The organism is Pseudomonas sp. McL0111 (assembly GCF_052567255.1).
Genome location: NZ_CP199585.1, coordinates 2,334,506 through 2,557,500 on the forward strand (window position 1 = coordinate 2,334,506; position 222,995 = coordinate 2,557,500).

Annotated in this window: 207 protein-coding genes, 4 tRNA genes and 1 pseudogene (2 of these 212 running past the window's edge); 112 read left to right on the top strand and 100 right to left on the bottom strand. The window is 59.4% G+C overall.

From position 1 onward, the window contains the following. The 4 genes from eutC to exaC all read right to left on the bottom strand — a co-directional run. Nucleotides 1–581, bottom strand: partial view of an ethanolamine ammonia-lyase subunit EutC gene (gene eutC, locus ACTWLJ_RS10625; RefSeq protein ID WP_445180778.1) — the 5' portion only. Its footprint begins 244 nt before the window's first position; 581 of the gene's 825 nt are visible here — the first part of the coding sequence; the start codon lies at nt 579–581; its stop codon lies beyond the left edge, outside the window. A 5-nt stretch (nt 582–586) separates the two neighbouring features. Further along, nucleotides 587–1,981, bottom strand: a complete 1,395-nt coding sequence (locus tag ACTWLJ_RS10630; protein WP_445180779.1) for an ethanolamine ammonia-lyase subunit EutB — start codon at nt 1,979–1,981, stop codon at nt 587–589. A 186-nt stretch (nt 1,982–2,167) separates the two neighbouring features. Then, nucleotides 2,168–3,538 (bottom strand): ethanolamine permease, encoded by a 1,371-nt coding sequence (gene eat / locus ACTWLJ_RS10635; RefSeq protein ID WP_401215493.1) that lies wholly within the window; start codon nt 3,536–3,538, stop codon nt 2,168–2,170. A 299-nt stretch (nt 3,539–3,837) separates the two neighbouring features. Next, complete coding sequence (gene exaC / locus ACTWLJ_RS10640) at nt 3,838–5,358, bottom strand: acetaldehyde dehydrogenase ExaC (protein ID WP_401215495.1); 1,521 nt, start codon at nt 5,356–5,358, stop codon at nt 3,838–3,840. Between the two features lie 302 nt (nt 5,359–5,660). Between exaC and ACTWLJ_RS10645 the strand changes: the two genes are divergently transcribed. The 4 genes from ACTWLJ_RS10645 to ACTWLJ_RS10660 all read left to right on the top strand — a co-directional run bounded on the left by ACTWLJ_RS10645 (nt 5,661) and on the right by ACTWLJ_RS10660 (nt 9,940). Then, entirely contained in the window at nt 5,661–7,577 is a 1,917-nt protein-coding gene (locus ACTWLJ_RS10645) for a sigma-54-dependent Fis family transcriptional regulator (protein WP_445180780.1), read from the top strand. A gap of 92 nt (nt 7,578–7,669) precedes the next feature. Continuing rightward, a complete protein-coding gene (mpl, locus tag ACTWLJ_RS10650) occupies nt 7,670–9,019 on the top strand; it encodes a UDP-N-acetylmuramate:L-alanyl-gamma-D-glutamyl-meso-diaminopimelate ligase (protein WP_401215500.1) in 1,350 nt (449 codons plus the stop codon). Then, the gene (ubiX, locus tag ACTWLJ_RS10655) at nt 9,016–9,663 is read left to right on the top strand and encodes a flavin prenyltransferase UbiX (protein ID WP_187678807.1); all 648 of its coding nucleotides are present in this window, start codon (nt 9,016–9,018) and stop codon (nt 9,661–9,663) included. The genes mpl and ubiX overlap by 4 nt, the downstream gene beginning before the upstream one ends. After that, on the top strand, nt 9,656–9,940 hold the full coding sequence (locus ACTWLJ_RS10660; RefSeq protein ID WP_401215506.1) for a YceK/YidQ family lipoprotein: 285 nt from the start codon (nt 9,656–9,658) through the stop codon (nt 9,938–9,940). The genes ubiX and ACTWLJ_RS10660 overlap by 8 nt, the downstream gene beginning before the upstream one ends. Before the next feature lie 117 nt (nt 9,941–10,057). Here the strand turns inward: ACTWLJ_RS10660 and ACTWLJ_RS10665 are convergent, their stop codons facing one another. From ACTWLJ_RS10665 to ACTWLJ_RS10675, 3 genes are all read right to left on the bottom strand, one after another. After that, nucleotides 10,058–10,699: an oxidoreductase gene (locus ACTWLJ_RS10665; protein ID WP_445180781.1), complete on the bottom strand. Its 642-nt coding sequence runs from the start codon at nt 10,697–10,699 to the stop codon at nt 10,058–10,060. Nucleotides 10,700–10,726: 27 nt separating this feature from the next. Further along, nucleotides 10,727–12,454: a C13 family peptidase gene (locus ACTWLJ_RS10670; protein ID WP_445180782.1), complete on the bottom strand. Its 1,728-nt coding sequence runs from the start codon at nt 12,452–12,454 to the stop codon at nt 10,727–10,729. 110 nt (nt 12,455–12,564) lie between these two features. Beyond that, nucleotides 12,565–13,020, bottom strand: coding sequence for a MaoC family dehydratase (locus ACTWLJ_RS10675; RefSeq protein ID WP_445180783.1), 456 nt, complete (start codon nt 13,018–13,020; stop codon nt 12,565–12,567). A gap of 181 nt (nt 13,021–13,201) precedes the next feature. Here ACTWLJ_RS10675 and ACTWLJ_RS10680 point away from each other — a divergent pair, with 181 nt between their 5' ends. Genes ACTWLJ_RS10680 through ACTWLJ_RS10690 form a run of 3 tightly spaced genes read left to right on the top strand, consistent with a single transcriptional unit; the run spans nt 13,202 to nt 14,881 of the window. Then, a complete protein-coding gene (locus tag ACTWLJ_RS10680) occupies nt 13,202–13,564 on the top strand; it encodes a CidA/LrgA family protein (RefSeq protein ID WP_401215514.1) in 363 nt (120 codons plus the stop codon). Then, nucleotides 13,564–14,280, top strand: coding sequence for an LrgB family protein (locus tag ACTWLJ_RS10685; RefSeq protein ID WP_401215517.1), 717 nt, complete (start codon nt 13,564–13,566; stop codon nt 14,278–14,280). Before ACTWLJ_RS10680 ends, ACTWLJ_RS10685 begins: the two co-directional genes overlap by 1 nt. Nucleotides 14,281–14,290: 10 nt before the next feature. Continuing rightward, nucleotides 14,291–14,881 (top strand): LON peptidase substrate-binding domain-containing protein, encoded by a 591-nt coding sequence (locus ACTWLJ_RS10690; RefSeq protein ID WP_445180784.1) that lies wholly within the window; start codon nt 14,291–14,293, stop codon nt 14,879–14,881. A 43-nt stretch (nt 14,882–14,924) separates the two neighbouring features. Here ACTWLJ_RS10690 and ACTWLJ_RS10695 read toward each other — a convergent pair whose 3' ends face one another. Together ACTWLJ_RS10695 and ACTWLJ_RS10700 are read right to left on the bottom strand one after the other, a co-directional pair. Beyond that, on the bottom strand, nt 14,925–16,241 hold the full coding sequence (locus ACTWLJ_RS10695; RefSeq protein WP_445180785.1) for a bifunctional DedA family/phosphatase PAP2 family protein: 1,317 nt from the start codon (nt 16,239–16,241) through the stop codon (nt 14,925–14,927). A gap of 126 nt (nt 16,242–16,367) precedes the next feature. After that, nucleotides 16,368–17,066, bottom strand: a complete 699-nt coding sequence (locus tag ACTWLJ_RS10700; RefSeq protein WP_445180786.1) for a DNA-3-methyladenine glycosylase — start codon at nt 17,064–17,066, stop codon at nt 16,368–16,370. Nucleotides 17,067–17,243: 177 nt separating this feature from the next. Here ACTWLJ_RS10700 and ACTWLJ_RS10705 point away from each other — a divergent pair, with 177 nt between their 5' ends. From ACTWLJ_RS10705 to ACTWLJ_RS10765, 13 genes are all read left to right on the top strand, one after another. After that, on the top strand, nt 17,244–18,515 hold the full coding sequence (locus ACTWLJ_RS10705) for a glutamate-5-semialdehyde dehydrogenase (RefSeq protein WP_445180787.1): 1,272 nt from the start codon (nt 17,244–17,246) through the stop codon (nt 18,513–18,515). Continuing rightward, nucleotides 18,484–19,206: a nicotinate-nucleotide adenylyltransferase gene (nadD, locus tag ACTWLJ_RS10710; protein ID WP_445180788.1), complete on the top strand. Its 723-nt coding sequence runs from the start codon at nt 18,484–18,486 to the stop codon at nt 19,204–19,206. Before ACTWLJ_RS10705 ends, nadD begins: the two co-directional genes overlap by 32 nt. 72 nt (nt 19,207–19,278) lie before the next feature. Beyond that, the gene (gene rsfS / locus ACTWLJ_RS10715; protein WP_401221366.1) at nt 19,279–19,773 is read left to right on the top strand and encodes a ribosome silencing factor; all 495 of its coding nucleotides are present in this window, start codon (nt 19,279–19,281) and stop codon (nt 19,771–19,773) included. 9 nt (nt 19,774–19,782) lie between these two features. Continuing rightward, entirely contained in the window at nt 19,783–20,250 is a 468-nt protein-coding gene (gene rlmH, locus ACTWLJ_RS10720; RefSeq protein WP_003185785.1) for a 23S rRNA (pseudouridine(1915)-N(3))-methyltransferase RlmH, read from the top strand. A gap of 10 nt (nt 20,251–20,260) precedes the next feature. After that, entirely contained in the window at nt 20,261–22,150 is a 1,890-nt protein-coding gene (gene mrdA / locus ACTWLJ_RS10725) for a penicillin-binding protein 2 (protein WP_401221363.1), read from the top strand. A gap of 38 nt (nt 22,151–22,188) precedes the next feature. Continuing rightward, nucleotides 22,189–23,292 carry a rod shape-determining protein RodA gene (gene rodA / locus ACTWLJ_RS10730; RefSeq protein WP_401221368.1) on the top strand — a complete coding sequence of 368 codons (1,104 nt, stop codon included), beginning with the start codon at nt 22,189–22,191 and terminating at the stop codon, nt 23,290–23,292. 17 nt (nt 23,293–23,309) lie between these two features. Then, the gene (gene mltB / locus ACTWLJ_RS10735) at nt 23,310–24,320 is read left to right on the top strand and encodes a lytic murein transglycosylase B (RefSeq protein WP_401221360.1); all 1,011 of its coding nucleotides are present in this window, start codon (nt 23,310–23,312) and stop codon (nt 24,318–24,320) included. After that, nucleotides 24,320–25,330 carry a septal ring lytic transglycosylase RlpA family protein gene (locus ACTWLJ_RS10740; RefSeq protein ID WP_445180789.1) on the top strand — a complete coding sequence of 337 codons (1,011 nt, stop codon included), beginning with the start codon at nt 24,320–24,322 and terminating at the stop codon, nt 25,328–25,330. The genes mltB and ACTWLJ_RS10740 overlap by 1 nt, the downstream gene beginning before the upstream one ends. 182 nt (nt 25,331–25,512) lie before the next feature. Then, a complete protein-coding gene (locus tag ACTWLJ_RS10745; RefSeq protein WP_445180790.1) occupies nt 25,513–26,670 on the top strand; it encodes a D-alanyl-D-alanine carboxypeptidase family protein in 1,158 nt (385 codons plus the stop codon). A gap of 86 nt (nt 26,671–26,756) precedes the next feature. Next, on the top strand, nt 26,757–27,032 hold the full coding sequence (locus ACTWLJ_RS10750; RefSeq protein ID WP_445180791.1) for a DUF493 domain-containing protein: 276 nt from the start codon (nt 26,757–26,759) through the stop codon (nt 27,030–27,032). Beyond that, nucleotides 27,032–27,679 carry a lipoyl(octanoyl) transferase LipB gene (gene lipB / locus ACTWLJ_RS10755; RefSeq protein ID WP_445180792.1) on the top strand — a complete coding sequence of 216 codons (648 nt, stop codon included), beginning with the start codon at nt 27,032–27,034 and terminating at the stop codon, nt 27,677–27,679. Before ACTWLJ_RS10750 ends, lipB begins: the two co-directional genes overlap by 1 nt. Before the next feature lie 25 nt (nt 27,680–27,704). Beyond that, entirely contained in the window at nt 27,705–28,703 is a 999-nt protein-coding gene (gene lipA / locus ACTWLJ_RS10760; RefSeq protein WP_445181344.1) for a lipoyl synthase, read from the top strand. A 272-nt stretch (nt 28,704–28,975) separates the two neighbouring features. After that, nucleotides 28,976–29,926 carry a S66 peptidase family protein gene (locus ACTWLJ_RS10765; RefSeq protein WP_445180793.1) on the top strand — a complete coding sequence of 317 codons (951 nt, stop codon included), beginning with the start codon at nt 28,976–28,978 and terminating at the stop codon, nt 29,924–29,926. A 119-nt stretch (nt 29,927–30,045) separates the two neighbouring features. On the opposite strand, the gene ACTWLJ_RS10770 is transcribed toward ACTWLJ_RS10765, so the two are convergent. The 5 genes from ACTWLJ_RS10770 to leuS form a co-directional block, all read right to left on the bottom strand. After that, entirely contained in the window at nt 30,046–31,368 is a 1,323-nt protein-coding gene (locus ACTWLJ_RS10770) for a lytic murein transglycosylase (protein ID WP_445180794.1), read from the bottom strand. Between the two features lie 61 nt (nt 31,369–31,429). Next, nucleotides 31,430–31,594, bottom strand: coding sequence for an alternative ribosome rescue factor ArfA (gene arfA / locus ACTWLJ_RS10775; RefSeq protein ID WP_401220994.1), 165 nt, complete (start codon nt 31,592–31,594; stop codon nt 31,430–31,432). A 176-nt stretch (nt 31,595–31,770) separates the two neighbouring features. Next, nucleotides 31,771–32,808 (bottom strand): DNA polymerase III subunit delta, encoded by a 1,038-nt coding sequence (gene holA, locus ACTWLJ_RS10780; RefSeq protein WP_445180795.1) that lies wholly within the window; start codon nt 32,806–32,808, stop codon nt 31,771–31,773. Between the two features lie 39 nt (nt 32,809–32,847). Next, nucleotides 32,848–33,453, bottom strand: a complete 606-nt coding sequence (locus tag ACTWLJ_RS10785; RefSeq protein ID WP_401220999.1) for an LPS-assembly lipoprotein LptE — start codon at nt 33,451–33,453, stop codon at nt 32,848–32,850. A gap of 87 nt (nt 33,454–33,540) precedes the next feature. After that, a complete protein-coding gene (gene leuS, locus ACTWLJ_RS10790) occupies nt 33,541–36,147 on the bottom strand; it encodes a leucine--tRNA ligase (protein WP_445180796.1) in 2,607 nt (868 codons plus the stop codon). A gap of 254 nt (nt 36,148–36,401) precedes the next feature. On the opposite strand from leuS, the gene ACTWLJ_RS10795 reads away from it, so the two are divergent. Beyond that, nucleotides 36,402–36,725 (top strand): hypothetical protein, encoded by a 324-nt coding sequence (locus tag ACTWLJ_RS10795; RefSeq protein ID WP_445180797.1) that lies wholly within the window; start codon nt 36,402–36,404, stop codon nt 36,723–36,725. 106 nt (nt 36,726–36,831) lie between these two features. Continuing rightward, nucleotides 36,832–37,593, top strand: a complete 762-nt coding sequence (locus tag ACTWLJ_RS10800) for a YdcF family protein (RefSeq protein ID WP_445180798.1) — start codon at nt 36,832–36,834, stop codon at nt 37,591–37,593. Nucleotides 37,594–37,671: 78 nt separating this feature from the next. On the opposite strand, the gene lnt is transcribed toward ACTWLJ_RS10800, so the two are convergent. The 5 genes from lnt to miaB all read right to left on the bottom strand — a co-directional run bounded on the left by lnt (nt 37,672) and on the right by miaB (nt 43,097). Further along, nucleotides 37,672–39,195: an apolipoprotein N-acyltransferase gene (gene lnt / locus ACTWLJ_RS10805; protein ID WP_445180799.1), complete on the bottom strand. Its 1,524-nt coding sequence runs from the start codon at nt 39,193–39,195 to the stop codon at nt 37,672–37,674. A gap of 8 nt (nt 39,196–39,203) precedes the next feature. Next, nucleotides 39,204–40,043: an HlyC/CorC family transporter gene (locus tag ACTWLJ_RS10810; RefSeq protein ID WP_122610970.1), complete on the bottom strand. Its 840-nt coding sequence runs from the start codon at nt 40,041–40,043 to the stop codon at nt 39,204–39,206. 5 nt (nt 40,044–40,048) lie between these two features. Beyond that, on the bottom strand, nt 40,049–40,543 hold the full coding sequence (ybeY, locus tag ACTWLJ_RS10815) for an rRNA maturation RNase YbeY (protein WP_445180800.1): 495 nt from the start codon (nt 40,541–40,543) through the stop codon (nt 40,049–40,051). Continuing rightward, a complete protein-coding gene (locus ACTWLJ_RS10820; protein ID WP_401214258.1) occupies nt 40,536–41,540 on the bottom strand; it encodes a PhoH family protein in 1,005 nt (334 codons plus the stop codon). Before ACTWLJ_RS10820 ends, ybeY begins: the two co-directional genes overlap by 8 nt. A 228-nt stretch (nt 41,541–41,768) precedes the next feature. Next, on the bottom strand, nt 41,769–43,097 hold the full coding sequence (gene miaB / locus ACTWLJ_RS10825) for a tRNA (N6-isopentenyl adenosine(37)-C2)-methylthiotransferase MiaB (protein ID WP_445180801.1): 1,329 nt from the start codon (nt 43,095–43,097) through the stop codon (nt 41,769–41,771). A 133-nt stretch (nt 43,098–43,230) separates the two neighbouring features. On the opposite strand from miaB, the gene ACTWLJ_RS10830 reads away from it, so the two are divergent. After that, nucleotides 43,231–43,560 (top strand): DUF1820 family protein, encoded by a 330-nt coding sequence (locus ACTWLJ_RS10830; RefSeq protein WP_077045543.1) that lies wholly within the window; start codon nt 43,231–43,233, stop codon nt 43,558–43,560. A 215-nt stretch (nt 43,561–43,775) separates the two neighbouring features. Here the strand turns inward: ACTWLJ_RS10830 and ACTWLJ_RS10835 are convergent, their stop codons facing one another. The 4 genes from ACTWLJ_RS10835 to ACTWLJ_RS10850 form a co-directional block, all read right to left on the bottom strand. Continuing rightward, on the bottom strand, nt 43,776–44,330 hold the full coding sequence (locus tag ACTWLJ_RS10835) for a tetratricopeptide repeat protein (protein WP_401214263.1): 555 nt from the start codon (nt 44,328–44,330) through the stop codon (nt 43,776–43,778). A gap of 225 nt (nt 44,331–44,555) precedes the next feature. Beyond that, complete coding sequence (gene hemL, locus ACTWLJ_RS10840; protein ID WP_445180802.1) at nt 44,556–45,839, bottom strand: glutamate-1-semialdehyde 2,1-aminomutase; 1,284 nt, start codon at nt 45,837–45,839, stop codon at nt 44,556–44,558. Nucleotides 45,840–45,856: 17 nt separating this feature from the next. After that, on the bottom strand, nt 45,857–46,480 hold the full coding sequence (gene thiE / locus ACTWLJ_RS10845; protein WP_445180803.1) for a thiamine phosphate synthase: 624 nt from the start codon (nt 46,478–46,480) through the stop codon (nt 45,857–45,859). Between the two features lie 18 nt (nt 46,481–46,498). After that, nucleotides 46,499–47,296, bottom strand: a complete 798-nt coding sequence (locus ACTWLJ_RS10850) for a hydroxymethylpyrimidine/phosphomethylpyrimidine kinase (RefSeq protein ID WP_445180804.1) — start codon at nt 47,294–47,296, stop codon at nt 46,499–46,501. 341 nt (nt 47,297–47,637) lie between these two features. Here ACTWLJ_RS10850 and ACTWLJ_RS10855 point away from each other — a divergent pair, with 341 nt between their 5' ends. From ACTWLJ_RS10855 to ACTWLJ_RS10870, 4 genes are all read left to right on the top strand, one after another. Then, nucleotides 47,638–49,989 (top strand): hybrid sensor histidine kinase/response regulator, encoded by a 2,352-nt coding sequence (locus tag ACTWLJ_RS10855; RefSeq protein WP_445180805.1) that lies wholly within the window; start codon nt 47,638–47,640, stop codon nt 49,987–49,989. Between the two features lie 96 nt (nt 49,990–50,085). Further along, a complete protein-coding gene (locus tag ACTWLJ_RS10860) occupies nt 50,086–51,735 on the top strand; it encodes an acyl-CoA dehydrogenase family protein (RefSeq protein ID WP_445180806.1) in 1,650 nt (549 codons plus the stop codon). 192 nt (nt 51,736–51,927) lie between these two features. Further along, nucleotides 51,928–53,427: an AMP nucleosidase gene (amn, locus tag ACTWLJ_RS10865; RefSeq protein WP_401214278.1), complete on the top strand. Its 1,500-nt coding sequence runs from the start codon at nt 51,928–51,930 to the stop codon at nt 53,425–53,427. Nucleotides 53,428–53,499: 72 nt separating this feature from the next. Further along, nucleotides 53,500–54,135: a pseudouridine synthase gene (locus ACTWLJ_RS10870; RefSeq protein WP_401214281.1), complete on the top strand. Its 636-nt coding sequence runs from the start codon at nt 53,500–53,502 to the stop codon at nt 54,133–54,135. Here the strand turns inward: ACTWLJ_RS10870 and ACTWLJ_RS10875 are convergent. Next, nucleotides 54,130–54,339, bottom strand: a complete 210-nt coding sequence (locus tag ACTWLJ_RS10875; RefSeq protein ID WP_007909655.1) for a DUF2788 domain-containing protein — start codon at nt 54,337–54,339, stop codon at nt 54,130–54,132. The genes ACTWLJ_RS10870 and ACTWLJ_RS10875 overlap by 6 nt on opposite strands. 195 nt (nt 54,340–54,534) lie before the next feature. Continuing rightward, nucleotides 54,535–55,014 carry an Lrp/AsnC family transcriptional regulator gene (locus ACTWLJ_RS10880; RefSeq protein ID WP_007909658.1) on the bottom strand — a complete coding sequence of 160 codons (480 nt, stop codon included), beginning with the start codon at nt 55,012–55,014 and terminating at the stop codon, nt 54,535–54,537. A gap of 464 nt (nt 55,015–55,478) precedes the next feature. Between ACTWLJ_RS10880 and ACTWLJ_RS10885 the strand changes: the two genes are divergently transcribed. Further along, on the top strand, nt 55,479–56,564 hold the full coding sequence (locus ACTWLJ_RS10885; RefSeq protein WP_445180807.1) for a DUF6515 family protein: 1,086 nt from the start codon (nt 55,479–55,481) through the stop codon (nt 56,562–56,564). Here the strand turns inward: ACTWLJ_RS10885 and ACTWLJ_RS10890 are convergent. Further along, entirely contained in the window at nt 56,558–57,466 is a 909-nt protein-coding gene (locus tag ACTWLJ_RS10890) for a cation diffusion facilitator family transporter (protein ID WP_445180808.1), read from the bottom strand. The two genes, ACTWLJ_RS10885 and ACTWLJ_RS10890, sit on opposite strands and share 7 nt — an antisense overlap. 22 nt (nt 57,467–57,488) lie before the next feature. Then, nucleotides 57,489–57,908 carry a polyribonucleotide nucleotidyltransferase gene (locus ACTWLJ_RS10895; RefSeq protein ID WP_401214288.1) on the bottom strand — a complete coding sequence of 140 codons (420 nt, stop codon included), beginning with the start codon at nt 57,906–57,908 and terminating at the stop codon, nt 57,489–57,491. A gap of 111 nt (nt 57,909–58,019) precedes the next feature. On the opposite strand from ACTWLJ_RS10895, the gene hrpB reads away from it, so the two are divergent. Next, nucleotides 58,020–60,539: an ATP-dependent helicase HrpB gene (gene hrpB, locus ACTWLJ_RS10900; RefSeq protein WP_445180809.1), complete on the top strand. Its 2,520-nt coding sequence runs from the start codon at nt 58,020–58,022 to the stop codon at nt 60,537–60,539. A 3-nt stretch (nt 60,540–60,542) separates the two neighbouring features. Here the strand turns inward: hrpB and ACTWLJ_RS10905 are convergent, their stop codons facing one another. After that, nucleotides 60,543–61,460 (bottom strand): LysR family transcriptional regulator, encoded by a 918-nt coding sequence (locus ACTWLJ_RS10905; RefSeq protein ID WP_401214291.1) that lies wholly within the window; start codon nt 61,458–61,460, stop codon nt 60,543–60,545. Nucleotides 61,461–61,682: 222 nt separating this feature from the next. Here ACTWLJ_RS10905 and ACTWLJ_RS10910 point away from each other — a divergent pair, with 222 nt between their 5' ends. The 4 genes from ACTWLJ_RS10910 (at nt 61,683) to ACTWLJ_RS10925 (ending at nt 66,174) form a co-directional block, all read left to right on the top strand. After that, the gene (locus ACTWLJ_RS10910; protein ID WP_445180810.1) at nt 61,683–63,173 is read left to right on the top strand and encodes an aldehyde dehydrogenase; all 1,491 of its coding nucleotides are present in this window, start codon (nt 61,683–61,685) and stop codon (nt 63,171–63,173) included. A 377-nt stretch (nt 63,174–63,550) separates the two neighbouring features. Continuing rightward, complete coding sequence (locus ACTWLJ_RS10915) at nt 63,551–64,537, top strand: ABC transporter substrate-binding protein (protein WP_445180811.1); 987 nt, start codon at nt 63,551–63,553, stop codon at nt 64,535–64,537. Nucleotides 64,538–64,546: 9 nt separating this feature from the next. Next, nucleotides 64,547–65,350 (top strand): ABC transporter permease, encoded by an 804-nt coding sequence (locus tag ACTWLJ_RS10920; RefSeq protein ID WP_445180812.1) that lies wholly within the window; start codon nt 64,547–64,549, stop codon nt 65,348–65,350. After that, nucleotides 65,338–66,174, top strand: a complete 837-nt coding sequence (locus ACTWLJ_RS10925; protein WP_445180813.1) for an ABC transporter ATP-binding protein — start codon at nt 65,338–65,340, stop codon at nt 66,172–66,174. The genes ACTWLJ_RS10920 and ACTWLJ_RS10925 overlap by 13 nt, the downstream gene beginning before the upstream one ends. A gap of 1,063 nt (nt 66,175–67,237) precedes the next feature. Here ACTWLJ_RS10925 and ACTWLJ_RS10930 read toward each other — a convergent pair. From ACTWLJ_RS10930 to ACTWLJ_RS10940, 3 genes are all read right to left on the bottom strand, one after another. Beyond that, the gene (locus ACTWLJ_RS10930; protein WP_445180814.1) at nt 67,238–68,158 is read right to left on the bottom strand and encodes a hypothetical protein; all 921 of its coding nucleotides are present in this window, start codon (nt 68,156–68,158) and stop codon (nt 67,238–67,240) included. A gap of 77 nt (nt 68,159–68,235) precedes the next feature. Further along, nucleotides 68,236–69,315 carry an endonuclease/exonuclease/phosphatase family protein gene (locus ACTWLJ_RS10935; RefSeq protein ID WP_445180815.1) on the bottom strand — a complete coding sequence of 360 codons (1,080 nt, stop codon included), beginning with the start codon at nt 69,313–69,315 and terminating at the stop codon, nt 68,236–68,238. Nucleotides 69,316–69,390: 75 nt separating this feature from the next. After that, the gene (locus ACTWLJ_RS10940; RefSeq protein WP_445180816.1) at nt 69,391–70,065 is read right to left on the bottom strand and encodes a YciC family protein; all 675 of its coding nucleotides are present in this window, start codon (nt 70,063–70,065) and stop codon (nt 69,391–69,393) included. Nucleotides 70,066–70,243: 178 nt separating this feature from the next. Here ACTWLJ_RS10940 and ACTWLJ_RS10945 point away from each other — a divergent pair, with 178 nt between their 5' ends. The 5 genes from ACTWLJ_RS10945 to ACTWLJ_RS10965 all read left to right on the top strand — a co-directional run bounded on the left by ACTWLJ_RS10945 (nt 70,244) and on the right by ACTWLJ_RS10965 (nt 74,962). After that, on the top strand, nt 70,244–71,017 hold the full coding sequence (locus ACTWLJ_RS10945; RefSeq protein WP_445180817.1) for a DUF2076 domain-containing protein: 774 nt from the start codon (nt 70,244–70,246) through the stop codon (nt 71,015–71,017). A 259-nt stretch (nt 71,018–71,276) separates the two neighbouring features. Continuing rightward, nucleotides 71,277–71,756, top strand: a complete 480-nt coding sequence (locus ACTWLJ_RS10950; protein WP_016986151.1) for a LabA-like NYN domain-containing protein — start codon at nt 71,277–71,279, stop codon at nt 71,754–71,756. A gap of 41 nt (nt 71,757–71,797) precedes the next feature. Further along, a complete protein-coding gene (locus tag ACTWLJ_RS10955; protein ID WP_445180818.1) occupies nt 71,798–72,403 on the top strand; it encodes a 3'-5' exonuclease in 606 nt (201 codons plus the stop codon). A 229-nt stretch (nt 72,404–72,632) separates the two neighbouring features. Further along, nucleotides 72,633–73,559 carry a drug/metabolite exporter YedA gene (yedA, locus tag ACTWLJ_RS10960; RefSeq protein WP_445180819.1) on the top strand — a complete coding sequence of 309 codons (927 nt, stop codon included), beginning with the start codon at nt 72,633–72,635 and terminating at the stop codon, nt 73,557–73,559. Between the two features lie 65 nt (nt 73,560–73,624). Further along, nucleotides 73,625–74,962 carry a DEAD/DEAH box helicase gene (locus tag ACTWLJ_RS10965; RefSeq protein WP_401214319.1) on the top strand — a complete coding sequence of 446 codons (1,338 nt, stop codon included), beginning with the start codon at nt 73,625–73,627 and terminating at the stop codon, nt 74,960–74,962. Between the two features lie 90 nt (nt 74,963–75,052). Here ACTWLJ_RS10965 and ACTWLJ_RS10970 read toward each other — a convergent pair whose 3' ends face one another. After that, the gene (locus tag ACTWLJ_RS10970; RefSeq protein WP_445180820.1) at nt 75,053–76,294 is read right to left on the bottom strand and encodes a TIGR03862 family flavoprotein; all 1,242 of its coding nucleotides are present in this window, start codon (nt 76,292–76,294) and stop codon (nt 75,053–75,055) included. A 283-nt stretch (nt 76,295–76,577) separates the two neighbouring features. After that, complete coding sequence (locus tag ACTWLJ_RS10975) at nt 76,578–77,498, bottom strand: histone deacetylase family protein (protein ID WP_445180821.1); 921 nt, start codon at nt 77,496–77,498, stop codon at nt 76,578–76,580. A 96-nt stretch (nt 77,499–77,594) separates the two neighbouring features. Here ACTWLJ_RS10975 and ACTWLJ_RS10980 point away from each other — a divergent pair, with 96 nt between their 5' ends. The 3 genes from ACTWLJ_RS10980 to ACTWLJ_RS10990 all read left to right on the top strand — a co-directional run bounded on the left by ACTWLJ_RS10980 (nt 77,595) and on the right by ACTWLJ_RS10990 (nt 79,729). Further along, a complete protein-coding gene (locus ACTWLJ_RS10980; RefSeq protein WP_401214326.1) occupies nt 77,595–78,164 on the top strand; it encodes a GNAT family N-acetyltransferase in 570 nt (189 codons plus the stop codon). Between the two features lie 105 nt (nt 78,165–78,269). Beyond that, nucleotides 78,270–79,139: an acyl-CoA thioesterase II gene (tesB, locus tag ACTWLJ_RS10985; protein ID WP_401214328.1), complete on the top strand. Its 870-nt coding sequence runs from the start codon at nt 78,270–78,272 to the stop codon at nt 79,137–79,139. Further along, nucleotides 79,136–79,729, top strand: coding sequence for an HAD family hydrolase (locus ACTWLJ_RS10990; RefSeq protein ID WP_445180822.1), 594 nt, complete (start codon nt 79,136–79,138; stop codon nt 79,727–79,729). The genes tesB and ACTWLJ_RS10990 overlap by 4 nt, the downstream gene beginning before the upstream one ends. A gap of 138 nt (nt 79,730–79,867) precedes the next feature. On the opposite strand, the gene ACTWLJ_RS10995 is transcribed toward ACTWLJ_RS10990, so the two are convergent. The 4 genes from ACTWLJ_RS10995 to ACTWLJ_RS11010 form a co-directional block, all read right to left on the bottom strand. Then, complete coding sequence (locus tag ACTWLJ_RS10995; protein WP_445180823.1) at nt 79,868–80,821, bottom strand: alpha/beta fold hydrolase; 954 nt, start codon at nt 80,819–80,821, stop codon at nt 79,868–79,870. After that, nucleotides 80,822–81,712: a KPN_02809 family neutral zinc metallopeptidase gene (gene ypfJ / locus ACTWLJ_RS11000; RefSeq protein WP_401214336.1), complete on the bottom strand. Its 891-nt coding sequence runs from the start codon at nt 81,710–81,712 to the stop codon at nt 80,822–80,824. Between the two features lie 184 nt (nt 81,713–81,896). After that, nucleotides 81,897–82,730, bottom strand: a complete 834-nt coding sequence (locus tag ACTWLJ_RS11005; RefSeq protein ID WP_445180824.1) for an aldo/keto reductase — start codon at nt 82,728–82,730, stop codon at nt 81,897–81,899. Then, on the bottom strand, nt 82,714–84,459 hold the full coding sequence (locus ACTWLJ_RS11010; RefSeq protein WP_445180825.1) for an FAD-dependent oxidoreductase: 1,746 nt from the start codon (nt 84,457–84,459) through the stop codon (nt 82,714–82,716). The genes ACTWLJ_RS11005 and ACTWLJ_RS11010 overlap by 17 nt, the downstream gene beginning before the upstream one ends. 177 nt (nt 84,460–84,636) lie before the next feature. Here ACTWLJ_RS11010 and ACTWLJ_RS11015 point away from each other — a divergent pair, with 177 nt between their 5' ends. The 4 genes from ACTWLJ_RS11015 to ACTWLJ_RS11030 all read left to right on the top strand — a co-directional run bounded on the left by ACTWLJ_RS11015 (nt 84,637) and on the right by ACTWLJ_RS11030 (nt 88,539). After that, complete coding sequence (locus ACTWLJ_RS11015; RefSeq protein ID WP_445180826.1) at nt 84,637–85,413, top strand: IclR family transcriptional regulator; 777 nt, start codon at nt 84,637–84,639, stop codon at nt 85,411–85,413. Nucleotides 85,414–85,650: 237 nt separating this feature from the next. Next, on the top strand, nt 85,651–86,712 hold the full coding sequence (locus ACTWLJ_RS11020; RefSeq protein ID WP_445180827.1) for a Gfo/Idh/MocA family protein: 1,062 nt from the start codon (nt 85,651–85,653) through the stop codon (nt 86,710–86,712). Between the two features lie 2 nt (nt 86,713–86,714). Further along, the gene (locus ACTWLJ_RS11025; protein WP_445180828.1) at nt 86,715–87,530 is read left to right on the top strand and encodes a sugar phosphate isomerase/epimerase family protein; all 816 of its coding nucleotides are present in this window, start codon (nt 86,715–86,717) and stop codon (nt 87,528–87,530) included. A gap of 130 nt (nt 87,531–87,660) precedes the next feature. Continuing rightward, nucleotides 87,661–88,539 carry a DMT family transporter gene (locus ACTWLJ_RS11030; RefSeq protein WP_401214356.1) on the top strand — a complete coding sequence of 293 codons (879 nt, stop codon included), beginning with the start codon at nt 87,661–87,663 and terminating at the stop codon, nt 88,537–88,539. Nucleotides 88,540–88,649: 110 nt separating this feature from the next. On the opposite strand, the gene ACTWLJ_RS11035 is transcribed toward ACTWLJ_RS11030, so the two are convergent. Then, nucleotides 88,650–89,987, bottom strand: coding sequence for an MFS transporter (locus ACTWLJ_RS11035; RefSeq protein WP_445180829.1), 1,338 nt, complete (start codon nt 89,985–89,987; stop codon nt 88,650–88,652). Nucleotides 89,988–90,257: 270 nt separating this feature from the next. Here ACTWLJ_RS11035 and quiC point away from each other — a divergent pair, with 270 nt between their 5' ends. After that, entirely contained in the window at nt 90,258–92,159 is a 1,902-nt protein-coding gene (quiC, locus tag ACTWLJ_RS11040; RefSeq protein WP_445180830.1) for a 3-dehydroshikimate dehydratase QuiC, read from the top strand. A 102-nt stretch (nt 92,160–92,261) separates the two neighbouring features. Next, entirely contained in the window at nt 92,262–92,939 is a 678-nt protein-coding gene (locus ACTWLJ_RS11045) for a TetR family transcriptional regulator (protein ID WP_445180831.1), read from the top strand. 62 nt (nt 92,940–93,001) lie between these two features. Here the strand turns inward: ACTWLJ_RS11045 and ACTWLJ_RS11050 are convergent, their stop codons facing one another. The 3 genes and pseudogenes from ACTWLJ_RS11050 to ACTWLJ_RS11060 form a co-directional block, all read right to left on the bottom strand. Next, nucleotides 93,002–93,856, bottom strand: coding sequence for a shikimate dehydrogenase (locus ACTWLJ_RS11050; RefSeq protein ID WP_445180832.1), 855 nt, complete (start codon nt 93,854–93,856; stop codon nt 93,002–93,004). Further along, nucleotides 93,853–94,302 (bottom strand): type II 3-dehydroquinate dehydratase, encoded by a 450-nt coding sequence (aroQ, locus tag ACTWLJ_RS11055; RefSeq protein ID WP_445180833.1) that lies wholly within the window; start codon nt 94,300–94,302, stop codon nt 93,853–93,855. The genes ACTWLJ_RS11050 and aroQ overlap by 4 nt, the downstream gene beginning before the upstream one ends. A 131-nt stretch (nt 94,303–94,433) precedes the next feature. Next, nucleotides 94,434–94,989, bottom strand: a pseudogene (locus tag ACTWLJ_RS11060) (LysR family transcriptional regulator). 239 nt (nt 94,990–95,228) lie between these two features. On the opposite strand from ACTWLJ_RS11060, the gene ACTWLJ_RS11065 reads away from it, so the two are divergent. Together ACTWLJ_RS11065 and ACTWLJ_RS11070 are read left to right on the top strand one after the other, a co-directional pair. Then, nucleotides 95,229–95,657, top strand: coding sequence for a DUF4160 domain-containing protein (locus ACTWLJ_RS11065; protein ID WP_445180834.1), 429 nt, complete (start codon nt 95,229–95,231; stop codon nt 95,655–95,657). After that, nucleotides 95,654–96,100 (top strand): DUF2442 domain-containing protein, encoded by a 447-nt coding sequence (locus ACTWLJ_RS11070; RefSeq protein WP_445180835.1) that lies wholly within the window; start codon nt 95,654–95,656, stop codon nt 96,098–96,100. The genes ACTWLJ_RS11065 and ACTWLJ_RS11070 overlap by 4 nt, the downstream gene beginning before the upstream one ends. Nucleotides 96,101–96,155: 55 nt before the next feature. Here the strand turns inward: ACTWLJ_RS11070 and trmA are convergent, their stop codons facing one another. Next, nucleotides 96,156–97,235 carry a tRNA (uridine(54)-C5)-methyltransferase TrmA gene (gene trmA / locus ACTWLJ_RS11075; protein ID WP_445180836.1) on the bottom strand — a complete coding sequence of 360 codons (1,080 nt, stop codon included), beginning with the start codon at nt 97,233–97,235 and terminating at the stop codon, nt 96,156–96,158. Then, the gene (locus tag ACTWLJ_RS11080) at nt 97,232–98,527 is read right to left on the bottom strand and encodes an NCS2 family permease (RefSeq protein WP_016986174.1); all 1,296 of its coding nucleotides are present in this window, start codon (nt 98,525–98,527) and stop codon (nt 97,232–97,234) included. Before ACTWLJ_RS11080 ends, trmA begins: the two co-directional genes overlap by 4 nt. 224 nt (nt 98,528–98,751) lie before the next feature. Here ACTWLJ_RS11080 and ACTWLJ_RS11085 point away from each other — a divergent pair, with 224 nt between their 5' ends. Both ACTWLJ_RS11085 and ACTWLJ_RS11090 read left to right on the top strand, forming a co-directional pair. After that, complete coding sequence (locus ACTWLJ_RS11085; protein ID WP_445180837.1) at nt 98,752–99,201, top strand: DUF4879 domain-containing protein; 450 nt, start codon at nt 98,752–98,754, stop codon at nt 99,199–99,201. A 67-nt stretch (nt 99,202–99,268) separates the two neighbouring features. Then, nucleotides 99,269–99,820 (top strand): DJ-1 family glyoxalase III, encoded by a 552-nt coding sequence (locus tag ACTWLJ_RS11090; RefSeq protein WP_445180838.1) that lies wholly within the window; start codon nt 99,269–99,271, stop codon nt 99,818–99,820. A gap of 6 nt (nt 99,821–99,826) precedes the next feature. Here ACTWLJ_RS11090 and ACTWLJ_RS11095 read toward each other — a convergent pair whose 3' ends face one another. Further along, a complete protein-coding gene (locus ACTWLJ_RS11095) occupies nt 99,827–101,065 on the bottom strand; it encodes an MFS transporter (RefSeq protein ID WP_401214383.1) in 1,239 nt (412 codons plus the stop codon). Between the two features lie 64 nt (nt 101,066–101,129). Between ACTWLJ_RS11095 and ACTWLJ_RS11100 the strand changes: the two genes are divergently transcribed. From ACTWLJ_RS11100 to ACTWLJ_RS11115, 4 genes are all read left to right on the top strand, one after another. Next, nucleotides 101,130–101,372: a hypothetical protein gene (locus ACTWLJ_RS11100; RefSeq protein ID WP_445180839.1), complete on the top strand. Its 243-nt coding sequence runs from the start codon at nt 101,130–101,132 to the stop codon at nt 101,370–101,372. Nucleotides 101,373–101,617: 245 nt separating this feature from the next. Next, nucleotides 101,618–103,051, top strand: a complete 1,434-nt coding sequence (locus tag ACTWLJ_RS11105; RefSeq protein ID WP_401214387.1) for a cytochrome ubiquinol oxidase subunit I — start codon at nt 101,618–101,620, stop codon at nt 103,049–103,051. Nucleotides 103,052–103,054: 3 nt separating this feature from the next. Then, nucleotides 103,055–104,062, top strand: coding sequence for a cytochrome d ubiquinol oxidase subunit II (gene cydB / locus ACTWLJ_RS11110; RefSeq protein ID WP_401214390.1), 1,008 nt, complete (start codon nt 103,055–103,057; stop codon nt 104,060–104,062). 64 nt (nt 104,063–104,126) lie between these two features. Beyond that, complete coding sequence (locus ACTWLJ_RS11115; RefSeq protein ID WP_401214393.1) at nt 104,127–104,294, top strand: DUF2474 domain-containing protein; 168 nt, start codon at nt 104,127–104,129, stop codon at nt 104,292–104,294. A 71-nt stretch (nt 104,295–104,365) separates the two neighbouring features. Here ACTWLJ_RS11115 and ACTWLJ_RS11120 read toward each other — a convergent pair whose 3' ends face one another. Together ACTWLJ_RS11120 and ACTWLJ_RS11125 are read right to left on the bottom strand one after the other, a co-directional pair. Next, entirely contained in the window at nt 104,366–105,490 is a 1,125-nt protein-coding gene (locus ACTWLJ_RS11120) for a methyltransferase (RefSeq protein ID WP_445180840.1), read from the bottom strand. 174 nt (nt 105,491–105,664) lie between these two features. Then, on the bottom strand, nt 105,665–106,378 hold the full coding sequence (locus ACTWLJ_RS11125) for an autoinducer binding domain-containing protein (RefSeq protein WP_445180841.1): 714 nt from the start codon (nt 106,376–106,378) through the stop codon (nt 105,665–105,667). Nucleotides 106,379–106,700: 322 nt separating this feature from the next. On the opposite strand from ACTWLJ_RS11125, the gene ACTWLJ_RS11130 reads away from it, so the two are divergent. Continuing rightward, nucleotides 106,701–107,477: a ferredoxin--NADP reductase gene (locus tag ACTWLJ_RS11130; RefSeq protein WP_445180842.1), complete on the top strand. Its 777-nt coding sequence runs from the start codon at nt 106,701–106,703 to the stop codon at nt 107,475–107,477. A gap of 42 nt (nt 107,478–107,519) precedes the next feature. Here ACTWLJ_RS11130 and mscL read toward each other — a convergent pair whose 3' ends face one another. Then, the gene (gene mscL / locus ACTWLJ_RS11135; RefSeq protein WP_401214402.1) at nt 107,520–107,933 is read right to left on the bottom strand and encodes a large-conductance mechanosensitive channel protein MscL; all 414 of its coding nucleotides are present in this window, start codon (nt 107,931–107,933) and stop codon (nt 107,520–107,522) included. Nucleotides 107,934–108,219: 286 nt separating this feature from the next. Between mscL and katB the strand changes: the two genes are divergently transcribed. Genes katB through radA form a run of 3 tightly spaced genes read left to right on the top strand, consistent with a single transcriptional unit; the run spans nt 108,220 to nt 111,777 of the window. Further along, a complete protein-coding gene (gene katB, locus ACTWLJ_RS11140) occupies nt 108,220–109,761 on the top strand; it encodes a catalase KatB (protein ID WP_445180843.1) in 1,542 nt (513 codons plus the stop codon). A gap of 59 nt (nt 109,762–109,820) precedes the next feature. Beyond that, a complete protein-coding gene (locus tag ACTWLJ_RS11145) occupies nt 109,821–110,363 on the top strand; it encodes an ankyrin repeat domain-containing protein (RefSeq protein WP_445180844.1) in 543 nt (180 codons plus the stop codon). Between the two features lie 46 nt (nt 110,364–110,409). Next, nucleotides 110,410–111,777, top strand: coding sequence for a DNA repair protein RadA (gene radA, locus ACTWLJ_RS11150; protein WP_401214409.1), 1,368 nt, complete (start codon nt 110,410–110,412; stop codon nt 111,775–111,777). 32 nt (nt 111,778–111,809) lie between these two features. Here the strand turns inward: radA and ACTWLJ_RS11155 are convergent, their stop codons facing one another. Then, nucleotides 111,810–112,178, bottom strand: a complete 369-nt coding sequence (locus ACTWLJ_RS11155) for a PilZ domain-containing protein (RefSeq protein WP_445180845.1) — start codon at nt 112,176–112,178, stop codon at nt 111,810–111,812. 159 nt (nt 112,179–112,337) lie between these two features. Between ACTWLJ_RS11155 and ACTWLJ_RS11160 the strand changes: the two genes are divergently transcribed. From ACTWLJ_RS11160 to yjiA, 3 genes are all read left to right on the top strand, one after another. Beyond that, nucleotides 112,338–114,404 (top strand): carbon starvation CstA family protein, encoded by a 2,067-nt coding sequence (locus ACTWLJ_RS11160; RefSeq protein WP_445180846.1) that lies wholly within the window; start codon nt 112,338–112,340, stop codon nt 114,402–114,404. Between the two features lie 15 nt (nt 114,405–114,419). Then, the gene (locus ACTWLJ_RS11165; RefSeq protein WP_003228401.1) at nt 114,420–114,617 is read left to right on the top strand and encodes a YbdD/YjiX family protein; all 198 of its coding nucleotides are present in this window, start codon (nt 114,420–114,422) and stop codon (nt 114,615–114,617) included. A gap of 150 nt (nt 114,618–114,767) precedes the next feature. Then, nucleotides 114,768–115,739, top strand: coding sequence for a GTPase (yjiA, locus tag ACTWLJ_RS11170; RefSeq protein WP_445180847.1), 972 nt, complete (start codon nt 114,768–114,770; stop codon nt 115,737–115,739). 64 nt (nt 115,740–115,803) lie between these two features. On the opposite strand, the gene ACTWLJ_RS11175 is transcribed toward yjiA, so the two are convergent. From ACTWLJ_RS11175 to ACTWLJ_RS11205, 7 genes are all read right to left on the bottom strand, one after another. Beyond that, a complete protein-coding gene (locus ACTWLJ_RS11175; RefSeq protein WP_445180848.1) occupies nt 115,804–116,358 on the bottom strand; it encodes a hypothetical protein in 555 nt (184 codons plus the stop codon). Nucleotides 116,359–116,402: 44 nt separating this feature from the next. Then, a complete protein-coding gene (locus tag ACTWLJ_RS11180) occupies nt 116,403–116,975 on the bottom strand; it encodes a hypothetical protein (protein ID WP_445180849.1) in 573 nt (190 codons plus the stop codon). A 177-nt stretch (nt 116,976–117,152) separates the two neighbouring features. After that, a complete protein-coding gene (locus ACTWLJ_RS11185) occupies nt 117,153–117,854 on the bottom strand; it encodes a GntR family transcriptional regulator (protein WP_445180850.1) in 702 nt (233 codons plus the stop codon). Between the two features lie 24 nt (nt 117,855–117,878). Continuing rightward, complete coding sequence (locus ACTWLJ_RS11190) at nt 117,879–118,583, bottom strand: FadR/GntR family transcriptional regulator (RefSeq protein ID WP_445180851.1); 705 nt, start codon at nt 118,581–118,583, stop codon at nt 117,879–117,881. A gap of 49 nt (nt 118,584–118,632) precedes the next feature. Continuing rightward, nucleotides 118,633–119,946, bottom strand: a complete 1,314-nt coding sequence (locus tag ACTWLJ_RS11195; protein ID WP_445180852.1) for a C4-dicarboxylate transporter DctA — start codon at nt 119,944–119,946, stop codon at nt 118,633–118,635. A 275-nt stretch (nt 119,947–120,221) separates the two neighbouring features. Next, nucleotides 120,222–121,475 carry a serine hydroxymethyltransferase gene (gene glyA, locus ACTWLJ_RS11200; protein ID WP_445180853.1) on the bottom strand — a complete coding sequence of 418 codons (1,254 nt, stop codon included), beginning with the start codon at nt 121,473–121,475 and terminating at the stop codon, nt 120,222–120,224. A 238-nt stretch (nt 121,476–121,713) separates the two neighbouring features. Continuing rightward, complete coding sequence (locus ACTWLJ_RS11205; RefSeq protein ID WP_445180854.1) at nt 121,714–125,562, bottom strand: sensor domain-containing protein; 3,849 nt, start codon at nt 125,560–125,562, stop codon at nt 121,714–121,716. A gap of 284 nt (nt 125,563–125,846) precedes the next feature. Here ACTWLJ_RS11205 and ettA point away from each other — a divergent pair, with 284 nt between their 5' ends. Both ettA and gdhA read left to right on the top strand, forming a co-directional pair. Then, nucleotides 125,847–127,511, top strand: coding sequence for an energy-dependent translational throttle protein EttA (gene ettA / locus ACTWLJ_RS11210; RefSeq protein ID WP_401214470.1), 1,665 nt, complete (start codon nt 125,847–125,849; stop codon nt 127,509–127,511). Nucleotides 127,512–127,862: 351 nt separating this feature from the next. After that, nucleotides 127,863–129,200, top strand: a complete 1,338-nt coding sequence (gdhA, locus tag ACTWLJ_RS11215; protein ID WP_445180855.1) for an NADP-specific glutamate dehydrogenase — start codon at nt 127,863–127,865, stop codon at nt 129,198–129,200. Here gdhA and ACTWLJ_RS11220 read toward each other — a convergent pair. From ACTWLJ_RS11220 to ACTWLJ_RS11235, 4 genes are all read right to left on the bottom strand, one after another. After that, nucleotides 129,197–129,691: a GreA/GreB family elongation factor gene (locus ACTWLJ_RS11220; RefSeq protein ID WP_445180856.1), complete on the bottom strand. Its 495-nt coding sequence runs from the start codon at nt 129,689–129,691 to the stop codon at nt 129,197–129,199. The two genes, gdhA and ACTWLJ_RS11220, sit on opposite strands and share 4 nt — an antisense overlap. A gap of 71 nt (nt 129,692–129,762) precedes the next feature. Then, nucleotides 129,763–130,119 carry a hypothetical protein gene (locus ACTWLJ_RS11225; RefSeq protein WP_445180857.1) on the bottom strand — a complete coding sequence of 119 codons (357 nt, stop codon included), beginning with the start codon at nt 130,117–130,119 and terminating at the stop codon, nt 129,763–129,765. 216 nt (nt 130,120–130,335) lie between these two features. After that, the gene (locus ACTWLJ_RS11230; protein ID WP_445180858.1) at nt 130,336–132,189 is read right to left on the bottom strand and encodes an Lnb N-terminal periplasmic domain-containing protein; all 1,854 of its coding nucleotides are present in this window, start codon (nt 132,187–132,189) and stop codon (nt 130,336–130,338) included. 260 nt (nt 132,190–132,449) lie between these two features. Further along, on the bottom strand, nt 132,450–132,938 hold the full coding sequence (locus ACTWLJ_RS11235) for a DUF3015 domain-containing protein (protein ID WP_007909797.1): 489 nt from the start codon (nt 132,936–132,938) through the stop codon (nt 132,450–132,452). 299 nt (nt 132,939–133,237) lie between these two features. Between ACTWLJ_RS11235 and ACTWLJ_RS11240 the strand changes: the two genes are divergently transcribed. Together ACTWLJ_RS11240 and ACTWLJ_RS11245 are read left to right on the top strand one after the other, a co-directional pair. Continuing rightward, nucleotides 133,238–135,676 (top strand): Lon protease family protein, encoded by a 2,439-nt coding sequence (locus ACTWLJ_RS11240; protein WP_445180859.1) that lies wholly within the window; start codon nt 133,238–133,240, stop codon nt 135,674–135,676. Between the two features lie 325 nt (nt 135,677–136,001). Then, nucleotides 136,002–136,331 (top strand): PA4575 family protein, encoded by a 330-nt coding sequence (locus ACTWLJ_RS11245; protein WP_401214453.1) that lies wholly within the window; start codon nt 136,002–136,004, stop codon nt 136,329–136,331. 6 nt (nt 136,332–136,337) lie between these two features. Here ACTWLJ_RS11245 and ACTWLJ_RS11250 read toward each other — a convergent pair whose 3' ends face one another. Further along, complete coding sequence (locus tag ACTWLJ_RS11250) at nt 136,338–138,167, bottom strand: hypothetical protein (protein ID WP_445180860.1); 1,830 nt, start codon at nt 138,165–138,167, stop codon at nt 136,338–136,340. A 161-nt stretch (nt 138,168–138,328) separates the two neighbouring features. Between ACTWLJ_RS11250 and ACTWLJ_RS11255 the strand changes: the two genes are divergently transcribed. The 3 genes from ACTWLJ_RS11255 to ACTWLJ_RS11265 all read left to right on the top strand — a co-directional run bounded on the left by ACTWLJ_RS11255 (nt 138,329) and on the right by ACTWLJ_RS11265 (nt 140,001). After that, nucleotides 138,329–138,817 carry a TIGR00645 family protein gene (locus ACTWLJ_RS11255; protein WP_020296439.1) on the top strand — a complete coding sequence of 163 codons (489 nt, stop codon included), beginning with the start codon at nt 138,329–138,331 and terminating at the stop codon, nt 138,815–138,817. 137 nt (nt 138,818–138,954) lie between these two features. Next, entirely contained in the window at nt 138,955–139,260 is a 306-nt protein-coding gene (locus ACTWLJ_RS11260; protein WP_445180861.1) for a DUF6482 family protein, read from the top strand. 123 nt (nt 139,261–139,383) lie between these two features. Further along, nucleotides 139,384–140,001, top strand: a complete 618-nt coding sequence (locus ACTWLJ_RS11265) for an FKBP-type peptidyl-prolyl cis-trans isomerase (RefSeq protein ID WP_401214461.1) — start codon at nt 139,384–139,386, stop codon at nt 139,999–140,001. Nucleotides 140,002–140,135: 134 nt separating this feature from the next. On the opposite strand, the gene ACTWLJ_RS11270 is transcribed toward ACTWLJ_RS11265, so the two are convergent. From ACTWLJ_RS11270 to ACTWLJ_RS11280, 3 genes are all read right to left on the bottom strand, one after another. Continuing rightward, entirely contained in the window at nt 140,136–140,393 is a 258-nt protein-coding gene (locus tag ACTWLJ_RS11270; protein ID WP_007909813.1) for a PA4570 family protein, read from the bottom strand. A gap of 208 nt (nt 140,394–140,601) precedes the next feature. Beyond that, on the bottom strand, nt 140,602–140,943 hold the full coding sequence (locus tag ACTWLJ_RS11275) for a zinc ribbon domain-containing protein YjdM (protein WP_445180862.1): 342 nt from the start codon (nt 140,941–140,943) through the stop codon (nt 140,602–140,604). Nucleotides 140,944–141,125: 182 nt separating this feature from the next. Then, on the bottom strand, nt 141,126–142,094 hold the full coding sequence (locus ACTWLJ_RS11280; protein ID WP_445180863.1) for a polyprenyl synthetase family protein: 969 nt from the start codon (nt 142,092–142,094) through the stop codon (nt 141,126–141,128). A 240-nt stretch (nt 142,095–142,334) separates the two neighbouring features. On the opposite strand from ACTWLJ_RS11280, the gene rplU reads away from it, so the two are divergent. The 5 genes from rplU to ACTWLJ_RS11305 all read left to right on the top strand — a co-directional run bounded on the left by rplU (nt 142,335) and on the right by ACTWLJ_RS11305 (nt 146,080). Continuing rightward, nucleotides 142,335–142,649 (top strand): 50S ribosomal protein L21, encoded by a 315-nt coding sequence (gene rplU, locus ACTWLJ_RS11285; RefSeq protein ID WP_445180864.1) that lies wholly within the window; start codon nt 142,335–142,337, stop codon nt 142,647–142,649. Between the two features lie 35 nt (nt 142,650–142,684). After that, nucleotides 142,685–142,942 carry a 50S ribosomal protein L27 gene (rpmA, locus tag ACTWLJ_RS11290; protein ID WP_003176049.1) on the top strand — a complete coding sequence of 86 codons (258 nt, stop codon included), beginning with the start codon at nt 142,685–142,687 and terminating at the stop codon, nt 142,940–142,942. Nucleotides 142,943–143,135: 193 nt separating this feature from the next. Then, complete coding sequence (gene cgtA, locus ACTWLJ_RS11295) at nt 143,136–144,359, top strand: Obg family GTPase CgtA (protein ID WP_445180865.1); 1,224 nt, start codon at nt 143,136–143,138, stop codon at nt 144,357–144,359. Nucleotides 144,360–144,482: 123 nt separating this feature from the next. Then, nucleotides 144,483–145,601 carry a glutamate 5-kinase gene (gene proB, locus ACTWLJ_RS11300; RefSeq protein WP_445181345.1) on the top strand — a complete coding sequence of 373 codons (1,119 nt, stop codon included), beginning with the start codon at nt 144,483–144,485 and terminating at the stop codon, nt 145,599–145,601. 11 nt (nt 145,602–145,612) lie between these two features. Next, nucleotides 145,613–146,080 (top strand): CreA family protein, encoded by a 468-nt coding sequence (locus ACTWLJ_RS11305; RefSeq protein WP_445180866.1) that lies wholly within the window; start codon nt 145,613–145,615, stop codon nt 146,078–146,080. Between the two features lie 182 nt (nt 146,081–146,262). Here the strand turns inward: ACTWLJ_RS11305 and rpsT are convergent, their stop codons facing one another. After that, nucleotides 146,263–146,535, bottom strand: a complete 273-nt coding sequence (gene rpsT, locus ACTWLJ_RS11310; protein WP_445180867.1) for a 30S ribosomal protein S20 — start codon at nt 146,533–146,535, stop codon at nt 146,263–146,265. 252 nt (nt 146,536–146,787) lie between these two features. Between rpsT and murJ the strand changes: the two genes are divergently transcribed. The 6 genes from murJ to ispH all read left to right on the top strand — a co-directional run bounded on the left by murJ (nt 146,788) and on the right by ispH (nt 154,284). Beyond that, nucleotides 146,788–148,326: a murein biosynthesis integral membrane protein MurJ gene (murJ, locus tag ACTWLJ_RS11315; RefSeq protein ID WP_401221567.1), complete on the top strand. Its 1,539-nt coding sequence runs from the start codon at nt 146,788–146,790 to the stop codon at nt 148,324–148,326. Nucleotides 148,327–148,455: 129 nt separating this feature from the next. Beyond that, on the top strand, nt 148,456–149,394 hold the full coding sequence (ribF, locus tag ACTWLJ_RS11320) for a bifunctional riboflavin kinase/FAD synthetase (RefSeq protein ID WP_445180868.1): 939 nt from the start codon (nt 148,456–148,458) through the stop codon (nt 149,392–149,394). Nucleotides 149,395–149,407: 13 nt separating this feature from the next. Then, a complete protein-coding gene (gene ileS / locus ACTWLJ_RS11325; RefSeq protein ID WP_445180869.1) occupies nt 149,408–152,239 on the top strand; it encodes an isoleucine--tRNA ligase in 2,832 nt (943 codons plus the stop codon). After that, a complete protein-coding gene (lspA, locus tag ACTWLJ_RS11330; RefSeq protein WP_445180870.1) occupies nt 152,232–152,744 on the top strand; it encodes a signal peptidase II in 513 nt (170 codons plus the stop codon). The genes ileS and lspA overlap by 8 nt, the downstream gene beginning before the upstream one ends. Beyond that, nucleotides 152,737–153,180, top strand: a complete 444-nt coding sequence (gene fkpB, locus ACTWLJ_RS11335; protein WP_401220892.1) for an FKBP-type peptidyl-prolyl cis-trans isomerase — start codon at nt 152,737–152,739, stop codon at nt 153,178–153,180. Before lspA ends, fkpB begins: the two co-directional genes overlap by 8 nt. A gap of 159 nt (nt 153,181–153,339) precedes the next feature. Continuing rightward, a complete protein-coding gene (ispH, locus tag ACTWLJ_RS11340) occupies nt 153,340–154,284 on the top strand; it encodes a 4-hydroxy-3-methylbut-2-enyl diphosphate reductase (protein ID WP_445180871.1) in 945 nt (314 codons plus the stop codon). On the opposite strand, the gene ACTWLJ_RS11345 is transcribed toward ispH, so the two are convergent. Beyond that, complete coding sequence (locus ACTWLJ_RS11345; RefSeq protein ID WP_445180872.1) at nt 154,256–154,810, bottom strand: GspH/FimT family pseudopilin; 555 nt, start codon at nt 154,808–154,810, stop codon at nt 154,256–154,258. The two genes, ispH and ACTWLJ_RS11345, sit on opposite strands and share 29 nt — an antisense overlap. A gap of 127 nt (nt 154,811–154,937) precedes the next feature. Here ACTWLJ_RS11345 and ACTWLJ_RS11350 point away from each other — a divergent pair, with 127 nt between their 5' ends. From ACTWLJ_RS11350 to thiO, 7 genes are read left to right on the top strand one after another with little or no spacing between them, the layout of a single operon-like run. Next, a complete protein-coding gene (locus ACTWLJ_RS11350) occupies nt 154,938–155,411 on the top strand; it encodes a GspH/FimT family pseudopilin (RefSeq protein ID WP_445180873.1) in 474 nt (157 codons plus the stop codon). Beyond that, on the top strand, nt 155,408–155,857 hold the full coding sequence (gene pilV / locus ACTWLJ_RS11355; protein ID WP_445180874.1) for a type IV pilus modification protein PilV: 450 nt from the start codon (nt 155,408–155,410) through the stop codon (nt 155,855–155,857). Before ACTWLJ_RS11350 ends, pilV begins: the two co-directional genes overlap by 4 nt. Continuing rightward, the gene (locus ACTWLJ_RS11360) at nt 155,854–156,567 is read left to right on the top strand and encodes a PilW family protein (protein ID WP_445180875.1); all 714 of its coding nucleotides are present in this window, start codon (nt 155,854–155,856) and stop codon (nt 156,565–156,567) included. The genes pilV and ACTWLJ_RS11360 overlap by 4 nt, the downstream gene beginning before the upstream one ends. Before the next feature lie 11 nt (nt 156,568–156,578). Continuing rightward, on the top strand, nt 156,579–157,058 hold the full coding sequence (locus ACTWLJ_RS11365) for a pilus assembly PilX family protein (protein ID WP_445180876.1): 480 nt from the start codon (nt 156,579–156,581) through the stop codon (nt 157,056–157,058). After that, entirely contained in the window at nt 157,045–160,137 is a 3,093-nt protein-coding gene (locus ACTWLJ_RS11370) for a pilus assembly protein (protein ID WP_445180877.1), read from the top strand. Before ACTWLJ_RS11365 ends, ACTWLJ_RS11370 begins: the two co-directional genes overlap by 14 nt. Nucleotides 160,138–160,152: 15 nt before the next feature. Continuing rightward, nucleotides 160,153–160,554, top strand: coding sequence for a type IV pilin protein (locus tag ACTWLJ_RS11375; protein ID WP_445180878.1), 402 nt, complete (start codon nt 160,153–160,155; stop codon nt 160,552–160,554). Nucleotides 160,555–160,610: 56 nt separating this feature from the next. After that, a complete protein-coding gene (thiO, locus tag ACTWLJ_RS11380) occupies nt 160,611–161,711 on the top strand; it encodes a glycine oxidase ThiO (RefSeq protein WP_445180879.1) in 1,101 nt (366 codons plus the stop codon). Nucleotides 161,712–163,279: 1,568 nt separating this feature from the next. On the opposite strand, the gene ACTWLJ_RS11385 is transcribed toward thiO, so the two are convergent. The 4 genes from ACTWLJ_RS11385 to ACTWLJ_RS11400 form a co-directional block, all read right to left on the bottom strand. After that, nucleotides 163,280–164,626 carry a sigma-54-dependent transcriptional regulator gene (locus ACTWLJ_RS11385; RefSeq protein WP_445180880.1) on the bottom strand — a complete coding sequence of 449 codons (1,347 nt, stop codon included), beginning with the start codon at nt 164,624–164,626 and terminating at the stop codon, nt 163,280–163,282. Then, a complete protein-coding gene (locus tag ACTWLJ_RS11390) occupies nt 164,623–166,212 on the bottom strand; it encodes a sensor histidine kinase (RefSeq protein WP_445180881.1) in 1,590 nt (529 codons plus the stop codon). Before ACTWLJ_RS11390 ends, ACTWLJ_RS11385 begins: the two co-directional genes overlap by 4 nt. Further along, entirely contained in the window at nt 166,202–166,441 is a 240-nt protein-coding gene (locus tag ACTWLJ_RS11395) for a PP0621 family protein (RefSeq protein WP_401217384.1), read from the bottom strand. The genes ACTWLJ_RS11390 and ACTWLJ_RS11395 overlap by 11 nt, the downstream gene beginning before the upstream one ends. A 125-nt stretch (nt 166,442–166,566) precedes the next feature. Further along, nucleotides 166,567–167,586 (bottom strand): outer membrane protein assembly factor BamD, encoded by a 1,020-nt coding sequence (locus ACTWLJ_RS11400; RefSeq protein WP_445180882.1) that lies wholly within the window; start codon nt 167,584–167,586, stop codon nt 166,567–166,569. A gap of 151 nt (nt 167,587–167,737) precedes the next feature. Here ACTWLJ_RS11400 and rluD point away from each other — a divergent pair, with 151 nt between their 5' ends. The 7 genes from rluD (at nt 167,738) to ACTWLJ_RS11435 (ending at nt 172,823) form a co-directional block, all read left to right on the top strand. Next, the gene (rluD, locus tag ACTWLJ_RS11405) at nt 167,738–168,700 is read left to right on the top strand and encodes a 23S rRNA pseudouridine(1911/1915/1917) synthase RluD (protein WP_401217381.1); all 963 of its coding nucleotides are present in this window, start codon (nt 167,738–167,740) and stop codon (nt 168,698–168,700) included. Next, nucleotides 168,697–169,419 (top strand): peptidoglycan editing factor PgeF, encoded by a 723-nt coding sequence (gene pgeF, locus ACTWLJ_RS11410; protein WP_445180883.1) that lies wholly within the window; start codon nt 168,697–168,699, stop codon nt 169,417–169,419. Before rluD ends, pgeF begins: the two co-directional genes overlap by 4 nt. 129 nt (nt 169,420–169,548) lie before the next feature. Then, nucleotides 169,549–172,113 (top strand): ATP-dependent chaperone ClpB, encoded by a 2,565-nt coding sequence (gene clpB, locus ACTWLJ_RS11415; RefSeq protein ID WP_401217375.1) that lies wholly within the window; start codon nt 169,549–169,551, stop codon nt 172,111–172,113. A 296-nt stretch (nt 172,114–172,409) separates the two neighbouring features. Then, nucleotides 172,410–172,485, top strand: a tRNA-Asn gene (locus tag ACTWLJ_RS11420). A gap of 9 nt (nt 172,486–172,494) precedes the next feature. Further along, nucleotides 172,495–172,571: transfer RNA gene (locus tag ACTWLJ_RS11425), tRNA-Pro, on the top strand. A 5-nt stretch (nt 172,572–172,576) separates the two neighbouring features. Beyond that, a tRNA-Lys gene (locus tag ACTWLJ_RS11430) sits at nt 172,577–172,652 on the top strand. 94 nt (nt 172,653–172,746) lie between these two features. Then, a tRNA-Pro gene (locus tag ACTWLJ_RS11435) sits at nt 172,747–172,823 on the top strand. A gap of 174 nt (nt 172,824–172,997) precedes the next feature. Here the strand turns inward: ACTWLJ_RS11435 and ACTWLJ_RS11440 are convergent. The 4 genes from ACTWLJ_RS11440 to ACTWLJ_RS11455 are packed head-to-tail and all read right to left on the bottom strand — an operon-like array spanning nt 172,998 to nt 175,733. Further along, nucleotides 172,998–174,296, bottom strand: a complete 1,299-nt coding sequence (locus tag ACTWLJ_RS11440) for an NAD(P)/FAD-dependent oxidoreductase (RefSeq protein WP_445180884.1) — start codon at nt 174,294–174,296, stop codon at nt 172,998–173,000. A 60-nt stretch (nt 174,297–174,356) separates the two neighbouring features. Then, nucleotides 174,357–174,530, bottom strand: coding sequence for a DUF3094 domain-containing protein (locus ACTWLJ_RS11445; protein ID WP_401217370.1), 174 nt, complete (start codon nt 174,528–174,530; stop codon nt 174,357–174,359). 52 nt (nt 174,531–174,582) lie between these two features. Then, on the bottom strand, nt 174,583–175,110 hold the full coding sequence (locus ACTWLJ_RS11450) for an MOSC domain-containing protein (protein ID WP_445180885.1): 528 nt from the start codon (nt 175,108–175,110) through the stop codon (nt 174,583–174,585). Next, nucleotides 175,107–175,733 (bottom strand): DUF1780 domain-containing protein, encoded by a 627-nt coding sequence (locus ACTWLJ_RS11455; RefSeq protein WP_445180886.1) that lies wholly within the window; start codon nt 175,731–175,733, stop codon nt 175,107–175,109. Before ACTWLJ_RS11455 ends, ACTWLJ_RS11450 begins: the two co-directional genes overlap by 4 nt. A 136-nt stretch (nt 175,734–175,869) precedes the next feature. Between ACTWLJ_RS11455 and ACTWLJ_RS11460 the strand changes: the two genes are divergently transcribed. Beyond that, the gene (locus ACTWLJ_RS11460) at nt 175,870–176,559 is read left to right on the top strand and encodes an energy-coupling factor ABC transporter permease (RefSeq protein WP_445180887.1); all 690 of its coding nucleotides are present in this window, start codon (nt 175,870–175,872) and stop codon (nt 176,557–176,559) included. Nucleotides 176,560–176,623: 64 nt separating this feature from the next. Continuing rightward, nucleotides 176,624–176,839, top strand: coding sequence for a hypothetical protein (locus ACTWLJ_RS11465; protein WP_445180888.1), 216 nt, complete (start codon nt 176,624–176,626; stop codon nt 176,837–176,839). A 20-nt stretch (nt 176,840–176,859) separates the two neighbouring features. Here the strand turns inward: ACTWLJ_RS11465 and yacG are convergent, their stop codons facing one another. From yacG to pilB, 5 genes are read right to left on the bottom strand one after another with little or no spacing between them, the layout of a single operon-like run. Beyond that, on the bottom strand, nt 176,860–177,060 hold the full coding sequence (gene yacG, locus ACTWLJ_RS11470; RefSeq protein WP_445180889.1) for a DNA gyrase inhibitor YacG: 201 nt from the start codon (nt 177,058–177,060) through the stop codon (nt 176,860–176,862). After that, nucleotides 177,057–177,680 (bottom strand): dephospho-CoA kinase, encoded by a 624-nt coding sequence (coaE, locus tag ACTWLJ_RS11475; RefSeq protein ID WP_445180890.1) that lies wholly within the window; start codon nt 177,678–177,680, stop codon nt 177,057–177,059. The genes yacG and coaE overlap by 4 nt, the downstream gene beginning before the upstream one ends. Next, nucleotides 177,677–178,549 (bottom strand): prepilin peptidase, encoded by an 873-nt coding sequence (locus ACTWLJ_RS11480; protein WP_445180891.1) that lies wholly within the window; start codon nt 178,547–178,549, stop codon nt 177,677–177,679. Before ACTWLJ_RS11480 ends, coaE begins: the two co-directional genes overlap by 4 nt. Before the next feature lies 1 nt (nt 178,550). After that, a complete protein-coding gene (locus ACTWLJ_RS11485; protein WP_445180892.1) occupies nt 178,551–179,768 on the bottom strand; it encodes a type II secretion system F family protein in 1,218 nt (405 codons plus the stop codon). A gap of 2 nt (nt 179,769–179,770) precedes the next feature. Beyond that, on the bottom strand, nt 179,771–181,468 hold the full coding sequence (pilB, locus tag ACTWLJ_RS11490) for a type IV-A pilus assembly ATPase PilB (protein WP_445180893.1): 1,698 nt from the start codon (nt 181,466–181,468) through the stop codon (nt 179,771–179,773). A 225-nt stretch (nt 181,469–181,693) separates the two neighbouring features. On the opposite strand from pilB, the gene ACTWLJ_RS11495 reads away from it, so the two are divergent. Both ACTWLJ_RS11495 and ACTWLJ_RS11500 read left to right on the top strand, forming a co-directional pair. After that, complete coding sequence (locus ACTWLJ_RS11495; RefSeq protein ID WP_445180894.1) at nt 181,694–182,134, top strand: pilin; 441 nt, start codon at nt 181,694–181,696, stop codon at nt 182,132–182,134. Between the two features lie 295 nt (nt 182,135–182,429). Then, nucleotides 182,430–182,786 (top strand): BON domain-containing protein, encoded by a 357-nt coding sequence (locus ACTWLJ_RS11500; RefSeq protein WP_401217342.1) that lies wholly within the window; start codon nt 182,430–182,432, stop codon nt 182,784–182,786. A gap of 260 nt (nt 182,787–183,046) precedes the next feature. On the opposite strand, the gene ACTWLJ_RS11505 is transcribed toward ACTWLJ_RS11500, so the two are convergent. The 16 genes from ACTWLJ_RS11505 to dksA all read right to left on the bottom strand — a co-directional run bounded on the left by ACTWLJ_RS11505 (nt 183,047) and on the right by dksA (nt 204,131). Continuing rightward, nucleotides 183,047–183,343, bottom strand: a complete 297-nt coding sequence (locus ACTWLJ_RS11505; RefSeq protein WP_445180895.1) for a DUF2845 domain-containing protein — start codon at nt 183,341–183,343, stop codon at nt 183,047–183,049. Next, a complete protein-coding gene (locus ACTWLJ_RS11510) occupies nt 183,343–186,291 on the bottom strand; it encodes a DUF748 domain-containing protein (RefSeq protein WP_445180896.1) in 2,949 nt (982 codons plus the stop codon). Before ACTWLJ_RS11510 ends, ACTWLJ_RS11505 begins: the two co-directional genes overlap by 1 nt. Nucleotides 186,292–186,481: 190 nt before the next feature. Further along, on the bottom strand, nt 186,482–187,498 hold the full coding sequence (locus ACTWLJ_RS11515) for a class I SAM-dependent rRNA methyltransferase (RefSeq protein ID WP_445180897.1): 1,017 nt from the start codon (nt 187,496–187,498) through the stop codon (nt 186,482–186,484). A 201-nt stretch (nt 187,499–187,699) separates the two neighbouring features. Next, on the bottom strand, nt 187,700–188,572 hold the full coding sequence (locus ACTWLJ_RS11520) for an oxygenase MpaB family protein (protein ID WP_445180898.1): 873 nt from the start codon (nt 188,570–188,572) through the stop codon (nt 187,700–187,702). 48 nt (nt 188,573–188,620) lie between these two features. After that, nucleotides 188,621–190,558 (bottom strand): acetate--CoA ligase, encoded by a 1,938-nt coding sequence (acs, locus tag ACTWLJ_RS11525; protein ID WP_445180899.1) that lies wholly within the window; start codon nt 190,556–190,558, stop codon nt 188,621–188,623. Nucleotides 190,559–190,748: 190 nt separating this feature from the next. Beyond that, on the bottom strand, nt 190,749–192,413 hold the full coding sequence (gene pgi, locus ACTWLJ_RS11530; protein ID WP_445180900.1) for a glucose-6-phosphate isomerase: 1,665 nt from the start codon (nt 192,411–192,413) through the stop codon (nt 190,749–190,751). A 227-nt stretch (nt 192,414–192,640) separates the two neighbouring features. Then, nucleotides 192,641–193,021 (bottom strand): aspartate 1-decarboxylase, encoded by a 381-nt coding sequence (panD, locus tag ACTWLJ_RS11535; protein WP_445180901.1) that lies wholly within the window; start codon nt 193,019–193,021, stop codon nt 192,641–192,643. Between the two features lie 194 nt (nt 193,022–193,215). Next, nucleotides 193,216–194,076: a pantoate--beta-alanine ligase gene (gene panC / locus ACTWLJ_RS11540; RefSeq protein ID WP_445180902.1), complete on the bottom strand. Its 861-nt coding sequence runs from the start codon at nt 194,074–194,076 to the stop codon at nt 193,216–193,218. After that, a complete protein-coding gene (gene panB / locus ACTWLJ_RS11545) occupies nt 194,073–194,873 on the bottom strand; it encodes a 3-methyl-2-oxobutanoate hydroxymethyltransferase (RefSeq protein WP_445180903.1) in 801 nt (266 codons plus the stop codon). The genes panC and panB overlap by 4 nt, the downstream gene beginning before the upstream one ends. Before the next feature lie 452 nt (nt 194,874–195,325). Next, on the bottom strand, nt 195,326–195,811 hold the full coding sequence (gene folK, locus ACTWLJ_RS11550; protein ID WP_445180904.1) for a 2-amino-4-hydroxy-6-hydroxymethyldihydropteridine diphosphokinase: 486 nt from the start codon (nt 195,809–195,811) through the stop codon (nt 195,326–195,328). 3 nt (nt 195,812–195,814) lie between these two features. Continuing rightward, complete coding sequence (locus ACTWLJ_RS11555; protein WP_401217315.1) at nt 195,815–197,215, bottom strand: polynucleotide adenylyltransferase PcnB; 1,401 nt, start codon at nt 197,213–197,215, stop codon at nt 195,815–195,817. 734 nt (nt 197,216–197,949) lie between these two features. Then, nucleotides 197,950–199,386, bottom strand: coding sequence for a sigma-54-dependent transcriptional regulator (locus ACTWLJ_RS11560; protein WP_445180905.1), 1,437 nt, complete (start codon nt 199,384–199,386; stop codon nt 197,950–197,952). 22 nt (nt 199,387–199,408) lie between these two features. Further along, nucleotides 199,409–202,363, bottom strand: a complete 2,955-nt coding sequence (locus tag ACTWLJ_RS11565; protein ID WP_445180906.1) for a sensor histidine kinase — start codon at nt 202,361–202,363, stop codon at nt 199,409–199,411. Next, the gene (locus tag ACTWLJ_RS11570; RefSeq protein WP_003176118.1) at nt 202,347–202,523 is read right to left on the bottom strand and encodes a hypothetical protein; all 177 of its coding nucleotides are present in this window, start codon (nt 202,521–202,523) and stop codon (nt 202,347–202,349) included. The genes ACTWLJ_RS11565 and ACTWLJ_RS11570 overlap by 17 nt, the downstream gene beginning before the upstream one ends. Nucleotides 202,524–202,600: 77 nt before the next feature. Beyond that, nucleotides 202,601–203,488: a tRNA glutamyl-Q(34) synthetase GluQRS gene (gene gluQRS, locus ACTWLJ_RS11575; RefSeq protein ID WP_445180907.1), complete on the bottom strand. Its 888-nt coding sequence runs from the start codon at nt 203,486–203,488 to the stop codon at nt 202,601–202,603. A gap of 199 nt (nt 203,489–203,687) precedes the next feature. Then, a complete protein-coding gene (gene dksA / locus ACTWLJ_RS11580) occupies nt 203,688–204,131 on the bottom strand; it encodes an RNA polymerase-binding protein DksA (protein WP_401217303.1) in 444 nt (147 codons plus the stop codon). A gap of 334 nt (nt 204,132–204,465) precedes the next feature. Here dksA and ACTWLJ_RS11585 point away from each other — a divergent pair, with 334 nt between their 5' ends. Further along, nucleotides 204,466–205,638, top strand: coding sequence for a pyridoxal phosphate-dependent aminotransferase (locus ACTWLJ_RS11585; RefSeq protein WP_445180908.1), 1,173 nt, complete (start codon nt 204,466–204,468; stop codon nt 205,636–205,638). Beyond that, complete coding sequence (gene sfsA, locus ACTWLJ_RS11590; RefSeq protein ID WP_445180909.1) at nt 205,638–206,351, top strand: DNA/RNA nuclease SfsA; 714 nt, start codon at nt 205,638–205,640, stop codon at nt 206,349–206,351. The genes ACTWLJ_RS11585 and sfsA overlap by 1 nt, the downstream gene beginning before the upstream one ends. On the opposite strand, the gene ACTWLJ_RS11595 is transcribed toward sfsA, so the two are convergent. Next, nucleotides 206,348–206,665, bottom strand: a complete 318-nt coding sequence (locus ACTWLJ_RS11595; protein WP_445180910.1) for a Rieske (2Fe-2S) protein — start codon at nt 206,663–206,665, stop codon at nt 206,348–206,350. The genes sfsA and ACTWLJ_RS11595 overlap by 4 nt on opposite strands. Nucleotides 206,666–206,832: 167 nt before the next feature. Between ACTWLJ_RS11595 and ACTWLJ_RS11600 the strand changes: the two genes are divergently transcribed. Genes ACTWLJ_RS11600 through ACTWLJ_RS11615 form a run of 4 tightly spaced genes read left to right on the top strand, consistent with a single transcriptional unit; the run spans nt 206,833 to nt 210,379 of the window. After that, a complete protein-coding gene (locus tag ACTWLJ_RS11600) occupies nt 206,833–207,705 on the top strand; it encodes a heme/hemin ABC transporter substrate-binding protein (protein WP_445180911.1) in 873 nt (290 codons plus the stop codon). A gap of 50 nt (nt 207,706–207,755) precedes the next feature. After that, nucleotides 207,756–208,739, top strand: coding sequence for a FecCD family ABC transporter permease (locus ACTWLJ_RS11605; RefSeq protein WP_445181346.1), 984 nt, complete (start codon nt 207,756–207,758; stop codon nt 208,737–208,739). Further along, on the top strand, nt 208,739–209,506 hold the full coding sequence (locus tag ACTWLJ_RS11610; protein WP_445180912.1) for a heme ABC transporter ATP-binding protein: 768 nt from the start codon (nt 208,739–208,741) through the stop codon (nt 209,504–209,506). The genes ACTWLJ_RS11605 and ACTWLJ_RS11610 overlap by 1 nt, the downstream gene beginning before the upstream one ends. Before the next feature lie 21 nt (nt 209,507–209,527). Further along, a complete protein-coding gene (locus tag ACTWLJ_RS11615; protein WP_445180913.1) occupies nt 209,528–210,379 on the top strand; it encodes a ChaN family lipoprotein in 852 nt (283 codons plus the stop codon). 232 nt (nt 210,380–210,611) lie between these two features. Here ACTWLJ_RS11615 and ACTWLJ_RS11620 read toward each other — a convergent pair whose 3' ends face one another. The 4 genes from ACTWLJ_RS11620 to ACTWLJ_RS11635 form a co-directional block, all read right to left on the bottom strand. After that, nucleotides 210,612–211,406: a Crp/Fnr family transcriptional regulator gene (locus ACTWLJ_RS11620; RefSeq protein WP_445180914.1), complete on the bottom strand. Its 795-nt coding sequence runs from the start codon at nt 211,404–211,406 to the stop codon at nt 210,612–210,614. A 16-nt stretch (nt 211,407–211,422) separates the two neighbouring features. Next, nucleotides 211,423–211,695 (bottom strand): TfoX/Sxy family protein, encoded by a 273-nt coding sequence (locus tag ACTWLJ_RS11625; RefSeq protein WP_401217280.1) that lies wholly within the window; start codon nt 211,693–211,695, stop codon nt 211,423–211,425. 229 nt (nt 211,696–211,924) lie between these two features. After that, nucleotides 211,925–212,269, bottom strand: a complete 345-nt coding sequence (locus tag ACTWLJ_RS11630) for a pentapeptide repeat-containing protein (protein ID WP_401217278.1) — start codon at nt 212,267–212,269, stop codon at nt 211,925–211,927. A 91-nt stretch (nt 212,270–212,360) separates the two neighbouring features. After that, nucleotides 212,361–213,917 carry a bifunctional aminoglycoside phosphotransferase/ATP-binding protein gene (locus ACTWLJ_RS11635; protein ID WP_445180915.1) on the bottom strand — a complete coding sequence of 519 codons (1,557 nt, stop codon included), beginning with the start codon at nt 213,915–213,917 and terminating at the stop codon, nt 212,361–212,363. A 117-nt stretch (nt 213,918–214,034) separates the two neighbouring features. Between ACTWLJ_RS11635 and mrcB the strand changes: the two genes are divergently transcribed. From mrcB to ACTWLJ_RS11650, 3 genes are read left to right on the top strand one after another with little or no spacing between them, the layout of a single operon-like run. Further along, nucleotides 214,035–216,359: a penicillin-binding protein 1B gene (mrcB, locus tag ACTWLJ_RS11640; protein ID WP_445180916.1), complete on the top strand. Its 2,325-nt coding sequence runs from the start codon at nt 214,035–214,037 to the stop codon at nt 216,357–216,359. Nucleotides 216,360–216,375: 16 nt separating this feature from the next. Continuing rightward, nucleotides 216,376–217,125: a hypothetical protein gene (locus tag ACTWLJ_RS11645; RefSeq protein WP_445180917.1), complete on the top strand. Its 750-nt coding sequence runs from the start codon at nt 216,376–216,378 to the stop codon at nt 217,123–217,125. Next, complete coding sequence (locus tag ACTWLJ_RS11650; RefSeq protein ID WP_401217267.1) at nt 217,125–217,460, top strand: YqcC family protein; 336 nt, start codon at nt 217,125–217,127, stop codon at nt 217,458–217,460. Before ACTWLJ_RS11645 ends, ACTWLJ_RS11650 begins: the two co-directional genes overlap by 1 nt. A gap of 18 nt (nt 217,461–217,478) precedes the next feature. Here the strand turns inward: ACTWLJ_RS11650 and ACTWLJ_RS11655 are convergent, their stop codons facing one another. Next, nucleotides 217,479–217,895, bottom strand: a complete 417-nt coding sequence (locus tag ACTWLJ_RS11655; RefSeq protein WP_445180918.1) for a DUF4124 domain-containing protein — start codon at nt 217,893–217,895, stop codon at nt 217,479–217,481. A gap of 400 nt (nt 217,896–218,295) precedes the next feature. Here ACTWLJ_RS11655 and ACTWLJ_RS11660 point away from each other — a divergent pair, with 400 nt between their 5' ends. The 5 genes from ACTWLJ_RS11660 to msrP all read left to right on the top strand — a co-directional run. After that, a complete protein-coding gene (locus ACTWLJ_RS11660; RefSeq protein WP_445180919.1) occupies nt 218,296–220,020 on the top strand; it encodes an acetolactate synthase 3 large subunit in 1,725 nt (574 codons plus the stop codon). A gap of 2 nt (nt 220,021–220,022) precedes the next feature. Continuing rightward, nucleotides 220,023–220,514 carry an acetolactate synthase small subunit gene (ilvN, locus tag ACTWLJ_RS11665; RefSeq protein ID WP_003176102.1) on the top strand — a complete coding sequence of 164 codons (492 nt, stop codon included), beginning with the start codon at nt 220,023–220,025 and terminating at the stop codon, nt 220,512–220,514. 48 nt (nt 220,515–220,562) lie between these two features. Beyond that, complete coding sequence (gene ilvC, locus ACTWLJ_RS11670; RefSeq protein WP_007948647.1) at nt 220,563–221,579, top strand: ketol-acid reductoisomerase; 1,017 nt, start codon at nt 220,563–220,565, stop codon at nt 221,577–221,579. 146 nt (nt 221,580–221,725) lie between these two features. Then, complete coding sequence (gene pssA, locus ACTWLJ_RS11675; RefSeq protein ID WP_016983477.1) at nt 221,726–222,583, top strand: CDP-diacylglycerol--serine O-phosphatidyltransferase; 858 nt, start codon at nt 221,726–221,728, stop codon at nt 222,581–222,583. A 62-nt stretch (nt 222,584–222,645) separates the two neighbouring features. Beyond that, on the top strand, nt 222,646–222,995 hold the beginning of the coding sequence (gene msrP / locus ACTWLJ_RS11680) for a protein-methionine-sulfoxide reductase catalytic subunit MsrP (RefSeq protein ID WP_445180920.1). It continues 664 nt past the right edge of the window; the window shows 350 of its 1,014 coding nt (coding positions 1–350); the start codon lies at nt 222,646–222,648; its stop codon lies off the right edge, out of view.

Consider the following 222,995-nt stretch of genomic DNA (forward strand, 5'->3'; position numbering starts at 1 on the left):
AAACCGAGACTGTCGGGTGAGCTGAGCCCCGGGCGTTCGCCGATCAGCATCACCAGCATTTTTGCACCCAGTAGCTCACCGATTTCATCGCCCACTGCAACACGACCCTGTTCCACAAGGACGACCGGTGCCGCCGACCAGCCGTCGGCGCTCATCTGTTCTTCCAGTCGGGTCAGAAACGGCAATGTGTGGCGATGCACCGCCAGTGCCGACAGGCCATCCGCCACGACTACCACCAGATCGACGCCTCCCGGATGGGCCGCAGCGTAATCACGCAGGGTCTGCGCCGATTCATCGCTCAGTTTTCGACCCAGATCGGGGCGTTGCAGGTAGCTGTTACGGTCCAACGCAGCGCTGTGCAGCAGCAGAGTTTCACGGCCACGCTCGCTGAGTTGGTTGCTGAGCCCTGCGTGATCGAACGGCAAATGCACGGCGTCGCGGGCCTGGGCGTGGGCGTACTGGAAATCCAGCTGCGCGCTGGTCGGCAGGCTGGTGCCGGTGCGACCGAGGGCAATTCGCGCCGGGGTCAGGCGGCGCAATTCCAGCCAGGGGTTTTGCGGATCTACGGGTGGTTTTTCCATAAGACTCATCCCAGTTGCGCCAGCGCCTGGCGGAAGGCCGGCGGCAGGTTGTTGCCAAAATGCACCTTGCCGTCCGCCTGCGTGAAGATGCCCATTTTCGCCAGCCACAGCTCGAATTCCGGCGCCGGTTTCAGGCCCAGAGTCTGCCGCGCATACAGCGCATCGTGAAACGAGGTGGTCTGGTAGTTGAGCATGATGTCGTCGGAGCCGGGGATGCCCATGATGAAGTTGATCCCGGCTACGCCCAAGAGGGTCAGCAGGGTGTCCATGTCGTCCTGATCGGCTTCGGCGTGGTTGGTGTAACAGATGTCGCAGCCCATCGGTACGCCGAGCAACTTGCCGCAGAAGTGGTCTTCGAGGCCGGCGCGGATGATCTGTTTGCCGTTATAGAGGTATTCCGGGCCGATAAATCCGACAACCGTGTTCACCAGAAACGGCTTGAAATGGCGCGCCACGGCGTAGGCTCTGGTCTCGCAGGTTTGTTGATCGACGCCGTGGTGGGCGTTGGCCGACAGCGCGCTGCCCTGACCGGTTTCGAAGTACATGAGGTTCTGGCCGAGGGTGCCGCGATTCAGGCTCAGCCCCGCGTCATAACCCTCCTGCAAGATATTCAGGTTGATACCGAAACTGGCGTTGGCCGCCTCGGTACCGGCAATCGACTGAAACACCAGATCCAGCGGCACGCCACGGTTGATCGCCTCGATGGAGGTGGTGACGTGGGTCAGCACGCAGGCCTGGGTCGGAATCTCGTAACGCTGAATGATCGCGTCGAGCATTTCCAGCATCGCGCAGATCGAGGCGATGCTGTCGGTGGCCGGGTTGATGCCGATCATTGCGTCGCCGTTGCCGTACAGCAGACCGTCGAGAATGCTCGCGGCGATACCCGCAGGTTCGTCAGTGGGGTGGTTTGGTTGCAGGCGCGTCGACAGTCGTCCGCGCAGGCCGAGGGTGCCGCGAAACTTTGTCACTACGCGGATTTTCTGCGCCACCAGCACGAGATCCTGCACGCGCATGATCTTCGACACGGCGGCGACCATTTCCGGGGTCAGCCCCGGGGCGAGCGCGCGCAGGCTGTTTTCATCGGCAGCATCGCTGAGCAGCCAGTCGCGGAAACCGCCGACCGTTAAGTGGCTGACCACGGCGAAAGCCTGCTTGTCGTGGCTGTCGATGATCAGTCGGGTGACTTCATCAGATTCATAAGGGATCAGCATTTCCTGCAAGAAGTGCGTGAGAGGAATATTCGCCAGCGCCATTTGCGCGGCCACCCGCTCGCCGTCGTTGAGCGCGGCGACACCGGCCAGGAAATCCCCGGAGCGTGCGGGGCTGGCCTTGGCCATTACATCTTTGAGGCTGTCGAAGCGGTAGGTCTGGGCGCCGACGGAATGGGCAAATGCGGCCATGGGGCGGTGTCCTCCAGTAATTACTGCAATCTGCTTTTTTGTAGGAGTGAGCCTGCTCGCGATGAGGGATGTCAGTCGCTATCAATGGTGACTAACACACCGCTATCGCGAGCAGGCTCACTCCTACAGGTTTTGCGTGCACATCAATAATGCGCGCACCGGGTTTGTGGCCCGGTGCCGGTGCAACTAGACACCTTCGAGCATAGCGTCCGCCGGGGCATCGGCGCGTTGTTTGGCGGTCAGCTGGAAGTACAGATAACCCGCTGCCATGAAGCCAAGGAACACACAGCCGATCAGCGTGTTGAACCACGCCATCGCCACCAGGCACACCACGGCCAGAAACAGCGCAATCCCCGGCACGATCGGATAACCCGGTGCACGGAAGGTGCGCTCCAGATTCGGCTCGGTTTTACGCAGTTTGAACAGGCTGAGCATGCTGATGATGTACATCACAATGGCGCCGAACACCGACATGGTGATCATCGCCGCCGTCAGGGTCATGCCTTGCAGATTGACCAGACCGTCGCTGTAAATCGCCGCGATACCGATGACGCCACCGGCCAGAATGGCCCGATGCGGCGTCTGGAAACGCGAGAGTTTGGCCAGGCCTTTAGGCAGATACCCGGCGCGGGCGAGGGCAAAGAACTGCCGCGAGTAGCCGAGAATGATCCCGTGGAAACTCGCCACCAGCCCGAACAGGCCGATCCATACCAGCATGTGCATCCACGACGAGTTGTTACCGACCACCGCTTTCATTGCCTGCGGCAGCGGATCGTTGATGTTCGACAGTTGACGCCAGTCGCCGACGCCGCCGGCCATTACCATCACGCCGATGGCGAGGAACACCAGGGTCAGGATGCCGCTGACGTAAGCCTTGGGAATCGTGCGTTTCGGGTCTTTGGCTTCTTCGGCGGCCATGGCCGCGCCTTCGATGGCGAGGAAGAACCAGATCGCAAACGGTATCGCCGCGAAGATCCCGGGAATCGAGGCCATGGTGAACTCGTTGGAGCCCGACCAGCCGTTAAGCACGAAGTTACTGAAGCTGAAACCCGGTGCAACCACCCCCATGAACACCAGCAATTCGGCGACCGCCAGCACCGTGACCACCAGTTCAAAGGTCGCAGCGATGCTGACGCCGAGGATGTTCAGGGTCATGAACACGAAATACGCCCCGACTGCTGCCAGCTTGGGGTCAAGCTCCGGGTATTGCACGTTGAGATAGGCGCCAATCGCCATGGCAATCGCCGGTGGCGCGAAGACGAATTCGATCAGCGTGGCGATCCCGGCGATCAATCCGCCTTTCTCGCCGAATGCTCGACGGCTGTAGGCAAACGGCCCACCTGCGTGTGGGATCGCAGTAGTCAATTCGGTGAAGCTGAAGATGAAGCAGGTGTACATGGTCGCGACCATCAAAGCCGTGACCAGAAAACCCAGGGTGCCTGCGGTGCCCCAGCCGTAACTCCAGCCGAAGTATTCGCCGGAAATCACCAGACCGACGGCAATGCCCCATAGATGCAGGGTGCCGAGTGTGGGTTTGAGCTGTGTGGTTGTAGTCATAAGTCCTCTCTGTCTTTTTTATTGTTCGATTTGTTGGACTTTCGGGTGTGGCGATTTGGGTGGGTGGGTGCTGTTCACGCAGCGGCAGATTTCACGCAAATCCTGAATGACGGGTACGCAAGGGCCGTGCCAGAGCGGCCAGACCTTTTTGTGGTGTGTCATTCAGGACGCTATCGCTGGCAAGCCAGCTCCCACAGGTTTCTGTGGTGTTGGGACTTGCGCAGATCCCTGTGGGAGCTGGATTGCCAGCGATGGCTATTTGAAGGGCAACACAGGATTAGCTGTATTGCCCCGAGGTTTTAGAAGAAGCCCAGAGGGTTGATGTCGTAGCTCACCAGCAGGTTTTTCGTCTGCTGATAATGATCGAGCATCATCTTGTGGGTTTCACGACCGACGCCGGACTTCTTGTACCCGCCGAACGCGGCGTGCGCCGGGTACAGGTGGTAGCAGTTGGTCCACACGCGACCGGCCTTGATCGCGCGGCCCATGCGGTAGGCGCGGTTGATGTCGCGGGTCCACAAGCCGGCGCCAAGGCCGAACTCGGTGTCGTTGGCGATGGCCAGCGCTTCGGCTTCGTCCTTGAAGGTGGTGATGCTCACCACCGGGCCAAAGATTTCTTCCTGGAACACGCGCATTTTGTTGGTGCCCTTGAGCAGGGTCGGCTGGATGTAATATCCGGTCGCCAGATTGCCCTCGAGTTTTTCCACCTTGCCGCCAGTCAGCAGCTCGGCGCCTTCGCCCTTGGCGATTTCCAGGTACGAAAGGATTTTGTCGAATTGCTGCTCGGACGCCTGCGCGCCGACCATGGTGTCGGTATCCAGCGGGTCACCGCGTTTGATTTGCAGGACTTTCTTCATGACCACGGCCATGAACTCGTCGTAGATCGACTCCTGAACCAGTGCGCGGGAAGGGCAGGTGCAGACTTCGCCCTGGTTGAAGAACGCCAGCACCAGACCTTCGGCGGCTTTTTCGATGAAGGTCGGTTCAGCCTGCATGATGTCTTCGAAGAAGATGTTCGGCGACTTGCCACCCAGCTCCACGGTGGACGGAATGATGTTTTCGGCGGCGCATTTCATGATGTGCGAGCCGACCGGGGTCGAACCGGTGAAAGCGATCTTGGCGATGCGTTTGCTGGTGGCCAGGGCTTCGCCGGCTTCTTTGCCGAACCCTTGCACCACGTTGAGCACCCCCGGCGGCAGCAGATCGCCGATCAGTTCCATCAGCACGGTGATGCCCAGCGGGGTTTGCTCGGCAGGCTTGAGCACCACGCAGTTACCGGCAGCCAGAGCTGGCGCGAGTTTCCATGCGGCCATCAGGATCGGGAAGTTCCACGGGATGATCTGGCCGACCACGCCCAGTGGTTCATGAATGTGATAAGCCACGGTGTTGCCGTCGATTTCGGCAGCGCTGCCTTCCTGAGCGCGCAGGCACCCGGCGAAATAGCGGAAATGGTCGGCAGCCAGCGGAATATCGGCGTTGAGGGTTTCGCGGATGGCTTTGCCGTTGTCCCAGGTTTCGGTGATTGCCAGCAATTCGAGGTTCTGTTCGATGCGGTCGGCGATTTTCAGTAGCGTCAGCGAGCGCGACTGCACGGAGGTGGAACCCCAGGCGTCGGCGGCAGCGTGAGCGGCGTCCAGTGCCTTGTCGATGTCTTCGGCAGTGGAGCGCGGGAATTCGGCAATCGGTTGGCCATTTACTGGCGAGGTATTGGTGAAGTACTGACCTTTGACAGGCGCGACGAACTCGCCGCCGATGTAGTTACCGTATTTGCTCTTGAACGAGACTTTGGCGCCTTCAGTACCGGGGTGAGCGTAACGCATGATGTTTTTCTCCTTGGCTTTTGTGCTTATAAGGGAGTGGCGCAATTGCGCTTGCTATAAGCGTAGAGCAAAGGTCGGGCCACTGCCTTGCAGGTCAGGCAAATCAAGGCCTTGCGCGAATCCTGTCGGACAAGTGGATGGCGGCTGTGACGGTTTCGGTACAGAGGGGGTGACACTCTGTACCGTATTTGGCACAGCGCGCGACCGGGTGGTCTTGCCAGCATTGCAATGCGTGGTTGGCTGGAGGATGCTGGGCGTCACCTCAAGCATTGGCCATCGAGCCTCGGGGAGAATAATAAGAAATGCACGACAACCATTTGAGTCGCCATGCCCAACAGGTTCTCACTGTCACCCAGGGTAAGCCGCACCTGCATGGCCCCGGGGCTGACCCGTCGATTGCCCGCTCGTGGCTGCGTTGCGTCGAGGACTATCATCTCGACCCGGCCCTGACCATCGCGCCGACGGTGCTTGAACACGGTCGCGTTCTTGAAAGCCGCGAGCGTCTGCAACAAGTGCTGCAAATTGCCGGCAATGAAATGAGCAGTCTGCATCAACAACTGTCCGGCGCCGGTCACGCGGTGCTGCTGACCGATGCTCGCGGGGTGATCCTCAATTGCGTCACCGCCCCGGCCGAACGCAAGATTTTCGAACGCTCCGGCCTCTGGCTTGGGGCCGACTGGAGCGAGGCCTGCGAAGGCACCAACGGCATCGGTACCTGCCTGGTCGAGCGTCAGGCGTTGACCATCCATCAAGACGAACATTTCCGTGGCCGTCACACCGGCCTGACCTGCTCGGCGAGCCCGGTGTTCGACCCGCACGGCGAGCTACTGGCGGTGCTCGACGTCTCCTCGGCGCGGCATGACGTTTCGCGGCAGAGCCAGTTCCACACCATGGCGCTGGTCAATCTGTCGGCGAAGATGATCGAAAGCTGCTATTTCCTGCGCTGCTTCGATAATCAGTGGCTGCTGCGTTTTCATTTACAGGCCGAATCGGTCGGGCTGTTCAGCGAAGGGCTGCTGGCGTTTGACGGCGAAGGGCGGATCAGCGCGGTCAATCAGAGCGCGTTGAACCTGCTCGGGCATATTCGCGGCGGCTTGCTGGGTAAACCGGTCGAGGCGTTTTTCGATTGTTCGCTGGATGAACTGCTCGGTCGCGCCAGCGCCAATGCCAGCGCCAGTTGGCCATTGCGCACTCGTGACGGGCGAAACCTGTTTGCCCTGTTGCGTGGTGAGGCCCGGCGTCCGGTGCCGACGCCAGCGACTCGCACACCGTTAGTCGCCGAAGCGCCGCGTCTGTCCGGTATTTGTCTGGGCGACGCCGCGTTGCAGGCGGATTTTCGCAAAGCACTGCGGGTTTTCGAGCGTGACGTACCGCTGCTGGTCAACGGCGAAACCGGTTCTGGCAAAGAAGCCTTCGCCAAGGCTGTGCACCATGCCAGTCAACGGGCGAGCAAGGCGTTCGTCGCCCTCAATTGCGCGGCAATTCCGGAGAGCCTGATCGAGAGCGAACTGTTCGGCTATCGCGGCGGCAGCTTCACCGGTGCGCGCAAGGACGGCATGCGCGGCAAGTTGCAGCAGGCTGACGGCGGCACGTTGTTCCTGGATGAAATCGGTGACATGCCGCTGGCCTTGCAGACCCGATTGCTGAGGGTGCTGGAAGACCGGCAGGTGGTGCCGATTGGCGGCGAGCCGGAAGCGGTGAACGTACGGATCATCAGCGCCACTCACCGGAATTTGTTGGGGCGGGTCGAGGACGGCAGTTTCCGTGAGGATTTGTACTACCGGCTCAACGGTCTGGAAGTGGCATTGCCGGCGTTGCGCGAGCGCAGTGATAAGTCTGAGTTGCTGGATTTCCTGCTGGCCGAGGAGGCGGGCGGGGAAACCTTGTTGATTGATGACGCGGCACGGCAGGCGCTGCTGGCGTTCAACTGGCCGGGCAACGTGCGGCAATTGCGCAATGTGCTGCGCACGCTGGCGGCATTGAGCGATGAAGGGTGGATCGGACTGGAGGACTTGCCGGCAATGATTCGGCAGGTGCGGCCAGCAGTGTTGGCGGCGGCGTCCACCGATCATCCGCTGGAAGATGCCGAGCGTTTGGCGCTGCTCAATGTGCTGGAGCAGACGCACTGGCATATGACGCATACGGCGGCGCAGTTGGGCGTCAGTCGCAACACGCTATATAGAAAGCTGCGCAAACACGGCATCGCCCGATCTGCCTGAAACACCGCAACCCTACAAAAGCCCTGATCACCTAAAGAGTGCGATTTTCCCCTCCCTACGCTAACCTGCGGCCATGTTTTACGAGGTCGACTATGCACATTCATATTCTGGGTATTTGCGGGACTTTCATGGGCTCGATGGCGGTTCTGGCCAAAGAGCTGGGTCATCACGTGACGGGCTCCGATGCCAACGTCTATCCGCCAATGAGCACTCAACTGGAAGCCCAGGGCATTCAGCTGACTCAGGGTTACGACCCGGCGCAGCTTGATCCGGCGCCGGATCTGGTGGTGATCGGCAACGCCATGTCCCGTGGCAATCCGGCGGTGGAATATGTGCTGAACAAAGGCCTGCCGTACGTCTCCGGCCCGCAGTGGCTGGCCGATCATGTGCTGCAAGGTCGCTGGGTGCTGGCGGTTGCCGGTACGCATGGCAAAACCACCACCAGCAGCATGCTCGCTTGGGTGCTGGAACACGCGGGCATGAGCCCGGGCTTCCTGATCGGCGGCGTGCCGCAAAACTTCTCCGTTTCGGCACGTCTGGGCGGCACGCCGTTTTTCGTGATCGAGGCTGACGAGTACGACAGCGCGTTCTTCGACAAACGCTCGAAATTCGTTCACTACCGTCCGCGCACCGCGATCCTCAACAATCTTGAGTTCGATCACGCCGACATCTTCCCCGATCTGCCAGCTATCGAGCGTCAATTTCACCACTTGGTGCGCACCATCCCGAGTGAAGGCCTGGTGATCCACCCGACCACCGAACCTGCGTTGCAGCGCGTGATCGAGATGGGTTGCTGGACCCCGGTGCAAACCACCGGCGTCGGCGGTCAATGGCAAGTCAAACTGCTGAGCGCCGATGGTTCGGCGTTCGAAGTGATGTTCGAAGGCGTGTCGCAAGGCACCGTCGAGTGGGAGTTGACCGGTCAGCACAACGTCGCCAACGCCTTGGCTGCCCTCGCGGCGGCGCGGCATGTTGGCGTGGTGCCATCAATGGGTATCGCCGGGTTGAGCGCGTTCAAGAACGTCAAACGCCGGATGGAGAAAGTCGCCGAAGTGCGCGGCATCACCATCTATGACGACTTCGCCCACCATCCGACTGCCATCGCCACCACCCTCGACGGTCTGCGCAAACGCATTGGTGATGCGCCGTTGATCGCGATCATCGAACCGCGCTCCAACTCGATGAAGCTCGGCGCTCACCGCGACGGCTTGCCGGACAGTGTGGTCGATGCCGATCAGGTGATTTGGTACGCGCCGGCCAACCTCGGTTGGGACTTGGCTGGCACTGCGGCGCTGTGCACCGTGCCGTCGATTGTCAGCGATTCGCTGGAAGGCATCATCGAACGCGTGAAAAGCCAGGCGCAGCCCGGCACTCACGTGGTGATCATGAGCAACGGCGGCTTCGGCGGCCTGCACGGCAAACTCGCCGAGGCGCTGCAATGAACACTCGTTTGGAGAGCAATGGCCCGGAACGCATCACGCTGGCGATGACTGGCGCTTCCGGCGCCCAGTACGGTTTGCGTCTGCTCGATTGTCTGGTGCGTGAAGATCGCGAGGTGCATTTCCTGATCTCCAAGGCTGCGCAATTGGTCATGGCTACCGAGACTGACGTCACGCTGCCGCCCAAACCGCAAATGATGCAGGCGTTCCTCACCGAATACACCGGCGCTGCCGCCGGGCAGATTCGCGTGTACGGCAAGGAAGACTGGATGTCGCCGGTTGCCTCGGGTTCCGGGGCGCCAGCGGCAATGGTAGTGGTGCCGTGCTCGACCGGCACGCTCTCGGCGATCGCGACCGGCGCCTGCAACAACCTGATCGAACGCGCCGCCGACGTCACGCTGAAAGAGCGCCGCCAGTTGATTCTGGTGCCGCGTGAAGCGCCGTATTCGAGCATTCATCTGGAGCACATGCTCAAGCTGTCGAACATGGGCGTGACCATTCTGCCTGCCTCGCCGGGCTTCTATCATCAGCCACAGACCATCGATGATCTGATCGATTTCGTGGTGGCGCGGATTCTCAATTTGCTGGGTATTCCTCAGGACATGTTGCCGCGTTGGGGCGAGCATCATCTGAGCAGTGATGAATAAGCTGCTGTTGATCCTGCTGGCGTTGCAACTGACTGGATGCGCCACGGCGCGGACGCTCGATGCGGCCAAGCCTGGGGCGCCGGTGGTGTATGCGGGGACACGACTGGATTTGTATGTGATGAATGGCGGTTGTTGCCCGAAGGATCGCTTCGGCGCTGAGGCGCCGGGTTATCCGGGAGTGGACCTGCCGGCCAGTGCTTTGCTCGATACGCTGCTGTTGCCGTTGTCGCTGCTGACAGTGATTGGCGTGAGCTATCAGGCAACTGGCGGATTGTAGGGGAGTGCTGCGCACTCCGTTCGCGGGCAAGCCACGCTCCCACAGGTTTTGTGTTGTATGCGGTACCACTGTGGGAGCGGGCTTGCCCGCGAAGAGGCCAGCTCAGTCACTACAAGATTATTTGCCTAACTTGCGCAGTTCATCCGACTCAACCACCCGCACCCCATCCTGTTCTTCCAACGCCAGACGCCACATCGCGCGGGCCAGTTGGCAGGCTTCGATGCCGCGGTATTTACCGGGAATCAGTTTTGAGAACGGTGCAGCGAGCTGCTCGCTCAGACGTGGTTCTGTGCGTTCCCCGAGCAACAGCGAAGGTCGGCAGATGGTCAGTTGCGGCCAGTCCTGCGCGCGCAATGCCTCTTCCATCTCGCCTTTGACCCGGTTGTAGAAAATTGATGATTTCGGATCGGCGCCCAATGCGCTGATCACGATCAGGTGCCGCGCGCCCATCTCCCGCGCACGTTTGGCGAAGGCCACGACCATGTCCAGATCAACCGCACGAAACGCTTGTTCCGAACCTGCCTGTTTGATGGTGGTGCCGAGGCAGCAATAGGCGATATCGACACGACCATTGAGTTGCGGCAGAAAAACCTGTGGATCACCAACCGGGTTTTCCAGGTGCGGATGTTCCGCCAGCGGCCGGCGCGAAGGGGCGAGGACGCGGGTGATCGTCGGCTCGTTGAGCAGACGGTCGAGCAGATGCTCGCCGGTCAGTCCGGTGGCACCGGCTAGCAAGATGTGCTGAGGCGTCAAGTACATGGTGTCTCTCCCTTGATACTGTTCAGCTTAGTTGCTGTTTGTCGCTCCGTCGTTCAACGCAGCACTTTGCAAAGCTTTTTTGGCTTGTTGTTTACGCAACAGTTGCCAGTGCGCCAGCACGGTTTTCGGCGCCCAGATCTGCGGCTCCGAGGCTTCGAAATTGTCCGCCAGTTCGCGCTCGGCCACGGTGGCCTTGGCCAGTTTGAAGGCTTGCTCCAGGTCGTCGGTCTGGTTCAGTGCTTGTGCAAACAGCGCATCACCGAAGTAGGTGAAGTCGGCTTCTTCCGAGCAGCCAAACGAAACACGATCGGCGCGTGAGGCGGTCATGATCAGGGTGCGTTCGTCTTTCAGTGCCGGAATGAAACCACCGGAGTAGCAAGACGAAATCACGATGATCTTGTCGCGGTTTTTCAGTGGGGCCAGTACGGCGGCGAGTTCGTCGGCGGGCAGGTCGGCCAGTTCCATGCGTGGCTGGTCGAGTACCAGTTCATGTTCGGCAGTGCCGTGGCTGGTCAGGTAGATAAACAGCAAGTCTTCCGGGCCGCTGCGTTCGGCCAGCGTTTGTGCGGCGCGGCGCAGGTTTTCCCGGGTAGCCATCGGCCGGTCGGTGAGGTGGTCGCGGTGGTTGACCAGACGAATCTGGCCATACGCGCCGAAACGGCTGGCGAGCATGTTGGCGACGTAATCCGATTCGCGCAGGAACACACTCTGCTTGCCGTCGCCTCCCAATGTCAGAGTGTAAAGTTCCACCGCCGGGGTCGAGGCTGGCACAGCGGCCAGTGCTTCATTGAGCAAGCGACCTTGGGCGAGCAAGCCGAGTTCGAGAGTGTCCGGGAGCAATTTGCCGTCGGCATCGCGAACGCGCTGCCCATTGATCCAGGTGCCGCTGAGCACCGTGCCGTCGGTCAGCACCAGAACGCCGCGTCCGCTATAGGCGTCGTTGTCGAACTGGCCGATATAGAAGCTGCCATCCGGCAGGTTCAAACGGCCCTGACCGCTGAAGCGCCAGTCGCTGAAGTTACCGATGTAATGGCTGCCGTCGGCGCCGATCAGTTCGCCCTTGCCGGTCAGCGCGCCTTCCTTGAACTGGCCGAGCCATACGTCGCCATCGGCGTTTTCGTAGCGGCCCTTGCCGTGCAGTTGGTTGTTCTTGAAGCCGCCGACATAGATGTCGCCGTCGGCACTGTTGTAAGTGCCGTTGCCTTCCAGTTGACCGTTGACGAAGTGCCCGGTGAACGAGTTGCCGCTGGCGTCGCCGCGCTGGCCTTCACCGTTGGGTTTGCCGTGGGCGAACTGGCCCTGATAGGAGCTGCCGTCGTCCATTTCCAGACGACCAAGCCCGGAATACTGGTCGGATTTGAACTCGCCACGGTAGGTCATGGCGTTTTCTTTCAGCGTGCCTTCGCCATCGCGTCGGCCCAGCTTGAAACCGCCGGTGTAGCTGCCGGCGTTGGTGGTCAGGCTGCCCTGACCGTCGAACAGTCCTTGCTGGAACTGGCCGCGATAGACCTCGCCATTGCTGCCATGCCATTCGCCCTGACCATGCCATTGACCCTTGTCGAACTGCCCGGCATACCAACTGCCATTGGGATAGTCGACGCGCCCCTGGCCTTGCAGCAAGCCATTGACCAGTTCGCCGCGATAGCGTCCGCCGTCCGGCAGCCGTGCGTCCGGAGGCAACAGCGATTCGCCGTCGCCGCAAGCGGTGAGCAACAGGGTCAGGGCAATCGGGGCTAGAGAGGCGAGTGAGCGCATAGCGGGTTCCGGGCAATTAGGCGACCGAGTATGCCGTAGCTATGTGACCTAATACAGCCGGGAACAAGCAGCGGATGCGAAACAGCGTGAGCCGCTTCGCATCCCGACGCTTAAACGAAGCAGAGCGACAGCGGTTCTGCGATGTAGGCCGGTTTGTCCGAGCCTTCTATCTCAAGCGTTGCGGTGGCCTTGAGCAGCCACTGACCAGGTTTTTTCTCGGTCACTTCACCGAGATCGACCTTGAGTCGGACTTTGGAGTTGACCTTCACTGGCTGGATGAAGCGCACGCTGTCCAGACCGTAATTGACCACCATCTTCACGCCTTCCGGCAGAACGAGGATGTCTTCCATCAGTTTCGGCATCAGTGACAGCGACAGGAAACCGTGGGCAATGGTGCTGCCAAATGGCGTTTGCGCGGCTTTGACCGGATCGACGTGAATGAACTGATAATCCCCGGTGGCTTCGGCGAACAGGTTGATACGCTCCTGATCGATGGTGAGCCATTCGGAACGTCCGAGTTCCTTGCCGACATAATCTTTGAGCTCTGCAACTGGAACATAGGGCATTGAGACTCTCCTTGGGTTCATCGGTTTTATAGTTTTTCAGGTGGGGGATTTGACCGCCCTGCGAACCACTGTAGATCAACATGGCGAGTTGCTCCGGTCAACCGACCATGCTTTTGGCGAATGCCGATCCATAGCGCAGGCGTGCTTATAATGCCGGGCGCTTTTTTTTGGGGGATGTCGGATGTTGTTACGTGGCCTGACCATGCTGGTGCTGTTTCAATTGCTCGGCACCGCGCTCAACCACTTGCTGCTGCCAGTGCTGCCGGGGCCGATCATCGGCTTGCTGCTGTTGCTGGTGTTCCTGATCGTGCGTGGTGAAGTCGGCGAACCGCTGAACCTTGCCGCCGGCAGTCTGCTGCGTTATCTGCCGTTGTTGCTGGTGCCGCCAGCGGTGGGCGTGATGGTTTATGCCAAGGACATTGCTGCCGATTTCTGGGCGATTACCGGCGCGCTGGTGCTGTCGTTGATTCTGTCGATGGCCTTCGCCGGCGTGCTGATGCAGCGCATGGTCAAGCGTCATGCCCGCCGCTCGGAGGAGTCCTGATGCTCTTCGACTGGCAAGGGGCCTGGGCCTCGGTTATCCATCACCCATTGTTCGGCATCGGCATCACCCTCGGCGCTTATCAACTGGTGCTGGCGGCATTCGAGAAAACCCGCTGGATCTTTCTGCAACCGGTGCTGGTCTCCATGCTGTTGGTGATCGGCGTTCTGCTCGGCTGCGGCCTGACATATGCGGAGTACCGCAAGAGCACCGAAATCCTCAGCATTCTGCTGGGACCTGCGACGGTCGCGCTGGCGGTGCCGCTGTATCTGAACCTGCGACGCATCCGCCAATTGTTCTGGCCGATTTTTACTACGCTGGTGATAGGTGGCGTGGTGGCGACGGGCATGGGCGTAGCGCTGGGCTGGTCGTTCGGCGCCGAGCACATGATTCTGATGACCATGGCACCCAAGTCGGTGACCTCACCGATTGCCATGCTGGTGGCCGAGCAGATCGGTGGTGTGGCGGCACTGGCGGCGGTGTTTGTGCTGATCACCGGGGTGATCGGCGCGATCTTCGGTCCGGCGCTGCTGACCCGTCTCGGCGTGCACAGCCCGGAAGCACGCGGCATGGCACTGGGCATGACCGCGCATGCGGTCGGTACTTCGGTGGCGTTGCAGGAAAGTGATGAGTGCGGTGCCTTCGCGGCGCTGGCAATGAGTTTGATGGGCGTGGCCACGGCAGTGTTCCTGCCGTTGGCGGTGTCGATGGTGGTGTAAGGAAATGACTATGAGTCTGCCGCTTTTTCCGCTGAACACAGTGCTGTTTCCCGGCTGTAACCTCGATTTGCAGATCTTCGAGGCGCGTTACCTCGACATGATCGGCCGCTGCATGAAGCAGGGCGGCGGTTTTGGCGTGGTGTGCATTCTGGACGGCGCCGAGGTTGGTGCTGCACCGGAAGGCTTTGCGCTGGTCGGGTGCGAAGCGAAGATCATCGACTTCCAGCAGCAGGACAATGGCCTGCTTGGGATTCGTGTGCAGGGCGGACGGCGCTTCAATGTGCTGCGCACCGAAGTGCAACGCGATCAGTTGATCCTCGCCGACGTCGATTGGCTCGACGAAGAGCCAGAGCAACCGTTGCAGGATGAAGACGCTGATCTGGTGGCGTTGCTCAAGGCCTTGGCCGAGCATCCAATGGTCGAGGCGCTGAACATGGGCATCGAGGCGCATGGGCAGCAGTCACTGGCGAACCAGTTGGCGTACCTGCTGCCGTTTGCCGAGGAAGACAAGATCGACCTGCTGCAAACCGATGATCCGCAACGGCGACTGGATGCGATTCAGGCGCTGCTCGACGAGTTGCAAGGTGAACTCTTCGCCTGAGCTACCTATGCAGAGGGGGTCAAGCTCTCTGCATGGGTAATCTTCAATAGGCGTAACGCAACATCGTATGCGGCAAATGCCTGAACACGAAGAAGCTGAACATCAGCAACAGCGCCGGCAGAATCAGCCACCAGATTTTGACGGGCATGGCATTGAGTGGCGTCTTGCGCTGGCTCAACCACAGGCTCGCCGCACATACACACGCTGCCAGCATAGTGCCGGCGATGACATCCGTCGGCCAGTGCGCGCCAAGATAGACCCGCGACAGGGCAATCGACAGCGCCGGAATACACGCGAGCAACAGCCAGGTCAGACGCATCCGTGGCGGTTGACCGCGTCCGGCAAGCACCGCCAGGCTCAGAAACAACGCAAACGATCCCGAGGCGTGACCGCTGGGCATGCTGTAGCTGGTCAGTGGATCGGTCAGTACTTCCGGACGTACCCGGGCGAAAAACTGTTTGGTCGCGGTGTTGGCCAGTGCAGTAACGAGCAAGGTCCCGCCGACGAAAATCGCCTGACGCCATTGCCGCGTCAGCAATAACAAAGCGGTGAGCAGGATGCTGAACATCAGCATGTTGCGGAACTCTCCGATCAGCGTCAGCGTGACCGCGATTTCATCCAGCATTGGCCCACGATGCTCTTGCACCAGCGTCATCACGCCTTGATCGAGCGCGGTCAAGTGCGGATAGCCGATGAACAGACCGATCAGAATCAACAGGCTCATGCTGCTGATCCACAGAGTTGCCCGGCGATGCTGGCGCATGCTGCTGTTGACGCTCAGACCGACCATCACCGCGATAGCCCCGGCGACAATACCCGCCTCAAGCCAGAAACCTTCCGGCAATGGCAGGCGAATCGCCGCCCCGGTGGCCCAGCCCGGCAGCAGGTAGGCGACACTCCATCCGGCCCCGGCCAGCAGGCTGACGGCGGCGAAACGCGGGAAGGGCATGTCGCACATCCCGGCGACCATCGGCAGCATCGGCCGCAGCGGACCGATAAAGCGTCCAACCAACAGGCTGGCGATACCATAGCGCTGGAAATAGCTTTCGGCCCCGGCCATCCATTCCGGATGATGGCGCAGCCCCGGCAGTCGACGGATGTTCTGATGGAAGTGGCGGCCGAGGAAGTACGAAATCACATCGCCGAGAATCCCGCCGAGAAAACCCAGCAACAGGGTTTCGCTCAACGATAACGCACCGCTGCCGGCCAGCACGGCGACGGCAAACAGCAACACCGTGCCGGGCACGATCAATCCGGCAATCGCCAGACACTCCACGCAGGCGATGATGAACACCGCCGCTGCCAGCCACTGCGGATTGGCTGCCAGCCACCCGGTCACGCTATCGAGCCATGGGCCCATACAAACAACTCCATCAAATCCAAATAGGCCCATGTAGGAGCGAGCCTGCTCGCGAAAACGTCGTGTCAGGCGACATGGCTGTCACTGGCCGATTGCATTCGCGAGCAAGCTCGCTCCCACAGGGTTTCAGGGCAGTACAAAATAATCGCGTCCTTCGACCTGACCCCGGCGCAGCGGGTTCTGCGTACACCACTGAGCGTAGGCGGCATCGACGAAGCGGTACATCAGGTGTTCATCACGGCCATGGGGTATCCCCAGTCGCGTCGTTTGAATGATGTGCGACGGTGCAGGCCCGGCATCTTCCACCAGCAGCAGTTCATGATCAAAGCGCTTGGCATCCCACATCGGCACCTTCAGCCCGAGCGACTTGCACAGCAGAGTCTGACCGGCACACAGTTTTTGCGACGGGCGTGGTCGACCCTGAGCGTCAGGATTGTTCAGCAGCATTTGCGCCAGGCTCGCCGGGCCGCTGATTTCATCGACCCACGGGTAGGCGGACTTGATCAGCACCGCATTGCCTGGGCCTTGCGCGCTGAAGTTCAGCGAATCACCGCCACGGGCGTAATACATATAAATGTGCCCGCCATCCAGAAACAAAGCCTTACGCTTTTCTGTGTAGCCGAGCGAGGCGTGGCTGCCTTTTTCTGCGCAGTAATAGGCTTCGGTTTCGATAATTCGAGCGCTCAGCCATAAATCGCCGACCCGATGACGAATGATTTTGCCGAGCAGATCCTGCGCCAGAACTTGTGCGTCACGGTCGAAAAAAGCGTCCGGGAGCCCGATTGGCAGGCGCGGGGCAGCGGCGCGAACGTTCAGATTGGGCATGGCAGACGATGTTTATCCAGACGAAGGAGGTCGTGATGATAACAATGCGCAGCTTAATTACGCCTGAACGCCGCTAAATCACCCTCCATTTCGACCATCCGCCCGTCACCGCTGTTAGTCCCGGGACGCGACAGCTATAATCTGCCGCTTTCCTCTTTGCCAAGACCCCAGCAGACCATGACTGAGTCCGTTCTTGACTACATGACCCGATTGGGTCGCGCCGCCCGCGAAGCCTCCCGGGTCATCGGCCGTGCCAGCACCGCGCAGAAAAACCGCGCCTTGCAGGCTGCTGCCAATGCTCTGGACGCTGCTCGCGCCGAGCTGGCCGCAGCCAATGAACAGGATCTGGCCGCCGGTCGCGCCAATGGTCTGGAGCCGGCACTGCTGGAACGTCTGGAACTGACCCCGGCGCGCATCGACGGGATGATCGTCGGTCTGCGTCAGGTCGCAGCGCTGCCGGACCCGGTCGGCGCCATTCGCGACATGAGCTTCCGTCCGTCGGGGATTCAGGTCGGCAAGATGCGCGTGCCGCTGGGCGTGATCGGGATCATCTACGAGTCCCGTCCCAACGTGACCATCGACGCCGCCAGCCTGTGCCTGAAGTCCGGCAACGCCACCATCCTGCGCGGCGGTTCCGAGGCGATTCACTCCAACCGTGCGATTGCCGCGTGCATCCAGCGTGGTCTGGCCGAGGCCGAATTGCCCGCCGCCGTGGTGCAAGTGGTCGAAACCACTGACCGTGCCGCCGTCGGCGCGCTGATCACCATGCCCGAGTACGTCGATGTGATCGTGCCGCGCGGTGGCCGTGGCCTGATCGAGCGCGTCAGCCGTGACGCCCGCGTGCCGGTGATCAAGCATCTGGACGGCATTTGCCACGTTTACGTGAGTGCCCACGCCGATCTGCAGAAAGCCGAAAACATTGCCTTCAACGCCAAGACCTATCGCTACGGTATCTGCGGCGCGATGGAGACGTTGCTGGTCGATCGAACTGTTGCCAAGGATTTCCTGCCGTCGATGGCGGCGCGGTTCCGCGAAAAAGGCGTCGAACTGCGTGGCTGCGAGCGCACCCGGGCGATCATCGATGCCGTACCGGCCAGCGAAGACGACTGGAACACCGAGTATCTGGCACCGATCCTGTCGATTCGCGTGGTCGACGGGCTGGACCAGGCGATCGAACACATCAATCATTACGGCTCGCACCATACCGATTCGATTGTCAGCGAAAACCTCGCCGACACCCGACGGTTCGTGGCGGAAGTCGATTCGGCATCGGTGATGATCAACACCCCGACCTGCTTCGCCGATGGCTTTGAATACGGATTGGGTGCCGAGATCGGCATTTCTACTGATAAGCTGCACGCCCGTGGCCCGGTTGGCCTCGAAGGACTGACCTGCGAGAAGTACATCGTGGTCGGTGATGGCCAGTTGCGCGGCCAGGCGACGGTCTGACTTGACCGACCTCGACCTGACATCGCCGCTGCCCGGCGCCGAACTCCAGCCCCGCCGTATTGGCGTATTGGGCGGGACGTTTGATCCGGTGCACATCGGCCATTTGCGTGGCGCACTGGAAGTAGCCGAAGCGCTGGCGCTCGACGAGGTGCGCCTGACGCCGAACGCCCGGCCGCCGCATCGCGGTACGCCGCAGGTGTCGGCGCAGGATCGGTTGGCGATGGTCGAGTGCGCGGTGGCCGGAGTGCCGCCGTTGGTAGTGGACGCCCGCGAATTGCAGCGGGACAAACCGTCCTGGACCATTGATACCCTGGAGTTGATGCGTGCCGAAATGGCCGCAGAGACCCAGGTTTTTCTGCTTTTGGGCTGGGACGCATTTTGCGGCCTGCCCACTTGGCATCGCTGGGAGGAATTACTCCAGCATTGCCACATCCTGGTGCTACAGCGCCCGGACGCCGACAGCGAACCGCCGGATGCCTTGCGCAACCTGCTGGCAGCGCGTTCGGTGAGCGACCCGCTGGCCCTGAAAGGGCCGAGCGGACAGATTGCATTCGTCTGGCAGACACCGCTCGCGGTTTCCGCCACCCAGATCCGTCAACTGCTGGCCAGCGGTAAGTCGGTACGTTTCCTGGTGCCCGACGCGGTCCTGGCCTACATCGATGCGCACGATCTATATCGTGCGTCGAACTGAACAAGGCGTGCTTCACTGATACGAATCAACGTGTCTCCAAGCCGCCGAATACATGAGCAAAACGAGTTTTATATGACTGACAAAGACGTAGCTAAAGTAAAGCGCAAAGGCACATTCAAGAGTGCGCCGCTGCCAGAACCGGTCAACACCAACGAGCCGTTGAAAGGTGACGAGCTGGTCAAGCTGGCCGTAGCCGCCCTGGAAGACGTCAAGGCGCAAGACATTCAGATCATTGATGTGCGCGACAAGCAAAGCATCACTGACTACATGATCATTGCGACCGGTACTTCCAACCGCCAGATCAACGCGATGCTCGACAAGGTTCGCGAAGAAGTCAAAAAGCAGGGCGCCAAGCCGCTGGGCGAAGAAGGCAAGGGCGACAGCGACTGGGTGCTCCTCGACCTGGACCTGGTGATCGTGCACATGATGACCGCCTCGGCTCGTCAGTTCTACGACCTGGAACGCCTGTGGGCCGGTGCCGAGCAAAGCCGTGCGGCCGACGCCAAGCACCACAGCCCGGAAAACACCCACGAGCATTTCACCAAGCTCAACAAAGACCAGCTGTAAGGGATTGCTGTGCGACTGCGACTGATCGCCGTCGGTTCACGCATGCCCAAATGGGTGGAAGAAGGCTGGCATGAATATGCCAAGCGTCTTCCGTCCGAGCTGGCGCTGGAACTGGTGGAAATTCCGCTCAATACCCGTGGCAAGAATGCCGACGTGGCCCGCTTCATCCGTCAGGAAGGCGAAGCCATGCTGGCCAAGGTCGGCCCGAACGAGCGGATCGTAACCCTCGAAGTCCATGGCAAGCCCTGGAGCACCGAGCAACTGGCGGTCGAACTCGACCGTTGGCGGCTGGATTCGCGCACGGTCAACTTCATGGTTGGTGGCCCGGAAGGGCTGGCACCGGAAGTCTGTGCGCGGGCTGACCAGCGCTGGTCGTTGTCGCCGCTGACCTTGCCGCATCCGCTGGTGCGAATCCTCATCGGCGAACAGCTGTACCGTGCCTGGACCGTGTTGTCCGGTCACCCTTACCACAAGTAATCCAGCCCTCATGTCTCAGCCGATCCGCATCAAGGACCACGAAAAAGACGCACGTCTGGTGCGTAGCCGCGTCGTGTTCGGGGCCATTGCGATCGTGTTGCTGATCGGTGTGCTGATTGCGCGGCTGTATTTCCTGCAGGTGATTCAGTACGACTATCACTCGACGCTCTCGGAAAACAACCGGGTGCATGTGCAGCCGATTCCGCCGACCCGTGGGTTGATTTTCGACCGCAACGGCGTAGTGGTGGCGGACAACCGCCCAAGCTTCAGCCTGAGCATGACCCGCGAGCGTTCCGGCGACTGGCAGCAGGTGCTCGACGTCATCGTCGAAGTGCTGGAGCTGACGCCCGAGGACCGGGTGATTTTCGAGAAGCGCATGCGTCAGGGGCGCCGGCCGTTTGAGCCGGTGCCGATCCTGTTCGAGCTGACTGAAGAGCAGATCGCCCGCGTCGCGGTGAATCAGTTCCGCCTGCCGGGCGTGGAAGTGGTTGCGCAACTGGTTCGTCACTATCCGCAGGGTGCGCATTTTGCGCATTCGGTGGGTTACATGGGGCGGATCAACGAGAAAGAGCTGAAAAGCCTCGATCCGGTCAATTACAGCGGCACCCATCATATTGGCAAGACCGGCATTGAACGCTTCTACGAGCCGGAATTGCATGGTCAGGTGGGTTACGAGGAAGTCGAGACCAACGCTCGGGGCCGCGTCTTGCGCGTGCTCAAGCGTACCGATCCGATTCCCGGCAAGGACATCGTCCTGAGCCTGGACATCAAATTGCAGGAAGCCGCCGAAGCTGCATTGGGCGGACGGCGTGGCGCCGTGGTGGCGCTGGACCCGAGCACGGGTGAAGTGCTGGCGATGGTCAGCCAACCCAGTTTTGACCCGAACCTGTTCGTCACCGGTATCAGCTTCAAGGCCTACGCCGAGTTGCGTGATTCGATTGATCGACCGTTGTTCAACCGCGTGCTGCGCGGTCTGTATCCGCCGGGTTCGACGATCAAGCCAGCTGTGGCGATTGCCGGGCTCGACTCTGGCGTAGTGACGGCATCGACCCGAGTGTTCGACCCGGGTTACTACATGCTGCCCAACTACGACCACAAATACCGCAACTGGAATCGCACGGGTGACGGCTTCGTCGATCTCGACACGGCGATCATGCGTTCCAACGACACCTACTTTTATGACCTGGCGCACAAGATCGGTATTGATCGGCTGTCGGCCTACATGAACAAGTTCGGCATCGGCCAGAAGGTCTCGCTGGACATGTTCGAAGAGTCGCCCGGGCTGATGCCTTCCCGCGAATGGAAGCGTGCAACCCGCAAACAGGCGTGGTTCCCGGGTGAAACACTGATTCTCGGGATCGGTCAGGGCTACATGCAATCGACTCCGTTGCAACTGGCGCAAGCCACTGCGCTGGTGGCGAACAAAGGCGTGTGGAACCGGCCGCACCTGGCCAAATCCCTCGAAGGGGTGAAACCGGTCGATGAAAACCCGATTCCGGACATTGTCCTGCGCGATCCGTCGGACTGGAACAAGGTCAATCACGGCATGCAGCAGGTAATGCACGGCGCTCGCGGCACTGCACGCAAAGCGGCCATCGGCGCGCAATACCGGATCGCCGGCAAGTCGGGTACGGCGCAAGTCGTTGCGATCAAGCAGGGCGAGAAGTACGACCGCTCCAAGGTGCAGGAGCGCCACCGCGACCACGCCTTGTTTGTCGGGTTTGCCCCGGCCGACAACCCGAAAATCGTGGTGTCGGTGATGGTCGAGAACGGTGAATCCGGTTCCGGCGTCGCCGCGCCAGTCGTGCGTCAGGTCATGGATGCCTGGCTGCTGGATCAAGACGGACGTTTGAAGGCCGAATACGCCGGACCAATCAGTGCGGAGGCTACGGCCCAGTGATGAATAACTTCGATCGCATGCTCTCCAGTGAGGATGTGATGCGCCGCCGCGCGACTCTGCTGCAACGGTTACATATCGATGGACCGTTGCTGATCCTGCTGCTGATTCTCGCGGCAGGCAGCCTGTTCGTGCTGTATTCGGCGAGCGGCAAGAGCTGGGATCTGCTGGCCAAGCAGGCCACTTCGTTCGGTATCGGCCTGGTGTCGATGATCGTCATCGCTCAGCTTGAGCCGCGCTTCATGGCGCGCTGGGTGCCGCTGGGTTATGTGGTCGGGGTGGTGCTGTTGATGGTGGTGGACATCATGGGCCACAACGCCATGGGCGCCACGCGCTGGATCAACATCCCCGGGGTGATCCGCTTCCAGCCCTCGGAATTCATGAAGATCCTGATGCCGGCGACCATCGCCTGGTATCTGTCCAAACGTACTTTGCCGCCGCAGCTCAAACACGTCGGGATCAGCCTGATGCTGATTGGCGTGCCGTTTATTCTGATCGTGCGCCAGCCGGATCTCGGCACCTCGCTGCTGATTCTTGCGGGTGGTGCGTTCGTGCTGTTCATGGGCGGGCTGCGCTGGCGCTGGATTCTCAGCGTGCTGGCCGCCGCTGTACCGGTGGCGGTTGCCATGTGGTTTTTCATCATGCACGACTATCAGAAGCAGCGAATCCTGACCTTTCTCGATCCGGAGAGTGATCCGCTGGGTACCGGCTGGAACATCATTCAGTCCAAGGCTGCCATTGGTTCTGGCGGCGTGTTCGGCAAGGGCTGGCTGCTCGGCACCCAGTCGCACCTGGACTTCCTGCCGGAAAGCCACACCGACTTCATTATTGCGGTACTCGGCGAAGAGTTCGGTCTGGTGGGCATCTGCGCACTGTTGCTGATCTATCTGCTGCTGATTGGCCGGGGGCTGGTGATTACCGCTCAGGCGCAAACGCTGTTCGGTAAATTGCTCGCCGGTTCGTTGACCATGACGTTTTTTGTTTACGTTTTCGTCAACATCGGTATGGTCAGTGGCCTGTTGCCGGTGGTGGGGGTGCCGTTGCCGTTCATTAGCTACGGAGGAACTTCGCTGGTGACACTGCTGTCAGCGTTTGGGGTTTTGATGTCGATCCATACCCATCGCAAGTGGATCGCACAGGTTTGAATAAGGTGAAGAGTTCAATGCAAGTAATGCGTGGCTGGGCGTCTCGATACGCGCCATGGGTCGGCCTGGTAGGCATCCTTGGTAGCGCGCAGGAAGCGCTGGCCGGCGATTACGAAGGTTCGCCGCAGGTGGCCGAGTTCGTCGGTGAAATGACCCGCGACTACGGTTTCGCTGGTGAACAACTGATGGCGGTGTTCCGCGAGGCACAGCGCAAACAGGCGATTCTCGACGCCATTTCGAGGCCCGCCGAGCGGGTCAAACAGTGGAAAGAATACCGTCCGATGTTCCTCACCGATGCGCGCATCGCCCGGGGCGTGGACTTCTGGCGTCAGCACGAGGCCACGCTGGCCCGCGCCGAGCAGGAATACGGTGTGCCGGCACAAGTCATCGTGTCGATCATTGGCGTTGAAACGTTTTTCGGACGTAATACCGGTAATTACCGGGTGATCGATGCCTTGTCGACGCTCGGTTTCGACTATCCTCCCCGTGCCGAATTTTTCCGCAAGGAACTGCGTGAGTTCCTGCTGCTGGCCCGCGAAGAACAGGTCGATCCATTGACCCTCAAAGGCTCTTACGCCGGGGCGATGGGCCTGCCGCAGTTCATGCCGAGCAGTTTCCGCGCCTATGCAGTGGATTTCGACGGTGACGGCCACATCAATATCTGGAACAACCCGGATGATGCGATTGGCAGCGTCGCCAGCTATTTCAAGCGTCACGGCTGGGTTGCCGGCGAGCCGGTGGTCAGTCGGGCGGACGTGCGGGGCGATCAGGTCGACGAAGGTCTGACCACCGGCATCGAGCCGACAAAGACTGTCGGAGAGTTGCGGGCGCTGGGCTGGTCAAGTCATGATGCGCTGCGCGATGATATGCCGGTTACTGCATTTCGCCTCGAAGGCGACAACGGGCCTGAATACTGGATGGGCCTGAAGAACTTTTACGCGATCACGCGTTATAACCGCAGCGTGATGTACGCCATGGCCGTACATCAACTGTCTGAACAGCTGGTACAAGCACGGGGCGTCAAGTAATGCGGGCATTGCCTAACAATAAACCCCTGAAGCTGGTGGCATTTGCTGCGTTGGCAGTATTGGTCGTCAGTTGCTCGACCAGCCGTTCGCCAGCGCCGAAAACATCCTCTACCGCTGTGCGTGCGCAGCCGGGCCTGGACATCAACCGCGCGCACAAAGATGGCGCGCCGTGGTGGGATGTCGATGTTTCGCGCATTCCCGATGCCACGCCGACCCTGCACACCGGGGCTTACAAAGCCAACCCGTATACCGTGCTGGGCAAGACCTATTTCCCGTTGCAGGAATCCAAGACCTACGTCGCCTCCGGCACTGCGTCCTGGTACGGCACCAAGTTTCACGGTCAGAACACCGCCAATGGCGAGGTCTATGACCTGTACGGCATGAGCGCCGCACACAAGACATTACCGCTGCCGAGTTACGTTCGGGTGACCAACCTGGACAACAACAAGAGCGTGATCCTGCGCGTCAACGACCGTGGGCCGTTCTACTCGGACCGCATCATCGATTTGTCCTACGCTGCCGCGAAGAAACTCGGTTACGCCGAAATCGGCACGGCGCGGGTCAAGGTCGAAGGTATCGATCCACAGACCTGGTGGGCAGCGAAGGGCCGTCCGGCGCCTCTGATGCTCAACGAACCGCAAGTCGCGCAGAATAGCGGCCCGGTGATCACCGCTTCGGCGGGCACCGTCGAGCAATGGACCCCGCCGCCGCAGCAACACGCCGCGGCCGTCGTGCCAGTGCAGATCGATGCAAAAAAAAACGCTTCTGCAACAGCGTCTGGCCAGTATCTGCAGGTGGGCGCGTTCGCCAACCCGGACGCTGCAGAACTCCTGAGGTCGAAGCTCAGCGGGATGGTGAGCGCTCCGGTGTTCATCAGTTCGATCGTGCGCAATCAGCAGACCCTGCACCGGGTACGCCTGGGGCCGATCGGTTCGCCGGGTGAAATTGCCCAGGTACAGAACAGCGTGCGCATGGCCAACCTCGGTTCGCCAAGCGTCGTCACAGAGTAAAACGTAGGACTTGATTGACGGTTCACCAGCGATTGGGGGGTGGACCAGGTTGTTGGCTCGTCGAAGAATAAAAGCCCGCAAAGGGTACTGGAGTGAGCAACTGAACACGCGACAGCCCATTAGAAGGCTGTCTGATTAGTTTTGCCTTCGGGCAAGTTTCCATTAGCGATTTCGAGAGACGGATGAACATCACCACCTTTGCCAAACGTTTGTGCCTGCTAGTCCCGCTGCTCATCTCGCCAGCCGCCTTCGCGGTCGAGATGATGCCGTCGCCACCGCAACTGGCCGCCAAAGCCTACGTACTCATGGACGCCAGCAGCGGCAACGTGCTGGTCGAGAACAACGGTGACCAGCGCCTGCCACCGGCCAGCCTGACCAAGCTGATGACCGCGTACATCGCTACGCTGGAAATCCGTCGTGGCCAGATCGGTGAAAACGACCCGGTGACCGTCAGCGAAAACGCTTGGCGCACCGGCGGTTCGCGGATGTTCATCAAAGTCGGCTCGCAGGTGACTGTCAGCGACTTGCTGCACGGCATCATCATCCAGTCCGGCAACGACGCCAGCGTCGCACTATCCGAGCACATCGCCGGTAGCGAAGACGCTTTCGCCGACCTGATGAACAAGACTGTGGCTGATCTGGGCATGACCAATACCCACTTCATGAACCCGACTGGCCTGCCGAACCCGGAGCACTATTCTTCGGCTCACGACATGTCGATTCTGGCTCGCGCAATCATCCACGAAGACCCGGCTCACTACGCGATCTACTCGCAGAAAGAGTTCTTCTGGAACGGCATCAAGCAGCCTAACCGCAACCTGCTGCTGTGGCGCGACAAGACCGTTGACGGTCTGAAAACCGGTCACACCGACGAAGCCGGCTATTGCATGGTGTCTTCGGCTGTACGTGATGGCATGCGTCTGATTGCTGTGGTGTTCGGCACCAACAGCGAAGTGGCTCGCGCCGCCGAGACCCAAAAGCTGCTGACTTACGGTTTCCGCTTCTTCGAAACCCAGACCTTCTATCAGAAGGGCACCGAACTGGCGCAAGCGCCGGTCTGGAAAGGCACCACCAATCAAGTCAAGGCCGGCCTGGCTGAAGACCTGACCATGACCCTGCCAAAAGGCCAGCTGAAAAAGCTCGCTGCCAGCATGACCATGAACCCGCAACTGACCGCGCCAATCGCCAAGGGCGACGTGATCGGTAAAGTCGAAGTGAAACTGGACGACAAGGTAGTGCACAGCGCTGACCTGATCGCTCTGGACGCTGTCGAGGAGGGTGGTATCTTCCGTCGCATGTGGGATAGCATCCGTCTATTCTTCTACGGCTTGTTCAACTGATTCAGCGTTGACCCGCATGGCCCCGTTCCGATCCGGAACGGGGCCATGTTCGTTGCCAAGGCTTACGCTTACGAGGCCGTTACGCCATGACCGATACCGAAGTAAAGGCGCCTAAGATCGAATTCCCAGTGACTGATTATCCGGTTAAGGTGATCAGCGATACGGGTGTCGGCAACAAGGACAAGATCATCGAAATCGTCAAGAAACACGCGACGATCAATGATGAGCGCGTTGATGAGCGCCAAAGCACCAACGGCAAGTACACCACCATTCAGTTGCACATCGTCGCGACCGGGCAGGAACAGCTGTACGACATCAACAGCGAACTGCGGGCTACCGGTTTCGTGCACATGGTGTTGTGATGTCTGGCACGCTGGGCTTTCGCGAGCTCGGCCAGATGGCTTACGAGCCGGTCTGGCATGCCATGCAACGCTTCACCAACGAACGCGGCACTGATGCCGCCGACGAAATCTGGCTGGTCGAGCACCCTCCGGTGTTTACCCAGGGCCAGGCAGGCAAGGCCGAACACTTGCTGTTGCCGGGGGATATCCCGGTGGTGCAGGTTGATCGCGGCGGGCAGGTGACCTATCACGGTCCCGGCCAGTTGGTGGCCTACCTGTTGCTGGACGTACGCAAGCTGGGTTTCGGCGTGCGTGATCTGGTCAGTCGCATGGAAGCGTGCCTGATCGAACTGCTGGCCAGCTACGGTGTGACCGCAGCGGCCAAGCCAGACGCTCCCGGCGTTTACGTCGATGGAGCGAAAATCGCTTCTCTGGGTTTGCGGATTCGCCACGGTTGCTCCTTTCATGGCCTGGCCCTGAACGTGGATATGAACCTGGAACCGTTTCGACGGATTAATCCCTGCGGCTATGCCGGGCTGGCGATGACCCAGCTGAGCGACCACGCAGGATCGATTGAATTTGCCGAGGTAAGTGCCCGGCTGCGCGCGCAGCTCGTCAAACACCTCGACTATGCTGAGCAGACGACCCTGACGGGCGGAATCGACTGATATGACTACTGATGCAGTGCAAACCATGATCCCGACGCTCGACGTGACCGAGCGCCCGGCCCCGCGTCCCAAGGTAGAAGCCGGCGTCAAGCTGCGCGGCGCCGAGAAGGTTGCACGCATCCCGGTAAAGATCATTCCGACCACCGAACTGCCGAAGAAACCTGACTGGATTCGTGTGCGCATCCCGGTTTCGCCGGAAGTCGACCGTATCAAGAGCCTGCTGCGCAAGCACAAGCTGCACAGCGTCTGCGAAGAGGCCTCCTGCCCGAACCTGGGCGAGTGCTTCTCCGGTGGCACCGCGACCTTCATGATCATGGGTGACATCTGCACCCGTCGTTGCCCGTTCTGTGACGTCGGCCACGGTCGTCCGAAACCACTGGACGTCAACGAGCCGGAAAGCCTGGCCATCGCCATCGCCGACCTGAAACTCAAGTACGTGGTGATCACTTCGGTTGACCGCGACGACCTGCGTGACGGCGGTGCCCAGCACTTTGCCGACTGCATCCGCGAAATCCGCAAACTGTCGCCGAACGTGCAGCTGGAAACCCTGGTCCCCGACTACCGTGGCCGTATGGACGTCGCGCTGGAAATCACTGCCGCCGAGCCACCGGATGTGTTCAACCACAACCTGGAAACCGTGCCGCGCCTGTACAAGGCTGCGCGTCCGGGTTCGGACTACCAGTGGTCGCTGACCCTGCTGCAACGCTTCAAGCAGATGATGCCGCACATTCCGACCAAGTCCGGCCTGATGCTGGGTCTCGGCGAGACCGACGAAGAAGTCATCGAAGTCATGAAGCGCATGCGCGAACACGACATCGACATGCTGACTCTGGGCCAGTACCTGCAGCCGTCCCGCAGCCACTTGCCGGTACAGCGCTTCGTGCACCCGGACGTCTTCGCCTGGTTCGCCGAGGAAGGTTACAAGATGGGCTTCAAGAACGTTGCTTCCGGCCCGCTGGTACGCTCGTCGTACCACGCTGACGAACAGGCAAAACTGGTCAAGGCCGAGCTGCTCGGTTCCTGATCCAGCGCCAGACAAAAAAATGCCCGCCGAGGCTTCACAGCCCGGCGGGCATTTTTTTGTCTGACGCAGAGCTGAACACAATCCTGTGGCGAGGGAGCTTGCTCCCGCTGGGTTGCGTAGCGACCCCAATATTTTTGGGACTGCTGCGCACTCCAGCGGGAGCAAGCTCCCTCGCCACAGGTTATTCATCTGGCATTGAGTAAACAGACTCTTCTGTTTGCTGCTGTTCCTGACTACTGTGTCTTCAAGACTTCTCACAGGGAGATTCAAGGATGACTGTTCGACCGACCCATACCCTTTCTCCGCACAAACCGGTGCCGGCGCTGCCGTCCGAAGGGCTGATCGGTGTGATCGCACCCGCCGGGCCCGGCGCGCTGGACACCGACAAGGCTGTGCAATGGATGCGCGCTCGTGGCTACGGCTTGCGGGTGTTTCCGGGCGTCTATGAGAAGGACGGTTATCTGGCCGGCAGCGATGATGTGCGACTCAACGACCTGCATGCTGCGTTTGCCGACCCGGAGGTCGATGCGATCATTTGCCTGCGCGGCGGTTACGGCACGCCGCGCCTGCTGGACCGTATCGACTTCGACCTGCTCAGCCGTAATGCCAAGCCCTTCGTCGGCTATAGCGACATCACCGCGCTGCACGTCGCCATCAGTCGCTACGCCGGCTTCGTGACCTTTCACGGGCCGTTGTTGAACGCTGACCTGTTGGGCGACAAGGAGCCGCCGACAGTGACCTCGTTTTTCGCCATGCTGCGCGGGCAGATGAAGTCGGGCAGCGTGTTCAGTCACCCGGTTGCTTATCCGTTGACCACGGTGGAGCCGGGTGTTGCTCACGGGCGGCTGCTTGGCGGCAATCTGGCGATGATCGCCTCGACCATGGGCACGCCTTACCAGATCGATCTCGAAGGGGTGATTCTGTTCATCGAAGACATCAACGAGCCGCTGTACCGCATTGACCGGTTGCTGACGCAATTGCGCTTGGCCGGCATGCTGCAAAAGCTGCGTGGCGTGTTGGTGGGGGATATCGCAGGGGTAGAGGTCGATGCGTTGAATCGCCTGCTCAAGCAGACTTTTGAGCCGTTGCGGATTCCGGTGCTGTCCGGGTGGCGCAGCGGGCATTGCGATCCGAACCTGACGTTGCCGATGGGCGCGTTGGTGCGGCTGGATGCAGGGAAGAAGGAATTGATGCTGGAGCAGGATGTGGTGATCAAGGCGTAGAAGTTGTTCGCCTGATAGTCAGTCTTCGCGGGCAAGCCCGCTCCCACAAGGTTCTTTGTCGGAACACAATTCTGTATTCGACTCAAAAACCTGTGGGAGCGGGCTTGCCCGCGATGCTTTTACTGGGTACGCAGGCTCTCAAGCAGCTTGTGCGTCGGATAACCATCCGCCGGCCAGCCAAACGACTGCTGCGCACTGCGAATCGCCTTGCGCGTATTGGCGCCGATGATCCCGTCAGCGGTGCCCGCATCGTAGTTGCGCGCGCTCAGCAGGGTCTGCAATTCAATACGCTCGGTGCGGCTCAGCGGCAGGTCATCTTTCGGCCAGGTGCCGTTGATCAGGCCGCCACCACTGAAGCGCTCGGACAACAGGCTGACTGCCAACGCGTACGACGAAGAATTGTTGTACTTGAGGATCGCCCGGAAGTTGTCGAGGATCAGGAACGCCGGGCCGCGATAACCGGCCGGCAGCAGCAGGGCCGCGGACAGTTGCTCGGAGCCTTGCGGTACCTGAGCATCATTCGGCAGGCTTACACCCAGTTGCCGCCATTCAGCGACAGTTTTGCGGATCGCGCCGTCCGCCAGGGTGAAATCGAAACTGCCTGGCAGTTGCACTTCAAAGCCCCACGGCTGACCGCGTTGCCAGCCGGAGCTTTGCAGATAATGCGCAGTCGAAGCCAGGGCATCTGCCGGACTGCCCCAGATGTCGCGGCGACCATCACCATCAAAGTCCACGGCGTGGGTGTTGTAAGTTGTCGGAATGAACTGGGTCTGACCCATGGCGCCAGCCCAGGAACCGAGCATCTTCTCTGGTGTGATATCGCCCTGTTGCAGGATTTGCAGGGCAGCGATCAGTTGCGCATGGGCAAAGCCCGGACGCCGGCCTTCATAGGCCAGAGTCGCCAGCGAATTGATCACCGACTTGGTGCCCTGGAACTGACCGAAGTTACTTTCCATGCCCCACACCGAAACCAGCGCCTGACGATCAACGCCATAGCGCTGTTCGATGCTCTGCAGAATGTCGGCGTACTGGCTGATCAACGCCTGGCCCTTGCGCACGCGCAATGGCGAGAGGGCGCCGTCGAGGTATTCCCAGACCGGGCGGGAGAATTCCGGCTGACTGCGGTCGGCGCGAATCACGCTCGGGTCGAAGCTGACATTGGCAAAGGCGCGATCAAACAGCTCAGGACGAATCCCGGCGGCGAGGGCGTCCTTGCGGAAACCTGCCTGCCATTCGGCAAAGGTCTGGGTCGGCTGGATATCGAGCGGGTCGGCGGACGGCACTACCGGCGGGATGATCGCTGGGGCCGTAACGACAGGGGCGGTTTGCAGGGGTTGCGCATCGGCGGCGGTGGGTTTTTCCGCACAGGCGACAAGCAGGACGAAGCTTGCTGCGGCGATCAATTGGCGAACGGGCCAACGATGGGAAAGACTAAAGGGCATGCACAGTTCCAAGAGATACGAATCAGGTGCAGACCTTAACATGTCGAAGGGGGGTTCTGCTTCAAGCAGCCAGAAAGTAAGAAGCCTCCCAGCTTTTAGACTGGAAGGCTTCGCGGCGGTAGCTGCCTTTGCCCTTGGTTGGCTGTTCCTGGCGGCTGCGGAACAGGGGTTGGGCGATGATGGATTTGGCCTTGTTCGGGCCATGTTTCGATGGCTTTTTGCTCATTGGGGTTCTCGCGAGTGAGTGGGTTTTACGCGGCAAATAATCTGCCGATGTCGGGCATCTGTCTATAGGGCAAATGTGGGTGGTGTTTGTAGGAAAACAAGATCAAAAGATCGCAGCGTGCCGCAGCTCCTACACCGCCCCCTGTGGGAGCTGCGGCACGCTGCGATCTTTTGATTTTATTCAGCAGGCAATGAAAGGCGCTGACCGGCCATCAACAGTGCCAGACGACTCAGGCTCATCCATGGCGAACCGGCTGCCTGACCCTTGATTTGCGCGTCGATGCGCTGAGCTTCGAGCAACAACTGCGCCCAGCGTTGCGCCGAGTAGCGTTGCAGGGCCTTGCTCATCAGCGGTTTGCGTTTGTCCCATACCGGCGGCTTCGACTGGCTGAAGCACTTGTCCAGCGGCGTGCCCTGGCTGTATTGCAGGGAGATGTTCGCCAGCAGGCGCAACTCTCGGGCCAGAGCCCAGAGAATCACCGGTGGTTCGACACCCTCACCGCGCAATCCTTCAAGTATGCGCAACGCGTGGGCGGCTTCGCCGTTGAGGATCGCATCGGTCAGCCCGAATACGTCGAAACGGGCACTGTCGGCCACGGCCGCCTGAACAGTTTCGACAGTGATCTGACCACCTTCGGCCATCAGCTTGAGCTTTTCGATTTCCTGCGCGGCGGCGAGCAAATTACCCTCGACGCGTGCGGCAATCAGTTCGACCGCGTCCTGGCTGGCCGCCAATCCGGCCTGTGACAGACGCTGACGAATCCAGCTCGGCAACTGGTTGGCATCCACCGGCCAGATCTGCACGAACTGGGTCTGCTGACCTTCAACCAGCGCCTTGCCCCACTTGGTTTTCTGCGCGCTGCCATCGAGCTTGGGCAAGCTGATCAGCAGTAACGTGTCTTCAGCGGGGCGCGAGCAGTATTCGATCAGCGCCGCGGCACCCTTGTCACCGGGCTTGCCCGAAGGCAGGCGCAGTTCCAGCAGGCGCTTTTCGGCGAACAACGACATGCTTGCACCAGCCTGCAACAACGTACCCCAGTCGAAACTGGCGTCGGCGGCGAACACCTGGCGTTCGTCGAAACCTTGTTGGCGAGCGGCACTGCGGATGGCGTCGGCGGCTTCCTGGCACAGCAGTGGGTCATCGCCACTGATGATGTAGACCGGCGCGAGGGCGCCTTGCAGGTGTTTGCCGAGTTGAGCGGGAGCGAGCTTCATAAGAGAGGGCGAACGGGGCGCCTGAGCGCCCCGTACGTCTTACTGCTTCGGCAGTTCGAGCGGCGACTGACGCGGAGTTTCCGCTTCAGCCTTTTGCGCCGCTTGCAGGGCGTCAGCTTCTGCTTTGGCCCGGTCATTGGCGGCCTGTTGCAGCTGCTGCAGTTGCCCCGGAGTTATCTGTTGCAGGCGCAGCATCATGCGCTGAACCAGCTCGCGGCGGGTGTCACGACGGGCGTCGTTGGCTTCCTGATCGGAACCCACGAGGTTGTTACCGTCGTGGATGAACACTTTCTGCACTTCGAGCTTGTCGCTCAGCAGGCTCAGGTTATGTTCGCCACGGATGTCGTAGTTGAGAACGGTAGTCACCTGATACTCGCCAGTACGGCCGGCCCCGGCGTAGCTGAGGATGCGCTGGTCTTCCTGCTCGTCAGCCAGGTACAGCTTGTACGGTGCGCCGCTGTAAACCTTGACGCCGCTGGACTCCAGCACCTGACGCAGTTGCGTTACGGTTTCGCCGTAGGCATTACGTGCGGTCAGATCGAGTTCCTTGATCGTCAGTTCGGTGGTGCCAGTGCCACGCAGCTGGAAACCGCAGGCGCTCAGCAGAACCGCGAGGCCCATCACCAGCAGATTGCGTTTGATCATCTTGTTGCTCCCCTTGAAACCATGTGGGCCGGTCTTGCGGCCCGAAAGGTTTTACATGGCGCCAGGCACACCTGACGCCCGATCCAATTAGCTGGCGACGATATTGACCAGTTTCCCGGGCACTACGATCACTTTACGAATAGTCAGGCCGTCAACGAAACGCAGTACGTTTTCGTTGGCACGAGCTGCCGCTTCGACTTCTTCACGAGTCGCGCTGGCCGGCATATCGATCTGGCCGCGCAGTTTGCCGTTGACCTGGATAACCAGAGTCAGGCTGTCCTGCACCAGAGCGCTGTCGTCCTGCACTGGCCAACCGGCGTCGATCACCGGACCTTCGTGGCCCAGTTGAGTCCACAAATCGTGGCTGATGTGCGGAGTGATCGGAGCCAGCAACAGCGTTACGGTTTCCAGACCTTCCTGAACCAGTGCACGATCCTGCGCGGTGCCTTGCGGGGCTTTTTCCAGCACGTTCATCAGCGTCATCACCTGAGCGATGGCGGTGTTGAATTTGTGGTTCTGGCCGACGTCATGGCTGGCCTGCTTGATCGCGAGGTGGATCGCACGGCGAATGACTTTCTGTTCGTCGTTCAGGCTGGCAACGTCGAGTTTACCCGGCAGGCCCTGAGTGACGTGGGCTTGCGCCAGACGCCAGACGCGCTTGAGGAAACGGTGCGAACCTTCGACGCCGGAGTCGGACCATTCCGCGCTCATGTCAGGCGGCGAGGCGAACATCATGAACAGGCGGCAGGTGTCGGCGCCGAACTGGTCGATCATCGACTGTGGGTCAACGCCGTTGTTCTTCGACTTGGCCATCTTCTCGGTGCCGCCGATTTCCACCGGCAGGCCATCGGAGATCAGTTTGGCGCTGATGACTTTGGCTTTGCTGTCGCGCTCGAGTTCTACGTCCGCCGGGTTGAACCAGGTGTAGGCACCGTTGGCTTCGCGACGATAATAAGTCTCGGCGATCACCATGCCTTGGGTCAGCAGGTTCTTGAACGGCTCGTTGGAACTCACCAGGCCTTCGTCGCGCATCAGCTTGTGGAAGAAGCGCGCATAGAGCAGGTGAAGAATGGCGTGTTCGATACCGCCAATGTACTGATCCACCGGCAACCAGTGGTCAGCCGCGGATTTCTCGACCAGGCCACCTTCAAAGTGGGGCGAGGCGTAACGGGCGTAGTACCACGACGACTCGACGAAGGTGTCCATGGTGTCGGTTTCACGCTTGGCAGGCTGGCCGCATTTCGGGCAGCTGCACTCGTAGAACTCGGGCATGCGCGCCAGTGGCGAACCGGCGCCGTCCGGCACCACGTCTTCCGGCAGCACAACTGGCAACTGGTCTTCCGGCACCGGCACGTCACCGCAGGTTTCGCAGTGGATGATCGGGATCGGGCAGCCCCAGTAGCGCTGACGGCTGATACCCCAGTCGCGCAGGCGGAACTGGGTACGCGAGGCGCCGAGTTCTTTCTTGATCAGCGCGACTTCCATGGCGTCGAACGCGCCTGCGAAATCGAGGCCGTCGAATTCGCCGGAGTTGATCAGCGTGCCGTGCTCGCCGTAGGCGTCTTGCCACGGGGCCGGGTTGGTATCGCCGGAGCTGGTACGCACTACCGATTTAACGGGCAAGTCGTACTTGTGGGCGAACTCGAAATCACGTTCGTCGTGAGCCGGTACCGCCATCACTGCGCCGTCGCCGTAGTGCATCAGCACGTAGTTGGCGACCCATACCGGCAGTTTTTCGCCAGTCAGCGGGTGCTCGACGAACAGGCCGGTCGGCAGGCCTTTTTTCTCTTGAGTGGCGACGTCGGCTTCGGCGACGCTGCCGCCCTTGCATTCAGCGATGAACGCTTGCAGCTCAGGGTTGTTCTGCGCGGCCTGGGTGGCCAGCGGGTGCTCGGCGGCGACGGCAACATAAGTCGCGCCCATCAGGGTGTCCGGACGGGTGGTGAAGACTTTCAGCACGCCGGCTGCGCCGATGGAATCGACGTTGTACGGGAACTGAACTTCCATGCCGCGGGATTTGCCGATCCAGTTGCGCTGCATGGTCTTGACCTGTTCAGGCCAGCCTGTCAGTTCGTCGAGGCTCTCCAGCAGCTCATCCGCGTAGGCGGTGATCTTGAAGTAGTACATCGGGATTTCGCGCTTTTCGATCAGCGCGCCGGAACGCCAGCCGCGACCGTCGATCACTTGCTCGTTGGCCAGAACGGTCTGATCGACCGGGTCCCAGTTCACGGTGCCGTTTTTACGGTAGATCACACCTTTTTCGAACAGGCGAGTGAACAGCCATTGTTCCCAACGGTAGTAATCCGGTTTGCAGGTGGTGACTTCACGCGACCAGTCAACCGCCAGACCCAGGCTGCGCAGCTGGGTTTTCATGTAGGCGATGTTTTCGTAGGTCCACTTGGCAGGCGCTACGTTGTTCTTCATCGCGGCGTTTTCTGCCGGCATGCCGAAGGCGTCCCAACCCATCGGTTGCAGAACGTTCTTGCCGAGCATGCGCTGGTAGCGGGAGATCACGTCGCCGATGGTGTAGTTGCGCACGTGCCCCATGTGTAGCTTGCCGCTGGGGTAAGGGAACATCGACAGGCAGTAGAAAGTCTCCTTGCCTGGCTGTTCACTGACTTCAAAGGACTTTTGCTCGTCCCAGAACGACTGGGCGGCGGCTTCAATTTCACGGGGCTGATATTGTTCGTGCATGGCTACTTTTGTACTGGATAGGGGTGGCCTAATCCTCTTCAGTGCGGCATCCGCAAAGGTCCGGGCGCGCTGGAAGTGGAATTACAGGAAGCGCCGTAGCATACATGACCGCGCTTGGCCTAGGGAAACCCTGATTACAGCAGTTTGGCCCGGTAAATCCGTGGCGAGGGCCGTTGGTCGCGGCGTGCAGCCGGTTTGTGCAGCGAAGCTAAGCTCTTATTGGGGAGTGAGTCTTATCTTCAATGAGGTGAGGGATGGTGGAGCAACGGCAAAAGAACGTCACGAAACCCGAGTTGTATGAACGGTTGATGGATCGTCTGGGTATGGCCCTGGACGCTGCAAAAACCGGTGGCCGGCTGCGCGATGAGCGCCCCCTGGAACTGGAATTGCGTGGCTTGAGCCCCGCCGAGTTCAAACTGGTCAAGGCCTATCTGGATCGCAGTGAACGGGAAACGCATGGCTGCCTGTCGCAGGCAGTAAAGCAACTCGATGCAGCACATTCAGCCAAGGTCATTTGGCTCAAGGACAAGGCGCCCGGCAGAGAAACCGTCAAGGTTCGTGCTTTGCAGGCCAAGTAAGCGCAAGTCGCGTGATCACGGAGGATCTTTTTCAACAGGATCGCTCCATATCGGTTGTCGCAGTGTATTAACCCTCTTAGGCTTCGGGCATCTCTGGAGATGCTCGATGCCTTTTCGTTACTTCGTAAAACAACTTCTATTGCCGCCCGGCATTCTTTTGCTGCTGTTATTGGCTGCCTGGTGGTTACGCCGCTCGCGACCGCGCCTCGCTGGATTGTGCTTTGCCATTGGTTTTGGTGGCTTCTGGCTGATGAGCCTGCCGGTTGTCGTGCAATGGGGTGCCAAGGCGCTGGAGCGTGAACCGCCGCTGGCCCGATCTGAATGGGCGACACTGGCGCAACGTGCCGATGCGATTGTGGTGCTGGGTTCCGGGCGTGAGCGCGGCGATCTGGCCTGGGGCGAGGATCAGCCGACCGGCATCGGCCTGGAGCGTCAGCGCTACGCGGCGCGACTGGCCAAGGCGTCAGGATTGCCGATCCTGACCAGTGGTGGTCTGCATTACGGCACGCCGCCCACCGAGGCGAAGCTGATGGCCGATTCGCTGCTGGATGATTTTGGCGTGAGCGTGCGTTGGCAGGAAGGCGAGAGCCGTACGACGTGGGAGAACGCGAAGCTCAGCGCCGATATATTGCTCCCGCAGGGGATCAAGCGCGTGGCGGTGGTGACTCAGGCCTGGCACATGCCACGGGCGGTCTGGAGTTTTCAGCAGGCAGGGTTTGACGTGGTGCCGGCGCCGGTAGGTTTTCTCGGCACTGACAATGCCCGGCCGCTAGGTGGCTGGATGCCGGAGTTCAAGTCGATCTGGCAGAGCGGCCAGTTGCTGAACGAGGCGGTGGGGCAGGTGGGGTATTCGTTGTTTTATCGTTGAAGATCAAAAGATCGCAGCCTGCGGCAGCTCCTACATTGGATTTGTGTTTCCCCTGTAGGCAGGCTGCGATCTTTGCTTTTAAAGGGTTTTGGACATCCGGCTCGCCATCAGTGCCCAGCCAAACAGCAGCAGGCAAAGGATGATCAGCGGCCACGAACGCCATTGCAGGTATGGCGTCAGGTTGTGCATCGGCACTACCTCGCCGTACAGCACACCCTGTTCGAACTGCGGGATCTGCTCGGTGATCTGCCCGAATGGATTGATCAGACCAGTCACACCATTGTTGGTGGCGCGGATCATCCAGCGACCGGCTTCCAGCGCGCGCATCTGCGCCATCTGCAAGTGTTGCAGCGGACCAATCGAAGTGCCAAACCAAGTGTCGTTGCTGATGGTCAGCAGCAGATCGCTGCGTGCAGCCAGGCTGGCGGCAAATTCCGGGTAGACCACTTCGTAGCAGATGAACGGCGCGATCTGATAACCCTTGGCTTGCAGCAACGGTTGATCAGCAGGGCCGCGGGCGAAGTCGGACATCGGCAGATCGAAGAATGCGATCAGCCCACGCAGGACTTCCTGCAACGGCACGTACTCGCCGAATGGCACCAGTTTCTGCTTCAGATAAGTGCCATCGCCTTCGCCAACCACGGTGATGCCATTAAAGAAGCGTTTCTCATGGCGCACCGTTTGGCGGATCGGCACACCAGTGATCAGCGCCGATTTACGCTCGGCGGCGAAGGTGCCCATCATGCTCAGGTAGCCCTCGGCGGACTCTTTGAGTACCGGTACGGCGGTTTCCGGCCAGATCAACAGATCCACCGGTTTCGAGCGGAAACTCAAATCGCGGTACAGCGCCAGTTGCGCGTTGAGTTCGGCCGGGTCCCATTTCATGCTTTGCGCGACGTTGCCCTGAATTGCGGCGACGGTCAGTGGTGGTCCCGATGGGCTGGTCCAGGCGTGGCCCTTGAGCGCAATGCCCGCGACCCACGGCCCGGCCAGCAACAGCAGGCCGGCGACGACAAAACCTTTGCGGCCGGATTGCAACAGGCGCGGGGCGTTGTAGATCAGTGCTGCGGTCAATGCGAGGACGAACGACACCAGCCACATGCCGCCCACCGGCGCGAGCCCGGACAACGGGCCATCGAGCTGGCTGTAACCGGAGTAAAGCCACGGGAAACCAGTAAGGAACCAGCCACGGAACGCTTCCTGACCGACCCACAACGCGGCAAATGCCAGCGCATCGGCTAGCGGTGCCTCGTTACGGCGCAACCAGCGTGCCCAGAGCCATGCCGGCAAGGCGAAGAACCAGGCAATCGCTGCCGTGAACAGCAGCATCAGGAAGCCGGCCAGCAGTACCGAAGCACCGCCGAAGTGGTGAATGCTGTAGTAGATCCAGCTGGTGCCGGCACCGAACAGGCCGAAACCAAAACACCAGCCACGGCCCAGCGCCTGACGTGGGCTGAGCTCACGCAGTCCGGCGTAAAACAAACCGACCGCGAGCAAGGCCAGCGGCCAGATGTTGAACGGTGCGAGGGCAAAGGTGGTGATTGCACCGGCCGCCACGGCCAGCAGGTTACCGGGCCAGCCGGGGCGGGTCAGACGATGCATTTCAATCCTTAGCGAGCGATAGGTGTCAGACGCAGCAAATGAATCCGACGGCTGTCGGCGTTCAGAATGCGGAAGCGATAGGCGCCGATTTCAGTGGTTTCGTTGCGTTTTGGCAAGTGCCCGAACGCGCTCATCACCAAGCCACCGACGGTGTCGAACTCGTCGTCGGAGAATTCGCTGTCGAAGAACTCGTTGAAGTTCTCGATCGGCGTCAGTGCCTTGATCAGGAAGTCACCGCTTGGCAGCGGCTTGATGTAGCTGTCTTCTTCGACGTCGTGTTCGTCTTCAATGTCGCCGACGATCTGTTCCAGCACGTCTTCAATCGTCACCAGACCGGCCACGCCGCCGTACTCGTCGATGACGATGGCCATGTGGTTGTGGTTGGCGCGGAACTCACGCAGCAACACGTTCAGACGCTTGGACTCCGGGACGAAAGTCGCCGGGCGCAGCAGATCCTTGATGTTGAAGCTGTCGCCGTTCTCCTTGAGGATCAGCGGCAGCAGATCCTTGGCCAGCAGCACGCCCATCACGTCATCGTGGCTTTCGCCGATGACCGGATAGCGCGAGTGAGCCGAGTCGACCACGGCCGGGAGGAATTCACGGGGGGTCTGGGTCGCCTTGATGCTGATCATCTGCGAGCGCGGCACCATGATGTCGCGTACTTGCAGGTCAGCCACCTGAATGGCGCCTTCGACGATGGCCAGCGCTTCGCTGTCCAGCAGTTTGTTCTGATGTGCATCACGCAGCAGCTCAAGCAGCTCCTGACGGTTCTTCGGCTCGTGGGCAAAAGCCTGGGTCAGTTTACCCAGCCATGACTTCTGCCCGTTGCTCGATCGATCTTCGCTCATAGCGATTACTCTGAATCCTTTGTTGTAACGATAGGGGATGTTTCTGATTCGTCATCCGCGTACGGATCGGGATAGCCCAGTTCAGCAAGCAACTCGCGTTCCAGTGCTTCCATTTCTTCGGCTTCCTCGTCATCTATATGGTCGTAACCGAGCAGATGCAAGCAGCCGTGAATGACCAGATGTGCCCAATGGGCCTTTAGTTCCTTGCCTTGTTCGGCAGCTTCGCGCTCGACCACCGCCACGCAGATCACCAGATCGCCGAGCAGCGGGATGTCGAGGAACTCGTCAGGCACGTCTGCCGGAAACGACAGGACGTTGGTCGCGTAATCCTTTTGCCGCCAGGTGTGATTGAGTTCGCGGCCTTCTTCCTCGTCGACCAGACGAATGGTCATTTCCGAGTCGGCGGTGCGCTGGCGCAGGGCCAGTTCGCACCACAGGCGGAAGTCGGCTTCACTCGGCGCGGACGCTTCGGTCGCGATTTGCAGGTCTAGCTCAAGCATCGCGGCGGCTGTCCTTCGGGGTTTCGTCGGCTACGCGATTCTCGAAGCGCTCGTAGGCTTCGACGATGCGTTGCACCAAAGGATGGCGCACCACGTCTTTGGGCATGAAGTGAGTAAAGCTGATGCCCGGCACGTCTTTGAGCACTTCGATGACATGGTGCAGGCCGGACTTGGTACCTTTTGGCAGGTCGACCTGGGTGATGTCGCCGGTGATCACGGCGGTAGAGCCGAAGCCGATCCGGGTCAGGAACATTTTCATCTGCTCGACGGTGGTGTTCTGGCTTTCGTCGAGAATGATGAAGCTGTTGTTCAGCGTGCGGCCGCGCATATAAGCCAGCGGCGCGACTTCGATCACTTGCCGTTCGATCAGCTTGGCAACGTATTCGAAGCCGAGCATTTCGTAGAGCGCGTCGTAGAGCGGGCGCAAATACGGGTCGATCTTCTGCGACAGGTCGCCGGGCAGGAATCCGAGTTTTTCACCCGCTTCAACCGCCGGACGCACCAGCAGGATGCGGCGGATCTGCTCGCGTTCCAATGCATCGACAGCGCACGCCACGGCCAGATAGGTCTTGCCGGTACCGGCCGGACCAATGCCGAAGTTGATGTCGTTACCGAGAATTTCCTTCACGTAGCGCAGCTGATTCAAGCCGCGTGGGCGAATCATGCCTTTCTTGGTGCGCAGGGCGACGGAGGCTTCGGCGGGGGCGTGGTTATCCAGTTCGACGACGGCCGATTCCTGCAGGAACAGGTGAACCGTATCTGGCGACAGCTCTGAACCTTTGGTTTCCCGGTACAGGCGACGAATCAGATTTTCCGCAGAAGTGGTGTGCTGGGGGTCGCCGATCAATTCGAACTGATTGCCGCGGTTGCGGATTTCGATAGTCAGGCGCTGTTCGATCAAGCGCAGGTGCTCGTCGAATTGCCCGCACAGATTGGCGAAGCGGCGAGCCTCAAAGGGCTCGAGAATAAAACGATGTGGTTCTATGGGTGCGTTCAAGGTCGTATTTAGCCGCCCTGGGGCAATTAAGATGAAATCAAGGATAACGCCAGAGGCGTGGGTGCGAAAGCTCTTAAATGGATGAGCTCAATCTCAAGACCCATGCAGTTCATTGTGGGAGCTGGCTTGCCAGCGATGAGGCCATCAAGTCCGGCAAAGATGTTGCCTGTTACTCCGCTATCGCTGGCAAGCCAGCTCCCACATGATCTTCACTGTTATCAAGATTTGTTACTGAACCAGCGACCCACGCAGCGAGTGCGGTTGTGCCGCATCGATGTGCACGTCGGCGAACTGGCCGATCAGGGTTGGAGTGTCGCAGCGGAAGTTGACGATTCGATTATTCTCGGTGCGCCCTTGCAGTTCGCCCGGATCTTTTTTCGAGTAGTCGGTCACCAGAATCCGCTGGATCGAACCGACCATTTGTCGGCTGATCTCGAAACCTTGCTGATTCAAACGGTGCTGAAGCGCGTTCAGGCGTTCTTTTTTCAGTTCTTCCGGCGTCTCATCGGCCAGATCCGCAGCCGGGGTGCCCGGGCGCTGGCTGTAAACGAACGAATAGGAGAAGTCGAAGCCGACGTCGGCAATCAGCTTCATGGTCTGTTCGAAGTCTTTCTCGGTCTCGCCGGGGAAACCGACGATGAAGTCCGAGCTGATGCTGATCCCCGGCACCGCAGCGCGCAGTTTGCGCAGCTTGGATTTGTACTCAAGGGCTGTGTGGTTACGTTTCATTGCCGCGAGAATCCGGTCCGAACCCGACTGCACCGGCAAGTGCAGATGCTTGACCAGTTCCGGCACTTCGGCGTGGGCCTGGATCAGGCTGTCGGAGAACTCCAGCGGGTGCGAAGTGGTGTAGCGAATGCGGTCGATGCCATCGACGGCGGCGACCACGCGGATCAGCTCGGCCAGATCGGCCAGGCGTCCGTCATGGGTCTGACCGCGATAACCGTTGACGTTCTGCCCGAGCAGCGTCACTTCACGCACGCCGTTCTCGGCGAGGTGGATGATTTCGGCGAGCACGTCGTCGAACGGCCGGCTGACTTCTTCGCCACGGGTATAGGGCACCACGCAGAACGTGCAGTACTTGCTGCAACCTTCCATCACCGACACGTAGGCGCTCGGGCCGTCGATACGCGGCTCGGGCAAGTGGTCGAATTTTTCGATTTCCGGGAACGACACGTCAACCTGCGGCAGCTTGGTGAGGCGTGCGGCGTCGATCATTTCCGGCAGGCGGTGCAGGGTCTGTGGGCCGAAGACCACGTCGACGTACGGTGCGCGATCACGAATCGCTGCGCCTTCCTGGCTGGCCACGCAACCGCCGACGGCGATTACCATTTCCGGGTTGGCCAGTTTCAATTCACGCCAGCGGCCGAGCTGGGAATACACCCGGTCCTGGGCGCGTTCGCGGATCGAGCAGGTGTTGAGCAGAATCACGTCCGCGTCTTCCGCGCGAGCGGTGACTTCCAGGGCCTGATGTTCGCCCAGCAGATCGACCATGCGCGAGCTGTCGTACTCGTTCATCTGGCAACCGTGGGTTTCGATGTAAAGCTTCTTGGCCATGGAATAGGGTCGTCACGTGGTTCAAAGAACCGCGCATTATAGGGAACATGTCCTCAGGTTCCTACCGCTGTGCGTCCGGAGGCTATGCTATAGTTCGCGCCCTCATTTTTATCCCCGATGTTATCCGCCCGCCATGACCAAACGCGAAGCTCCAATCTACAAGGTGATTTTCCTCAACCAGGGCCAGGTGTTCGAAATGTACGCCAAGCAGATCTATCAAAGTGATCTGTGGGGTTTTCTGGAAGTGGAAGAGTTCGTCTTTGGCGAGCGCACGCAAGTGGTCGTCGATCCGAGCGAAGAGAAGCTCAAGGCACAGTTCGAAGGTGTGGTGCGCAGTTTTGTGCCGATGCATTCGATTGTGCGCATCGATGAAGTCGAGCGTCTGGGCACCCCGAAAATCAGCGAAGCCCGCGGCGCGGTCGGCAATGTGATGCCGTTCCCGGTGCCGATGCCTGAGAAGTAAAACCTGAAATTTGTGGCTGATGGGAATTTATTGTGGCGAGGGGATTTATCCCCGTTGGGCTGCGAAGCGGCCCCAAGTCCTGCAATCAGGTTCTATCTGACAAGACGCGCCGAATGGTTTTGCGACTGCTGCGCAGTCGAACGGGGATAAATCCCCTCGCCACAAACCCTGTTCAGCCACCAAATCCCTTGCTGCCTAAAGAAGCTGCGCAGAATTTAAGGCAGTGGCGAAAACGGCGTACGCCCATCGGCGCTTTGCAGTTCCATCAGGTATTTACGGAAAATTTGTCCGAGCACCTGAGTGGCGGTTTCGAGATCTTCGCGGGACATTTTTTCGGAGACTTCGTCGGCGGTGTCCAGCGCATCTTCGGCGCCGTTGACTGCGGCCATCTTCAGCACGATATACGCCTGAATGTTGTTGGCCTGTACGCCCTCACCATGGAAAAACATGGTGCCGAGCTTGAACTGTGCCTGAGCGTGGCCTTGCAACGAGGCCTTTTCGAAGTAGCTCAGGGCTTGATTGAGGTCGCGCGGCGCGCTTTTACCGTCGTAGTAGAACTCACCCAACTCGTATTGCGCTTGCGCATCCCCTTCATCCGCAGCCTTTTGGCAGGCGGCAAGTGCCTGCGTGACGTCTTGCGGCTGAGTATTGAGGGTGCAACGACCCATCGCCGGGATCAACAACGAGTTGCCGCCTGCTTGTGCATGCGCGAGCAGGGGCTGAAGGAGCAACAGGCAGCCCAAGGCAAGGGTGCGGCCGGTGCGGTTCATGGGAATCGACTTACCTCTGAAGGGCACGCGGACCCATCGAGGGATCCAATAAGCGCGCATTATGAAATAAGCAGGGCCATCCTTACAAAGTCTTTACTCGTTTTTCTGCTGCGCGGGGAATATATCGCCCACTTTAGGATGATATTTAGCAGATGCGTCGGAAAAAACCTGTGGGTGTAGGTGAATGCTGACGCCGGCAATAGCCAACGTCAGCGGTACGGCGGATTACTTGAGTGCGGCGAAGGCGCGTTCGGCAGCATCCAGAGTCAATTTCAGCTCGGCTTCGCCATGGGCGATCGAGGTGAAACCGGCTTCGAAGGCGCTCGGTGCCAGGTACACGCCACCTTCCAGCATCAAGTGGAAGAAGCGTCCGAACAGCGCTGCATCGCTGGCCATTACATCTTCGAAAGTGACGATGTCGTCGGCGCCACTGAAGTACAGGCCGAACATGCCGCCCGCCTGAGTGGTCACGAACGGAATGCCTGCGGCGTCAGCGCGTTGTTGCAGGCCATCCAGCAGGCGAGTGGTGTAGTCAGTCAACTCGGCATGGAAACCCGGACGGCTGATCAGGCGCAGAGTGGTCAAACCGGCGGCCATCGCCAGCGGGTTACCCGACAGCGTACCGGCCTGATACACCGGGCCCAGCGGCGCGATGCGTTCCATGATTTCACGCTTGCCGCCGAAGCAGCCGACCGGCATGCCGCCACCGATGATCTTGCCGAAGGTGGTCAGATCCGGGTTCACGCCGTAGTACGCCTGAGCACCGCCGAGGGCGACACGGAAACCGGTCATCACTTCGTCGAAAATCAGTACCACGCCGTGCTTGTCGCACAGGGTGCGCAAACCTTCGAGGAAACCCGGTGCTGGTGGCACGCAGTTCATGTTGCCGGCGACCGGCTCGACGATGATGCACGCGACTTCTTCGCCGACTTCGGCGAGCATTTTTTCAACGGCATCGATGTCGTTGAACGGCAGGGTCAGGGTGTGTTTGGCAAACGCCGCCGGTACGCCGGCCGAGCTCGGCACGCCTTGGGTCAGTGCGCCGGAGCCGGCCTTGACCAGCAGGCTGTCGGAGTGACCGTGGTAGCAGCCTTCGAACTTGATGATGCTGTCGCGGCCGGTGAAACCACGGGCCAGACGGATTGCGCTCATGGTCGCTTCGGTGCCGGAGCTGACCATGCGCACCATGTCCATCGATGGCACCAGCGAGCAGACCAGATCGGCCATCTCGGTTTCCATCGCGGTCGGTGCGCCGTAAGACAGACCGTGTTGCAGCTGATTGCGCACTGCGTCCAGCACGTCCGGATGGCTGTGACCGAGGATCATCGGCCCCCAGGAACCGACGTAGTCAACATAACGCTTGTCGTCTTCGTCGGTGACGTAGGCGCCTTCGGCGTGTTTGAAGAACAACGGTGTGCCACCAACGCTCTTGAACGCGCGAACCGGCGAGTTCACACCACCAGGGATGTGTTTCTGGGCATTGGCAAACAGGGTTTCGGAACGAGACATGATCGGGCTCTCAAAAATCAGGATTTGAACAATTCATTGAATGCACGGGCGCGGCGCGTCACTTCGGCGGTGCTTTCGGCGCCGAACAGACCATGCACCACGGCCAGCAAGTCGACACCGTGGGCCAGCAGCGGCGCGGCGTTGTCGAGGGTGATGCCACCAATCGCGCAGATCGGTAGATGCAGCGTGCGTTTGGCCTCGTCGAGCAGATCGAGACTGCAAGTCGGCGCACCGGGTTTGGTGTTGGAATTGAAGAAGCGACCGAAGGCGACATAACTCGCGCCTTCTTTGGTGGCTTGCTGCGCCAGCTCCAGTTGGGCGTGGCAAGTCGAGCCGATGATCGCTTTCGAACCGAGCAAGGCGCGGGTCGGCGACAACGGGCCGTCGGTCTGACCCAAGTGCACGCCGACGTTCAGGCGGGCGGCCAGTTCGGCGTCATCGTTGATGATCAGTTGCGTTTTGTAGCGCTCGCACAGATCGCGCAGCGCTTCGGCCTCGCGCAGACGGCGGGCCTCGTCGCTGCTCTTGTCGCGATATTGCAGCAGGGTGACGCCGCCTTCCAGCGCCGCCTCCACATAAGGCAGAAACTTGCCGGCCAGCAATTCACTGTCGGTGATGGCATACAGGCCACGGAGTTTCATCAGGCAGACCTCACGACGTTACGAGCAGAAATCCAGCGGCAAGCGGCGCGGCACGAACTGGCCTTTGCCTAGCTGTTCGGCGTCACGCAGGGTGCGCCAGGTGTAATTCAGTGCACTGCGTACGGCGCTGGCGAGGTTTTCGCCCTGGGCCAGACGACCGGCCAAGGCGCTGGCCAAAGTGCAACCGGAGCCGTGATAGCTGCCCGGCAAACGCTGGCAGGTGAAGGTTTCACGCAGGCCGTCGCGGCTGTACAAGCGGTTATGGATTTCAGTTTCGTCGCCGTGGCCGCCGGTGATCAGCAGGTTTTTGACGAACGGCAGGAGTTTTTCAGCGCATTCGTCGGCGGTGCCTTCCGGCAGTTCGGCGAGGATGCGTGCTTCAGGAAGGTTGGGGGTGGCAATGATCGACAGAGGCAGCAGGCGTTCGCGCATGGCGTAGCCGACTTCGTCCTTGCCCAGGCGTCCGCCGCCACCGGCACGCAGCACCGGGTCGCAGACCACTGGCAAGTGCGGGTGCGCGGTCAGCAGCTCGACGACGGTCTCGACCATCTCCAGCGAACCGAGCATGCCCAGTTTGACTGCCGCGACTTCGGAATCGTTGAGTACGGCATTGGCCTGGGCCAGTACCCACTCACGGTCGAGGACGCGGAAGTCAGTGACGTTGACGGTGTCTTGCACGGTCAGGGCGGTGACGGCCGGAGCCGCATGGCAACCCTGCGCGAGCAGGGCTTCGATATCTGCCTGCAAGCCGGCGCCACCACTTGGGTCGTGGCCGGAGAGACAGAGGACAACGGGGCGAGAGCTGTAGATATTCATGGTGCGCGAGCTTACCACCAAAGCTGATTTTCGGGTTCAGTCCTGCCAGCGTTCGTTGACACATTGTCGGACAACATTGCAGTCATGGAATGAACCACAATTGATCACTGGCAATGAGGTTGTTGTGACAAGCTGACCAAGGCAACAGCTCTAGCTCGCTGCTTTGCTCTGAAACGCCCGTTCTAGAGCCTTCACTGTAAAAATTTCCATGGTGCTCAATGGCCAGCAACGGCTATGCTAGTCTGGATCCAAACCAATAACAGGTAATACCGGTTTTACGTCTACTCAAAAGGAATGGGGGGGCTTCCTGACACAACCGGACGAGCCACGCTGGGGCTTCAATGCGCTATTTGTTGATGTTGCTGTTCTGCTTGCCCCTCCTGGCGAGCGCCGTCGAATTCGACGAATCCACCCAGAGCCTGCCCTTGGGCCGCTCCCTGCAAGTGTTCGAAGACCCAAGCGGTCAGGCGAGCATTGCCGATGTTCGTGCACAAGCCGCGGCCGGCAACTTCAAACCCCACGACAAAGCCACGCTCAACGCCGGTTACTCGCGTTCGGCGTTCTGGCTGAAGATCGATCTGCAATACCGACCGAACAATCCTGCGGCCCAACGCGCGTGGTTGCTGGAGCTGGCCTATCCGCCGCTCGACCATCTCGACCTTTATCTGGCCGATGCCAATGGTGACTATCGTCTGGTGCGCCAGACCGGTGATGCATTACCGTTCGCCAGTCGCGAGATTCGCCAGAACAACTACCTGTTCGATCTGCCGTTCAAGCCTGAGCAACAACAGACCGTGTATTTGCGACTGGCCAGCGAAGGCTCGATTCAGGCGCCGGTAACGTTATGGTCGAGCACCGCGTACCTGGAAGACCAACCGTTGCGCCTGTACGTGCTAGGCATCATTTATGGCGTGCTGCTGGGGATGCTGGTCTACAACCTGTTCATCTACCTCAGCGTGCGCGACACCAGTTACCTCTATTACATCTTCTATATCGCCTCGTTCGGTCTCTACCAATTATCGGTAAACGGCGCGGCGGTCGAGTATTTCTGGCCGAACAACCCGTGGTGGGCCAATGCCTCCACCCCGTTCTTTATTGGCTGTGCCGGATTGTTCGGCAGTCAGTTCGCTCGTAGCTTTCTACAAACCAAAACCCACAGCCCTTGGCTTGATCGCATATTGATCGGCCTGATCGCGTTCGGTGCGCTGGTGGTCGGTTTGTCGCTGATGACCAGTTATGCCTTGGCCTTGCGCCTGGCGACGACGCTGGCGCTGACCTTCACCGTGGTGATTTTTGCTGCCGGCATCCTCGCCTGGTGGCGTGGTCTGCGGGTGGCACGCTATTTCATCATTGCCTGGTCGGCGTTCTTGCTGGGCGGGGTTATCAACACGCTGATGGTGCTGGGTCTGGTGCCGAACGTATTCCTGACCATGTACGCCAGCCAGATTGGCTCGGCGATTGAAGTGGCGCTGCTGTCGCTGGCACTGGCCGACCGGATCAATGCGATGCGCGAGCAACAGGCACAGACCTTGTTTGATGCCGGGCAGAAGCTCGAAGTGCTCAACCAGCAACTGGCCCACAGTAATAAGCTCAAGGATGAATTCCTCGCGACCCTGACCCACGAACTGCGCACGCCGATGAACGGCGTGATCGGCTCGCTCGAACTGATGCAGACCGTCGATCTGGACCCGGAACTGGAGCAATACCAGCAGACCGCCGCCGGTTCGGCGCGGGACATGATGCGCATGGTCAACGGCATCCTTACCCTGACCGAGTTGCAAGCCGGCAAGCTGCGGGCCACGCCTGACAGTTTCAGCCTGCGCGCAGTGGTCGAAGCCCTGCGAGTGCAGTTCGATGGCAATGCGGCGAGCAAGTCGCTGGAGTTCAAGATCGAAGTCCTGCCGACCCTGCCGGATCGTCTGCACGGCGACAGCGCCAAACTCGCGCAATGCCTGGAATGCCTGCTGGACAACGCGATCAAGTTCACCCGCATCGGCGGTCTGGCCCTGCGCGTCACCGGCAAACCGGCAGCGGGCAATCGTATGGCGCTGTCGTTTGCGGTGATCGACACCGGCATCGGTTTTACCGATCTGGGCGAGGCGACCCTGTATCAGCGTTTCTTCCAGCTCGATGGTTCGATGACCCGCGAGTACGGCGGTTTGGGCGTCGGTCTGGCGATCTGTAGGCAATTGGTCGAGTTGCTCGGCGGCAAGCTCACGCACCGTTCCGCACCGGGCAGCGGCAGCCGTTTCCAGTTGGATGTCGAGTTCGAACTGCCGGCGGTCGAAGCTGCGCCGGTCTCCATGCGCAGCCGCGAAACCGTGCGCGCACCGCAGGACTGCACGGTGCTGCTGGTCGACGACAACAGCGTCAATCAGTTGGTGATGCGTGGAATGCTGCTCAAGCTCGGCTTCCGCGTGCGTACTGCCGACAGCAGTTCGGCGGCGCTGGAGTATTTGCAGCGAGAAACCTTTGACGCGGTGCTGGTCGACGGTCAGTTGCCCCACGACGACGAGATGCTCTGCTGCCAGATTCATGCACTGCCGGGTTGCGCCACGCTGCCGGTGTTCATGCTCGCGCTCGGCACTGACCGGGAACATTGTGCGAGCGCTGTGCAGATCGATTATTTGCACAAACCGGTGAAGTTTGAAGATTTGCAGGCAGCGCTGGAGCGCCGGGTACTTTGCGGCTGATAGGGTGAAAGCGCCGCCAATTAGGCGCATATGACACTTTGACCGCTCACGGTGCGGTGCTTAACTGAGGTCCTGGCTGACCAAAGGAGCCCCGTCATGAACCTGCATCAGTTCGCCGAAACCCACGACGTCACGAACCAGCCGCCGTCGCTCGACGGCACCAACCTGTACCGAATCGACCTGCCGTTGCAGGAGTGGTCGCGCAGGTTTGGCGCCGGTTGGGCCGAGTCGCGGATCGACGCCTATGGCGCGCTCGCCGGCGGGCCGTTGATGGAAGCCGGGTTCCTCGCCAATCAGAACAAACCGGTATTCGCCAGCCATGACCGTTACGGTCATCGCATCGATCTGGTGGAATTTCACCCGGCCTATCACGAGCTGATGCGCACTGCGATCGAACATGGCCTGACCTCATTGCCGTGGGCTCATCCGCAGGACGGCGCGCATGTCGCCCGGGCGTCCATGAGCTATCTGCACAGCCAGGCCGAGGCTGGCAGCGGTTGCCCGTTGACCATGACCTTCGCCAGCGTGCCGGCCATGCGTTTGCAACCGAATCTGGCTGAACAGTGGTTGCCGAAAATCCTCGCCACCGAATATGACCCGCGCAACGTCGGCATGGCCCACAAGGCCGGGGTCACCATCGGCATGGCGATGACCGAGAAACAGGGCGGCACCGATGTGCGCGCCAACACCACCAAGGCTTATCCGGTCGGCGCTGGCGGCCCGGGTCAGGCTTACGAACTGGTCGGGCACAAGTGGTTCTGCTCGGCGCCGATGTGCGACGCGTTCCTGACCCTTGCGCAGACCGACAAGGGCTTGAGCTGTTTCCTGTTGCCGCGCCATCGCCCGGATGACACGCGCAATCAGTTCTACATTCAGCGTTTGAAAAACAAACTCGGCAATCAGTCCAACGCCTCCAGCGAAGTGGAGTTTCGCGGCGCGCTGGCGTGGATGGTCGGCGAAGAAGGGCGCGGTGTACCGACCATTATCGAAATGGTCGCCATGACCCGATTCGATTGCATGGTCGGTTCCAGCGCGTTGATGCGTCAGGCGCTGACCCAGGCCAGCCATCACTGCGCCCATCGCAAGGTCGGCGGCAAACTGCTCAGCGAACAACCGCTGATGCAGAACGTGCTGGCCGATCTGGCGCTGGAAAGCGAAGCCGCGCTGGCGCTGAGCCTGCGCATGGGCAAGGCGCTGGATCATCTGGATGATCGCCACGAAGCGCAGTTCGCCCGGCTGGTGACGGCGGTGGGCAAATACTGGATCTGCAAACGCGCCCCGGCAATGATCAACGAAGCGGCGGAATGCATGGGCGGCGCCGGTTATGTCGAGGACAGCATTCTGCCGCGTCTGTACCGCGAGGCGCCGGTCAACTCGACGTGGGAAGGTTCGGGTAACGTGCAGTGCCTTGATGTGCTGCGGGCCTTGTCGAAAGAGCCGGGCGTGCTCGATGTGCTGTTCAGCGAACTGGGTGACGGGCATGGCGACAAGCGCCTGGCTGCGCACATTCAGCAGTTGCAGGCGCAGTTCAAGGACACCAGCGACATTCAGTACCGGGCGCGGCAATTGACCGAGGACATCGCGCTGGGCTTGCAGGCCAAGCTGTTGCTGGAGGCGGGTAATTCGGCGGTGAGCGATGCGTTTATCGCCAGTCGACTGAGCGGCGGTGGCCGGGTGTACGGTGCGTTGCCGCGTGGGCTGGATGTCGAAGCCATTGTCGCGCGCTCGACCCCGCAGGGTTTCTGACCAAAATCCCCCAAACACCTTCAATCTCTGTGGGAGCTGGCTTGCCAGCGATGGCGGCCTGCCAGTCAACATTGATGTGGAATGTAACGGCCTCATCGCAGGCAAGCCCGCTCCCACAAGGATCTCTATTGTTTGAAAGATTGAGCTACAGCCATTACGCCACTGTTCCCGTCGCGCCACGATGCAGGCAAGATGAAGCTCTGCAAGTCAGAACACAGGAAGCTGATCGTGACCGAAGCGTTTATTGTTGTTCAAACCGCCGAACAAGCCGTGGATCGTCTGGCCGAGTTGCATGAACGGGCTACCACTGCACTGAATTCCGCGCTCAAGCGTTACCTCAAGGATCGCGTCGAGCCCGACGCTGAACAGCGCGCCCTGTTTCGTTATCCCGAGCTGCGTCTGACCTACCTCTGTCAGGGCGAAGTTCCGCAGACCACCCGCGCTTACGCCAAGGTGCAACTGCCGGGCACTTACAGCGTCACCGTCACCCATCCGAAAGCCTTCCGCAAATATCTGCTGGAACAGCTGGTGCCTTTGATGCACGACTTCACCGTGACCGTCGAAGTCGGTGTCAGCCAACAGAATATTCCGTACCCGTACGTGGTCGAGCAAGGCGATGAACTGGCCGGCTCCGGCGTCACCGCCGCAGTGCTGGCGCGAGTGTTCCCGAGCACCGACCTGTCTGCCGCCACCGACGGTATTGCCGATGGTCTGTACGATTGGGAAAACACCGATCCGTTGCCGCTGGCGCTGTTCGACGCCGCGCGGGTCGACTTCTCCCTGCGGCGTCTGGTGCATTACACCGGCAGCGACTGGCGGCATGTGCAGCCGTGGATTCTGCTGACCAACTATCACCGTTACGTCGATCAGTTCATCGTCCATGGTCTGGAGCAACTGCGCAGTGACCCGCGTTTCGTACGCATGGTGTTGCCGGGCAACGTGATCATCGAGAAGAACATGGATCACGGCGAAGCTTCGGCGATTGCCGCTGGCGTGGTCTGGCACCGTTACCAGATGCCGGCCTATCACCTGATGGCCAGCGACGGCCACGGCGTGACGCTGGTCAACATTGGCGTTGGCCCGTCCAACGCGAAGAACATTACCGACCACCTCGCCGTACTGCGTCCGCATTGCTGGCTGATGATCGGTCACTGCGGCGGCTTGCGTCAGTCGCAGACCATCGGTGACTACGTGCTGGCGCACGCTTATATGCGTCGCGACGGGATTCTCGACCGGGTGGTGCCGCCGAACATTCCGATCCCGGCACTGGCCGAGGTGCAGATGGCGCTGCAGCAGGCTGCCGCCAATATCACTGGCGAGAAGGGCGAAGAGCTGAAAAAGCGTCTGCGCACCGGCACCGTGCTGACTTACGACGACCGCAACTGGGAATTGCGCTGGGCCCAGGAACGTCCGCTGATCAACCTGTCCCGCGCTGTTGCCGTGGACATGGAAAGCGGCACCATCGCCGCTCAGGGTTATCGTCTGCGGGTGCCGTACGGCACGTTGCTGTGTGTCTCGGACAAGCCGCTGCACAGCGAAATCAAGCTGCCGGGTTCGGCCAACGCGTTCTATGAGCGTGCGGTCAGTCAGCACTTGAAGATCGGCATCGAAGCGGTGGATCTGCTGCGCACTGAACTCAACTCGCTGCACTCGCGCAAACTGCGCAGCTTCGACGAACCGCCGTTCCGTTAACGGTTAGTCGTGGTCATTTGGCGGTCGGGGCACTAGCATTGGAAGCCCTGACCGTTAGATGTTGTTTTGCTCATGTCCCGTCCCCCGCGTCCACCTTCCCGCCGCCCCGGCGCGAAGCCTCAGCCTTCTGCCCCGCGCCGTGTTGCCAAGGCACCACCGGCCGAGCCGAAACTGATCCTGTTCAATAAGCCGTTCGATGTGCTGACGCAATTCAGCGACGGTGAAGGGCGGGCGACGCTCAAGGATTACATCGACGTGCCCGGCATCTACCCGGCCGGACGTCTGGATCGCGACAGCGAAGGCTTGTTGTTGCTGACCAATGACGGCCAGTTACAGGCGCGGATTGCCGATCCGAAACACAAACTGGCGAAGACGTATTGGGTACAGGTCGAAGGCGTACCGACGGCCGAGCAATTGCAGCGTTTGCGCGACGGCGTCGAACTGAATGACGGCATGACCCTGCCCGCCGAAGCGCGGCAACTGGATGAACCGGAGTTGTGGCCGCGCAACCCGCCGGTACGCTTTCGCGTGACCGTGCCGACCAGTTGGCTGGAGCTGGTGATTCGCGAGGGGCGTAACCGTCAGGTGCGGCGCATGACGGCGGCAGTCGGGCTGCCGACGTTGCGGCTGGTGCGGGTCAAAATTGGTGACTGGTCAATCGAAGGGCTCGATCAGGGCCAGTGGAAAGAAGTACCGGCGCGCTTATAAGGCGCCGGATTCGATCAGGCCGATCACCACACTCTTGATGATGAACGCGGCCACGCCCAGACCGAGCACGAAGAACAGGATGAACGAGCCAAAGCGCCCGGCCTTGGACTTCTTCGCCAGATCCCAGACGATGAAACCCATGAAAATGATCAGGATGCTGACCAGTCCGGTCATCATCCATTCTTCGAGTAATGCTGGGTCCATCGGGTATCTCCGGCTCGGTCGCGACTGAAAAGTACGCTGCGAGTATACGCCTGGGGTAAGGCTGCGAGCATTGACCTGCGTCGGTGTGCCGCACCGCAGTTATTGGTCGGCTGGGCTGGCCCCTTCGCGAGCAGGCTCACTCCCACAGAGGAATGCATTTCAAATGTGGGAGCGAGCTTGCTCGCGAAGGCGATCTCAACTACGCAGATGAGTCAGGGGCAATTCGGTGCTGTTGAGCACCTGATTCAGCACGAAACTCGAACGCACGCTGGTCACGCCTTCAATCCGGGTCAGATGCCCCAGCAGCAGTTTCTGATAGTGATCCATGTCCGGCACCACCACTTTCAACTGATAGTCAGCGTCCACGCCCGTCACCAGGCTGCACTCCAGCACCTGCGGCAACGTACGGATCGCTGCTTCGAAATTCTCGAAACGCTCCGGTGTGTGCCGGTCCATGCCGATCAGCACATAAGCGGTCAGGCTCAGGCCGAGCATCTTGCGGTCGAGCAGGGCGACCTGGCGCGAAATGTAGCCGTCGTCCTCCAGTTGCTTGACCCGGCGCGAGCACGGGGAGGGCGACAGACCGATGCGCTCGGCCAGTTCCTGGTTGGAGATGCGGGCGTCGCGCTGCAATTCCGCCAAAATGCTCAGGTCGTAACGGTCGAGTTTGCTCATCAATCAGGCCTTTGTCGTATCTATTGCGGCGGATTATCTATCCAGGGTTAAAAATTGCGCAAGTGGTGTTTATTTCAGCAATCTTCGCAATCATCTGTCGCGGCCTCAGGCCTATTCTTATCACCAGAATCACTGCTCGGTAACACAGTCCACGCGGCCCGCCCAATCCGGCCTGCCGCGGCCGCCACCCTCACCGGGGTTGTGCCGGCCCCCGAGCTACACACTGTCCAGAAGACGGCGTGAGGTGAGCCGACGTCATAAGCGTTGAGCCAGGACGAAGTTCTCTAGAAGGGAGGCCGACGGGTCTCCCTTTTTTCTTGCGCGCGATTTTTGTGCTTTTGCGCTCGCGCTCCTCAATAAATAAGTTGCGTGACTGATAACCTTTGTCAGAACCCGGTGTGTGTATTCCCGGTCTTAGTTACAAGCCCACTTAATGACAGGCTTGGCCCGTAATGAGGAATAGCATGAAGTCGCGCATCTGGCGTCTGGCCGGTGTTGGTTTGCTGTGTGTGAGTGTCAGTGCGCAAGCGCTTGCCGATGAACCGCAGAACCGTGGCCCCGATAATGGCGGACGCGGACCGGAACATGAGGGTAACAATCAGGGGCATGGCGGCAACAATCAGCCGCACGGGCAGAACAATCCGCCGCCGCAGAATCAGCCACGTCCGCAGAACAACGAGATCATTCGTGGCGACAACAGTCGCCAGTTCGAACACAACGGTCAGCAGCAGCAGCAACAGCAACAGCAACAGCAACACAACAACAATGGTCAGTGGCAAAACCAGAACCAGAACCGCCCGCCGAATCAGCCGAATCCGGTTCACCAGCCATCGCCGCAGCCATCCAACAATCTGTCGATCCAGCCGCGTCCCGATGCCGTGCGCCAGACCCAGGAGCCGCGTCAGGGTTACTACCGCGACGAGCGCCCGCAAAATGGCTACAACAACCAGCATTGGCAGACCAATAATCGCCCCAATGACAATCACTGGCCGGGACGTCCGGACGGTCATGGCAATGGCTGGGGCCCGGGCCCGCAGTATCGACCGGGGCATATGATCGACCGCTTCCCCGACCGCGATTACCGCGTGCCGTATCGCGGCCAGGATTACTTCTATTCCGGTGGTTACTGGTATCGCCCACAGGGCCCGCGCTATATCGTCGTGCAGCCGCCACGGGGGATTCGCATCCAGTATTTGCCTGATTATTCGCGTGAAGTGTGGATCGGCGGGTCGCTGCTGTTCCTCGCCGCCGGTTCCTATTACGCCTATCAGGAAGCCACGCAGGATTACGTCGTGGTCGAGCCGCCGGTTCAACAGCCGCCACAGCCGCAGCCGCAATCTCAGGGCTATGACGTTCAGGCCTATCCGGCCAACGGCCAGTCGCCGGAGCAGGTGCAGCAGGACGGTTATCAGTGCTATCAGTACGCCGTCCAGCAAAGCGGGTTTGACCCACGCACCGCGACCTATCAGCCGGCGCCCGAAGTGGTTCAGGCTTATCGTCAGGCTCAGGGCAGTTGCCTGAGCAGTCGCGGTTATCAGGTGACTTACTGAATCCGGGTTTGCGCCCGTTCAGACTTGACCACTTCCTGCGGGTCGGCGTGCACCAGCACTTCGGCCCGTGGGTAGGCGGCGTGAATCGCATCCGCCGCTTGATCGCTGATGCCGTGAGCGACTGACAGCGTCAGTTCTCCCGGCAATTCCAGATGCAACTGCACGAACCAGTGATTGCCCGAGATCCGCGTGCGCAAGTCATGGGCGCCCAAGACTCCCGGTACGCCACAGGCGAGTTCGAGCATGTGCTGACTGACATCCGTCGGCAGCTCTTCATCCATCAACACCGCAAAACTTTCCCGGGCGATCTGCACCGCGCTCCAGAGGATGTACACGGAAATCCCCAGACCAAACCAGGCGTCCAGTTGAGTGAAGCCCAACCCGGCCAGCACCAGCGCAATCAGAATGCTGCCGTTGAGCAACATGTCCGAGCGGTAATGCAGGGAGTCGGCGCGTACCGCATTGGAACCGGTCTGCTTGATCACCCGATGTTGCAGCGTCAGTAACGCCGCCGTCAGCAGCAGCGAGAACACGATCACGCCGATGCTCAGCCATGGCGCGCCCAGTGGCTCCGGTGTTTTCAAACGCTCGAACGCCTGGAACGCGATCAACACCGCACTGCCGCCGATGAACAGCGCCTGCGCCATGCCCGCCAGCGATTCGGCCTTGCCGTGGCCATAACGATGATCGTCATCCGCCGGGCGCAGTGCGTAATGCACCGCCAGCAGATTGAGCAGCGAGGTGACGCCATCGAGCGCCGAGTCGGTGAGGCCGGCGAGCATGCTCACCGAACCGCTCAGCCACCAGGCGATGGCTTTGGCGATGATCAGCGTACAAGCCACCGCCACCGAGGCGCGGGTCGCGAGCCGCAGCAGGCGGGCGTGTTCGGGGCTGGTGGTCATGAGTGCGGTAGATCCTTATGGTTTAGGCGGCAGGTTGCAGGCCGAACATCGCCAGTTGCTGGGTGCTGCCCTTGTGCTGAATCAGGCGCGGGTCATCGAGTGGAAAGTCTTTGCCCAGTTCACTTTCGAGAATAGCCTGCAACTTGTGATTATCGACCTGACCGTCCGGGCCGATGGCTTGTTTGAGTTTGGCCGGGTCGATCTGCGCGGTGTGGCCCGGTTCGAAATAGATCGCGCCAGTGGCGAAGTCGACGGCAAACGCGATCAGGCCGGGGATGATGTAGAACAGGAGGCCCACGGCATCGAGCACGGCAATCGCCGGGTCAACCTTGCCGTCGATCTGGCCGCGACGGTCGGGATAGAAAATCGAGCCGCACGCGGTCAATTGAGTAAGCAGGGTGGCGACCAGCACACCGCCGATCAGTCGAAAAGGTACACGCATGGGAAATATCTCCTGAGTCATCTGATAACGAAGCTTCGTCTTGTGAAGTTAAGACCCTGACGAAGGCTTAGCAGTTCGCCGTTATACTCGCCGCTCTGTTTTGGAGCCAGCATGATCTCTCTGCCAATCGATGAAGTTTTACCCGCCCTGCGTGAAGCGTTGGCGACACGCCACGAGGCTGTGCTCGAAGCACCGCCCGGCGCCGGTAAAACCACCCGCGTGCCCTTGGCCCTGCTCAATGAAGCGTGGCTGGCCGGGCAAACCATTCTGATGCTCGAACCGCGTCGTCTGGCGGCGCGTGCGGCTGCCGAGAGATTGGCCAGCGAGTTGGGCGAGAAGGTCGGCGAAACCGTCGGGTATCGCATCCGCCTCGACAGCAAGGTCGGCCCCAATACCCGTATTGAAGTGGTCACCGAAGGCATTCTCACCCGGCGTTTGCAGGACGATCCGGCGCTGGAAGGCGTGGGTCTGCTGATCTTCGACGAATTTCACGAACGCAGTCTCGACGCCGATCTGGCGCTGGCGCTCAGTCTGAATGGTCGCGAACTGTTTCGAGCTGAACAGCCGCTGAAGATTTTGCTGATGTCGGCGACCCTCGAAGGCGAACGCCTGGCCAGCCTGCTCGACGACGCGCCGATTCTGCGCAGCGAAGGGCGGATGTTCCCGGTGGCGATGCGCTGGGGCCGACCATTTCAGCCCGGCGAATACATTGATCAGCGCGTAACTCAGACCGTGCTCGAAGCACTCAACGATGAAACCGGCAGCCTGCTGGTGTTCCTGCCGGGACAAGCGGAAATTCGCCGTGTCCATCAACAACTGAGCGATGCGATTGGCGAACGCAAAGACGTTCTGTTGTGCCCGCTGCACGGTGAACTGGATCTGAATGCCCAGCGCGCCGCCATCGATCCGCCTCCCGCCGGCCAGCGCAAAGTGGTGCTGGCAACCAACATCGCCGAGACCAGCCTGACCATCAACGGCGTGCGCGTGGTGATCGACGCCGGGCTGGCACGGGTGCCGCGTTTCGATCCCGGCAGCGGCATGACTCGCCTCGACACCCAGCGCATCTCCAAGGCCAGCGCCACCCAGCGTGCGGGCCGGGCCGGACGACTGGAGCCGGGGGTTTGCTATCGGTTGTGGTCGCAGGATCAACACGATCAGCTGGCGGCTTATGGCAGTGCGGAAATTCTCTCGGCGGATCTCGCCGCAATGGCGCTGCAACTGGGGCGTTGGGGTGTCACGCCGGGCGAGTTGGTCTGGCTCGATGTTCCGCCAGCAGCGGCTTATGCACAGGCGCAGGATTTGCTCGAACGGCTCGGCGCACTGGACGGCGAAGCGCTGACCTCGCACGGTCAGGCCATGGCCGAGTTGCCGGCGCATCCGCGCATCGGTCATCTGTTGTTGCGCGGTCAGGCATTGGGCTTGGCCAACATGGCGTGCGACGTCGCCGCGCTGCTCGGCGAGCGCGATATCTTGCGCGGTGCCGGCGCCGATCTGCATAGCCGACTGGTGTTGTTGTCCGGCGAAGAACGTGCGGCGCGCGGCGCGCAGGGTGGCGTGCAGCGAGCGCGGCAACTGGCGCGGCAGTACCGTGGTTACCTGCGTGGCAAGGCCAGCGAGCCGGTCAGCGATCCCGATCATCCGCGCTGGCTCGGTGCCTTGCTGGCGCTGGCCTATCCGGATCGCGTTGCTCAGCAGCGGCGTGCCGGTGGCTCGGAGTATCGTCTGGCCAACGGTCGCGCCGCGTTGTTCGCCGAAGCCGACAGCCTGATGAAGGAGTCGTGGATCGTCATCGCCGATCTCGGCAGTCGTCAGGGCCAGCGCGAAGAACGGATTTATCTGGCGGCGGATTTCGATCCGGCGCTGTTCGATTCGGTATTGGCTGAGCAGGTGCGTTGCGTCGATCAACTGGACTGGGACGAGCGCGAAGGCGTGTTGCGTGCCGAGCGTCAGCGCAAGGTCGGTGAGCTGATCCTCAGTCGCGAACCGCTGACCGGTCTCGACGAAAACGCACGCAGTCAGGCGCTGGTGAATCTGGTGCGGCGCAAGGGTCTGGAATTGCTGCCGTGGACCCCGGAACTGCGCCAGTGGCAGGCGCGAGTTGCGCTGTTGCGCCAGCTCGACCTGAATACCTCGGATGAAAGCCAGTGGCCGGATGTCAGCGATGCCGCATTGCTGAAAAATCTCGAGCATTGGCTGATGCCGTATCTGGGCAAGGTTTCGCGGCTCAGCCACTTCGCCAATCTCGACCTGTCGAGCATCGTGCGTAATCAGTTGCCGTGGCCGCTGCCGCAGAAGCTGGATGAGCTGGCGCCGCATCACATCAGCGTGCCGTCCGGCTCGTCGATCCGTCTGGACTACAGCGAACAGCCGCCGATTCTCGCGGTGCGGTTGCAGGAGCTGTTCGGTTTGTCCGATACACCACGGATTGCCGGTGGCCGGCAGGTGGTCAAGTTGCACCTGTTGTCCCCGGCGCGACGCCCGGTGCAGGTGACGCAGGATCTGGCGAACTTCTGGCGCAGCACCTATGCCGAGGTTAAGAAGGATCTGAAGGGACGGTATCCCAAGCATTATTGGCCGGATGATCCGTTGGTGGCTGAGGCCACTGCCCGCGCCAAGCCTCGGGGAACCTGAAGATCAAAAGATCGCAGCCCCGCCCGTCAGTTGTTCGCGGCAGTAGTCGGCGAACAGCTGCGCCGGTTTGGTCAGTTGCCCGCGCTTGAGCCACGCCGCCACCAGACCTGAACCGGTGACGTCCTCGACAATCTCCACGCACACCACTTTCTTGCCGTCGTAGGTGCATTCCGAGTGCGGCCGGGTGACCAGCACCGAGAAGCCGAAACCCTGACCGACCATGCCGCGCACCATCTCGATCGACGGTGAGCTGAACTCGATTCGCGGGGTCAGCCCGAGTTCCTCAAACAGGCTGACGAAGTAGGTCCGGCTCGGTTGCACGTCCAGCAGAATCATCGGCTCCAGACACAGATCGCGCAGCGACACCTGCTTGTACTGGGCGAAGCGGTGATCGGCCGGCAGCAGCGCATAAGGTCGCTGCGCCGGCATTAGCGGTTCGGTCTGGATGGTCGCATCGAGTTCGTGTTCGTAGAGGATGACCAGGTCAAAAGCACCTGACGTCAGCCCTTGCACCAACTCTTGTTGTTCGCCATCGCGGATGCGGATTTTCACTCCCGGATACAGCGCGGAAAACCCGGCGATCAACTGTGGCAGGTAGAGCGGGGCGACGGTTTCGAAGCAGCCGATATCGATCTGCCCGCCCACCACATCGTTGTCGGCCAGGGCGTTCTGCTCGAACTCCTTGGCCATGCGCAACAGTTCCTGGGCCTTGCGCAGGAAGCGCGCACCGCTCGGTGTCAGCGAAACCCCTTGGGCGTGATGACGGATCAGCAGTTGTACGCCGAAGCTGTCTTCCAGTGCCTTGATCGCCGTGGAAATCGCCGGTTGGGCGATGTACAGCTTGCGCGAGGCCTCGGCGACGCTGCCGCATTCGACGGTGGTGATGAAGTATTTCAACTGACGCAAATTGTAGGCGGCCACGGCAAACCTCAGGACGAGCGGACTCGACTTTCAAGCAATTTATGCGCCGCTGCGTCCGTTGCTCGACGATGTTTTTATCCTTGAACCTTAGCCATCTATGCGCCGTTCAGGTGAACCGTTTGCCCAGTTTTTTCATTACCTGCGAAGACATTTTTACTATTTTTAGCGCGCCCGGGGCTGAGCGACCATCGAAGCACAATAAAGCCCATGGAGCATCTGAACGTGTTCGAGCTTGCAGATTGGCAGCGCAAGGCCGTTGCATTGAAGTTTCCCGATCAAGCCGTGATCGCCGGCAAACACTGTGCGGCGCAATCGGGGCAGACCTTTGCCGCGATCAACCCCGCCACCGGCCAGCTTCTGGCCAACGTCGCAGCGTGCGGCGAGGCCGATGTCGATGCGGCGGTGCGCAGCGCGCGGCAGGTGTTCGAAGCGGGCGACTGGTCGCAACGTTCACCCGCCGAGCGCAAGCAAGTGCTGCTGCGGCTGGCCGATCTGTTGATGGCCCATCGTGAAGAGTTGGCATTGCTCGACTCGCTGAACATGGGCAAACCGGTGATGGATGCCTATAACATCGACGTGCCGGGTGCCGCTGGGGTGTTCCGTTGGTACGCCGAAAGCCTCGACAAACTTTACGATCAGATCGCCCCCACAGCGTCCAATGTTTTGGCAACTATTAGCCGCGAAGCGCTGGGCGTAGTCGCCGCTGTGGTGCCGTGGAATTTCCCGCTGGACATGGCCGCGTGGAAACTCGCACCAGCGCTGGCGGCAGGCAACTCGGTGATTCTCAAACCCGCTGAACAGTCACCGTTTTCGGCATTGCGTCTGGCAGAGCTGGCGCTGGAGGCCGGGCTGCCTGCGGGTGTGCTGAACGTGCTGCCGGGGCTCGGTGAGCAGACCGGCAAGGCGCTGGGGTTACACGCGGACATTGATTGTCTGGTGTTCACCGGGTCGACTCAGGTCGGCAAATATTTCATGCAGTATTCGGCGCAGTCGAACCTCAAGCAGGTGTGGCTGGAGTGCGGCGGCAAGAGCGCCAATCTGGTGTTCGCCGATTGTCAGGATCTGGACCTTGCGGCGGAAAAAGCCGCGTTCGGCATTTTCTTCAATCAGGGTGAAGTCTGCTCGGCCAATTCGCGGCTGCTGGTGCAGCGCTCGATCCATGATGAGTTTGTCGAGCGCCTGAAAGCGCAGGCCGAGCGCTGGCAACCGGGCGATCCGCTCGACCCGCAGAGTCGCGCCGGGGCCATCGTCGACAATCGTCAGGCTGCGGGCGTGATGCGCTTCATTCGTGAGGCCGAGCAGCAAGGCGCGACGCTGGTTTGCGGTGGTCGGCAGGCGAGCTTCAATGGCTCTGACAACTTTATCCTGCCGACGATTTTTACCGGCGTGCGAGCGGACATGACGCTGTTCCGTGAAGAGGTATTTGGCCCGGTGCTGGCGGTAGTGCCGTTCGACGATGAGGCCGAGGCGCTGCGTCTGGCCAATGACAGTGTCTATGGTCTGGCGGCGTCGCTGTGGACCGACGATCTCAATCGTGCGCATCGCGTTGCACGGCAGTTGCGGGCGGGTACGGTGTCGGTGAACACGGTGGATGCGTTGGACGTGACGGTGCCATTTGGTGGCGGCAAACAGTCCGGTTTTGGTCGCGATTTGTCGCTGCATTCGTTCGACAAATACACCCAGTTGAAAACCACTTGGTTTCAATTGCGCTGATACCGCGCCGGCCCTATCGCTGGCAAGCCAGCTCCCACAGGTTTCGGTGGTGTCCACAATTTATGGGCAACCCGAGATCACTGTGGGAGCTGGCTTGCCAGCGATTGGACTGTTGTTTCACCCATGATTCCCGACTTGCACCTGCCTTGAGCATCCCCGCCAATGCCGCCCTTTTGCGGTGCGCCCTAGCCAGTTTTTTCATGGTTCGCAGCCAACAATTTCCTGATTTTCCTGCGCCCGCACATGGGCCACCATCGATCTCGCCAGCCCCAGAGTTCCACGCCAGAGTCCAACAGAGACCGCAGCGTGGATTCACTTCACAGGGGCCGGCCGTACTGCCCATGACAAAACTAAATCAACAGCGTCGGGAGTGCTCCATGATCAAGTCCTTGTGTCTCCGTCTCACCCATCCTTTGGCGATTACCGCCCTGGCCGCAACAGTCGCCACCGGCGCCCAGGCCGGTACGCTTTCCATTGGCCATACGACCTGGGTCGGCTATGGCACGCTGTATCTGGCTCAGGATCTGGGCTACTTCAAGGAAAACGGTCTGACCGTCGAATTGCCAGTGGTCGAAGAGGCTTCGATGTACATGGCTGCGCAGGCGTCCGGGCAGTTGTCCGGGTCGGCCTCGACCATCGACGAAGTGCTCAAGTATCGCCCGCAGTTCTGCTTCAAGGCTGTCGCCGCACTGGATGACAGCCACGGTGGCGACGGCGTGCTGGTCGGCAAGGACGTGAAGAACCTGCAAGAGCTCAAGGGCCAGACCGTCGCGGTCAACGAAGGCTCGACCTCGCAGTTCTGGCTCTCGTATCTGCTGAAAAAGAACGGCATGAAAATGAGCGACATCACCGTGCAGAACATGACGGCTGACGACGCCGCTACCGCGTTCATCGCAGGTCGTGTACCGGCCGCCGTGACCTGGGAACCGCATCTGTCGATGGTCCGTGACCGACAACAGGGCAAGGTGTTGATCGACAGCAGCAGCACACCGGGAGTGATTGTCGATGTGGTGGCGCTGAACTGCTCCGTCATCGAAAAACAACCGGCAGACGTCAAGGCGCTGGTGGCCGGACTCTACAAAGCGGTGAAGTACACCCAGGAACATCCGGAAGAGGCCTACGCGATCATGGCCAAAGGTGTCGGCGGCTATCTCTCCGATCCGAAGGAGCTGGCCGCGGCTGCCAAAGGCGTGCGCTTCTACGATCAGGCCATGAGCGAAAAACTGCTCGGCTCACCGGGTAATCCGGGTGACAGCGCGGCACTGATCAAACTGGCCAACGAAACCGCCAGCGAGCTGCAAGGCAAACCCTACAACGTCAGCCATGACGATCTGGTCGACAACCGTTTCGTCAGCCCGCTCTAGGAGGTTTGCATGTTCAAGCGCAATTCGTGGCTGAGCCGCTGCCTGACGCCCAAGACCGGTTTGCCGGTGCAAGTGGTGTGGGGCGCGAGCGGTCTGGCCTGGCTGTTATTGATCGGGCTGTGGGCCGGTTTGTCGTATGGCGGAATTGTCCCGGGGATGTTTCTGCCGACGCCCGGCGCGGTGGTCGAGGCCGCCGTGCGCCTGAGCCGTGACGGCACGCTCGGCCAGCATGTCTGGGCCAGTGTCGAAGTGGTGATGGTCGGGTTTATCGTCTCGTCGCTGGTGGCGATTCCGATTGGCTTGCTGATGGGCAGTTTTCGCATCGTTCAGGCGTTTCTTGAGCCGATGGTGAACTTCATTCGCTACCTGCCGGTGACCTCGTTTGTGCCGCTGTTCATCCTGTGGATCGGCATCGGTCTGGAGCAGCGGGTCTCGGTGATTATCTTCGGCGTGTTCTTTCAGCAACTGGTGATGATCGCTGACGTCTCCAAAGGGATTTCCAAGGATCTGGTGAATGCCTCTTACACCTTGGGCTCCAACCGCCTCGACGCGGTGTTGCATGTGATCGCACCGGCTTCGGTGCCCGGCGTGCTCGACACCTTGCGCGTGACCATGGGCTGGGCCTGGACCTATCTGGTGGTCGCCGAACTGGTGGCTGCATCCAGCGGACTGGGTTATCTGAGCCTCAAGGCCATGCGCGGCTTTCAGGTGGATGTGATCTTTCTGGCGATCGCCATCATTGGCCTGCTGGGCCTGTTCACCGATCAACTGTTTCGCTTCCTACGTTTGAGGATCGCCGCATGGGCTCAGTAACCGCTGCTACTCATCGTTTCATCGAGCCGGTGGCCACCGCGCCGCATGCCGCCCCGCGTTTGCAGGTGGACAAGGTCAGCCTGCGTTACAAGAAGCCTGATGGCGGCACGTTTACCGCGCTGGAGCAGGTGTCTTTCGAGGTGCCTGATCAGCAGTTCGCGGTGCTGGTCGGGCCATCGGGTTGCGGCAAATCGAGCCTGTTGTACCTCACCGCAGGTCTGGCCGAGCCGACCTCCGGCGAGATCTACGTCGGCGGCCAGCAAGTGCAGGGCCCGGGCGCGGATCGCGGCATGGTGTTCCAGAGCTACACGCTGTTTCCGTGGCTGACCGTGCGGCAGAACGTCGAATTCGGCCTCAAACGTCGCGGCATGCCGGCGGCGCGGCGCAAAGAGATCGTCGATTACTACGTCAACGAAGTCGGGCTTGCCGGGTTCGCCGACAGCTACGCCAAACAGCTTTCGGGCGGCATGATGCAGCGGGTGGCGATTGCTCGCGCACTGGCCAATGACCCGCAGATCCTTTTGATGGATGAGCCGTTCGGCGCACTGGACAGCCAGACGCGTTTGCAGATGCAGCAGCTGTTGCTGCGGGTCTGGGGCAACAGCAAGAAGACCGTGTTGTTCGTGACCCACGATATCGACGAAGCGATTCTGCTCGGTGATCGGGTCTATGTGATGGGAGCACGGCCGGGGCGGATCAAGCAGATACTCGACGTGCCTATCGAACGTCCACGCACGCTGGACATGGTCATGGAACGCTCGTTCATCGACATGAAACGGCAGATCTTCGGCCTGCTGCACGACGACCTCGAAGAAGTGCATTGATCAACGGCTAGCTATTTGTTCTCCCTGTGGGAGCGAGCCTGCTCGCGAAGGCTTTGTGTCAGTCGATGCATCCGGTGCCTGCAGGCCAGCTCCCACAGGGATTGCGTTGTGCAGATGATTTGAGGCAACTCACAAAACCTGTGGGAGCGAGCCTGCTCGCGATAGCGTCGTGTCAGTCAACACATCTGGTGCCTGACACACCGATTTCGCTGGCAGGCCAGCTCCCACAGGGATTTGTGTTGTGCAGATGATTTGAGGCAACTCACAAAACCTGTGGGAGCGAGCCTGCTCGCGATAGCGTCGTGTCAGTCAACACATCTGGAGCCTGACACACCGCTTTCGCTGGCAGGCCAGCTCCCACAGGGGATTGCGCAGTGCAGATGATTTGAGGCAATTCACAAAACCTGTGGGAGCGAGCCTGCTCGCGATAGCGGTGTGTCAGTTCAATGCATCCGGTGCCTGACACACCGCTTTCGCTGGCAAGCCAGCTCCCACAGTGATTGGTGTTGTGCAAACAGTTTGAGGCAACTCACAAAACCTGTGGAAGCGAGCCTGCTCGCGATAGCGTCGTGTCAGTCAACACATCTGGAGCCTGACACACCGCTTTCGCTGGCAGGCCAGCTCCCACAGGGATTTGTGTTGTGCAGATGATTTGAGGCAACTCACAAAACCTGTGGGAGCTGGCCTGCTCGCGATAGCGTCGTGTCAGTCAATACATCTGGTGCCTGACACACCGATTTCGCTGGCAGGCCAGCTCCCACAGGGATTGGTGTTGTGCAAACAGTTTGAGACTGCTCACAAAACCTGTGGGAGCGAGCCTGCTCGCGATAGCGTCGTGTCAGTCAACACATCTGGAGCCTGACACACCGTTTTCGCTGGCAGGCCAACTCCCACAGGGATTGCGCTGTGCAGATGATTTGCGGCGACTCACAAAACCTTTGGGAGCGAGCCTGCTCGCGAAGGCTTTGTGTCAGTCGATGCATCCGGTGCCTGACACACCGCTTTCGCTGGCAGGCCAGCTCCCACAGGGATTTGTGTTGTGCAGGTGGAACCGGGGAGTGTTTCAGTGCAGTGAAAAGACAGTTCTGGTCCATCCCTGCAACGTGTATTTCTGATAGATCTGCTCGGGAACGTCCACATACGGTTCGTTAATGAACTGCTCGGGAATCACCGGGCTGGCTTCATCGATGACCAGAATGTTTGCCGGGTTGTAGAAGTCATAGTCGACAACGCTTCTGTTGGTGGTAATGACTTTTTTGCGCGAGGCCATAGCCTCAAAAAAACGGAAGCTCAATCCGGCCTGGCCGGGCTTGGAAATGTCCAGAATGATCCGCGAGCGTTTTACCAGTTCGCCTACGGACTCCAGAGACATTCTTTGTGCGAAGAAGGTTATGCCCGGATGAGCGCCGGGGATCGGTTTGCACTGAACCATAAACTTGTAATCACTGATCCCGAGTCGATCAAACTCCTGCGCCAGTTTTTCCAGTGCTGGAACCCGATCCTTGCCGGCCATGACCACAATTGCCGAGTATTCGACGGGTTCCCCCTCCACGACATGGTCGTCGTAAATGAAGTTGTGCAGTTTTTTCAGGCCATGGCTCTTGGCATTCTCCGGATCGAAGGAAAACACCTCATCGTATTCGGCAAGTTGTTCACGGCTCATCGGCCATCGACTGAAGCTGTCGTAAAGATAGGCAATCTTGCGGTCGCAGGACTTGAAAGCTACCGCCAACTGCGTCGGATCTATTTGCGCCGGGTTGATGAACAAGGCGACATCAAATCGTCCGGATGCACGGATTGCTTTTTTGATCTGCCGCAACTGAGCCCAGTGTTTGAGCGGGCGGCGAATGATCTTCGGGGCGCGATTGAATTTTTCGGACATCGAAGATGTGTCAATGAAGCACACTTCGTTTTCGGCCATTAGATGGTTCGCCAGTTTCCGGGCGTAACCCCCAATGTCCTTGCACACCAGTAATATCTTCATGCGCTCTCCGAATCATCAATTCGAAGGCTAGAGCATGGTTCAAGCGGGTTAGTTCCGCATTTTTATCGCTGCCGGCCCTATGGCGCCACCGGCAGCAGGAACCGCGCAATCACCGGCAAATGATCGGAGATGCGCAACGTATCGTCCTGCCGCACCATCGCTTCCATCCGTTTGATCTTCGGGCTGTAGAACAGATAGTCGACCGTACGATCCGGGCCGTTGAGGCCGGGGTCGTTGGGGTAGTGGGTCAGCCACCGGGCGCGGTCGATACCGCTGGCTTCGTTGTTGGTCGGGATCATCGGGTACTTGTCCCACAGCAGATGCAGTGCGCTGTCGGCGGAGTAGGGCGTGCGCTGCTCGGCGGGTAAACGTCGGTACTGGCCCAGCGGCAGCAGGTTGAAGTCGCCACCGATCAGCCATGGCATGCCCTGACTCTCATACTTGTCGAGCACCTTGGCCACGGCGGTTACCTGCGCCTGCAAGGTGTCGTCGGGTTGACTGGCGCGATCCAGATGGGTGTTGAACACCGTCAGTTGCCCGCCGTCGCTGAGCGGCAATTTAACCGCGAGCAGAGCATCCTTCGGCTGGAACTGGCGGCTGATGAAATTGGCTGGCGCTACCGGCAATTGCAGGCGTTCGGCGTGTTCGATGCGGTAGCGGCTCAACGTCGCCAGTTGTCGGCCCACGCTGCCGAAGACGTGCGGATCGGGGACGAAATCAGCCTTCCAGTCGAACGCATGCGCGCTGCACGGATACAGGTCGGCGACGCGCTCCTGCAACAGCTTGAGCTGATCCTGATAGTCACTGGCCTTGGCGCCGTCATCCAGCTCCTGAATCAACACCAGATCGGGCTGCTCGTCGCGGATCACTCGCGCCACTTCATCGAGGCTGAAGGCCATGTCTTCCAGAGTCGGCGCTTCGTCGGTGCCCTGCGCCAGATCATTCCAGAACACGTAACGCTTGCCAGCCAGATACTGGACGTTCCAGGTCATGACTTTCAGCGCTTGCCCGGGCACCAGCGTCGGCGGCTGACCGGTGCAACTGACTGGCAGGGTTTCGCGGGCGTCGGGGCGCCAGGTGACGGTGAGAATCAGCCCGCCGATCAGGACGATGGCGAACAGTACGATCAGCAGGGTGTAGCGCAGTAGACGGGGCATGGCTCGACTTATAGCGTTACAAAAGTGGCCCTGAGCATACCGGACTGAGAAGCCAGCGCCCAAGGCCAATAACAATCAGACCGTTCCTTCGCGGTTGTCGGGCGATTCGCTGATCAGCATGAACAGGCGGAACAGCACCACACTGGTGAACAGTTGCAGGAAACTGTGGCCACTGTCGATCAGCACCGCGATCAGCGGATTCTGCGGCTCGGGATACACCGCCAGGGTTGCGCCCTTGAGCAGCCACAGCGGCCCCATCACGCAGAGGATGCACAACAGAATCTTCCAGAAATGCCCACGGGTCAGGCGCAGGCTTTGCTTCATCGCCTGCAACGGGCCGAGGCCGCGCAGCACCAGCAGGTATTCGCCGAACGCCAAAGTGACCATCAGCCACAGCCCCGGCAGGAAATACAGCGACAGGCCGAGCAGGATCAGCAAGGTATTGAGCGCGGTGAGCACGGCGAAACGCGGCCACAGTCTGACGGACAGCGCCAGCAGATCGCGGTTGCGCGGCGTTTCGCCGTTGGTGCGGGCGTCCAGCAACAGGATCAGCGCGGCGGTATACAGCGGATAAACCAGCAGACCGACGACCACGCTGATCGCCGAGAAATTCTCCGGCCCGGTGGCGTGGTCGACCACCTGTTGCAGGAACGCTTCGAAAATCACCAGCGGCAGGCACAGCCGGACGATCTGGCCCAGATTGCGTTTGAAGAAATAGAGAGAGTCGCGCAGTACATCCAAGGCATTCATCGGTCGGTATCGCAGGTCGAAAACAGTGGCTCACTTTAACCGATGATGCGTGGCGGGGCGCAAACGTAAACGTTCGGTAAAGGTCATTGAAACATTCTGTCACTGCCTCCATTACAGACAGGTACCGTGTCCAGCGTGGACAAGGGCAACGTTATCCCCGGCAATCTACGAGGTCGCCATGAACAGCGAAGAGCAAACCCTGATCGATGGACTGTTTTCCCGCCTGCAACAGGCCGAAACGGAAGCAGCCCCGCGCGACGCCCTGGCGGAGGCGCGGATCAAGGAACACCTGACGCGCCAACCGGCGGCAGGTTATTTCATGACCCAGGCGATTCTGGTGCAAGAGGCGGCCATCAAAAGCCTCGATGAACAGAACAAACAACTGACCCAGCAAGTCCAGCAATTGCAGGCCGACCTGCAAGCGGCCAAGGCTCAGGGCGCAGCACCTGCACCGAGCGGCGGTGGTTTCCTGTCCAGCATCTTTGGCAGCAATCCGCGTCCGGCGCCAACCCAGAGTGCACCGACCCAGAGCGCACCGGCATCCACCGGAGGCTGGCGCGAACCGGCACCGCAGCAGAACTACGCGGCGCCCGCCCCACAACAGAACTTCGGCGCAGCGCCGCCCAACTATGCCCCGCAACAAGCAGCCCCGGCTGCCGGCAGCAGCTTCCTCGGTGGCGCGCTGAAAACCGCAGCCGGTGTGGCCGGTGGCGTGATGCTGGCGCAAGGCATCAGCAGCTTGTTCAGCCATAACCAGCAGCAGCCGCAAGAAGTCGTTGAGGTAATCAAGGAAGAGCCGGCGCAAGTTGCAGATCAGGGCAACAACGGCTGGAACGACGATCAGCGTGTGGCAGGCAACGACACTTACAACAATGATCAGGGCGGGCTCAGCGACGCGGACTACAGCGATGACAACTCATCGTTCTTCGATGATGACGATTCCTTCGTCTGACCCACATCTCTGAAGTTCACGCTAACACCGTGGCGAGGGGATTTATCCCCGTTGGGCAGCGAAGCGGACCCGGGTTTTGGGACTGCTGCGCAGTCCAACGGGGATAAATCCCCTCGCCACATTCACCGCTTGTCAGGGATACCTTGGCGCCTGCCGGTGATTATTCGCGTCACCTTCCTCCTCACTGGCATACTGAGCGCCTTTTTCGGGCCATGCGCCTGATCCCGCTACGTGCGCTTGCGCGCCCACAGGAACTCCGGTGAAAAAAATCGCAGTGTTCGCCGACGTGCAGAACCTCTACTACACCGTGCGTCAGGCTTATGGTTGCCATTTCAACTATGCGGCGCTGTGGGCGGACATCAGCAAGGACGGGCAGATCGTCGAGGCCTACGCCTACGCGATTGATCGCGGCGACAGCAAACAGCAGCAGTTTCAACAGATCCTGCGCAACCTCGGCTTCACCGTGAAGCTCAAGCCTTACATCCAGCGCAGCGATGGTTCGGCCAAAGGTGACTGGGACGTCGGCATCACCCTCGACATCATGGACGCCGCCGATCACGTCGACGAAGTAGTGCTGGCCTCCGGTGACGGTGATTTCGACATGCTGCTGGAACGCATCATCAGCAAACACGGGGTGCAAGCCGTGGCTTACGGCGTCCCCGGCCTGACCGCCAACTCGCTGATCCGCGCCGCCAGTCGATACGTGCCGATCGAAGGCGCACTGCTGCTGAAGAATTGAGCAGCTACTGAAAAATTGATTTGGACGGAGTACCACCCGGTTTGGAACGCATTGCAGTCATCGACTTTGAAACCACCGGCATCTCGCCGAGCAGCAGTTGCCGGGCCACGGAAATCGCCGTGGTCATGCTGGAAAACGGCCGCATCGTCGAGCGTTACCAGAGCCTGATGAACGCCGGCGTACGCGTCCCGGCCTTCATCGAGCAACTGACCGGCATCAGCAACGCCATGCTGCGCACCGCGCCATCGGCTGAGCAGGTGATGAACGAGGTCAACGAATTCGTCGGCTGCACGCCATTACTGGCGCACAACGCCGCGTTCGACCAGAAGTTCTGGGACTTTGAACTGGGCCGAATCAAACGCACCCGGTTGCAGAACTTTGCCTGTTCGCTGCTGCTGGCCCGCCGGCTAATGCCGGCAGCGCCGAACCACAAACTCGGCACCCTCACTACTTTTGCCCGTCTGCCGCACACCGGCCAGGCTCACCGGGCGATGGCTGATGCGGAGATGGCGGCCAACCTGATGGCGCACTTGGCTGAACAGCTTCGCCAAAAGCATGGGGTGCGTGAGCTGTCCCATGACCTGCTGTGCAAATTGCAGAAAGTCCCAGCCGCGAAAGTCGTCGAACACCTCCAGCGCTATCGTTGATCCCGAGTAGTAACCCTTGTAGGAGCCAGCCTGCTGGCGATTGCGGCGTGTCATTCAACATCGTTGTTGGCTGAATCACCGAATCGCCAGCAGGCTGACTCCCACAATGGACATGAACTGGCTCGTTTATCAAAAGTGTACCGGCGCGATAAACCGGTTTTGTTCCTTATGTTCAGTCTGCGGCTTTTCTAGAATACCCAGTCCACTGCCTTGATGCCGAGTTGCTCCCATGTCTGGTCTGCGCCGTTTTCCCTTACCGTTGATCGCCGCGTTTTTTGCGCTGTATGTGATTTGGGGGTCGACCTATCTGGTGATCCGCATCGGCGTCGAATACTGGCCGCCATTGATGCTCGGCGGTGCGCGTTTTGTCATTGCAGGCACGTTGATGTACGCGTTCCTGCGCTGGCGCGGGGCTCCGGCGCCGACGTGGGCGCAGTGGAAAGCGGCGGGGATGATCGGGATTCTGTTGCTCAGTTTCGGTAACGGCGCGGTGAGCGTGGCTGAACACTCGGGCGTTGCCTCCGGGGTCGCGGCGCTGGCGGTGGCGACGGTGCCGCTGTTTACGTTGCTCTGTGGCTATTTCTGGGGCGCGCGTAATACCCGCCTCGAATGGGCCGGGGTGGTGCTGGGGATTATTGGTATCGCGATGCTCAACATGGGCTCGAATCTGCAATCCAGTCCTACCGGCGCAGCCCTGCTGATTTTCGCTGCGGCGGCGTGGGCCTTCGGTTCGGTGTGGAGCAAACATCTGCCGCTGCCTGCGGGCGCGATGGCCAGTGCCGTGGAAATGTTGGTTGGCGGCGCGGTGCTGCTGATCGGCAGCGCGCTCAGTGGCGAACACCTGCAAGCCATGCCGCCGCTGGAAGGCTGGCTGGCGCTGGCGTACCTGATCGGTTTCGGCTCTATCATCGCTTTCAATGCTTATATGTACCTGCTCAAGCATGTGCGCCCGGCCGCGGCCACCAGTTATGCCTACGTCAATCCGGCGGTGGCGGTGTTGCTGGGGATCGTGTTTGTCGGCGAGACCATCGGTATCGAGGAAGCATTGGCGATGCTGGTGATCATCAGCGCCGTGGTGCTGATCGGTCTGCCGCAGTGGCGACGGGCGAAGCCGCCGGTTGTGACGGCCATGCCGACAGAATCCCGTGTGAATTAGGGTAAACTGCGCGGCATTGCACACTTGTTTTGCACAACCGCGCTGAATTTTCCTACGGTAATCCCATGACTTTCGCCACCCTTGGCCTGATCGAACCCTTGCTGCGCTCCCTCGAGAAGCTCGGCTACCAGACCCCGACGCCGGTTCAGGCGCAAGCCATTCCGGCGGTGCTGGCCGGTCGTGACCTGATGGCTGCGGCCCAGACCGGTACCGGCAAGACTGCCGGTTTCGCCTTGCCGCTGTTGCAGTTGCTGTCCATGGAAGGGCCGAAAGTCGCCGCCAATTCGGTGCGTGCACTGATTCTGGTACCGACCCGCGAACTGGCCGAGCAGGTTCACGAAGCCGTGCGCGAGTACGCGGAAAACCTGCCATTGCGCACTTACGCGGTGTACGGCGGCGTCAGCATCAACCCGCAGATGATGAAGCTGCGCGGCGGCGTCGATGTGCTGGTCGCCACGCCTGGGCGTTTGCTCGACCTGTTCCGGCAGAAGGCGCTGAAGTTCAACCAGTTGCAAACGCTGGTGCTGGACGAAGCCGACCGCATGCTCGACCTGGGCTTCTCCGAAGAACTGTCGAATATCTACCGCGTACTGCCAAAGCAGCGTCAGACACTGCTGTTTTCCGCAACTTTCTCCGATGACATTCGCCTGCTGGCGGGGCAGATGCTCAACGATCCGCTGAGCATCGAAGTCAGCCCGCGTAACGTCGCTGCCAGCACCGTCAAGCAGTGGATCGTGACGGTGGACAAGAAGCGCAAGGCTGAACTGTTCGTGCATCTGATGCGCAAGGGCAAATGGAAGCAGGTGCTGGTGTTCGCCAAGACCCGTAACGGCGTCGATGCACTGGTGGAAAAACTTCAGGGTCTGGGCATCAACGCTGACGGTATTCACGGTGATAAACCGCAAGCCACGCGTCAGCGCGCACTGGATCGTTTCAAGCTCAGCGAAGTACAGATTCTGGTCGCCACCGATGTTGCCGCCCGTGGTCTGGATATCGAAGACCTGCCATTGGTGGTCAACTTCGATCTGCCGATCGTGGCCGAGGATTACATCCACCGCATCGGTCGGACTGGCCGTGCGGGCGCCACCGGCGAAGCGATTTCGCTGGTGTGTGCCGATGAAGTGAACATGCTGTCGGCCATCGAGATGCTCACGCGTCAGACCTTGAAGCGTGAGAACGAGCCGGACTTCGAGCCTGAGCACCGCGTGCCGGATACCGATGCCAGCGGTCAGGTCGTGAAGAAGCCGAAGAAACCGAAAAAGCCGAAAACTTCCGGTGGTGGCGGCAAGCGCAATTTGGGCAAATGGGTGGACACCGGCGAGACGCAGGCGCCAGAGCCTTCGGTCAAGCCTGTGCGCAAAGTGCCAGTGTTCAACACTGGGCCGCGCAAGCGTAAGCCTTAACAGTCGCGGCGCCTGCCAGACTGCTATCGCGAGCAGGCTCACTCCTACAAGGGCGCGATCCCTGTAGGAGTGAGCCTGCTCGCGATTGATTCAGCCGGAGTGTTTGAGCCACTCGACCATCCCCAATCCCGCCGCCCGTCCGCTGGCAAAACATCCGGTCAGTAGATACCCGCCCGTCGGCGCCTCCCAGTCCAGCATTTCCCCCGCGCAGAACACCCCCGGCAATGCCTTGAGCATCAGCCGCTCATCCATCGCCTCGAACGTCACGCCACCGGCACTGCTGATTGCCTCGTCCAATGGCCGGGTTTTCACCAAGGTCAGCGGCAAGGTCTTGATTGCCCGGGCTAGCAATGCCGGATCGGCAAAGGTCTCGGCGGATGTCAGTTCACGTAGTAGCGCCGCTTTTACTCCGTCGATGCCGATCTGGCTGTGCAGGTGTTTGGCCAACGAGCGCGATCCACGCGGTTTGCTCAGCGCCGCCTGAATTTTATCCACAGGCTTGCCGGGCAGCAGATCGATATGAATCACCGCCGCGCCGTACTGGTTGATCGCCTCGCGAATCGGCGCCGACAGTGCATAAATCAAACTGCCTTCGATGCCGGTCGCGGTGATCACGCATTCGCCCAGTCGCGGGATGTCGTCGTTCAAGCCGATGGCGATATTTTTCAGCGGCGCGCCAGCGAATTTGCTGACCATCAAATCGCTCCAGGCCTGCACCTCGAAGCCGCAATTACTTGGCTGCAACGGCGCAAGTCCTACACCGCGTTTCTCCAGTGCGAGCATCCACGCACCATCGGAACCCAGCCGCGCCCAACTACCGCCGCCGAGGGCAAGCAGGGTGGCGTCGGGGTTGAGGGTCTTTTCGCCGTCCGGGCTGTCGATGCGCAGTGCGCCGCTGTCATTCCAGCCGAGCCAGCGATGGCGGGTGTGGATAACTACGCCGCTGTCACGCAGACGCTTGAGCCAGGCGCGCAGCAGCGGGGCGGCTTTCATGTCGGTAGGGAACACCCGGCCCGAGCTGCCGATGAAGGTTTCAATGCCCAGGTCGTGAATCCATCGACACAGCGCATCGGCATCGAAGCCGCGCAGCAGCGGGGCGATGTGTGGCGCCCGTTCGGCGTAGCGCGAGAGGAAGGCCGGATACGCTTCGGAGTGGGTGATGTTCATGCCGCCGACGCCAGCGAGCAGGAACTTGCGGCCCACCGAGGGCATGCCGTCGTACAGGTCGACCCGGATTCCGGCCTGGCTCAGTACTTCGGCGGCCATCAGGCCAGCGGGGCCACCGCCGATGATGGCGACGTGAGCGGGGAGGGTGGTGGAAGTCTGGGTCATGGCGTGCGCTGCGGTATGGCGGGATAAGGCGCGCATTCTAACAGCCGACCGCTAGACCTGTGGGAGCTGGCTTGCCAGCGATTGCGGTGGATCAGTGGCAATTATGCTGGCTGATACGCCGCCATCGCTGGCAAGCCAGCTCCCACAGGGAATGATGGTGGATTCAGGTGTTGGTTAAAAAATGACCAGCGCGCTGTACGCTACAGCCTGCAGGGCCTGTAGTCCCTTTCACTCAGGTTATCCACAGGCAGTTCCACAGGCATTGTGGGTAACGCGGCACATTTCAATGACAGCCGTATGACTCCCAGACCCGCTGCGCACTGTGATGCAGGATGCCGTGGCGGCGGGCGAGGGCGTGGCGATCCTTGCTGTAGCCGCCGCCGATTACCCCAACCACCGGGATGTCGCGGCCCAGGCAATGGCGCATCACGCTTTCATCGCGGGCGGCGACGCCTTCGTCGGTCAGTTGCAGATAACCGAGCGCATCGTCCTTGTGTACATCGACCCCGGCGTCGTACAGCACCAGATCCGGCTGATACAGCGGCAGTAAATAGTTGAGCGCATCATCCACGACGTTCAGGTAATCGGCATCGCCCATGCCTTTGGGCAGCGGAATGTCCCAGTCACTTTCGGCCTTGCGTGCAGGAAAGTTCTTCTCGCAGTGCAGGGAAACGGTAATCGCCTCCGGGGTGTCGTGCAGAATCCGTGCAGTGCCGTCGCCTTGATGCACGTCGCAATCGAAGATCAGCACCCGGTTGACCCGGCCGCTTTGCAGCATGAATTGGCTGATGATCGCCAGATCATTGAAGATGCAGAATCCGGCCGGATAGTCGTAATGAGCGTGATGAGTGCCACCGGCCAGGTGACAGGCCAAACCGTGTTCCAGAGCTTTTTCCGCCGCCAGCAATGAGCCGCCGACCGCCCGTACCGTACGTTGCGCCAGCGCCTGATTCCACGGCAGGCCAAGGCGCCGCTGGTCTTCGCGCGACAACTCGCCGCTCATGTAGCGTTCGATATAACTGCGGTCATGAGCGAGCGCGAGGATATCGTTGGGGCAGATCTGCGGGCGCAGCAGGTCGGCGTCACGGGTCAGGCCGCTGTCGATCAGGTGATCGCGCAGCAAGCGGAACTTGTCCATGGGGAAGCGGTGATCCGCCGGAAACTCGGGGCTGTAGTCTTCGTGGTAGATCAGCGGTACGGGCATGGCGATTTCATCTGAGAACGTAGAAATGGGAATTCAGGACAGAGCGAACGATCCTACCAGCGATGTAGACTGGCGACATGGAAACGGAGGGACACGATGGAGCCGATACTCGAACTGGAAAGCGCGCGACTGCTGATGCGCCAGTGGCAGGACGAGGATTTGCCGGAATTTGCGGCGATGTGTGCCGATCCGCAAGTCATGCGTTACTTTCCGGCACCGCTGAGCCGACTGGAAAGTGCCGCGCTCATTGGCCGGGTGCGCGGGCATTTTGCCGAGCACGGTTTCGGTTTGTGGGCACTTCAGCGCAAGGACAGCGGCGAATTCATCGGTTTCACCGGTCTGGGTGTGGTCGGTTTTGACGCACCTTTCACTCCGGCAGTGGAAATCGGCTGGCGTCTGGCCAAGGAACATTGGGGCCTGGGTTACGCCAGCGAAGCGGCATGGACCGCTCTGCGCTGCGGCTTTGACCGGTTGTCGTTGAAACAGATCGTGGCCTTCACTGCGCAATCCAATCTGCCGTCGGAAAAAGTCATGCAGGCCATCGGCATGCATCACGATCCGGCGAATGACTTCGACCACCCGAAAGTCGCCGTCGATCACCCGTTACGTCGACATGTGCTGTATCGCATCACCAGGGAGCAGTGGCTGCAAACCTTGCATGGCTAAGCCGACACGGACGTTTACAATGGCGCGAAAGTGGCTCGCGCCAGAACCTGAATTGCCTGCCGCAGCCAAGACTGCGCGGCACTGCTTTGTGTGAGGAGAGTCTGAATGAGCCAAGTGTTGGAAGATCTGGTCGACCTGCTGACCCTGGAACCGATCGAAGAAAACCTGTTCCGTGGCCGTAGCCAGGATCTGGGTTTCCGTCAGTTGTTCGGTGGTCAGGTACTCGGCCAGTCGCTGTCGGCGGCCAGTCAGACGGTCGAAGAGGATCGCCATGTGCACTCGATGCACGGTTATTTCCTGCGCCCGGGCGATGCCAAGTTGCCGGTGGTTTATTCGGTTGATCGCGTGCGTGACGGCGGCAGTTTCAGCACCCGTCGGGTGACGGCGATCCAGAAGGGCAACCCGATTTTCACCTGCAGCGCCTCGTTTCAATACGACGAAGAAGGTTTCCAGCACCAGACCCCGATGCCGCAAGTGGTCGGCCCGGAAAACCTGCCGTCGGAGCTGGAACTGACCCAGCAACGTGCGCACCTGATCCCCGAGCACATGCGTGAAAAACTGCTGTGCCCGAAACCGATCGAAGTGCGCCCGGTCACCGAAAAAGACCCGTACAACCCACAGCCGGCCGATCCGGTGAAATACGTGTGGTTCCGTGCCGACGGCGCATTGGCCGACATTCCGGCGCTGCATAAATACTTGCTGGCGTACGCCTCGGACTTCGGTCTGCTGACCACCTCGATGCTGCCTCACGGCAAATCGGTGTGGCAGAAAGACATGCAGGTCGCCAGCCTCGATCACGCGTTGTGGTTCCACAACGATCTGCGCGCCGATGACTGGTTGCTCTACGCGATGGACAGCCCTTGGGCCGGTAACTCCCGTGGTTTCTCCCGTGGCAGCGTGTACAACCGCGCCGGGCAACTGGTGGCGTCAGTGACCCAGGAAGGCTTGATCCGTCATCGCAAGGACTGGGCATGAGTCTGGCGGACGTGCGGAACTGGGTGTTCGACATGGACGGCACCCTGACCGTGGCGGTGCATGACTTCGCAGCGATTCGCGTGGCACTGGCGATCCCGCCCGAAGACGACATCCTGACGCACCTCGCTGCACTGCCGGCTGATGAAGCGGCAGCCAAGCATGCGTGGTTGCTGGAGCATGAACGCGATCTGGCGCTGGGCTCGAAACCGGCCGCTGGTGCGGTGGAACTGGTTCGGGATCTGCACGAGCGCGGTTATCGCCTCGGCATCCTCACCCGCAATGCCCGCGAACTGGCGCATGTGACGCTGGAGGCGATCGGTCTGGCTGACTGCTTCGCGGTGGACGATGTGCTGGGCCGCGATGAAGCGCCGCCGAAGCCGCATCCCGGTGGACTGTTGAAGTTGGCAGAGGCGTGGAATGTGCCGACCGGCGAGATGGTGATGGTCGGTGATTACCGCTTTGATCTGGATTGCGGTCGGGCGGCGGGGACGCGCACGGTGCTGGTGAATTTGCCGGATAACCCGTGGCCGGAGCTGACTGACTGGCATGCGCAGGATTGTGTCGAGTTGCGGCGGATGCTTTCTGCTTAAGAGCTTCGTCGTTTGAAAGGGCCTCATCGCGGGCAAGCCCGCTCCCACAGGTTTAGTGGCGTTCGCAGATGCTGTGTACGACACGCTCACTGTGGGAGCGGGCTTGCCCGCGATGACGTCAGATCCGTCACTGCATAATCATTGATCGAACAACGCTTTCTGCCCCTCCGGCGAATTCAGCATCCCGTCGCCGTTATGCCCAACCCCGGGCACTTCGATCAGGCGCTGGTTCACCCCTTCCGGATGACGGCGCAGCAAGTAACTGAAGAACATCTTCCCACGCTCCAGTCGATACGCGCCCTGCGCCTCGGCGGCGCAGCTCTTGTCCAGCGCCGGATGCTGCGGATCAATATCCTGCTGGCCCAACAGATAAATCACCTCGCGCTTGGTGTAACTGCCTTCAAGCTGCATTGGCGTTTGCCCGCCGGAATACACCGGCATGTCGGTCAGACCGTACTTCCACCGATTGAAATTCAGGCATTGCGCGTGATCGAACGCCACTGGCCGCTGTTCATTGAAATAGGCGTAGGACGACGGGTTGGCCACCACGTATCGTAGGCGAATACCGTTGGCCTTGAGTGCCGGTTGATCCTTGGCGAGCAGGGCATAACGCTGCACCACTTGTCCGCCACCGGAGTGACCGAAGATCACGATCTGCTTCACGTCCGGAAACTGTTTGCGGTCGCTGACCCGGGCAACGATTTCGTCCAGCGCAGCGTAGGAACTCAGCGGATTCGGTCCGGTGGACAAGCCGCCGCCCATCCACTCGTTGCCTTTCCAGCGCAACAGCGTGTTCGGCAGCGAATACAGCGAAACATCGCTTTCGTTGAGGAATTGCGGAGCGATCACCAGCGTGTGCGCGGTCTGTCCCGCCTGCTCGGTCGCCCGTTCGGCGCTCTTGCGGTAGGTCTCGGCATTGCGCAAGCGGCCATGAATGACGATCAGCACGCGCTCGATTTTCTCGGGCGCCGGGCCGATGCCGACAGCCATTTCGCCAGCCTTGAATTGCAAGCGTCCGGCGCTGATCGCGTCGACGCCGGCCGCGTGAGCGCTGCCGCCGATGATCAGTAAAACCAACAACCACTTATGCATTTACAGGTTTTTCGCGGCAAAGGTATCGCACTGGCCGACCTGGCCCTGGGCGAATCCGGTTTTGAACCAGCGCACCCTTTGCGCCGACGTACCGTGGGTAAACGAGTCCGGCACCACACGGCCCTGACCCTGTTGCTGCAAGCGATCATCACCGATGGCGTTGGCGGCGTTCAAGGCTTCTTCGATATCGCCCGGCTCCAGCCAGTTCAGACGCTTCTGCGCGTGATAGGCCCAGACCCCGGCGAGGCAGTCAGCCTGCAATTCCTGACGCACCAGCAAACCGCCGTCGCCCTGCATCTGCCGACCTTGCTGACGGGCAGCCTGAATTTTCGCGGAAACCCCGAGCAAGGTCTGCACGTGGTGTCCGACTTCGTGCGCGATCACGTAGGCCTGGGCGAAGTCGCCGGCAGCCTTGAAGCGCTGGCTCATCTCCTGGAAGAACGCCATGTCCAGATAGACTTTCTGATCCGCCGGGCAGTAGAACGGTCCCGTGGCCGAAGTCGCCAGACCGCAAGCCGAGTTGACCCGGTTGCTGAACAGCACCAGCGTCGGGTCCTTATATTGACGACCGGCCTGCTGGAAAATCGCGCCCCAGGTGTCTTCGGTATCGCCGAGGATCGAGCGCACGAACTCGGCCTGTTCGTCATTGGCTGGTGGTGCCTGACGGGTTTGACTGCTCGGCGCGGGCTGGTTGGACACTTGGCCGGTGAGCTGGCCGAGGATCTGCAATGGATCTTGACCGGTGATCCAACCGATGCCGACTATCAGCAGGATCGCTCCGAGACTCAGGCCTTTGCCGCCACCGAAACGCATCCCGCCACCACCACCGCCGGTATCGTCCCCACGTGCATCGACGACGTTGTCACTGCGTCGGCCTTTTTTCCATAGCATGTGGGAATCCTCTGTTTAAGCTTGAGCGTGGTGATGAGTGTTGCTGGTGTGTGAGTGTGGCGCCAGTCCGGTCGTCCGTCTATTCGCGCAGACACAAACAGGCCCGGCCTCGGTGTGCCGAGGTCGGGCCTGTTATTGACGAGCAAGCGCCGGACTAATTCAATCCGGTGGCAAACTTTTGCTTTCAGCGGTCGAACGCGTCCCACACCGGGGCGAAGTCCGGGCTGACCTGGCGTTGGTTTTTCGGCAGCGCTGCAATCAGTGCGCGGTCCTCATCATCCAGCTCGACTTTCAACGAAGCGAGATTCGCCAGTTGATTGGCTTTGCTGCTGGCTTTGGGAATCGCCGCGACATTAGGCTGATCGAGCAACCACTTCAGCGCGATCTGGGTCGGCAGTACACCGTGCTTTTGGGCGATCTGCTGCAGTTGCGGCACGTCCGAGACCTTGTTGCGCGCGAGCGGTGTGTAGGCCGTCAGCGCCAGATCGTGTTGGCGGGCGTAATCGAGCAGGGCGTTTTGGCCGAGCAGGACGTGGTATTCGACCTGAATCGCTGACAGCGCAATGCCATATTCCTCGACGACTTTACGCAGCAACGGCAGCGGAAAATTCGCCACGCCGATGTTGCGTGCCAGCCCTTGTTCCTTGAACTCGGCCAGTGTTTCGAGGGTGCGTGGCAGGTCCCAGTCAGTGGTCGGCCAGTGGATCATGAACAGGTCGACGTAATCGCTGCGCAAGGCTTTGAGGCTGCGTTGCAGGGAGTGGCGCATGGCGTCGGGCTGCAGTTGATCCCACCAGACTTTGGTGGTCAGGTGAATCGCTTCGCGGGGCGTCGGACTGTTCACCAGTGCTTGTCCGACGGCGTCCTCGTTGTTGTAGGCCGCCGCCGTGTCGATGTGCCGATAGCCCAACTCCAACGCTTGCTCAACGGCGCGGGTGCATTCGTCGTCGAGCATCGGCCAGGTGCCGAGGCCGAGTTTCGGCATGTGCAAACCTTGAGCGTTAACGATGTGCTGCATGGTCGATCTCCTGTTCGAAAGCTGTAACGCCGGCAATGTGCCGGGCGGCGATGTAGCCGAAAGTCAGCGCCGGGCCGATATTGATCCCGCCCGCCGGATAGTGGCCGCCCATGATGCTGGCCATGTCACCGCCAGCAGCGTAGAGGCCGGCGATGGGTTGCTGGTCGGCGCCGAGTACTTGGGCGTGCGGGTTGACCTTGAGTCCGGCAAATGTGCCGAAGCAGCCCGGTTGCACTTTTACCGCGTAGAACGGGCCGTCTTCTATCGGCGCCACACAAGGGTTGGGCTGCTGCGCCGGGTCGCCCTGTTTGCGGTTGTACGGAGTTGCGCCACGACCGAATGCCGGGTCTTCGCCATGTCGAGCATGGTGGTTGTAGTGATCGAAGGTGGCACGCAAACCCTTTGGGTCGATGCCGCAAGCAACGGCCAATTCTTCCAGGCTGTTACCGGTTTTCAGATAGCCGCTGCGGATAAAACCTGCCACCGGAACCGGAAACGGCCGAGACATGCCGAGACCATAACGCCGTTGAAAAGCACGGGTGCAGATCAGCCACGACGCTACTTCTTCACCTTCCGGCGCGGCAGCAACCATGGCGCTGACGTAGTCGTAGTAACCGTTGGCCTCGTTGACGAAGCGCTGACCATTGCTTAACACACCGATGATCCCGGGTTTGCCGCGCTCGATGATGTGTGGGAAATGGCCGATGCTGCCGTCCGAATGTGGAACCTGCGATACCGGCGCCCAGGCCACCGGCGAAGCGACATCGGTATTGACCTGACCGCCAGCACTTTCGCCCAGTCGCAAGCCATCGCCATTCACCGCCAGTGGTGGTAATGCCCAATGCTCATGACCGGTCGGAGTGCGCGGAAACAGCGCCTTGCGCCGCTCGATGTCATGAGCAAATCCGCCAGCGGCGAGCACCACGGCTTTGCGCGCCTGAATACGGATCGGGCCTTTGGCGGTGCTGATCTGCGCGCCGCAAACGCGTCCGTCTTCGCGCAGCAATTCAGTCACTGGCGCCGACTCCCATAGCAGTACGCCGAGGTCTTCGGTGGACTTGGCCAGCCGTGCCACCAATGCCACGCCGTTGACCAGTTGCATCGCCCGACCATGGATGGCGAGGTCGAGCAGATGCCGAGTGAAACGCCGGGTCACGTGCCACGCCGCCGGCAATGAACGGGTCAGATTGAGAAACGCCGAAAGATCTGCGCCGGCCATGATCGGCATGCCCATGAACGAAGTTTCGCGCAGGGTTGTACGAAGGCGCTTCAGCAACTTGCCGACGTTTCGCCCGTCGTAAGGCGCGGCGATGACCGAGCGCCCGCCCGTGCCGGCCCCCGGCGTATCGCCATGGATGTCGGCAATCGCATTGCCGTCGGCAAATTGCAGGGCGGTGTGCTGTTCGAAGAACGCGACCATGGGTGGGCCATTTTCAAGGAAGGCATCGATCATCGCCGAGTCGTAGTGTTCGCCCAACTCATGGCGCAGGTAGGTGCGCGGTTGTTCGATGGCTTCGACAATGCCGGCACGGGTGGCCAGCGGATTACGCGGCACCCAGGCCCAGCCACCGGACCAGGCGGTGGCGCCGCCGAACACCGGGTCCTTTTCGACGACGATCACTTTCAAGCCATGCCACGCTGCGGTAACGGCTGCCGACAGACCGGCAGCGCCGGAGCCGACGATCAGCACATCGCAATCCACGTCGGGCAGTGCAGGTTTGGCAGGCATCAAAAGCGTCTCCGGCTTCAAGCTATTTTTGGAATTTGATTCCAGAAAATATCCAATATGAATCGCGCTCGGCAAGCCGTCATATTGCAAAGCGGGCGGTTATCGGACATCCGGTTCCAGATTTCGCATTCCTCAAGATGTCTTCTAGAATCGGCAAAATTTCACTTGGATGTCCCCATGGCCGGCAGTCAGATCGAACGGGTTTTCAGCGTGCTGGAAAGCCTCATCAGTGAGCCGCACGGGCTGCCGATGCAGACCCTCGCCGAGCAACTGCAAATCCCCAAAAGTGCGACTCACCGGTTGCTCGCCGAGCTGATTCGCCTGGGTTATGTGCGGCAGAATCCAGAAACGCTGCGCTATCACTTGTCGACCAAACTGGTGGCGATGGGTTTCCGTTATCTGTCGGGCAGCGGCGCCGATATTGTTCAGCCAGTGCTGGATCGACTGGCCCGTGAAACCGGTGAGCTGGTGCGTCTGGGCGTGATCGATGGCGAGCGTCAGACCTGGATTGCCAAGTCTCAGGGCGCGCGGACTGGCCTGCGTTATGACCCCGACATGGGCCGCGATGCGCCGTTGTTCTACACCGCGTCGGGCCATGCGTGGCTGGCATGCATGAGCGATGCCGAGGCGTTGTCGCTGGTCGAACGGCAGGCGGCAGAGGTGCCGGTAGGCGTCGGGCCGAATGCGCCGCGCTCCAATATTGAGCTGCTGGAACGCCTGCGACTTGCGCGCGAGCAGGGTTATGCGTGTGTCGAGGAGAGTTCGGCGGTGGGCACTTCGGCGATTGCGGCGGTGGTCAAACACCCCGGCGATGGTCGGGTGATTGGTGTGCTGAGCATTGCCGGGCCAAGTGCACGGATGCCCGGCGCGCGGTTGCATGAACTGGCGCCGCTGCTGCTGGAGTTTGCCGAGGAGTTGTCGGCGGCGAGTCAGGCTTCGGAGCTGTTCATTTAATCTGAAACACATCCCCTGTGGGAGCGAGCTTGCTCGCGAATGCGGTGTATCAGTTACGGCAAAGTTGACTGAAACGACGCCTTCGCGAGCAAGCTCGCTCCCACAGTTGTTTTGTGTGTGTTCAGGAAGTTGTGCGGTGTTCGCACACTATCAATAGCGACATCTGTGAGAATCTGGAATCGAGTTCTAAATTGTTGATTAAGTGTTTCCCCACAACAATCACAAGAGAACCACGTCTTGAATTCTCCCCTGCGAATCGCCCTGATCGGCGCTGGCAACATGGGTCAGCAACATTACCGGCATCTTCAATCTCTCACCGAAGCGACCTTGTGTGCCGTGGCCGATCCAGGCCCGCAAGCTTCGGCATTGGCGGCTGAGTGGGCGGTCGCGCATTTCGCCGATCACGGGCAGATGCTTGAGCAGACGCGTCCGGACGCGGTCATCGTCGCCAACCCGAATAATCAACATGTCAGCACCGCGCTCGATTGCCTCGCCGCTGGGGTGCCAGTGCTGCTGGAGAAACCGGTCGGGGTCAGCCTGGAGGAAGCTCGGAGCTTGGTAGCGGCGGTGAAATCCTCCGGAGTGCCCGTGTTGGTCGGTCATCATCGGCGGCATAACCCGCTGATCGTCCGTGCTCATGAGTTGGTCAAGGGCGGTGCGCTCGGGCGTTTGACGTTGGTTACCGCGTTGTTTCAATTGCGCAAACCCGACAGTTATTTCGATATCCCGTGGCGTCGCGAGGTCGGTGCCGGAATGCTGCTGACCAACCTGATTCACGACCTCGATCTGCTGCGTCATTTGTGCGGCGAAGTGCGCTCGGTGCAGGCCGTCACTGACAGCTCGATACGCGGTTTCGCCAATGCCGACAGCGCGGCGGTGTTGTTGCAGTTCGAGGATGGGGCGCTGGGTACGCTGACCGGTTCTGATGCGGTGGCCGCGCCGTGGAGTTGGGAACTCGATTCCGGTGAGAACCCGGCGTACCCGCGTCAGGCCGATCAGCCCTGTTATCTGCTGGCCGGCACTGCTGGTGCGTTGAGCATTCCCCAACTCAAGCGCTGGCATTACGCTGCTGATCAAGTGGATGCCGGGTGGCATGAGCCGTTGTTGGCAGTCGAAGAGTCCTGCAGCGCAGACGAAGCTTTACGCTTGCAGTTACAGCATTTCGTACGCGTGGCGCGGGGTGAAGTCGAGCCGTTGGTCAGTGCCGCTGATGCAACCCGCACGCTGGCGCTGGTTGAAGCGATTCAACAGGCCGCCACCAGCGGTCGCGCCTGCACACCCGAGTTGATCGAGGAATGAGCATGCCTCCACGAATCCTGTCTCTAGCCAGTCTGACGGTGCTTGAGTTGTCGCCACCGGAAATGGTCGAGGTCGCTGCCCGCGCCGGTTACAGCCATGTCGGCTTGCGCCTGGAGCCGGCAACGCCTGAGGAATATCACTTTGCGCTGGTGGCCGACGCCGATCTTCGCCGGCAGACTCTGGCGCGTTTGCGCGATACGGGTATCCGGGTACTCGACGTGGAAATCCTTCGGCTGAAACCGCAGACCGTGGTCGCGGACTTCGAGAGGATTCTCGGCGTCGGCGCGGAGTTTTCCGCCAGTGAATTGCTGATCGCCGGAAACGATCCCGACGAGCAGCGGCTGACCGATAACTTCGCGGCGTTGTGTGATCTGGCGGCGCCTTACGGCTTGCATCCGCATCTGGAGTTCATGCCGTGGACCGATGCGCGCAACCTTGAGCAGGCAGTGCGTATCGTCGACAACGCCGGGCGCGAGAACGGTGCGGTGCTGGTGGATGCATTTCACTTTGACCGTTCGGCCTCGCGTCTGGAGGATCTGGCGGCGGTGCCGGCGTCGCGACTGCGTTATGCGCAATTGTGCGATGTCGCCGGGCCAAGGCCTGCGGACATGGCCGAGATCTTGCGTCAGGCGCGTAGCGAGCGACGGTTTCCCGGCGAGGGCGATTGTGATCTGGCCGGGCTGCTGCGGTGTCTACCGGCTAACATTCCCTTGAGTCTGGAAATCCCCACGGTAAAACTGCTGGAGCAGGGTGTGAGTGGATTGCAGCGGGCGCAGATGGCGTTGAATGCAACGCGGGAATTGTTGGCGCGGCTGTAAGCGGTGCTGCGCACCTATCGCGGGCAAGCCACGCTCCCACAGGTTTTGCGCAGTCCTGTGGATGCGTGGCTTGGTTTGGGTGGCATTGCGACGAAGCTTTTGACTTTTTTATGCAAGACAAGGAAACCCAATGACCGTCAGCACTCCGCTCTCCGGTGTCAACCAACCCTTCAAAGGGATCTTGCTGATTGTTGTCGCGACCTTCCTGTTCTCCAGCCATGACGCGCTGTCGAAGTACCTCTCGGGGTTTTATCCGATTGTGATGGTGGTCTGGGCCCGATACCTGGTGCACACGTTGCTCATGGCGGGGATTTTCCTGCCGCAGTCCGGGTTGCGCGTGCTGCGGACCAAGCGACCTTTATGGCAGTTGGCGCGCGCGTTGTGCCTGCTGGGCACCAGTCTGTTTTTCACCACGGCGCTGCTGTACATCCCGCTGGCGGAAGCGACGGCGGTCAACTTTCTCGCCCCGGTGCTGGTGACCGCGCTGTCGGTGCCGTTGCTCAAGGAACGAGTGACTCGCGGTCAGTGGATTGCGGTGATCTGTGGTTTTATCGGTGTGCTGATCATCGTCCACCCGGGCGGTGAACTGTTCACTCCGGCGGTGTTGCTGCCGTTCTGCTCGGCGCTGTTTTTCTGTTTCTATCAGTTGCTCACCCGCAAGCTCGCCGAGATCGACAGCCCGACCACCAGCAACTTTTTTGCCGGGCTGTGCAACACCTTGGTGATGAGCGCATTGGTGCCGTTCTTCTGGCAAGTGCCGACGTTGAACCATGCGGTGCTGATGCTGGCGCTGGGCAGTTGCGGGATGACTGCGCACTTGTTTCTGACTCAGGCGTTCAGGCATGCGGCGCCGGCCTTGCTGGCACCGTTCGGTTATTGCCAGATAGTGTTTGCCGGGCTGTTGGGGTGGCTGGTGTTTGCGCACACGCCGACGTTGCTGACGGTGATCGGCATCGCAGTGATCTGTTGCAGCGGGCTGGCGGCGGCCTGGCAACAAAGCCGTAAATGACGGTGGGAGCCAGCCTGCTGGCGATAGCGGTGTGTCAGTCAACTACAGTGTTGAATGACACACCGCTATCGCCAGCAGGCTGGCTCCCACAATGGATCGGTGTCGATAGTTTATTCGCTGATGGTCGGGATCTTGCGCGGGGCCATGAAGTACATCCAGGTCAGGGCAATGAAGTACATCGCCGGAATCAGGGTGAACAGCACGGTGTAGTTGTTGTTGGTGACGGTCAGGATATGGCCGACGATCTGCGTCATGAACATCCCGCCAATCGCTGCGCACATGCCGCCGAAACCAAACACCGTGCTCATCATGTGCTTGGGCGTGTAGTCCATCACCAGGCTCCAGATGTTCGCGGTCCAGGCCTGGTGCGCGCCGATGGCCAGCGAGATCGCGGCGACGGCGACCCACAGATTGGCGGAGCCGGCGGCCATGATCACGCCGATGATGCAGCAGGCGAACAGGAACATCGACAGCAGCCGCGCCTTGATCGGGTTCATCCCGCGACCGATCAGGAACGACGACAGAATGCCGCCACCCACACTGCCGAAGTCTGCGGTGACGTAGATGATGATCAGCGGAATACCCATCTGGGTCACGTTGATCCCCAGGTTGTATTGCTGATTAAGGAACGGCGGCAGCCAGTACAGGTAGAACCAGAACACCGGCGCAGTCATCGCATAGGCGAGGGCGAAAGCCCAGGTGCCGCGCATGCGCAGGATTTTTGAGAACGGCACGGCAGTCTGTTCCGGCTCGACTTCCTGCTGGATATAGTCCAGTTCCGACTTTTTGACGCTCGGATGGTCTTCCGGATTGAAGTATTTCAGACCCCAGAACAGCAGCCAGATCCCGCCGAGCGCCGACATGCACAGAAACGCTGCCTGCCAGCCCCATACGTGAAGAATCAGCGGCAACAGCATCGGGGTGAACATCGCGCCGACGTTGGTGCCGGCGTTGAAGATGCCGGTGGCGACTGCACGTTCACCGGCCGGGAACCACAGCCGTGTGGTTTTCACGCAGGCCGGGTAGTTCGCCGCTTCGGTCAGACCGAGGATGAACCGGCAGACCATGAAGCCGACTGCTGAAGTCGCCAGACCGTGTGCGCCGGTGGCCAGGCTCCAGAGCAGAACCGCGCAGAAGAACACGCGTTTGACCCCGACCCGGTCGATCAACCGTCCTTGCAGCACGAAGCCGATGGCGTAGCCGACCTGAAACCAGAAGTTGATGTTGGCGTAGTCCATCGCCGTCCAGCTCATTTCCTTGGCGAGGATTGGCTGCATGACGCCGAGGGCGGCGCGGTCGATGTAGTTCAGGGTGGTGGCGAAAAACACCAGCGCCAGCATGCCCCAACGGGTTTTGCCGACGGCCATGGCGCCGCGGATCTTGTCGCCGATGCCACCCGTGGCAGTGCTCATGGCCGGAGCCATGCGGGAAGTCTGTGAAGGAATCATGTGTTCCACCCGTTTTTGGATTTGTTATTTGGTGTTCTTTTGTTTTCAACACCGCGACCGGTGGTTCATTTCCGGACTGCAATGTGCAGCCGATGTTGGGCAGTGGGTGAAAAATCGTCAATTCGCCAAACCGCCATAGTGTTCGATAATCGCACGCAAAACTAACCGGCTAGTACACTTTAAATTGCTGATGAAGACGATGCAGCCAATAATTTCCCTCACTACAAAAACCATCCCAGCTAAAAAGCGGCGCAGTCCGGGAGTTGAAGCATGCAGCGTTCCATTGCCACCGTTTCCTTGAGCGGCACCCTGCCGGAAAAACTCGAAGCCATTGCCGCCGCCGGGTTCGACGGGGTGGAGATTTTTGAAAACGATCTGCTGTACTACGACGGCAGTCCCCGGGAAATTAAACAGATGTGCGCCGATCTCGGGATCGCCATCACCCTGTTTCAGCCGTTCCGCGACTTCGAAGGCTGCCGCCGTGATCGACTGGCGCGCAATCTGGATCGGGCCGAGCGCAAGTTCGATCTGATGCAGGAACTGGGCACCGACCTGGTGCTGGTGTGCAGCAACGCATCACCGGACAGCGTCGGCGATCAGCCAATCCTTATCGATGACCTGCGTTTGCTGGCCGAGCGTGCCGGTGCTCGCGGACTGCGCATCGGTTACGAAGCATTGGCCTGGGGTCGTCACGTCAATACTTATCAACAGGTCTGGGACATCGTGCGCCAGGCCGATCACCCGAGCCTCGGCGTGCTGCTCGACAGTTTTCATACGCTATCGCTCAAGGGCGATCCTGCTGCGATAGCCGAGATTCCCGGCGACAAAATCTTCTTCGTACAAATGGCCGACGCGCCAATCCTGGCGATGGATGTGCTGGAGTGGAGCCGGCATTTCCGTTGTTTCCCGGGGCAGGGTGAATTCGACTTGCCGGGGTTCCTCGCTCCGATCATCCAGAGTGGCTACAACGGGCCGCTGTCGCTGGAAATCTTCAACGATGGTTTTCGTGCCGCGCCGCCACGGGCCAATGCTGCCGACGGTTTGCGTTCGCTGCTGTATCTGGAAGAGAAAACCCGCCAGCGTCTGGAGCAGCAAGCGCAGCCGGTGGCCAACCGCGAAATCCTCTTCGAAACACCGAAGGCCAGCGAGTACAACGGCATCGAGTTTCTCGAGTTCGCGGTGGATGAGGCGCTTGGCGCCAAACTCACCCATTGGCTGGAGCGACTGGGTTTCGTCAAGGCCGGCCAGCATCGCTCGAAGAGCGTGAGCCTGCTGCGTCAGGGCGATATCAACCTGATCCTCAACGCGGAACCGTATTCGTTCGGCCACAGCTTTTTCGAGGCGCATGGCCCGTCGCTGTGCGCCACCGCCGTGCGGGTCAAGGACAGTGCCAGTGCGCTGGCGCGGGCCGTGGCCTATAAAGGTCAGCCGTATCGTGGACTGGTCGGCCCCAATGAACTGGAGCTGGCGGCGGTACGCGCACCGGATGGCAGCCTGATTTATCTGGTGGATGAACAGGCAGATGTCTACGGCACTGACTTCAACCTGCTGTCGGATACTGCGGCGGGTGGCGGTCTCAAGCGCATCGACCACATGGCCATGGCGCTGCCAGCGGACAGCCTCGACAGTTGGGTGCTGTTCTATAAGAGCTTGCTGGATTTCGAGGCTGACGATGAAGTGGTGTTGCCCGACCCATATGGTCTGGTGAAGAGTCGTGCGCTGCGTAGTCGTGACAGCTCGATCCGCTTGCCGCTGAACATTTCCGAGAACCGCAACACCGCGATCTCACACGCGTTGTCGAGTTATCGCGGTTCGGGTGTGCATCACATCGCCTTCGATTGTGACGACATCTTCGCCCAAGTCAGCCGCGCCAAAGAGGCGGGCGTACCGCTGCTGGATATTCCGCTCAACTATTACGATGACCTCGCGGCACGTTTTGATTTCGACGACGAGTTCCTCAGTGAGCTGGCGTATTACAACGTGCTCTACGACCGCGATGCTCAGGGCGGCGAGCTGTTTCATGTGTACACCGAGCCGTTCGAAGGGCGATTCTTCTTCGAGATCATCCAGCGTAAGAACGGCTATGCCGGTTACGGCGCGGCGAACGTTGCGGTGCGTCTGGCGGCGATGGCCAAATCACGCAGTGGCGCAGTTCGCCAGGCGAAGTTGTAGGAATTTCGTAAACGCGGGATTAAACACGGGCTGCGCGGCTTCCTTCACTGTGCTGCGCGGCCCATAATCGCCAGCCTGTGCAGTGATGGCCGTGAGCCCGCAATGACAATGACTTCAGAACTCCCCGCAGCCCCCGTTTTACCAGCGGTAGAGCCGCGCAAGAGTCGCAAGAACAACCCGGAAAAGACTCGCGAAAACATTCTGCAAGAGGCGATCGTCGAGTTCGTCCAGCAGGGCCTGTCCGGCGCTCGCGTTGATGCGATCGCCGAGCGAATCCACACCTCCAAACGCATGATCTATTACTACTTCGGCAGTAAGGAGCAGCTGTATGTCGAGGTTCTGGAAAAGCTCTACGGCGATATTCGCAGCACCGAAAACCGCCTGCATCTGGACGAGCTTTCGCCAGCGGTAGCGATCCGGCGTCTGGTGGAGTTCACCTTCGACCACCACGACCGCAATGTTGATTTCGTGCGCATCGTCAGCATCGAAAACATCCACAACGCCGAATACGTGAAGCGTTCCGATGCGATCAAGGCGATGAACAACACCATCCTCGATTCACTCGGCGAGATCCTTGAGCGTGGTGCGGCAGAAGGTGTGTTCCGCGCCGGGTTGAATGCGCTGGATGTGCATCTGTTGATCAGTTCGTTCTGTTTCTATCGAGTGTCGAACCGGCATACGTTTGGTGAGATCTTTCAGATCGACCTGCCGGACGAAGGCATCAAGCAGCGTCATCGCGAGATGATTTGCGAGTCGGTGCTGCGGTATTTGCAGGCCTGAGAAAAGATCGCAGCCTTCGGCAGATCCTGTAGGAGCTGCCGCAGGCTGCGATCTTTTGATCTTTAAACGTTCATGCTCTGAAAATGCGCGAGCATTCGCTGCGCATCCGGCACCACGCCGCTGAACAATTCAAACGCCTTCACCGCCTGAAACACCGCCATGGTGCCGCCATCCAGCGTGCGGCAGCCCAGCGCCCGCGCGTTGCGCAGCAGCTCGGTTTCCAGCGGGAAATACACGATCTCAGCGACCCACAAATCCTTGCGCAGCAGCTCGACCGGCACCGGCATGCCCGGCAGCTTGGCCATGCCCATCGGTGTGGTGTTCACCAAGCCGTCTGCCTGAGCCAATGTGCCCGGCAGATCAGGTCCGGCGACTGCGCGGCCGAAACCGAAATGCTGATTGAGGTTATTCGCCAGACTTTCGGCGCGATCACTGTCGACATCAAAGATGCTCAGTTGCTGTACACCTTCGCTCAGCAGCGCGTGAGCCACTGCTGCACCTGCTCCACCAGCGCCCATCTGGACTACACGCGCACGGGCAACATCCTTCAACCCGTGACGAAAACCTTCGGCAAAACCCAGGCAATCGGTGTTATGGCCGACGCGTTTGCCGTCCTTCAAAACCACCGTGTTTACCGCGCCGATACCCCGGGCTTCCGGCGACAGTTCGTCAAGCAGCGGCATGATCGCCTGCTTGCACGGGAAAGTGATATTCAGCCCGGTGTAGTTCATGCGCTCGGCGGCCAGTAACAGGTCGGGCAGGGCATTGAGGTCAAGTTTCAGAGCGTCTAGGTCGATCAATCGATACAAGTAGCGCAAGTCCTGCGCATCGCCCTCGTGTTCATGCAGCGCTGGCGTGCGCGAGGCTTGAATGCCCGCGCCGATCAATCCGGCGAGTATCACGTCATGACGACTCATGCTGCTTGCCCCTTCAGCCGCTGGCTGAAATGTTCCAATGCCAAGCGATAGCCGTGGCTGCCGAAACCGCACATCACTGCGGTGGCGATGGCCGAGACGAAAGAGTGGTGACGGAACGGTTCGCGGGCGTGGACGTTGGACAGATGCACTTCGATGACCGGCAATTCACTGGCGATCAATGCGTCGCGGATCGCTACCGAAGTGTGGGTCCAGGCGGCCGGGTTGATCACGATCCCGGCGCAACGGTTGCGCGCGCCGTGAATCCAGTCAAGCAACTCGCCTTCGTGGTTGGTCTGGCGAAACTCCACCGCCAGGCCGAACTCTTCGGCGGTACGCCCGCACAGAGCGGAAATATCGGCCAGGGTTTCGTGGCCGTAGGTTGCCGGTTCACGGGTGCCGAGCAGGTTAAGGTTCGGGCCGTTGAGCACCAGAACGATAGGAGGCATGGGGGAAACTCCACTTATTGTTTTTGGCTTTGGCCGAGGGTTTCGGCCTGTGGAGATAAATTGTACTGTCTGGTTACTTTAATCAATTGATCAGCGGTGAAGGCGAGTTTTTATGTGCGGTGATCGCACAATCAACGCGGCAACTGCTCAACCAGAAAGTTGATAAACGCCCGCACGCGCAGTGGCATATGCCGGTTTTTCGGATACAAAAGCGTGAATGGCCGCGAACGCCCGCCATATGGCTTGAGAGCTTCCAGCAGTGCCGATGAAGTGGATATTGCGGTTACTGATGTGCAGATCGACCTTCACCTGCGGGAAACGCGCACGGAACGCCGGCAACAGCGGCAGGATTCGGTGGTGGGCGTAGGTGGTGGGAATGCTGATGCGCAGAGTGCCCGAAGGAGCCAGTTGCTGGCCCATGACTTCACGTTGGGCTTCGACCAGTTGCGCCAGTGCCTGACGGCATTCCTCGTAATAATGCCGGCCGCTATCGGTCAACTTCACGCTGCGGGTGGTGCGCGCAAACAGCCGCACGCCAAGCCGCTCCTCCATGCGCGAAACCGAGCGACTCACCGCCGCCGGCGTCACCGTTGCCGCCAGCGCCGCCCCGGTAAAACTCCCGGCCTCGGCGGCCAGACAGAACAACTCGATGCTGCCCAACTGAAGATCGTCGAAATGTCGCTGCATGATTGATTACAGCGGGGATCAAATGGACGGGCTAGCGGGCTGTTTATCAAATATGGGCGGTGAAATACACATACGCGAGGAAAGGATTGCTTACCATTTTTCAAGAAACTGACCGGGCGCTGGCATGAGCCTGACACTAGGCTGAAAGTCGTTACGCGATTTCGGTGGTTGAAGCCGATGGTCGGAATCAGCAAGGAAAGCTGAATCCTGAAACAAGTAAACCTAACGGATGGGTTAGCATGAAGATATGCAGCTACAAAGGACTGTCGATTGTGATCATGTTGCGTGATGAACATTGTCCACCGCACGTTCATGTGAATGCGGGCCTCTGGAACGCACGTTTCCTGTTCAGTTTCTGCCACAACGAGATTGATCTGTGGGATGTCGCGCCGCGTTCTCGCAGACCGCCGATGGCTGTATTGGAGGGCCTGAGTCAATCACTTGGACAGCCTGCTCACCTGCGTAGGGCACGAGGGATCTGGTGGTCAGGTTTGCAAACAGTTTGCCTCGACAATCAGATGTGGGACTGCGAATCGAACGAAGTGCCAGTGATGGAATCTGTCACCGACATGACTTACAGGGTGGGGTCGGCGCGTTACGATCCGGAGACGGAAATGACGCTTCTGACATTGATAGGCAAATTGGAAGGAGTCGAAATCGAGTTATGACAGTCATCAAGGCAAAGCCGTACGTACATCGTCCATTGACCGAAGAAATGCTTGAGGCAGCCATTAAACGCGGCGAAGCACGACAAGCAAGTAGCTTGCAGGCCGTTTCTGTGACTTTTGAAAAAGCATCTCTGGTCATTCGTTTTGAAGACGGCAGCGGTGTGCTGTTACCGGTGGATCGATATCCGGAGTTCGACGGATTCGATACAGACGATTATGAGAACCTGAAAGTCGGTTTCGCTGGCACTGCGCTCTGCCACGAGGGCAAAGACCTTGATGTTTCCATAGCGGGATTGATTTCGGCGAGTCCGTCACTGATGACCATGGCGGCCTCGGTGGTTGCTTCGCGCAACGGACGCCAGAGCAGCGCGGCAAAATCTGAAGCTGCCCGGGCCAACGGCAAAAAAGGTGGGCGACCGCGCAAGACCGATAGCGTTTTGTAAGCAGGCACAAAAAAGCCGTCAGTCACGACGGCTTTTTCGTATCCGGCACCTGCACTCAGCGTCGAGTCAAAAGCACACCCGATTCCATGTGGTGGGTCCACGGGAACTGGTCGAACAACGCGCAGCGGCTGATGCGGTGCGTGTCGTGCAACTGGGCGATGTTGGCCGCCAGGGTTTCCGGGTTGCAGGAGATGTACAGGATGTTGTCGAAGCGTCGGGTCAGTTCACAAGTGTCCGGGTCCATGCCGGCGCGCGGCGGATCGACGAACACGCTACCAAACTCGTAGCTCTTCAGGTCGATGCCTTGCAGGCGACGGAACGGGCGAACTTCGTTGAGGGCTTCGGTCAGCTCTTCGGCGGACAGACGCACCAGCGTAACGTTATCCACAGCGTTTTCGCTGAGGTTGCTCAGTGCGGCGTTGACCGAGGTCTTGCTGATCTCGGTGGCCAACACTTTGCGTACGCGGGTCGCCAGCGGCAGAGTGAAGTTGCCGTTGCCGCAGTACAACTCCAGCAGATCGTCGGGACGATCGCCCAGCGCTTCATATGCCCAGTTGAGCATCTTCTGGTTCACCGTGCCGTTGGGCTGGGTGAACGCGCCTTCCGGCTGGCGATAGCTGAACGTGCGACCGCCGACGTCGAGTTTCTCGACCACGTAATCCTGGCCGATCACTTCGCGCTTGCCCTTGGAGCGACCAATGATGCTGACGTTGAGATCCGCCGCCAGTTGGCTTGCGGCTGCATGCCAGTGCGCGTCCAGTGGACGGTGATAGCACAGAGTGATCATCGCATCGCCGGCCAGGGTGGTCAGGAACTCCACCTGAAACAGCTTGTGGCTCAGCGCCGAACTGGCCTGCCATGCCGCCTTCAATTGCGGCATCAATTGGTTGATGCGCAGGCTGGCAATCGGGAACTCTTCGATCAGGATCGGCGTGCGTTTGTCGTCCTGGGAGAACATCGCGTAATGACGTTCGCCGCCCTCACGCCACAGGCGGAATTCGGCGCGCAGGCGGAAGTTCTGCAGCGGCGAGTCGAACACGGTCGGCTCGGGTGCATCGAACGGGGCGAGCAGGTCACGCAGGCGCGTGACCTTTTCTTCGAGCTGTACGGCGTAGGCCTGGGAATCGAAAGTCATGCGTTGAACCAACCCAACTTGATCACAAACAGAATCGACAGAATCACCAGCGCCGGGTTCAGCTCACGAGCGCGCCCCGACAGCAACTTGATCACGGTCCAGGAAATGAAACCGAAGGCAATGCCGTTGGCGATCGAGTAGGTGAACGGCATGGCCAGCGCGGTAACCACGACCGGCGCGGCGACGGTGATGTCGTCCCAGTCTATTTCTGCCAGACCGGAAGTCATCAACACGGCGACGAACAGCAATGCTGGCGCAGTAGCGAAGGCCGGAACGCTGGCCGCCAGTGGCGAGAAGAACAGCGCCAGCAGGAACAGAATCGCCACAACGATGGCGGTCAGGCCGGTGCGGCCACCGGCACTCACGCCGGCAGCGGATTCGATGTAGCTGGTGGTGGTCGAAGTGCCCAGCAGCGAACCGGCCATGGCGGCGGTGCTGTCGGCGATCAGTGCACGGCCCATTTTCGGCATGTGGCCGTCCTTGCCCATCAGGCCAGCGCGCTTGGCGACGCCGATCAGGGTGCCGGAGTTGTCGAACAGGTCAACGAACAGGAAGGCGAAGATCACGCTGACCAGACCGATGTCCAGTGCGCCCTTGATGTCCAGTTGCAGGAAGGTCGGGGCCAGCGAAGGTGGCATCGAGGTCACGCCGCCGAACGGGGTGAAACCCATGGCGATGGACACGATGGTCACTGCCAGAATGCCGATCAGCACGGCGCCGCGTACCTTCAGCGCTTCAAGGGCAACGATCAGCGCGAAGCCGAGGGTGGCGAGGATCGGTGCTGGTTGCTTCAGATCACCGAGGCCGACCATGGTCGCCGGGTTGCTGACCACGATCCCGGCGTTGTGCAGGGCGATCAGCGCCAGGAACAGACCAATACCGGCAGCAATCGCCGAACGCAGCGGCAGCGGGATGCTGTTGATGATCCATTCGCGGATGCGGAAGATCGATAGCAGGAAGAACAGCACCGCAGAAATGAACACTGCACCCAGCGCCACTTGCCAGGTGTGGCCCATATGCAGGACGACGGTATACGTGAAGAAGGCGTTCAGGCCCATGCCAGGCGCGAGAGCAATCGGGTAGTTGGCGATCAGGCCCATGACCGTCGAGCCGATGGCGGCTGCCAGACAGGTGGCGACGAACACCGCACCCTTGTCCATGCCGGTCTCGCCGAGGATGCTCGGGTTGACGAACAGAATGTAGGCCATGGCCAGGAAGGTCGTGATGCCCGCAAGAATCTCGGTCCGCACGTTGGTGTTGTGTGCCTTGAGTTGAAACAGCCTTTCCAGCATGTCTGCTCCCCGTGGCGCGCGTGGCGCCGTGAATGTATCGACCTCAACAGCAAAGCACAGACCGAGGGATGCGCCTGAGAAATTGTGGTGGGTCGGAAAAAGCCGCGCATCATACCAGCAGCGTGAGGAATATGGCGGTTGTTGGTGCCTATCGTCGTCGAAGTTTTGCAGTCAGGCCAAGTGCGCCATACTGCGCGCTGATTTTTTCGACGAATAGGGATCACATGAGCGCGCGCGGGATCAAGGCTTTTGCATTAGTGGCGCTGCTGATGGCGGGCGCACCAGCGGTTTTCGCGGCATCGGCGCCGCCACTGACCGAAGTCAAAGTGATCAAGGTCCAGTCGCCGGCTTGTGGTCTTGAAGACATCGCCGACGGTCAGCCGCAGACCCAATGCAATCACGGCGGGCCGAGCATCAAGGTGTATGTGCTGGAAATCGGCTACGGCCAGAACCAGCCGCAGGCTGCCCTCGACGGCTTTGAAGTGAACGGTGTCCGAAACCCGGTCTGTGCCTTCAATACCGGCAACCTGACCGAGTGCACCCCCGGCAGTAAAACCGTCGGCTCTCTTTATACCTTCGATCTGGCGGGCAAGCAGGAGGGCACTTTCACCTTCAGCAACACCTCGATCAACGCTCCGCGCAACACTCTGTCGACCCAGCTTTACATCAAGTAACAGCCAGCGACGAACAGGGCAGGGCAAAGCTGACTACGCTTTAAAGGTCACCCAGCGGATTGAGCCCATGACCTCCAGAGCCCTGATTACCCTCGCCGAGGGCATCGATGACCTGCAAAGCGTGACCTTGATCGACGTGTTGCGCCGGGCCGGGATCGAAGTCGTCGCTGCCAGTATCGAAGGCCGACGCATGCTGACCTGCGCCCGTGGCACACGACTGACCGCCGATGGCATGTTGGTCGATGTGCTGGCTCAGACCTTCGACCTGATCGTCCTGCCCGGTGGCCCCACCGGCGCGCAGCATCTGGCCGCACATCAACCACTCCAGCAATTGCTCAAGGATCAGGCCAGCGCCGGACGCCTGTTCGCCGCCATCGCCGAAGCTCCGGCCGTCGCCCTGCAAGCCTTCGGCGTATTACGCCAGCGCCGCATGACCTGTTTGCCGAGTGCCAGTCATCAACTGTCGGGCTGTACCTTTGTCGACCAGCCAGTGGTGGTCGATGGCAACTGCATCACCGCCCAAGGCTCCGGCGCTGCACTGGCGTTTGCCCTGACGCTGGTCGAGCAGCTTGGGGGCAAGGCTTTAAGGGCGAAAGTGGCGGGGGAGTTGTTGATCTGAAGGATTTCAGACCTTCGCCTCTTCCACCGGCACATGCATCCGGTCACGCTTGGCCAATGTCGGGAACAGTTTGATCCACGTCCCTGTGACCACCAGCGTGCCGATCCCGCCCATGACCACTGCCGGCACGGTGCCAAACCAGTGGGCGGTGATGCCGGACTCGAATTCGCCCAACTGGTTCGAGGCGCCGATGAACAGGCCGTTCACCGCGCTGACCCGGCCGCGCATTTCGTCCGGGGTTTCCAGTTGGACGAAGGACGCGCGGATCACCATGCTGATCATGTCCGCCGCGCCGAGCACCACCAGCACTGCCAGCGAGAACCAGAACGAGGTCGACAGGCCAAAGGCAATCGTCGCCACGCCAAAAATGCCGACAGCGGTGAACATTATCCGGCCGACGTTGCGCTCCACGGCAAATCGCGCGAGGTACAGCGACATCAGCAATGCGCCGACCGCTGGCGCCGAGCGCAGCAGGCCCAGACCCCAAGGGCCGGTCAGCAAAATGTCCTTGGCGAACACCGGCAGCAGCGCAGTGGCGCCACCGAGCAAGACTGCGAACAGATCCAGCGAAATCGCTCCGAGGATGTCCGGGCGGCTGCGGATGAAACGAATCCCGGCCAGCAATGAATCCAGCGTGGCTTTGCCTTTGTTCAGCGGCGTCTGCCGGGCCGGCAGGTTGAGCATCAGCGCACAGGCGATCACGTAAAGCAGCACCGTCGGGCCGTACACCCAGACGCTGCCGAACGCATAGAGCAGACCGCCGAGGGCCGGAGCAACGATGGTCGCCGATTGCTGCGCCGATTGTGCGGCGGCAACCGCGCGTGGAAACAGCGCGCTGGGCACGATGCTCGGCAGCAGTGCCTGAGTGGTCGGCATTTCAAAGGAGCGTGCTGCGCCGAGCAGAAAGGCGAGGATGAAGATCATTTCCCGGGTGACGTGATCGGTGGCGCTGCCAATCGCCAGCGCCAGAGCGATCAGCGCCTGCAACGACTGGCAGATCGCCGCGACTTTGCGTCGGTCGTAGCGGTCAGCGACATGCCCGGTGTGCAGCATGAACAGTACACGCGGGGCGAATTCCACCAGACCGACCAAGCCCAGATCCAGCACATTGCCGGTCAGTTGATACAGGTTCCAGCCGATGGCCACGGTGAGCATCTGAAATCCGCTGGCGGTGAAGATCCGCGCGAACCAGAAAGCTAGAAAAGGACGATGGTGACGTAACAGCAAAGGCTCTTGGCTGGGCATTTGAGGGCAGGTCTGGTTCGAGGGGAATCGCGAGGTTATCACCAGTCTGTAACAGGAAGTTGCTATGGCAAAAAATTTAGTTAGCCAGACATCGATTATTCCGAGCGTACAAATCAGCCCCGTGGTGAGGGGATTTATCCCCGATGGGCCGCAAAGCGGCCCCGAAAACATTCACTTCGATTCCCTCAGAACAACTGAGTCGCCAGTTTTTACGACTGCTGCGCAGCCGAACGGGGATAAATCCCCTCACCACAGGATGCTCGGTGATCCTCTGGAAATCTATTTCACAGCATTGCCGCGGCAATGAGGCAACTTGTCACGCGGCAAACGACCACGCAGTTCATCGGCAAAAATGGGACTACTCTTTCAACGTTGCTTGATCCAGATCAAGACCCCAAACGGAATTGATCCGGCGGCCAGTTGGCCAGACTCCCTGCGCTGCGATGGTTTTAAAAAGAACGAATCCGAATTCGCCGCACTCCATATCCGTGGGGGCAGTAGGTGAAGGGGCCACGAGCCCCGACGCCGGTATTACCTGACAGAGGAAGCCATATGTTCGGTTTAGAGGCACTAGATCTCGCCCGAATTCAATTCGCGTTCACCATCTCGTTCCACATCCTGTTCCCGGCCATCACCATCGGTCTGGCGAGCTACCTTGCGGTGCTCGAAGGCCTGTGGCTGAAAACCCATAACGACACCTACCGTGACCTTTACCATTTCTGGTCGAAGATCTTTGCCGTCAACTTCGGCATGGGCGTGGTTTCCGGGCTGGTCATGGCTTACCAGTTCGGCACCAACTGGAGTCGCTTTTCGGACTTCGCCGGTTCCGTCACCGGGCCGCTGCTGACTTATGAAGTGCTCACTGCGTTCTTCCTTGAGGCCGGGTTCCTCGGGGTGATGTTGTTTGGCTGGAACAAGGTCGGACGCAAATTGCACTTCTTCGCCACGGTGATGGTGGCCATCGGCACGCTGATCTCGACGTTCTGGATTCTCGCGTCCAACAGCTGGATGCAGACGCCGCAGGGCTTCGAGATCGTCAATGGTCAGGTGATTCCTACTGACTGGCTGGCGATCATCTTCAACCCGTCGTTCCCTTATCGCCTGATGCACATGGCGACGGCAGCGTTCGTTGCCACGGCGTTCTTCGTCGGCTCGTCAGCGGCCTGGCACTTGCTGCGCGGCAAGGACAACCCGGCCATTCGCACCATGCTCTCGATGGCGATGTGGATGGCGCTGATCGTCGCGCCGATTCAGGCGGTCATCGGTGACTTCCATGGTCTGAACACCCTGGAACATCAGCCGGCGAAAATCGCCGCGATTGAAGGCCACTGGGAAAACAAAGGTGACGAGGCGACGCCGCTGATCCTGTTCGGCTGGCCGGACATGAAAGAAGAACGGACCAAATACGCCGTGGAGATTCCGTACCTCGGCAGCCTGATCCTGACTCACTCGCTGGATAAACAAGTGCCGGCGCTCAAGGAATTCCCACCAGAGGATCGGCCGAATTCGACCATCGTGTTCTGGTCGTTCCGAGTCATGGTCGGCCTCGGGTTCCTGATGATCTTCACCGGTCTGTGCAGTCTGTGGCTGCGCAAGCGCGACAGGTTGTACACCTCGCGGCCGTTCCTGTATCTGGCGCTGTGGATGGGCCCGTCCGGCTTGATCGCGATTCTCGCTGGCTGGTTCACTACGGAAATCGGTCGTCAGCCGTGGGTGGTCTACGGGCTGATGCGCACGGCGGATGCCTCGTCCAATCACAGCTTCATGCAGATGAGCATTACCCTGATCATGTTCGTGGTGGTGTATTTCATGCTGTTCGGTGCGGGTCTGGGTTACATGATGCGTCTGGTGCGCAAAGGGCCGAAGACCGACGAAGGCAAGGAAACCAACGACGGTGGTCCTGGCCAGAAACGCACGCCGGCTCGGCCGTTGTCAGCTGCTGACGACGATGCGGATCACCGCTCCAGCCTGACCAAGGAGATTTGAATCATGGGTATTGATCTTCCGCTGATCTGGGCCGTGATCATCATCTTCGGCATCATGATGTACGTGGTCATGGACGGGTTTGATCTGGGTATCGGGATTCTCTTCCCGTTCATCCCCGGCAAAGTCGATCGTGACGTGATGATGAACACCGTCGCTCCCGTCTGGGACGGCAATGAAACCTGGCTGGTGCTGGGGGGCGCGGCGTTGTTTGGCGCGTTCCCGCTGGCCTACTCCGTGGTGTTGTCGGCGCTGTACCTGCCGCTGATTTTCATGCTGATCGGTTTGATCTTCCGCGGCGTGGCGTTCGAGTTTCGCTTCAAGGCCCGGGATGAAAAGCGTCACCTGTGGGACAAGGCATTCATCGGCGGCTCGGTGGCGGCGACGTTCTTTCAGGGAGTCGCGCTCGGGGCATTCATCGACGGTTTACCGGTGGTCAATCGGCAGTTTGCCGGTGGTTCACTCGACTGGCTGACACCTTTCACTCTGTTCTGCGGCGCCGCACTGGTGGTGGCGTATGCCTTGCTCGGTTGCACCTGGCTGATCATGAAGACCGAAGGCAAGCTCCAGGAACAGATGCACAATCTGGCGCGACCTCTGGCCTTCGTGCTGTTGGCGGTGATCGGCATTGTCAGCCTCTGGACGCCGTTGGCCCATCCGGAAATCGCCACTCGCTGGTTCAGCAAGCCAAATCTGTTCTGGTTCATGCCGGTGCCGATTCTGGTGCTGGTGACCATGTATGGCTTGATTCGCGCGGTGGCGCGCAACGCCAACTACATGCCGTTCCTGCTGACCCTGGTGCTGATCTTCCTCGGCTACAGCGGTCTGGGCATCAGCCTATGGCCGAACATCGTGCCGCCGTCGATCTCGATCTGGGACGCCGCCGCACCGCCGCAAAGTCAGGGCTTCATGCTGGTCGGTACGTTGTTCATCATCCCGTTCATCCTGGGTTACACCTTCTGGAGCTACTACGTGTTCCGCGGCAAGGTCACCCACGAAGACGGTTATCACTAAAGGTTGTGGGCTTGCCCGCGATGGCGTCGGTAGCGACGCCATCGATCTGACTGAGGATGAAGCAATGAACGGCAAACATTCCCTGCACGAGATTGAAGAAGCCGAAAAAAAGCCGCTGTGGCAGCGGCTCGGCTGGTTGGCCATGATCTGGGTCGGTAGCGTCGGCGCGCTGTTCATCGTCGCGAGCCTGATGCGCATGTTCATGAACGCAGCCGGCCTGACCACGCACTGACATTCCCGTCCTGCGGCCCTCGGTCGCGGTTTTGCAACCCTCCCTGTGGAGGGTTTTTTTTGACCTCGGTTTTACTTGCGCGCCTTGAGAATCACGAATTTCGGGGTGGCCGCGACTTGCTCGACACCGCGGAACAGCCGCGCCAGTTTGCTGTGATAACCCAAGTGGCGGTTGCCGACGATGTACAACGCGCCACCGACCACCAGCGCTTCACGCGCCTGTTGGAACATGCGCCAGGCGAGGAAATCGCCGACGACCTGCTGCTGATGGAACGGCGGGTTGCACAGCACCACATCCAGCGATTGTGGTTCCTGACCCGCCAGACCGTCATCGGCGCGGACAATCGCTTCGCGCTCGCCCAGCGCCGCTCGCCAGTTCTCGGCGGCCGACTGCACCGCCATGAACGACTCATCTACCAGCGTGTATTGCGCTTCAGGGTTTTGCAGGGCGCTGGCGATGGCCAGCACGCCGTTGCCGCAACCGAGATCGGCAACCCGGGCCGCGCCCAAATTCTTCGGCAAATGCGGCAGGAATGCGCGAGTGCCAATGTCCAGACCTTCGCGGCAGAACACGTTGGCGTGATTGAGCAGTTCGATGGCCGGTTCGTCGAGCAGATAACGCGAAGGGTAGGGCGAGACCGCAGGCGCTTTTGCCTCGGGTGTGGCGATCAGCAGCCGGGCTTTTTTTACTGCCAGTGAAGCCTGAACCGAGCCGATGTAACGCTCCAGCAAATCACCGGCCGCACGCGGCAGGTGCTTGACCATCGCTGCCGCCACCACCTCTGCGCCTGGGGCCAGTTGCCCTTGCAGGCGGATCAATTGTTCTTCGAGCAATGCCAGAGTCTTCGGCACGCGAATCAGCACTCGATCAAAAGGCCCAGTGAACGGCGCGCTGGCAGGGATGCCGCTGACGGCATCAAATGCCTGGCCATTACGCACCAGATTCTTTTCCAGCCCCTGAAACGCCAGATACGAATCGCCGCTGCTACTGACCTTGACCTTGCCCACCAGGCTTGCAGCCAAAGCGCCAAAACTGTCGTTGAGCACCAACACCCGTGTCTCGGCCGTCGGCTGCTGCGCGGCCAAATGGTTGAGCAGGTATTCATCAGCGGCATCGAAGGCTTGCAGCGGTTCATTCTGCTGCTCTGGCTGACGGATCAGATCAAGTTGGGCGAAGGGCGTTTCGAGCAATGGCATGGGGCGGGGACTCTGGGTAATCAACGGGTGTCCCGCGGCCCAGGGTGTCGTGCGGCGGAACCGACCGAGCGGAATGCGGCGTGAAAGGCACACGTCATCGCTCTGGAAGGTCGCAAATGGTACGTTTTTTTCTGTTGAAACACCCGCAGGTTTTGGTTCGTGCGAGACGTCCGGTCAGATAATCCCGATCCGGGTGGCTGCAATCACGGCTGAAATCTTGTTGCAGACGTTCAATTTTACAATCACGTTTTGTACGTGATAATTCACCGTCCGTTCACTCAGGCAGAGGATTCTGGAGATCTCATAAGCTGTCTTGCCGACGGCTGAAAACTTCAGCACTTCCAGCTCTCGCGGTGACAGTTTCGGTTGAGCGGGCTTATCCGGTCGTTTTGGCATGTTCCTGACGAACAGATCGCTCATATGGCTGGTGACGTAAAACATGTAGCCAAAATGCTCATACAGCTCAAGCGGGCTCAAAGGGCCGTTTTTTCGCGCAAGACTGAGCATCGTGCACAGACCCGATTCCGCTTGGAGGAACGATTGTGACCAGGCATGGCGCAATCCATGTTGTTGCAGGTCCGACCAAAGCTGTGGCGTTTGTGAAAAAACCTCTTTGCTCCAGACTATCGGTAACATTGAGTGGTTGCAGTGTGCTATTACCGGGTCGATTTTGCTGTAGTTTTGTTTTTCATAAAGTTGATTCCATGTTTTCGGATAGTTATTGATTTGCAAGGCATTAAAGTCGGCGCTTCGATCGGTTGACGTCAGTGAGATCGCGCAAAAATTGAATCCTATATTCTCGGCGAATCTCAACAAGATCGGGTAGGCGGTATCTATTTCCCTTGCGAAAGTCAGTTGCTTTAGTTGCGACTCCTTCCACATTTCCATCTCAAACTCCGTGAGTCATTGCCAGTGGGTGCTCCTTGGATCCAAAGATCCTGCACCCAGCCGAGTGTAGGACGTTTCTTACGGCGCGTTCTAATCTTTTTGCTCTTGCATGCAAGCGATATTAAATAAAGGGTTATTAATCTGGGTGGGAGTTTATATTTAAGTCGCAATACTAAGAGTTGAATGTGTCATCCAATTAACACTGTTTGTAAATGAGGTTAAGTTTCAATGACGCGTTTAGTATTGCAATGCCATCACAAAGTGTCGGTGTTTAAGCAACTGATTTTGCGCGACACTGGGGTAATCGTTGAATGGAGGCCTCATGACTGCCAGTGCAGAGAAATTCACCGCTCAGACCTTGCTGGATGTGCAATCCCTGACGCCCAGCCTGTTTACGTTGCGTACCACGCGCGATCCAGGTTTCCGCTTCAGGGCAGGGCAATTTGCCCGCCTCGGCGTCACCAAGGCCGATGGCAGTACGGTGTGGCGGGCGTACTCCATGGTGTCGTCGCCATTCGATGAATTCCTGGAGTTCTTCTCCATCGTGGTGCCGGGCGGTGAGTTCACCAGCGAGTTGAGCCGCCTTCAGATCGGCGACACATTGCTGGTGGAGCGCCAGGCGTTTGGTTATCTGACCCTCGACCGCTTTATCGACGGCCGCGATCTCTGGCTGTTATCCACAGGCACTGGTGTGGCGCCGTTCCTGTCGATCCTGCAGGACTTCGAGGTCTGGGAAAAATTCGAACGGATCATTCTGGTCTACAGCGTGCGCGAAGCGCGGGAGCTGGCGTATCTGCAGTTGATCGCGCAACTGGCACAGCGTGATTACCTTGCGGAACATGCGCATAAGCTGCAGTTCATCCCCACCGTCACCCGCGAACAGCATCCCGCAGCCTTGAGTGGGCGCATCACTACTCTGATCGAAAACGGTGACCTGGAGCGCGCAGCGGGCCTGGAACTGTCGCCTGAACATTCGCGGGTCATGCTGTGCGGCAATCCACAGATGATCGATGACACCCGGGCCCTGCTCAAACAGCGGGGCATGAGCCTGAGCCTGACCCGGCGACCGGGGCAGGTGGCAGTGGAAAACTACTGGTAAAAAAACGGCGCCCGCAGGCGCCGTTTTTTACTCATGAGGCGTTCAAGGCCGGGTGTTCTGGGCTTTGAGCAAGTCACGGATTTCGCCAAGCAGTTCTTCTTCCTTGGTCGGTACCGGTGGCAGGGTAGGAGCCACGGCCTCTTCACGCTTCAGGCGGTTGATGGCTTTGACACCCATGAAGATCGCGAAGGCGACGATGATGAAGTCGAGTATGGTTTGCAGGAATTTGCCGTAAGCCATCACCACGGCCGGGGCAGTTCCATCTGCCGCCTTAAGCGTTACGGCGAGATCACTGAAATCCACCCCACCGATCAACAAGCCGATCGGCGGCATGATCACGTCACCGACAAACGATGAAACGATTTTGCCGAAGGCGGCACCGATGATGATACCGACGGCCATGTCGACCACATTGCCTTTGACCGCGAAGGCCTTGAACTCACTTAGCACGCCCATAGGTTATTTCCTTGTTACAGATGAGGTTGGTGTACGCAGTGTAAATCAGCAAAACGCGTCCTGCGCGAAACACCTTCTTACAATGCCCGTTTTTATCGACACATGAATCGACGATAAGTTTGCAAAGTGCCACTAATCGCGCGCGAAATACGCCGTAACTCGCTGATCAGGAAGCCAAATATTTCAATCGTCGAGTTACGAACTTTCTATTTATGTTCGCGGGCATAGCCCTCTAGCCTCTGGTTGGCGCACCTGGATGCGCCCAAAACAACCAGAGGAACCTGATATGAATTCCATACTTGGCTTAGGGGCTTTTCCCCATCGCCGCACGCTTGGCGTATTGACGGCCAGCCTGTTGACCTTCTCGGTGAACGCGGCGCCACTGACCCGGGATAACGGTGCTGCGGTCGGTGACAATCAGAACTCGCAAACTGCCGGGGCCAGCGGCCCGGTGCTGTTGCAGGACATGCAACTGATTCAGAAGCTGCAGCGTTTCGACCGGGAACGCATTCCCGAGCGTGTAGTGCATGCCCGGGGTACCGGTGCCCATGGCACATTCACGGTGACCAACGACCTCAGCGACCTGAGCAAGGCCAAGGTCTTCGCCAGCGGCCAAAGCACGTCGGTGTTCGTGCGCTTCTCGGCCGTGGTGCACGGCAACCACTCGCCGGAAACCCTGCGCGACCCACGCGGTTTTGCCACCAAGTTCTACACCGCTGATGGCAATTGGGATCTGGTGGGCAACAATTTCCCGACATTCTTCATCCGCGATGCGATCAAGTTCCCGGATATGGTGCACGCCTTCAAACCCGACCCGCGAACTAATCTAGATGATGACTCACGTCGCTTCGACTTCTTCTCCCATGTACCGGAAGCTACTCGCACATTGACCGAGCTCTACTCGAATTCAGGAACTCCGGCCAGTTATCGGGAGATGGATGGCAACGGTGTCCACGCTTACAAGTTGGTCAATGCCAAGGGTGAAGTGCACTACGTAAAGTTTCACTGGAAGAGCCAGCAGGGGATAAAAAACCTGACTCCGGAAGAAGTGACAAAAGTTCAGGGTCAGAACTACAGTCACATGACTGATGATTTGGTAACCAACATCAATAAGGGCAACTTCCCGAAGTGGGACTTGTACATCCAGGTGCTGAATCCGCAAGATTTGTCCAAGTTTGATTTCGATCCATTGGACGCGACCAAGATCTGGCCGAATGTTCCTGAACGAAAAGTTGGACAAATGGTGTTGAACCGTAATCCGGCAAACGTGTTCCAGGAAACCGAACAAGTTGCCATGGCACCGTCCAATGTTGTTCCGGGCATCGAACCTTCGGAAGATCGCTTGTTGCAGGGGCGAGTTTTTTCTTACGCCGACACGCAGATGTATCGGTTAGGCGCCAATGCTTTGCAACTGCCAATCAATGCGCCAAAAGTGCCGGTGAACAATGGCAATCAGGATGGCGCAATGAACATCGGTGCCAGCGACTCCGGGGTAAATTATCAGCCGAGCCGTCTGCAGCAGCGTGACGAACCGCAAAGCGCGCGTTACAGCCAGTTGGCGCTGTCCGGCAGCACTCAGCAGGCGAAAATCCAGCGTGAGCAGAACTTCAAGCAGGCTGGCGACCTGTATCGCTCGTTCAGCAAGAGCGAGCGTCAGGATCTGATCGCCAGTTTTGGCGGTTCGCTTGCCACCACCGACGATGAGAGCAAGCACATCATCCTGTCCTTCCTCTATAAGGCTGATCCTGAGTACGGCACCGGCGTGACCAAAGTGGCCAAGGGCGACCTGAGCCGGGTCAAGGCACTGGCGGCGAAACTGGTCGACTGATTCGACGCTACGCAACGCGGGGTTGAGTCAGCCCCGCGTTGCGCTTGAGGAGGCTGCTAATGCGTATTTTTCTTTTATTGCTCGGGTGTCTGTCCTTCGGGGCGTTGGCGGCACCGGCGCAACAGAATCCCGAAGCAATCCGGGTCGAATTGCAAAACTACTATTTCGATGCCGCCCGGCGTGGCGACGTGCCGATGCTCGATACCTTCATCGAGTCCGGTTACTCGCTCGATACCCGTGACGACAAGGGCTACACCGCGCTGATTCTGGCGGCTTATCACGGCCAAGGGGCGGCGGTGGACAGGTTGCTCGATGCAGGAGCAGACGCCTGCGCTCAGGATCAACGGGGGAATACCGCACTGATGGGCGCGATTTTCAAAGGCGAGTTACAGATCGCTCGACGATTGATGGCCAGCGAATGCAGTCCCGATCAGCGTAATGGCGCCGGACAAACCGCAGCGATGTACGCCGGATTGTTCAAACGCCAGGAATTGCTCGATGCGCTCAAGGCCAAGGGCGCCGACCTGAATGCCGAAGATCCGTTGGGCAACAGCGCCGCGCGTCTGGCCAGCGGAGAAATCCATACCGCCGCGCCGCGCTGATCGGCCACGCCTGCGTTATCATCGCGGTTTTGCCCCGGGAGTTCAGATGGCCAAGGCCAAGCGCATGTATGGCTGCACCGAGTGCGGCGCAACCTTTCCCAAATGGGCCGGGCAGTGCGGCGAATGCGGTGCCTGGAACACCCTGACCGAAACCATGATCGAGAGCGGCGGTGCTGCGGCGCCGGCGGGTCGTACCGGTTGGACCGGGCAGCAGGCACAGATCAAGACCCTGGCTGAAGTCAGTGTTGAAGAGATTCCGCGTTTTTCCACGGCGTCCAGTGAGCTGGATCGGGTGTTGGGTGGCGGTCTGGTCGATGGTTCGGTGGTGCTGATCGGCGGTGATCCCGGGATCGGTAAATCGACGATCCTGCTCCAGACCCTGTGCAACCTGGCCAAAAGCATGTCGGCGCTGTACGTCACTGGTGAAGAATCCCAGCAACAAGTGGCGATGCGCGCCCGTCGCCTCGGCCTGCCGCAGGATCAACTGCGGGTCATGACCGAAACCTGCATCGAAACCATCATCGCCACCGCTCGGGTCGAAAAGCCGAAAGTGATGGTGATCGACTCGATCCAGACGATTTTCACCGAACAATTGCAATCGGCGCCGGGTGGAGTGTCCCAGGTGCGCGAGAGTGCGGCGCTGCTGGTGCGTTATGCCAAGCAAAGCGGCACGGCGATTTTCCTCGTCGGCCACGTCACCAAGGAAGGCGCGCTGGCAGGCCCCCGCGTTCTCGAGCACATGGTCGACACGGTGCTGTATTTCGAAGGAGAATCCGATGGTCGGCTGCGTTTGCTGCGGGCGGTGAAAAATCGTTTCGGTGCGGTAAACGAACTGGGCGTGTTCGGCATGACCGACAAGGGCCTGAAAGAAGTCTCCAATCCTTCGGCGATTTTTCTTACGCGTGCTCAGGAAGAAGTCCCGGGCAGTGTGGTGATGGCGACGTGGGAAGGCACCCGACCGATGCTGGTTGAAGTGCAGGCGCTGGTGGATGACAGTCACTTGGCCAACCCGCGACGGGTGACATTGGGACTGGATCAGAACCGCTTGGCGATGTTGCTTGCGGTCCTGCACCGTCACGGCGGTATTCCGACCCACGATCAGGATGTATTTCTCAACGTGGTCGGCGGGGTCAAGGTGCTGGAAACCGCATCCGATCTGGCGCTGATGGCGGCGGTGATGTCGAGTTTGCGAAACCGGCCGTTGCCGCATGATCTGCTGGTGTTCGGTGAGGTCGGTCTGTCCGGCGAAGTGCGTCCGGTGCCGAGCGGTCAGGAGCGACTGAAGGAAGCGGCCAAACATGGCTTCAAGCGCGCAATCGTGCCCAAGGGCAATGCGCCGAAGGAATCGCCACCAGGCTTGCAGATCATCGCCGTGACCCGACTCGAACAAGCCCTCGACGCGCTCTTCGAATAATCACAAAACCCACACTGGATTTGTGGTGGTTCTCAGAGTTCGATCAGGGCACCCAGTTCGCGCTCAAGTTCTGCTTCGTCCGCCAGGTTCAGTTCGATCAACCGCCGCAAACGCTGGATTGATTCCAGATTGATGTGTCGGCAGACAAAGCCAAGCTGCCCGTGGTCATCGTGTTTCAACTGCACATCCATCTGAATTTCGGCGTCCTCACTAAGATGGATGTCGACATAGAAAATCTGCTCGGCATTCCCCAGCCACGGCTCCGGCCGCTCGATCAGCAGTCCCTTGAGTGACAAGTCGATCAGCTTCACTGGCCAGATGTATTCACCTTGGCGCAATTCGGTTCTGGCATCGAACGCAATACGTTTGAAGCGGCGACGATTGGCAGACTGTTCACTCATGGCGCAATCCTCCTGATGTTCGCTGACTATAGACCCGCATTGTTCAAGCGTGCCAGCCAGGACGGGGGCCCAGACCAACGTCGGGGTATGGTCTTTACCGCCAGTAGCGCTAAACTCGAGGTGGCTGTCTTTCTTGTCCACCCTGGCTGGAATAATAAAATGAAAAATAATAATAGCCTGCTACGCCACTTACCCTGGCTGCTGCTGGCAATCGTAGGAGCGTGCGCCCTGGGCGTAGTGGCATTGCGCCGAGGCGAGGCGATCAACGCCTTGTGGATTGTGGTCGCTGCCGTGGCCATTTATCTGGTTGCGTACCGTTACTACAGTCTGTTCATCGCAAACAATGTGATGCAACTCGATCCACGCCGGGCCACCCCCGCCGTGGTCAACAATGACGGTCTGGATTACGTTCCGACCAACAAACACATTCTCTTCGGTCACCACTTCGCGGCCATCGCCGGCGCGGGGCCTCTGGTCGGCCCGGTATTGGCGGCGCAGATGGGCTACTTGCCCGGCACGTTGTGGCTGATTGCCGGCGTGGTGCTGGCGGGCGCGGTTCAGGACTTCATGGTTCTGTTCATGTCGACCCGGCGCAACGGCCGTTCCCTGGGCGACATGGTGCGTGAAGAAATGGGCCGCGTTCCCGGCACCATTGCACTGTTCGGCTGCTTCCTGATCATGATCATCATCCTCGCGGTGCTGGCGCTGATCGTGGTCAAGGCACTGGCCGAGAGCCCGTGGGGCATCTTCACCGTGATGGCGACCATCCCGATCGCGATGTTCATGGGCATTTATATGCGCTACATCCGTCCGGGCCGCATCGGCGAGATCTCCGTGGTCGGCGTATTGCTGCTGCTGGGTTCGATCTGGCTGGGTGGGCAGATTGCCGCCGATCCGGTGTGGGCAAAAGCCTTCACCTTCACTGGCGTGCAAATTACCTGGATGCTGGTGGGTTACGGTTTCGTGGCGGCATCGCTACCGGTGTGGCTGATTCTGGCACCGCGTGACTACCTCTCCACATTCCTCAAGATCGGCACCATCATTGCTTTGGCAATCGGCATTCTGGTGACCATGCCCGAGCTGAAAATGCCCGCGCTGACCCAGTTCGTCGACGGCACTGGCCCGGTGTGGAAGGGCGGTCTGTTCCCGTTCCTGTTCATCACCATTGCTTGCGGTGCGGTTTCCGGTTTCCACGCGCTGATTTCTTCGGGCACCACACCGAAGCTGTTGGATAACGAAACCAACGCCCGTTACATCGGTTACGGCGGCATGCTGATGGAGTCGTTCGTCGCCATCATGGCCATGGTCGCCGCTTCGGTGATCGAGCCTGGCGTTTACTTCGCCATGAACAGCCCGGCTGCCGTGGTCGGCAGTGATGTGGCATCGGTTGCGCAAGTGGTCTCCAGCTGGGGCTTCGCGATTACGCCGGAAGCGCTGCAAGCCGTGGCGCACGACATCGGCGAAACCACCATCCTGGCCCGTGCCGGTGGTGCGCCGACCCTGGCGGTCGGTATCGCGCAGATCCTGCACAGTGTCCTGCCGGGTGAAAACACCATGGCGTTCTGGTACCACTTTGCGATCCTGTTCGAAGCGCTGTTCATTCTGACCGCGGTCGACGCCGGTACCCGTGCCGGGCGATTCATGCTGCAGGATCTGCTCGGCTCCTTCGTTCCGGCATTGCGACGTACTGAATCGTGGACTGCCAACCTGATTGCCACCGCCGGTTGTGTGGTGATGTGGGGCTGGTTGCTGTACCAAGGCGTGATCGATCCACTGGGCGGCATCAATACCTTGTGGCCGCTGTTCGGTATCTCCAACCAGATGCTGGCCGGTATCGCGCTGATGCTCGGCACCGTTGTGCTGATCAAAATGAAGCGTCAACGCTACATCTGGGTGACCCTGTTGCCGGCAGCCTGGCTGCTGATCTGCACCACGACCGCAGGTTTCATCAAACTGTTCGACGCCAACCCGGCAATCGGTTTCCTGTCGCTGGCCAAGAAATACAGCGATGCGTTGGCCAACGGTCAGATTCTTGCCCCGGCCAAGAGCATCGATCAGATGCAGCACGTGATCTTCAACGCCTACACCAACGCAACGCTCACCGCGCTGTTCCTGTTCGTGGTATTCAGCATCCTGTTCTATGCGCTCAAGGTCGGCATCGCCGCCTGGGGTCAAAAAGAACGTACGGACAAAGAATCGCCATTCCAGGCTCTGCCGGACGCGTAACCAGAGGATTGCACCATGTTCAATGACCTGAGTCGCCTCGGTAAATACCTCGGTCAGGCTGCGCGCCTGATGGTCGGCATGCCCGACTACGACACCTACGTCGAGCATATGCAAACCAAACACCCGGACAAACCGGTGATGAGCTACGAGATGTTCTTCCGCGAACGTCAGGAAGCCCGTTACGGTGGCAAGGGTGGGCCGAAGTGCTGTTGATTAGAGCCTGAGGTCGAGCTATCCCCGGTGGGAGCGAGCTTGCTCGCGAATACGGAGTGTCAGTTGATGAATCCATTGGCTGACACACCGCTTTCGCGAGCAAGCTCGCTCCCACATTTGTTTTTGTGTTCCTTTTAAGGAGATCGGGTTTTGTCTTCTCCCATACCTGTAACAGTCCTCAGCGGTTTCCTCGGTGCCGGCAAGACCACCTTGCTGCGCCACCTGCTGAAAGCCGAGCACGGTCTGAAAATCGCCGTGATCGAAAACGAATTCAGTGACGCCGGTATCGACACCCAATTGCTGGGCGACGAGCCGGTACAAGTCATGACGCTGGCCAACGGCTGCGTCTGCTGCACCATCCATACCGATCTGACCAAAGCCCTGTACCTGCTGCTCGAACGACTGGACAGCGGCGAAATCGCCTTCGACCGACTGGTGATCGAATGCACCGGTCTGGCCGATCCGGCACCGGTGGCCCAGACCTTTTTCATCGATGAAGAACTGCGCGAGCGCTACATCCTCGACGGCATCATCACTTTGGTAGATGCGGCCCACGCCGAGCAACACCTGACCCAGACCATCGCCCAGGCGCAGATCGGTTTTGCCGACCGCTTGCTGGTGAGCAAGACTGATCTGGTGGACGCAGCGGCATTCACCGCACTCAGCGAGCGCCTGACGCGGATTAACCGCCGCGCGCCGATTCGTGTGGTCGAACACGGCAATATTGATCTGGCCGAATTGCTCGATGTGCGCGGTTTCAACCTCAATGCCGATCTGGGCGGCGGGATGAATCTGCGCCCGGTGAGCAAGGCGCCATCGATTGATCGTATTTCCAGTCTGGTGCTGCGCACGGACCAGCCGCTGGATATCGATCAGCTCAGCGAGTTCATGAATGAATTGCTGGAAGAACACGGCAAGCAATTGCTGCGCTACAAAGGCGTGCTGAGCATTGCCGGCGAAGATCGGCGGCTGGTGTTTCAAGGGGTCTTGAAGCTTTATGGTTTCGACTGGGACACCGAGTGGGCCGAGGGCGAAGTGCGGGAAAGCGTGATCGTGTTTATTGCCGATGAGCTGCCTGAGGAAAAAATTCAGGAAGGATTTTTCCAGATGGTCTCGAGATAAGTAAGGCAATGGCGCCCTTGTCCAGACCGATGGACAAGGGCGCCATTGCGAGATGATTGACCAATCAGTAAGGCGCGTTGCGCTGCAGTATGTTCAGTTTGAAATCAAGAGCCACAGGATCGTGCCGAGCGTCGAGACGCACAGCCGTTCCAGCCACTGGATCATATTTTTTTCGTGAACGTCCCCTTCGTAAAAGTTTGCCGCTGCGTGTTTGTAATTTGACAGTTGGTGTGTCAGTAGTGAGGTCGTCGAGGGTGATGATCTTGCCGCTACTGTTCAGTAAGTTGAAGGTAGTCTGGTCACTGTTATTGGGCGTATAGGCGCTCAGGAAATCATCATCTTCATTGCTCAGAGTCTGGTAGTGGTAAGCGCCGCGAGTAAAGATGTAAATCGTGTAATAGTCATCCAGGCACCTGAAATAAAAAGTCAGGGAGTTGGCAGCTATGTCCGGTCTTAGAAATAAATAGTTGGAAACATCCAGGTGTGATTTGAAGCCGAACGGGATGTAGTCCATGTTTGGAGTGTTGACTGGCCGGCCATACGTCAATGCCGGGAGGTGTGGATAGCCGTACTTTGTGCTGAGTGTCGCGATAAAGGATTTTTCTTGATCAGAACTCATGGGGATACCTCTCAAACTGGTTGAAATATTGTGGGTGGCGAATATCAGATATCATCCGGATCGTTTGGGTAGGGAACGTTCCTTTCGCTGATGCGCAGGTCGAATACCAACCCGTTACTCTTGATATCTGCCAGGTAGGTATAGGGTGCCCCTCGACGACGAAGGGCACTGATCTGGCCGGCGTTGCGCGCCTTGAGCCTGATTCGCTGAGTATCGCGGCGCAGGTCATCCCGCGTGATGATGTTGTTGTTCATGTCCAGCAGATTGAAGGATGTGGTGTCGCCGCCTGCTGGCGGAAATGCACCCAGTACACCTGACTCGTCCTTGCTGAAATAATGATTGGCGTAAGTTCCAGGGGTTAGTATTTTCAGCGTGTAATAATCTTCGGTACAACGAAAGTAGAGTTTGCCTGGCGTAATATTCGTTAATTGTTTGCGGGTGCGCAGGCCCAATAAGTGCGAGTCGTCAATGACCGAAGCCGCACCCGCATAAAAGCCACCGGAAAAAAGGCTCGTGGTTCTTTTGATAGGGCCGCTGTATAGATTTTCCAGAAGGTCCAGGTGTTGGTTGTCCACTTGCAAGGTGGCAATAAAGGAATTCTGTCGATTGATGCTCATGCACTCATCCTTGAGTCCAGTGGGGGAAGTGTTGAGATAGTAGTCAGTTTTAAATCGACGGGAAGAGATAGAGTGTGTCGTTATGTTGGCGGGGGCAGCGCTGCAGTTGTACTTCTGAAATGATGGCTTAGTTGGCCGGCATTTAATGATGTCGGCCACTGGGTGGCGTGCGAAACTTCAAGTCGTTGTGGGGGTAAGTGTAAGTTCAAGTTCATGTAGATGATGCAACATGAGTTTTACGCCCAACTGTTGTTCGGATCGCTCCAGAGCATCGGTGATCGTGGCATGGCAGCGAATTGCTTGTTGCGGATCGCCCCGTTGCGCGTGCTGCGCTATCACCAATGAGGTCAGCGGCACCAGGCTGCCAAGAAAATGCGCCAGCGGGCGGTTACCGGCGAACTCGGCAAGCATCAAGTGAAATTCGCCGGACAAACGGATAACCCGGCCATGCTCCCCTTTGTTCGCGCTTAGTCGTTGCTGTCGAACCGACTCGCGTAGCCGAGCGATCGCATCAGGACGATATTGCTGGCAAAAGAGCTCGATGACAGTGGACTCCGCCAGCCGACGGGCATGAAGAATTTGCCGGGCTTGCTCCAGGTTAGTGGTGGTAACCGTTGGGCGAAGATTCGGCCGCAGTATCATCACCTGTTGGTGAGCCAAGCGGGTCAAGACCTGCCGGGTGACAGTGCGTGGTGCGTCGAACATCCGGGCCAGACTTTCTGGGGTAAAGCGGCTGGTGGGTGAAAGTCGTTGTTCGAGAATTGCATCAAACATCCGCGCGTACAGATCGTCTTCTGCGGATGGCGGGTCGAGGTGGCGGGAGAGGGGCAGGGCAGTCGCGGTCTGACATGGGTGCGACGGTGTGGCAAAACTGTTCATGACCGGTCTCCAGTGCAAAGCGGTTTAGCGACTCAGATTGTCTTCCGGAATATTCAGCTCGATGCCCATCCGCTGACCTTCGCGCAGAATGTGCCGGCGCATTTCGGCGCTGGCTTGGGCGCTGTTCTTGCTGCGGATCGCGCGAACCACGGCTTCGTTTTCCTCCAGACGCTCCGCGAGGTGTTCAGGGGAATTACGCAGCACCTCGGCGCTCTGCTTGAGGGCATTGCTGGTTTGCTGCACGACACTCTGGAAGATCGGGTTCGAGGTCAGGGTGAACAGTTCTTCGTGGAAGGCGATGTAGGCGCTGACCCCGGCTTCACTGTCGCCGGCCTCAAGCGCTTCGCGCATGTCCATCAGGGTCAGGCGCAGTTGTCCGACTTCCTTGCTGCTGATCGACTGCGCCACCAGCCCGACGATGAACGGCTCAAGGGTGTAGCGCAGTTGCAGCACATCTTCGAGGCTGGCACTGGCCACTGCACTGTCGTGGCTTTGGCTGTCGCTCAGTTGTGCGTCGAGGACGACCACGCCTTTGCCCGGCATCGAACGCACCAGACCAAGGGTTTCCAGGACGATCACTGCTTCACGCAGGCTTGGGCGGCTGATGCCCAGTTGTTCCGCCAGTTCACGCTGGCCGGGGAGCATGTCGCCGGAGCGCCATTGACCACGGGCCAGTGCGGCGCGCAGTTTTTCTACGACTGAGTTGACGACGGTTGAGGTGCTGATCACTGGTTCGCTCCATGAGCCGTGCCTGCGGTCGGGCAGGCACGGTGGTCATTCAAAATTCTTTGGCGGCCGCTTGAGGGGCCGTTTTTCTTGCCTGAAAGTTATAGCCTTGCTCGCCGTTGAGCACCTTGTTCGCCCGTTGTACATCGATGTCTTTTTCCCAACGAGCGATGGCTACAGTGGCGACGCAGTTGCCGATCAGATTGGTCAATGCGCGGCCAATGCCCATGAACCAGTCCACCGCCAAAACCAGCACCAGACCGACTACCGGGATAGCCGGAATTGCCGTCAGGGTTGCCGCAAGAATCACCAGCGCTGAACCCGGAATGCCGTGCGCGCCTTTGGAGGTGATCAGCGACACCAGCAGAATCGTCAGCAAATCAGTCATTGCCAGCGGTGTGCCGGTGGCGTTGGCGATGAACACGATGGCCAACGTCAGGTAGATCGAAAAACCGTCGAGGTTGAACGAGTAACCGGTGGGAATCACCAGCCCAACGGTAGAACTGCCGATGCCCAGATGCTCGAGTTTGCGCATGATCTGCGGCAACACGGCGTCGGACGATGCGGTGCCCATGACGATCAGCAATTCTTCGCGCAGGTACTTGAGCAGGGGCCACATGCGCAGGCCGGAAAGGCGCATCACCAGGCCGAGAATCAAGCCGACGAACGCCATGCAGGTCAGGTAGAACAGGCCCACCAGACTGCCCAGATGTTGCAGCGAATCGAGGCCATATTTACTGGTGGTGAAAGCTATGGCGCCGAACACGCCAATCGGCGCCAGACGCACGATCATGCCCATGATCCGGAATATCACATGGCTCAGTTCGTTGATCAGCCGCGAGATCCCGGAAGCGGCCTCGCCCACCAGATTCAACGCGCTGCCGAACAGCACCGAGAACAGCAGCACTTGCAGGATGTTGTTGTCGGCAAAGGCGCCAATCACCGAGGTCGGGATCAGATCCATCAGGAATTGCGTGGTGGTGTGCATATGCTGGCCGCGCTGGGCGATGTCGCCCATGTCGGCGGCGGACAGTTGCTCCAGATGGATGTTTGCGCCGCTACCGATCCCGGTGCTGAAGGCGAACACCAGGCCGATCACCAGGGCGATGGTGGTCAGCACTTCGAAGTAGATTACTGACTTGAGGCCAATGCGCCCGACCTTCTTCAGATCGCCCGCGCCGCTGATGCCGCTGACGACCACGCAGAACACGATCAGACCGATGAGCATCTTGATCAGTTTGATGAAGCCGTCGCCGAGCGGTTTGAGCTGGGCCGAGTATTCAGGCAGGGTCAGCCCGCAGACGATGCCGAGCACCAGTCCGAGAACCACTTGAAGGAAGATTGAACGCGAGCACCATCTGAGCATGGGAGGAATCCTGGTCGGTGTCCTGGCTGCCGTGCGCTTGGCGCATCAGATTCAGGACTTAATTATTGTGGTCTTACCGGTATGTCCAGTGCAGGCGCAGTCTAGGCCGTGCTTTCTGAGGTTCGCAAGTGAAAACTGACGAATTGGCATGACCGGTCTTACCAGTTGCGCGCAACACCCCGACCTTGAGCATCTCGCGGTTCGAAACTTTTTTGCGGGCAATAAAAAACCGGCCATCTCTGGCCGGTTTTTTTACTGCGAGTCAGCGGGGCTGATTAAGCGCCGTATACCGGCAACTTCTTGCAGATGGCTTTGACTTTCTCACGAACGGCGTCGATCACCGCTTCGTTGTTCAGGTCAGCCAGGATGTCGCAGATCCAGCCAGCCAGCTCTTTGCACTCTGCTTGCTTGAAGCCGCGAGTGGTCACAGCCGGAGTACCGAAGCGCAGACCGGAAGTGACGAACGGCGAACGTGGATCGTTAGGCACCGAGTTCTTGTTCACGGTGATGAACGCTTTGCCCAGAGCGGCGTCGGCGTCTTTCCCGGAGATGTCCTGCTTGATCAGCGACAGCAGGAACAGGTGGTTCTTGGTACCGCCGGAAACCACGTCGAAACCGCGCTCGATGAACACTTCGGCCATGGCCTGGGCGTTCAGCACGACTTGTTCCTGATAAACCTTGAACTCAGGCTGCAGCGCTTCCTTGAAGCAGATTGCCTTGGCGGCGATCACGTGCTCCAGCGGGCCACCCTGGGCGCCCGGGAATACTGCGGAGTTCAGCTTCTTCTCGATCTCGGCGTTGGCGCGAGCCAGGATCAGGCCGCCACGAGGACCGCGCAGGGTCTTGTGCGTGGTGGTGGTCACGACGTCAGCGAATGGCACCGGGTTCGGGTAGACGCCAGCGGCGACCAGACCGGCCACGTGGGCCATGTCGACGAACAGGTAAGCGCCAACCTTGTCAGCGATTTCGCGGAAACGCGGGAAGTCGAGGATCTGCGAGTAGGCAGAGAAACCGGCCACGATCATTTTTGGCTTGTGCTCGACAGCCAGACGCTCGACTTCGTCGTAGTCGATCAGGCCGTTGGCATCGATACCGTACTGAACGGCGTTGTACAGCTTGCCGGAGGACGAAACGCTGGCACCGTGGGTCAGGTGACCACCGTGGGCCAGGCTCATGCCCAGAATGGTGTCGCCACCTTGCAGCAACGCCAGATAGACAGCGGCGTTGGCTTGCGAACCGGCGTGCGGCTGAACGTTGGCGTAATCAGCGCCGAACAGCTCTTTGGCTCGATCAATTGCAAGCTGCTCGACGATGTCAACGAACTCGCAACCACCGTAGTAGCGCTTGCCCGGGTAGCCTTCGGCGTACTTGTTGGTCAGAACCGAGCCTTGAGCTTCCATCACCGCTGGGCTGGTGTAGTTTTCCGAAGCGATCAGCTCGATGTGTTCTTCCTGGCGCTGAGCTTCTTGCTCCATGGCGGCAAAAAGGTCGGCGTCGTACTTGGCAATAGTCAAATCACGGCTGAACATGGCGGTCCTCAAGGATCGGGGCAGAAAAGGGGGGCATTCTAACCCAATGGGTTTTGTATGGCATATGAAACGACATCATGTCGCAGACAAGTGGCGTTCATGACAGATGTGCGGTGTATTGGCGGGCCTCATCGCCAGCAGGCTGGCTCCCACAGTAATCGCGATAGCCTGCAAATTCCGTGATCGAGATCAACTCCTGTGGGAGCCAGCCTGCTGGCGATGGCAGCGCCGCAGATCTTCAGTCGAACATGAACAGCGCATCATTGCTGAACTGCGCCTCGAACCGGCTCGCCGGCATCGGCCGCCCGAACAGATAACCCTGAACCTCATCACAACCATGCTCGCGCAGGAAGTCCAGTTGTTCATGGGTTTCCACGCCCTCGGCGATCACCGCCAGATTCAGGCTGTGAGCCATGGCAATAATCGCCCGGGCGATCTGCGCATCCTGTTCGCCGGACGGCAAACCGTCGACGAAGGTGCGGTCGATCTTCAGCACATCAATCGGGAATTGCTTGAGGTAGTTCAGCGATGAATAACCGGTGCCGAAGTCGTCGACCGCGATACTCAGGCCGAGGTTTTTCAGGCCAGCGAGAATCAGCATCGCCTCGCTGACTTCGCGCATCAGAATACTTTCGGTCAGCTCCAGCTCCAGACAGGCAGGCGGCAAACCGGTTTCGCGCAGGATGGTGGCGATCCGGGTGCCGAGTTGGCCGTCGGAGAACTGCCGCGCCGAAATGTTCACCGAGACTTTCGGCACACGCACGCGGTTCTGATGCCAGCTCTTGAGCTGACGGCAGGCTTCGCTGATCACCCAGTCGCCGACGTCGACCACCAGTCCGAGTTCTTCCAGTACCGGAATGAAGTCCCCCGGCGGCACCAGCCCGCGACGTGGATGACGCCAGCGCAGCAGCGCTTCGGCACCGGTCAGGCGTTTGCCGTCGCCGCTGAATTGCGGCTGGTAGTACAAGACGAATTCGTTCTGCTCCAGGGCGTGGCGCAAGTCGCTTTCCAGCTCCAGACGTTCCAGCGCACTGGCGTTCATGTCGGCCTGATAGAACTGGAAGTTGTTCTTGCCGCGCTCCTTGGCGTGGTACATCGCGGTGTCGGCGTTCTTCATCAACTGGCTGAGTTCGTTGCCGTCCTGCGGGCTCAGGGCGATACCGATACTCGCCGTGACGAAGAACTCGCGGCCCTCCAGCACAAACGGTTTCACCAGACTGGCAAGAATCTGCTCGGCGACATGAATCGCCCGGTTCAGCGCCATTTCGCGGCTGGAGCGGTGTTGCAGGAGCAAGGTGAATTCGTCGCCACCCATCCGCGCCACGGTGTCGTCATCGCCGACGCAGCCGAGCAGGCGCGTGGCCATTTCCTTGAGCATGCGGTCGCCGGCGGCGTGGCCGAGGGAGTCGTTGATCGGTTTGAAACGGTCGAGGTCGAGGAACATCAGCACTACCCACGACTTCTGCCGTTCCGCCGATTGCAGCGCGGTGTGCAGGCGATCCTGGAACAGCGTGCGGTTCGGCAGATGGGTCAGGGCGTCGTAATAGGCGAGGCGATGAATCCGCTGCTCGCTGGCCTTGCGCTCGCTGATATCGCTGAAGAAGCACACGTAACTGGCGAGGTCGCCTTCATCGTCGAGTACTGCGGTGATGCCGACCCACGCCGGGTAGTGTTCGCCATTACGCCGCTTGAGCCAGACTTCGCCTTCCCAGGTGTTGTGCTGATGCAGTTGCTTGAGCACGTAACGCAGGTGCGCGTCTTGTTGCTCATCGACGGTGAGCATGTTCGGCAACTGATCGAGCACTTCAGTCACTGCGTAACCGCTGACCCGGCTGAACGCTTCGTTGGCCTGCACGATGTAGCCCGCCGGGTCGGTGATCAGAATCGCCGAAGTCGAATGCTCGAATACTGTCGCGGCCATGCGCAGATCTTTCTCGGCGCGGCGTTGCTGGCTGATGTCACGGCCAACCCCCAGCACACCTTCGAATGCGCCGACGTCATCCCAGACCAGCACCAGTCGCAGCTCTATAGGAATCTTGCGGCCATCGGCGCGCAGGCAGTCGAACAGGAACAACTGGGTCTGCACCTGACTGCGCAGCACCGCCAATTGCTCGGGTTTGTCGAGTGCCTTGCTGACCCGATCCATCAAGGTGTAGATGCCGCTCAGTTGCTGCGGGTTGGCGATGGTCGATTGCCAACCGTTCTGGAAAATCCACTCGGAGTCGTAACCCAGCACCGCTTGCACCGACGGGCTGACGTAGTTCAGCGAGAGCTTGCTGTCGGTGGAGAAAATCACGTCGCTGATGCTTTCGGCGAGCATCCGGTATCGCTGCTCGCTGTCGCGCAGGGATTCGCTGGCTTCGATCTGCTCGGTGATGTCCTTGGCCACGCCGATGATCCGCGTGACTTGATCGTGCTTGTCGCGGGCCAGGGCTTGTTCGCGAATGTCGAAACGCCGCCACTTGCCGTCGCGATGACGGAAGCGCAACTGGCATTGCAGCAACTGGCTATAACCGGCATGACGCTGCAGCTGTCGCGAGCGATGGTAATAGTCGGCGTCCTCCGGGTGCAGGAGGATTTCCCAGAAATACTCGCCCATCTGGTGCAGCTCGGAGCGGTTGTAGCCCAGTGTCTGGCCGAGGTGGTGGTTGCTGAAAATCATCCGCTGGCTGATCACGTCCTGCACGTACAGATGATCCGGCACGGTACGCACCACGTCCGACCAGAAGCCTTCGCGCTCCAGCAACGACAGTTCGATCAGCTTGCGGCTGGTGATGTCGTTGATGCTGAGGATCACCGCTTTGTAATCATGCTGTTCCTGCGGCAGGCGCAAGACCATCCACAGATGCTGATCGCGGCCATTGATGTCCGGCAGTTTGATTTCCAGTTCCAGCTGTTTTTGCTGCTGGAGCACGGCATCAAGCACTTGATTGCCGATGGCGCATTGCTGATGCGGATGGCCGTCAATCAGCAGTTGCCAGGCGTGGTCGCAGGAATTGACGTTGAGCAGTTGCAGCGCCACCTGATTGACCTCGGTGACGCGCAGTTCCTGCAACAGTTGCTGGCGTTGCTGCGGCTGGTCGAGCCAGGCCTTGAGCTGATCGCTGGTCTGAATCTGCGCCTTGTCGAATTCCTGCTTGAGTCCGGACAGATCCAGCACGCACAGCGCAACGCCAGTGCCTTCGAAGATGTCCTGATAACGCCGGCGACCTTCATGCAACTGACGCTGGCGGCGGCGCATGTTCAGCAGGGCGATCACCGGCAGCAGCGAGAACGCCAGGCCGAGCAGGCATTTGCCGATGAACGCCGGGAGCAATTCTTCGAGCACGCGCTGGCGGTCGAACAGCCCGCGTAGCTGCCAGTCGCTGCTGCTCAACGGCACGGTCAGTACGGTGTCGGTCAGATCGTCGGGGGTGAGGATGCTGGTCTTGGCCGACGGCAGGCTTTCGTCACGGCTGATGATCTGATGGTTGATGCGGTTTTCCACCAGCCACAGCGGACGTGCGCCGGTTTCACCTTGCTTGGTCAGCGATTCGAAAAATGTCGGGGTCAGGCGCAAGGCCCAGTAACCGCGTGTGCTGCCGCTGGCCTGATGCAGCAATAGATGCACTACCGAACCGTCGTCGGCATTGCTGAAGTAATGAGCCTGGGCGTGGCTGCGGCGTACCAGTTCGGTGAGGTAATCGGCGTCTGGGCTGTTGACGGCGCTGTCGCTGAGGATTTTCCCGGATGGGCTGAGCAGTGCCAGACTGCGCAGGTCAGGCAGCGATTGCTGGAGCTTGCGCAACAGCGCCTGCTGTTCGTCGGCTGATTGCGGCTGCTCGACGATCGGTAGCAGATTAAGGGCGATTTGCGCGTTCAGCGCCATGTTCAGGCTGACCTGCGAGGCGAGGTCGGCGGTGTAGTCGATGGTGTACTGGCGCTGGTTTTTCTGGGTTTCGCGCAGTTGATCGAGCAGTTGCCAGAACAGCAGCGCCAGCAGCAAAAGCACCAATGTCGCCAGTGCGCCTTTTAATGTTCCGCGCAGGGGAGAGCCGGGCACTGCTTGGGTGGTGCTTGCAGACGCTGGCGGAGAGACTTTGGACAAGCTGTAATCCTGCGGTTTGGCTGGACTGGCGCGACGTGCACTATAAGCCGGACGCCCGGAGGGCGGCTAGCATGCCTTGTGTTGTGGCGAAGTGCCAGCCCCTCTCGGCTGGACTGCCACTGGTCAATCAGGTAGCTTTGCCGGTTACGCGGGAGCGTTCCAGCTCCTAGACTCAGACTTTTTCAGCGCGCACGCATTGATAACCTCAAGTGAACGACGCGCATGGTCTGGCCGGGCATCGCCTGCGCTCCACTCATTCATCTGTCACTGACCCAAGGTTCTCCATGGCTCAATACGTCTTCACCATGCATCGGCTGGGCAAAGTTGTTCCGCCGAAGCGGGAAATTCTCAAAAACATTTCGCTGTCCTTCTTCCCGGGCGCCAAGATCGGCGTACTCGGCCTCAACGGTTCGGGTAAGTCCACGCTGCTGAAAATCATGGCTGGCGTCGACACCGAGTTTGAAGGCGAAGCGCGCCCGATGCCGGAGCTGAACATCGGTTATCTGCCGCAAGAGCCACAACTTGACCCAACCAAGACCGTGCGTGAAGTGGTCGAGGAAGCGGTGAGCGTGATCAAGAACGCTCAGACGCGTCTGGACGAGGTTTACGCGGCTTACGCTGAAGAAGACGCCGACTTCGACAAACTGGCTGCCGAGCAGGCCAAGCTTGAAGCCATCCTGCAAGCCAGCGACGGTCACAACCTGGATCGCCAGCTGGAAGTCGCCGCCGATGCGCTGCGTCTGCCGGCGTGGGATGCCAAGGTCGAATTCCTGTCCGGTGGTGAAAAGCGTCGTGTGGCCCTGTGCCGCCTGCTGCTGTCCGCTCCGGACATGCTGCTGCTCGACGAACCGACCAACCACCTGGACGCCGATTCCGTTGCGTGGCTGGAGCACTTCCTGCACGACTTCCCGGGCACCGTGGTAGCGATCACGCACGACCGTTACTTCCTCGACAACGTAGCTGGCTGGATTCTGGAACTCGACCGCGGCGCGGGCATTCCTTACGAGGGCAACTATTCGGGTTGGCTCGAAGCCAAGTCCGATCGTCTGGCTGCCGAATCCAAGCAGCAGTCGGCTCACGAAAAAGCCATGAAAGAAGAACTGGAGTGGGTGCGCAAAGGCGCCAAGGCCCGCCAGTCGAAATCCAAGGCTCGTCTGCAACGCTTCGAAGAAATGCAATCGCAGGAATTCCAGAAGCGCAGCGAGACCAACGAGATCTACATCCCGGCCGGTCCACGTCTGGGCGACAAGGTCATCGAATTCAAGAACGTCTCCAAGGGCTACGGCGATCGCGTGCTGATCGACAACCTGTCGTTCTCGATGCCAAAAGGCGCCATCGTCGGCGTGATCGGCGGTAACGGTGCCGGTAAATCGACCCTGTTCCGCATGCTGATGGGCAAGGAAACACCGGATTCGGGCAGCATCGAAGTCGGCGAAACCGTGCAACTGGCCTGCGTCGATCAGAGCCGTGATGACCTGGATGGCAGCAAGACTGTGTTCCAGCAAATCTCCGACGGTTCCGACCAGATCCGCATCGGCAACTACGAGATCCCGTCGCGTACCTACGTCGGTCGCTTCAACTTCAAGGGCGGCGATCAGCAGAAGTTCGTCAAGGACCTGTCCGGTGGTGAGCGCGGTCGTTTGCACCTGGCGCTGACCCTGAAAGAGGGCGGCAACGTCCTGCTGCTCGACGAACCGTCCAACGACCTCGACGTTGAAACCCTGCGTTCCCTGGAAGAAGCCCTGCTGGACTTCCCGGGCGCTGCGATTGTGATCTCTCACGATCGGTGGTTCCTTGACCGTGTTGCGACGCACATCCTCGCTTACGAAGATGACTCACAAGCGGTGTTCTTCGAAGGTAACTACACCGAGTACGAAGCTGACCGCAAAAAACGCCTCGGCGAAGCAGCGGCCCAGCCTCACCGGGTACGTCACAAGAAACTGGCCTGATATCGGGTTGGTTGCATGAAAGAGCGGAGCCTTCGGGCTCCGTTTTTTTTGCCCGGGTTTTTTCCGGTTTACAGAGTCGCGCCCTTCGCGAGCAAGCTCGCTCCCACAGGGGGAACGCATTGCAAATGTGGGGGCGAGCTTGCTCGCGAAAGCGGTGTAACTGTTGGTGCATGACTTGAAGCTGGCCTCACCATTCGGGTGCAAAACAGGGCCAAAAACCTGCCTGATTTATATCCTGTGCACCATTTAATTTCATAACTGCGACATTTTGCTCTGTTCCTGTGCGCAATTCGTTTGTTACAGTCCGGCTCAATCTCCTCCAACGATAATAAATTTGCCGAGACTTTCCACATGATCGAATCCGTCGAATTCTTCCTCGCTCGCCTCAAAAAACGCGATCCGGATCAACCCGAATTCCACCAGGCCGTCGAAGAAGTGCTGCGCAGTCTGTGGCCCTTTCTTGAAGCCAATCCGCACTATCTGACGTCCGGAATTCTGGAGCGTATCTGCGAGCCGGAGCGAGCAGTGGTGTTCCGAGTGTCGTGGGTCGACGATCAGGGCAAGGTGCAGGTTAATCGCGGTTTCCGTATCCAGATGAACAGCGCCATCGGCCCGTACAAGGGCGGTCTGCGTTTTCATCCGTCGGTGAACATGGGCGTGCTGAAGTTTCTGGCCTTCGAACAGACCTTCAAGAACTCCCTGACTTCGCTGCCTATGGGTGGCGGCAAGGGTGGTTCGGACTTCGATCCCAAGGGCAAAAGTGACGCCGAGGTCATGCGTTTCTGCCAGGCATTCATGAGCGAGTTGTATCGCCACATCGGTGCCGACGTTGATGTGCCGGCCGGCGATATCGGTGTGGGTGCGCGAGAAATCGGCTTCCTCTTTGGCCAGTACAAGCGCTTGAGCAACCAGTTCACCAGCGTGCTGACCGGCAAAGGCATGACCTACGGCGGCAGCCTGATTCGCCCGGAGGCCACCGGTTTCGGTTGCGTGTATTTCGCTGAGGAAATGCTCAAGCGTCGCAATGAAACCGTCGAAGGCAAGCGCGTGGCGATCTCCGGTTCCGGCAACGTTGCGCAGTACGCGGCGCGCAAGGTCATGGACTTGGGCGGCAAGGTGATTTCCCTGTCCGACTCCGAAGGCACGCTGTACTGCGAGGCTGGTTTGACCGAGGAACAGTGGCTGGCGCTGCTGGAACTGAAAAACGTCAAACGCGGGCGCATCAGCGAACTGGCAACTGCATTTGATCTGGAGTTCCGCGTTGCTCAACTGCCGTGGTCGCTGCCGTGCGACATCGCGCTGCCCTGCGCCACGCAGAACGAACTCGACGCCGAATCGGCCCGCACCTTGCTGCGCAATGGCTGTGTGTGCGTGGCCGAAGGCGCGAACATGCCAACCACGCTGGAGGCTGTGGATATCTTTATCGAGGCCGGGATTCTGTTCGCGCCGGGCAAGGCATCGAATGCCGGTGGCGTAGCGGTGAGTGGTCTGGAGATGTCGCAGAACGCCATGCGCCTGCTGTGGACTGCCGGGGAAGTGGACAGCAAGTTGCACAACATCATGCAATCGATCCACCACGCTTGCGTGCATTACGGCGAAGAGAACGGCCGGATCAACTACGTCAAAGGCGCGAACATCGCCGGTTTCGTCAAAGTGGCGGATGCGATGCTTGCGCAGGGTGTGGTTTAAGCCGGTTCGATACGAATCACTTCAATCACCTGATCGCCGGCAGGGCGCTGCCACAGCACTTCGTCGTTGAGGCTGGCGCCGAGTAATGCCCGACCCAGTGGCGAGCCCCAGTTGATCAGGCCATGGGCGGCATCGGCCTGATCCTCACCGACCAGTTGCACCCGGCGTTCGGTGTTGTGTTCATCGGCGTAAGTGACCCAACTGCCGATCTGCACTTTTTGGGTGGAGGTCGCGGCCACGGCGACCTGAGCGCTGCTCAAACGCTGATTGAAGTAGCGCAGATCCCGCTCGAGATCGGCCAGACGCTGCTTGTCGGCCTGCTCACCCTTGGCCGACTGCTCGGAGTGAGTGCTTTGCAGTTCGGCAACTTTTGCCTGCAACTGTGCCAGGCCTTGCGGCGTGACGTAGTTGGGCTGTTCGCTGACATGGCGTTCGACCGGCTGATCGGCCTGTGCGGCGGCGTTGTCTTCGTTGACGAATGCGCGGCTCATGGACTTCTCCCGTTATAAAGGGTTGGGCCATCGTCGCAGGCATTTGGTTGCAGTGGATGTCTGTAAACGACTTATTGCGAGCGATAAGCCCGTCCCGCGTCCTGATCTTTCTGTTGCTGCCAGGCGCGTTCGCGTTCGTCCCAATGCTCGTTGCGGTAGTCTTCGCGATCCTTGTTTTCCAGCATCGCCTGGCACTGGCGAAAACCGTCGGTCCAGCCTTCGGCGTATTGCTTGTCCTTGAGATAGCGCGGCACGTTCTTGCGGAATTCGCCGCTGATCGAGCCGGCAGCTTGTCGGCCACTCACGCATCCGTCATCGAAACCGTCGGCGAAGGCCGGTGGATAACCCTTGGCGATCAAATCTTCGTGGGTGGATTGGCAACCCGCGATCAACAGCAACACCCCCAACATTCCCGCACACCGCCACATCTCAATCTCCCGAGCCGGTTTTCGGCTGATAGGGAAAGTCTAGAAGCGGAATCGTGAGGCGTGTGTAAAAGGCATGTGAGCAATTCGTTGAACAGCACAAAACCCATGTGGGAGCGGGCTTGCCCGCGAAAGCGGTTTGTCAGCCAATATTGATTTCGACTGACACACCGCCTTCGCGGGCAAGCCCGCTCCCACATGGATTAGTGGCGAGTCTGGTTAGTAGTGATACCACTTCACCTCAAGCATCACTTCGGTTTCCGGCGTGGCGATGTGGCTGAACTCGCGCTGCGCAGTCAGGCGCAAACCAAGGTTGCGCGACAATTCCCACTGCTGATTCAGACTCAGGCTGCGGCGCACTTCGCCGTTGGTGAAGTAGTCGCCCTTGGCCTCTACGCTCAGATTGCCCAACGGATTCCTCCACAGCACACCGCTGTTGAAGCCGGCGGCGGGGGCAATGAACCCGGCGAAGTCATTGTTGTGCTCGACGCGAACAGTGCCGAGGGCAAACCCGAGCACATCTTCGCCGAGCTGCCAGGTACCACCGCCGCCGCCATTGACGTGGCTGACCAGCGTCTCATCGTCGTGCTTGCCCGGCACTCGCTCCAGACCACCAGTGACTTGCCACGACAGCGGCTGCAACAGCTCATTGCGCGGGGTCAGCGAGCGGATGGTCGCCAGATCCAGTTGCTGGAATTGCCAGTGATTGCCTTCGTACTGACGCAGTTTCATTTGCAGGATTTCGATCTGCGCACCGAGCGGGAAACTCTCGGCGTTGTCATTGAGATCGTGATACGCCATGCGCAAACCGTACTCGCCAAATGCGCGGTCGCCACGGGTGCCGATGCCTGCCTGCCAGGTGCGCGATTCGTGGCCGTCCTCGGGCAGGCCCGGCTGCGGGATTTGCAGCTCCGGTGCCGGGTTCTTGTTGATCGCCCGCAGCAGTTCAAAACTGCGCTGGGCTCGCGCCGGATCACGCTCCTGACCGTTGGCGCGGTAGCGCTCCAGACGATACGCAGCGTCGATGATCAAGGCCTGACGGTCACGCGGCAGGGCCTTGAAGGTCGGCTCCTGCAACTGTTGCTGATCAGCACTGACTTTCAGCACCCATTGCTGTTCGTCACTGCTCAACGGCTCGGCACGGCTGAGCAGTTCACGCTCGCGGGATGGGCGGTATTCAATGCTTTCGACCAGACCGGATTCTTTCACCGCTTTGACCGTGTCGGTGGGGATCGCGGTCAGCGGGAATTGCTCGGTCAGGCGCAGGCTAGGGCGCGCCACTTGCAGCAGTTCGAGCAGGCGATAGGAGCAGTTTTCGTCGAAGAAAAAATAGTCGAACTGGATCTGCTTCAACTCCCACACATGTTCGACCATGCGTGCGGTTTCTTCCTGCGTCAGGTTCAGCCGGTACTCCCACAGATCGCGGTTTTCCAGGCTGCGGTATTCGGAGAGTTTTTCCTGATAGGGCACCAGTGCGAACAGCCCCGGGTAGCCGCCCATCAAACCTTTCCAGGCGTAAAGAATGCTGTTGTCCGAGCCTTCGATATAGGCGCCGAAATTGATCGCGTAGCTGAGCAGCGAGGTCTTGTCGCTCTGCACGCCGGCCTGATCGATGCGCAGCAGGGTGTGGCCGAACATCGACGATGGGCTGTTGAGATAGGCTGCGGGGAAGATCATCACCGCACTGTCGGGTGAGACGTCCTTGAACCACTTTTTGAACTCGGTGCAGTCCGGGGACGGCAGGTCAGTCAGGTGCAACTGATCCTTGAGCCAGCGGGTGCGTGCCGGATAGACGCACTGAGCGTGCTGCTCACCGGCGCTGGCCGGAGCATACAACGCTTGCACGGTGGCCGCGAGTTCGTGGTCGGGATGTTCATTGCCATCAGGGGCAAGAAAGAATTTCTTGTCGCTGACATAACTGCGCCAGCCGCCAAGCTTGGCGGTTTCGTAATGACCGAGGGAAATCCAGAAGCGGTCGTTGGCCAGTTGCTGCAAACGTTGAGGATCGATGTGAGGCGCGGCGGACAGCGGGGCGCAGACACAGAGCGCCAGCCAGGCAAGGCGTTTGAGCATAGTCGGCAACTTAAACAGGAAAAAAACAAAGACCCAAACAGTAAATGTCTGCCAGTCACATCGAACCTGTGGCGAGGGAGCTTGCTCCCGCTGGAGTGCGCAGCACTCCCCAACTCCTGAGACAAAGAGCGGGGCTGCTTCGCAACCCAGCGGGAGCAAGCTCCCTCGCCACAGTCCATGTCTGCTGATCTGACACTACCGAAACAGGGCGGGTCGAAAAAACAAAACCCGCTTCCCGAAGGAAGCGGGTGGGGTCGAGCTTATGCCTGAGTTGCGTACTTGGCCAGACGAGGGTCCGATTTCAGTACGGCCAGGGTGTTGGTATGCACGTCTTCGGCAGTCACGTCAGCCTTGCTGAAGATCTGCTGGAAGTGCTCGTGGGTGACGGCAGCGAAGTGCGCACGGTCTTCCGGCGCCACGCCCAGTACCACGGCGTAGGTCGTCAGCGCTTCGCCGTTGCCCTTGGCCATGTCTTCCGACAGCTCGTTCATCATGCCATTCATGGCAAACCAGGATTTACCGCCGTAGGTCAGCGACGCGTTGGTCGAGCAACCGTTGGTGCCGGAAGTCATACCAAACGTAGCGTTACCGGAGGTGCCGTTAGTGGTGGAAGCGAGGAAGTGCGCCGGGGTGCCACGCTGACCTTCGAACAGCATGTTGCCCCAACCGCAATCAGGGCCGCCTGGAGCTTGTGCCATTGCGTTGATGGATACAGCGGTGAAGAGAGTACCGAGAAGAATCCGTTTCATAGCTTTGTTCTCTTTATGTGCATACCAATGGACAGGGTTCTGGCCCCCCAAGCTCTGTACGAAACAGACCCAAACGAAGCCAGTGGGCCGGTATTAGTTCCAGCCGCGCAGTTTGGAGTTTAGGCACGTTCCCGTGGTTCCGTGATTTTTTGCTGAATATTCGTTAAGCCCCCCGGTTTGACGGGACCTGATGCCAGACGAGGCGGTTGTCTATGCTTTGTCTTGTGGCGCGCCTTGCCAGTGGGGCACGGGCAGCGCCAGAATGCCGCTATCTGCCCCGCCTGATGTAAGGAAGCCCGATGCCTGATCCTGTTGCTGCCAGCTTGCGTCTAGCGCCCGAAGCGCTGACCCGTCCGTTTTCCGCTGAACAGTTCAGCTTCACTACCACCAATGATCTGGAGCCCTTTCGCGGTGTGCTTGGCCAGGAACGTGCGGTCGAAGCCTTGCAGTTCGGCGTGGCCATGCCGCGCCCCGGTTACAACGTATTCGTCATGGGCGAGCCCGGCACCGGTCGCTTCTCGTTCGTCAAACGCTACCTGAAAGCCGAAGGCAAACGCCTGCAAACCCCGGCGGACTGGGTTTACGTCAATAATTTCGATGAGCCGCGTGAGCCGCGCGCACTGGAATTGCCATCGGGCACGGCCGGTTCGTTCATCGGTGATATCAACGGTCTGATCGACAACCTGCTGGCGACTTTCCCTGCGGTTTTCGAACACCCGTCCTATCAGCAAAAGAAGAGCGCCATCGACCGCGCCTTCAACCAGCGCTATGACAAGGCCCTCGACATCATCGAGCGTCTGGCCCTGGAAAAAGACGTCGCCCTGTACCGCGACAGCAGCAACATCGCCTTCACGCCGATGCTTGATGGCAAGGCTTTGGACGAAGCCGAATTCGCGCAATTGCCGGAAGTCGATCGCGAACGTTTTCATGAGGACATCTCCGGCCTCGAAGAGCGTCTGAACGAAGAACTCGCCAGCCTGCCGCAATGGAAACGTGAGTCGAACAACCAACTGCGTTCGCTCAACGAAGAAACCATCACTCTGGCGCTGCAACCGTTGCTGTCGCCGCTCTCGGAGAAATACGCCGAGAACGCCGCTGTCTGCGGTTATCTGCAAGCGATGCAGGTGTATTTGCTGAAAACCGTGGTCGAGCAACTGGTCGACGACAGCAAGACCGACGCCGTTGCGCGCAAACTGCTGGAAGAGCAATACGCCCCGAGCCTGGTGGTCGGTCATCCGTCCAGCGGCGGTGCGCCGGTGGTGTTCGAACCGCACCCGACTTACGAAAACCTGTTCGGTCGTATCGAGTACACCACCGATCAAGGCGCGCTCTACACCACGTATCGGCAGTTGCGCCCGGGTGCGTTGCATCGCGCCAACGGCGGCTTCCTGATTCTTGAAGCGGAAAAAATGCTCAGCGAGCCGTTCGTGTGGGATGCGCTGAAACGCGCCCTGCAATCGCGCAAACTGAAGATGGAATCGCCGCTCGGCGAGATGGGCCGTTTCGCCACGGTGACCCTGAATCCACAACACATTCCGTTGCAGGTCAAAGTCATCATCATCGGTGCGCGTTCGCTGTATTACACGCTGCAAGACCTCGATCCGGACTTCCAGGAGATGTTCCGTGTTCTGGTGGACTTCGACGAAGACATCCCGATGGTCGACGAGAGCCTGGAGCAATTCGCCCAGCTCCTGAAGACCCGTACTTCGGAAGAAGGCATGGCGCCGCTGACCGCCGATGCGGTGGCGCGTCTGGCGACTTATAGTGCTCGCCTGGCCGAGCATCAGGGGCGTTTGTCGGCGCGTATCGGCGATCTGTTCCAACTGGTCAGCGAAGCGGATTTCATCCGTCATCTGGCCGGCGACGACAAGACCGATGCCGGGCATATCGAGCGTGCCTTGAAGGCCAAAGCCACCCGTACCGGGCGTGTCTCGGCGCGGATTCTCGACGACATGCTCGCCGGGATCATCCTGATCGACACCGACGGTGCGGCGGTCGGCAAGTGCAACGGGCTGACCGTGCTGGAAGTCGGTGATTCGGCCTTCGGTGTGCCGGCGCGGATTTCCGCCACGGTGTATCCGGGTGGCAGCGGCATCGTCGACATCGAGCGTGAGGTCAACCTTGGTCAGCCGATTCACTCCAAAGGCGTGATGATCCTCACCGGATATCTGGGCAGCCGTTATGCGCAGGAATTCCCGTTGGCGATTTCCGCGAGTATCGCGCTGGAGCAATCCTACGGTTACGTCGATGGCGACAGTGCGTCGCTGGGCGAGGCTTGCACGCTGATTTCGGCGCTGTCGAAAACTCCGCTCAAGCAGTGCTTCGCGATTACCGGTTCGATCAACCAGTTCGGCGAAGTGCAGGCGGTCGGCGGGGTCAACGAGAAGATCGAAGGCTTCTTCCGTCTCTGCGAAGCTCGCGGTCTGACCGGCGAGCAGGGCGCGATCATTCCGCAGGCCAACGTTGCTACGTTGATGCTGGATGAGAAGGTGCTGGCGGCAGTGCGCGCCGGGCAATTCCATGTGTACGCAGTGCGTCAGGCTGACGAGGCGTTGAGCCTGCTGGTCGGTGAGCCGGCCGGTGAGCCGGATGCCGAGGGGCAGTTCCCGGAAGGCAGCGTCAATGCACGGGTGGTTGAACGTCTGCGGGTGATCGCGGAAATGATCAGCGAAGAAGACCTGAAAGAAGCCGAGAAAGAACTGGCGCAGGAGGCGTTGGCGGAAGCCAAACCTGCCTGAGCCTTCATGCAGTAACAATTGTGGGAGCCAGCCTGCTGGCGATTGCGGTGTGCCATTCAACACATGTGTTGCCTGACACACCGCAATCGCCAGCAGGCTGGCTCCCACAGTGTTTTTCAAAATTGAATTTTGTGATGATCGTCGGGAAAAGTGCCATCACTCTGACGCCAACATTCACACAATGACCATTCGGCGCCTTCTGGTTTCGATTGGCTTGCGCAACGCACTTTTCTTCTATTCTCAGGTCAAGGATATCGACAGCATCGCTGGATCGAGCCAGTGTCCTGGTGGGCGCTGAACACCGGTTTTACCGAGGGTCGCCGCCATGTCGCGCAACCTCTGCCTTACCCGTCAATGCCTGGGTCTTGTGACCCGTATCGAATGCGCCATCAAGCCGTTGGCCGGTGATACCGGCATGTGGACGCTGATCTTCGCTGCCGGCATGGCCGGTGAACAACCTTCCGCCATCAAGTCACAAGGTCCGTTTCATGGGCCAATTGCCGCCGAGTCGATCCTCGATACCATCGTTGAAAGTTTGACGATGCATGGCTATGAAGTGGCCAACGATCCGCAGATCTGGAGCCTGCACCTGCAAGCGCAGTTACGCCAGATCAACGGTGGGCGCGGACGCAGCATCGGCACTTTCGATCATTGAACGCGATCAGGGCGCCGGTTCTTGTGTCTGCGCCTTGTCGAGTTTGACCTCAAAGCCGTATTGCACGGTGGCGAGGTCGGTGCGTTGGTAGGTCTCCACGTTCGTTGGATGGCCATAGAAGTAATGCACGCCGAACAGCGCCGGGCCGTCTGCCTTGGCGTCGTGGCTGACCGAGAGAATCTGTTTGAGGTAGTTGCCGCTGTCGTCCTTGACGAAGAAGCGCCACTCGTTGGCTGGAAACTGTTTCAGATCCACCACCAAGGTATTGCCTTTGATTTCCAGACCTTTGGGCAATGACCTGGCATCAAAGGCCTGTTTGGCCACCGTCGCCAGAAACAGCGGCATCGAGCCGACGGCAATTGCCGGGGTTTCCGGAAACAGGTTCAGATCGTAGGTGATCGTCGCTTGCAGCGGATCGACCTGATACGCCTCGGCCGGCAGTTCTATCGGCTCGTCGAGTTTGCCGCTGCGCTTTTCCGTAAAGAACGTCACCGGACTCTCGCCGGGGTTGAAGTCATCGCCGAGCAATTCGTCGTTGAAGGTTCGGCGATGAGCGAACTCGATGCGTGCCGCGCTCGGGTCATCCACGGACTGGCGGATGGAGATGCCGCTCTTCAGTTGCTCCTCGGTGAGGCTCGCGCCCTTGAGCCAGCTCGATGCCAGATCGTCATACACCACCACTGGCAGATCCAGCGGCTGCACGGCTTTTTCCGTGGTGTGCGCATGGAAGTCGCGAACCGGCAGGTCCAGCACTTTTCGGGTCACGGTCGCCGATGAGAAATCCAGCACGCTGACTTCAAGCGTGGTGATCGGGCCGTTGAAGTAGACCTTGTTGTAGCGGCGCGGGTGTTGTTGCTCGAATGCTTGCTGCTCGTCTTCCAGCTGCTTTTCCAGTGCCGCGCTCCAGGCTTTCTGTTGCTGCAGCCCGGCCAATTGTTTTTGGTAGAACGCGACCTGCGCCGGGCTCTCGTTGATCGAACCGGCGCGCACCAGATATTGCCCGGTGTTGTCGCGGGCCTGGACGATCAACGGATTAAGCGGGATGCCGGCGACTTCCGGAGCCGGTGGCAGGCTGTTGCTGATTTCGACTTCTGCGTAGTTCTTGGTCAGCTTGATCAGGGTGACGCTGAGGTTGTCGTTGGTGCGGGTCTGGCCAACGTCCTTTTCGGTCAGATCGAAACTGTACAAACGGCGCGGGGCGATGACTTCAACCTTGCCTTGCAGGCTGACCGGTTGCGGTTGGGCTTTCTTGTCGACGTCCAGACCTTCGATGAACGGGTAAGTCACGGTCAGGTCATCAGGATTGGTGACGTTCGAGCTGGACGGGCTGAGCTGAATGCCGGGGTCGGTTTCGGACCATTCCGGTTGATAAGGTATGACGTGTTTGTTGCTCAGGGTTACCGACTTCCATTCAACGCCATGAGGAAACAGGAAGCCGCCGGGAATATTGAGATTGAAAGGAAAGACCGGCTGCAAGTCCGTGAGGTAGTCGGAGCTGGCGTCCTTGTGCAGCACGAACAGGCCGTTGATGAAGGTGTCGACCAGTGCCTGCGGTGTTGGATAGTGCTTGAGCACGCCGAGGGCGTCTTCGCCGTATTCGATTTTCAACGGAGTGGCGTCGAGCTTGAGCTGAGCACGTTCGAGCAACAGCAGCGAGCCGCCGAGTTCGGTGACGGCATCCTTGAGTTTCGGGTCGGTGATGGCGTCCAGAGACTGTTCGAACTTCGCGGTCTTTTCTTCGAGGCTGGCGGGGCGTTTTTCCTCGGCGGGCGAGCAGCCGCCCAGCAGAAAGGCAAAGCAAATTCCGGCGGTCGTCAACGGTAAGCGCACATCCATTTCCAGTCGTCCTGTCCACTGTCGCTAGGCGGTCAATGGTTTGGACAGTAGCAGAAATAAACTGGCGTACACACGCAGGTCGCGGATTTTCGGGCGGTTTCTGGCTGTCACGGCGGGCTGGTATACTCGGCGCCGATTACAACCCCCAAGTGTGAGAGTCAATGGAACGCTTTATCGAAAATGCAATGTACGCCTCGCGCTGGCTGCTGGCGCCGATCTATTTCGGGCTGTCCCTTGGGCTGCTGGCGCTGGCACTGAAATTTTTCCAGGAAGTCTTCCACGTCATTCCCAACGTGTTTTCGATGGCCGAGTCGGATCTGATCCTCGTGCTGCTGTCGCTGATCGACATGGCACTGGTGGGCGGCTTGCTGGTGATGGTGATGATTTCCGGCTACGAGAACTTCGTCTCGCAACTGGATATCGACGAAAGCAAAGAGAAGCTCAACTGGCTCGGCACCATGGATTCTTCGTCGCTGAAGATGAAAGTGGCGGCCTCGATCGTGGCGATTTCCTCGATCCACCTGCTGCGGATCTTCATGGACGCGAAGAACGTCGATCCCGAGCACCTGAAGTGGTACGTGATCATCCACATGACCTTCGTGATCTCGGCGTTTGCCATGGGTTACCTGGACAAGCTGACCAAGCACTGATCAATCTTTGATCACGGTTGGTAAACACCGCCCGTCTGTTGCGAAACAGACGGGCGGTGTCATTTTTGGCTTGTGCTTTGGCCCGCGCGGGCATATCCCTGTAGGCGTCTTGAGTCACCACTGCATGAGGTGCGTTCATGAACCTGCAAGAGCTGAATGCGTACGCCATCGCCGGCAAGGTCGATGAGCTGAACCTGATTTCCATGGAAGGCGGGATTTACCTGCTGGAAGCGCGGATGCATGGGGCGGCGTTTCCGCTGAACGATGCCAAGGGCGGGATGTTTCATTTGCGCTCGGTGGAGCATGCACGGGATGTGCTGCATCTGTTTCCGGTACTGCCACTCAACCTGGTGCACAACCTTGTGCATGACGAAATGTGCGGGTTGCGCGGCGATGCTGAAGAAAGTCTGAAACTGCCGATTGCCTGGCGTTCTGCCCTGTAGGGCCCGGCGCGCCATCGTTGGAGCATCTGTGCTAGTCTGCTCGCCCTTTTGGTTCCGGGCGCGCCGGGACGCGCTGTGCTCGCACGGCGAGTCTTGTGGCCGTCCGCACAGCGGAGCAGTGTCATGTCCGAAGTAAATCTGTCCACCGACGAAACCCGCGTCAGCTACGGTATCGGCCGTCAGTTGGGCGACCAACTGCGCGACAACCCGCCACCGGGCGTTAACCTGGACGCCATCCTGGCTGGTCTGACCGACGCTTTCGCCGGTAAGGAAAGCCGTGTTGGTCAGGAAGAAATGTCCGCCAGCTTCAAAGTGATCCGCGAGATCATGCAAGCCGAAGCGGCTGCCAAAGCTGAAGCCGCTGCTGGCGAAGGCCTGGCGTTCCTGGCTGATAACGCCAAGCGCGACGGCATCACCACGCTGGCTTCCGGTCTGCAATTCGAAGTGCTGACTCAGGGTGAAGGCGCCAAGCCGACCCGTGAAGACCAGGTTCGCACTCACTACCACGGCACACTGATCGACGGCACTGTGTTCGACAGCTCCTACGAGCGTGGCCAGCCTGCAGAATTCCCGGTTGGCGGCGTGATCGCTGGCTGGACCGAAGCCCTGCAACTGATGAATGCCGGCAGCAAATGGCGTCTGTACGTGCCGAGCGAACTGGCTTACGGCGCTCAAGGCGTTGGCAGCATCCCGCCGCACAGCGTTCTGGTGTTCGACGTCGAGCTGCTCGACGTTCTGTAAGACCTGGCCTGTCCATGTGACCGGCTAATGTGGGAGCGAGCTTGCTCGCGAAGGCTTTGTGTCAGTCAGCATCGATGTTGAATGATCCACCGCTTTCGCGAGCAAGCTCACTCCTACAGTTTTTACGGAGCTACTCATAGTTCTATCTTGTGCTGCAATTCACTGGTCGGGCGCAACGCCCGGGCATAGCAGAACAGGAACAGATTTCGCACCAGCTCCTTGAGCACCAGCGGCTCGCTGGAATTCAGGCTGCTGACGTCCAGATCACCCTGATCCTGCAGTTCATGCAAGGCTTCTTCTTCAAGCACCGCACAGACTTCCCCGGTTTCCCGATGGAGGATTCTGAGGTACGGATGTGGGCGGTCCAGCCAGGCGTCGATCAAATAAGTCATGGGTCTCATCTCCTTGAAAGGTTTCAATGAGAATAATTCTTATTCGTCAAATAGCAAGTGCCTATTGGCGTAATGCGATTTTTTCCGGGTAAAGATTGCGTAAGGTCAAAACGGCTGGCGTTTGGCTATTGCGTGGTCTGGCTGGGGGGCAAAGCGGGGGAGGGCGAAGCTCCATCCCGCGTCTGGCGCGGGATGGAAGACAGCAGGCTCAGACTTTTCTGACGAACTCGGACTTGAGTTTCATCGGGCCGATGCCGTCGATCTTGCAGTCGATGTCGTGGTCGCCATCGCACAGGCGGATGTTCTTGACCTTGGTGCCGACCTTGACCACCAGCGAAGTGCCTTTGACCTTGAGGTCCTTGATCACGGTGATGGTGTCGCCGTCCTGCAGGACGTTACCGACCGAATCTTTCTTCACGGCATCATCAGACGCCACTTCGGCTTCGCCGCCGGCGGACCACTCGTGGGCGCACTCCGGGCACACCAGTTGGGTACCGTCTTCATAAGCGTATTCGGAATTGCATTTCGGGCAGGGTGGCAACGTGCTCACTAAGGCTCCTTGGTTTGAGGATCGCTAAAAGTCGCACATTGTATAGGGTTTTACACGGAGGCGGGCATAGCGCAGAAACAACTGTGGGAGCGAGCCTGCTCGCGAAGGCGTCAGGTCAGTCAACATTGATGTCGACTGGCAGATAGCTTTCGCGAGCAGGCTCGCTCCCACAAAGGGCCGAATCAGTGCGTGCGGGCGACCGCGAACTCGCTCAGCTCAACCAGCGCATCGCGATATTCGCTGGCTGGCAGTGCGTCGAGGCACTTGATCGCACGGGCCACGTAATCACGAGCCAGTTGCGCGGTGTACTCCAGCGAACCGGATGCTTCCACGGCAATGCGGATGCTTTCCAGATCCTCGATCCCGCCTTTCTGAATCGCCTGACGCACCAGAGCAGCCTGTTCCGGCGTGCCTTCGCGCATGGTGTAGATCAGCGGCAGGGTCGGCTTGCCTTCGGCCAGATCGTCACCGACGTTCTTGCCCAGGGTTTCCGCGTCGCCCTTGTAGTCCAGCAGGTCGTCGACCAGCTGGAACGCCACGCCGAGGTGATCGCCGAAGGTGCGCAGGGCTTCGCTCTGCTCGGCGCTGGCTCCGGCCAGTGCAGCGGCGCTGTGGGTCGAGGCCTCGAAGAGCATCGCGGTCTTGCCGCGGATGACTTCCATGTAGGTCTCTTCGGTGGTGCTGGCGTCGCGAACCTTGGACAGTTGCAACACTTCGCCTTCAGCGATGATGCGCGTGGCCTGGGACAGGATCTTCATGACTGGCATCGAACCCAGTTCGACCATCATTTCGAACGAGCGCGAGTACAGGAAGTCGCCGACCAGTACGCTCGGAGCATTGCCCCACATGGCGTTGGCGGTCGAACGGCCACGGCGCATGCCGGACATGTCGACCACGTCGTCATGCAGCAAAGTCGCGGTGTGCAGGAATTCGATGGTGGCGGCCAGCAGGCGCATGTCATCGCCTTCGCGACCCAGGGCCTTGCCACACAGCAGCACTAATAAAGGACGCAGGCGTTTGCCGCCGGCCGACGTAATGTAATCGCCGATTTTCGAGACCAGCGGTACTCGGGAAGTCAGCTGCTTCTTGATGATGCCGTCGACGGCGTTAAAATCGTCCGCCACCGCGCGGTAGAAAGCTTGGGGTTGCATCAGAGACAGTTGCTCCAGAAGGGTTGCGCGGCATGCTAGGACCCACGTCGGCAGGTGTCAAGGCGCGATGGACGGCCTATTGCAAGGCGCTCGTGCCTTGCGTACAATCGCGCACCCTGAACTTCCTGGGCAGCACCTGCCTTACGCAATTGCAAGCGGGCCTTCCAGCCCCATGCAGCCATGCCAGCCAATACCTCTTCTTATAAAGAGCTGGGTGAGCAGGATTATCGGAGAAATACCATGTCTTATGCAGTAATCGTTACTGGCGGCAAGCAGTACAAAGTCGCCCCAGGTGAATACCTGAAGATCGAAAAACTGGAAATCGCTACCGGCGAATCCGTTACCTTTGATCGCGTTCTGTTGGTTGCCAATGGCGACGAAGTGAACATCGGCGCTCCAGTTGTTGCTGGCGCTACTGTTGTGGCTGAAGTGATCTCCCAAGGTCGTCACGATAAAGTCCGCATCATCAAGTTCCGTCGTCGTAAGCACCACATGAAGCGTATGGGCCACCGCCAGTGGTACACCGAGATCAAAATCACCGGTATTCAGGCTTAATTTCAGCCTAATTCCTCACTAGGAGAATTGAACTCATGGCACACAAAAAAGCTGGTGGTAGTACCCGTAACGGTCGCGACTCAGAAGCCAAACGCCTTGGCGTCAAGATGTATGGCGGCCAGAAAATCATTCCGGGCAACATCATCGTGCGTCAGCGCGGCACCCAATTCCACGCCGGTTACGGTGTTGGCATGGGTAAAGATCACACCCTCTTCGCTAAAATCGAAGGCGTGATCAAGTTTGAAGTAAAAGGCGCGTTCAACCGCCGTTACGTGAGCGTTGTCGCAGCTTAATTGCGCAATCGCTGGAAAAGCCCTGTCTCGCGACGGGGCTTTTTCGTTTGTGGGGTGAGTCTCTTGCAAAACTGTTTGTATGGGCTGTCGGCGTGCGATGCAGGTCGTGTTTTGGGGTCGCTGCGCTCATTTTTGCAAGAGTCTTATGTCTTGATTGTTTTTCGGCTCGTCCGTATGGCGAGAGGCGTTGGTTATGAAGTTTGTTGATGAAGTATCGATTCGCGTAAAGGCTGGTGATGGCGGTAATGGCGCCATGAGTTTCCGTCGGGAAAAATTCATCGAGAACGGTGGCCCGAACGGTGGTGATGGCGGTGATGGCGGTTCCATCTACATGATGGCCGACGAAAACCTCAACACCCTGGTCGACTACCGTTACACCCGGCACTTCGATGCCGAGCGTGGCTCCAACGGTGGCAGCACTGACTGCACCGGCAAGAAAGGTGAAGACCTGATCCTGCGGGTTCCGGTCGGCACTACCGTGATCGACTCCGCTACCCAGGAAGTCATCGGCGACCTGACCAAGGCTGGTCAGAAGTTGATGGTTGTACAGGGCGGCTGGCACGGTCTGGGCAACACCCGTTTCAAATCCAGTACCAACCGTGCGCCGCGTCAGACTACTCCGGGCAAGCCGGGTGAGCAGCGCGACCTGAAACTGGAAATGAAAGTGCTGGCTGACGTTGGTCTGCTGGGCTTGCCGAACGCCGGTAAAAGTACCTTTATCCGTTCGGTGTCGGCTGCCAAGCCGAAAGTTGCCGATTACCCGTTCACCACGCTGGTGCCGAACCTCGGTGTGGTCAGCGTCGATCGCTGGAAGAGCTTCGTCATTGCCGACATTCCGGGCTTGATCGAAGGCGCTTCCGACGGTGCCGGCCTGGGTATTCGCTTCCTCAAGCACTTGTCGCGTACGCGTCTGCTGCTGCATCTCGTCGACATGGCGCCGCTGGATGACACCAGTGCTCCGGATGCCGCTGAAGTGATCGTCAACGAGCTGATCAAGTTCAGCCCGTCCCTGGCTGAGCGTGATCGCTGGCTGGTGCTGAACAAGTGCGACCAGATCCTTGAAGAAGAGCACGATGCTCGCGTCAAGGAAATCGTTGATCGCCTGGAATGGACCGGTCCGGTTTACGTGATCTCGGCTATTTCCAAGCTCGGTACCGAGCGTCTGTGCCACGACATCATGCGCTACATGGAAGATCGTCTCGATCGCCTGGCCAATGATCCTGCGTACAAGGAAGAGCTGGCCGATCTCGATCAGCGCATCGAAGACGAAGCTCGTGCGCAATTGCAGGCGCTGGACGACAAGCGTGCCCTGCGTCGCAGCGGCGTGAAGTCGGTCCATGACATCGGCGACGATGATTGGGATGAAGAAGATGTAGATGATGAAGATGGTCCGGAAATCATTTACGTGCGTGACTGATCTGTTGCGATAAACTAAAACGCCGCTCAATCGAGCGGCGTTTTAGTATCTGGAAATCGGTAATCAAGAATAACGTCACGGGCAGCGCTGGGTCGCGCTGCCCTCAAGCTAAGGTTGAAGATGATGCGGAGCAAGGTGACAGGTGCGCAGCGTTGGGTCGTGAAGATCGGCAGCGCGTTGCTGACGGCTGACGGCAAAGGGCTTGATCGCAAGGCAATGGGTGTCTGGGTTGAGCAGATGGTGGCCTTGCATGAGGCTGGCGTCGAGTTGGTGCTGGTGTCCTCCGGGGCAGTGGCCGCCGGCATGAGTCGCTTGGGCTGGACCGCACGACCCAGTGCGATGCATGAGCTCCAGGCGGCCGCTGCTATCGGTCAGATGGGTCTGGTGCAGGCTTGGGAATCAAGCTTCGCCGAGCATGGCCGGCACACGGCGCAGATTCTCCTGACCCATGACGACCTGTCCGACCGCAAGCGCTACCTGAACGCCCGCAGCACCTTGCGTGCGCTGGTCGAGTTGAAAGTGATTCCGGTGATCAATGAAAATGACACCGTGGTCACTGACGAAATCCGTTTCGGTGACAACGACACGCTGGCGGCGCTGGTGGCCAACCTGGTCGAGGCCGATCTGCTGGTGATCCTCACGGATCGCGACGGCATGTTCGACGCTGATCCGCGCAATAATCCTGATGCGCAGATGATTTACGAGGCGCGTGCCGATGATCCGGCGCTGGATGCGGTGGCGGGTGGAACCGGTGGGGCGCTCGGTCGTGGTGGCATGCAGACCAAGTTGCGTGCGGCGCGTCTGGCGGCTCGTTCCGGTGCGCACACCATCATCGTCGGTGGGCGTCTGGAGCGCGTACTGGATCGTCTCAAGACTGGCGAGCGCATCGGCACTTTGCTGTCGCCTGAGCGCGGCATGCTCGCGGCGCGCAAGCAGTGGCTGGCCGGTCATCTGCAAACCCGCGGCACGCTGGTGCTGGATGATGGCGCGGTTTCGGCGCTGTCCCAAGGCAATAAAAGCCTGCTGCCGGTAGGTGTGAAGCTGGTGCGGGGCAGCTTCCGTCGCGGTGAAATGGTGGTTTGCGTGGCGCCGGATGGTCGCGAGATTGCTCGGGGTCTGGCGAACTACAGTGCGCTTGAGGCGCAAAAGATCATCGGTCAGTCGTCGGATGCAATTGTCGGCTTGCTGGGTTACATGGCTGAGCCGGAACTGGTTCATCGTGACAATCTGATTCTGGTGTAAGGATAAATTCGATGCGTGTAGCAAAAGGATTGTTGGGTCTGCTGATGGCGATGCCATTGCTGGCCTCGGCCGAAGAAATCGGTCAGGTGTCGACGGTGTTCAAATTTGTTGGCCCGAATGACCGGATCGTGGTCGAAGCCTTTGATGATCCGAAGGTCGAGGGCGTGACCTGCTATCTGTCGCGCGCCAAGACTGGCGGTGTGAAGGGCGGTTTGGGTTTGGCCGAAGATCGTGCTGAGGCCTCTATCGCTTGCCGTCAGGTGGGTCCGATCAACTTCAAGGGCGAGTTGAAGGATGGCGATGAGGTGTTCAAGGAGCGCACGTCGCTGGTGTTCAAGACCATGCAGGTGGTGCGTTTCCTCGACAAGAAGCGCAATACTCTGGTGTATCTGGTCTACAGCGATCGCCTGATTGAAGGTAGTCCGCAGAATGCGGTGACGGCGATCCCGATCCTGCCATGGGCCCCGGTCCACCAATAACAACGTAAAACCAATGTAGGAGTGAGCCTGCTCGCGATAGAGGTGTAACAGTCAATATTGATGTCGACTGATACTTAGCTATCGCGAGCAGGCTCACTCCTACATTTTTTTTGCGATGGATTCGTCAAATCGCAGGCAATAAAAAACCGACCCTAAGGTCGGTTTTTTAATGACTACGTCGATTAAGCAGCAGTTTTCAGTGCTTTGACGTGGCCATTCAGGCGGCTCTTATGGCGAGCAGCCTTGTTCTTGTGGATGATGCCTTTATCGGCCATGCGGTCGATAACTGGCACGGCCAGAACGTATGCAGCTTGAGCTTTTTCAGCGTCTTTTGCGTCGATGGCCTTAACTACATTCTTGATGTAGGTACGAACCATGGAACGCAGGCTGGCGTTGTGGCTGCGACGCTTCTCAGCCTGTTTTGCACGTTTTTTGGCGGAAGGTGTGTTGGCCACCGTCGAGCTCCTCGAAAGACTTTTTAGGAAATAGCAAACAAAATAGGCCGCGAATCATGCCGATGAAGAGAAGTCTTGTCAAGGGCGCTTGAAACGTTCCGCTAAGTGGTAGGTGTAAAGAGGCGGGATATTTATTTCCGGCGCTTGACCTGTAAACTCGCGAGCTTTGGCTCTGTGCTGTTGCGGCGCGGAGTATCGCACAAGTAGGCGCATTGTTCGCCTGCTGTTTATCGACAGGCACAAATTCCCTCAATGAATCTGCTCAAATCGTTGGCCGCCGTCAGCTCTATCACTATGGTTTCCCGGGTTCTGGGCTTTGTTCGGGATACCCTGATTGCACGTACGTTCGGCGCCGGGATGGCGACCGATGCCTTCTTTATCGCCTTCAAGCTGCCCAATTTGTTGCGCAGGATTTTCGCGGAAGGGGCGTTTTCCCAGGCATTTGTGCCGATTCTCGCGGAATACAAAAGTCAGAAGGGTGATGAGGCAACTCGCACTTTCATTGCCTACGTCACGGGTCTGCTGACGTTGGTGCTGGCATTGGTTACCGCGCTGGGCATGATCGCCGCGCCGTGGGTGATCTGGGCGACGGCCCCGGGTTTTGCCGATACGCCGGAAAAATTCCAGCTGACCTCTGACCTGTTGCGGGTGACCTTCCCCTATATATTGCTGATCTCGCTGTCGTCTCTGGCCGGCGCGATTCTCAATACCTGGAACCGTTTTTCGGTGCCGGCGTTCGTGCCGACGCTACTTAACGTCAGCATGATCGTCTTCGCGCTGTTCCTGACGCCGTACTTCGATCCTCCGGTCATGGCCCTCGGCTGGGCGGTGCTGGTCGGTGGTCTGGCGCAGTTGCTCTATCAACTGCCACACCTGAAAAAGATCGGCATGCTGGTACTGCCGCGCCTGAATCTGCGCGATACCGGTGTCTGGCGGGTGATGAAACAGATGCTGCCGGCGATCCTCGGCGTCTCGGTGAGCCAGATTTCCCTGATCATCAACACCATCTTCGCCTCGTTTCTGGTCGCCGGCTCGGTGTCGTGGATGTATTACGCCGACCGTTTGATGGAGTTGCCGTCCGGGGTGTTGGGCGTGGCACTGGGCACGATCTTGTTGCCGACCTTGGCAAAAACCTACGCCAGCAAGGATCGCCACGAGTATTCGCGAATCCTCGATTGGGGCTTGCGCCTGTGCTTTGTACTGGTGCTGCCGTGTTCCCTGGCGCTGGGGATTCTTGCCGAGCCGTTGACCGTTTCGCTGTTCCAGTACGGCCAGTTCAGTGGCTTTGATGCCGAGATGACTCAGCGAGCGCTGATTGCCTATTCGGTCGGTCTGCTCGGGATTATCGTGATCAAAGTGTTGGCGCCGGGCTTCTATGCACAACAGAACATTCGTACGCCGGTAAAAATCGCGATTTTTACTCTGATCGTTACCCAACTGTTCAACCTGGTGCTGATTGGTCCGCTGGCCCACGCTGGTCTGGCGTTGGCGATCAGTGCCGGTGCCTGCCTGAATGCCGGGCTGCTGTTCTATCAGTTGCGCAAACAACAGATGTATCAGCCGCAACCGGGCTGGGCCAAGTTCGGTTTCAAACTGGTGGTGGCGGTGGCGGTGATGTCGGCGGTATTGCTGATCGGCATGCATTTCATGCCGGCCTGGGATCAGGGCCACATGCTTGAGCGCTTCCTGCGCCTGGGCGCATTGGTAGCGGCGGGCGTGGTGACGTATTTCGGTATGTTGCTGCTGATGGGCTTCCGTTTGCGCGACTTCAATCGCAAGGCGCTGAGCTGAGGTTTTGACCTCGATAAACCGGGGCGAGCCGGCAGTTTTGTCGGTTCGTTCACTTTGGGTTACGGAGTTGCCTGTCGTCGGCCGCCGGGTGTGGTTATAATCGACCACTTTATGAGCAAGAAGCGCGTTATGCAGCTGGTTCGAGGCCTCCACAACTTGCGCCCCCAGCATCGGGGCTGCGTCGCCACTATTGGCAACTTTGACGGTGTTCACCGTGGTCACCAGGCTATCCTGGCCCGACTGCGTGAGCGTGCGCTCGAGTTGGGCGTACCCAGCTGCGTGGTGATTTTCGAGCCGCAGCCACGGGAATTCTTTGCTCCCGAGACCGCGCCGGCACGTCTGGCCCGGCTGCGCGACAAGCTGCAGTTGCTGGCCGCCGAAGGCGTCGACCGGGTCTTGTGCCTGGCGTTCAACCAGCGTTTGAGCAAGCTCAGCGCCAGTGAATTCGTCGACACCATTCTGGTCGACGGCCTCGGTGTGCAGCATCTGGAGGTCGGTGACGACTTCCGCTTCGGTTGCGACCGCCTCGGCGATTTCGATTTCCTGCTGCAAGCCGGACAGGTTCACGGTTTTACCGTCGAAGCCGCGCAAACCGTCGAGCTGGATGGCATTCGCGTCAGCAGCACTCAGGTGCGCAACGCGTTGGCCGCCGCCGATTTTGCCTTGGCCGAACGCCTGCTCGGCCGTCCGTACCGGATCGCCGGTCGTGTGCTGCATGGCCAGAAACTGGCCCGGCAATTGGGTACGCCCACTGCCAACGTTCAACTCAAGCGTCGTCGCGTGCCGTTCACCGGGGTTTATCTGGTGGATGTGGACATCGACGGCAAGACCTGGCCCGGCGTCGCCAATATCGGCGTGCGGCCCACGGTACAAGGTGATGGCAAGGCCCACCTTGAAGTCCATCTTTTAGATTTTGCCGGCGATCTGTATGACCGGCGTTTGACGGTGGTTTTCCACCAAAAGCTGCGTGAAGAGCAGCGATTCGCCTCTCTGGAGGCGCTGAAAACGGCGATCAACGCGGATGTCGCCGCCGCCCGTGCACTAGCCGCACCTAGCGCCCATCGCTAATGAAGAGCCTTAAATGACCGACTATAAAGCCACGCTAAACCTTCCGGACACCGCCTTCCCAATGAAGGCCGGCCTGCCACAGCGCGAACCGCAGATCCTGCAGCGCTGGGACAGTATTGGCCTGTACGGAAAGTTGCGCGAAATTGGCAAGGATCGTCCGAAGTTCGTCCTGCACGACGGCCCTCCGTACGCCAACGGCACGATCCACATCGGTCACGCGCTGAACAAGATTCTCAAGGACATGATCATCCGCTCGAAAACCCTTTCGGGTTTCGACGCGCCGTATGTTCCGGGTTGGGACTGCCACGGCCTGCCGATCGAGCACAAGGTTGAAGTGACCCACGGCAAGAACCTGGGCGCGGACAAGACCCGTGAACTGTGCCGTGCTTACGCCACCGAGCAGATCGAAGGGCAGAAGTCCGAATTCATCCGTCTCGGCGTGCTGGGCGACTTCGCCAACCCGTACAAGACCATGGACTTCAAGAACGAGGCCGGTGAAATCCGCGCCCTCGCCGAAATCGTCAAGGGCGGCTTCGTGTTCAAGGGCCTCAAGCCTGTGAACTGGTGCTTCGATTGCGGTTCGGCGCTGGCCGAAGCCGAAGTCGAGTACGAGAACAAGAAGTCCTCGACCATCGACGTAGCGTTCCCGATTGCCGACGAAGCCAGGCTGGCTGCCGCTTTCGGTCTGCCGTCGCTGGGCAAACCTGCCTCGATCGTGATCTGGACCACCACCCCGTGGACCATCCCGGCCAACCAGGCGCTGAACGTTCACCCGGAATTCAACTACGCACTGGTCGACATTGGCGACAAGCTGCTGGTACTGGCTGAAGAGCTGGTCGAGTCCTGCCTGCAACGCTACGGCGTGGAAGGTTCGGTCATCGCGACCACTACCGGTAAAGAACTGGAACTGATCAACTTCCGTCACCCGTTCTATGATCGTCTGTCGCCGGTGTACCTGGCCGACTACGTCGAATTGGGCGCTGGCACTGGCGTGGTTCACTCCGCTCCGGCCTACGGCGTGGACGACTTCGTGACCTGCAAGAAATACGGCATGGTCAACGACGACATCCTCAACCCGGTTCAGAGCAACGGTGTTTACGTGCCGACGCTGGAATTCTTCGGCGGCCAGTTCATCTGGAAGGCCAACCCGGCCATCGTCGACAAGCTGATCGAAGTCGGTGCGTTGCTGCACACCACCGTCATCGAACACAGCTACATGCACTGCTGGCGTCACAAGACGCCGCTGATCTACCGCGCCACCGCGCAGTGGTTCATCGGTATGGACAAAGAGCCGGCGACTGGCGAAACCCTGCGCAAACGCGCGATCAAGGCTATCGAAGAAACCAAGTTCGTTCCGGCCTGGGGTCAGGCGCGCCTGCACTCGATGATCGCCAACCGTCCGGACTGGTGCATCTCCCGTCAGCGTAACTGGGGCGTGCCGATCCCGTTCTTCCTGAACAAGGAAAGCGGCGAGCTGCACCCACGCACCGTCGAGCTGATGGAAGAAGTTGCCAAGCGCGTCGAAGTCGAAGGCATCGAAGCCTGGTTCAAGATGGACGCTGCCGAGTTGCTCGGTGACGAAGCGCCGCTGTACGACAAGATCAGCGACACCCTCGACGTCTGGTTCGATTCGGGCACCACGCACTGGCACGTCCTGCGTGGTTCGCACCCGATGGGTCACGAGACCGGCCCGCGTGCCGATCTGTACCTGGAAGGTTCCGACCAACACCGTGGCTGGTTCCACTCGTCGCTGCTGACCGGTTGCGCCATCGATAACCACGCGCCATACCGCGAACTGCTGACCCACGGCTTCACCGTCGACGAAGCCGGGCGCAAGATGTCCAAATCGCTGGGCAACGTGATCGCGCCGCAGAAGGTCAACGACACCCTGGGCGCCGACATCATGCGTCTGTGGGTCGCTTCGACCGACTACTCGGGTGAGATGGCGGTTTCCGATCAGATCCTGCAACGCAGTGCGGACGCCTACCGGCGTATCCGTAACACCGCGCGCTTCCTGCTCTCGAACCTGACCGGTTTCAACCCGGCCACCGACATTTTGCCGGCCGAAGAAATGCTCGCGCTGGATCGTTGGGCGGTGGATCGCACGCTGCTGCTGCAACGCGAGTTGCAAGAGCACTACGGCGAATACCGTTTCTGGAACGTCTACTCGAAGATCCACAATTTCTGCGTGCAGGAATTGGGCGGTTTCTACCTCGACATCATCAAGGACCGTCAGTACACCACTGGCGCCAACAGCAAGGCTCGTCGTTCGGCGCAGACCGCGCTGTATCACATCTCCGAGGCGCTGGTGCGCTGGATCGCGCCGATCCTCGCGTTCACCGCCGACGAACTGTGGGAATACCTGCCGGGCGAGCGTAACGAGTCGGTCATGCTCAACACCTGGTACGAAGGTCTGACCGAATTGCCGGAAGGCTTCGAACTGGGTCGCGCCTACTGGGAGCGGGTCATGGCGGTGAAGGTTGCCGTGAACAAGGAAATGGAAATCCAGCGCGCCGCGAAAGTGGTCGGTGGCAACCTGCAAGCCGAAGTCACGTTGTTCGCTGAAGACGACCTGAGCGCCGATCTGGCCAAACTGAGCAACGAACTGCGCTTCGTGCTGATCACCTCGACCGCCAGCGTTGCACCCTTCGTGCAGGCTCCGGCCGATGCCGTGGTCACCGAAGTCGGCGGGCTGAAGCTGAAGATCGTCAAATCGGCCTTCCCGAAGTGCGCCCGTTGCTGGCACTGCCGCGAAGACGTCGGCGTGAACCCGGAGCATCCGGAAATCTGCGGTCGTTGCGTGGACAACATCAGCGGCGCTGGCGAGGTTCGTCACTATGCCTAATGCCGTTGGCCGTTTCGGACGGTTGGGCTGGCTCTGGTTGAGTTTGCTGGTTCTGGTCATTGACCAGGCCAGCAAGTTCTACTTCGAAGGCAAGCTCGAGATGTACCAGCAGATTGTGATCATTCCCGATTACTTCAGCTGGACCCTGGCTTACAACACCGGTGCTGCGTTCAGCTTCCTGGCTGACAGCTCCGGCTGGCAGCGCTGGCTGTTCGCCCTGATCGCGATTGCGGTCAGTGCGGTGCTGGTGGTCTGGCTCAAGCGCCTGGGTCGCAACGAAACCTGGCTGGCCGTCGCTCTGGCGCTGGTGCTGGGTGGCGCACTGGGCAATCTGTATGACCGCATTGCCCTGGGCCATGTGATCGATTTCATTCTGGTGCACTGGCAGAACCGCTGGTACTTCCCGGCGTTCAACTTCGCCGACAGCGCGATCAGCGTAGGCGCGGTGATGCTGGCACTGGATATGTTCAAATCCAAGAAAACCGGAGAAACCGTTCATGACTGAAGCTGAACAACGCATCGGCCAGAACACGGAAGTCACTTTGCACTTTGCCTTGCGCCTGGAAAACGGCGACACCGTCGACAGCACTTTCGACAAGGCTCCGGCCACGTTCAAGGTCGGCGATGGCAACCTGTTGCCGGGTTTCGAAGCGGCATTGTTCGGCTTCAAGGCCGGTGACAAGCGCACTCTGACAGTTGAACCGGAAAACGCTTTCGGTCAGCCGAACCCGCAGAACGTGCAGATCATCCCGCGTTCGCAGTTCGCCGACATGGAGCTATCGCCGGGTTTGCTGGTGATCTTCAACGATGCGGCCAATACTGAGCTGCCGGGCGTGGTGAAAGAGTTCGACGACACGCAAGTGACCATCGACTTCAACCACCCGCTGGCTGGCAAGACATTGACCTTTGACGTGGAAATCTTCTCCGTCAAAGCGCTCTGAGTAACAAAGCAGAACCACTGTGGGAGCGAGCTTGCTCGCGAATGCTGACTGACATTCAACATTTAAGTTGTCTGACACACCGCTTTCGTGAGCAAGCTCACTCCCACAATGTTTTCCATCGTTTTCGCTATTTCTTGCGCGCAAGACACGAGGCACAGCATGCAAATCAAACTCGCCAACCCCCGTGGCTTCTGCGCCGGCGTGGACCGGGCGATCGAAATCGTCAACCGCGCCCTCGAAGTCTTCGGGCCGCCGATCTACGTGCGTCATGAAGTGGTGCACAACAAGTTCGTGGTCGAAGACCTGCGCAGCCGTGGCGCGATCTTCGTCGAAGAACTGGATCAGGTGCCGGACGACGTCATCGTGATCTTCAGTGCTCACGGCGTTTCCCAGGCTGTGCGTACCGAAGCTTCCGGCCGTGGCCTGAAAGTGTTCGACGCTACCTGCCCACTAGTCACCAAGGTGCACATCGAAGTCGCGAAATACAGCCGCGATGGTCGTGAGTGCATTCTGATCGGCCACGCCGGTCACCCGGAAGTCGAAGGCACCATGGGCCAGTACGACTCCAGCAATGGTGGCGCTATCTACCTGGTCGAAGACGAGAAAGACGTTGCCGAACTGCAAGTGCACGACCCGGAAAAACTGGCGTTCGTGACCCAGACTACGTTGTCGATGGACGACACCAGTCGCGTCATCGATGCCCTGCGCACACGTTTCCCGGCCATCGGTGGCCCGCGCAAGGACGACATTTGCTACGCCACGCAAAACCGTCAGGACGCGGTCAAGCAACTGGCCGACGAATGCGACGTAGTGTTGGTGGTCGGGAGCCCGAACAGCTCCAACTCCAACCGTTTGCGTGAACTGGCTGAGCGCATGGCCACTCCGGCCTACCTGATCGACGGCGCCGAAGACCTGCAACAGAGCTGGTTCGACGGTGTCGAGCGTATCGGCATCACCGCCGGTGCTTCTGCGCCGGAAGTGTTGGTGCGTGGCGTGATTCAGCAATTGCAGGCTTGGGGTGCAACCGGCGCCGATGAGCTCGCCGGGCGCGAAGAGAACATCACGTTCTCGATGCCTAAAGAACTGCGCGTCCGTTCGATTTAACGCTTTTCGCCTTCTGGCACCGCGCCTGTTCAGCCTTTTCGCTGCCCAGGCGCACTCGACCGGTCGCCGCCAGCACCACCTGGAGCTGGCTGACCGGCTCGTGAGCCGAGCAGATGTGTAACGTCCCTGCCTGAAACGCCCGCCCGGGCATCAGCGGTTGTCCCAGACTGCTGAACCGTACATAACGACTGACCGCCCAATTGCCGACAATCGGAACCCGCGCATCACCTGCGCGCTCGATCAGCAGCGGGTTGCTGCTGTCCTCCGCTCCTTTGCCGCTGATATCCAGAATGATCCGCCAGCCCTGACTCCAGTCGCCGTTGATGCCATAAATCACCACGCTCTGATTGCGGGTGATGGCCATGCTGCGTGCGTTGCGAATACCGTCGAGCAACGACTGCGCGGCCTGATCGCGATGATTCGACTCTCTCAACGCGGCGAACGCCGGGCTGACCAGCAGCAGAACAATTGCGCCGATTGCCAGTCCCATAAGCAGTTCAATCAGACTGAAGCCCTGTTGCGGCATGACGATTTCCTCCGTGGATGGTGCTGCGCGGTGCAATCCGTGCACCGCGCAGGGCAAATCAACCGACACAGGTCGGCCGAATGTTCTAGCGTGTAACTGGTATAGCCGACGGCAACGGAGGGCATCGATGGATCATCATTCAAAAGGTTTCACGCTGATCGAGTTGTTGGTCGCGGTCGCCGTGTTTGTGATCCTCATCACCCTGGCGGTGCCGGGGTTTACCCGATCGGTGCAAGGCAGCAGGGCCGATACCGAAATGGGCGACCTGCAACGGGCAATCAATTACGCACGCCTTGAAGCGATTGATCGAGGCACGACCCTGCGGCTGCGTCCGACCGCTGGTGGCAGCGTCTGGACCGGCGAATTGTCGGTCTACGACAGTACTGGCACTCCGGCCAATGTATTGCGGGTTGTTCCAGCGATGAGCAGCGGTGCGACTCTGACGCTAACCTCAGGAGTGACCGCGCTGGATTTCAACAATCTGGGTGGTCTGGCGGCCCCGTCTACGGCGGTGGTCATCAGCTACACGCTGGGAACGCAAAGCAGGACGCTTAACGTGTGTCTGAACGGACGAATTCAATTGGGTGGAAGTTGCGGATGAGGGCAGGGAGCGCAGGTGCACAGGAGGGCATGACGCTGATCGAGGTACTGGTCGCGCTGCTGATTCTGACGGTCGGGATTTTGGGGGCCGCAGCCGTCCAGTTGAATTCGCTGAAATACACCGACAGTTCGCGGATGACCAGTCAGGCGAGCTTCATCGCCTACGACATGATGGATCGCATCCGGGCCAACTCTGGCGCCGATTACACCGTTACCCCACCGACCTCGGGCAACCTGAACGTTTCCCGAGATCAGGATCTCTACGATTTCACCACCAATATCGTCAATTTCGGCGGGCCGACCGCCACCGGCACCATCGCCCTCAGTCAGCGGGTGTACACCATCACCATCAACTGGAATGACTCGCGGGCGGCCAACGCCACCGGCACCACGCGCAGCTTTGTGCTGACCAGTCGCGCCGCGGTCGATCCGGTGACTTCGCCATGAGGCAGCATAACCGTGGCTTTGGCCTGATCGAAATGCTCATTGCCCTGACGTTGGGACTGATCGTGGTGTTGGGCGTGGTACAGATATTCATCTCCGCGAAGAATACCTATGTCAGCCAGAACAGCTCCGCCGCGATGCAGGAAGACGCCCGCTTCGTCTTGAGCAAGATGATTCAGGAAATCCGCATGGTGGGAATGTTCGGCTGTCTCGGTACTATCACTGACTCCAGTACGGCGGGGGATTTCGCCGCTGTGCAAATCACGCCGATCAGTTGGGACAATGCCAACCTCAAACTGACGATGGTCACGGCGGACATTGGCAGTGGCGGCGGGACGCCGACCTGGACGGTGGTCTCCGATTGCCGCAACAGCGCCACGGCGTATACCGGCGCACGTAGCGCCGCGAGCGGGTTGATCAACTTTCCGCTGCGCCGTCTGATCTACAGCTTCAGCAACAACCAGATACTGATGGGCACCGGAAGCGGCACACCAACTCAACAGGTGCTGGTTAACAACGTCAGTGCCTTCACCGTGACTTTCGGTCTGGCGACTTCGGCGACCGACGTCGCGGCCTCGACCTACAGCGCCAACCCCAGCGATCCGGCGCGCATCCGCAGTGTGCGCCTGAGCCTGACCCTCACCGACCCGAGCAATCAGGTGGCCAGTCAAACCTTCAACGTGGTTGCCGCTTTGCGCAACCGCTTGCAATGAGGGCCGGGCCGATGAGTATTTCTCTCCATCAGCGCCAGACGCAGCGCGGCATGATTTTGCTGGTCAGCCTGGTGTTTCTGTTGCTGCTGACATTGATTGGTTTGTCATCGATGCAAAGCGCCAACCTTCAGGAAAAAATGGCCGGCAGCGTGAGTCTGCGCAATCAGTCGTTCCAGACCGCTGAAGCCGCACTGCGTATCGGTGAAAGTGCCGTGCAGCTCGCGAGCTATTCATTGGCGGTGTGCAGCGGCACCGTGCAGTGCGCGCCACCGGCCGAGTCTTCGGTGGTCAGTGCAGCGGGACTTAACTCGACTTCTGGAGTGACATGGATTGCTGCCGGCAACGGGTTTTATGGTGTGCAGAACATTGGCACCACCCTGACTGCGGTGAACGTGCCGAGTAATACCTCGGCGACCTTGTATCGGGTGACCGCTGTCGGTATCACCGGCACTTCGCGCAGCGTTGTGGAGAGTGTCTATGCGAAGTACTGAGTACCGCTACGGATGGTGGTCGCTGCTGGTCGGCATGTTGCTGAGCTTTTATCTGGCCGCGCCGGCGTATGCGTTCACCCCCTCCGACTCGCCGTTGTTGAGCGCGGCCGCCGTGCCGCCGAATGTGATTTTGCTGATCGATGACTCGGGCAGCATGAACAGCATCATTTATGCGGCGGGCTTCGATCCGACCGTTTCCCGGACGGCGGCAAGGCAATGCAATGCCTTGCTCGGTTTGTGCCTGAGTTCGACGGCGATTACCGGCGATCCGATTTTTCTGTCCAGCCTGCCGACCTCCGGCTGCTCGGGCGGGGCGTATGCTTTTTACAACAACAGTCTGGCGCCGCTGTGTCTGAAACTGCCTGACCCGGTCGGTAGCGGCAACACCCGTTACACGGACGATTACATTTCCTACGTGGTCGGGTTGGCGATCAACAATGGCACGCGCGACTTCACTACTGGCGCCATTCCCAACGACTACCGGATCAACGTCGCGCGTAACGTGTCCACGGCGCTGGTCACCAGCAACCGTACCTTGCGTATCGGCCTGTCGACCTTCAACCCGGTCACCAGCAACAACCCGGGTAATGGTGGCTACATCGCCCGTTCGATCAGCGATCTGGCGCCGGTCACCGGCAGCGTGACCCAGGCGCAGGCCGATACCAACTACAACGCGCTGATCTCGTCGATCAATGCCTTGAGCGCCGTGGCCAATACGCCGCTGGCGGAAACCTATTACGAAATTACCCGCTACATGCGCGGCATGACGCCGTACTACAACACCACGCCGAGCACCTACACCAGTCCGATCCAGTACCGCTGCCAGAAAAATTACGGGGTGGTGATCACTGACGGCCTGCCGACCTACGACCGAACCTTCCCCAGCAACGACCCGCTGGGTGGCAGCCGTTTGCCGAACTGGGATGGCATCAACAATGACGGCAACAACCTCAATGGCGATAACGAGGGCGACACGTTGTATCTGGACGACATCGCCAAATTCGCTTTTGATATCGACATGCGTTCGACCGGCACTGACGCGGCGGGCAAGAGCTGGAGTTCGACGGACTTTCCCAAGCAATACATGAACACCTACACCGTGGGATTCACCGCTGCCAACGCCATGCTGTCGGACGCGGCGAGTTACGGGCAGGGCAAGTATTACCAGGCGAATGACAGCGCCGGTCTGAATACCGCTCTGTCGTCGGCATTGAGTGACATCACCTCCAAGGCCGGCTCTGGCGGCAGCGGTGTCACCAACGGCACCACGCTCACCAGCAGCAGCAATTTTTTCCAGACCAGCTATGACCCCAAGGACTGGCGCGGCACGATCAAGTCTTTTGGCTTCACCTCCGCTGGAGCTGTGAATACGGCAACGGCACTCTGGACGACTGACACGACGATCGTGCCTGGCGCCACCGCGCCGACCTACCAATCGTGGAACACCACAAGCAACGCACCGATCACCCTTGCGTACGGTAACTTTTCCGCCGCGCAGCAGACCACGCTCAGTCAGAGTCTGCCCACCGGCATCAGCGGCAGTGATCTGGTGGAATGGAGCAAGGGCACCAACAAAACCGGGCTTAAAGTGCGCAGCGTGTTGTTGGGCGACATCATCAATTCGCCGCTGGTGCTGGCTTCGCCAAGCGATAAGACCGCATCCGATCTCTCCGGCGACACCACGTACACCACTTACCTGAGCACCAAAGCGGCGAACATGAATACCAGTCTGGTGGTGAATGCCAACGACGGGTTCGTTAACGTCATCAACGCGGCCAACGGCACTCGGCGTTATGCCTACATGCCGTCCAGCGTGTTGCCGTCGCTGCGGCTGATTGCCGATCCGACTTACATCAACGGCGTCAGCCACAAGTTTTTGGTGGACGGTCAGGTCGGGGTTTACGACATGCAGTTCAACAGTGCGTGGAAAACCCTGGCCATTGGCGGCACTGGTGCGGGTGGCAAGACGTTCTACGCGCTGCAATTATTTGATGCGTCGGCGGGCAATGTTCTGAGTTCGTTATGGGAAGTCAGTGCGCCGGTCACAGCTAACACCGCCAACGTTTTTAATGATCTGGGTTATGCCTACGCACGGCCGGAAGTGGCACGCTTGGCCGATGGTCGCTGGGCCGCATTCATCTCAAATGGTTACGGCAGCAACTCCGGGGTAGCGGCGTTGTATGTGCTGGATGTACGTGACGGCTCGCTGATCAAGAAAATCGTCATCGACAGTACCGAAACCACCAACGGTCTTTCGTCGGTGAAGCTCAAGGTCAATTCATCCAACGTGGTGCAGGCCGCTTACGGCGGAGACTTGAAAGGGCGGTTATGGAAGTTCGACCTGAGCGCCACGTCGACGGACAGTTGGGGCGTGGCGTTTTCCGGCAAGCCGCTGTTCACCACGGCTGGCGGCACGACACAACCGATCACTGCGCAGCCGCTGCTGGCGGACAACTCTCTCGGTGGCAAACAGATCTTCGTCGGCACCGGCAAGTTCAACGAAACTGCGGACAAGACCAACAAGGATTTGCAGGCGTTCTATTCGGTGTGGGACGCCGATGGCGGCTCGGGGCAGATCACCGTCAGCAGTTTGCAGGCGCAAGCGATCACCGGGGTGTTCTCCGGCAGCACCGGGCAATTCATTACCACCACGCAGAACGACACGACCTATCCGGCGGAGAAGGGCTGGTATCTGCCGCTGGTGTACAACAGCGTGTTGACCGGCGAGCGGGTGATCAATCAGGCAAGTCTGGTGCTCGGGCGGATCGTGTTTACCACCGCCAGCGTCGATACCACCGACCCGTGTTCGAGTTTCGGCACCGGCAAACTGGTCGAACTCGATGCGTTCAGCGGTAAGATGCTCAACTACGCGGTACTGGACACCAACGCCGACGGCTTGGTGGACAGTAACGACACGATTTCCAGTGGTGTGGTGTTCACCGGCGGCATTCCGACGCTGAACTCCATCGTCAATGGCGGGACAGGCAAGGTCGTGACAGACACCAGTGGCGCTGTCACCACGCTGGTGGAAAAGGGCGGCGGTGGTAGCCGTCGTATCATGTGGCGACAAATACAGTAAGTGAGAGATTGAGGCATGCGTAGATCCAACCGAGGTTTCACCCTGATTGAAATCATGATCGTGATTGCGATCATCGGGATCGTCATTACCATCGGCTATCCAAGCCTCACCGAATACGTGAAGAAGGGCCGTCGCGCCGAAATAGTTTCGACCCTGTCGGAGCAGGCGCAGATACTTGAGCGCTTCTACTCGAAGAACAATGTCTACACCAATGCGACGGGACTGAACGCGGGTAACGATTTCTACACCATTACCCCGACCATCACCGACCAGACCTTCCTGCTGACTGCCACCCGCAAGGCTGGCAGCACCATGGCCACCGACAAGTGCGGGGATTTCACCCTGACCAACACCGGTGTCAGAAGCATGAACAACGCGACTGCCGGGCTGACCACCAAGGATTGCTGGGGCCGCTGAGGGCGCATCTCTTCGGGCGTCTTTTGCGCCCACTGTCTTTTTAGGTTGAATCAAACATGACCAGGCAACAGCAAGTGGTGATTGTCGGTGGCGGTGTTATTGGCCTGCTGACCGCCTACAATCTCGCCTCCGAAGTGGGCAGCGTGGTGCTGCTCGACCGTTCCAGCGTTGGCCAGGAATCGTCCTGGGCTGGCGGCGGCATCGTTTCTCCGCTGTATCCGTGGCGCTACAGCCCGGCAGTCACCGCGCTGGCGCATTGGTCACAGGATTTTTATCCACAGCTCGGCGAGCGCTTGTTTGCCGACACCGGGGTCGATCCTGAAGTACACACCACCGGCCTGTACTGGCTGGATCTGGATGACGAAGCCGAAGCGCTGGCCTGGGCCGAGCGCGAAAATCGCCCGCTGCGAGCTGTGGATATCTCTGATGCGCACGCTGCGGTGCCGGTGCTTGGTGAAGGTTTTTCGCGAGCAATCTACATGGCCGATGTCGCCAATGTGCGTAACCCGCGTCTGGTGAAATCGTTGAAAGCAGCATTGCTGGCGCTGCCGAACGTGACGATTCATGAGCAATGCGAGGTCAGCGGGTTTGTCCGTGAGGGCGCGCGAGTGGTTGGTGTACAGACCTCGAATGGCGTGATCCACGGCGATCAGGTAGTGCTGACGGCTGGGGCCTGGAGTGGTGATTTGCTGAAGACACTGGACCTGAGTTTGCCGGTCGAGCCGGTTAAGGGACAGATGATCCTCTACAAATGCGCAGCGGATTTTCTGCCGAGCATGGTCTTGGCCAAGGGACGTTACGCGATCCCGCGTCGTGACGGCCATATCCTGATCGGCAGCACGCTGGAGCACGAAGGTTTCGACAAGACACCGACCGATGTCGCGCTGGAAAGCCTCAAGGCTTCGGCGATCGAGTTGTTGCCGGCGCTGGCGGAAGCCGAGGTGGTGGGGCATTGGGCAGGATTGCGCCCGGGTTCGCCTGAAGGCATTCCCTATATCGGTCAGGTTCCGGGGTTTGCCGGGTTGTGGCTCAATTGCGGGCATTACCGCAATGGGCTGGTACTGGCGCCGGCGTCGTGTCAGTTGTTTGCCGATGTGATGCTGGGGCGTGCGCCGATCATCGATCCGGCGCCTTACGCACCTGCGGGTCGTATCTAGTCGAACATCTACCGGCGTTTGTCAGACCGCCATCGCGGGCAAGCCCGCTCCCACAGGTTCTGCGGTGGACATAAATTTTGTCTACGCCACGGACATTGTAGGAGTGAGCCTGCTCGCGATAGCGGAGGGTCAGTTGGCAACAATTCTGGATGTGCCGACGCCATCGCGGGCAAGCCCGCTCCCACAGGTTCTGCGGTGGACATAAATTTTGTGTACGCCACGGACATTGTAGGAGTGAGCCTGCTCGCGATAGCGGAGGGTCAGTTGGCAACAATTCTGGATGTGCCGACGCCATCGCGAGCAGGCTCGCTCCCACAGGTTTTGCGGTGGACATAAATTTTGTGTACGCCACGGACATTGTAGGAGTGAGCCTGCTCGCGATAGCGGTGGGTCAGTTGGCAGAGATTCTGAATGTGCCGACGCCATCGCGAGCAGGCTCACTCCCACAGGTTTTGCGGTGGACATAAATTTTGTGTACGCCACGGACATTGTAGGAGTGAGCCTGCTCGCGATAGCGGAGGGTCAGTTGGCAACAATTCTGGATGTGCCGACGCCATCGCGGGCAAGCCCGCTCCGACAGGTTCTGCGGTGGACATAAATTTTGTGTACGCCACGGACATTGTAGGAGTGAGCCTGCTCGCGATAGCGGAGGGTCAGTTGGCAACAATTCTGAATGTGCCGACGCCATCGCGGGCAAGCCCGCTCCCACAGGTTTTGCGGTGGACATAAAGTTTGTGTACGCCACGGACATTGTAGGAGTGAGCCTGCTCGCGATAGCGGTGGGTCAGTTGGCAGAGATTCTGAATGTGCCGACGCCATCGCGGGCAAGCCCGCTCCCACAGGTTCTGCGGTGGACATAAATTTTGTGTACGCCACGGACATTGTAGGAGTGAGCCTGCTCGCGATAGCGGAGGGTCAGTTGGCAACAATTCTGGATGTGCCGACGCCATCGCGGGCAAGCCCGCTCCCACAGGTTTTGCGGTGGACATAAGTTTTGTGTACGCCACGGACACTGTAGGAGTGAGCCTGCTCGCGATAGCGGTGGGTCAGTTGGCAGAGATTCTGGATGTGCCGACGCCATCGCGAGCAGGCTCACTCCCACAGGTTCTGCGGTGGACATAAATTTTGTGTACGCCACGGACATTGTAGGAGTGAGCCTGCTCGCGATAGCGGAGGGGCAGTTGGCAACAATTCTGGATGTGCCGACGCCATCGCGGGCAAGCCCGCTCCCACAGGTTCTTCGGTGGACATAAATTTTGTGTACGCCACGGACATTGTAGGAGTGAGCCTGCTCGCGATAGCGGAGGGTCAGTTGGCAACAATTCTGGATGTGCCGACGCCATCGCGGGCAAGCCCGCTCCCACAGGTTTTGCGGTGGACATAAGTTTTGTGTACGCCACGGACATTGTAGGAGTGAGCCTGCTCGCGATAGCGGAGGGTCAGTTGGCAACAATTCTGAATGTGCCGACGCCATCGCGGGCAAGCCCGCTCCCACAGGTTTTGCGGTGGACATAAGTTTTGTGTACGCCACGAACATTGTAGGAGTGAGCCTGCTCGCGAAGGGGCCCTCAATCCAGACCGAGTTTTTTCAATCGATAGCGCATTGATCTGAACGACAAACTCAAGCGCTGCGCCGCCGCCGTGCGATTCCAGCGGGTTTCTTCCAGGGCCTGCAAGATCAGTTTGCGTTCGACGTTCTCCAGATAATCTTCCAGATTGTCGATCTGCGTCAGGTCCGGCACACCGCTGTCTGCTGCGCAATTACCCTCGCTCAACCGCAGGTCTTGCGCCTCGATCGTACGGTTTTCACACAAGGTGTGCGCCCGCTCGAGGACGTTTTCCAGCTCCCGCACATTGCCTGGAAAACGATAGCCTTTGAGTGCTTCCAGCGCCTGAGGATGCAGCCGCGCAGCTGGTTGGCCGCTGCCATTGGCCAGGCGCTTGAGCATATGCCCGGCCAGCACTTCGATGTCATCGCGACGTTCGCGCAGTGAAGGCACGCGCAGTTCGATCACATTCAGCCGGTAATACAGATCCTGACGAAAGCGCTCGGCGGCGACTTCCGTTTCGAGGTCCTTGTGCGTGGCGCAAAGGATGCGCACATCAACCACGGTTTCCTGCTGGCCGCCGACGCTGCGCACCGCTTTTTCCTGAATCGCCCGCAGCAGTTTCACCTGCATGGGAAGCGGCAAGTCCGCGACTTCATCAAGAAACAGCGTGCCACGATGGGCTGCCTGAAACAGCCCGGGTTTGTCCTCGACGGCGCCGCTGAAACTGCCTTTGCGGTGACCGAAAAATTCGCTTTCCATCAGTTCCGAAGGAATCGCACCGCAGTTCACCGGCACAAACGGCTGACTGGCGCGTGGGCCCTGTTCGTGAATCAGTCGGGCGGCCAGTTCCTTGCCGCTGCCGGATTCACCGCTGATATAGACCGGCGCCTGACTGCGGGCCAGTTTGTCGATCTGTTTGCGCAGATTGCGCATCGGTAGTGAATCACCGAGCAGTCGCCGGTCAATCGAGGTACTGGCGATGCCTGCCGCCGGCATCTTCAGCGCGGTGCTGACCAGTTCGCGCAAGCGCGTGAGATCCACCGGCTTGGTGAGAAAGTCGAAAGCCCCGGCCTTCAACGCATTGATCGCCGTTTCCAGACTGCCATACGCGGTAATCATCGCCACCGGCAGTTGTGGATAACGTTGCTGTATGTGCTGCACCAACTCCAGCCCCGTGCCGTCGGGCAGGCGCATGTCGGTCAGGCACAGATCGAAGGTATTTCGCTGCAACAATGCCTGGGCTTCGCCGAGGTTGCGCGCGCTGAAGGTGTCGAGTTTCATCCGTCCCAGGGTGATTTCCAGGAGTTCGCGGATATCCGGCTCGTCGTCGACGATGAGGATTTTTTGCCGTGGGCTCGTGTTCAACTTTGTTTCCGTCCGTGAGCAAAGGTGATGCGAAAGCAGCCGCCGCCTTGGCGTGATTTGAAGTCTAGGCGCGCTTGGTTGCTTTCGCACAGCTCACGGGACAGATAAAGCCCAAGGCCGGTGCCTTGGCTGCTGGTGGTGAAGAACGGTTCGAACAAATGCGCCTGTTGATCCAGCGGCACACCGGGGCCGTTGTCCTGCACTTCAAGCACCGCCAGTTGGCTCTCGGGGTCGACGAAAAGCGCCAGCCAGACTTCGGCCTGATCGTGGAGCAGGGCGCTATGGCGCCAGCCGTTGCGTAACAGATTGTCGAGAATTTGCGTGAGCTGGTTGGGGTCCATCAGGGTTGTGAAATCACCTGAATTGATCCGCAGATGAACCTGCTGGCGCTCGGTGGCCTGCTCGCGGCTTTCTTCGACGAAGTGTTCCAGCCATGGCTTGAGGTCCAGGCGCTGCGGGGCGGCCTGCTGGCGGCGGGACAGTTGCAGGACGTTTTCAATGATTCGGTTCATGCGCTGCGAGTGATCTTGAATGATCTGCGTCAGACGCCGATCCGCGCTATCGAGTTCCTCGGATTCGCCCATTAGCTGCGCTGCATGGCTGATTGCGCCCAGCGGATTGCGGATTTCATGAGCGATACCGGCGGTGAGTCGGCCCAGTGCGGCGAGTTTCAGTTGTTGGGCTTGCTGGGCGATTTGCGCGAGATCTTCAAGAAAGATCAGGGTTTGCTGGTTGGGGCTTTGATCGAGGGCGATGAAGTTGGGTTGCAGTTCCAGACCGTTGCCGGGGATTTTCAGGCTTTGCGGGCGCAGCGTCGGATTGTTCAGCCACAGTTGCAGGCGTTCGACCAACACGGGTGAAAAGTCTTCCAGCAAATGCCCTTCAAGGTGCGATTGCGCCAGCAGGGTCTGGGCGCCATGGTTGGCCAGCAGCACCCGTCGCTGTTCATCGAGCACCAGAATCCCGGTGCGCATGCGCTGCAGGATCAGCGCGTTGAGGGCTTCGAGCCCCACCACTTCGCTGGCACGTTGTTCGGCAAGGTTCTCGCTGACCTCCAGGCGGCGGATCAGCCCTTGCACCAGCAACGATGCAGCAAAACACAGGGCGCCGAGCGTGCCGGCTTGCAGGTAATCGTTGGCGCTCAGCGGATGACTGAAGCTCAGTAGAAAGCTCAGACCGACGATGCCGAGGGCGCCGATGGCCGCAATCAGCAGGCCGATGCGTCGCCGCAGCAGGGTATTGCTGATCGCCACCGAGACGATCAGCAAGTTGCCAATCGCACTGGCTACCCCACCGGCGGCGTAAAACAGACCGCACAGCAGCAAGACATCGACCAGCGCCAGCGTGAACAGCTGCGCCGGGCGTCGGGTGTTCTCGAGGAACACCACCAGCAGAATATTCAGTATCAGATACAACCAGCTGCCACTGCGCAACAAGTCGTCGTTGGACGACGTCAGCAGCCGGTTGTCCATGTTGCTGGAGATCAGCAGCACCAGGGTGATGCCGACGCTCAGGCGGTAAAGGTGATAAAGGCGCAGCAGTCGCTGGGCCTGTTTGCTGTCGGCGTTGGCGGCCTCAGCGACCACTGGAACCGGGGCCTTGCTCGAGGTGAGCCTGGCTGCAATACCATTGTTGTTGAACGCTTAACGCACGGTCGCGCGGCAAATGCACGCCGCAATGGGCGCAACGCACCATCGGCGGGGCGTCTTGCTCGCGAGGGGCGTTATTGGATTGGGACGAGGCGGGCGCCTTGAATTTGCGCCACAGCCAGACCGCAGCAAATATCAGGACGATCCAGAACAGTAAACGAAGCATGATGAGCGGCTTTCCGACTAATGATTCGGCAGTTTAGCCAAGGTCCTGACAAGCGCACAGCCTATTAACGTGCGGCAATAAAAAAGGGAGATCCGAAGATCTCCCTTTTTGTGCAACCCGGTGTGTCAGTCGAACACGCCGAAGGTCATGTAGCTGAACCACGAGCGGTCGTCGTTGTTGCCGGCGGCTTCGTGTGTTTCTTCGATCACGTCGCCGTTTTCGTCTTTCGGCTTGAGGTCGTTCGGGATCGCGTCTTTCGCGTCCTGGAACTGCTTCTGCACGTCCTGGTTGGCGCGGGTCTCGCCCGGCGGCAGCGGCGGACGCGATTCGATCAGGCCCAGAGTCGCCTTGCTCAGGAAAGAACGGTTGTCCGCCTCGGCCACGCGTGGCACGAACTGGCCGTCCTGCAGGGTCGGGTGATTCGGGTAGTTGAGCTTCAGCGTTTCCAGGCTGGTAGCCGCCAGTTCGTCGAGGTGCAGACGCTGATAGGCTTCAGTCATTACCGCCAGGCCGTCACCGACCGATGGGGTTTCCTGGAAGTTTTCCACTACGTAACGGCCACGGTTGGCGGCAGCAACATAAGCCTGACGGGTCAGGTAGTAGTCGGCTACGTGGATTTCGTAGGCCGCCAGCAGGTTGCGCAGATAAATCATGCGCTGCTTGGCGTCCGGCGCGTAGCGGCTGTTCGGGTAGCGGCTGGTCAGCTGGGCGAACTCGTTGTAGGAGTCGCGCGCAGCGCCCGGATCACGCTTGGTCATGTCCAGCGGCAGGAAGCGCGCCAGCAGGCCAACGTCCTGGTCGAAAGAAGTCAGACCTTTAAGGTAGTAGGCGTAATCCACGTTCGGATGCTGTGGATGCAAACGAATGAAACGCTCGGCGGCGGACTTTGCAGCTTCCGGCTCGGCGTTCTTGTAGTTCGCATAAATCAGCTCAAGCTGTGCCTGGTCAGCGTAGCGACCGAACGGATAACGCGATTCCAGAGCCTTCAGCTTGGCTGTAGCGCTGGTATAGCTATTGTTATCCAAATCTTGCTGGGCCTGCTGATACAGCTCGGCTTCGCTCAGGTTTTCGTCTACGACTTCCTTCGATGAGCAAGCAGCGGTCAATGCGAGGATGGCGATCAGCAGCAGGTGTTTCACTTGCATGGCGGCTTGCGTCCCTATGACGGCCGCTGTCTTGGGCGGGGCCGTCCTGTTATGATGAGCGCCCCGTTGAAAAGCCTCGGGGCAAAAGACGCCGTATTTAACCACAAGCGCGCAGCCGAAACCAAAGGCTGTGCCGACGCCTAGTCAGAGCATGTCCGAGAAAATTGAACTTAGCGCAGAGGTGCCGTCCGAATTGGGCGGCCAACGCCTCGATCAAGTCGCCGCCCAACTCTTCGCTGAGCACTCTCGCTCGCGCCTTTCCGCCTGGATCAAAGAAGGTCGCCTGACTGTGGACGGGGCGGTCATCCGCCCGCGTGACATCGTGCATGGCGGTGCCATCCTTGAGCTGACTGCCGAGCAAGAAGCCCAGGGCGAATGGATCGCCCAGGACATCGAACTCGACATCGTCTATGAAGACGACGACATTCTGGTGATCAACAAGCCTGCGGGCCTGGTGGTGCACCCGGCTGCCGGTCACGCCGATGGCACCTTGCTCAACGCCTTGCTGCACCACGTGCCGGACATCATCAATGTCCCGCGCGCCGGTATCGTGCATCGCCTGGACAAGGACACCACCGGTCTGATGGTGGTGGCCAAGACCATTCAGGCGCAGACGAAACTGGTGACACAGCTGCAAAGCCGCAGTGTCAGCCGGATCTACGAATGCATCGTGATTGGTGTGGTGACTGCCGGCGGCAAGATCAACGCGCCGATTGGTCGTCACGGCCAGCAGCGCCAGCGCATGGCGGTGATGGAAGGCGGCAAGCCTGCCGTCAGCCACTATCGCGTGCTGGAGCGTTTCCGTTCCCACACCCACGTTCGGGTGAAACTGGAAACCGGCCGTACGCACCAGATTCGCGTACACATGGCGCACATCAACTTCCCGTTGGTCGGCGATCCGGCGTACGGCGGTCGTTTCCGCATTCCGCCAGCCGCCAACCTGAACATGGTCGAAACCCTCAAGAATTTCCCGCGGCAGGCCCTGCATGCGCGATTCCTTGAGCTGGACCATCCGACGACCGGTGTGCGCATGAGCTGGGAATCGGCATTGCCTGATGATTTCGTCTGGCTGCTGACCCTGCTCAAGCAGGATCGTGAGGCATTCATCGGATGAACTGGCTGACGCCGGACTGGCCTGCGCCGGCCAGCGTCAAAGCCTGCGTCAGCACCCGCGAGGGTGGTGTCAGCGAGGCGCCGTTCGACAGCCTCAATCTGGGTGATCATGTCGATGATCACCCAGAGGCCGTCGCCGAGAACCGTCGTCGCCTGACCGATCACTTCTCTATAAAGCCTGCCTGGTTGCAGCAAGTGCACGGCATTGCCGTCGCCCATGCCGATCCGGGCGTGGTTGCCACCGCTGACGCCAGTTGGACCGACACTCCAGGCATTGCCTGCACGGCAATGACCGCTGATTGTCTGCCAGCGCTGTTCTGCAATCGTGCCGGCACCCGTGTTGCGGCAGCCCATGCCGGTTGGCGCGGGTTGGCGGCGGGTGTGCTCGAAGCCACGCTCGATCATCTCGATGCGGCACCGCAAGACGTATTGGTCTGGCTCGGCCCGGCCATCGGCCCGCAAGCCTTTGAAGTCGGCCCGGAAGTGCGCGAAGTCTTCGTCAATCAATTGCCCGAGGCTGCCAAGGCCTTCGTGCCCAGCGTCAATCCCGGCAAGTTCATGGCTGATATCTACGAGCTGGCGCGTTTGCGTCTGGCCGTACGCGGTGTCACCGCCGTGTATGGCGGCGGATTCTGCACCGTGAGCGATCCACGCTTCTTTTCCTATCGCCGTGCGTCGCGCACCGGTCGCTTTGCCTCCCTCGTTTGGCTCACCCGCTAGACTGACTGATCTGCATCAACCCTCTGACGCTTGAATCTTCCAGAATCGACCGCATCTATAGCGGTATCTGGCAGGTTTCTTTATTCAGGACGGTTTTTAGGTCCGGCCTGCTCAAAAGGAAGGTGACCCATGCGAATAGACCGTTTAACCAGTAAGTTACAGTTAGCCTTGTCCGACGCCCAATCTCTGGCCGTCGGTCATGATCATCCGGCAATTGAGCCGGCGCACTTGATGCAAGCCATGCTTGAACAGCAGGGTGGTTCGATCAAGCCCTTGCTGATGCAGGTGGGCTTCGACGTCAACAGCTTGCGTAAAGAGCTGACCAAAGAGCTCGATCAACTGCCGAAAATCCAGAACCCGACCGGCGACGTCAACATGTCGCAGGATCTGGCGCGCCTGCTCAATCAGGCCGATCGTCTGGCCCAGCAGAAAGGTGACCAGTTCATTTCCAGCGAACTGGTGCTGCTCGCCGCCATGGACGAGAACAGCAAGCTCGGCAAGTTGCTGCTCGGCCAGGGCGTCAGCAAGAAAGCCCTGGAAAACGCGATCAACAATCTGCGTGGCGGTGAGGCAGTGAATGACGCCAACCACGAAGAGTCGCGTCAGGCGCTGGACAAATACACCGTCGACCTGACCAAGCGCGCCGAAGACGGCAAGCTCGATCCGGTGATCGGCCGTGACGACGAAATCCGTCGCACCATTCAGGTTCTGCAACGTCGCACCAAGAACAACCCGGTGCTGATCGGTGAGCCTGGCGTGGGTAAAACCGCGATTGCCGAAGGTCTGGCCCAGCGCATCATCAATGGCGAAGTACCGGATGGCCTCAAGGGCAAGCGCCTGCTGTCGCTGGATATGGGCGCGCTGATTGCCGGTGCCAAGTATCGCGGTGAGTTCGAAGAACGCCTGAAATCCCTGCTTAACGAGCTGTCGAAGCAGGAAGGGCAGATCATTCTGTTCATCGACGAACTGCACACCATGGTCGGCGCCGGTAAAGGCGAAGGCTCGATGGATGCGGGCAACATGCTCAAGCCAGCACTGGCGCGTGGCGAGTTGCATTGTGTCGGCGCGACCACGCTCAACGAGTACCGTCAATATATAGAGAAGGACGCGGCCCTCGAACGGCGCTTCCAGAAAGTGCTGGTGGATGAGCCGAGCGAAGAAGACACGATTGCCATCCTGCGTGGCCTCAAAGAGCGTTACGAGGTTCACCACAAGGTGGCGATCACCGATGGCGCGATCATCGCGGCAGCCAAGCTCAGCCATCGCTACATCACGGATCGGCAGCTGCCGGACAAGGCCATCGACCTGATCGACGAGGCCGCCAGCCGTATCCGCATGGAGATCGACTCCAAGCCGGAAGTGCTGGATCGTCTGGAACGTCGCTTGATACAGCTCAAGGTGGAATCCCAGGCGCTGAAGAAAGAAAGCGATGAAGCGGCGATGAAACGCCTGGAAAAACTTCAGGAAGAAATCGTTCGTCTGGAGCGCGAGTATTCGGATCTGGAAGAAATCTGGAATTCGGAAAAAGCCGAGGTTCAGGGTTCTGCACAGATTCAGCAGAAGATCGAACAGTCGCGTCAGGAACTGGAAGCTGCACGCCGCAAAGGTGACCTGAACCGCATGGCCGAGTTGCAGTACGGGGTGATCCCGGATCTGGAACGCAGCCTGCAAATGGTCGACCAGCACGGCAAGAGCGAAAACCAGTTGCTGCGCAGCAAGGTGACTGAAGAGGAAATCGCCGAAGTCGTGTCGAAGTGGACCGGCATTCCTGTGTCGAAAATGCTCGAAGGCGAGCGCGACAAACTGATGAAAATGGAAAGCCTGTTGCACAAACGGGTGATCGGTCAGGAAGAAGCGGTGGTGGCCGTGTCCAATGCGGTACGGCGTTCCCGTGCCGGGTTGTCCGACCCGAATCGTCCGAGCGGCTCGTTCATGTTCCTCGGCCCGACCGGTGTCGGTAAAACCGAGTTGTGCAAGGCGCTGGCCGAATTCCTCTTTGATACTGAAGAGGCGATGGTGCGGATCGACATGTCCGAGTTCATGGAGAAACATTCCGTGGCTCGACTGATCGGGGCGCCACCAGGATATGTCGGCTATGAAGAAGGCGGTTACCTGACCGAAGCGGTACGTCGCAAGCCGTACTCGGTGATCCTGCTGGACGAAGTCGAGAAGGCGCACCCGGATGTGTTCAACATCTTGCTGCAAGTGCTGGAGGATGGGCGACTGACCGACAGCCACGGGCGTACGGTGGACTTCCGCAATACTGTGATCGTCATGACTTCGAACCTCGGTTCGGTGCAGATCCAGGAACTGGTGGGTGACCGTGAGGCTCAGCGTGCAGCCGTAATGGACGCGCTGACCAGCCACTTCCGTCCGGAGTTCATCAACCGGGTCGACGAAGTGGTGATCTTCGAGCCATTGGCGCGGGATCAGATTGCGGGCATCACCGAGATCCAGTTGAGCCGCCTGCGCAGCCGTCTGGCCGAGCGCGAGCTGAAGCTGGAACTGAGTCCAGAAGCCATGGACAAGCTGATAGCGGTGGGTTACGACCCGGTCTACGGTGCACGTCCACTGAAACGGGCGATCCAGCGCTGGATCGAGAACCCGTTGGCACAGCTGATCTTGTCGGGGCATTTCTTGCCCGGCGATACAGCAACCGGCGTAGTTACGAACGACGAAATCGTTTTCAACTGAGTTCAAACGCTGGTTATTTGAAGAAGGCCTCGCTTTGCGAGGCCTTTTTTTCGTTAGGCTGTTGAACTCAAAGGAAAAGGCTTGTAAAGTGCGCCCCGCAGTCAGTCACCAACACGGTTTCAGCTCACTGAGCAGAAATCTGAAATAAGTTGCAAATCATTAACTTGAAAGCAATTTAGGGGGTTGACAGAGGTGATCTAGGTTGTAGAATAGCGCGCCTCAGACACACGAACGCAGCGATGCGAACGAGGGTCTAAGAGCTGTAAGTTTCACCGTTGTAAATTGAAATATGTAGTTCCGTGATAGCTCAGTCGGTAGAGCAAATGACTGTTAATCATTGGGTCCCAGGTTCGAGTCCTGGTCACGGAGCCAATTTCAAGCCGGGGTATAGCGCAGTCCGGTAGCGCGCCTGCTTTGGGAGCAGGATGTCAGGAGTTCGAATCCCCTTACCCCGACCATTTTTGGGTCGTTAGCTCAGTTGGTAGAGCAGTTGGCTTTTAACCAATTGGTCGTAGGTTCGAATCCCACACGACCCACCATTTTTGAAACCAGTTAACGCTGGAATCGAATCTTAAGATCAGAGGCCAAAAGCACTGATCGAAGAAGGCGACTGAAAGGTCGCCTTTTTTTTACCGGGGTATAGCGCAGTCCGGTAGCGCGCCTGCTTTGGGAGCAGGATGTCAGGAGTTCGAATCCCCTTACCCCGACCATATTAAAAATCCTCGTATCGAAAGATACGGGGATTTTTTTTGCCTGCGAAAAACCTGAGAACGCGGCAAAAAAAATGTGGGAGTTAGCCTGCTAGCGATGGCGGTAGAACAGTCGAAATCAACGTCGACTGACACACCGCTTTCGCTAGCAGGCTAGCTCCCACAGTTTTTACATCAATGCAGTTTCAGACGTGGCTCGGTGCCGCGACCAATCTTGCTGCCGAGCATCAGCATTGCCGTGCGGAAGGGCCCGTATAGCGCCACCTGGTGCATGCGATACAGCGACACGTAAAACATCCGGGCCAACCAGCCTTCGAGCATCACGCTACCGGTCAGGTTGCCCATCAAGTTACCCACAGCCGAAAAGCGCGACAGCGAAATCAGCGAGCCGTAGTCGGTGTACTTGTACTCCGGCAGCGTCTTGCCTTCGATACGCAGTTTCAGCGATTTGGCCAGTAACGAGGCTTGTTGATGCGCAGCCTGGGCGCGAGGCGGCACGTTGCGGTCAGAGCCCGGTTGCGGGCATGCAGCGCAGTCACCGAAGGCGAAGATGTTCTCGTCGCGGGTGGTTTGCAGCGTCGGCAATACTTGCAGTTGATTGATGCGGTTGGTTTCCAGACCGTCGATGTCCTTGAGGAAACCCGGAGCCCGAATACCGGCAGCCCAGACTTTGAGGCTGGCCTTGATCTCCTGGCCATCGGCGGTGATCAGGCTGTCGGCCGTCACTTCGCTGACCGACGCGTTGGTCAGCACATTGACCCCGAGTTTCTCCAGGGTCTTGTGCACCGGGCTGCCGATACGCTCGGGCAGGGCAGGCAGCACCCGTGGTCCGGCTTCGATCAGGGTGATGTGCATGTTTTCCGGTTTGATCCGGTCGAGCCCGTAAGCCGCCAGTTCGTGGGCCGCGTTGTGCAACTCGGCCGCCAGTTCGACGCCCGTGGCGCCGGCACCGACGATGGCCACGCTGATCTGCTCGACCGCATCGGTCTGGCCAGCGTGAGCGCGCAAGTAGTGGTTGAGCAATTGCTGGTGGAAGCGCTCGGCCTGTTTGCGGGTGTCGAGGAACAAACAGTGTTGCGCCGCACCTTGGGTGCCGAAATCGTTGGTGGTGCTACCGACACTGATCACCAGCGAGTCGTACGACACTTCGCGCGCAGGTACCAGCTCTACGCCGTTTTCGTCATAGGTCGCTGCCAGCTGGATTTTCTTCTGTGCGCGATCAAGTCCACTCATGCGCCCCAGCTGGAACTCGAAGTGGTTCCATTTCGCCTGGGCAACATAGTTGAGTTCGTCTTCGGAAGAGTTCAGCGATCCGGCGGCCACTTCGTGCAGCAGTGGTTTCCAGATGTGCGTCAGGTTCGCGTCGACCAGCATTACGCTGGCCGTGCCGCGCTTGCCCAGAGTCTTACCCAGACGGGTAGCCAACTCCAGACCGCCGGCGCCGCCGCCGACAATAACAATACGATGGGACATGGGGATAACTCGCAAGGCTAAAAGAAATCGGTGCAGTTACCTTCGCGAGCGCCAGGCAGCTCATAGCGTCAGATAACTGATAAATCGGCTCAACAGGCCCAGACCAATGGTCACTGCCAGCACCACCACCAGGAGCATCCACGGCCGAAAAGGCCGGCGCTCAACACGGTGTTGGGACAGATGCAGATACTCTTCGACATGTTTCTGGTCTTCGGGGTTCAGGCGGCTGGTCATAAAGGCCTCGTCAGGTAGACGTTGCTGAATGTGTAGAAGCTACAGAAAGCTTTTACCCGGGGTTGAACGCAGCATAGCCGCTGTCCGGCACCGGCTCGACTTGCACGCCGTCATCGAGGCGAATTATCCCGCTTTGTAACACTCGCGCGGTGATTCCGCCATGCCCGCGAACGGCTTGAAAGGTGCCGGGGCCGAGGTTGTTTTGCAGGCGAGCGCACGGTTGGCACCAGCCAGTGGTTTCGAAAATCGCCTGGCCGATGCGAAACCGCCGGCCCTTGAGACTGAACAGGTTGATGCCACTGATAACCAGATTGCGCCGCAGATCTTCAGGCTTTATCGGCTGCTCGTCCGGGCGCCCCAACAGTGAGCTGATCACTGCCAGATGTTCCCATTGAATCAGCGTCACCTGGCGCGCATTGCGTACACCGGGACGGGCATGATCACCCGTCAGCCCGGCCTCTAGCCGCGCTTCGACAGCGTCAAGTTCAAGCATTGGCCCACGGGATTGCGGACGCACGCCGATCCAGCGCACGCGACCGGTCTGCGGGACATCGGCGATCAGTTGCTGAAGTGGCGTCACAGGCTGATCCCGACATCGAAAACAATACTACGGCCCAGGTTGCTGCGCAGAAAGTCCGGCGCATCAGGATGCGCGAACAGCACCCGGGCGAAGGTTGGTCCGACCAATGACAACGAGCGCCAACCCTGACGCAGATATTCGGTTGGTGGTGGGAAGTGGCTGTTCAGATCCAGCACTTCGCGCTTGAGGCTGGCGAAGGCAATGATGTCCAGTTCGCCCAGGTCCATGCCGCGTTCTTTGTAGTTGTGCGCTTTTTTGCGCAGGGTCGGCGCCAGGCGCAACAAAAACTTGTTGGCCGGAATTCGCTTGGGCTTGGCCTCGCGGCGCACCAGTTGGCTCAGAGAGAATGCGCTGCGCCGACGTTGTAACTCGTCGCGCCATTCATCATTGAGACGGCGGCCTTCATCCAGCACGAAAAACACTTCGAAGTTGGCGTCACGAAACAGCACGTCCGGCGGTTCGCCAGCGGGGGCGAACTCGTCGACGCGGTAGGGAATGTTCAGCCCTTGCAGCAGGCGTTGGCAGACCCAACGCTCACGCTCCCATTTGCGGGCATTGGACAGGAACGCGTTGGCTTGCTCGGCCGCGATGGTCAGCAGGCGTAAATAATCTGAGTCATCCATAGGCCCAAGCTTAGCGTTCAAATGCGACAAGCAGAAAGCTTTGCTTCGACTGATGCTCACGGGAGGGCGGTGTAGACTTCGATAACAGGGATTACTGACACAGCGCGACTCCAACAGAGAGCGCAATGGGAGGGACATGATCGGTGCAGAGCTGCTGTCGACAACAAGCCTGACGCTTGGCTGGCTGATTTACCTGCCGGTGTTGCTATGGGCGGTGACCCGTGCACCGTGGGTCGAACTGTTCAGCGACAGCCGTCGCCAGCATTTGCTGTTCGGCACGGTGTTCGCGTTGTTTCTGTTGTGGATGGTGCGCAGGGATTTCGATACCGGCGTGTCCTATCACTTCATCGGCATGACGGCAGTGACCCTGCTGCTGGACTGGCCGCTGGCGATTGTCGGCGGGCTGGTGGCACAGATCGGTCTGGTGTTGCTCGGACGTCAGGATCTGGCGGCTGTCGGCGTCAACGGCTCGTTGCTGATCCTGTTGCCGGTGTTGATCACCGAGTGCGTGGCGATCCTTGTCGAGCGTGCCCAGCCGCGTAATCCGTTTGTGTATATCTTCTGCTCGGGTTTTTTCGCCGCTGCCCTGTCGGCACTTTTGTGCCTGGTGTTGAGCCTGACACTGCTGTGGTACGACGGCCTGTTTGCCATGCCGGAATGGCTGGAAGACTTCATCGGTTATCTGTGGCTGATCATTTTCCCCGAGGCGTTTATCAACGGCATGGTGATCAGCGCGCTGGTGGTGTTCTGCCCGGAATGGCTGGAGACCTTCAATCGCACCCGCTACCTTTCGGCGCCGTGGAAGGATGACGATCCCAAGTCTTGATCCACATCAAATCCGCCATTCTCCGTGCATTCATGCTCAAGCAAATCCCTTCAGGAGCAGCGGCATGAGTGTGTACGAGTGGGCGAGGCAGGAGACGCGGCAGAGTCTGGACATGGCGCAGGAGGTGGGGTTTGACCCGGGGTTGAGCCTGCGCGCCTTGCTCAGTGCGGTGGTGCAACAGAGCAAGAGCGTGCTCAATGCCGAAGACCTGGCCGACGAGTTGCGCTTTCTTGCAGAAAACCTCGACGACGATCAGGACTACGGCTTCATGCGGCCCTGATCGGTCTCGAAAAACGCTAATCAGTGGCGCGGTTCGAAATCGCCGGAGAACATTTCATCTTCAGCATCCGGAGTAACCGGGATTTTGTGTTCTTCCGACGCCCAGGCGCCGAGGTCGATCAGCTTGCAGCGGTCCGAACAGAACGGACGGAATTTGTTCTCGGGCGTGAATTCCACGGGGGCGCCACAGGTTGGGCATTCTACAGTTGGGGTCTGGCTCATGAGTGGCCTCCGGATAAAGTCAGGTAAAAATGGTGCAGGCGCTCGACTTCGCTGTGCAGCCACGCGAGGTCGCGGTCGTTGACCACCACGTCGTCGGCCTTGCTCACGCGGTCTTCGCGGCTGGACTGGGCCTTGAGGATCGCCTGAACCTGCTGTTCGCTGGTTTGGTCACGCTGCAAGGTGCGTTCGATCTGCAATTGTTGCGGGGCGTCGATCACCAGAATTCGCCGGGTCATCGCGTACTGCCCGGATTCGATCAGCAACGGCGACACCAAAATCGCATAGGGCGATTTTGCCAGCGCCAGATGATGAGCGATTTCTTCGGCGATCAACGGATGCAGCAGCGCTTCGAGCCAGCGGCGCTCTTCCGGCACTTCGAAGATCAGCTTGCGCAAGGCCGCTCGATCCAGTGTGCCGTCAGCCTGCAACACGCCGGGGCCGAAGTGCTCGGCAATCTCTGCCAGCGCCGGGCGCCCCGGTTCGACCACCCAGCGTGCGGCGTGATCAGCGTCGACCACATGCACACCGAGGTCGATGAAGTGTTGGGCCGCCGCGCTTTTGCCGCTGCCGATGCCGCCGGTCAGACCGAGAATCCAGGGTTTTTCCACAGGGGTATTCATTTCAAACCGACAAACTGCCAATAGAAGCCGGTTATTTGACCACCCCAGAGCAAGGCAATCCAGCCGGCAATTGCCAGATACGGCCCAAAGGGGATCGGCGTCGAGTTTTTCTGGTTACGCAGGCGCAGCAGAATCACCCCGATAACTGCGCCTACCAGCGACGAAAGCAGGATCGTCAGCGGCAAAATCTGCCAGCCGCCCCAGGCCCCCAGTAGCGCCAGCAGCTTGAAGTCGCCGTGCCCGATGCCGTCCTTGCCAGTGATCAGCTTGAACAGCCAGAACACCGACCACAGCGACATGTAACCGGCCACTGCACCCCACAACGCATCGGGTAACGGCACGAACAGTCCGAAACTGTTGACGATCAATCCCAACCACAGCAATGGCAGCACCAGCACGTCGGGCAGCAATTGATGCTCGGTGTCGATCAGACTCATCGCCAGCAAGCCCCATGTCAGGAATATCAGCAGGCACGCCGGCCAGCCAAAACCGAAATGCCAGGCGACGAACCCCGAGAGAAGTCCGCAGGCCAGTTCCGTCAGTGGATAACGTTTGCTGATCGGCGCGGCACATGCCGAGCAGCGCCCGCGCAGGCATAGATAACTGAGTAGCGGAATGTTTTCCCAGGCGCGGATTCGGTGTGCGCAATGCGGGCATTGCGAGTGGGGCAACATCAGGTTGTAGACCGGCAGTGGCGTTTCGAGCGGCAAACCGAGAACGTCGTGAGCCTGCTGACGCCATTCGCGCTCGAGCATTTTCGGCAGGCGCCAGATCACTACATTGAGGAAGCTGCCAACCACCAGGCCCAGCAATAATGCGGTACAGACAAAAGCCAGCGGATACAGGTCGAAGAGTTCGTCGATAGGCATGTCAGATCGCTGAGCCGAGTTGGAAGATTGGCAAGTACATGGCCACCACCAGGCCGCCGACGATGACGCCGAGTACGACCATGATGAAGGGCTCCATCAGACTGGTGAGGTTGTCGACCATGTTATCCACCTCGTCCTCGTAAAATCCGGCGACCTTGTCGAGCATCTCGTCCAGCGCGCCCGACTCTTCGCCAATCGCTGTCATCTGCACCGCCATGTTCGGGAATACCCCGGTGGCACGCATTGAAAAATTCAGCTGCATACCGGTGGATACGTCCTGCTTGATGCGCAGCACGGCGCGTTTGAACACCACGTTGCCCGCCGCGCCGGCGACCGAGTCCAGCGCTTCGACCAATGGAACACCAGCGGCGAACGTGGTGGAAAGGGTCCGGGCGAACCGCGCCACGGCAGACTTGTACATCAGCGTGCCCACCAGCGGTACTTTCAACAGCCAGGCGTCTTTGCGGTCGCGCAGTGCCTGGGATGTTTTCAGCGCATGACGGGTGCCGAAGAACGCCGCAATCAGCAGCCCGAGCAAGGCCCACCACCATTGCTGCATGAACTCGGAAATGTTGATCACCATCAAAGTGAACGCCGGCAACTCGGCGCCGAATCCGGAAAACACCGACTGGAACTGCGGCACGACTTTCACCAGCAGAATCCCGGTGACCACCATTGCCACCAGCACCACTGCAGTCGGGTAGGTCATGGCTTTCTTGATCTTGGCTTTGAGGCTTTCGCTCTTTTCCTTATAGGTGGCGACCCGTTCCAGCAGGGTATCGAGGGCGCCGGACTGCTCGCCGGCATCCACCAGGTTGCAATACAGTTCGTCGAAATATTTTGGATGCTTGCGCAGTGCAGCGGCGAAGCTGTTACCGGAAGCGACCTCCTGTTTCACCTCGTCCACCAGCTTGCGCATGGCCGGGTTATCGAAGCCTTCGCCAATGATGTCGAACGACTGCAACAGCGGTACGCCGGCCTTCATCATGGTCGCCATTTGCCGGGTGAACAGGGCGATGTCCAGAGCCTTGATGCGTTTGCCGAAGTTGAGTAGCGAAACGGATTTCTTGCGTACCTTGCCGGGGTTGATCCCTTGTTTGCGCAATTGCGCCTTGATCAGCGCCGGGTTCTGCCCGCTCAATTCTCCGCTGATCTTGCTGCCCTTCTTGTCCGTGCCTTCCCAGGCGTAGATGCTGATTTTCGCTGCCTTGACCGCCATGTTCAGTCCTTGGTAACCCGGTTGATTTCTTCAAGGCTGGTGATGCCTTGCATGGCCTTGTGCAGACCTGAAGTACGCAGATCGTCGAAGCCGTCGCGACGCATCTGGATGTCGATCTCCAGTGAGTTACCTTCGGCCATGATCAGCCGTTGCAGGTCGGGGGTGTTTTTCACCACTTCATAAATTCCTGTGCGTCCTTTGTAGCCGCCATTGCAGTGATCGCAACCGACCGGCTCATAGATAGTGAAACTGCCGATACGTTCCTCGGGGAAGCCTTCCTTGATCAGGGTTTCGCGGGGGATCTCGATCGGTTTCTTGCAGTGGCTGCACAACTTTCGAGCCAGACGCTGGGCGATGATCAGGCTGACCGAGGTGGCGATGTTGAAGCCGGGAATGCCCATGTTGTGCAGGCGGGTCAGGGTTTCTGCCGCGCTGTTGGTGTGCAGGGTGGACAGTACGAGGTGACCGGTCTGCGCGGCTTTGATCGCGATCTCGGCGGTTTCGAGGTCGCGGATTTCGCCGACCATGATCACGTCCGGGTCCTGACGCAGAAACGAACGCAACGCCTGAGCGAAGTCCAGCCCCTGCCGGGGATTGACGTTGACCTGGTTGATCCCTTCCATGTTGATTTCCACCGGGTCTTCGGCGGTGGAAATGTTGATGTCGACGGTATTGAGGATATTCAGCCCGGTGTACAGCGACACGGTCTTGCCCGAACCAGTGGGGCCGGTGACCAGAATCATTCCCTGCGGTTGTTTCAGCGCCGCCATGTACAGGTCTTTTTGCACCGGCTCATAACCGAGCGCGTCGATGCCGATCTGCGCGCTGGACGGATCGAGAATCCGGATCACCACTTTTTCGCCCCACAGGGTGGGCAGGGTGTTGACCCGGAAATCGATCGATTTGGTTTTCGACAGACGCATTTTCAGGCGACCGTCCTGCGGTTTGCGCCGCTCGGAGATATCCAGGCTGGCCATGACTTTCAAGCGTGCGGCGATGCGTCCGGCCAACTGGATCGGCGGTTTCGCTACCTCACGCAGGATGCCGTCGGTGCGCACCCGCACTCGGTAGTTTTTCTCATAGGGTTCGAAGTGCAGGTCGGAAGAACCACTCTTGATCGCATCGAGCAACATCTTGTGAACGAAGCGCACCACTGGCGCATCGTCGGCATCGAGGCCGGTAATTTCCTGTTTCTGGTCGTCGGGAGACTCGATGTCGAGGCCTTCGAGATCGACGTCGGCCATATCTTCGAGGCCGCTGGCGTGAGTGTCGAAAAACTTTTCAATGGCGTCACTGAGCTTGTCGTCCTCCACCAATATGGCTTCGGTGCTCAGCCCGGTGCTGAACTGAATGTCATTGATTGCTTGATGATTGCTGGGGTCGGAAATCCCCACGAACAGTTTGTTGCCGCGCCGCCACAGGGGCAGGGCATGGTGCTGGCGAACCAGTTTCTCGCTGACCAGGCCTTTGGGCTGGGTTTCCTTGTCCAGACAGTTCAGATCAAGGAACGCCATGCCGAAATGCTCCGAGGCGATTTCGGCGATCTGCGAACTCTTCACCAGTTTGTTCTGCACCAGATAACTGACCAGCGACAGGCGATTGCGCTGGGCCTGTTGCCAGGCTTGCTGTGCGCTCTTTTCCGTAAGCAGTTCGGCCTGCACCAGTTGTTTGGCCAGACCGCTCAACGCGATGTCATTCATGGGGATTCCGGATACTGACAGTCAATGACTTATAGCCTAGTCAAGTGACAGCGCCAAACACGTCCGGCGCAGGTGACAAAAAGTGTCAGATAGTGCGACTAGAGGTTGTAGGAAAGTGCGGCACACCGGGTTCGCCCCCTGTGTACAGGCGTTAAAGGGATTGGCATGGGCCGTGCTGGGTCTTGTTCAGATCATGAGATTTCGACTCATGCATGGAGCGTGTCTATGAAAAAACAACAAGGTTTTACTCTGATCGAGCTGCTGATTGTCGTCGCGATCATCGGCATTCTGGCGACCATTGCGTTGCCGCAATATTCGAAATATCAGGCGCGATCCAAGGTAACGGCCGGTCTGGCTGAGATCAGCGCTCTCAAAGTGCCGTTCGAAGACACTATCAATCAAGGTACTGACCCATCACTGACCAACGTTGCAGGTAGCGCAACAGCGACAACATCCAATTGCACATTGGCTGCTTCGGGTACTGCGTCGACCGGGGCGGGCACGATTACCTGCACATTGGTGAACGCGCCAGGTCCGGTACTGGGTAAAACCATCACGCTGACCCGCACCGGCGCGGCAACTGGCAGCACATCTGGCGTCTGGAGCTGTGGCACCACTGTCAATGCCGACTACTCGCCAAAAGGCTGCACCGCCACCGGTACTTGATTCGCTAGTGCGATTGCCAAATGCCCCGCTTGCGGGGCATTTTCATTTGTTCGGCGCCAAACAAAACCTTCAATAATTTCAGCGTGTTAGGAACTTTGCAAAAAACCGCATGTTGCATGTAGATAATTCGCTGGTCATGCAAAATGCATGATTCCGAAAAAAACACCAATTTATAACTTGTTGATTTATAAAGGTTTATTGTCTTTCTGAAAGTTGGCACAGCCTTCGCAATGTATCTGGTAACCCTGCTGACAAGACAAGCAGCAGACTTTCCAGAAAAACAGGAGTTACTCGTATGAAGAAGTTCGCTATCACTGCCGCTGCTGCTACCGCGCTGACCCTGACCATGGCTTCCGGTGCATTTGCACAATCCACCCAGGCTACCCAGGCGCCAATGACTCTGGCAGCCGGTGAAATGACCAAGGCTAAAGAAGCTACTTCCGATACCTGGATCACTACCAAAGTCAAAAGCGATCTGGTAACCGAAAAAGGCATCCCAGGCACCGATATCAAAGTCGAAACCAACAAAGGCGTAGTGTCGCTGTCGTCGACTGTTGCAGTGACTGAATCGCAAAAAGACATGGCAGTCTCTATCGCCAAGAAAATCAAAGGCGTCAAAGCGGTTTCCGCTGACGGCCTGAAAGCCGAGTAAGACAAGGCTTCTCGCCTGGACCGGGAGAAGGCGCGACAGACGGGCCGAGCAATACGTCTGCCGCACTTGAGAGTTCATGCGACCGGCCACATGGATGTGGTCATTACAGGCCCCGGCACTTGTGTCGGGGCCTGTTCTATTTCAGGTCGGTGCAAAACAAATGTGGGAGCGGGCTTGCTCGCGAATGCTGACTGTCAGTTGACCGGGTGGTTGACTGATACGACGCTTTCGCGAGCAAGCTCGCTCCCACATGGGAAAGATCAGTTGCCGCGTTTGCTGGTGATTTGGCGTAGCCGGTTGCCCTCAAAGCGCAGGTACTGATACATGCCGTTGTTCGGGCCGTAGGTCCATTCTTCGACCTGGAACTCTTCCCGGCGATTGGCACTGCGCTTGTAGCCCAGCGGATCGCGGCTCAGCGGTTCACCACACTTTTGCAGCACTTCGCTGGAGCGGTCGCCAAGGCTGACCAATTGGCTGCCGCAGCGCAGGGTATCGGATGCCCACGCATGGCTGGCAGCGAGCGTCAGCGCCACTGCTGTCAGCCATTTGCGGCTCATCACTCGGCATCCAGATGCATTTGCGTCACTACCCGACCATCGCTCTCGGCTTCACCGAGATTGGCGTCGATGAAGTACACACGGTCGTCAGCCAGTTGGCCCTTGTCGACCAGATAGTCCTTGATGCTGCTGGCGCGATCCTGACCCAACTGGCGCAGCAGTACATCGCTGGAACTCCAGAATTTGATCACACCGTCGCGCATTTTCGCGGTGCGTTCTTCCTTGCCCAGATCCTTCCATTCGGCCGGTGGCTGGGTTTTCAGACGGGTGCGATAGATACCTTCCAGCAGTGGGCCTTTCTCGTTTTCCGGGACCTGAATCAGTGAGGCCTGAGCCGGCACCTTGTCACCACGGCGCTGGAGCATTTTGTAGTAGTTGTACTGGTATTCACGCTCCAGACGCTGATTGGCAATCAACGGGCCGTCGCTGCTTTGCGCGGCGGTACCTTCGATTTCCAGGCGCAGGGCCGGACGCGCCTTGAGTGCCTGAGACAGTTTGTCCAGCGCACCTTCGGCATCCTTGCTCAAGTCACTGGAGCCGGCTGCGAAGGATACGGTGCCGAGGTCTTCGGAACCGCCACCGCTGATCAAACCGCCAATCAGTTTGAACGGAGCGGCGGCCGCTTTGACGATCAGGTTACGCAGGGTCTGCCAGACAATCGGCATCACGCTGAACTGCGGGTTGTTCAAATCGCCAGTGACCGGCAACTCGATGGTGATCTTGCCGTCGACGTCCTTGAGCAAGGCAATCGCCAGTTTCAGCGGCAGGCTCACGGCGTCCGGACTGTCGACTTTCTCACCAAGCTGCAGTTGCTCGACCACGACTTTGTTTTCAGCTTTGAGCTGGCCTTTGGTGATCAGGTAATGAACGTCGAGGTTGAGCCGGCCCTTGCGGATGCGGTAGCCGGCGAACTTGCCGGAATACGGGGTCAGGGTGGTCAGCTCGACGCGTTTGAAACTGGTGGCGATGTCGAGGCTGGCCATCGGGTCAAACGGGTTGACCGCGCCCTTGATGGTTACCGGAGCATAACGGTCGACCTTGCCTTTGATGTCAACGCTGGCCGGTTTCGCCTGGCGGCTGTCGATGGTGCCGATCTGGCCGTTGAGTTGCTGGATTGCAGTGGCGAAGTTGGGCGTCAGGCTGAAGTCGGCGAAGTTGGCCGAGCCGTCATTGATGGCAATCGCACCGATGTGAATGCCCAGCGGTTTGTCTTTGCTGGCCGGTTTCGCCGCAGCGGATTTAGTGCCGGAGTCGGCCGGTTGCGGGATCAGCAGGTCGTCGATGTTGGTGGTGCGATCATCGTTGATCATGAACCGCGCATACGGCTGGAACAGGTTGACCTTGTCGATCGACAGGCTGTCGCCGTGCTGATAGTTCAAGCCTTCGACAACCACTTGCTGCCACTTGAGGAAGTCGCGGGTTTTCAGGGTGTCGAGGGTGTGTAGCTGATCGATCTGCGCGCGCCCGGTGACGCTGAGCGCCAGCGGGGCGGTGCTCTTGAGGTTGACCTTGAGGTCGCTGCCGAGCATGCCGCTGCGCAGTTCCAGGCGAATGAACGGGCTGATGTAAGACTGCGCGACACGCAGGTCGATGTCCTGGGTTTTCACATTGAGCTGGGCGGTGACCGGGGCCAGGTTGACCACGCCGTCGGCGCTGACCTTGCCTTGTTTACCCAGGCCAGTATCGAGTTTGACCTTGAAGGGCGAGCCATTGAGGCTGTCGAAATCCTGCAGGTCGACGTTGAGCGGGCCGACGTCCAGCGCTACTGGAGGCTTCGCCGAGCGGTCGGCCAGATGCACTTGATAGTCACGCAATTGCACGTCTTTGAGCAGCACTTGCCATGGCTTGCTCGGTGCGGTTTCGGTTTTTGGCGAATCAGCGGCGGCAGGTGTTTGCGCCGGTTCGGCCGCAGCCTTGGCGGGAGGTTTGGACGGTTGGCTGGCGAACAGTTTCTGCCAGTCCAGTTGCCCGTCGGCTTCGAGGGCGGCCCAGGTTTCCAGTTTCTGGCTACGGATCTTGCCGACCACTACTTGCTGCCTGGCCAGATCGAGTGTGGTTTCGCTGACGTCGAGGCGGTCGAGCTTCGCCAGTTGGCGACCGTCGGGAGCCTTGATTGCGAACGGCGCGATGCTGACAGCGACGTTGTTCAGCAGCAATTCGGTTTCTTTGGAAAGGTTGAGTTTGTAATCGGTGCTGAGGCTGACCACACCGTTCTCCAGCACCAGCGGCACCGCGTCACGCACATACGGCCAGAAAGATTTCATCTGGCCATCGGTGACTTTCAAGGTGCCTTCGGAGCTGAACGGGATCAGGCTGAAATTACCGGTCCAGTCGATTTGCCCACCCGCCGGGCCAATGGCGACCAAGGTCATGTCGGCGTTGTCGTCGGGCAGGGTGCTGAGATTTTTCAGTTCGAAGTCGAGTTTGTCGTAGACGAACTCGATCGGTTCGCTCGGCCGTGCGTCCTGGAAGTGCACATTACCGCCAGCGAGTTTGATGCTGTCGATCCGCATCGGGAACGGTTTGGCATTCGGGTCGGCTGGCGTCGACTCGCTGGCCGGCAGTTTGAACAGACCCAGCAGGTTGAGCTTGCCGTCTTTGGCGAAGAGGATTTCAGTCTTCGGTTTATCCAGTTCGATGTCAGCCAGATGCAGGGCTTTTGTCCACAGGCTGTCGATTTGCAGGTTGGCGTAAAGACGTTCGAAGCCGACCTGTTCCTTGCCCGGTTCGCCAATCACCAGCCCCCACAAGGTGACCTCAAGGCTGAACGGATTGAGCTCGATGCGCTGGATATGCGCAGGCACCGTGGCGTAGTTGGCCAGTTGCTGGTTGGCGATGCGCAGGGCGATGCCCGGCAAAATCAGAAACCCCAGCAGGCTATAAAGGGCCAGAGCAGTCAACAAGGCGCCAATCGCGCGAATCAATCCTTTGGGCATGTGCGGCTTCATCTGTCTGAATCGGAGTGCCTTGGAGTATGGCACGCGATTTCGGTTCCGAAGTACTCGGCGTTGGACAGGTTTGTTCAGATTTGTCTGCGATGGCTGTAGGAACTGCCGCAGGCTGCGATTTTTTGATTTTGCTTTTTAAAAAACAGGATCAAAAGATCGCAGCGTGCCGCAGCTTCTACCGGGAGCGAAATCAGAGCTGGAGGATCAGGGTTTTCAGCGGTGGCTGTTGATCCATCGACGGGAAGTCCCGACCCGGGGTCATCACGCTCCATTCGCGCACCGGGCGTCCGGCTTTCTCGGCGCAGCGCAGGACCTGTTCACGCCAGTCGTCCATGCTGACTTTTGCCAGATTGTTGCAGCAGATCAGCACGCCGTTGTCGGCGGTGGACAGCAGGGCTGGCTTGAGCAGGCTTTGATAATCACGCAGCAGGTCGACGGTGCCGAAGGCGCTTTTGGCCCATGCTGGCGGGTCGAGCAATACCAGGTCGTATTGGCGCTGTTCGAGGCGCGGATAGCTCGGCAGCTTCTGCCCGCGACGCTGGGTGATTGGCAGGCCCGCGAGTTGGCGGATCGCCGGGAAGTAATCCGACTGGACGAACTCCATGGTCGGCAGTTGCGGGTTGAGCTGGCCGTTCTCACGACCGACCGCCAGATTGCCTTCGGCAAAATCCAGGTTGCACACCTCACGGGCACCGCCGGCCGCTGCGCTCAGGCCCACGCCGCAGGTGTAGGCGAACAGATTGAGCACGCTTTTGTTCTTCGCGTGTTCCTTGACCCAGCCCCGGGTGTTGCGCAGGTCGAGGAACAGCAGGGGATCTTGCCCTGCATGGCGACCACGGACGCGATAGTTCAGGCCCCATTCGTGACCGACCAGATCGCCCAGCGCCGCGTCGTCGGCGCGGTAGACATGGTCTTCACGGTCGATACGCGAGTTGCCGCGAGAGCGGTCGTTATAGACCAGCAGCGTTTCCAGGCCCAGAGTCTGGTTGACCAAGGCATGCAGTTGCAGCAGGTCATCGCGCTCCAGCGTCTGGTGAAAGCTTTGCACCAGCAATTGCGGGCCGTAGCGGTCGATGGTCAGGCCACCGGCGCCTTCCTGGCTGCCATGGAACAAGCGATAGCAGTCAGTGCCCTGGCTGTGCAGCTCGGCGAGCAAGTCCTGGCGTTGATCGAGGGCGGCGCGCAGCGCCTGATTCAAGGAAGACATGCTTGCGCCTTGCTGGAGAGAATTGGGGCGCGGGAGTTTAACACTGTGCATTGCCGATTACCTGTGGCGAGGAGCTTGCTCCCGCTCGAGTGTGACGCGCTCGCAAAACTTCGACAGCAGCAGATATTTTGGGGTCGCTGCGCAACCCAGCGGGAGCAAGCTCCCTCGCCACAGAGGTTTCACTCAAGACCTGAGCATTCATCAGGTCAGCAGTCCCATCCGCCGCTTGGCTCGCTGCACCGAGCCGTTGCGCATTGCCCAGCGCAGCATCGGGGCGCTGCGTTTGACACTGGCGCGGATCAGTTTGCGCTGCAGCGGGTTCTGGCTGACCCCGAGCATGTCACTGGCCCAATCCGGCAACAGGTCAATGCCGGCCTTCATCATCAGGTCGCCAAAGGGGCGGGCCAGCAGGCTCGGTGCTGGCGCTTCGAGCAGAAGACGCAAGACTTCACGGCTGCGATCATCACAGAGCAATTGCGAGCGCATGCCTTCAAGATAATCGGAAATTTCCTGCCGCGAGTGCGGCACATTCCGCGCGCCAAGCCGTTCGGCGATCACCGCGATTTCCGCGTAATAGCGATCCTGATCGGCCAGCGACAACTGCGGATTGCGATAGCGCAAATGCGCGGCTAGAAAGCTGCTGACTTCCGCCACATGCACCCACGTCAGCAAATCCGGATCGCTGGCCGCGTAGGGCCGGCCATCCGGGGCGGTGCCGACCACTTGCAGGTGAATGGTACGGACCTTTTCGATCAGCCAGTCCGCATCCCGGCGCGAACCGAAAGTAGTGCCGGAGACGAATTGGCTGGTGCGGCGCAAACGCCCAAGCATGTCCTGACGAAAATTCGAGTGATCCCAAACCCCGGCCAAGGCCAGTGGATGCAAGGCTTGCAGCAACAGAGCGCTGATCCCGCCGATCAGCATGCTGCTGAAGTCGCCGTGCACTTGCCAACTGATCGAGTCGGGACCGAACAGGCCCGGATCGCCCTTGGGGTTTTCCAGATCGAGTTGGCCGAGGGACAGACCGGTCAGGCTCATGAGTTGGCTTTCGATACGGCTGCGGATGAATTCCATGACAACTCGGTCGGGGCAGGCGCGGCCAAAGTGGCCGCGCCGCAGGGGTTACTGATTGAGGCGCGTGTCGATCAAACCTTGCACCACGCTCGGATCAGCCAGGGTCGAAGTGTCCCCAAGGCTGTCGAGTTCGTTGCAGGCGATCTTGCGCAGGATGCGGCGCATGATCTTGCCTGAGCGGGTTTTCGGCAAGGCTGGCGCCCACTGGATCAGGTCGGGTTTGGCGAAGCTGCCGATTTCCTTGCTGACGAGCGCCAGTAGTTCTTTCTTCAGTTCATCGTTGGGCTCGGCGCCATTCATGGGGGTGACGAAGGCGTAGATGCCCTGGCCTTTGACGTCATGTGGATAACCGACCACGGCCGCTTCGGCGATGCTGTCATGTAGAACCAGTGCGCTTTCTACCTCCGCGGTACCGATGCGGTGCCCGGAAACGTTGATCACATCATCGATGCGCCCGGTGATCCAGTAATCGCCGTCCTCGTCGCGCCGTGCGCCGTCACCGGTGAAGTAGTAGCCGGGGTAGGGCTTGAAGTAGGTATCGACCATTCGCTGCGGATCGCCGTAAACGCTGCGGATCTGCGCTGGCCAGCTGGATTTTATCGCCAGCACGCCGCTGCCGGCGCCTTTGATTTCCTTGCCGTGCTCATCGAGCAGCACCGGTTGCACGCCGAACATTGGCTGCGTGGCGCAACCCGGTTTGATCCGTTGTGCGCTGACCAGCGGGCTGAGCATGATGCCGCCGGTTTCGGTCTGCCACCAGGTATCGACAATCGGACAGCGCTGTTCGCCGACCACGTTGAAATACCATTCCCACGCTTCCGGGTTGATTGGCTCACCGACGCTGCCGAGTAATCTGAGGCTCTGCCGGGAAGTTTCCTGCAAGGGGCCGGCGCCTTCGCGCATCAGGGCGCGCAGCGCAGTCGGCGCGGTGTAGAAGATGTTCACAAGGTGTTTGTCGATCACCTGCCAGAAGCGCGAGCTGCTCGGATAGCTCGGTACCCCTTCGAAGATCAGCGTGGTCGCGCCATTGGCCAGCGGGCCGTAGACGATATAGCTGTGGCCGGTGACCCAGCCGACGTCGGCGGTGCACCAGAATACTTCGCCGTCACGGTAATCGAGCACGTACTTGAAGGTCATCGCCGCTTGCAGCAGATAACCGCCCGTGGTGTGCAGCACGCCTTTGGGTTTGCCGGTGCTGCCGGAGGTGTAGAGGATGAACAGCGGATCTTCGGCGTCCATCGGTTCCGGCGGGCAGTCGTCACTGACGTCGCGCACGGCCTGGTGATACCAGAGATCGCGGCCCTCGACCCAATCGACTTTGCCTTGCGTGCGTTCGACTACCACCACGCTGCTGACGTCGGGACAGCTTTGCAGGGCCTTGTCGACATTCTGTTTCAACGGCACGAACTTGCCACCACGCACGCCTTCGTCGGTGGTGATTACGGTGCGGCAATCGGCGTCGAGGATACGGTCGCGCAACGAGTCCGGGGAGAAACCGCCGAACACCACCGAATGGATCGCGCCGATCCGTGCACAGGCGAGCATGGCGTAGGCAGCTTCGGGAATCATCGGCATGTAGATGCACACCCGGTCGCCTTTTTTCACGCCACGGCCTTTCAGCACGTTGGCCAGTCGGCAGACATGGTGATGGAGTTTTTTGTAAGTGATCTGTGCGGATTCGACGGGGTCGTCGCCTTCCCAGAGGATGGCGGTCTGTTCACCGCGATCAGGCAGATGGCGGTCGATGCAGTTGTAACTGACGTTGAGTTTGCCGCCGGCAAACCAGGCGGCTTCACCGGTTTTCAGATCGTAGCGCTGAACGGTTTGCCACGGCGTGCTCCAGTCGAGGAAGCGGGTGGCCTGTTCAGCCCAGAAGGTGCTGGGGTGTTCAATCGACTCACGGTACAGACGCCGATAGTCGTCCTGACTCAATTGTGCAGCCCGGCGCACGGCATCGGCTTTGGGGAACGTGCTGATATCGAACATGACGGTTCCTTATTCTTGTTTTGCGACAAAGATAAAGATGCGCCGAGCGGCCTGCAGGTTCAAGTCATCCCCAAAACAACTGTGGGAGCCAGCCTGCTGGCGATGGGGCTGTGTCAATCAACATCAATGTTGAATGAACAATTGCATCGCCAGCAGGCTGGCTCCCACAGGGTAAAGCTGTCAGGGCAGATCAGCCGCGGTGACGACCGCGGAAGTAGTTGATCAGGCCTTGGGTGGACGGATCGTCAGCGGTGGTTTCATCGCTGCCGACCAGACGGTTGTAGACGCCCTTGCCCAGTTCCTTGCCCAGCTCCACGCCCCACTGGTCGAAGGCGTTGATGCCCCAGACCACGCTTTGCACGAACACTTTGTGTTCATACATGGCAACCAGCGCGCCGAGACGACGCGGGCTGATGCGTTCAACCACGATGGTGTTGCTCGGACGGTTGCCCGGAATCACCTTGTGCGGCGCCAGTTTGTGCACTTGCTCTTCGCTCATGCCCTTGTCGCGCAGTTCGGTTTCGGCTTCCGGCAGGGTCTTGCCGAGCATCAGTGCCTGACTCTGCGAGAGGCAGTTGGCGTACAGCCACTGGTGGTGATCGGAAACCGGATTGAAGCTGACGATCGGCACGATGAAGTCGGCCGGGATCAGTTGGGTGCCCTGGTGCAGCAACTGGTGGTAAGCGTGCTGACCGTTGCAGCCGACGCCGCCCCAGATCACCGGACCGGTATCGGTCGACACCGGGGTGCCATCCTGACGCACGCTCTTGCCGTTGGATTCCATGTCCAGCTGTTGCAAGTGTTTGGTGATGTTACGCAGGTAGTGGTCGTACGGCAGGATCGCGTGGCTTTGCGCGCCCCAGAAGTTGCCGTACCACACGCCGAGCAGGGCCAGCAGCACTGGCATGTTCTGTTCGAACGGCGCGCTCTGGAAATGCTGGTCCATGGTGTAGGCACCGGACAGCAGTTCCTTGAAGTTGGACATGCCGATGGCCAGGGCAATCGGCAAACCGATGGCCGACCACAGCGAATAACGTCCGCCTACCCAGTCCCACATCGGGAAGATGTTTTCTTCGCGAATACCGAACGCCACGGCTGCGGCGTTGTTGCTCGATACCGCGATGAAGTGGCGATACAACTCGGCCTCGGAACCACCTTGCGCCAGATACCAGGCGCGTGCGGCCTGAGCATTCTTCAGGGTTTCGAGGGTGTTGAAGGATTTCGACGAAACGATGAACAGCGTGGTTTCGGCGCGCAGCTTTTGCGTCAGCTCGTGGAACTCACTGCCGTCGATGTTCGCCAGATAGTGGCAACGCACACCTTTCTGCGCGTAGGACAACAGTGCTTCGGAAACCAGCTCCGGACCGAGGAACGAGCCACCGATACCGATGTTCACCACGTCGGTGATCGGCTTTTCGGTGTAACCGCGCCACAGACCGTCGTGGATGCGGCCCACGAGATCGGTGATCTGGTTCAGCACTTTGTGCACTTCAGGCATCACGTTGACGCCGTTGACCGACAACTTGTCGCCTACCGGGCGACGCAGTGCGGTGTGCAGCGCAGGACGGCCTTCGGAAGCGTTGACGATTTCGCCGTCGAACAGCGCCTTGATCGCGCCTTTGAGGTCGACTTCGTTGGCCAGACCCACCAGCAGATTGCGGGTCTCGGCGTTGATCAAATTCTTCGAATAATCGAGAAACAGGCCGCAGCTGCTGAGAGTGAATTGATTGAAGCGCTGCGGATCGGCGTTGAAGGCTTCGCGCATGCTGAAATCCTGCATGGCTTGGCGGTGATCTTTCAACGCTTGCCAGGCGGGCAGAGCGGTAACGTCTTGAGGAGTGCGGTAGTACGCCATCGCTGCGGTTTTCCTTTTTACTTGAACGGCCTTTTGAACACTGAACTGACCAGATACGCCTTGTTGAGGCGAGGGTCACATGCGTCGACATGATTTTGGACACAGGGCGAATACAGTAAACCTCGCGCCGCGATCTGTCTTGACTTCTTCTGACCCGTTACCTGTACTTTTTTAACATTGATGATCGCGGATTGCCGACAAACGGAATGAAAGCGCGGCTCGACGGATCAGGCCAGTTGCACCGGAATGGCGTTACTGGTGTGGCTCAATTCATTGCCCGGCGCCATGTACAGCATGCGCGGCTTGAAATTCAGCAGATCGGCTTCGCTGTAATGGGCGTAGGCGCAAATGATCACGCGGTCACCGACCTTGGCTTTATGCGCCGCTGCGCCGTTGACCGAGATGATGCGTGAACCTTCTTCGCCACGGATCGCGTAAGTGGTGAAGCGCTCGCCGTTGTCGACGTTATAAATCTGGATTTGCTCGTACTCACGGATGCCGGACAGGTCCAGCCATTCGCCGTCGATGGCGCACGAACCTTCGTAATCGAGAACCGCGTGAGTGACTTCGGCGCGGTGCAGTTTGGCCTTGAGCATAATGGCGTGCATGAGGATTTTCCCAGGTCGGAATCGAACGGCGGGCAGTGTGCCCGAAGGCTTTGGGGGCGGCAATATGGTCTGGAGGTGCCTGTAAAACCAATGTGGGAGCGAGCTTGCTCGCGAAGGCGTCATGTCAGTCGATATTTGGTCATCTGACAGATCGCATTCGCGAGCAGGCTCGCTCCCACAGGGGTAGTGCAGTTTTAGATCGGGCTATCGAGGTTCAGGTGCAGGTTATCGATCAACCGTGTGGTGCCGAGGAATGCGGCCACCAGAATCACCAGATCACGATCCTGCGCCGTTGCTGGACGCAACGTCAGAGCGTGGCGAATTTCCAGGTAGTCCGGGCGCAGGCCGGCGGCTTCCAGTTGTTGCAACTGAGCGCTGATCAGCGCCGGAAAATCCTGTTCGCCCTGTTTGATCGATTCGGCAATCGTGCTCAGGGTGCGATAGACCACCGGTGCCATCGCACGTTGCTCCTCGTTGAGGAAACCGTTGCGCGATGACAGCGCCAGGCCATCAGCGGCACGTACGGTCGGCTCGCCGATGATCTGGATCGGCATGTTCAGGTCATGCACCAGTGCACGGATGACCGCCAGTTGCTGGTAGTCCTTCTGACCGAAGATCGCCAGATCCGGCTGGACCATGTTGAACAGCTTGCTGACCACGGTTGCCACCCCTTCGAAGTGCCCCGGACGGCTGGCGCCGCACAGGCCTTCGGAGAGTTGCGGCACGCTGACCCGGGTCTGTCCGGCCATGCCGTCGGGGTACATCTCTTCGACGGTCGGGGCGAACAGCAGGCTGCAGCCGGCTTCGAGCAGTTTTTCCTGATCCGCCGCGAGGGTGCGCGGGTACTTGTCGAGGTCTTCGCCGGCGCCGAATTGCAGCGGATTGACGAAAATGCTCGCGACCACGAAGTCCACCCGTTGCGTGGCTTTGGTGATCAACGCAACGTGGCCGCTGTGCAGGTTGCCCATGGTCGGCACGAAGCCGATGCGCTTGCCTTCACTGCGGGCGCGAGCGACAGCGGCGCGCAGTTCGCGTACGGTTTTTACGGTGTTCATGCAGAGAATCCGTGTTCGATGCCAGGGAACGTCACGGCTTTGACTTCGTTGACGTAAGCCTTCAGCGCGGACTGGATATTGTCCTGATCGAGCATGAAATTCTTGACGAACTTCGGTACGCGGCCAGTGATCGACAGGCCGAGCATGTCGTGCAATACCAGCACTTGGCCGTCAGTGTCCGAGCCGGCACCGATGCCGATGACCGGGATCTTCACGGCCTGGGTGATTTCTGCAGCCAGTTCGCTTGGCACGCATTCGAGCAGCAGCATCGAGGCGCCGGCCTGTTCCAGCGAGATCGCATCGGCACGCATCTGCCGCGCCTGGTTCTCGTTGCGGCCCTGCACTTTATAGCCGCCAAGAATGTTCACGGCTTGTGGAGTCAGGCCCATGTGCGCGCAGACCGGCACACCGCGTTCGGCCAACAGCCGGATCGACTCGGCGAGCCACAACTGACCTTCGACCTTGACCATGTGCGCACCGGCCTGCATCAGCGTGGCGCTATTGATCATGGTTTGTTCGAGGGTGGCGTTGGCCATGAACGGCAGATCGGCGAGGATCAACGCGTCGCTGTTGCCGCGTTTTACGCAGGCAACGTGGTAGGCCATTTCTGCGGTGGTCACCGGCAGCGTACTGTCGTGACCTTGCAGCACCATGCCGAGTGAATCGCCTACCAGCAGCACTTCGACACCGGCCTCATTACAGGCGTGGGCGAAGGTCGCGTCATAGCAGGTGAGCATGGTGATCTTTTCACCTTTCTGCTTGAGGCTCTGGAGCGTGGTCAGGGTGATGGCTGGCATGTAAAAAATCCTCGTTCAGGCGCTCTGGAAACTACTGCGAGTAACGCGCGTGATTCGTCATCTACTCAGGCGCACGCTCTTTTGTCGTGCTTATAAGGCCTGGATTGCGCCCGTATGTGCCGGGTTGCCGGCAGCGGGACGCCTATAGTCGTGATGAGAACCCGGGAAGTCAATTGTGTGTGTTACCGCATTGTTACCAGGCGAGTGTTACCGGCGCTACTGATGCGATTCAGCGGCAGGCCGGGCCTGATTCGCGATTGTTTTGTCCGACAAAAACCTGCTTGGGAGGAGAACACTGTGGCGAGGGGATTTATCCCCGTTGGACTGCGAAGCGGCCCTGAAACCAGCGCATGCAACTTTTCTGACGCGCCGCGTTTTCCGGTTTCACGACTGCTTCGCAGCCGGACGGGGATAAATCCCCTCGCCACAAGAGCAATCCAGGGGATTTTTTTTCAGGGCTGGGGGAGGCGTTCGAGGCCGGTGAACGGGCAGGCTGCGAGCAGATCGGCCAATGTGCGGCCATCGGCCAGACGCAGATCCTGCGGGGCCAGTTCGGCCAGCGGATACAAGACGAACGCGCGTTCCTGCATATGGTAATGCGGGACTTTGAGGCGCGGTTCGTCGATCAGGCGATCACCGAACAACAGAATATCCAGATCCAGCGTGCGCGGGCCCCAACGCTCCAGACGCTCACGGCCCTGGCCATTCTCGATGCCTTGCAGGGTGTCGAGCAGTTCCAGCGGCGGCAAAGTGCTGTCGAGTGCGGCGACCGCGTTGGTGTAACGCGGTTGGCCCGGCAGCAGGGAATCGCTTTGATAGAAGGCTGAAACACCGACCAGTTCGGTTTGCGGCAATTGGCCCAGCGCCTCGACGGCGCTGCGCAATTGTTCGGCCGGGTCAGCGAGGTTGCTGCCCATGCCGATGTAGATGCGTTCCATGCGTTATTCGTCCGAAGTGCTCGACGCACCGGCGCGTTTGCGCTTGGAACCGCTGCTGCGGCGACGCTTGCGTGGAGCACCGCTGGCGTCCTCGCCCTTGCCACTGAGGTCGCGGATCATGTCGCGACGTTCACTTTCGTTGGCGTCCTGATAATCCGTCCACCATTCGCCCAGACCGTCAGTCTGCTCGCCAGCGCTTTCACGCAGCAGCAGGAAGTCGTAGCCAGCACGGAAGCGCGGGTTGTCCAGCAGCAGGTCGGCGCGTTTGCCGCTGCGGCGTGGCAGGCGTTCCTGCATATCCCAGATTTCGCGGATCGGCATGGTGAAACGCTTCGGGATCGCAATGCGTTGGCATTGTTCGGCGATCAGTTCGTGCGCAGCTTCCTGCATCGCCGGAATCGGCGGCATGCCGCGTTCCTGCAAACGCAATACACGGGCCGGAAGGGCAGGCCACAACATTGCGGCAAACAGGAAGGCCGGGGTCACCGGTTTGTTCTGTTTGATCCGCAAGTCGGTATTGGTCAGCGCTTCGCTGATCAGCGTATGGGTGTAATCCGGGTTGTGGTCCAGTGCGTCGGCACTCGCCGGGAACAGCGGCGCAAACAGTTGCAGATCGACCAGCATTTCAAAGGTGATCGCGGCGTGACCGGAGAGGAACAGCTTGAGCACTTCCTCGAACAGTCGGGCCGATGGAATCTCGCGCAACATCGGCGCCAGTTCGCGGATCGGTTGAACCGTGTGCTTCTCGATACCGAAGTTCAGCTTGGCGGCAAAACGCACGGCGCGCAGCATGCGTACCGGGTCTTCCTGATAACGCTGCTTCGGATCGCCGATCAGGCGGATCAGGTGATTGCGGATGTCGTGTACGCCGTTGGCGTAATCGAGGATGCGCTCGCTGACCGGATCGTAATACAAGGCGTTGATGGTGAAGTCGCGGCGTTGCGCGTCTTCTTCCAAGGTGCCGTAAACGTTGTCGCGCAGAATCCGCCCGCTCTCGTTACGCGAGGACTGATTGCTGTCTTCGTCGTCTTCGTTTTGCGGATGGTTGGCGCGGAAGGTGGCGACTTCGATGATTTCGCGACCGAAATGGATATGCACCAGTTTGAAGCGGCGACCGATGATCCGCGCATTGCGGAATTCGGCCCGGACCTGCTCGGGTGTGGCGCTGGTGGCGACGTCAAAGTCCTTGGGCGTGATGCCCAGCATCATGTCACGCACGCAACCGCCGACCAGATAAGCCTGGTAACCGGCACCCTGCAGGCGTTCGACGATATTGACCGCGTAGCGGCTGAACTGTGTCTTTTGCAGCGAGTGCTGGCCGCTGTTGAGCACTTCAGGTGTGCTACGGATGTGTTGCGTACGACGCACGGGAGTACGGAATGACTGGAACAACTTCTTCAGCATGGGATGCACTGTTTGAAGGAATGTTCGGCCATAACGAAAGATGACCGCATGATGGGCGGGGATTCTAGCATTTAGTCGAGGGATGGTGTAGGACACCGCAGATATGAGCTGCAAGCCGCAGGCTAAAGGCTTCACGCCAAGAGAATTCAGGGGATTTTGTCGCGGGGGAGAAACTACAAGGGGAGCCGAAGCTCCCCAAGAAGTAGTTGCGTGCTCTTTTTATTATTGAGTCGGGCTTTTTGTTTTTGTTGAGTGCCCTCGCCATGAAGCTTTTCCTTCATGGCCCTCCCAATCGGGAGCCAAGAGCAAACGGATTGCTTTGGTCGCTGAATTGCAGTGATCTCTCGATCCAACCAGTACAGGCTCTGTCTTAGGACAGTTTTTGTTGTTCTCGGCCTGGTCGTGGGGCAAGCCCCAAATACAACGCCTCTCCAAAAGAATCAGTTAGCTGCGCCTCTCGCCGTCTTGTTTTTATTGTGCGTGAGTCGATTCGTCTTATTTTTATTATTTTGTACAGTGCTTGTTATTGTTCTTGTACTGAACATATAGCAGGTGCCGTGCCAACTTTTGCGAAACCCAATAAAACAAGGGGTTAGGTCGTTATAACCGTTTTCGCAGGGCAAAAAAAAGCCGGGGTTTCGTTACCGATAACCCCGGCTTCTGTTACGTGAAAAGACTGAGGTAACAGTTTTTTCACATCTTCAAGCGTTACCCGCACACTCGACAGGTAACGTTCAGCTCTCGCTGGCGACCCCGGTCTTGCGCCGTGGAATGCCCAGACGCTGACGGCGTTCCCACAGACATTTACGGCTGACGCCCAGTTTGCGCGCCAGTTCGGTCTCGGTCATGTGGTCCTGATGCTCAAGAACGAAGTGCTGGAAATAGTCTTCCAGCGACAGATCCTCGGTCGGCTCGTGGCTGCTGTTACTGGCGCTACCGGCGGTTTGTGGCGGCAGGCCGATGAATTCGTCATCGTCCAGATCGCTCAGCTCGATATCGATGCCCAGCAGGTCGGCAGAGATTTCCGGGCTCTCGCTCAGAATCACCGCACGCTCGACGGCGTTTTCCAGTTCGCGCACGTTACCCGGCCAGGAATAGTGCCGGATCGCCTGTTCGGCATCAGCGGCAAATTTCAGGTCGGTACGGTTAATGCGCGCACTTTGACGGGCGAGGAATGCGCTGGCGATTTCGTTGACGTCGGCGCCGCGCTCACGCAGGGCCGGGAGCTTCAGCGCAATCACGTGCAAGCGGTAATACAAGTCTTCACGGAACTGGCCGATTTTCGCCAGGCTCTTGAGGTCGCGGTGAGTCGCCGCGATCAGGCGCACATCGACTTTCTGCGACTGCACCGAGCCAACCCGACGGATTTCGCCTTCCTGCAATACACGCAGCAAGCGGGCCTGAGCTTCCAGCGGCAGTTCGCCGATTTCGTCGAGGAACAGCGTGCCGCCGTCCGCCGCTTCCACCAGACCGGCACGACCGGCGCTGGCGCCAGTGAACGCGCCTTTCTCGTGACCGAACAGTTCGGACTCGATCAGGCTTTCCGGAATGGCCGCGCAGTTCACCGAAATCATCGGCGCCTTGGCGCGTTTCGACAGGTTGTGCAGGGCGCGGGCCACCAGTTCTTTACCGGTACCGGATTCGCCCTGGATCAGGACATTGGAGTCAGTTGGCGCTACCTTGCGGATCTTGCTGTACAGATCCTGCATCGGCGGGCACGAACCAATGATGCCGATTTCGCCGTTGCTGTTATCGACGGCGGGTTTACCGCTGCCATTGGCAGCTTTGCCGGTAACAACTTCGCCGGCAGCCGGGGCCGATTGGCGATCACGCAGGATTCGTGCGACGGCCTGGAGCATTTCATCGTGGTCGAAAGGCTTGGCGATGTAGTCCACCGCGCCCATCTTCATCGAGTCGACCGCCGAACGCAGGCTGGCGTAACTGGTCATGATCAGCACCGGAGTGCCCTGGCCGAGCTTGATCAGCTCGGTGCCGGGGGCGCCAGGCAGGCGCAGATCGCTGACGATCAGATCGAACGTAGGAATGGTGAAGCGTTCTTGTGCTTCCTGCACTGAACCGGCTTCGCTGACCTGGTACTGATTACGTTCCAGCAGGCGGCGCAAGGCGGAGCGGATAATTGTTTCGTCTTCGACGATCAAAATGTGCGGCATTGATTCGATACTCTCGACGGTCTCAGTTCACAGCGGACGTCGCTTCGACATGACGCGGCAAGGTCACCCGAATACGGGTGCCGCGTTGGCTTTGAACATCAGCCGGGCTGTCGATGGTGATTTGTCCATAATGCTCTTCAACGATGGAATAGACCAGTGCAAGGCCCAGACCGGTGCCTTCGCCAGGGTCCTTGGTGGTGAAGAAGGGTTCGAACAATCGATCCATGATGTTCTTCGGAATACCGCTGCCTTCGTCCTCGACGATCAGATCGACCGTGTGTTCGCCGGCTTCGCTCTTGACCCGCACCGCACTGCCCGCAGGCGAGGCATCACGGGCGTTGGAGAGCAGATTGATCAGTACTTGGGCAAGCCTTTGCGGATCGCCTTCGACCCAGTGATCCGGGTCGCACAGGTTGTAGAACTGCACTTCGAAATTGCGCCGGTTCAGCGCCAGCAGACCGATTGCATCCTGCGCCACTTCTGCCAGACAAACGGGCTCGTCGCTGTGCTGGTGGCTGCCGGCGTGGGCGAAGCTCATCAGCGACTGGACGATGCGCGATATGCGTTTGGTCTGTTCGAGGATCTGCCCGCTGATTTCCGTCAGCTCCTCGTCCTCTTCGCGTTCTTCGCGCAGGTTCTGCGCCAGACAGGCGATGCCGGTGACCGGGTTGCCGATTTCATGGGCCACGCCTGCCGCCAGTCGACCGATGCTCGCCAGACGCTCGGAGTGCACCAGTTTGTCTTCAAGCATCTGGGTTTCGGTCAGGTCTTCTACCAGCAACACCAGACCACTGTTACCTGGCGCGAGCGGTTCGTCGATCGCCGCTTTGTGCAGATTCAGCCAGCGCGTCTGACCGTCGAGGGCCAGATGCTGTTTGTGCAAATGCTCGTCGGGCAGATTAATGAAGCCTTGCAGCAATTCTTTCCACGGGTCGCCGATGGTGCTCAGGCGCGAACCGACCACCCGTTGCGCGGCAATCCCGGTCAGCTCTTCCATGGCCTTGTTCCACATCAGGATCTCTTGATCCTTGGCCAACGAGCAGACGCCCATCGGCAATTCCTGCAAGGTCTGGCGGTGATAGCGGCGCAGGGCGTCGAGTTCGGCGGCAAGGCCGGTGAGGCGCGAGTGGTAATCCTCGAGGCGGCTTTCGATGAAGTGGATGTCTTCGGTGACATAGTTTTCGCCGCCGGCCTTATATGGCAGGAAGGTTTCGACCATGTCTTGCGCCACGCTCGGGCCCATCAGGCCGGAGAGGTTGGCTTCGATGCGGTCGCGCAAACGGCGCAGTGCATAAGGACGGCGTTCGTCGAACGGCAGATAAAGGTCACGCAGGGCTTGCTCGACTTCTTTCTGTGCTGCCTTGGCGCCCAATGGTTTGGCCAGTTGCGTGGCGAATTCCTGAGGCGAGGCGGCGTGCAGCTCACGGCGTTGCGGGCGACGTACGTTATCCACCGCGCAGGCTTCGGCGGCACTGGCTTCTTCTGGGCTGGCGTTGGTGAACAGCGAAATCAGGGTGAACATCAGCACGTTGGCCGCCAGCGAGGCGATGGCCGCCATGTGCCAACTGGTGTCGTCGAGCACGTAGATCATGTTCAGCAGCGGTATATAGAAACCCTGCAGATTGCCGACCAGCGGCAGCAGCATGGTCACTACCCACACCAGAATCCCTGCCAGCAGACCGGCAATGAAGCCGCGCCGGTTGGCGGTCGGCCAGTACAGCACCGAGAGCACGCCCGGGAGGAATTGCAGGGTAGCCACGAACGCGACGATGCCGAGGTTGGCCAGATCCTGCTCGGCGCCCAGCATCAGATAGAAGCCGAACCCGGCCATGATGATCGCGACGATCAGCGCCCGGCGCGTCCATTTCAGCCAGCGATAGATGTTGCCCTCGGCGGGCGGCTGATAAAGCGGCAGCACCAGGTGGTTCAGCGCCATGCCCGACAGCGCCAGCGTTGTGACAATGATCAGCCCGCTGGCGGCCGATAAACCGCCGACGTAAGCCAGCAATGCCAAGGGTTTGCTGTTGGCGGCAATGCCGATACCGAGGGTGAAATATTCCGGATTGGTCGTGGCGCCGAGCTTGAGCCCTGCCCAGAGAATCAGCGGTACTGCCAGACTCATCAACAGCAGGAACAGCGGCAGACCCCAACTTGCGCTGACCAGCGAACGCGGGTTGAGGTTTTCGGTAAAAGTCATGTGATACATGTGCGGCATGACGATGGCCGAGGCGAAGAACACCAGCAGCAGCGTGCGCCAAGGACCTTCCTGCAACGGCGTATGCAGGGCGGCGAGGGCGGTCTGGTTTTGCAGCAGCCACAGTTCAAGTTGTTGCGGGCCATCGAACACGCCGTACAGCGCGTACAGGCCAACGCCGCCAAGGGCGACCAGTTTGATCACCGACTCGAAGGCAATCGCGAACACCAGCCCTTCGTGTTTCTCGCGGGTGGCGATGTGCCGGGAACCAAAGAAAATCGTGAACAGAATAATCAGCGAGCAAAACGCCAGTGCGACGCGGCTCTGGACCGGTTCGCCCGTAAGAATCCCAATAGAGTCGGCCACCGCTTGAATCTGCAACGCCAGCAACGGCAACACGCCGATCAGCATGAAAATCGTGGTCAGCGCCCCCGCCCAGGTGCTGCGAAAGCGGAAGGCGAACAGATCCGCCAGCGACGATAGCTGATAGGTGCGGGTGATTTTCAGGATCGGATACAGCAACACCGGCGCCAGCAGAAACGCGCCGGACACCCCGAGATAGCTGGAAAGAAAGCCGTAGCCGTACTGATACGCCAGACCGACCGTGCCGTAAAACGCCCACGCACTCGCGTAAACCCCCAGCGACAGGGTGTAAGTCAGCGGGTGGCGAATGATCGCCCGGGGGATCATGCCCCGTTCACTGATCCAGGCTACGCCGAACAACACCGCGAGGTACGCGGCACTGATCAGGATCATCTGGGTCAGGCTAAAGCTCATCGGCATCTTTTTGGCTCTGCAGGATGAAGGTCACGACAATCAGGATCAACCAGAGCAGATACGGCCGATACCAGGCGCCCGTGGCGTCGATCCACCAATCCATGATGGCTGGAGAAAACAGATAGATTCCCACGACCAAAAGCAGGACCAAGCGATAGATGTACATCCCGGCCTCTCTTTTTTATGCGCGTGCCCGAAAACGTGCGGCGATGGTAACGGATGGGCGCGCCACTGCAAGTGTCGTCATAGCAGTTGCGCTTCGGGCAGGGTCAGTGTGCGCGGGATCTTGCTCGCATCCCAGTGGGCGCTGCCCCAGTTGAGCAATTCCTGCGCACTGGCGTGGGCCAGTTCGGCGCCGGGGTTTTGCCCCAGTGCGCGCAAGGCCCGCAGCAGCAACGGCGTGGCTTGATCGGCGGTCAGCGGCGGCGAGCGGTAGGACTTGCCGAGCTTGTTGCCGTCAGGCTGGGTGATCAAAGGAAGGTGTAGATAGCGCGGCTGACGCAAGCCCAGCAGTTCTTGCAGATAGAGTTGGCGCGGCGTCGAGTCGAGCAGGTCGGCGCCACGCACGATATCGGTGATGCCTTGCCAGGCATCGTCCAGCACCACCGCCAGTTGATAGGCGTAGAGGCCATCGCGGCGGCGGATCACGAAGTCGCCGACGTCGCGGCCCAGATGCTGACGATACTCACCCTGCACGCGGTCGATGAAATGGTATTCCAGCTCCGGCACACGCAGGCGGATCGCCGCGTCTTGCTGGCCGTGACCGGCGTTGCGGCACAGACCCGGATAAATTCCGTTATACGCTTCCAGTTGTTTGCGCGAGCAGGTGCAGGCATAGGCCAGACCGTGATTGAACAGGCTGTCGAGCACTTGGGCATAGGCCTCGTGCCGATCACTCTGACGCACCATCTCGCCATCCCATTCAAAGCCGTAGCTTTCCAGGGCCTTGAGAATCGCTGCCTGTGCGCCCGGTTCTTCACGGGGCGGATCGAGATCCTCCATGCGCACCAGCCAGCGACCGCCTACCGAGCGGGCATCGAGATAGGAGGCGAGTGCAGCCACCAGCGAGCCGAAGTGCAGATGTCCGCTGGGAGTAGGGGCGAAGCGGCCGATGTAGGCGGAGGTCGTCATGGAAGCGTTGTCACTTATTCAGGCTTATACACAACACTATGTGGGAGCCGAGCTTGCTCGCGAAAGCGCTGTGTCATTCAACATTAAGGTGTCTGATTTAACGCCTTCGCGAGCAAGCTCGGCTCCCACAGGGGGAAGGGTCAAACGGCAGAAACAAAAACGGAGCGTTCGCACGCTCCGTTTTTCATTCAGGTCGGGATTATTTGCCGACCTGTTTTTCCTTGATTTCCGCAAGGTTCTTGCAATCGACGCACATGTCGGCGGTCGGACGCGCTTCGAGGCGCTTGACGCCGATCTCGATGCCGCACGAGTCGCACCAGCCGTACTCTTCGTTCTGGATCAGCTCGAGCGTCTTGTCGATCTTCTTGATCAACTTGCGCTCGCGATCACGAGCGCGCAGCTCGAGGGCAAATTCCTCTTCCTGACTGGCACGGTCGGCCGGGTCAGGGAAGTTTGCCGCTTCGTCTTTCATATGATCAACGGTGCGATCGACTTCCTGCATCAAGTCCTGCTTCCACTTGTTCAGGATCTTGGTGAAGTGCGCGCGCATCGGTGCGCCCATGTACTCTTCGCCCTTGGTCGGAACGTAAGGTTCGAAGCCGCTGATCGACGCTTGCTGCTGTTGCTTTGCTTGGGTGGGCATGAAATGGACCGCCTCTACTCTTGTAATCCATTGCGCAGGATTGCTCCATCACCGACACCTGCCGGCCCTGCGGCTGCAAGCGGGCGAACTTACCAGATCAAATCGGCCTGCGCTACTCCCGGATGTCGAGCCCGCGGCCGGTGAGGCTTGCAAAAGTTTGCCAAGCCATGTCTGGCGGTGTTGGAGACCTGTTCAATCACTGATTTTAGTCAATCCTGGAGCGTATGCTCTTATCGTTACAGTCCAGAGTTCTTGAGGCTGTGACCGCTGCGGGTTCTCGCTCGTTCCGGCAGATGCGTAGAATCGTCTCTTTTTTCCCGTCGAAGGAAGGCCAATGGCTCAGCCCTACAGTGCGCGCAGTCGTGCGATCGAACCGTTCCATGTCATGGCGTTGCTGGCGCGGGCCAATGAGTTGCAGGCTGCTGGCCACGACGTGATCCACCTGGAAATCGGCGAGCCGGACTTCACCACCGCAGAACCGATCATTCGCGCCGGGCAGGCAGCACTGACGGCGGGCAAGACTCGTTACACCGCAGCGCGTGGTATTCCTGAGCTGCGCGAGGCGATAGCCGGTTTTTATCAACAGCGTTACGGGCTGAATATCGATCCGCGAGGGATTCTGATCACGCCGGGCGGCTCCGGTGCGCTGTTGCTGGCCAGTGCTTTGTTGGTCGATCCGGGCAAGCACTGGCTGCTCGCCGATCCCGGGTATCCGTGCAACCGGCATTTCCTGCGACTGGTCGAAGGCGCGGCGCAGTTGGTTCCCGTGGGCCCGGAGGTGCGTTATCAACTGACGCCGGATCTGGTGGCGCGGCACTGGGATCACGACAGCGTCGGCGCGCTGGTCGCCTCGCCGGCCAATCCCACCGGGACAATCCTGACCCGCGATCAACTGGCCGGGTTATCCACAGCCATCAAGGCGCGAAACGGCCATCTGGTGGTGGACGAGATCTATCACGGTCTGACCTACGGCACTGATGCGGCGAGTGTGCTGGAAGTCGACGACAGTGCTTTTGTCCTCAATAGTTTCTCCAAGTATTTCGGCATGACTGGTTGGCGCCTCGGCTGGCTGGTAGCGCCGGACGCCGCCGTCAGCGAGCTGGAGAAACTCGCGCAAAACCTCTACATCAGCGCCCCGAGCATGGCTCAGTACGCAGCGCTGGCGTGTTTCGAGCCGGAAACGATTGCGATCCTCGAAGAACGCCGCGCCGAGTTCGGTCGACGTCGGGACTTCCTGCTGCCGGCGTTACGTGAATTGGGTTTCAACATCGCCGTCGAGCCGGAAGGCGCGTTCTATCTCTACGCAGATATCAGCAAGTTCGGCGGCGATGCCTTCGCGTTCTGTCAGCATTTCCTTGAAACCGAGCATGTGGCATTTACTCCGGGGCTGGATTTCGGTCGTTATCAGGCCAGTCATCATGTGCGTTTTGCCTACACGCAAAACCTTGATCGCTTACAGCAGGCGGTGGAACGGATCGCTCGTGGCCTGAAGAGCTGGCAAGGCTGATGCGTTTTTCTCCTCCTCTTGAAGAAGCGCGACTGATTCGCCGCTACAAACGATTTCTCGCTGACATCGAAACGGTTAACGGCGAGTTGCTGACTATTCATTGCCCGAACACCGGCTCGATGCTCAATTGTCAGGTCGAGGGCGGACAGGTCTGGTTCAGTCGCTCGAATGATCCGAAGCGCAAATTGCCCGGCACCTGGGAAATCGGTGAAACCCCGCAGGGCCGGTTGTTCTGCGTGAATACCGGACGCGCCAACGCGCTGATCGAGGAAGCCTTGCAGGCCGGAGTGATTACCGAGCTGAACGGCTTTACCGCTCTGAAACGCGAAGTGGCGTACGGCCAGGAAAAGAGCCGCATCGATTTTCGCCTGGAATATCCGAGCGGCCCGGCGTATGTGGAAGTGAAAAGCGTCACTCTGGGTTTTGACGGTACGGCGGTGGCGGCGTTTCCCGATGCCGTGACCCAGCGCGGTGCCAAACACCTTCGGGAGCTGGCGCATCTGGCGCGGGACGGGATTCGTGCAGTGCAGTTGTATTGCGTCAATCTCAGCGGAATCGAGGCAGTGCGTCCGGCCGAAGAAATCGATTCGGCCTACGCCGAGGCGCTACGGGAAGCGGTTGCCTGCGGCGTGGAAGTGCTGGCGTACGGTGTGCGATTGACTCACGAAGAGATGGTGGTTGATCGCCGGCTGGAGGTTTTGCTGCGCGGTTAAAGATCTATCCACAGGCCTTGCGCGTCTTCGCGGCAAGCGATGGCGGTCAAGGATTGCCCGGCGCAGGGCCCGGAAACGCATTCGCCGTCCTCGATCAGAAACAGTGCGCCGTGGGTGGCGCACTGGATCAGGCTGTTGCTGGCGTCGAGAAACTGGTCGGGATGCCACTCCAGACCGACGCCACGGTGCGGGCAGCGATTGAGATAGACATAGGCCTGACCTGCGCGGCGCACGGCAAACAGTTTTTTACCGTCGATGTCGAAACCGCGGCTGCCGGTCTCGGCCAGATCGGCACCGGCGCAGAGAAACTTCATGGCTATCCTCAAGAGTCGGCTCGTGTCGGGATATGTCCGAGCTTGACGTTTAAATGCAAACAATTATCAAATGGCCGCCTTCGCCCGCAGGACGGCTGGCAGATGCCAAGGATACTTGGCCTGTCATGCTGACGCCCGGGAAAAAACCTTATTCAAGGAAGCTGTGTATGCGCCTGAGTACCCGCGTTGCTGTGCTGTGTGTCGGACTTTTCGTCAGCCACCAGGCTGCAGCGGCCGAATTGCCGCAACGCTGGGTCAGCGCCGGTGGGGCCTTGTCGGAGTGGGTGAGTGCGCTCGGCGGCGAGTCGAAACTGGTCGGCGTCGATACCACCAGCCAGCATCCCGGTTCTCTGAAGTCGTTGCCGAGTATTGGCTATCAGCGTGCGCTATCGGCCGAAGGCATCCTCAGCCTGCGACCGGATATCCTGATCGGCACCGAAGAAATGGGGCCGCCACCAGTGTTGTCGCAAGTCAAAAGCGCAAAGGTGCAGGTGGAGTTGTTCTCGGCTCAGCCTGATCTGCCAACGCTGGAAAAGAACGTCACTCACCTAGGGCAATTGCTCGGCGCCGAGGCGCAAGCCGCGCAACTGCTGCAAAGTTATCAACAGCAACTCGCTGCGCAGAAAATTCGTGTGACTGGGGAGCAGGCCAAACACAAGGCACCCGGCGTGTTGGTGCTGATCGGACATGCTGGCGGCAAGCCGTTGATCGCCGGCAAGGACACCGCCGCCGACTGGCTGCTGCAACAGGCGGGCGGTCATAACCTAGCGACCCATACCGGTTACAAGCCGTTCTCCGTGGAGGCTCTGGCCGGTCTTGATCCTGAAGTGCTGGTGTTTGCTGATCGAGCGATGACGGGGGATGCGGCCAAGGCTGCTTTGTTCAAGGAAAATCCGATCCTCAATTCAAGCCGTGCGGCCAAGACCGGTCGTGTGCTGGAACTGGACCCGACGCTGCTGGTCGGCGGCCTCGGCCCGCGTTTGCCAGCGGAACTGAAGGTCCTGTCTGATGGTTTCTACCCGACCCAGAGCGGCCAATGACCACACTGGTAAAACCTCGTAGCCTGTTTATCGGCCTGACCCTGTTGTGTTTGCTGGCGACCTGGCTATCGCTGGCGTTAGGGCCGGTCAGCCTGCCGCTGTTCGATACGTTGCGCGCAGCTTTGCGCATGCTCGGTGTGCCGCTGGCGCCGGATGGGCTGGAACAGGCTGAGCTGATACTCGGGCAGATCCGTTTGCCGCGAACCTTGCTCGGGCTGGCGGTCGGCGGTGTGCTGGCGCTGTCGGGCGTGGCGATGCAGGGATTGTTTCGCAATCCACTGGCCGACCCGGGATTGGTCGGGGTTTCCAGCGGTGCGGCACTGGGCGCGGCGGTGGCGATCGTCGGCGGTTCGTTTTTTGGCGGATTGCCCGAGTGGTTCGGGCCGTATCTGTTGTCGGTGTGTGCGTTTCTCGGCGGCCTCGGGGTGACGGCGCTGGTCTATCGGCTGGGTAGGCGCAACGGGCAGACCAACGTCGCAACGATGTTGCTGGCCGGCATTGCCTTGACCGCACTCGCCAGTTCAGCGGTGGGTTTGTTCACTTATCTGGCCGATGACGCGACCCTGCGGACGCTGACCTTCTGGAACCTCGGCAGCCTGAATGGCGCCAGTTATGCGCGACTGTGGCCATTGCTGATCATCAGCGCCGGTGTCGCGCTGTGGTTGCCGCGTCGGGCCAAGGCATTGAATGCCTTGCTGCTGGGCGAATCGGAAGCCGGGCATTTGGGCATCGACGTCGAACGCCTCAAGCGTGAATTGGTGTTCTGCACGGCGCTGGGTGTCGGTGCAGCGGTAGCGGCGGCCGGGATGATCGGCTTCGTCGGGCTGGTGGTGCCGCATCTGGTGCGGTTGCTGGCAGGACCCGATCATCGGGTGTTGTTACCGGCATCGGTGCTGGCAGGGGCGAGTCTATTGTTGCTGGCGGATCTGGTGGCGCGGCTGGCGCTGGCGCCGGCGGAGCTGCCGATTGGCATCGTCACGGCGTTTATCGGTGCGCCGTTCTTTCTTTATCTGCTGCTGCGAGGGCGTGCCTGATGTTGCGAACGCACAATCTGCAGATTCGCCGTGGCCGCAAGGTTGTCCTCAGCGATGTCACCCTGCAACTTGAGCCGGGCGAAGTGCTTGGCGTATTGGGGCCCAATGGCGCCGGCAAAAGCACGCTGCTTGGTGCGTTGTGCGGGGAGTTGGCGGCGAGTGAAGGCGAGGTCTCGCTCGACGGCGAAGCCTTGAATCACTGGACTGGAACCCAGCGAGCGCAGCGTCTGGCGGTGTTGCCGCAGGTTTCGACGTTGGATTTTGCCTTTCGAGTCGAAGAAGTAGTCGGCATGGGGCGTTTGCCTTATCAGAGCGGTCGAGTGCGGGATGACGAAATCGTCGCGGCGGCGCTGGCTGCTGCAGATGCGTGCCATCTAAGCGGTCGCAGTTATCTGGCATTGTCCGGTGGCGAACGTCAGCGTGTTCATCTCGCTCGGGTATTGGCGCAGCTGTGGCCGGGACAGGCCGGGCAGACGTTGTTGCTGGACGAGCCGACTTCCATGCTTGATCCACTGCACCAGCACACGACGTTGCAAGCCGTGCGCGAGTTTGCTGATCGCGGGGCCGCGGTGTTGGTCATCCTGCATGATCTGAATCTGGCGGCGCGTTATTGTGATCGGGTGTTGCTGCTCGAAGGCGGCCGTCCGGTGGCGCTGGATACGCCGCAGCAAGTTCTGCAACCAGAGTCGCTGAAAGCAGTGTTCGGGCTGGAAGTGCTGGTGCAACCGCACCCGGAGCGTGGGCATCCGCTGATCATCGCCCGCTGATTTGATCATCGAGGGGCAGGCATGCGCAGGATTTTATTGTTGGCAGTGTTGTGGCTTGGCGGATGTCAGCATATGGCGGCGGCGCCACCGGTCAGCGGTGAAATTCGTGATCTGCGCAGCGGCGAGATCCTGACTGCGCAGCAATTGCTGACACGACTGAGTAACCCGGCGCAGCTCATCATCGGTGAGCAACATGACAATGCCGATCATCATGCTGTGGAATTGTGGTTGTTGCAGGCTCTCGGCGAGCGACGACCGCAGGGCAGCCTGTTGCTGGAAATGCTGACGCCGGATCAGCAGCCCAAGGTTGATCAAGTGCGTCACGCGGTTTCGCCACCTGCCGACTTGCCCGTTGCATTGGCTTGGCAGGACGGCTGGGACTGGGATCTCTATGGGCCGATTGTCCGGTTCGTTCTGTCTCAGCCCTATCCTTTATTGGCGGCCAATCTCGATAACACGCAGATTCGCGCTTTCTATCGTCAGCCGCCGATCTTGCAGGGCGCGCGTAGTAACGCGGCGGCGGTGAAATCCACACTTCTTGAGCAAATCAGCGATTCCCACTGCGGACTGCTGCCCGAATCGCAAATGCCGGCGATGCTGGCGGTCCAGCAGCAACGGGATCGGCGCATGGCTGAGCGTTTAATCAGTGCGCCTGCGCCGTCGTTGTTATTGGCGGGGGCCTGGCATGCACGCAAGGACGTCGGTGTGCCATTGCATGTTGTGGATCTGGGGGCGGCGCAAGAACCGACGGTGTTGTTGCTGGCCGAGCAGGGCAGTGAGGTGACGGCGGCGATGGCCGATTATGTCTGGTTTACGCCAGCTACTGCGCCACAGGATTACTGCGAGCAGATGCGTAAACAATTCGGTAAATGACTTTTCCACAGGCAAAAAAAGACCCGGTAAAAACCGGGTCAAATAACCGTGATTAGCCTGATGAGGAGATAATCTGAGAGTCCGAACCAAGGGCTTTTCAGAATATCGACTGATCTCGCGACCAGTTGTGATAATCATAGCGATTCTCATTACCGAGTCAACAACTGTTTTTTCATTTATTTGATTCAGTCACGAAAATGGCCGGAATGCCCCGGAATATAGGGACTCAACTTCAGCTTTTGGTCGGAGTCAGTAATGTGATTTGCCGATTGAGTTGGCCGATGCGCCGGGCCATGCTCTCTATCAGGCTGTGTGCGATCTTTGGATTGGTGCGGGTCATGTTCAAAAACTGATCGCCCGGGATCAGCATCACCGTGCTTGGCTCCCGAGCAACGACCGTGGCGTTGCGCGGTTCGCCGGTAAACACCGCCATCGCGCCGAAAATCTCGTCCTTGGGGACTTCGCCGACCTTGAGGCCATCGACGAACGCTTCGGCATGCCCATCGATGATCACGAAGACGTGATCGGCAGCGTCACCTTGATGAATCAACACTTCGCCGGCAGGGACGCGTTTGAAACCGTTGGTGCTGCGAAACTCACGAGGTTTCAGTTCGGCAACCGCGTGGCTGAGTAATGCCATGTGGCCGAGCAGATAGTGGAGAAATTGCTCGGCGCGTTCGGGTTCGGCATACAGGTGCTGAAACAACTCGCTTCGTTGATACGGTTGCAGGCGTAACGGCCCATCACTGCACAAGCGCCAGTCAGCCCATTCGCTGCCCTGTTGCAGACCGATCAAGTCGCCTTCCTGCCAATAGAACAGTGCCCGCGCACCCACATACCCGGTGATCACACCTTCTGTCAGCAGAAACAATTGGTCTGCGGGCAACTGCGCGATCAAATCCTCAGAACTCTCCAGTTCCAGCAGCGGCCCGCACGGCGCCAACCCTTCCAGGCACTGCGCAGGCAAAGTCTGTAAACGATTGATCAATGCGTCGGCGTGAGCCGATTGTTCCCCGAGCAGATACATGACGGTCAGCGCCCGTTCAGTTCTTGTGGCGTGAGGAGATGGCGTCGAGCTGTTTGTTCAAGGCGTCCTTGCGCTCGGCGGGCAGGTCATTCCAGTGCATGTCCATCAGTGCACCCTCGATCGCATACAGCAACACCTTCGATGCGCGAAACCCGCGAGTACGCACGGCCCGGTAGGCGTCGACTGCGCCCAGGCGCCGCAAATCCGAGGCGCTATGGATGCCCACGGCGTGCAGCCATTGTGCCGACGTCTTGCCAAGATTCTTCAGGTGCTGCAGTTCATCATTCATCAAGCCTCCTTGCGACGGCCGAATGGGCGTGGGCGAGCTTCTCAGGAGTGTAGCCATCAGTAGGAAAAGCGTGGTTGTTTGGTCGGATTAGACGCAAACGCTACTAAGAACTGTCGGAACTTTTGGCGAGATAGACGGTTGCGGAAGGGCGAAAGTGGATAGGGAAAATCCGCGCAGCACTACGTCCAGCGCAAAGCGGGGGCGCTGGACAGTTCAGGTAAACGGTTACTTAGCGGGTGCGATAGCGCAGGCGCGTACCGAAATTCATCGACATCAGAATCTCGTCGGCACTCAGCTCTGGCGGGAAATACGCGCCGGAAATCTGCGCATGGGCAAGACTTGCGCCTTCCAGCGCTGAGCCACGGAAATCGATGCCGCGTAAATCGGCGGAGCGAAAGTACGCGTCCCGGAAATCCACGCCATCGGCGTTCAATTCACGCAGATCAAGCCCGCGGAAGTCGCCGCCAACCATGTCGATCGGACCGTCGTTCGGGCGTTCCTTGTTGAATCCTGCGATGTCATCTTTGTGCAGCAAGGCATATAGCGGAGTGTCGAGAAGTTTCGGCTGGCTCATGTCACATCACCTGTTGGTTTTATGACGCCAGTATAGTGCCACTATTTGTCGGCCGTGAAGCGAGCGAGGGCTTCACGGCCGAAATAGTTTCTTACAGACCCGGCAGGCGCTGGCGGATTTGCGCGACGACAGTGTCCAGAGTCCCGCTTTCATTAGTCTGCACGCGCTTGCTGCGCAGAATTTCTTCCGGCGTCAGCGCTTCGCGGCTGGCTTGTTGGGCGGCGATAACGGCCAGGTTGGCGTCGGACGGATCTTTTTTGTCTGCCTGACGCAGGGCCAGCCAGCTCTCGATGACTGCTTGCGGCGCGTTGCAGTCGAGGATCAGGAACGGCGTGCCGGTGGCTTCAGCGATTTTTGCAGCGCTGTCACGCTGCTCACGCTTGAGATAAGTCGCGTCGATCACCACCGGGAAGCCGGCGTGCAGAATCACTTCGGCAATGTCATGCAGGCGAGCGTAGGTCGCGCTGCTGGCGTCGGCACTGTAAATGCCGGCCTGCGGATCGTTGGCCACGGTTTGTTCACCGAACAGACGCTTGCGTTCAACATCGGAACGCAGACGAATCGCCCCCAGAGCTTCGACCAGACGCATGGCAACGTGGCTCTTGCCGACGGCGGAAACGCCGTGAGTGATCGCCATGAAGCGCGAAGGAATGGTGCTGTAGCTTTCCGCCAGGTTCGCATAGTTGCGGTATTGGCGAAGGGTAGTGGCGCGCTGCACTGGAGTCGCGTCGGCAGGCATGCTGAACAGTGCAACCTTCGCGCGAACCAGAGCACGGTAGGCTTTGTAGAAGTTCAGCACTTCCAGGCCTTGATAGTCGCCGGTCAGCTCCAGGTATTGGCTGATGAAACGGCGAGCCAGGGATTTCAGGCCACGGTCTTCAAGGTCCATCGCCAGGAAACCGGTGTCAGCCCAGACGTCGGTGAAGCGGAATGGCTCGTTGAATTCGATGCAGTCGAAAATCACCACTTTGCCGTCGATCAGCGTGGCGTTGCCCAAGTGGATGTCACCGTGGCATTCGCGAGTGAAACCTTCTGCTTTACGTTGGGCGAACAGCGGTTTGAGGCGTTCGAAGCTGCTTTCGGCCCAGGCTTTCAGGGCTTCCAGCTGCAGCAGATCGTTCTTGTCGCTGAGGAACGGCAGAATCTGCTCGAAATTCTGGCTCACCGGAGCCATCACGCTGTCCGGGGTGCCGGCGTCATGTTCGGCCGGGACTTTCGGCGCGCTGAGGTGGAAGTGGGCGATCTGCTCGGCCATTTCATCAATGTGGGTGGTGGTCAGCTCGCCGTTGGCTTGCAGGGTGCTGAGCAAGCCGCTTTGCGGGAACTGACGCATTTTCAGCACGTATTCGATGGCCGGACCATCACCACCCAGTTGCGGCGCTTCGACGCTGCCGGTTACTGGCAACACTTCCAGATACAAATCGTCGGTCAGACGCTGGTTCAGGCGCAGCTCTTCACCGCAAAAATGTTCGCGAGCGTCGAGGCTGGTGAAGTCGAGGAAACCGAAATTCACTGGTTTCTTCACTTTATAAGCAAAGGGGCCGGTGAGAATCACCCAAGAGATATGGGTTTCGATGACCTGGAACCCATCGACGGGATGCGGATAGAGGGCCGGGTTTTGCAGGGCAGCGATCAGGGACTGGCTCACGGGCGATCCTTCAGAGTCTGGAAAAATTCGAGGGCGTCATTATGGCCGCTCGCCAGCCTGACGCAAACCTCGGAGCGCTCCTGTTGAGGATGAATAAAGTGCGTATAATCCGCCGCCATGACTCGTACTCGATCTCCCCGCACAAAGAAAAAACCACCTTCCAAGGGCCTGCGCCCATGGCTGGGTTGGGCCATTAAACTCAGTCTGGTCGGCCTTGTGGTGCTGGCCGGCTTCGCCGTTTACCTCGATGCCGTGGTGCAGGAGAAGTTCTCCGGCAAGCGCTGGACTATCCCGGCCAAGGTATACGCGCGTCCGCTTGAGCTGTTCGTCGGACAAAAGCTCAGCAAGGATGACTTCCTCACCGAACTCGATGCCCTCGGCTATCGCCGCGAAGCCGTGAGCAATGGCCCCGGCGCGGCGGCGGTCAGTGGTAACACTGTCGATCTGAATACCCGTGGCTTCCAGTTCTACGAAGGATTGGAAAAACCTCAGCCGGTGCGCGTGCGCTTCTCTGGCGATTACGTCGCGGAGCTTTCTGCGAGCAATGGCTCGAAGCTTTCAGTGGTGCGTCTGGAGCCGTTGCTGATCGGCGGGATTTACCCGAAAAACCTTGAAGACCGGATTCTGATCAAGATCGATCAGGTGCCGCCGTATCTGCTCGACACTCTGGTCGCTGTCGAAGACCGCGACTTCTATAGCCACTGGGGCGTGTCACCGAAGTCGATTGCGCGCGCGATCTGGGTCAACACCTCTGGCGGCAAGATGACCCAGGGCGGCAGTACGCTGACTCAGCAGTTGGTGAAAAACTTCTACCTGACCAGCGAACGCAGCCTGAGCCGCAAGCTCACCGAAGCAATGATGGCGATGTTGCTGGAACTGCATTACGACAAGAAAGACATCCTTGAGGCTTACCTCAACGAAGTCTTCGTCGGTCAGGACGGGCAGCGCGCAGTCCACGGTTTCGGTCTGGCGAGTCAGTTCTTCTTCGGGCAGCCATTGTCCGAGCTGAAACTGCATCAGGTCGCGTTGCTGGTGGGCATGGTCAAAGGGCCGTCCTACTACAACCCGCGCCGCAACCCCGAGCGAGCGCTGGAGCGTCGTAATCTGGTACTCGACGTGCTTGAGCAGCAAGGCGTGGCGACGACCGAACAGGTCGAAGCGGCGAAGAAAATGCCGCTGGGCGTAACCACTCGCGGCAAGCTGGCCGACAGCTCGTTCCCGGGCTTCATCGATCTGGTCAAACGTCAGTTGCGTGAAGACTATCGCGATGAAGACTTGACCGAAGAAGGCCTGCGGATCTTCACCAGTTTCGATCCGATCCTGCAGATGAAGGCCGAAGCGTCGGTCAACGACACCTTCAAGCGTCTGTCCGGGCGCAAAGGCTCCGACGATGTGGAAGCGGCGATGGTCGTGACCAATCCGGAGACCGGCGAAGTCCAGGCCATGATCGGCAGTCGTCAGGCGAGTTTTGCCGGCTTCAACCGGGCACTGGATGCGGTGCGACCGGTCGGCTCGTTGATCAAGCCGGCGGTCTATCTGACCGCGCTGGAGAAACCGAGCAAATACACCCTGACCAGTTGGCTGTCGGATGATCCGTTGTCGGTCAAAGGCGCGGACGGTCAGGTCTGGAAGCCACAGAACTATGATCGCCGCTCCCACGGCACCGTGTTCCTTTATCAGGGGTTGGCGCATTCCTACAACCTGTCGACCTCGCGTCTCGGGCTTGAAGTCGGCGTGCCGAATGTCCTCAAGACCCTCGCACGTCTGGGCGTAACACGTGAATTCCCTGCGTACCCATCGATGTTGCTGGGTGCTGGCGGCATGACCCCGATCGAAGTGGCAACCATGTACCAGACGCTGGCCAACGGTGGTTTCAATACGCCGATGCGCGGCATCCGTAGCGTACTGACCGCCGAGGGCGAGCCGCTCAAGCGTTATCCGTTCCAGATTCAGCAGCGTTTCGACCCAGCGTCGATTTATCTGATTCAGAACGCCATGCAGCGGGTGATGCGCGAAGGTACCGGCAGTTCGGTTTACAACGTGCTGCCGAAAACCCTGACGCTGGCGGGCAAGACCGGTACCAGTAACGATTCCCGTGACAGCTGGTTCGCCGGCTTCAGTCAGGATCTGCTGGCGGTGGTGTGGCTCGGTCGCGATGACAACGGCAAGACGCCGTTCACCGGTGCAACCGGTGCGCTGCAGGTCTGGACCAGTTTCATGCGCAAGGCCGATCCGCTGCCGCTAGACATGCCGCAGCCGGACAATATCGTACAGGCGTGGGTTGATTCGCGTACCGGACAAGGCTCCGATGCCAACTGTCCGGGGGCGGTGCAGATGCCGTATATTCGCGGCAGCGAACCGCCACCCGGCGCTGCGTGTGCAGGCGAAAGCCCTGCCTCCGGCGAATCGGTGATGGATTGGGTCAAGGGCTGGATGAATTAAGCAAAGAGGGTTTCAAGTGAACAAGTGGTTGATTCCAGCGGTGACCGCCGTGGCTTTGCTCAGCGGCTGCTCTACTGTGCAGCGTGGTTCGATTCCGGTAGTGGATTCGGGTACCACCGTGTCCAACAGCGAACGTATTTCGGCCAATGGCGGTTTCCGCCAAACAACAGTCAAGCGTCCGGTACAGGGCCAGACCCAGGCCATCCCGCAAGGTGATACCGGTGTGGTGGTGATGGTGCCGGGTGGCGGCGCGACAACTTCAGCGCCAATCAGCTCTTCGCCGATTGTTCCGGGCCCGGCGTCCGGAGGCATCACTTCGGGGCCGTATAATCCGTCGCCAGTTGAATCGGCGCCGATCAATTCCGGCAGCTACAGCATGCCTTCGACGCCGAGCGGCATTCCTTCTGCCAGCAGTAGCGGCGGTCTGTCGGCGGACGAGCAACTGGACGGTCCGGTACTCGCCTTGCTGACCACCGCGCAGCAGCAACAGGCCGGTGGCGACCTCAACGGTGCGTCTTCCAGTCTGGAGCGTGCGCAACGTGTTGCCCCGCGTGAGCCGCAAGTGCTTTATCGCCTGGCGCAAGTGCGCATGGCCCAAGGCGACGCGCCGCAGGCCGAGCAGTTCGCTCGTCGTGCGCTGACCATGGCCAACGGTCGTCCGGACTTGCAGGCCAACTTGTGGGAAATCATCGCTCAGTCCCGTGAGAAACAAGGTGATTCCGCCGGCGCTGCCCAGGCCCGTCAGAAGGCCAAGGTTTCGCTGTGATGGATACTCGTTTCCCGAAAATCGCCGATCAGTTGTTGCTGATCGAGCGTGAACTGCGCACGCAAGGCTGGTGGGATGAAGTTCAACCGTCTGCCGAAGCCTTGAGCAGCGTCGAGCCGTTTTCGGTCGACACTCTGGACTTCGAGCAGTGGCTGCAATGGATTTTCTTGCCACGCATGAAGATGATCCTCGAACAGGATCTGCCACTGCCGAACGCCTCGGGCATTCAGGAAATGGCAGAAATGGTCTTCGCCCCGCGTAATCTGCAGGGCAAGGATCGGCAGTTGCAGGTGTTGCTCAAAGAGTTTGATCTGTTGATTACCGCTTCGCGCTAACCGGAGAGCTGCCAGTCGCTACTGGCAGTTTTCGGTAATCTGCTTCTGCGCTTCGGCGATGCGCTCCTGACGTTGCGCATCGCTCAGTCGCCGCAACTCCCCCTCGACTTCCTCCCTCAAGCGCGGATTGTTCTGCAATTGCGCAAGGTTCGTGCGTGCCTGTTCGCAAAACGCCTTGAGTTGCGTTTGCTGATCGGCGACCTGTTTCTTGACCTTGTCGTCGATGGCTTTCTGATCGCCCAGCGCGCCGCTGCCGGGCAGTGTTGCCGGCTTCACCGGGGGCGAGGAGGGCGTCTGCACTGTTGTGGACGGCTGGCCCGGTGGCGGCTGTGCATCAAAGTGAGTGACGCCTTGAGCATCGACCCATTTGTAGATCTGAGCGGCCATGCACCAGGGGCTGAGGCCGATCAGCAGGGTAAGGAGGAGCGTTCGCATGCTGATTCCTTGGCAAAATTGCGCAATTGAAGCTAACAGAGTAGCGGTTTCCAGGTTTTTTCTTGCGTTCTCATGTGCTTACCCACAATTAACCACATAGACGACTTGACTTGGAGAGGGCGAAACAGAAGAATCCAAAGTCCGCTGTAGAGGGACTGCCAGAAGCAGACCCACTCGGTAGATCATGAGGCGCATATCCGCGCCGACCTGTTACACCCGCAACGCGTTACCTCGCGCTGGGTGGGAAAGGCCCGCAACACTTGGGACGATCCCAATACTTGCTCAGTCAGTGCTGACGTAGTCGGCGACCACCGTCGCTCATGCTCTGCCGAGAAGTAAACCTATTAAGACCCGTCCGCTTTTTCGTGGACGGTATTCTGGCGTTTTAGAGGTGAACAACGTGGAGCTTTTATCTGGCGGTGAGATGCTCGTCCGCTTCTTGCGTGACGAAGGCGTCAAATATATCTACGGGTACCCGGGTGGTGCTCTCCTGCATGTTTACGATGCCCTGTTCAAAGAACCGGAAGTGACTCACATCCTGGTTCGTCACGAACAAGCGGCAACCCATATGGCTGACGGTTATGCCCGTGCCACCGGTAAAGCCGGCGTGGTATTGGTGACTTCCGGTCCTGGCGCCACAAACGCCATCACCGGGATTGCAACCGCCTATATGGACTCGATTCCAATGGTGATCATTTCCGGTCAGGTGCCAAGCACCATGGTCGGCACCGACGCGTTCCAGGAAACCGACATGATCGGTATCTCCCGGCCGATCGTGAAGCACAGCTTCATGATCAAGCACGCTTCGGAAATCCCGGAAGTCATGAAGAAAGCCTTCTACCTGGCGCAATCCGGTCGTCCGGGCCCGGTCGTCGTCGATATCCCGAAAGACATGACCAACCCGGCCGAGAAGTTCGAATACATCTTCCCGAAGAAAGCCAAGCTACGTTCATACAGCCCGGCCGTTCGCGGTCACTCCGGGCAAATCCGCAAGGCAGCAGAAATGCTCCTGGCGGCCAAACGTCCGGTGATGTACGCCGGCGGCGGTGTGATTTTGGGTGGTGGCTCCGCGCCGCTGACCGAATTGGCGAAGATGCTTAACCTGCCAGTTACCAACACCCTGATGGGTTTGGGTGCCTACCCTGGCACCGACCGTCAGTTCATCGGCATGCTCGGCATGCACGGCAGCTACACCGCCAACCTGGCGATGCACCATGCCGACGTGATCCTGGCAGTTGGCGCTCGTTTCGATGACCGCGTGATCAACGGCCCGGCGAAGTTCTGCCCGAACGCCAAGATCATTCACATCGACATCGACCCGGCTTCGATCTCCAAGACCATCAAGGCCGACGTGCCTATCGTTGGTCCGGTGGAAAGCGTCCTGACCGAAATGGTCGCGATCCTCAAGGAAATCGGCGAGACCCCGAACAAGGAGTCCGTTGCCAGTTGGTGGAAGCAGGTTGATGAATGGCGCGGTGATCGCGGCCTGTTCCCTTACGACAAGGGCGACGGCAGCGTAATCAAGCCGCAGACCGTGATCGAAACCCTGTGCGAAGTGACCAAGGGCGACGCCTTTGTGACCTCCGACGTGGGTCAGCACCAGATGTTCGCTGCGCAGTACTACACGTTCAACAAGCCGAACCGTTGGATCAACTCCGGCGGCCTGGGCACCATGGGCTTCGGTTTTCCGGCGGCCATGGGTATCAAGTTGAGCTTCCCGGATGACGACGTTGCCTGCGTCACCGGCGAAGGCAGCATTCAGATGAACATCCAGGAACTGTCGACCTGCCTGCAATATGGTCTGCCGGTGAAAATCGTCATCCTGAACAACGGTGTTCTGGGGATGGTTCGTCAGTGGCAGGACATGAGCTACGGTAGCCGTCACTCGCATTCCTACATGGAATCGCTGCCTGACTTCGTCAAACTGGCTGAAGCCTATGGTCACGTCGGCATGCGCATCACCGATTCGAAAGATTTGAAGTCGAAGATGGAAGAGGCGTTCGCCATGAAAGATCGTCTGGTGGTGATCGATATTTCGGTCGATACCAGCGAGCACGTCTATCCGATGCAGATCAAAGACGGCTCCATGCGCGATATGTGGCTGAGCAAGACGGAGCGTACTTAATCATGCGGCACATTATTTCCTTGCTTCTGGAAAACGAACCCGGCGCTTTGTCTCGCGTAGTCGGCCTGTTCTCGCAGCGCAACTACAACATCGAAAGCCTGACCGTGGCTCCAACCGAAGACCCGACCCTGTCGCGTCTGACGCTGACCACCGTCGGCCACGATGAAGTCATCGAGCAGATCACCAAAAACCTGAACAAGCTGATCGAAGTGGTCAAGCTGGTAGACCTGTCGGAGAGTGCTCACATCGAGCGTGAACTGATGCTGGTCAAGGTCAAGGCCACTGGCGCCCAGCGCGCCGAGATCAAACGCACTACCGATATTTACCGTGGACAGATCGTCGATGTCAGTGCCAGCGTGTATACCGTTCAATTGACCGGTACCAGCGACAAGCTCGACAGCTTCATTCAGTCCATCGGCACCGCATCGATTCTGGAAACCGTCCGTAGCGGCGTGACCGGCATTGCTCGCGGCGACAAAGTACTCAGCATCTAAACCAAATTAGCGAATGGCCTGAACGGCCTGGATATATAGGGGAATTTCATGAAAGTTTATTACGAAAAAGACTGCGATCTGTCGATCATCCAGGGTAAGAAAGTTGCCATCATCGGTTACGGCTCCCAGGGCCACGCTCAAGCGTGCAACCTGAAAGACTCCGGTGTCGACGTTACCGTTGGTCTGCGTAAAGGTTCGGCTACCGTTGCCAAAGCTGAAGCTCACGGCCTGAAAGTGACCGACGTTGCTTCCGCTGTAGCTGCTGCCGACCTGGTCATGATCCTGACCCCGGACGAGTTCCAGTCTGCCCTGTACAAGAACGAAATCGAGCCGAACATCAAGAAAGGCGCCACCCTGGCCTTCTCCCACGGCTTCGCGATTCACTACAACCAGGTTGTTCCGCGTGCCGACCTCGACGTGATCATGATCGCGCCGAAAGCACCGGGCCACACCGTGCGTTCCGAGTTCGTCAAAGGCGGCGGCATCCCTGACCTGATCGCGATCTACCAGGACGCTTCGGGCAACGCCAAAAACGTTGCTCTGTCCTACGCGGCAGGCGTTGGTGGCGGTCGTACCGGCATCATCGAAACCACTTTCAAAGACGAGACTGAAACTGACCTGTTCGGCGAACAAGCCGTACTGTGCGGCGGTACCGTTGAACTGGTTAAAGCCGGTTTCGAAACGCTGGTTGAAGCTGGCTACGCGCCGGAAATGGCCTACTTCGAGTGCCTGCACGAACTGAAGCTGATCGTTGACCTCATGTACGAAGGCGGTATCGCCAACATGAACTACTCGATCTCCAACAATGCCGAGTACGGCGAGTACGTGACTGGCCCGGAAGTGATCAACGCCGAATCCCGTCAGGCCATGCGCAATGCCCTGAAACGTATTCAGGACGGCGAATACGCCAAAATGTTCATCAGCGAAGGCGCAACCGGCTACCCTTCGATGACTGCCAAGCGTCGTAACAACGCCGCTCACGGTATCGAAATCATCGGCGAGCAACTGCGCTCCATGATGCCGTGGATCGGTGCCAACAAGATCGTCGACAAAGCCAAAAACTAAGTCGTCGTCCCTTGTACGAAAAACGCGGCCTCGGCCGCGTTTTTTCGTTTGGGCTGACTGTTCTGGTATAAAGCTGCATCGTTTGTGGCCGAACCGTCGTCCCAGACACCTGTCGAATTTTTCCAAACCGTTGCAAGGTAATGTCCATGAGCGAACGTCCCGAAGAGCCGAACAAGGCTTCTGACGCCGAAAGCCTGCTGCCCATCGATGAACACATCGAAGAAGGGCATGACGCTGAAGGCCGCAAAGTCCGGCATCGTGGTATCTATCTGCTGCCGAATCTGTTCACCACTGCGAATCTGTTTGCAGGGTTTTATTCCATCATCAACTCGATGAGCGCTCAGGCTGCTCTGAGTGCGGGTGATTCTGCCAACGCGAGCAAGTATTTCGCGTTCGCCGCCATCGCGATTTTCGTCGCCATGGTGCTCGACGGCCTCGACGGTCGTGTAGCACGCATGACCAATACCCAAAGTGCCTTCGGCGCCGAGTACGACTCGCTGTCGGACATGGTCGCTTTCGGTGTGGCTCCGGCACTGCTGGCATTTGGCTGGGCATTGGGCGACATGGGCAAGGTCGGCTGGATGGTCGCCTTCATCTATGTAGCCGGTGCGGCGTTGCGTCTGGCGCGCTTCAACACTCAGGTCGGTACGGCAGACAAGCGTTACTTCATCGGTCTGGCCAGTCCGGCGGCTGCCGGTGTGGTGGCGGGGATTGTCTGGGCATTCAGCGATTACGGCATCCAGGGTTCGAAGATGTCGTTCCTGGTGGCGTTGATGGTTGCGGCTGCCGGCATGCTGATGGTCAGCAACATCAAGTACAACAGCTTCAAGGAGCTGGACTTGAAAGGGCGGGTGCCATTCGTTGCGATCCTCGCCGTGGTGCTGGTGTTTGCCGTGGTGTTCAGCGATCCACCGCGCATTCTGTTGCTGGTGTTCCTTGCCTACGCAGCTTCCGGCCCGGTGCAGTACCTGTTGCATCTTCGTCGGCACAAAAAAGCCGAGTGATGTAATTTCCCTCATACTCCGCAGTCTATGGGTGCATCTGTCCTCCAAACTGCGGAGTTGTCATGCTGATCAAAATCCCCAAAGCATCTGACTGTCATGAGTCGGATGTCACGTCTGAATCCATTTACCTCTCTCGTCGCCAGATGCTCGGAGCCACCGCTGCCGGTCTGGCTCTCAGCAGCCTGCCGCGTTGGGCCAGTGCCGAAGATGCTGCGCGGTATGCCGGCGTCGAAGCGGGCAATGCACCTGCCTGGTTCAATCAAAAGCTTGCTGCTACCCAGTGGGGTGCAGTCAACGTCAAGGATGAGGCTGTCACGCCTTATAAAGACGGAACGCACTACAACAACTTTTATGAGTTCGGTACCGATAAGGGCGATCCGGCTGCGAATGCAGGATCGCTGAAAACCGAGCC

Coding starts and splice junctions, on each gene's coding strand:
- yacG (WP_445180889.1), bottom strand. CDS start 177,060: ATGAGCCAGACCCCAACTGTAGAATGCCCAACCTGTGGCGCCCCCGTG.
- panB (WP_445180903.1), bottom strand. CDS start 194,873: ATGCCAGCCATCACCCTGACCACGCTCCAGAGCCTCAAGCAGAAAGGT.
- ACTWLJ_RS11125 (WP_445180841.1), bottom strand. CDS start 106,378: ATGGAAATGTGGAAGGAGTCGCAACTAAAGCAACTGACTTTCGCAAGG.
- ACTWLJ_RS11180 (WP_445180849.1), bottom strand. CDS start 116,975: ATGAGCATCAATCGACAGAATTCCTTTATTGCCACCTTGCAAGTGGAC.
- ACTWLJ_RS10830 (WP_077045543.1), top strand. CDS start 43,231: ATGACCAAACGCGAAGCTCCAATCTACAAGGTGATTTTCCTCAACCAG.
- lipA (WP_445181344.1), top strand. CDS start 27,705: ATGATCCCGACGCTCGACGTGACCGAGCGCCCGGCCCCGCGTCCCAAG.
- murJ (WP_401221567.1), top strand. CDS start 146,788: ATGAATCTGCTCAAATCGTTGGCCGCCGTCAGCTCTATCACTATGGTT.
- ACTWLJ_RS11625 (WP_401217280.1), bottom strand. CDS start 211,695: ATGAATGATGAACTGCAGCACCTGAAGAATCTTGGCAAGACGTCGGCA.
- ACTWLJ_RS10880 (WP_007909658.1), bottom strand. CDS start 55,014: ATGAGCAAACTCGACCGTTACGACCTGAGCATTTTGGCGGAATTGCAG.
- ACTWLJ_RS10895 (WP_401214288.1), bottom strand. CDS start 57,908: ATGCGTGTACCTTTTCGACTGATCGGCGGTGTGCTGGTCGCCACCCTG.
- panD (WP_445180901.1), bottom strand. CDS start 193,021: ATGCACGCCATTATGCTCAAGGCCAAACTGCACCGCGCCGAAGTCACT.
- ACTWLJ_RS10810 (WP_122610970.1), bottom strand. CDS start 40,043: ATGAGCGAAGATCGATCGAGCAACGGGCAGAAGTCATGGCTGGGTAAA.
- ACTWLJ_RS10965 (WP_401214319.1), top strand. CDS start 73,625: ATGACTTTCGCCACCCTTGGCCTGATCGAACCCTTGCTGCGCTCCCTC.
- radA (WP_401214409.1), top strand. CDS start 110,410: ATGGCCAAGGCCAAGCGCATGTATGGCTGCACCGAGTGCGGCGCAACC.
- ACTWLJ_RS11465 (WP_445180888.1), top strand. CDS start 176,624: ATGAGTGTGTACGAGTGGGCGAGGCAGGAGACGCGGCAGAGTCTGGAC.
- ACTWLJ_RS11305 (WP_445180866.1), top strand. CDS start 145,613: ATGCGTGTAGCAAAAGGATTGTTGGGTCTGCTGATGGCGATGCCATTG.
- ACTWLJ_RS10980 (WP_401214326.1), top strand. CDS start 77,595: ATGGAGCCGATACTCGAACTGGAAAGCGCGCGACTGCTGATGCGCCAG.
- ACTWLJ_RS11185 (WP_445180850.1), bottom strand. CDS start 117,854: ATGAACAGTTTTGCCACACCGTCGCACCCATGTCAGACCGCGACTGCC.
- ACTWLJ_RS11235 (WP_007909797.1), bottom strand. CDS start 132,938: ATGAAACGGATTCTTCTCGGTACTCTCTTCACCGCTGTATCCATCAAC.
- lipB (WP_445180792.1), top strand. CDS start 27,032: ATGTCTGGCACGCTGGGCTTTCGCGAGCTCGGCCAGATGGCTTACGAG.
- arfA (WP_401220994.1), bottom strand. CDS start 31,594: ATGAGCAAAAAGCCATCGAAACATGGCCCGAACAAGGCCAAATCCATC.
- lspA (WP_445180870.1), top strand. CDS start 152,232: ATGCCTAATGCCGTTGGCCGTTTCGGACGGTTGGGCTGGCTCTGGTTG.
- ACTWLJ_RS11505 (WP_445180895.1), bottom strand. CDS start 183,343: ATGAGCCGCAAATGGCTGACAGCAGTGGCGCTGACGCTCGCTGCCAGC.
- hemL (WP_445180802.1), bottom strand. CDS start 45,839: ATGTCTCGTTCCGAAACCCTGTTTGCCAATGCCCAGAAACACATCCCT.
- ACTWLJ_RS10660 (WP_401215506.1), top strand. CDS start 9,656: ATGAATAAGCTGCTGTTGATCCTGCTGGCGTTGCAACTGACTGGATGC.
- pilB (WP_445180893.1), bottom strand. CDS start 181,468: ATGAATGACATCGCGTTGAGCGGTCTGGCCAAACAACTGGTGCAGGCC.
- ACTWLJ_RS10690 (WP_445180784.1), top strand. CDS start 14,291: ATGAGTCTGCCGCTTTTTCCGCTGAACACAGTGCTGTTTCCCGGCTGT.
- ACTWLJ_RS11010 (WP_445180825.1), bottom strand. CDS start 84,459: ATGCCTGCCAAACCTGCACTGCCCGACGTGGATTGCGATGTGCTGATC.
- aroQ (WP_445180833.1), bottom strand. CDS start 94,302: ATGCCTCCTATCGTTCTGGTGCTCAACGGCCCGAACCTTAACCTGCTC.
- pilV (WP_445180874.1), top strand. CDS start 155,408: ATGAGGGCAGGGAGCGCAGGTGCACAGGAGGGCATGACGCTGATCGAG.
- ACTWLJ_RS11255 (WP_020296439.1), top strand. CDS start 138,329: ATGGAACGCTTTATCGAAAATGCAATGTACGCCTCGCGCTGGCTGCTG.
- ACTWLJ_RS11245 (WP_401214453.1), top strand. CDS start 136,002: ATGTCGCGCAACCTCTGCCTTACCCGTCAATGCCTGGGTCTTGTGACC.
- ACTWLJ_RS11600 (WP_445180911.1), top strand. CDS start 206,833: ATGCGCCTGAGTACCCGCGTTGCTGTGCTGTGTGTCGGACTTTTCGTC.
- acs (WP_445180899.1), bottom strand. CDS start 190,558: ATGTTCGATATCAGCACGTTCCCCAAAGCCGATGCCGTGCGCCGGGCT.
- rodA (WP_401221368.1), top strand. CDS start 22,189: ATGCGCCGCCGCGCGACTCTGCTGCAACGGTTACATATCGATGGACCG.
- proB (WP_445181345.1), top strand. CDS start 144,483: ATGCGGAGCAAGGTGACAGGTGCGCAGCGTTGGGTCGTGAAGATCGGC.
- ACTWLJ_RS10750 (WP_445180791.1), top strand. CDS start 26,757: ATGACCGATACCGAAGTAAAGGCGCCTAAGATCGAATTCCCAGTGACT.
- rsfS (WP_401221366.1), top strand. CDS start 19,279: ATGACTGACAAAGACGTAGCTAAAGTAAAGCGCAAAGGCACATTCAAG.
- ACTWLJ_RS10740 (WP_445180789.1), top strand. CDS start 24,320: ATGCGGGCATTGCCTAACAATAAACCCCTGAAGCTGGTGGCATTTGCT.
- ACTWLJ_RS10675 (WP_445180783.1), bottom strand. CDS start 13,020: ATGCCCTATGTTCCAGTTGCAGAGCTCAAAGATTATGTCGGCAAGGAA.
- ACTWLJ_RS11090 (WP_445180838.1), top strand. CDS start 99,269: ATGACCTCCAGAGCCCTGATTACCCTCGCCGAGGGCATCGATGACCTG.
- ACTWLJ_RS11035 (WP_445180829.1), bottom strand. CDS start 89,987: ATGATTCCTTCACAGACTTCCCGCATGGCTCCGGCCATGAGCACTGCC.
- yedA (WP_445180819.1), top strand. CDS start 72,633: ATGTCTGGTCTGCGCCGTTTTCCCTTACCGTTGATCGCCGCGTTTTTT.
- ACTWLJ_RS11250 (WP_445180860.1), bottom strand. CDS start 138,167: ATGGATGTGCGCTTACCGTTGACGACCGCCGGAATTTGCTTTGCCTTT.
- ACTWLJ_RS11650 (WP_401217267.1), top strand. CDS start 217,125: ATGGATACTCGTTTCCCGAAAATCGCCGATCAGTTGTTGCTGATCGAG.
- leuS (WP_445180796.1), bottom strand. CDS start 36,147: ATGCACGAACAATATCAGCCCCGTGAAATTGAAGCCGCCGCCCAGTCG.
- ACTWLJ_RS11225 (WP_445180857.1), bottom strand. CDS start 130,119: ATGTGGCGGTGTGCGGGAATGTTGGGGGTGTTGCTGTTGATCGCGGGT.
- ACTWLJ_RS11440 (WP_445180884.1), bottom strand. CDS start 174,296: ATGTCCCATCGTATTGTTATTGTCGGCGGCGGCGCCGGCGGTCTGGAG.
- ACTWLJ_RS11520 (WP_445180898.1), bottom strand. CDS start 188,572: ATGGAATTCATCCGCAGCCGTATCGAAAGCCAACTCATGAGCCTGACC.
- tesB (WP_401214328.1), top strand. CDS start 78,270: ATGAGCCAAGTGTTGGAAGATCTGGTCGACCTGCTGACCCTGGAACCG.
- mrdA (WP_401221363.1), top strand. CDS start 20,261: ATGTCTCAGCCGATCCGCATCAAGGACCACGAAAAAGACGCACGTCTG.
- ACTWLJ_RS11560 (WP_445180905.1), bottom strand. CDS start 199,386: ATGCCGCACATTTTGATCGTCGAAGACGAAACAATTATCCGCTCCGCC.
- clpB (WP_401217375.1), top strand. CDS start 169,549: ATGCGAATAGACCGTTTAACCAGTAAGTTACAGTTAGCCTTGTCCGAC.
- ribF (WP_445180868.1), top strand. CDS start 148,456: ATGCAGCTGGTTCGAGGCCTCCACAACTTGCGCCCCCAGCATCGGGGC.
- pgeF (WP_445180883.1), top strand. CDS start 168,697: ATGAACTGGCTGACGCCGGACTGGCCTGCGCCGGCCAGCGTCAAAGCC.
- ACTWLJ_RS11655 (WP_445180918.1), bottom strand. CDS start 217,895: ATGCGAACGCTCCTCCTTACCCTGCTGATCGGCCTCAGCCCCTGGTGC.
- ACTWLJ_RS11160 (WP_445180846.1), top strand. CDS start 112,338: ATGAAAAATAATAATAGCCTGCTACGCCACTTACCCTGGCTGCTGCTG.
- ACTWLJ_RS11510 (WP_445180896.1), bottom strand. CDS start 186,291: ATGAAGCCGCACATGCCCAAAGGATTGATTCGCGCGATTGGCGCCTTG.
- ACTWLJ_RS11070 (WP_445180835.1), top strand. CDS start 95,654: ATGACAGTCATCAAGGCAAAGCCGTACGTACATCGTCCATTGACCGAA.
- ACTWLJ_RS11025 (WP_445180828.1), top strand. CDS start 86,715: ATGCCTCCACGAATCCTGTCTCTAGCCAGTCTGACGGTGCTTGAGTTG.
- ACTWLJ_RS11265 (WP_401214461.1), top strand. CDS start 139,384: ATGTCCGAAGTAAATCTGTCCACCGACGAAACCCGCGTCAGCTACGGT.
- ACTWLJ_RS11115 (WP_401214393.1), top strand. CDS start 104,127: ATGAACGGCAAACATTCCCTGCACGAGATTGAAGAAGCCGAAAAAAAG.
- ACTWLJ_RS11130 (WP_445180842.1), top strand. CDS start 106,701: ATGACTGCCAGTGCAGAGAAATTCACCGCTCAGACCTTGCTGGATGTG.
- ACTWLJ_RS11120 (WP_445180840.1), bottom strand. CDS start 105,490: ATGCCATTGCTCGAAACGCCCTTCGCCCAACTTGATCTGATCCGTCAG.
- mpl (WP_401215500.1), top strand. CDS start 7,670: ATGCACATTCATATTCTGGGTATTTGCGGGACTTTCATGGGCTCGATG.
- ACTWLJ_RS10705 (WP_445180787.1), top strand. CDS start 17,244: ATGACTGAGTCCGTTCTTGACTACATGACCCGATTGGGTCGCGCCGCC.
- hrpB (WP_445180809.1), top strand. CDS start 58,020: ATGATCTCTCTGCCAATCGATGAAGTTTTACCCGCCCTGCGTGAAGCG.
- ACTWLJ_RS10745 (WP_445180790.1), top strand. CDS start 25,513: ATGAACATCACCACCTTTGCCAAACGTTTGTGCCTGCTAGTCCCGCTG.
- ACTWLJ_RS10890 (WP_445180808.1), bottom strand. CDS start 57,466: ATGACCACCAGCCCCGAACACGCCCGCCTGCTGCGGCTCGCGACCCGC.
- coaE (WP_445180890.1), bottom strand. CDS start 177,680: ATGAATACCCCTGTGGAAAAACCCTGGATTCTCGGTCTGACCGGCGGC.
- sfsA (WP_445180909.1), top strand. CDS start 205,638: ATGCGTTTTTCTCCTCCTCTTGAAGAAGCGCGACTGATTCGCCGCTAC.
- rluD (WP_401217381.1), top strand. CDS start 167,738: ATGTCCGAGAAAATTGAACTTAGCGCAGAGGTGCCGTCCGAATTGGGC.
- ACTWLJ_RS10685 (WP_401215517.1), top strand. CDS start 13,564: ATGCTCTTCGACTGGCAAGGGGCCTGGGCCTCGGTTATCCATCACCCA.
- ubiX (WP_187678807.1), top strand. CDS start 9,016: ATGAACACTCGTTTGGAGAGCAATGGCCCGGAACGCATCACGCTGGCG.
- ACTWLJ_RS11080 (WP_016986174.1), bottom strand. CDS start 98,527: ATGCTGGAAAGGCTGTTTCAACTCAAGGCACACAACACCAACGTGCGG.
- ACTWLJ_RS11085 (WP_445180837.1), top strand. CDS start 98,752: ATGAGCGCGCGCGGGATCAAGGCTTTTGCATTAGTGGCGCTGCTGATG.
- ACTWLJ_RS11165 (WP_003228401.1), top strand. CDS start 114,420: ATGTTCAATGACCTGAGTCGCCTCGGTAAATACCTCGGTCAGGCTGCG.
- ACTWLJ_RS11515 (WP_445180897.1), bottom strand. CDS start 187,498: ATGTCTTCCTTGAATCAGGCGCTGCGCGCCGCCCTCGATCAACGCCAG.
- lnt (WP_445180799.1), bottom strand. CDS start 39,195: ATGCATCGTCTGACCCGCCCCGGCTGGCCCGGTAACCTGCTGGCCGTG.
- mltB (WP_401221360.1), top strand. CDS start 23,310: ATGCAAGTAATGCGTGGCTGGGCGTCTCGATACGCGCCATGGGTCGGC.
- ACTWLJ_RS10885 (WP_445180807.1), top strand. CDS start 55,479: ATGAAGTCGCGCATCTGGCGTCTGGCCGGTGTTGGTTTGCTGTGTGTG.
- ACTWLJ_RS11105 (WP_401214387.1), top strand. CDS start 101,618: ATGTTCGGTTTAGAGGCACTAGATCTCGCCCGAATTCAATTCGCGTTC.
- trmA (WP_445180836.1), bottom strand. CDS start 97,235: ATGACTTTCGATTCCCAGGCCTACGCCGTACAGCTCGAAGAAAAGGTC.
- pgi (WP_445180900.1), bottom strand. CDS start 192,413: ATGGCGTACTACCGCACTCCTCAAGACGTTACCGCTCTGCCCGCCTGG.
- pssA (WP_016983477.1), top strand. CDS start 221,726: ATGAGCGAACGTCCCGAAGAGCCGAACAAGGCTTCTGACGCCGAAAGC.
- ACTWLJ_RS10870 (WP_401214281.1), top strand. CDS start 53,500: ATGTCCCGTCCCCCGCGTCCACCTTCCCGCCGCCCCGGCGCGAAGCCT.
- ACTWLJ_RS10990 (WP_445180822.1), top strand. CDS start 79,136: ATGAGTCTGGCGGACGTGCGGAACTGGGTGTTCGACATGGACGGCACC.
- ACTWLJ_RS11220 (WP_445180856.1), bottom strand. CDS start 129,691: ATGAGCCGCGCATTCGTCAACGAAGACAACGCCGCCGCACAGGCCGAT.
- ACTWLJ_RS11280 (WP_445180863.1), bottom strand. CDS start 142,094: ATGCAACCCCAAGCTTTCTACCGCGCGGTGGCGGACGATTTTAACGCC.
- ACTWLJ_RS11400 (WP_445180882.1), bottom strand. CDS start 167,586: ATGCAAGTGAAACACCTGCTGCTGATCGCCATCCTCGCATTGACCGCT.
- ilvN (WP_003176102.1), top strand. CDS start 220,023: ATGCGGCACATTATTTCCTTGCTTCTGGAAAACGAACCCGGCGCTTTG.
- ACTWLJ_RS10940 (WP_445180816.1), bottom strand. CDS start 70,065: ATGAATGCCTTGGATGTACTGCGCGACTCTCTCTATTTCTTCAAACGC.
- exaC (WP_401215495.1), bottom strand. CDS start 5,358: ATGCGTTACGCTCACCCCGGTACTGAAGGCGCCAAAGTCTCGTTCAAG.
- nadD (WP_445180788.1), top strand. CDS start 18,484: ATGGCCAGTTGCGCGGCCAGGCGACGGTCTGACTTGACCGACCTCGAC.
- ACTWLJ_RS10930 (WP_445180814.1), bottom strand. CDS start 68,158: ATGAAGATATTACTGGTGTGCAAGGACATTGGGGGTTACGCCCGGAAA.
- ACTWLJ_RS11360 (WP_445180875.1), top strand. CDS start 155,854: ATGAGGCAGCATAACCGTGGCTTTGGCCTGATCGAAATGCTCATTGCC.
- ACTWLJ_RS11480 (WP_445180891.1), bottom strand. CDS start 178,549: ATGCCTATCGACGAACTCTTCGACCTGTATCCGCTGGCTTTTGTCTGT.
- ACTWLJ_RS11155 (WP_445180845.1), bottom strand. CDS start 112,178: ATGAGTGAACAGTCTGCCAATCGTCGCCGCTTCAAACGTATTGCGTTC.
- gluQRS (WP_445180907.1), bottom strand. CDS start 203,488: ATGACGACCTCCGCCTACATCGGCCGCTTCGCCCCTACTCCCAGCGGA.
- holA (WP_445180795.1), bottom strand. CDS start 32,808: ATGAAGCTCGCTCCCGCTCAACTCGGCAAACACCTGCAAGGCGCCCTC.
- ACTWLJ_RS10665 (WP_445180781.1), bottom strand. CDS start 10,699: ATGTACTTGACGCCTCAGCACATCTTGCTAGCCGGTGCCACCGGACTG.
- ACTWLJ_RS11495 (WP_445180894.1), top strand. CDS start 181,694: ATGAAAAAACAACAAGGTTTTACTCTGATCGAGCTGCTGATTGTCGTC.
- panC (WP_445180902.1), bottom strand. CDS start 194,076: ATGAACACCGTAAAAACCGTACGCGAACTGCGCGCCGCTGTCGCTCGC.
- ACTWLJ_RS10680 (WP_401215514.1), top strand. CDS start 13,202: ATGTTGTTACGTGGCCTGACCATGCTGGTGCTGTTTCAATTGCTCGGC.
- ACTWLJ_RS11620 (WP_445180914.1), bottom strand. CDS start 211,406: ATGTATCTGCTCGGGGAACAATCGGCTCACGCCGACGCATTGATCAAT.
- ACTWLJ_RS11460 (WP_445180887.1), top strand. CDS start 175,870: ATGATCGGTGCAGAGCTGCTGTCGACAACAAGCCTGACGCTTGGCTGG.
- ACTWLJ_RS10670 (WP_445180782.1), bottom strand. CDS start 12,454: ATGCGCTCACTCGCCTCTCTAGCCCCGATTGCCCTGACCCTGTTGCTC.
- ACTWLJ_RS10920 (WP_445180812.1), top strand. CDS start 64,547: ATGTTCAAGCGCAATTCGTGGCTGAGCCGCTGCCTGACGCCCAAGACC.
- ACTWLJ_RS11500 (WP_401217342.1), top strand. CDS start 182,430: ATGAAGAAGTTCGCTATCACTGCCGCTGCTGCTACCGCGCTGACCCTG.
- ACTWLJ_RS10630 (WP_445180779.1), bottom strand. CDS start 1,981: ATGGCCGCATTTGCCCATTCCGTCGGCGCCCAGACCTACCGCTTCGAC.
- ACTWLJ_RS11270 (WP_007909813.1), bottom strand. CDS start 140,393: ATGACTTATTTGATCGACGCCTGGCTGGACCGCCCACATCCGTACCTC.
- ACTWLJ_RS11260 (WP_445180861.1), top strand. CDS start 138,955: ATGAACCTGCAAGAGCTGAATGCGTACGCCATCGCCGGCAAGGTCGAT.
- fkpB (WP_401220892.1), top strand. CDS start 152,737: ATGACTGAAGCTGAACAACGCATCGGCCAGAACACGGAAGTCACTTTG.
- miaB (WP_445180801.1), bottom strand. CDS start 43,097: ATGGCCAAGAAGCTTTACATCGAAACCCACGGTTGCCAGATGAACGAG.
- ACTWLJ_RS11630 (WP_401217278.1), bottom strand. CDS start 212,269: ATGAGCCAGCCGAAACTTCTCGACACTCCGCTATATGCCTTGCTGCAC.
- cydB (WP_401214390.1), top strand. CDS start 103,055: ATGGGTATTGATCTTCCGCTGATCTGGGCCGTGATCATCATCTTCGGC.
- folK (WP_445180904.1), bottom strand. CDS start 195,811: ATGGAACGCATCTACATCGGCATGGGCAGCAACCTCGCTGACCCGGCC.
- ACTWLJ_RS10795 (WP_445180797.1), top strand. CDS start 36,402: ATGGTGGAGCAACGGCAAAAGAACGTCACGAAACCCGAGTTGTATGAA.
- ACTWLJ_RS11240 (WP_445180859.1), top strand. CDS start 133,238: ATGCCTGATCCTGTTGCTGCCAGCTTGCGTCTAGCGCCCGAAGCGCTG.
- ACTWLJ_RS11610 (WP_445180912.1), top strand. CDS start 208,739: ATGTTGCGAACGCACAATCTGCAGATTCGCCGTGGCCGCAAGGTTGTC.
- ACTWLJ_RS10765 (WP_445180793.1), top strand. CDS start 28,976: ATGACTGTTCGACCGACCCATACCCTTTCTCCGCACAAACCGGTGCCG.
- ACTWLJ_RS10800 (WP_445180798.1), top strand. CDS start 36,832: ATGCCTTTTCGTTACTTCGTAAAACAACTTCTATTGCCGCCCGGCATT.
- ACTWLJ_RS11350 (WP_445180873.1), top strand. CDS start 154,938: ATGGATCATCATTCAAAAGGTTTCACGCTGATCGAGTTGTTGGTCGCG.
- ACTWLJ_RS10645 (WP_445180780.1), top strand. CDS start 5,661: ATGCACGACAACCATTTGAGTCGCCATGCCCAACAGGTTCTCACTGTC.
- thiO (WP_445180879.1), top strand. CDS start 160,611: ATGACCAGGCAACAGCAAGTGGTGATTGTCGGTGGCGGTGTTATTGGC.
- ACTWLJ_RS10925 (WP_445180813.1), top strand. CDS start 65,338: ATGGGCTCAGTAACCGCTGCTACTCATCGTTTCATCGAGCCGGTGGCC.
- ACTWLJ_RS11395 (WP_401217384.1), bottom strand. CDS start 166,441: ATGCTTCGTTTACTGTTCTGGATCGTCCTGATATTTGCTGCGGTCTGG.
- ACTWLJ_RS11100 (WP_445180839.1), top strand. CDS start 101,130: ATGGCAAAAAATTTAGTTAGCCAGACATCGATTATTCCGAGCGTACAA.
- ACTWLJ_RS11485 (WP_445180892.1), bottom strand. CDS start 179,768: ATGGCGGTCAAGGCAGCGAAAATCAGCATCTACGCCTGGGAAGGCACG.
- ACTWLJ_RS11050 (WP_445180832.1), bottom strand. CDS start 93,856: ATGAGTCGTCATGACGTGATACTCGCCGGATTGATCGGCGCGGGCATT.
- ACTWLJ_RS11375 (WP_445180878.1), top strand. CDS start 160,153: ATGCGTAGATCCAACCGAGGTTTCACCCTGATTGAAATCATGATCGTG.
- ACTWLJ_RS10995 (WP_445180823.1), bottom strand. CDS start 80,821: ATGCATAAGTGGTTGTTGGTTTTACTGATCATCGGCGGCAGCGCTCAC.
- ACTWLJ_RS11030 (WP_401214356.1), top strand. CDS start 87,661: ATGACCGTCAGCACTCCGCTCTCCGGTGTCAACCAACCCTTCAAAGGG.
- ACTWLJ_RS11145 (WP_445180844.1), top strand. CDS start 109,821: ATGCGTATTTTTCTTTTATTGCTCGGGTGTCTGTCCTTCGGGGCGTTG.
- ACTWLJ_RS11015 (WP_445180826.1), top strand. CDS start 84,637: ATGGCCGGCAGTCAGATCGAACGGGTTTTCAGCGTGCTGGAAAGCCTC.
- ACTWLJ_RS10785 (WP_401220999.1), bottom strand. CDS start 33,453: ATGATCAAACGCAATCTGCTGGTGATGGGCCTCGCGGTTCTGCTGAGC.
- ACTWLJ_RS10875 (WP_007909655.1), bottom strand. CDS start 54,339: ATGGACCCAGCATTACTCGAAGAATGGATGATGACCGGACTGGTCAGC.
- ettA (WP_401214470.1), top strand. CDS start 125,847: ATGGCTCAATACGTCTTCACCATGCATCGGCTGGGCAAAGTTGTTCCG.
- ileS (WP_445180869.1), top strand. CDS start 149,408: ATGACCGACTATAAAGCCACGCTAAACCTTCCGGACACCGCCTTCCCA.
- ACTWLJ_RS11565 (WP_445180906.1), bottom strand. CDS start 202,363: ATGCCGATGAGCTTTAGCCTGACCCAGATGATCCTGATCAGTGCCGCG.
- ACTWLJ_RS11585 (WP_445180908.1), top strand. CDS start 204,466: ATGGCTCAGCCCTACAGTGCGCGCAGTCGTGCGATCGAACCGTTCCAT.
- ACTWLJ_RS10700 (WP_445180786.1), bottom strand. CDS start 17,066: ATGCCCAATCTGAACGTTCGCGCCGCTGCCCCGCGCCTGCCAATCGGG.
- ACTWLJ_RS11345 (WP_445180872.1), bottom strand. CDS start 154,810: ATGCCGCAACAGGGCTTCAGTCTGATTGAACTGCTTATGGGACTGGCA.
- ACTWLJ_RS11570 (WP_003176118.1), bottom strand. CDS start 202,523: ATGTACATCTATCGCTTGGTCCTGCTTTTGGTCGTGGGAATCTATCTG.
- ACTWLJ_RS11065 (WP_445180834.1), top strand. CDS start 95,229: ATGAAGATATGCAGCTACAAAGGACTGTCGATTGTGATCATGTTGCGT.
- mscL (WP_401214402.1), bottom strand. CDS start 107,933: ATGGGCGTGCTAAGTGAGTTCAAGGCCTTCGCGGTCAAAGGCAATGTG.
- ACTWLJ_RS11045 (WP_445180831.1), top strand. CDS start 92,262: ATGACAATGACTTCAGAACTCCCCGCAGCCCCCGTTTTACCAGCGGTA.
- ACTWLJ_RS11175 (WP_445180848.1), bottom strand. CDS start 116,358: ATGAGTTCTGATCAAGAAAAATCCTTTATCGCGACACTCAGCACAAAG.
- ACTWLJ_RS10860 (WP_445180806.1), top strand. CDS start 50,086: ATGAACCTGCATCAGTTCGCCGAAACCCACGACGTCACGAACCAGCCG.
- amn (WP_401214278.1), top strand. CDS start 51,928: ATGAAGCTCTGCAAGTCAGAACACAGGAAGCTGATCGTGACCGAAGCG.
- rplU (WP_445180864.1), top strand. CDS start 142,335: ATGTCTTATGCAGTAATCGTTACTGGCGGCAAGCAGTACAAAGTCGCC.
- ACTWLJ_RS10695 (WP_445180785.1), bottom strand. CDS start 16,241: ATGGGCCCATGGCTCGATAGCGTGACCGGGTGGCTGGCAGCCAATCCG.
- ACTWLJ_RS11195 (WP_445180852.1), bottom strand. CDS start 119,946: ATGCTCAGATGGTGCTCGCGTTCAATCTTCCTTCAAGTGGTTCTCGGA.
- ACTWLJ_RS11370 (WP_445180877.1), top strand. CDS start 157,045: ATGCGAAGTACTGAGTACCGCTACGGATGGTGGTCGCTGCTGGTCGGC.
- ACTWLJ_RS10935 (WP_445180815.1), bottom strand. CDS start 69,315: ATGCCCCGTCTACTGCGCTACACCCTGCTGATCGTACTGTTCGCCATC.
- thiE (WP_445180803.1), bottom strand. CDS start 46,480: ATGAAACTCCGTGGCCTGTATGCCATCACCGACAGTGAATTGCTGGCC.
- katB (WP_445180843.1), top strand. CDS start 108,220: ATGAATTCCATACTTGGCTTAGGGGCTTTTCCCCATCGCCGCACGCTT.
- ACTWLJ_RS10855 (WP_445180805.1), top strand. CDS start 47,638: ATGCGCTATTTGTTGATGTTGCTGTTCTGCTTGCCCCTCCTGGCGAGC.
- ACTWLJ_RS10770 (WP_445180794.1), bottom strand. CDS start 31,368: ATGCCCTTTAGTCTTTCCCATCGTTGGCCCGTTCGCCAATTGATCGCC.
- ACTWLJ_RS10945 (WP_445180817.1), top strand. CDS start 70,244: ATGAACAGCGAAGAGCAAACCCTGATCGATGGACTGTTTTCCCGCCTG.
- ACTWLJ_RS10850 (WP_445180804.1), bottom strand. CDS start 47,296: ATGAATATCTACAGCTCTCGCCCCGTTGTCCTCTGTCTCTCCGGCCAC.
- ispH (WP_445180871.1), top strand. CDS start 153,340: ATGCAAATCAAACTCGCCAACCCCCGTGGCTTCTGCGCCGGCGTGGAC.
- ACTWLJ_RS11365 (WP_445180876.1), top strand. CDS start 156,579: ATGAGTATTTCTCTCCATCAGCGCCAGACGCAGCGCGGCATGATTTTG.
- quiC (WP_445180830.1), top strand. CDS start 90,258: ATGCAGCGTTCCATTGCCACCGTTTCCTTGAGCGGCACCCTGCCGGAA.
- eat (WP_401215493.1), bottom strand. CDS start 3,538: ATGACTACAACCACACAGCTCAAACCCACACTCGGCACCCTGCATCTA.
- ACTWLJ_RS10915 (WP_445180811.1), top strand. CDS start 63,551: ATGATCAAGTCCTTGTGTCTCCGTCTCACCCATCCTTTGGCGATTACC.
- ACTWLJ_RS11095 (WP_401214383.1), bottom strand. CDS start 101,065: ATGCCCAGCCAAGAGCCTTTGCTGTTACGTCACCATCGTCCTTTTCTA.
- gdhA (WP_445180855.1), top strand. CDS start 127,863: ATGATCGAATCCGTCGAATTCTTCCTCGCTCGCCTCAAAAAACGCGAT.
- ACTWLJ_RS11230 (WP_445180858.1), bottom strand. CDS start 132,189: ATGCTCAAACGCCTTGCCTGGCTGGCGCTCTGTGTCTGCGCCCCGCTG.
- ACTWLJ_RS10975 (WP_445180821.1), bottom strand. CDS start 77,498: ATGCCCGTACCGCTGATCTACCACGAAGACTACAGCCCCGAGTTTCCG.
- glyA (WP_445180853.1), bottom strand. CDS start 121,475: ATGTTCAGCCGTGATTTGACTATTGCCAAGTACGACGCCGACCTTTTT.
- dksA (WP_401217303.1), bottom strand. CDS start 204,131: ATGCCCACCCAAGCAAAGCAACAGCAGCAAGCGTCGATCAGCGGCTTC.
- ybeY (WP_445180800.1), bottom strand. CDS start 40,543: ATGCTTGAGCTAGACCTGCAAATCGCGACCGAAGCGTCCGCGCCGAGT.
- ACTWLJ_RS10835 (WP_401214263.1), bottom strand. CDS start 44,330: ATGAACCGCACCGGCCGCACCCTTGCCTTGGGCTGCCTGTTGCTCCTT.
- ACTWLJ_RS11615 (WP_445180913.1), top strand. CDS start 209,528: ATGCGCAGGATTTTATTGTTGGCAGTGTTGTGGCTTGGCGGATGTCAG.
- ACTWLJ_RS11005 (WP_445180824.1), bottom strand. CDS start 82,730: ATGCAGCACATCGTTAACGCTCAAGGTTTGCACATGCCGAAACTCGGC.
- ACTWLJ_RS11445 (WP_401217370.1), bottom strand. CDS start 174,530: ATGACCAGCCGCCTGAACCCCGAAGACCAGAAACATGTCGAAGAGTAT.
- ACTWLJ_RS11595 (WP_445180910.1), bottom strand. CDS start 206,665: ATGAAGTTTCTCTGCGCCGGTGCCGATCTGGCCGAGACCGGCAGCCGC.
- cgtA (WP_445180865.1), top strand. CDS start 143,136: ATGAAGTTTGTTGATGAAGTATCGATTCGCGTAAAGGCTGGTGATGGC.
- ilvC (WP_007948647.1), top strand. CDS start 220,563: ATGAAAGTTTATTACGAAAAAGACTGCGATCTGTCGATCATCCAGGGT.
- rpmA (WP_003176049.1), top strand. CDS start 142,685: ATGGCACACAAAAAAGCTGGTGGTAGTACCCGTAACGGTCGCGACTCA.
- ACTWLJ_RS11455 (WP_445180886.1), bottom strand. CDS start 175,733: ATGGATGACTCAGATTATTTACGCCTGCTGACCATCGCGGCCGAGCAA.
- ypfJ (WP_401214336.1), bottom strand. CDS start 81,712: ATGCTATGGAAAAAAGGCCGACGCAGTGACAACGTCGTCGATGCACGT.
- mrcB (WP_445180916.1), top strand. CDS start 214,035: ATGACTCGTACTCGATCTCCCCGCACAAAGAAAAAACCACCTTCCAAG.
- ACTWLJ_RS10970 (WP_445180820.1), bottom strand. CDS start 76,294: ATGACCCAGACTTCCACCACCCTCCCCGCTCACGTCGCCATCATCGGC.
- ACTWLJ_RS11555 (WP_401217315.1), bottom strand. CDS start 197,215: ATGCTGAAGAAGTTGTTCCAGTCATTCCGTACTCCCGTGCGTCGTACG.